At 40.7% G+C, this 225543-nt stretch carries 262 protein-coding genes, 18 tRNA genes, 1 other RNA gene and 1 pseudogene (1 of these 282 cut by a window edge); 117 read left to right on the top strand and 165 right to left on the bottom strand.

The window, feature by feature from the left end:
* Positions 1–152 precede the first annotated feature (152 nt).
* Both GWK48_RS06055 and GWK48_RS06050 read left to right on the top strand, forming a co-directional pair.
* On the top strand, positions 153–1685 hold the full coding sequence (locus tag GWK48_RS06055; RefSeq protein WP_174630548.1) for an acetyl-CoA carboxylase biotin carboxylase subunit: 1533 nt from the start codon (positions 153–155) through the stop codon (positions 1683–1685).
* Complete coding sequence (locus GWK48_RS06050; protein WP_174630546.1) at positions 1682–2185, top strand: biotin/lipoyl-containing protein; 504 nt, start codon at positions 1682–1684, stop codon at positions 2183–2185. The genes GWK48_RS06055 and GWK48_RS06050 overlap by 4 nt, the downstream gene beginning before the upstream one ends.
* 29 nt (positions 2186–2214) lie before the next feature.
* On the opposite strand, the gene GWK48_RS06045 is transcribed toward GWK48_RS06050, so the two are convergent.
* A complete protein-coding gene (locus tag GWK48_RS06045) occupies positions 2215–3198 on the bottom strand; it encodes an MBL fold metallo-hydrolase (RefSeq protein ID WP_174630545.1) in 984 nt (327 codons plus the stop codon).
* Positions 3199–3221: 23 nt separating this feature from the next.
* On the bottom strand, positions 3222–5018 hold the full coding sequence (locus GWK48_RS06040; protein WP_174630543.1) for an ATP-dependent DNA ligase: 1797 nt from the start codon (positions 5016–5018) through the stop codon (positions 3222–3224).
* Between the two features lie 314 nt (positions 5019–5332).
* Here GWK48_RS06040 and dcd point away from each other — a divergent pair, with 314 nt between their 5' ends.
* Positions 5333–5863 (top strand): dCTP deaminase, encoded by a 531-nt coding sequence (dcd, locus tag GWK48_RS06035; RefSeq protein WP_174630541.1) that lies wholly within the window; start codon positions 5333–5335, stop codon positions 5861–5863.
* Here the strand turns inward: dcd and GWK48_RS06030 are convergent.
* From GWK48_RS06030 to GWK48_RS06010, 5 genes are all read right to left on the bottom strand, one after another.
* On the bottom strand, positions 5835–6512 hold the full coding sequence (locus GWK48_RS06030; RefSeq protein WP_174630539.1) for a hypothetical protein: 678 nt from the start codon (positions 6510–6512) through the stop codon (positions 5835–5837). The genes dcd and GWK48_RS06030 overlap by 29 nt on opposite strands.
* Positions 6513–6566: 54 nt before the next feature.
* Entirely contained in the window at positions 6567–7259 is a 693-nt protein-coding gene (gene pdo / locus GWK48_RS06025; protein ID WP_174632588.1) for a protein disulfide oxidoreductase, read from the bottom strand.
* 110 nt (positions 7260–7369) lie between these two features.
* Positions 7370–8038 (bottom strand): TIGR00296 family protein, encoded by a 669-nt coding sequence (locus GWK48_RS06020; protein ID WP_174630537.1) that lies wholly within the window; start codon positions 8036–8038, stop codon positions 7370–7372.
* Positions 7974–8474: a Mut7-C RNAse domain-containing protein gene (locus GWK48_RS06015; protein ID WP_174630535.1), complete on the bottom strand. Its 501-nt coding sequence runs from the start codon at positions 8472–8474 to the stop codon at positions 7974–7976. The genes GWK48_RS06020 and GWK48_RS06015 overlap by 65 nt, the downstream gene beginning before the upstream one ends.
* 11 nt (positions 8475–8485) lie before the next feature.
* Positions 8486–8728, bottom strand: a complete 243-nt coding sequence (locus GWK48_RS06010; RefSeq protein WP_174630533.1) for a hypothetical protein — start codon at positions 8726–8728, stop codon at positions 8486–8488.
* A gap of 18 nt (positions 8729–8746) precedes the next feature.
* On the opposite strand from GWK48_RS06010, the gene GWK48_RS06005 reads away from it, so the two are divergent.
* The 3 genes from GWK48_RS06005 (at position 8747) to GWK48_RS05995 (ending at position 13444) form a co-directional block, all read left to right on the top strand.
* Positions 8747–10552 (top strand): Rqc2 family fibronectin-binding protein, encoded by a 1806-nt coding sequence (locus tag GWK48_RS06005; protein WP_246263928.1) that lies wholly within the window; start codon positions 8747–8749, stop codon positions 10550–10552.
* A 211-nt stretch (positions 10553–10763) separates the two neighbouring features.
* Positions 10764–11621: an RIO1 family regulatory kinase/ATPase domain-containing protein gene (locus GWK48_RS06000; RefSeq protein WP_174630531.1), complete on the top strand. Its 858-nt coding sequence runs from the start codon at positions 10764–10766 to the stop codon at positions 11619–11621.
* Entirely contained in the window at positions 11618–13444 is a 1827-nt protein-coding gene (locus GWK48_RS05995) for a DUF460 domain-containing protein (protein WP_174630529.1), read from the top strand. Before GWK48_RS06000 ends, GWK48_RS05995 begins: the two co-directional genes overlap by 4 nt.
* Here GWK48_RS05995 and GWK48_RS05990 read toward each other — a convergent pair.
* The gene (locus tag GWK48_RS05990; protein WP_174630527.1) at positions 13436–14653 is read right to left on the bottom strand and encodes a methionine adenosyltransferase; all 1218 of its coding nucleotides are present in this window, start codon (positions 14651–14653) and stop codon (positions 13436–13438) included. The genes GWK48_RS05995 and GWK48_RS05990 overlap by 9 nt on opposite strands.
* 33 nt (positions 14654–14686) lie before the next feature.
* Positions 14687–14950: a U6 snRNA-associated Sm-like protein LSm6 gene (locus tag GWK48_RS05985; protein WP_174630525.1), complete on the bottom strand. Its 264-nt coding sequence runs from the start codon at positions 14948–14950 to the stop codon at positions 14687–14689.
* Positions 14951–15058: 108 nt separating this feature from the next.
* Here GWK48_RS05985 and GWK48_RS05980 point away from each other — a divergent pair, with 108 nt between their 5' ends.
* Complete coding sequence (locus GWK48_RS05980) at positions 15059–15364, top strand: ArsR/SmtB family transcription factor (protein ID WP_174630524.1); 306 nt, start codon at positions 15059–15061, stop codon at positions 15362–15364.
* Here GWK48_RS05980 and pyrG read toward each other — a convergent pair.
* Positions 15326–16927 (bottom strand): CTP synthase, encoded by a 1602-nt coding sequence (pyrG, locus tag GWK48_RS05975; RefSeq protein ID WP_174630522.1) that lies wholly within the window; start codon positions 16925–16927, stop codon positions 15326–15328. The genes GWK48_RS05980 and pyrG overlap by 39 nt on opposite strands.
* 369 nt (positions 16928–17296) lie before the next feature.
* Between pyrG and GWK48_RS05970 the strand changes: the two genes are divergently transcribed.
* Together GWK48_RS05970 and GWK48_RS05965 are read left to right on the top strand one after the other, a co-directional pair.
* Positions 17297–17977 (top strand): orotidine 5'-phosphate decarboxylase / HUMPS family protein, encoded by a 681-nt coding sequence (locus tag GWK48_RS05970; protein WP_174630520.1) that lies wholly within the window; start codon positions 17297–17299, stop codon positions 17975–17977.
* Between the two features lie 4 nt (positions 17978–17981).
* Positions 17982–18464, top strand: a complete 483-nt coding sequence (locus GWK48_RS05965; RefSeq protein WP_174630518.1) for a hypothetical protein — start codon at positions 17982–17984, stop codon at positions 18462–18464.
* A gap of 47 nt (positions 18465–18511) precedes the next feature.
* Here GWK48_RS05965 and GWK48_RS05960 read toward each other — a convergent pair whose 3' ends face one another.
* The 19 genes from GWK48_RS05960 to GWK48_RS05870 form a co-directional block, all read right to left on the bottom strand.
* Positions 18512–18931: a DUF2153 domain-containing protein gene (locus GWK48_RS05960; protein WP_174630516.1), complete on the bottom strand. Its 420-nt coding sequence runs from the start codon at positions 18929–18931 to the stop codon at positions 18512–18514.
* Between the two features lie 72 nt (positions 18932–19003).
* Complete coding sequence (locus GWK48_RS05955; protein ID WP_174630514.1) at positions 19004–19390, bottom strand: Trm112 family protein; 387 nt, start codon at positions 19388–19390, stop codon at positions 19004–19006.
* Positions 19391–20752, bottom strand: a complete 1362-nt coding sequence (gene glmM / locus GWK48_RS05950) for a phosphoglucosamine mutase (RefSeq protein WP_174630512.1) — start codon at positions 20750–20752, stop codon at positions 19391–19393. It lies immediately after the preceding gene.
* Positions 20753–20872: 120 nt separating this feature from the next.
* On the bottom strand, positions 20873–21976 hold the full coding sequence (locus tag GWK48_RS05945; RefSeq protein ID WP_174630509.1) for an NAD(P)/FAD-dependent oxidoreductase: 1104 nt from the start codon (positions 21974–21976) through the stop codon (positions 20873–20875).
* A gap of 8 nt (positions 21977–21984) precedes the next feature.
* A complete protein-coding gene (locus tag GWK48_RS05940; RefSeq protein WP_174630506.1) occupies positions 21985–22122 on the bottom strand; it encodes a hypothetical protein in 138 nt (45 codons plus the stop codon).
* 179 nt (positions 22123–22301) lie between these two features.
* Positions 22302–23690 (bottom strand): bacterioferritin-associated ferredoxin, encoded by a 1389-nt coding sequence (locus tag GWK48_RS05935; protein ID WP_174630504.1) that lies wholly within the window; start codon positions 23688–23690, stop codon positions 22302–22304.
* Complete coding sequence (locus GWK48_RS05930; protein ID WP_174630501.1) at positions 23662–25275, bottom strand: alkaline phosphatase family protein; 1614 nt, start codon at positions 25273–25275, stop codon at positions 23662–23664. The genes GWK48_RS05935 and GWK48_RS05930 overlap by 29 nt, the downstream gene beginning before the upstream one ends.
* Positions 25276–25539: a hypothetical protein gene (locus GWK48_RS05925; RefSeq protein WP_174630486.1), complete on the bottom strand. Its 264-nt coding sequence runs from the start codon at positions 25537–25539 to the stop codon at positions 25276–25278.
* Between the two features lie 2 nt (positions 25540–25541).
* Complete coding sequence (locus GWK48_RS05920) at positions 25542–26207, bottom strand: uroporphyrinogen-III synthase (RefSeq protein WP_174630484.1); 666 nt, start codon at positions 26205–26207, stop codon at positions 25542–25544.
* The gene (gene hemC / locus GWK48_RS05915; protein ID WP_174630481.1) at positions 26182–27069 is read right to left on the bottom strand and encodes a hydroxymethylbilane synthase; all 888 of its coding nucleotides are present in this window, start codon (positions 27067–27069) and stop codon (positions 26182–26184) included. The genes GWK48_RS05920 and hemC overlap by 26 nt, the downstream gene beginning before the upstream one ends.
* Positions 27066–28343, bottom strand: coding sequence for a glutamate-1-semialdehyde 2,1-aminomutase (gene hemL, locus GWK48_RS05910; protein WP_174630479.1), 1278 nt, complete (start codon positions 28341–28343; stop codon positions 27066–27068). Before hemL ends, hemC begins: the two co-directional genes overlap by 4 nt.
* A complete protein-coding gene (gene hemB, locus GWK48_RS05905) occupies positions 28316–29326 on the bottom strand; it encodes a porphobilinogen synthase (protein ID WP_174630476.1) in 1011 nt (336 codons plus the stop codon). Before hemB ends, hemL begins: the two co-directional genes overlap by 28 nt.
* Positions 29256–30509: a glutamyl-tRNA reductase gene (locus GWK48_RS05900; protein ID WP_174630474.1), complete on the bottom strand. Its 1254-nt coding sequence runs from the start codon at positions 30507–30509 to the stop codon at positions 29256–29258. Before GWK48_RS05900 ends, hemB begins: the two co-directional genes overlap by 71 nt.
* Positions 30493–31155, bottom strand: a complete 663-nt coding sequence (locus tag GWK48_RS05895) for a precorrin-2 dehydrogenase/sirohydrochlorin ferrochelatase family protein (protein WP_174630471.1) — start codon at positions 31153–31155, stop codon at positions 30493–30495. The genes GWK48_RS05900 and GWK48_RS05895 overlap by 17 nt, the downstream gene beginning before the upstream one ends.
* A gap of 136 nt (positions 31156–31291) precedes the next feature.
* On the bottom strand, positions 31292–32344 hold the full coding sequence (gene fen / locus GWK48_RS05890; protein ID WP_174632584.1) for a flap endonuclease-1: 1053 nt from the start codon (positions 32342–32344) through the stop codon (positions 31292–31294).
* Positions 32341–32571 (bottom strand): hypothetical protein, encoded by a 231-nt coding sequence (locus GWK48_RS05885; protein WP_174630470.1) that lies wholly within the window; start codon positions 32569–32571, stop codon positions 32341–32343. The genes fen and GWK48_RS05885 overlap by 4 nt, the downstream gene beginning before the upstream one ends.
* Before the next feature lie 332 nt (positions 32572–32903).
* Positions 32904–35210 carry a CDC48 family AAA ATPase gene (locus GWK48_RS05880; RefSeq protein WP_174630467.1) on the bottom strand — a complete coding sequence of 769 codons (2307 nt, stop codon included), beginning with the start codon at positions 35208–35210 and terminating at the stop codon, positions 32904–32906.
* 57 nt (positions 35211–35267) lie between these two features.
* The gene (locus tag GWK48_RS05875; protein ID WP_174630464.1) at positions 35268–35543 is read right to left on the bottom strand and encodes an elongation factor 1-beta; all 276 of its coding nucleotides are present in this window, start codon (positions 35541–35543) and stop codon (positions 35268–35270) included.
* A gap of 10 nt (positions 35544–35553) precedes the next feature.
* Positions 35554–35751, bottom strand: coding sequence for a zinc finger domain-containing protein (locus GWK48_RS05870; protein WP_174630461.1), 198 nt, complete (start codon positions 35749–35751; stop codon positions 35554–35556).
* Positions 35752–36183: 432 nt separating this feature from the next.
* Between GWK48_RS05870 and GWK48_RS05865 the strand changes: the two genes are divergently transcribed.
* On the top strand, positions 36184–37104 hold the full coding sequence (locus GWK48_RS05865; RefSeq protein ID WP_174630459.1) for an NAD-dependent epimerase/dehydratase family protein: 921 nt from the start codon (positions 36184–36186) through the stop codon (positions 37102–37104).
* A gap of 250 nt (positions 37105–37354) precedes the next feature.
* Here GWK48_RS05865 and GWK48_RS05860 read toward each other — a convergent pair.
* From GWK48_RS05860 to coaBC, 15 genes are all read right to left on the bottom strand, one after another.
* Positions 37355–37444: transfer RNA gene (locus tag GWK48_RS05860), tRNA-Lys, on the bottom strand.
* 203 nt (positions 37445–37647) lie between these two features.
* The gene (locus GWK48_RS05855) at positions 37648–38364 is read right to left on the bottom strand and encodes a class II glutamine amidotransferase (RefSeq protein ID WP_174630456.1); all 717 of its coding nucleotides are present in this window, start codon (positions 38362–38364) and stop codon (positions 37648–37650) included.
* Complete coding sequence (locus tag GWK48_RS05850; RefSeq protein ID WP_174630453.1) at positions 38357–39043, bottom strand: MBL fold metallo-hydrolase; 687 nt, start codon at positions 39041–39043, stop codon at positions 38357–38359. Before GWK48_RS05850 ends, GWK48_RS05855 begins: the two co-directional genes overlap by 8 nt.
* A 54-nt stretch (positions 39044–39097) precedes the next feature.
* Positions 39098–39964, bottom strand: coding sequence for a ribokinase (locus GWK48_RS05845; protein ID WP_174630451.1), 867 nt, complete (start codon positions 39962–39964; stop codon positions 39098–39100).
* Positions 39961–41172, bottom strand: coding sequence for a bifunctional hydroxymethylpyrimidine kinase/phosphomethylpyrimidine kinase (gene thiD, locus GWK48_RS05840; RefSeq protein ID WP_174632582.1), 1212 nt, complete (start codon positions 41170–41172; stop codon positions 39961–39963). The genes GWK48_RS05845 and thiD overlap by 4 nt, the downstream gene beginning before the upstream one ends.
* Before the next feature lie 24 nt (positions 41173–41196).
* A complete protein-coding gene (locus tag GWK48_RS05835; RefSeq protein WP_174630448.1) occupies positions 41197–42396 on the bottom strand; it encodes a glycosyltransferase family 2 protein in 1200 nt (399 codons plus the stop codon).
* 285 nt (positions 42397–42681) lie between these two features.
* Positions 42682–42927, bottom strand: coding sequence for a hypothetical protein (locus GWK48_RS05830; protein WP_174630440.1), 246 nt, complete (start codon positions 42925–42927; stop codon positions 42682–42684).
* A 142-nt stretch (positions 42928–43069) separates the two neighbouring features.
* Positions 43070–43396 carry a 4Fe-4S dicluster domain-containing protein gene (locus tag GWK48_RS05825; protein ID WP_174630438.1) on the bottom strand — a complete coding sequence of 109 codons (327 nt, stop codon included), beginning with the start codon at positions 43394–43396 and terminating at the stop codon, positions 43070–43072.
* A gap of 215 nt (positions 43397–43611) precedes the next feature.
* Entirely contained in the window at positions 43612–44223 is a 612-nt protein-coding gene (locus tag GWK48_RS05820; RefSeq protein ID WP_174630437.1) for a trimeric intracellular cation channel family protein, read from the bottom strand.
* A gap of 132 nt (positions 44224–44355) precedes the next feature.
* Complete coding sequence (locus GWK48_RS05815) at positions 44356–45471, bottom strand: ATP-binding cassette domain-containing protein (protein WP_174630436.1); 1116 nt, start codon at positions 45469–45471, stop codon at positions 44356–44358.
* Positions 45432–46019 carry a hypothetical protein gene (locus GWK48_RS05810; RefSeq protein WP_174630433.1) on the bottom strand — a complete coding sequence of 196 codons (588 nt, stop codon included), beginning with the start codon at positions 46017–46019 and terminating at the stop codon, positions 45432–45434. The genes GWK48_RS05815 and GWK48_RS05810 overlap by 40 nt, the downstream gene beginning before the upstream one ends.
* The gene (locus tag GWK48_RS05805) at positions 46016–46543 is read right to left on the bottom strand and encodes a hypothetical protein (protein ID WP_174630431.1); all 528 of its coding nucleotides are present in this window, start codon (positions 46541–46543) and stop codon (positions 46016–46018) included. The genes GWK48_RS05810 and GWK48_RS05805 overlap by 4 nt, the downstream gene beginning before the upstream one ends.
* A gap of 70 nt (positions 46544–46613) precedes the next feature.
* Positions 46614–46690, bottom strand: a tRNA-Lys gene (locus GWK48_RS05800).
* Between the two features lie 303 nt (positions 46691–46993).
* A tRNA-His gene (locus GWK48_RS05795) sits at positions 46994–47068 on the bottom strand.
* Positions 47069–47083: 15 nt separating this feature from the next.
* Positions 47084–48313: a bifunctional phosphopantothenoylcysteine decarboxylase/phosphopantothenate--cysteine ligase CoaBC gene (gene coaBC, locus GWK48_RS05790; protein ID WP_174630430.1), complete on the bottom strand. Its 1230-nt coding sequence runs from the start codon at positions 48311–48313 to the stop codon at positions 47084–47086.
* 49 nt (positions 48314–48362) lie between these two features.
* Here coaBC and rimI point away from each other — a divergent pair, with 49 nt between their 5' ends.
* On the top strand, positions 48363–48866 hold the full coding sequence (gene rimI / locus GWK48_RS05785; RefSeq protein ID WP_174630428.1) for a ribosomal protein S18-alanine N-acetyltransferase: 504 nt from the start codon (positions 48363–48365) through the stop codon (positions 48864–48866).
* Positions 48867–49227: 361 nt separating this feature from the next.
* Here rimI and GWK48_RS05780 read toward each other — a convergent pair whose 3' ends face one another.
* From GWK48_RS05780 to GWK48_RS05610, 34 genes are all read right to left on the bottom strand, one after another.
* On the bottom strand, positions 49228–49635 hold the full coding sequence (locus tag GWK48_RS05780) for an archease (protein WP_174630426.1): 408 nt from the start codon (positions 49633–49635) through the stop codon (positions 49228–49230).
* A gap of 274 nt (positions 49636–49909) precedes the next feature.
* On the bottom strand, positions 49910–50686 hold the full coding sequence (gene cedA / locus GWK48_RS05775) for a DNA import protein CedA (RefSeq protein WP_174630424.1): 777 nt from the start codon (positions 50684–50686) through the stop codon (positions 49910–49912).
* Positions 50687–50694: 8 nt separating this feature from the next.
* On the bottom strand, positions 50695–50931 hold the full coding sequence (gene cedA1, locus GWK48_RS05770) for a DNA import protein CedA1 (protein WP_174632581.1): 237 nt from the start codon (positions 50929–50931) through the stop codon (positions 50695–50697).
* A gap of 19 nt (positions 50932–50950) precedes the next feature.
* Positions 50951–51493 (bottom strand): (d)CMP kinase, encoded by a 543-nt coding sequence (gene cmk, locus GWK48_RS05765; protein ID WP_174630422.1) that lies wholly within the window; start codon positions 51491–51493, stop codon positions 50951–50953.
* Positions 51494–51745: 252 nt separating this feature from the next.
* Entirely contained in the window at positions 51746–52057 is a 312-nt protein-coding gene (locus tag GWK48_RS05755) for a hypothetical protein (protein WP_246263926.1), read from the bottom strand.
* A 138-nt stretch (positions 52058–52195) separates the two neighbouring features.
* The gene (locus GWK48_RS05750; protein WP_174630416.1) at positions 52196–52777 is read right to left on the bottom strand and encodes an adenylate kinase; all 582 of its coding nucleotides are present in this window, start codon (positions 52775–52777) and stop codon (positions 52196–52198) included.
* A gap of 2 nt (positions 52778–52779) precedes the next feature.
* Entirely contained in the window at positions 52780–54171 is a 1392-nt protein-coding gene (secY, locus tag GWK48_RS05745) for a preprotein translocase subunit SecY (protein ID WP_174630414.1), read from the bottom strand.
* A 16-nt stretch (positions 54172–54187) separates the two neighbouring features.
* Positions 54188–54622, bottom strand: a complete 435-nt coding sequence (locus GWK48_RS05740; protein WP_174630412.1) for an uL15 family ribosomal protein — start codon at positions 54620–54622, stop codon at positions 54188–54190.
* Positions 54623–55084: a 50S ribosomal protein L30 gene (locus GWK48_RS05735; RefSeq protein ID WP_174630410.1), complete on the bottom strand. Its 462-nt coding sequence runs from the start codon at positions 55082–55084 to the stop codon at positions 54623–54625.
* An 11-nt stretch (positions 55085–55095) separates the two neighbouring features.
* Positions 55096–55740 carry a 30S ribosomal protein S5 gene (locus GWK48_RS05730; RefSeq protein ID WP_174630408.1) on the bottom strand — a complete coding sequence of 215 codons (645 nt, stop codon included), beginning with the start codon at positions 55738–55740 and terminating at the stop codon, positions 55096–55098.
* Positions 55740–56327, bottom strand: a complete 588-nt coding sequence (locus GWK48_RS05725) for a 50S ribosomal protein L18 (RefSeq protein ID WP_174630406.1) — start codon at positions 56325–56327, stop codon at positions 55740–55742. Before GWK48_RS05725 ends, GWK48_RS05730 begins: the two co-directional genes overlap by 1 nt.
* Positions 56328–56333: 6 nt before the next feature.
* Positions 56334–56789, bottom strand: a complete 456-nt coding sequence (locus GWK48_RS05720; protein WP_174630404.1) for a 50S ribosomal protein L19e — start codon at positions 56787–56789, stop codon at positions 56334–56336.
* A 2-nt stretch (positions 56790–56791) separates the two neighbouring features.
* Complete coding sequence (locus GWK48_RS05715; RefSeq protein ID WP_174630403.1) at positions 56792–57196, bottom strand: 50S ribosomal protein L32e; 405 nt, start codon at positions 57194–57196, stop codon at positions 56792–56794.
* On the bottom strand, positions 57193–57738 hold the full coding sequence (locus tag GWK48_RS05710; protein ID WP_174630401.1) for a 50S ribosomal protein L6: 546 nt from the start codon (positions 57736–57738) through the stop codon (positions 57193–57195). The genes GWK48_RS05715 and GWK48_RS05710 overlap by 4 nt, the downstream gene beginning before the upstream one ends.
* 10 nt (positions 57739–57748) lie before the next feature.
* The gene (locus tag GWK48_RS05705; RefSeq protein WP_174630399.1) at positions 57749–58150 is read right to left on the bottom strand and encodes a 30S ribosomal protein S8; all 402 of its coding nucleotides are present in this window, start codon (positions 58148–58150) and stop codon (positions 57749–57751) included.
* Positions 58151–58156: 6 nt separating this feature from the next.
* Positions 58157–58321: a 30S ribosomal protein S14 gene (locus GWK48_RS05700; RefSeq protein ID WP_174630397.1), complete on the bottom strand. Its 165-nt coding sequence runs from the start codon at positions 58319–58321 to the stop codon at positions 58157–58159.
* An 11-nt stretch (positions 58322–58332) separates the two neighbouring features.
* On the bottom strand, positions 58333–58863 hold the full coding sequence (locus GWK48_RS05695) for a 50S ribosomal protein L5 (RefSeq protein ID WP_174630395.1): 531 nt from the start codon (positions 58861–58863) through the stop codon (positions 58333–58335).
* Position 58864: 1 nt separating this feature from the next.
* Positions 58865–59590, bottom strand: coding sequence for a 30S ribosomal protein S4e (locus GWK48_RS05690; RefSeq protein WP_174630394.1), 726 nt, complete (start codon positions 59588–59590; stop codon positions 58865–58867).
* Positions 59590–59943, bottom strand: a complete 354-nt coding sequence (gene rplX / locus GWK48_RS05685; protein WP_174630392.1) for a 50S ribosomal protein L24 — start codon at positions 59941–59943, stop codon at positions 59590–59592. The genes GWK48_RS05690 and rplX overlap by 1 nt, the downstream gene beginning before the upstream one ends.
* 11 nt (positions 59944–59954) lie before the next feature.
* Positions 59955–60371 carry a 50S ribosomal protein L14 gene (locus tag GWK48_RS05680; RefSeq protein ID WP_174630390.1) on the bottom strand — a complete coding sequence of 139 codons (417 nt, stop codon included), beginning with the start codon at positions 60369–60371 and terminating at the stop codon, positions 59955–59957.
* Between the two features lie 7 nt (positions 60372–60378).
* Positions 60379–60714: a 30S ribosomal protein S17 gene (locus GWK48_RS05675; RefSeq protein ID WP_174630388.1), complete on the bottom strand. Its 336-nt coding sequence runs from the start codon at positions 60712–60714 to the stop codon at positions 60379–60381.
* A gap of 4 nt (positions 60715–60718) precedes the next feature.
* Complete coding sequence (locus GWK48_RS05670; RefSeq protein WP_174630386.1) at positions 60719–60973, bottom strand: ribonuclease P protein subunit; 255 nt, start codon at positions 60971–60973, stop codon at positions 60719–60721.
* On the bottom strand, positions 60970–61182 hold the full coding sequence (rpmC, locus tag GWK48_RS05665; RefSeq protein WP_246263925.1) for a 50S ribosomal protein L29: 213 nt from the start codon (positions 61180–61182) through the stop codon (positions 60970–60972). The genes GWK48_RS05670 and rpmC overlap by 4 nt, the downstream gene beginning before the upstream one ends.
* Positions 61166–61861: a 30S ribosomal protein S3 gene (locus tag GWK48_RS05660; protein ID WP_174630383.1), complete on the bottom strand. Its 696-nt coding sequence runs from the start codon at positions 61859–61861 to the stop codon at positions 61166–61168. The genes rpmC and GWK48_RS05660 overlap by 17 nt, the downstream gene beginning before the upstream one ends.
* A 3-nt stretch (positions 61862–61864) precedes the next feature.
* Entirely contained in the window at positions 61865–62335 is a 471-nt protein-coding gene (locus tag GWK48_RS05655) for a 50S ribosomal protein L22 (protein ID WP_174630381.1), read from the bottom strand.
* A gap of 5 nt (positions 62336–62340) precedes the next feature.
* Positions 62341–62763 carry a 30S ribosomal protein S19 gene (locus GWK48_RS05650; protein ID WP_174630379.1) on the bottom strand — a complete coding sequence of 141 codons (423 nt, stop codon included), beginning with the start codon at positions 62761–62763 and terminating at the stop codon, positions 62341–62343.
* 32 nt (positions 62764–62795) lie between these two features.
* A complete protein-coding gene (locus GWK48_RS05645; protein ID WP_174630377.1) occupies positions 62796–63512 on the bottom strand; it encodes a 50S ribosomal protein L2 in 717 nt (238 codons plus the stop codon).
* Between the two features lie 15 nt (positions 63513–63527).
* Complete coding sequence (locus GWK48_RS05640) at positions 63528–63773, bottom strand: 50S ribosomal protein L23 (protein ID WP_174630375.1); 246 nt, start codon at positions 63771–63773, stop codon at positions 63528–63530.
* Positions 63770–64564 carry a 50S ribosomal protein L4 gene (gene rpl4p, locus GWK48_RS05635; RefSeq protein ID WP_174630373.1) on the bottom strand — a complete coding sequence of 265 codons (795 nt, stop codon included), beginning with the start codon at positions 64562–64564 and terminating at the stop codon, positions 63770–63772. The genes GWK48_RS05640 and rpl4p overlap by 4 nt, the downstream gene beginning before the upstream one ends.
* A 4-nt stretch (positions 64565–64568) precedes the next feature.
* Positions 64569–65597 carry a 50S ribosomal protein L3 gene (locus GWK48_RS05630; protein WP_174630371.1) on the bottom strand — a complete coding sequence of 343 codons (1029 nt, stop codon included), beginning with the start codon at positions 65595–65597 and terminating at the stop codon, positions 64569–64571.
* A 162-nt stretch (positions 65598–65759) separates the two neighbouring features.
* Positions 65760–66407 (bottom strand): RNA methyltransferase, encoded by a 648-nt coding sequence (locus GWK48_RS05625; protein ID WP_246263924.1) that lies wholly within the window; start codon positions 66405–66407, stop codon positions 65760–65762.
* A 93-nt stretch (positions 66408–66500) separates the two neighbouring features.
* Positions 66501–69638, bottom strand: a complete 3138-nt coding sequence (gene ileS, locus GWK48_RS05620) for an isoleucine--tRNA ligase (RefSeq protein WP_174632579.1) — start codon at positions 69636–69638, stop codon at positions 66501–66503.
* Between the two features lie 59 nt (positions 69639–69697).
* Entirely contained in the window at positions 69698–70711 is a 1014-nt protein-coding gene (locus GWK48_RS05615) for an isocitrate/isopropylmalate family dehydrogenase (RefSeq protein ID WP_174630367.1), read from the bottom strand.
* Positions 70712–70724: 13 nt separating this feature from the next.
* Positions 70725–71312 carry a DUF447 domain-containing protein gene (locus GWK48_RS05610; protein WP_174630365.1) on the bottom strand — a complete coding sequence of 196 codons (588 nt, stop codon included), beginning with the start codon at positions 71310–71312 and terminating at the stop codon, positions 70725–70727.
* A 28-nt stretch (positions 71313–71340) separates the two neighbouring features.
* Between GWK48_RS05610 and GWK48_RS05605 the strand changes: the two genes are divergently transcribed.
* A complete protein-coding gene (locus GWK48_RS05605; RefSeq protein WP_174630363.1) occupies positions 71341–72675 on the top strand; it encodes a hypothetical protein in 1335 nt (444 codons plus the stop codon).
* Here GWK48_RS05605 and GWK48_RS05600 read toward each other — a convergent pair.
* The 15 genes from GWK48_RS05600 to GWK48_RS05530 form a co-directional block, all read right to left on the bottom strand.
* On the bottom strand, positions 72658–73383 hold the full coding sequence (locus GWK48_RS05600) for an HAD family hydrolase (RefSeq protein WP_174630361.1): 726 nt from the start codon (positions 73381–73383) through the stop codon (positions 72658–72660). The two genes, GWK48_RS05605 and GWK48_RS05600, sit on opposite strands and share 18 nt — an antisense overlap.
* A 6-nt stretch (positions 73384–73389) precedes the next feature.
* Positions 73390–75600, bottom strand: a complete 2211-nt coding sequence (locus tag GWK48_RS05595; protein WP_174630359.1) for an elongation factor EF-2 — start codon at positions 75598–75600, stop codon at positions 73390–73392.
* 311 nt (positions 75601–75911) lie between these two features.
* Complete coding sequence (gene xpf / locus GWK48_RS05590; protein WP_174630358.1) at positions 75912–76613, bottom strand: 3'-flap repair endonuclease Xpf; 702 nt, start codon at positions 76611–76613, stop codon at positions 75912–75914.
* Positions 76614–76638: 25 nt separating this feature from the next.
* A complete protein-coding gene (locus GWK48_RS05585; protein ID WP_174630356.1) occupies positions 76639–77025 on the bottom strand; it encodes a prefoldin subunit beta in 387 nt (128 codons plus the stop codon).
* A 216-nt stretch (positions 77026–77241) separates the two neighbouring features.
* Entirely contained in the window at positions 77242–77643 is a 402-nt protein-coding gene (locus tag GWK48_RS05580) for a hypothetical protein (RefSeq protein WP_217451761.1), read from the bottom strand.
* Positions 77644–77725: 82 nt separating this feature from the next.
* Positions 77726–77944 (bottom strand): 50S ribosomal protein L37ae, encoded by a 219-nt coding sequence (locus GWK48_RS05575; RefSeq protein ID WP_174630352.1) that lies wholly within the window; start codon positions 77942–77944, stop codon positions 77726–77728.
* Complete coding sequence (rrp42, locus tag GWK48_RS05570) at positions 77944–78786, bottom strand: exosome complex protein Rrp42 (RefSeq protein WP_174630350.1); 843 nt, start codon at positions 78784–78786, stop codon at positions 77944–77946. The genes GWK48_RS05575 and rrp42 overlap by 1 nt, the downstream gene beginning before the upstream one ends.
* Positions 78787–79524, bottom strand: coding sequence for an exosome complex exonuclease Rrp41 (rrp41, locus tag GWK48_RS05565; RefSeq protein WP_174630348.1), 738 nt, complete (start codon positions 79522–79524; stop codon positions 78787–78789).
* Positions 79502–80233, bottom strand: a complete 732-nt coding sequence (rrp4, locus tag GWK48_RS05560) for an exosome complex RNA-binding protein Rrp4 (protein ID WP_174630346.1) — start codon at positions 80231–80233, stop codon at positions 79502–79504. The genes rrp41 and rrp4 overlap by 23 nt, the downstream gene beginning before the upstream one ends.
* Before the next feature lies 1 nt (position 80234).
* On the bottom strand, positions 80235–80933 hold the full coding sequence (locus tag GWK48_RS05555; protein WP_174630344.1) for a ribosome assembly factor SBDS: 699 nt from the start codon (positions 80931–80933) through the stop codon (positions 80235–80237).
* 14 nt (positions 80934–80947) lie between these two features.
* The gene (gene psmA, locus GWK48_RS05550) at positions 80948–81670 is read right to left on the bottom strand and encodes an archaeal proteasome endopeptidase complex subunit alpha (RefSeq protein WP_174630342.1); all 723 of its coding nucleotides are present in this window, start codon (positions 81668–81670) and stop codon (positions 80948–80950) included.
* A 97-nt stretch (positions 81671–81767) separates the two neighbouring features.
* Positions 81768–82208 (bottom strand): Rpp14/Pop5 family protein, encoded by a 441-nt coding sequence (locus GWK48_RS05545; RefSeq protein ID WP_174630341.1) that lies wholly within the window; start codon positions 82206–82208, stop codon positions 81768–81770.
* A complete protein-coding gene (locus tag GWK48_RS05540; protein WP_174630339.1) occupies positions 82189–82752 on the bottom strand; it encodes a hypothetical protein in 564 nt (187 codons plus the stop codon). The genes GWK48_RS05545 and GWK48_RS05540 overlap by 20 nt, the downstream gene beginning before the upstream one ends.
* Positions 82727–83167 carry an RNA-binding domain-containing protein gene (locus GWK48_RS05535; protein ID WP_174630337.1) on the bottom strand — a complete coding sequence of 147 codons (441 nt, stop codon included), beginning with the start codon at positions 83165–83167 and terminating at the stop codon, positions 82727–82729. Before GWK48_RS05535 ends, GWK48_RS05540 begins: the two co-directional genes overlap by 26 nt.
* Positions 83168–83170: 3 nt before the next feature.
* Positions 83171–83818, bottom strand: coding sequence for a 50S ribosomal protein L15e (locus GWK48_RS05530; protein ID WP_174630335.1), 648 nt, complete (start codon positions 83816–83818; stop codon positions 83171–83173).
* Positions 83819–83890: 72 nt separating this feature from the next.
* Between GWK48_RS05530 and GWK48_RS05525 the strand changes: the two genes are divergently transcribed.
* The gene (locus GWK48_RS05525) at positions 83891–85093 is read left to right on the top strand and encodes a redox-regulated ATPase YchF (protein WP_174632577.1); all 1203 of its coding nucleotides are present in this window, start codon (positions 83891–83893) and stop codon (positions 85091–85093) included.
* Here GWK48_RS05525 and spn read toward each other — a convergent pair.
* Genes spn through GWK48_RS05485 form a run of 8 tightly spaced genes read right to left on the bottom strand, consistent with a single transcriptional unit; the run spans position 85079 to position 90198 of the window.
* Entirely contained in the window at positions 85079–86302 is a 1224-nt protein-coding gene (spn, locus tag GWK48_RS05520; protein WP_174630333.1) for a bifunctional sugar-1-phosphate nucleotidylyltransferase/acetyltransferase, read from the bottom strand. The two genes, GWK48_RS05525 and spn, sit on opposite strands and share 15 nt — an antisense overlap.
* The gene (locus GWK48_RS05515; RefSeq protein ID WP_174630331.1) at positions 86274–86924 is read right to left on the bottom strand and encodes a 30S ribosomal protein S3ae; all 651 of its coding nucleotides are present in this window, start codon (positions 86922–86924) and stop codon (positions 86274–86276) included. Before GWK48_RS05515 ends, spn begins: the two co-directional genes overlap by 29 nt.
* Positions 86925–86957: 33 nt before the next feature.
* Complete coding sequence (gene trmJ / locus GWK48_RS05510) at positions 86958–87662, bottom strand: tRNA (cytidine-2'-O-)-methyltransferase TrmJ (protein ID WP_174630329.1); 705 nt, start codon at positions 87660–87662, stop codon at positions 86958–86960.
* On the bottom strand, positions 87634–88236 hold the full coding sequence (locus tag GWK48_RS05505; RefSeq protein WP_174630327.1) for a HemK2/MTQ2 family protein methyltransferase: 603 nt from the start codon (positions 88234–88236) through the stop codon (positions 87634–87636). Before GWK48_RS05505 ends, trmJ begins: the two co-directional genes overlap by 29 nt.
* Positions 88188–88841, bottom strand: a complete 654-nt coding sequence (locus GWK48_RS05500) for a 16S ribosomal RNA methyltransferase A (protein ID WP_174630325.1) — start codon at positions 88839–88841, stop codon at positions 88188–88190. The genes GWK48_RS05505 and GWK48_RS05500 overlap by 49 nt, the downstream gene beginning before the upstream one ends.
* Positions 88838–89506 (bottom strand): DUF655 domain-containing protein, encoded by a 669-nt coding sequence (locus GWK48_RS05495; RefSeq protein WP_174630323.1) that lies wholly within the window; start codon positions 89504–89506, stop codon positions 88838–88840. Before GWK48_RS05495 ends, GWK48_RS05500 begins: the two co-directional genes overlap by 4 nt.
* A gap of 43 nt (positions 89507–89549) precedes the next feature.
* The gene (locus tag GWK48_RS05490; protein WP_174630322.1) at positions 89550–89888 is read right to left on the bottom strand and encodes an RNA polymerase Rpb4 family protein; all 339 of its coding nucleotides are present in this window, start codon (positions 89886–89888) and stop codon (positions 89550–89552) included.
* Between the two features lie 10 nt (positions 89889–89898).
* Positions 89899–90198, bottom strand: coding sequence for a 50S ribosomal protein L21e (locus tag GWK48_RS05485; RefSeq protein WP_174630320.1), 300 nt, complete (start codon positions 90196–90198; stop codon positions 89899–89901).
* 84 nt (positions 90199–90282) lie between these two features.
* Here GWK48_RS05485 and GWK48_RS05480 point away from each other — a divergent pair.
* Both GWK48_RS05480 and GWK48_RS11460 read left to right on the top strand, forming a co-directional pair.
* Positions 90283–90382: transfer RNA gene (locus GWK48_RS05480), tRNA-Leu, on the top strand.
* 39 nt (positions 90383–90421) lie between these two features.
* On the top strand, positions 90422–90766 hold the full coding sequence (locus GWK48_RS11460; RefSeq protein ID WP_246263923.1) for a transposase: 345 nt from the start codon (positions 90422–90424) through the stop codon (positions 90764–90766).
* Positions 90767–91712: 946 nt separating this feature from the next.
* Here GWK48_RS11460 and GWK48_RS05470 read toward each other — a convergent pair.
* Positions 91713–91801: transfer RNA gene (locus tag GWK48_RS05470), tRNA-Tyr, on the bottom strand.
* 247 nt (positions 91802–92048) lie between these two features.
* Between GWK48_RS05470 and GWK48_RS05465 the strand changes: the two genes are divergently transcribed.
* From GWK48_RS05465 to GWK48_RS05440, 6 genes are all read left to right on the top strand, one after another.
* A complete protein-coding gene (locus GWK48_RS05465; RefSeq protein ID WP_174630318.1) occupies positions 92049–92276 on the top strand; it encodes an LSm family protein in 228 nt (75 codons plus the stop codon).
* Positions 92277–92286: 10 nt separating this feature from the next.
* Complete coding sequence (locus tag GWK48_RS05460; RefSeq protein WP_174630316.1) at positions 92287–92472, top strand: 50S ribosomal protein L37e; 186 nt, start codon at positions 92287–92289, stop codon at positions 92470–92472.
* Entirely contained in the window at positions 92472–93383 is a 912-nt protein-coding gene (gene speE / locus GWK48_RS05455) for a polyamine aminopropyltransferase (RefSeq protein ID WP_174630314.1), read from the top strand. The genes GWK48_RS05460 and speE overlap by 1 nt, the downstream gene beginning before the upstream one ends.
* Positions 93384–93413: 30 nt before the next feature.
* A tRNA-Ser gene (locus tag GWK48_RS05450) sits at positions 93414–93523 on the top strand.
* Between the two features lie 63 nt (positions 93524–93586).
* A tRNA-Leu gene (locus tag GWK48_RS05445) sits at positions 93587–93685 on the top strand.
* 213 nt (positions 93686–93898) lie between these two features.
* Positions 93899–94597: an FKBP-type peptidyl-prolyl cis-trans isomerase gene (locus tag GWK48_RS05440; RefSeq protein ID WP_174630312.1), complete on the top strand. Its 699-nt coding sequence runs from the start codon at positions 93899–93901 to the stop codon at positions 94595–94597.
* Here GWK48_RS05440 and GWK48_RS05435 read toward each other — a convergent pair.
* Positions 94587–95642, bottom strand: a complete 1056-nt coding sequence (locus GWK48_RS05435; protein WP_174630310.1) for an NAD(P)-dependent glycerol-1-phosphate dehydrogenase — start codon at positions 95640–95642, stop codon at positions 94587–94589. The genes GWK48_RS05440 and GWK48_RS05435 overlap by 11 nt on opposite strands.
* A gap of 73 nt (positions 95643–95715) precedes the next feature.
* Here GWK48_RS05435 and GWK48_RS05430 point away from each other — a divergent pair, with 73 nt between their 5' ends.
* Together GWK48_RS05430 and GWK48_RS05425 are read left to right on the top strand one after the other, a co-directional pair.
* Positions 95716–97638 (top strand): beta-CASP ribonuclease aCPSF1, encoded by a 1923-nt coding sequence (locus tag GWK48_RS05430; RefSeq protein ID WP_174630309.1) that lies wholly within the window; start codon positions 95716–95718, stop codon positions 97636–97638.
* A 387-nt stretch (positions 97639–98025) separates the two neighbouring features.
* Positions 98026–98100 (top strand) — tRNA-Val (locus tag GWK48_RS05425).
* Positions 98101–98227: 127 nt separating this feature from the next.
* On the opposite strand, the gene ahcY is transcribed toward GWK48_RS05425, so the two are convergent.
* Both ahcY and GWK48_RS05415 read right to left on the bottom strand, forming a co-directional pair.
* Entirely contained in the window at positions 98228–99478 is a 1251-nt protein-coding gene (gene ahcY, locus GWK48_RS05420) for an adenosylhomocysteinase (RefSeq protein WP_174630307.1), read from the bottom strand.
* 123 nt (positions 99479–99601) lie between these two features.
* Positions 99602–100981 carry an RNA-guided endonuclease InsQ/TnpB family protein gene (locus GWK48_RS05415; RefSeq protein ID WP_174630305.1) on the bottom strand — a complete coding sequence of 460 codons (1380 nt, stop codon included), beginning with the start codon at positions 100979–100981 and terminating at the stop codon, positions 99602–99604.
* Between the two features lie 218 nt (positions 100982–101199).
* Between GWK48_RS05415 and GWK48_RS05410 the strand changes: the two genes are divergently transcribed.
* The 8 genes from GWK48_RS05410 to cedD all read left to right on the top strand — a co-directional run bounded on the left by GWK48_RS05410 (position 101200) and on the right by cedD (position 107296).
* Positions 101200–101273 (top strand) — tRNA-Ile (locus GWK48_RS05410).
* A 98-nt stretch (positions 101274–101371) separates the two neighbouring features.
* A complete protein-coding gene (locus GWK48_RS05405) occupies positions 101372–101569 on the top strand; it encodes a hypothetical protein (protein WP_174628447.1) in 198 nt (65 codons plus the stop codon).
* Positions 101570–101614: 45 nt separating this feature from the next.
* The gene (locus tag GWK48_RS05400) at positions 101615–103417 is read left to right on the top strand and encodes a ribosome biogenesis/translation initiation ATPase RLI (RefSeq protein WP_174630303.1); all 1803 of its coding nucleotides are present in this window, start codon (positions 101615–101617) and stop codon (positions 103415–103417) included.
* A gap of 228 nt (positions 103418–103645) precedes the next feature.
* The gene (gene fbp / locus GWK48_RS05395; protein ID WP_174630302.1) at positions 103646–104797 is read left to right on the top strand and encodes a fructose-1,6-bisphosphate aldolase/phosphatase; all 1152 of its coding nucleotides are present in this window, start codon (positions 103646–103648) and stop codon (positions 104795–104797) included.
* Positions 104798–104838: 41 nt separating this feature from the next.
* Positions 104839–105069, top strand: a complete 231-nt coding sequence (locus GWK48_RS05390; RefSeq protein WP_174630300.1) for a 30S ribosomal protein S17e — start codon at positions 104839–104841, stop codon at positions 105067–105069.
* A 1-nt stretch (position 105070) separates the two neighbouring features.
* A complete protein-coding gene (urm1, locus tag GWK48_RS05385; RefSeq protein WP_174630298.1) occupies positions 105071–105322 on the top strand; it encodes a Urm1-like protein in 252 nt (83 codons plus the stop codon).
* 8 nt (positions 105323–105330) lie between these two features.
* Positions 105331–105687: a hypothetical protein gene (locus tag GWK48_RS05380; RefSeq protein WP_217451760.1), complete on the top strand. Its 357-nt coding sequence runs from the start codon at positions 105331–105333 to the stop codon at positions 105685–105687.
* Positions 105688–105718: 31 nt separating this feature from the next.
* Complete coding sequence (gene cedD / locus GWK48_RS05375) at positions 105719–107296, top strand: DNA-translocating ATPase CedD (protein WP_174630295.1); 1578 nt, start codon at positions 105719–105721, stop codon at positions 107294–107296.
* A gap of 5 nt (positions 107297–107301) precedes the next feature.
* Here the strand turns inward: cedD and thsB are convergent, their stop codons facing one another.
* Positions 107302–108966 (bottom strand): thermosome subunit beta, encoded by a 1665-nt coding sequence (gene thsB, locus GWK48_RS05370; protein ID WP_174630293.1) that lies wholly within the window; start codon positions 108964–108966, stop codon positions 107302–107304.
* A 98-nt stretch (positions 108967–109064) separates the two neighbouring features.
* A complete protein-coding gene (locus GWK48_RS05365) occupies positions 109065–109646 on the bottom strand; it encodes a TFIIB-type zinc ribbon-containing protein (RefSeq protein WP_174630291.1) in 582 nt (193 codons plus the stop codon).
* 104 nt (positions 109647–109750) lie between these two features.
* Between GWK48_RS05365 and GWK48_RS05360 the strand changes: the two genes are divergently transcribed.
* The 3 genes from GWK48_RS05360 (at position 109751) to psmB (ending at position 112127) form a co-directional block, all read left to right on the top strand.
* Positions 109751–110128, top strand: a complete 378-nt coding sequence (locus tag GWK48_RS05360) for a ribonuclease BN (protein ID WP_246263922.1) — start codon at positions 109751–109753, stop codon at positions 110126–110128.
* A gap of 8 nt (positions 110129–110136) precedes the next feature.
* Positions 110137–111417 (top strand): histidine--tRNA ligase, encoded by a 1281-nt coding sequence (gene hisS, locus GWK48_RS05355; protein ID WP_174630289.1) that lies wholly within the window; start codon positions 110137–110139, stop codon positions 111415–111417.
* Positions 111418–111536: 119 nt separating this feature from the next.
* Entirely contained in the window at positions 111537–112127 is a 591-nt protein-coding gene (gene psmB, locus GWK48_RS05350; protein ID WP_174630288.1) for an archaeal proteasome endopeptidase complex subunit beta, read from the top strand.
* Between the two features lie 162 nt (positions 112128–112289).
* On the opposite strand, the gene GWK48_RS05345 is transcribed toward psmB, so the two are convergent.
* Complete coding sequence (locus GWK48_RS05345) at positions 112290–112694, bottom strand: DNA-directed RNA polymerase subunit G (protein WP_174630286.1); 405 nt, start codon at positions 112692–112694, stop codon at positions 112290–112292.
* Positions 112695–112750: 56 nt separating this feature from the next.
* On the opposite strand from GWK48_RS05345, the gene GWK48_RS05340 reads away from it, so the two are divergent.
* Together GWK48_RS05340 and tgtA are read left to right on the top strand one after the other, a co-directional pair.
* Positions 112751–113191 (top strand): Lsm family RNA-binding protein, encoded by a 441-nt coding sequence (locus GWK48_RS05340; protein ID WP_174630284.1) that lies wholly within the window; start codon positions 112751–112753, stop codon positions 113189–113191.
* Positions 113191–114690: a tRNA guanosine(15) transglycosylase TgtA gene (tgtA, locus tag GWK48_RS05335; RefSeq protein WP_174632573.1), complete on the top strand. Its 1500-nt coding sequence runs from the start codon at positions 113191–113193 to the stop codon at positions 114688–114690. Before GWK48_RS05340 ends, tgtA begins: the two co-directional genes overlap by 1 nt.
* Here the strand turns inward: tgtA and GWK48_RS05330 are convergent.
* Genes GWK48_RS05330 through GWK48_RS05320 form a run of 3 tightly spaced genes read right to left on the bottom strand, consistent with a single transcriptional unit; the run spans position 114655 to position 117052 of the window.
* Entirely contained in the window at positions 114655–115380 is a 726-nt protein-coding gene (locus tag GWK48_RS05330) for a proteasome assembly chaperone family protein (protein ID WP_174630282.1), read from the bottom strand. The genes tgtA and GWK48_RS05330 overlap by 36 nt on opposite strands.
* Positions 115362–115880, bottom strand: a complete 519-nt coding sequence (locus tag GWK48_RS05325; protein WP_174630280.1) for a PUA domain-containing protein — start codon at positions 115878–115880, stop codon at positions 115362–115364. The genes GWK48_RS05330 and GWK48_RS05325 overlap by 19 nt, the downstream gene beginning before the upstream one ends.
* The gene (locus GWK48_RS05320) at positions 115877–117052 is read right to left on the bottom strand and encodes a proteasome-activating nucleotidase (protein WP_174630278.1); all 1176 of its coding nucleotides are present in this window, start codon (positions 117050–117052) and stop codon (positions 115877–115879) included. Before GWK48_RS05320 ends, GWK48_RS05325 begins: the two co-directional genes overlap by 4 nt.
* Positions 117053–117113: 61 nt before the next feature.
* Between GWK48_RS05320 and GWK48_RS05315 the strand changes: the two genes are divergently transcribed.
* The 7 genes from GWK48_RS05315 to GWK48_RS05285 all read left to right on the top strand — a co-directional run bounded on the left by GWK48_RS05315 (position 117114) and on the right by GWK48_RS05285 (position 121490).
* A complete protein-coding gene (locus GWK48_RS05315; protein WP_174630276.1) occupies positions 117114–117614 on the top strand; it encodes a multiprotein bridging factor aMBF1 in 501 nt (166 codons plus the stop codon).
* 20 nt (positions 117615–117634) lie between these two features.
* Entirely contained in the window at positions 117635–118666 is a 1032-nt protein-coding gene (gene hflX, locus GWK48_RS05310; protein ID WP_174632572.1) for a GTPase HflX, read from the top strand.
* On the top strand, positions 118663–119199 hold the full coding sequence (locus GWK48_RS05305) for a tRNA methyltransferase (RefSeq protein WP_174630274.1): 537 nt from the start codon (positions 118663–118665) through the stop codon (positions 119197–119199). Before hflX ends, GWK48_RS05305 begins: the two co-directional genes overlap by 4 nt.
* Before the next feature lie 16 nt (positions 119200–119215).
* A complete protein-coding gene (locus tag GWK48_RS05300; RefSeq protein ID WP_174632570.1) occupies positions 119216–119731 on the top strand; it encodes a transcription factor in 516 nt (171 codons plus the stop codon).
* Complete coding sequence (locus tag GWK48_RS05295; RefSeq protein ID WP_174630273.1) at positions 119709–120674, top strand: DNA cytosine methyltransferase; 966 nt, start codon at positions 119709–119711, stop codon at positions 120672–120674. Before GWK48_RS05300 ends, GWK48_RS05295 begins: the two co-directional genes overlap by 23 nt.
* The gene (locus GWK48_RS05290; RefSeq protein WP_246263934.1) at positions 120658–121089 is read left to right on the top strand and encodes a RecB-family nuclease; all 432 of its coding nucleotides are present in this window, start codon (positions 120658–120660) and stop codon (positions 121087–121089) included. The genes GWK48_RS05295 and GWK48_RS05290 overlap by 17 nt, the downstream gene beginning before the upstream one ends.
* A gap of 326 nt (positions 121090–121415) precedes the next feature.
* Positions 121416–121490: transfer RNA gene (locus GWK48_RS05285), tRNA-Val, on the top strand.
* Between the two features lie 218 nt (positions 121491–121708).
* Here the strand turns inward: GWK48_RS05285 and GWK48_RS05280 are convergent.
* Positions 121709–121783, bottom strand: a tRNA-Arg gene (locus tag GWK48_RS05280).
* A gap of 53 nt (positions 121784–121836) precedes the next feature.
* On the opposite strand from GWK48_RS05280, the gene rpiA reads away from it, so the two are divergent.
* From rpiA to rnpB, 8 genes are all read left to right on the top strand, one after another.
* Complete coding sequence (gene rpiA / locus GWK48_RS05275; protein WP_174630269.1) at positions 121837–122535, top strand: ribose 5-phosphate isomerase A; 699 nt, start codon at positions 121837–121839, stop codon at positions 122533–122535.
* Positions 122525–122848: a metal-binding protein gene (locus tag GWK48_RS05270; protein WP_246263921.1), complete on the top strand. Its 324-nt coding sequence runs from the start codon at positions 122525–122527 to the stop codon at positions 122846–122848. Before rpiA ends, GWK48_RS05270 begins: the two co-directional genes overlap by 11 nt.
* Complete coding sequence (locus GWK48_RS05265; protein WP_174628445.1) at positions 122841–123014, top strand: hypothetical protein; 174 nt, start codon at positions 122841–122843, stop codon at positions 123012–123014. The genes GWK48_RS05270 and GWK48_RS05265 overlap by 8 nt, the downstream gene beginning before the upstream one ends.
* Positions 123004–123339: a transcription elongation factor gene (locus tag GWK48_RS05260; RefSeq protein ID WP_174630267.1), complete on the top strand. Its 336-nt coding sequence runs from the start codon at positions 123004–123006 to the stop codon at positions 123337–123339. The genes GWK48_RS05265 and GWK48_RS05260 overlap by 11 nt, the downstream gene beginning before the upstream one ends.
* On the top strand, positions 123293–124048 hold the full coding sequence (locus GWK48_RS05255) for a phosphoglycerol geranylgeranyltransferase (protein WP_174632566.1): 756 nt from the start codon (positions 123293–123295) through the stop codon (positions 124046–124048). The genes GWK48_RS05260 and GWK48_RS05255 overlap by 47 nt, the downstream gene beginning before the upstream one ends.
* Positions 124049–124222 (top strand): preprotein translocase subunit Sec61beta, encoded by a 174-nt coding sequence (locus GWK48_RS05250; protein ID WP_174630265.1) that lies wholly within the window; start codon positions 124049–124051, stop codon positions 124220–124222.
* A 40-nt stretch (positions 124223–124262) separates the two neighbouring features.
* Entirely contained in the window at positions 124263–124787 is a 525-nt protein-coding gene (locus GWK48_RS05245) for a CBS domain-containing protein (protein WP_174630263.1), read from the top strand.
* A 2-nt stretch (positions 124788–124789) separates the two neighbouring features.
* Positions 124790–125092, top strand: an RNA gene (gene rnpB / locus GWK48_RS05240) — RNase P RNA component.
* A gap of 4 nt (positions 125093–125096) precedes the next feature.
* Here the strand turns inward: rnpB and GWK48_RS05235 are convergent.
* Positions 125097–125585: pseudogene (locus GWK48_RS05235) on the bottom strand (DUF367 family protein); the annotation flags it as partial.
* Positions 125586–125640: 55 nt separating this feature from the next.
* Here GWK48_RS05235 and GWK48_RS05230 point away from each other — a divergent pair.
* Both GWK48_RS05230 and GWK48_RS05225 read left to right on the top strand, forming a co-directional pair.
* Entirely contained in the window at positions 125641–125889 is a 249-nt protein-coding gene (locus GWK48_RS05230) for an Lrp/AsnC family transcriptional regulator (RefSeq protein ID WP_174632564.1), read from the top strand.
* A gap of 11 nt (positions 125890–125900) precedes the next feature.
* Positions 125901–127133 (top strand): tRNA(Ile)(2)-agmatinylcytidine synthase, encoded by a 1233-nt coding sequence (locus tag GWK48_RS05225; protein ID WP_174630254.1) that lies wholly within the window; start codon positions 125901–125903, stop codon positions 127131–127133.
* A 265-nt stretch (positions 127134–127398) separates the two neighbouring features.
* On the opposite strand, the gene GWK48_RS05220 is transcribed toward GWK48_RS05225, so the two are convergent.
* Positions 127399–127472 (bottom strand) — tRNA-Ala (locus GWK48_RS05220).
* Between the two features lie 305 nt (positions 127473–127777).
* On the opposite strand from GWK48_RS05220, the gene GWK48_RS05215 reads away from it, so the two are divergent.
* Both GWK48_RS05215 and GWK48_RS05210 read left to right on the top strand, forming a co-directional pair.
* Positions 127778–128968: a Cdc6/Cdc18 family protein gene (locus GWK48_RS05215; RefSeq protein ID WP_174630252.1), complete on the top strand. Its 1191-nt coding sequence runs from the start codon at positions 127778–127780 to the stop codon at positions 128966–128968.
* Positions 128937–129464 carry an endonuclease dU gene (locus GWK48_RS05210; protein ID WP_246263920.1) on the top strand — a complete coding sequence of 176 codons (528 nt, stop codon included), beginning with the start codon at positions 128937–128939 and terminating at the stop codon, positions 129462–129464. The genes GWK48_RS05215 and GWK48_RS05210 overlap by 32 nt, the downstream gene beginning before the upstream one ends.
* On the opposite strand, the gene GWK48_RS05205 is transcribed toward GWK48_RS05210, so the two are convergent.
* The 4 genes from GWK48_RS05205 to cyaB are packed head-to-tail and all read right to left on the bottom strand — an operon-like array spanning position 129443 to position 132181.
* Positions 129443–130363: an acyl-CoA thioesterase gene (locus GWK48_RS05205; protein ID WP_174630250.1), complete on the bottom strand. Its 921-nt coding sequence runs from the start codon at positions 130361–130363 to the stop codon at positions 129443–129445. The two genes, GWK48_RS05210 and GWK48_RS05205, sit on opposite strands and share 22 nt — an antisense overlap.
* A gap of 5 nt (positions 130364–130368) precedes the next feature.
* Positions 130369–130890, bottom strand: coding sequence for a nicotinamide-nucleotide adenylyltransferase (locus tag GWK48_RS05200; protein WP_174632560.1), 522 nt, complete (start codon positions 130888–130890; stop codon positions 130369–130371).
* Positions 130845–131597, bottom strand: a complete 753-nt coding sequence (locus tag GWK48_RS05195; protein WP_246263933.1) for an SAM hydrolase/SAM-dependent halogenase family protein — start codon at positions 131595–131597, stop codon at positions 130845–130847. Before GWK48_RS05195 ends, GWK48_RS05200 begins: the two co-directional genes overlap by 46 nt.
* Positions 131598–131647: 50 nt before the next feature.
* Positions 131648–132181, bottom strand: a complete 534-nt coding sequence (gene cyaB / locus GWK48_RS05190) for a class IV adenylate cyclase (RefSeq protein ID WP_174630246.1) — start codon at positions 132179–132181, stop codon at positions 131648–131650.
* Between cyaB and GWK48_RS05185 the strand changes: the two genes are divergently transcribed.
* The 8 genes from GWK48_RS05185 to GWK48_RS05155 all read left to right on the top strand — a co-directional run bounded on the left by GWK48_RS05185 (position 132182) and on the right by GWK48_RS05155 (position 138623).
* Positions 132182–133195: an RsmB/NOP family class I SAM-dependent RNA methyltransferase gene (locus tag GWK48_RS05185; protein WP_174630245.1), complete on the top strand. Its 1014-nt coding sequence runs from the start codon at positions 132182–132184 to the stop codon at positions 133193–133195.
* Positions 133174–133683 (top strand): hypothetical protein, encoded by a 510-nt coding sequence (locus GWK48_RS05180; protein ID WP_174630243.1) that lies wholly within the window; start codon positions 133174–133176, stop codon positions 133681–133683. The genes GWK48_RS05185 and GWK48_RS05180 overlap by 22 nt, the downstream gene beginning before the upstream one ends.
* A 65-nt stretch (positions 133684–133748) precedes the next feature.
* Positions 133749–134723, top strand: a complete 975-nt coding sequence (gene radA / locus GWK48_RS05175) for a DNA repair and recombination protein RadA (protein WP_174630242.1) — start codon at positions 133749–133751, stop codon at positions 134721–134723.
* A gap of 40 nt (positions 134724–134763) precedes the next feature.
* Positions 134764–135273, top strand: coding sequence for an HIT family protein (locus GWK48_RS05170; protein ID WP_174632558.1), 510 nt, complete (start codon positions 134764–134766; stop codon positions 135271–135273).
* A 26-nt stretch (positions 135274–135299) separates the two neighbouring features.
* Positions 135300–136511 (top strand): threonine ammonia-lyase, encoded by a 1212-nt coding sequence (gene ilvA, locus GWK48_RS05165; protein ID WP_174630240.1) that lies wholly within the window; start codon positions 135300–135302, stop codon positions 136509–136511.
* 240 nt (positions 136512–136751) lie between these two features.
* Positions 136752–137036 carry a transposase gene (locus tag GWK48_RS11455; RefSeq protein ID WP_343044007.1) on the top strand — a complete coding sequence of 95 codons (285 nt, stop codon included), beginning with the start codon at positions 136752–136754 and terminating at the stop codon, positions 137034–137036.
* Positions 137037–137141: 105 nt separating this feature from the next.
* Positions 137142–137504 carry a transposase gene (locus GWK48_RS11450; protein ID WP_246263918.1) on the top strand — a complete coding sequence of 121 codons (363 nt, stop codon included), beginning with the start codon at positions 137142–137144 and terminating at the stop codon, positions 137502–137504.
* A 153-nt stretch (positions 137505–137657) separates the two neighbouring features.
* On the top strand, positions 137658–138623 hold the full coding sequence (locus GWK48_RS05155; protein WP_174630238.1) for an Lrp/AsnC family transcriptional regulator: 966 nt from the start codon (positions 137658–137660) through the stop codon (positions 138621–138623).
* A gap of 144 nt (positions 138624–138767) precedes the next feature.
* Here GWK48_RS05155 and GWK48_RS05150 read toward each other — a convergent pair whose 3' ends face one another.
* The 5 genes from GWK48_RS05150 to GWK48_RS05130 all read right to left on the bottom strand — a co-directional run bounded on the left by GWK48_RS05150 (position 138768) and on the right by GWK48_RS05130 (position 144658).
* Positions 138768–139586: a prephenate dehydratase gene (locus GWK48_RS05150; protein WP_174630236.1), complete on the bottom strand. Its 819-nt coding sequence runs from the start codon at positions 139584–139586 to the stop codon at positions 138768–138770.
* 476 nt (positions 139587–140062) lie between these two features.
* Positions 140063–141466, bottom strand: coding sequence for an NAD(P)/FAD-dependent oxidoreductase (locus GWK48_RS05145; RefSeq protein ID WP_174630235.1), 1404 nt, complete (start codon positions 141464–141466; stop codon positions 140063–140065).
* A gap of 1 nt (position 141467) precedes the next feature.
* Entirely contained in the window at positions 141468–142481 is a 1014-nt protein-coding gene (locus tag GWK48_RS05140) for an adenylosuccinate synthetase (protein WP_174630234.1), read from the bottom strand.
* Between the two features lie 135 nt (positions 142482–142616).
* Positions 142617–143660: a formate--phosphoribosylaminoimidazolecarboxamide ligase family protein gene (locus tag GWK48_RS05135; RefSeq protein WP_425487488.1), complete on the bottom strand. Its 1044-nt coding sequence runs from the start codon at positions 143658–143660 to the stop codon at positions 142617–142619.
* On the bottom strand, positions 143660–144658 hold the full coding sequence (locus GWK48_RS05130) for a formate--phosphoribosylaminoimidazolecarboxamide ligase (protein ID WP_174632554.1): 999 nt from the start codon (positions 144656–144658) through the stop codon (positions 143660–143662). Before GWK48_RS05130 ends, GWK48_RS05135 begins: the two co-directional genes overlap by 1 nt.
* Before the next feature lie 63 nt (positions 144659–144721).
* Here GWK48_RS05130 and purB point away from each other — a divergent pair, with 63 nt between their 5' ends.
* The 4 genes from purB (at position 144722) to tes (ending at position 149127) form a co-directional block, all read left to right on the top strand.
* A complete protein-coding gene (gene purB, locus GWK48_RS05125; protein ID WP_174630232.1) occupies positions 144722–146074 on the top strand; it encodes an adenylosuccinate lyase in 1353 nt (450 codons plus the stop codon).
* A 198-nt stretch (positions 146075–146272) separates the two neighbouring features.
* Positions 146273–146357: transfer RNA gene (locus GWK48_RS05120), tRNA-Thr, on the top strand.
* A gap of 19 nt (positions 146358–146376) precedes the next feature.
* The gene (locus tag GWK48_RS05115) at positions 146377–147315 is read left to right on the top strand and encodes a thiamine-phosphate kinase (protein WP_174630230.1); all 939 of its coding nucleotides are present in this window, start codon (positions 146377–146379) and stop codon (positions 147313–147315) included.
* Positions 147316–147381: 66 nt separating this feature from the next.
* The gene (tes, locus tag GWK48_RS05110; RefSeq protein WP_174630228.1) at positions 147382–149127 is read left to right on the top strand and encodes a tetraether lipid synthase Tes; all 1746 of its coding nucleotides are present in this window, start codon (positions 147382–147384) and stop codon (positions 149125–149127) included.
* Positions 149128–149131: 4 nt separating this feature from the next.
* Here tes and GWK48_RS05105 read toward each other — a convergent pair whose 3' ends face one another.
* The 7 genes from GWK48_RS05105 to GWK48_RS05075 form a co-directional block, all read right to left on the bottom strand.
* Positions 149132–149761 carry a 2,5-diamino-6-(ribosylamino)-4(3H)-pyrimidinone 5'-phosphate reductase gene (locus GWK48_RS05105; protein ID WP_174630226.1) on the bottom strand — a complete coding sequence of 210 codons (630 nt, stop codon included), beginning with the start codon at positions 149759–149761 and terminating at the stop codon, positions 149132–149134.
* Between the two features lie 156 nt (positions 149762–149917).
* Positions 149918–150451, bottom strand: coding sequence for an MBL fold metallo-hydrolase (locus GWK48_RS05100; protein ID WP_246263932.1), 534 nt, complete (start codon positions 150449–150451; stop codon positions 149918–149920).
* 2 nt (positions 150452–150453) lie between these two features.
* Positions 150454–151161: a phosphoribosyltransferase family protein gene (locus GWK48_RS05095; protein WP_174630222.1), complete on the bottom strand. Its 708-nt coding sequence runs from the start codon at positions 151159–151161 to the stop codon at positions 150454–150456.
* A 77-nt stretch (positions 151162–151238) separates the two neighbouring features.
* Positions 151239–152678, bottom strand: coding sequence for an Asp-tRNA(Asn)/Glu-tRNA(Gln) amidotransferase subunit GatB (gene gatB / locus GWK48_RS05090; RefSeq protein ID WP_174630220.1), 1440 nt, complete (start codon positions 152676–152678; stop codon positions 151239–151241).
* A gap of 6 nt (positions 152679–152684) precedes the next feature.
* Positions 152685–153086, bottom strand: coding sequence for a cytidine deaminase (gene cdd, locus GWK48_RS05085; RefSeq protein WP_174630219.1), 402 nt, complete (start codon positions 153084–153086; stop codon positions 152685–152687).
* Complete coding sequence (gene upp, locus GWK48_RS05080) at positions 153061–153720, bottom strand: uracil phosphoribosyltransferase (RefSeq protein WP_174630217.1); 660 nt, start codon at positions 153718–153720, stop codon at positions 153061–153063. The genes cdd and upp overlap by 26 nt, the downstream gene beginning before the upstream one ends.
* Before the next feature lie 4 nt (positions 153721–153724).
* Positions 153725–153964 carry a 30S ribosomal protein S28e gene (locus GWK48_RS05075; RefSeq protein WP_174630215.1) on the bottom strand — a complete coding sequence of 80 codons (240 nt, stop codon included), beginning with the start codon at positions 153962–153964 and terminating at the stop codon, positions 153725–153727.
* Between the two features lie 76 nt (positions 153965–154040).
* Between GWK48_RS05075 and GWK48_RS05070 the strand changes: the two genes are divergently transcribed.
* A complete protein-coding gene (locus tag GWK48_RS05070; RefSeq protein WP_174630214.1) occupies positions 154041–154226 on the top strand; it encodes a 50S ribosomal protein L24e in 186 nt (61 codons plus the stop codon).
* 1 nt (position 154227) lies between these two features.
* Positions 154228–154650, top strand: coding sequence for a nucleoside-diphosphate kinase (gene ndk / locus GWK48_RS05065; RefSeq protein ID WP_174630212.1), 423 nt, complete (start codon positions 154228–154230; stop codon positions 154648–154650).
* Here ndk and infB read toward each other — a convergent pair.
* Positions 154640–156433 (bottom strand): translation initiation factor IF-2, encoded by a 1794-nt coding sequence (infB, locus tag GWK48_RS05060; protein ID WP_174630211.1) that lies wholly within the window; start codon positions 156431–156433, stop codon positions 154640–154642. The two genes, ndk and infB, sit on opposite strands and share 11 nt — an antisense overlap.
* Before the next feature lie 80 nt (positions 156434–156513).
* Here infB and GWK48_RS05055 point away from each other — a divergent pair, with 80 nt between their 5' ends.
* Genes GWK48_RS05055 through GWK48_RS05020 form a run of 8 tightly spaced genes read left to right on the top strand, consistent with a single transcriptional unit; the run spans position 156514 to position 166629 of the window.
* Positions 156514–157797: an NAD(P)-dependent malic enzyme gene (locus GWK48_RS05055; RefSeq protein WP_174630209.1), complete on the top strand. Its 1284-nt coding sequence runs from the start codon at positions 156514–156516 to the stop codon at positions 157795–157797.
* 57 nt (positions 157798–157854) lie between these two features.
* Positions 157855–158106 (top strand): DNA-directed RNA polymerase subunit H, encoded by a 252-nt coding sequence (locus tag GWK48_RS05050; RefSeq protein ID WP_174630207.1) that lies wholly within the window; start codon positions 157855–157857, stop codon positions 158104–158106.
* A 2-nt stretch (positions 158107–158108) separates the two neighbouring features.
* Complete coding sequence (locus GWK48_RS05045; RefSeq protein WP_174632552.1) at positions 158109–161483, top strand: DNA-directed RNA polymerase subunit B; 3375 nt, start codon at positions 158109–158111, stop codon at positions 161481–161483.
* The gene (gene rpoA1, locus GWK48_RS05040; protein ID WP_174630205.1) at positions 161476–164136 is read left to right on the top strand and encodes a DNA-directed RNA polymerase subunit A'; all 2661 of its coding nucleotides are present in this window, start codon (positions 161476–161478) and stop codon (positions 164134–164136) included. The genes GWK48_RS05045 and rpoA1 overlap by 8 nt, the downstream gene beginning before the upstream one ends.
* Before the next feature lie 4 nt (positions 164137–164140).
* Positions 164141–165412, top strand: coding sequence for a DNA-directed RNA polymerase subunit A'' (gene rpoA2, locus GWK48_RS05035; protein WP_174630204.1), 1272 nt, complete (start codon positions 164141–164143; stop codon positions 165410–165412).
* Positions 165413–165418: 6 nt separating this feature from the next.
* Entirely contained in the window at positions 165419–165730 is a 312-nt protein-coding gene (locus GWK48_RS05030) for a 50S ribosomal protein L30e (RefSeq protein ID WP_174630202.1), read from the top strand.
* A 15-nt stretch (positions 165731–165745) separates the two neighbouring features.
* Positions 165746–166177, top strand: a complete 432-nt coding sequence (locus GWK48_RS05025; RefSeq protein ID WP_174630200.1) for a NusA-like transcription termination signal-binding factor — start codon at positions 165746–165748, stop codon at positions 166175–166177.
* 11 nt (positions 166178–166188) lie between these two features.
* Positions 166189–166629 (top strand): 30S ribosomal protein S12, encoded by a 441-nt coding sequence (locus tag GWK48_RS05020; RefSeq protein WP_174630198.1) that lies wholly within the window; start codon positions 166189–166191, stop codon positions 166627–166629.
* A gap of 7 nt (positions 166630–166636) precedes the next feature.
* Here the strand turns inward: GWK48_RS05020 and GWK48_RS05015 are convergent, their stop codons facing one another.
* The gene (locus tag GWK48_RS05015; protein WP_174630196.1) at positions 166637–167077 is read right to left on the bottom strand and encodes a bifunctional nuclease family protein; all 441 of its coding nucleotides are present in this window, start codon (positions 167075–167077) and stop codon (positions 166637–166639) included.
* Between the two features lie 87 nt (positions 167078–167164).
* Here GWK48_RS05015 and GWK48_RS05010 point away from each other — a divergent pair, with 87 nt between their 5' ends.
* The 5 genes from GWK48_RS05010 (at position 167165) to GWK48_RS04990 (ending at position 170921) form a co-directional block, all read left to right on the top strand.
* Complete coding sequence (locus GWK48_RS05010) at positions 167165–167749, top strand: 30S ribosomal protein S7 (RefSeq protein WP_174630194.1); 585 nt, start codon at positions 167165–167167, stop codon at positions 167747–167749.
* A gap of 54 nt (positions 167750–167803) precedes the next feature.
* Positions 167804–169111 (top strand): translation elongation factor EF-1 subunit alpha, encoded by a 1308-nt coding sequence (gene tuf, locus GWK48_RS05005; protein WP_174630192.1) that lies wholly within the window; start codon positions 167804–167806, stop codon positions 169109–169111.
* An 18-nt stretch (positions 169112–169129) separates the two neighbouring features.
* Complete coding sequence (gene rpsJ, locus GWK48_RS05000) at positions 169130–169438, top strand: 30S ribosomal protein S10 (RefSeq protein WP_174630190.1); 309 nt, start codon at positions 169130–169132, stop codon at positions 169436–169438.
* A gap of 26 nt (positions 169439–169464) precedes the next feature.
* Positions 169465–169562 (top strand) — tRNA-Ser (locus tag GWK48_RS04995).
* A gap of 39 nt (positions 169563–169601) precedes the next feature.
* Entirely contained in the window at positions 169602–170921 is a 1320-nt protein-coding gene (locus GWK48_RS04990) for a cobyrinic acid a,c-diamide synthase CobB (protein ID WP_174630189.1), read from the top strand.
* Here GWK48_RS04990 and GWK48_RS04985 read toward each other — a convergent pair.
* Positions 170898–171650, bottom strand: a complete 753-nt coding sequence (locus tag GWK48_RS04985; RefSeq protein WP_174630187.1) for a DUF2208 domain-containing protein — start codon at positions 171648–171650, stop codon at positions 170898–170900. The two genes, GWK48_RS04990 and GWK48_RS04985, sit on opposite strands and share 24 nt — an antisense overlap.
* A gap of 564 nt (positions 171651–172214) precedes the next feature.
* On the opposite strand from GWK48_RS04985, the gene GWK48_RS04980 reads away from it, so the two are divergent.
* The 5 genes from GWK48_RS04980 to GWK48_RS04960 are packed head-to-tail and all read left to right on the top strand — an operon-like array spanning position 172215 to position 175566.
* Positions 172215–172877 (top strand): 3,4-dihydroxy-2-butanone-4-phosphate synthase, encoded by a 663-nt coding sequence (locus GWK48_RS04980; protein WP_425487487.1) that lies wholly within the window; start codon positions 172215–172217, stop codon positions 172875–172877.
* A complete protein-coding gene (ribC, locus tag GWK48_RS04975) occupies positions 172877–173344 on the top strand; it encodes a riboflavin synthase (protein WP_174630185.1) in 468 nt (155 codons plus the stop codon). The genes GWK48_RS04980 and ribC overlap by 1 nt, the downstream gene beginning before the upstream one ends.
* Entirely contained in the window at positions 173325–173783 is a 459-nt protein-coding gene (gene ribH / locus GWK48_RS04970) for a 6,7-dimethyl-8-ribityllumazine synthase (RefSeq protein WP_174630183.1), read from the top strand. The genes ribC and ribH overlap by 20 nt, the downstream gene beginning before the upstream one ends.
* 2 nt (positions 173784–173785) lie before the next feature.
* Entirely contained in the window at positions 173786–174481 is a 696-nt protein-coding gene (locus GWK48_RS04965) for a GTP cyclohydrolase IIa (RefSeq protein WP_246263931.1), read from the top strand.
* Positions 174460–175566 (top strand): amidohydrolase family protein, encoded by a 1107-nt coding sequence (locus GWK48_RS04960; RefSeq protein ID WP_174630180.1) that lies wholly within the window; start codon positions 174460–174462, stop codon positions 175564–175566. Before GWK48_RS04965 ends, GWK48_RS04960 begins: the two co-directional genes overlap by 22 nt.
* Here GWK48_RS04960 and GWK48_RS04955 read toward each other — a convergent pair.
* The 3 genes from GWK48_RS04955 to GWK48_RS11445 are packed head-to-tail and all read right to left on the bottom strand — an operon-like array spanning position 175532 to position 177665.
* Positions 175532–176275 carry a beta clamp domain-containing protein gene (locus GWK48_RS04955; RefSeq protein ID WP_174630171.1) on the bottom strand — a complete coding sequence of 248 codons (744 nt, stop codon included), beginning with the start codon at positions 176273–176275 and terminating at the stop codon, positions 175532–175534. The genes GWK48_RS04960 and GWK48_RS04955 overlap by 35 nt on opposite strands.
* Positions 176268–176594, bottom strand: a complete 327-nt coding sequence (locus GWK48_RS04950; RefSeq protein WP_174630169.1) for an RNA polymerase subunit Rpo13 — start codon at positions 176592–176594, stop codon at positions 176268–176270. The genes GWK48_RS04955 and GWK48_RS04950 overlap by 8 nt, the downstream gene beginning before the upstream one ends.
* Positions 176595–176606: 12 nt before the next feature.
* Complete coding sequence (locus tag GWK48_RS11445; protein ID WP_246263917.1) at positions 176607–177665, bottom strand: ATP-binding protein; 1059 nt, start codon at positions 177663–177665, stop codon at positions 176607–176609.
* A gap of 97 nt (positions 177666–177762) precedes the next feature.
* On the opposite strand from GWK48_RS11445, the gene GWK48_RS11440 reads away from it, so the two are divergent.
* The 12 genes from GWK48_RS11440 to GWK48_RS04890 all read left to right on the top strand — a co-directional run bounded on the left by GWK48_RS11440 (position 177763) and on the right by GWK48_RS04890 (position 186970).
* Positions 177763–177987, top strand: a complete 225-nt coding sequence (locus GWK48_RS11440; RefSeq protein ID WP_246263916.1) for a hypothetical protein — start codon at positions 177763–177765, stop codon at positions 177985–177987.
* A gap of 308 nt (positions 177988–178295) precedes the next feature.
* Entirely contained in the window at positions 178296–181019 is a 2724-nt protein-coding gene (locus tag GWK48_RS04940) for a DEAD/DEAH box helicase (RefSeq protein ID WP_174630165.1), read from the top strand.
* Between the two features lie 41 nt (positions 181020–181060).
* Positions 181061–181351, top strand: coding sequence for a 50S ribosomal protein L14e (locus tag GWK48_RS04935; protein ID WP_174630163.1), 291 nt, complete (start codon positions 181061–181063; stop codon positions 181349–181351).
* Complete coding sequence (locus tag GWK48_RS04930; RefSeq protein ID WP_174630162.1) at positions 181352–181729, top strand: tRNA pseudouridine synthase A; 378 nt, start codon at positions 181352–181354, stop codon at positions 181727–181729. It abuts the gene before it with no gap.
* Positions 181671–182372 (top strand): RNA-guided pseudouridylation complex pseudouridine synthase subunit Cbf5, encoded by a 702-nt coding sequence (locus GWK48_RS04925; RefSeq protein ID WP_246263915.1) that lies wholly within the window; start codon positions 181671–181673, stop codon positions 182370–182372. Before GWK48_RS04930 ends, GWK48_RS04925 begins: the two co-directional genes overlap by 59 nt.
* Positions 182360–182920 carry a class I SAM-dependent methyltransferase gene (locus tag GWK48_RS04920; RefSeq protein ID WP_174630158.1) on the top strand — a complete coding sequence of 187 codons (561 nt, stop codon included), beginning with the start codon at positions 182360–182362 and terminating at the stop codon, positions 182918–182920. Before GWK48_RS04925 ends, GWK48_RS04920 begins: the two co-directional genes overlap by 13 nt.
* A gap of 24 nt (positions 182921–182944) precedes the next feature.
* Positions 182945–183041, top strand: a tRNA-Ser gene (locus GWK48_RS04915).
* A 203-nt stretch (positions 183042–183244) separates the two neighbouring features.
* Positions 183245–183319: transfer RNA gene (locus GWK48_RS04910), tRNA-Asp, on the top strand.
* A 478-nt stretch (positions 183320–183797) separates the two neighbouring features.
* Positions 183798–184535 (top strand): proliferating cell nuclear antigen (pcna), encoded by a 738-nt coding sequence (gene pcn / locus GWK48_RS04905; protein ID WP_174630156.1) that lies wholly within the window; start codon positions 183798–183800, stop codon positions 184533–184535.
* On the top strand, positions 184532–185500 hold the full coding sequence (locus GWK48_RS04900) for a uroporphyrinogen decarboxylase/cobalamine-independent methonine synthase family protein (RefSeq protein WP_174630154.1): 969 nt from the start codon (positions 184532–184534) through the stop codon (positions 185498–185500). The genes pcn and GWK48_RS04900 overlap by 4 nt, the downstream gene beginning before the upstream one ends.
* Complete coding sequence (locus tag GWK48_RS04895) at positions 185497–186492, top strand: methionine synthase (protein ID WP_174630152.1); 996 nt, start codon at positions 185497–185499, stop codon at positions 186490–186492. Before GWK48_RS04900 ends, GWK48_RS04895 begins: the two co-directional genes overlap by 4 nt.
* Positions 186493–186511: 19 nt before the next feature.
* On the top strand, positions 186512–186970 hold the full coding sequence (locus tag GWK48_RS04890; protein WP_174630150.1) for a 30S ribosomal protein S15: 459 nt from the start codon (positions 186512–186514) through the stop codon (positions 186968–186970).
* Positions 186971–187061: 91 nt separating this feature from the next.
* On the opposite strand, the gene rnhA is transcribed toward GWK48_RS04890, so the two are convergent.
* Both rnhA and GWK48_RS04880 read right to left on the bottom strand, forming a co-directional pair.
* Entirely contained in the window at positions 187062–187517 is a 456-nt protein-coding gene (gene rnhA, locus GWK48_RS04885) for a ribonuclease HI (protein ID WP_174630148.1), read from the bottom strand.
* Entirely contained in the window at positions 187495–187887 is a 393-nt protein-coding gene (locus tag GWK48_RS04880; RefSeq protein WP_174630146.1) for a CbiX/SirB N-terminal domain-containing protein, read from the bottom strand. Before GWK48_RS04880 ends, rnhA begins: the two co-directional genes overlap by 23 nt.
* Before the next feature lie 66 nt (positions 187888–187953).
* On the opposite strand from GWK48_RS04880, the gene GWK48_RS04875 reads away from it, so the two are divergent.
* The 6 genes from GWK48_RS04875 to GWK48_RS04850 all read left to right on the top strand — a co-directional run bounded on the left by GWK48_RS04875 (position 187954) and on the right by GWK48_RS04850 (position 191716).
* A complete protein-coding gene (locus tag GWK48_RS04875; protein ID WP_174632549.1) occupies positions 187954–188592 on the top strand; it encodes a S6e family ribosomal protein in 639 nt (212 codons plus the stop codon).
* A gap of 4 nt (positions 188593–188596) precedes the next feature.
* Complete coding sequence (locus GWK48_RS04870; RefSeq protein ID WP_174630144.1) at positions 188597–189844, top strand: translation initiation factor IF-2 subunit gamma; 1248 nt, start codon at positions 188597–188599, stop codon at positions 189842–189844.
* Positions 189808–190239, top strand: a complete 432-nt coding sequence (locus GWK48_RS04865) for a type II toxin-antitoxin system VapC family toxin (protein ID WP_174630142.1) — start codon at positions 189808–189810, stop codon at positions 190237–190239. The genes GWK48_RS04870 and GWK48_RS04865 overlap by 37 nt, the downstream gene beginning before the upstream one ends.
* Before the next feature lie 250 nt (positions 190240–190489).
* Positions 190490–191020, top strand: coding sequence for a DNA-directed RNA polymerase (locus GWK48_RS04860; protein ID WP_174630132.1), 531 nt, complete (start codon positions 190490–190492; stop codon positions 191018–191020).
* A gap of 4 nt (positions 191021–191024) precedes the next feature.
* Positions 191025–191222, top strand: coding sequence for a transcription elongation factor subunit Spt4 (gene spt4 / locus GWK48_RS04855; RefSeq protein ID WP_174630130.1), 198 nt, complete (start codon positions 191025–191027; stop codon positions 191220–191222).
* Positions 191195–191716, top strand: coding sequence for a GTP-dependent dephospho-CoA kinase family protein (locus tag GWK48_RS04850; protein WP_174630128.1), 522 nt, complete (start codon positions 191195–191197; stop codon positions 191714–191716). Before spt4 ends, GWK48_RS04850 begins: the two co-directional genes overlap by 28 nt.
* 51 nt (positions 191717–191767) lie before the next feature.
* On the opposite strand, the gene GWK48_RS04845 is transcribed toward GWK48_RS04850, so the two are convergent.
* Together GWK48_RS04845 and GWK48_RS04840 are read right to left on the bottom strand one after the other, a co-directional pair.
* Entirely contained in the window at positions 191768–193012 is a 1245-nt protein-coding gene (locus GWK48_RS04845) for a 2,3-bisphosphoglycerate-independent phosphoglycerate mutase (RefSeq protein ID WP_174630126.1), read from the bottom strand.
* 6 nt (positions 193013–193018) lie between these two features.
* Positions 193019–195277: a CDC48 family AAA ATPase gene (locus GWK48_RS04840; RefSeq protein WP_174630124.1), complete on the bottom strand. Its 2259-nt coding sequence runs from the start codon at positions 195275–195277 to the stop codon at positions 193019–193021.
* 52 nt (positions 195278–195329) lie between these two features.
* Here GWK48_RS04840 and rgy point away from each other — a divergent pair, with 52 nt between their 5' ends.
* Together rgy and GWK48_RS04830 are read left to right on the top strand one after the other, a co-directional pair.
* A complete protein-coding gene (gene rgy / locus GWK48_RS04835) occupies positions 195330–198992 on the top strand; it encodes a reverse gyrase (RefSeq protein ID WP_174630122.1) in 3663 nt (1220 codons plus the stop codon).
* Positions 198993–198999: 7 nt separating this feature from the next.
* Positions 199000–199863 carry a carbon-nitrogen hydrolase family protein gene (locus tag GWK48_RS04830; RefSeq protein ID WP_174630120.1) on the top strand — a complete coding sequence of 288 codons (864 nt, stop codon included), beginning with the start codon at positions 199000–199002 and terminating at the stop codon, positions 199861–199863.
* On the opposite strand, the gene GWK48_RS04825 is transcribed toward GWK48_RS04830, so the two are convergent.
* Positions 199860–200186 (bottom strand): 30S ribosomal protein S25e, encoded by a 327-nt coding sequence (locus tag GWK48_RS04825; RefSeq protein ID WP_174632547.1) that lies wholly within the window; start codon positions 200184–200186, stop codon positions 199860–199862. The genes GWK48_RS04830 and GWK48_RS04825 overlap by 4 nt on opposite strands.
* Positions 200187–200234: 48 nt before the next feature.
* On the opposite strand from GWK48_RS04825, the gene GWK48_RS04820 reads away from it, so the two are divergent.
* The 5 genes from GWK48_RS04820 to GWK48_RS04800 all read left to right on the top strand — a co-directional run bounded on the left by GWK48_RS04820 (position 200235) and on the right by GWK48_RS04800 (position 203343).
* Entirely contained in the window at positions 200235–200978 is a 744-nt protein-coding gene (locus GWK48_RS04820) for a TrmB family transcriptional regulator (RefSeq protein WP_174630118.1), read from the top strand.
* 37 nt (positions 200979–201015) lie between these two features.
* Positions 201016–201165, top strand: a complete 150-nt coding sequence (locus tag GWK48_RS04815) for a ribbon-helix-helix domain-containing protein (RefSeq protein ID WP_054836081.1) — start codon at positions 201016–201018, stop codon at positions 201163–201165.
* Between the two features lie 85 nt (positions 201166–201250).
* Positions 201251–202033: a tRNA (adenine-N1)-methyltransferase gene (locus tag GWK48_RS04810; RefSeq protein ID WP_174630116.1), complete on the top strand. Its 783-nt coding sequence runs from the start codon at positions 201251–201253 to the stop codon at positions 202031–202033.
* Positions 202034–202042: 9 nt separating this feature from the next.
* Complete coding sequence (locus tag GWK48_RS04805) at positions 202043–202375, top strand: hypothetical protein (protein WP_174630114.1); 333 nt, start codon at positions 202043–202045, stop codon at positions 202373–202375.
* Entirely contained in the window at positions 202372–203343 is a 972-nt protein-coding gene (locus GWK48_RS04800; protein ID WP_174630112.1) for a V0D/AC39 family V-type ATPase subunit, read from the top strand. Before GWK48_RS04805 ends, GWK48_RS04800 begins: the two co-directional genes overlap by 4 nt.
* Here the strand turns inward: GWK48_RS04800 and ubp are convergent.
* Complete coding sequence (gene ubp, locus GWK48_RS04795) at positions 203311–203652, bottom strand: UBP family nucleoid-associated protein (RefSeq protein ID WP_174630110.1); 342 nt, start codon at positions 203650–203652, stop codon at positions 203311–203313. The genes GWK48_RS04800 and ubp overlap by 33 nt on opposite strands.
* Positions 203653–203710: 58 nt before the next feature.
* On the opposite strand from ubp, the gene GWK48_RS04790 reads away from it, so the two are divergent.
* Entirely contained in the window at positions 203711–204679 is a 969-nt protein-coding gene (locus GWK48_RS04790; RefSeq protein WP_174630108.1) for an aldo/keto reductase, read from the top strand.
* Here GWK48_RS04790 and GWK48_RS04785 read toward each other — a convergent pair.
* The 6 genes from GWK48_RS04785 to GWK48_RS04760 form a co-directional block, all read right to left on the bottom strand.
* Positions 204670–205236: an XTP/dITP diphosphatase gene (locus GWK48_RS04785; RefSeq protein WP_174630106.1), complete on the bottom strand. Its 567-nt coding sequence runs from the start codon at positions 205234–205236 to the stop codon at positions 204670–204672. The genes GWK48_RS04790 and GWK48_RS04785 overlap by 10 nt on opposite strands.
* A complete protein-coding gene (locus GWK48_RS04780) occupies positions 205208–205879 on the bottom strand; it encodes a Kae1-associated kinase Bud32 (protein WP_174630104.1) in 672 nt (223 codons plus the stop codon). Before GWK48_RS04780 ends, GWK48_RS04785 begins: the two co-directional genes overlap by 29 nt.
* Positions 205840–206835: a KEOPS complex N(6)-L-threonylcarbamoyladenine synthase Kae1 gene (kae1, locus tag GWK48_RS04775; protein WP_174630103.1), complete on the bottom strand. Its 996-nt coding sequence runs from the start codon at positions 206833–206835 to the stop codon at positions 205840–205842. Before kae1 ends, GWK48_RS04780 begins: the two co-directional genes overlap by 40 nt.
* The gene (locus tag GWK48_RS04770; protein WP_174630101.1) at positions 206832–207020 is read right to left on the bottom strand and encodes a 30S ribosomal protein S27ae; all 189 of its coding nucleotides are present in this window, start codon (positions 207018–207020) and stop codon (positions 206832–206834) included. The genes kae1 and GWK48_RS04770 overlap by 4 nt, the downstream gene beginning before the upstream one ends.
* Complete coding sequence (locus GWK48_RS04765) at positions 207013–207357, bottom strand: 30S ribosomal protein S24e (protein WP_174630099.1); 345 nt, start codon at positions 207355–207357, stop codon at positions 207013–207015. Before GWK48_RS04765 ends, GWK48_RS04770 begins: the two co-directional genes overlap by 8 nt.
* Before the next feature lie 118 nt (positions 207358–207475).
* Positions 207476–208267 (bottom strand): sulfide-dependent adenosine diphosphate thiazole synthase, encoded by a 792-nt coding sequence (locus GWK48_RS04760; RefSeq protein WP_174630097.1) that lies wholly within the window; start codon positions 208265–208267, stop codon positions 207476–207478.
* Between the two features lie 229 nt (positions 208268–208496).
* On the opposite strand from GWK48_RS04760, the gene GWK48_RS04755 reads away from it, so the two are divergent.
* Positions 208497–209105 (top strand): UbiX family flavin prenyltransferase, encoded by a 609-nt coding sequence (locus tag GWK48_RS04755; protein ID WP_174630096.1) that lies wholly within the window; start codon positions 208497–208499, stop codon positions 209103–209105.
* Here GWK48_RS04755 and GWK48_RS04750 read toward each other — a convergent pair.
* From GWK48_RS04750 to glyS, 6 genes are read right to left on the bottom strand one after another with little or no spacing between them, the layout of a single operon-like run.
* Positions 209098–209508: a hypothetical protein gene (locus GWK48_RS04750; protein WP_174630094.1), complete on the bottom strand. Its 411-nt coding sequence runs from the start codon at positions 209506–209508 to the stop codon at positions 209098–209100. The two genes, GWK48_RS04755 and GWK48_RS04750, sit on opposite strands and share 8 nt — an antisense overlap.
* Before the next feature lie 39 nt (positions 209509–209547).
* Complete coding sequence (gene endA, locus GWK48_RS04745) at positions 209548–210096, bottom strand: tRNA-intron lyase (RefSeq protein WP_174630092.1); 549 nt, start codon at positions 210094–210096, stop codon at positions 209548–209550.
* Entirely contained in the window at positions 210096–210731 is a 636-nt protein-coding gene (locus GWK48_RS04740) for a DUF47 family protein (RefSeq protein WP_174630090.1), read from the bottom strand. The genes endA and GWK48_RS04740 overlap by 1 nt, the downstream gene beginning before the upstream one ends.
* 23 nt (positions 210732–210754) lie before the next feature.
* A complete protein-coding gene (locus GWK48_RS04735) occupies positions 210755–211156 on the bottom strand; it encodes a hypothetical protein (protein ID WP_174630088.1) in 402 nt (133 codons plus the stop codon).
* The gene (locus GWK48_RS04730; RefSeq protein WP_174630087.1) at positions 211156–211503 is read right to left on the bottom strand and encodes a hypothetical protein; all 348 of its coding nucleotides are present in this window, start codon (positions 211501–211503) and stop codon (positions 211156–211158) included. Before GWK48_RS04730 ends, GWK48_RS04735 begins: the two co-directional genes overlap by 1 nt.
* Positions 211500–213212 carry a glycine--tRNA ligase gene (gene glyS / locus GWK48_RS04725; protein WP_174630085.1) on the bottom strand — a complete coding sequence of 571 codons (1713 nt, stop codon included), beginning with the start codon at positions 213210–213212 and terminating at the stop codon, positions 211500–211502. The genes GWK48_RS04730 and glyS overlap by 4 nt, the downstream gene beginning before the upstream one ends.
* 54 nt (positions 213213–213266) lie before the next feature.
* On the opposite strand from glyS, the gene speB reads away from it, so the two are divergent.
* Entirely contained in the window at positions 213267–214148 is an 882-nt protein-coding gene (gene speB / locus GWK48_RS04720) for an agmatinase (RefSeq protein WP_174630083.1), read from the top strand.
* On the opposite strand, the gene GWK48_RS04715 is transcribed toward speB, so the two are convergent.
* A complete protein-coding gene (locus tag GWK48_RS04715; protein ID WP_174630081.1) occupies positions 214135–214284 on the bottom strand; it encodes a DNA-directed RNA polymerase subunit P in 150 nt (49 codons plus the stop codon). The two genes, speB and GWK48_RS04715, sit on opposite strands and share 14 nt — an antisense overlap.
* A 260-nt stretch (positions 214285–214544) precedes the next feature.
* On the opposite strand from GWK48_RS04715, the gene yciH reads away from it, so the two are divergent.
* Complete coding sequence (yciH, locus tag GWK48_RS04710; protein WP_174630079.1) at positions 214545–214844, top strand: translation initiation factor; 300 nt, start codon at positions 214545–214547, stop codon at positions 214842–214844.
* 48 nt (positions 214845–214892) lie between these two features.
* On the opposite strand, the gene GWK48_RS04705 is transcribed toward yciH, so the two are convergent.
* From GWK48_RS04705 to GWK48_RS04695, 3 genes are all read right to left on the bottom strand, one after another.
* Positions 214893–215810, bottom strand: a complete 918-nt coding sequence (locus GWK48_RS04705; RefSeq protein WP_174630077.1) for a transcription initiation factor IIB — start codon at positions 215808–215810, stop codon at positions 214893–214895.
* Between the two features lie 326 nt (positions 215811–216136).
* A tRNA-Gln gene (locus GWK48_RS04700) sits at positions 216137–216209 on the bottom strand.
* 70 nt (positions 216210–216279) lie between these two features.
* The gene (locus tag GWK48_RS04695; RefSeq protein ID WP_174630075.1) at positions 216280–216540 is read right to left on the bottom strand and encodes a TIGR00304 family membrane protein; all 261 of its coding nucleotides are present in this window, start codon (positions 216538–216540) and stop codon (positions 216280–216282) included.
* A gap of 42 nt (positions 216541–216582) precedes the next feature.
* Between GWK48_RS04695 and GWK48_RS04690 the strand changes: the two genes are divergently transcribed.
* Positions 216583–217485 carry a translation elongation factor gene (locus GWK48_RS04690; RefSeq protein ID WP_174630074.1) on the top strand — a complete coding sequence of 301 codons (903 nt, stop codon included), beginning with the start codon at positions 216583–216585 and terminating at the stop codon, positions 217483–217485.
* Positions 217486–217497: 12 nt separating this feature from the next.
* On the opposite strand, the gene GWK48_RS04685 is transcribed toward GWK48_RS04690, so the two are convergent.
* The 7 genes from GWK48_RS04685 to GWK48_RS11435 form a co-directional block, all read right to left on the bottom strand.
* Complete coding sequence (locus tag GWK48_RS04685) at positions 217498–218754, bottom strand: ABC transporter ATP-binding protein (RefSeq protein ID WP_174630072.1); 1257 nt, start codon at positions 218752–218754, stop codon at positions 217498–217500.
* On the bottom strand, positions 218738–220111 hold the full coding sequence (locus tag GWK48_RS04680) for an ABC transporter ATP-binding protein (RefSeq protein ID WP_174630070.1): 1374 nt from the start codon (positions 220109–220111) through the stop codon (positions 218738–218740). Before GWK48_RS04680 ends, GWK48_RS04685 begins: the two co-directional genes overlap by 17 nt.
* A gap of 1 nt (position 220112) precedes the next feature.
* Positions 220113–221015, bottom strand: a complete 903-nt coding sequence (locus tag GWK48_RS04675; protein ID WP_174630068.1) for an ABC transporter permease — start codon at positions 221013–221015, stop codon at positions 220113–220115.
* Between the two features lie 9 nt (positions 221016–221024).
* Positions 221025–222080: an ABC transporter permease gene (locus GWK48_RS04670; protein WP_174630067.1), complete on the bottom strand. Its 1056-nt coding sequence runs from the start codon at positions 222078–222080 to the stop codon at positions 221025–221027.
* A gap of 41 nt (positions 222081–222121) precedes the next feature.
* The gene (locus tag GWK48_RS04665; RefSeq protein ID WP_246263930.1) at positions 222122–224752 is read right to left on the bottom strand and encodes an ABC transporter substrate-binding protein; all 2631 of its coding nucleotides are present in this window, start codon (positions 224750–224752) and stop codon (positions 222122–222124) included.
* A gap of 347 nt (positions 224753–225099) precedes the next feature.
* Positions 225100–225191, bottom strand: a tRNA-Glu gene (locus GWK48_RS04660).
* Between the two features lie 282 nt (positions 225192–225473).
* A protein-coding gene (locus tag GWK48_RS11435; protein WP_246263913.1) for a zinc ribbon domain-containing protein crosses the window boundary here: on the bottom strand, positions 225474–225543 show its 3' portion. The gene runs 377 nt beyond the window's last position; the window shows 70 of its 447 coding nt (coding positions 378–447); its start codon lies off the right edge, out of view; its stop codon occupies positions 225474–225476.

The following is a 225543-nucleotide window of genomic DNA, read 5'->3' as shown; positions in this document are numbered from 1 at the left end:
GGCATATCTTATCTTAACTCAGTTTTAGTAAACAATCATATTATTGGTGGTAAAGAGGCGACAAACCTTAATAAATATTTCTTTAAACGTATATGTATAATTCCAAAAGTAAAAGTTTTTTAAACTCTTGAAACTACATTCTTTGATTCAAAATGCCACCTTTCGGAAAGGTATTGGTAGCGAACAGGGGCGAGATAGCGGTAAGGGTTATGAAAGCAATAAAGGAAATGGGAATGAAAGCTGTAGCTGTTTACTCTGAGGCTGACAAGTATGCAGTTCACGTAAAGTATGCAGATGAAGCTTACTATATCGGTCCCTCTCCTGCCCTAGAAAGTTACTTAAACATACCCCATATAATAGACGCAGCTGAGAAGGCTCACGTTGATGCCGTACATCCAGGATATGGCTTTCTGTCTGAGAACGCTGATTTCGTCGAAGCCGTGGAGAAGGCCGGAATGACTTACATTGGTCCTTCAGCTGAAGTGATGAGGAAAATAAAGGATAAGCTAGACGGTAAAAGGATAGCGCAACTCTCTGGAGTTCCCATAGCCCCAGGATCAGATGGACCTGTTGGATCCATAGATGAGGCTCTAAAGATAGCTGATAGAATAGGGTATCCCATTATGGTGAAGGCTGCTAGTGGGGGAGGTGGAGTGGGCATCACAAAGGTTGACTCCCCTGATCAGCTTATGGACGTCTGGGAGAGGAACAAGAGATTGGCAACTCAGGCATTCGGTAGATCAGATTTATACATAGAGAAGGCTGCAGTAAACCCTAGACATATAGAGTTTCAGCTTATTGGTGATAAATACGGAAGCTATGTAGTAGCGTGGGAAAGGGAGTGTACAATTCAGAGAAGGAACCAAAAACTCATCGAGGAAGCGCCGTCACCCGCTATTACCATGGAAGAAAGATCTAGAATGTTTGAACCAATAATGAAGTTCGGACAACTTATCAACTACTTTACACTGGGTACTTTTGAAACTGTATTCTCGGATTTGACAAGGGAGTTCTACTTCCTTGAATTGAATAAGAGACTTCAAGTTGAGCACCCAGTAACAGAGCTAATTTTCAGGGTCGATTTGGTGAAGTTGCAGATAAGACTAGCTGCAGGAGAACATTTACCGTTTACTCAAGAGGAGCTCAATAAGAGAGCGAGAGGGGCTGCTATAGAATTTAGAATAAATTCTGAAGACCCAGTGAACGACTTTAGTGGGAGCTCTGGTTACATCACTTACTACAAGGAGCCTTCCGGTCCAGGCGTAAGAGTGGACAGCGGAGTGTCAACTGGAAGCTGGGTACCCCCGTTTTACGATTCGCTTATATCCAAGCTTATTGTATACGGGGAGAACAGATCCTACGCTGTTGATACAGCAATAAGGGCTCTGAATGACTATATGATAGGAGGCGTGAAGACCACTATACCCTTATACAAGCTCATTATGAGGGATCCTGACTTCCAAGAGGGTAAGTTTAGCACTGCCTACATTTCGCAAAAAATGGACAGTATGGTGCAAAAGATGAAGTATGCCGACGAGATGCTGGCTTCAATAGCGGTAGTTCTGCAGAGTAGGGGGCTCCTGAGGAAGAAATCTGAACCAGTAAAGGGGCAAACCCGATCGGGTTCCAGCTGGAAGAGTTACGGTTTGAGTATGCAGAGCACTCCTAGGGTGATGTGGGGATGAAACTTTATAGGGTCCATTCGGAAACCGGAGACGTATTCGTAGTTGCTCAGGATCAGAAGAATAATAAGGACCTCCTAAAAACTGAAAGTAGCAGTTTCGAAATAGAGTACGTAGGGCAGGGAAGAAGAGAGGGAGAGATAATATTAAGGGTAAATGGGGAGGAGAAACACGTTTTCATAGAAAATGGTTGGATCGTTCTAGACAATCAGGCATTATTCAGGGCTGAAAGGGTCACAGAGCTTCCAACGCAGGAGGGACAGTCTCTTGAAGAGATGATAAAAGGCAAGGAGGGAGAAGTTATATCGCCTTTACAAGGGAGAATAGTTCAAATAAGGGTAAAGGAGGGTGACGCTGTAAACAAGGGACAGCCATTACTATCTGTTGAGGCAATGAAATCTGAAACTGTAATATCAGCCCCAGTAAGTGGGTTAGTTCAGAAGATACTGGTAAAGCCAGGACAGGGAGTGAAGAAGGGAGATATACTGATAGTTATAAAGTAATTTTACCATTAAGGTTACATTTCAAGACTCTAAAACGGTAGACTGAAAGCCTTCTTTTTTAGAACGCTACTTACGTATTTTGCAAGCTCCCTTGAATAGCCGCCTCTCCCCCCGTCTGTTATTATTACCTTAGCCTTTGAGTTATCAATGTAGTATACCAAATCATCAAAGTCCGCGTGGTCGCTAAAGGATACGGAAAAGGAGCTCTTATCTATCCTCTTCACAGCTAAATTGAATTCCCAGCCGCTGAGTAGGAAGTTTGCAAATTTATTGTCCCTGCTTTTAAAATTATTGAAGTGCTTGAACTCTACATACCAGCCATCTTTCATTATTCCTTCTTCCATAGCTTTAGGGAGAGCGTAAAAGTCGCTTATATTAACACCATGTTTTACAGCAATTTCAGTAATCCTATGAATCTTCTCGTCAACTACAAATGGGGCAATCACTCCCATCTCCCTCAGAACCTTCATAGCCTCCTGGATTTTTCCGTGATACCCATACATCCTTACTGGTCCTCTGGATAAAGCGTCATTAACATAATCAGCTAACAGTTGGTTCACTTCCCGCTTAAACTCCCTTCTGAACTCCGGTTTTCCGTAAGTGGATTCAATTATTAATACATCTGGATTAAGAATGGGGGTTCCTTCCCCAGGGTTCTTAAAGTCCCCTGTGTAGGCAACTGTTTCCTCTTCTCCCTCTACCTCTACCTGGGCTGAGCCAAAAACGTGATCGGAACGGTGCAGAGTAAGTTTTTCACTATCAATATCTGTTGTCATTCCATAAGTTAATGGGATCCTCTTATTCTCAGGTACGTTATACCCCAATGCCTCTAGAACTTCCAAGGTGGGAAGTGTCGAGATTATACCCATACATTCCTTGATACTGCTTTTGAGCTGCCCAATGTGATCAGCGTGAAAATGAGTCACAATCCTGAAGTTTCTCTTCCAATGGCCATCTACCGTGAAGTTCCTACCTATTAATACGGCTCCATTGTCATCAATACGAACTTCCATTGGTTGTCAACTGGATGTTATGGTTAGATATTTTCATCTATAGACTTTTCCTCAACTTTCTTAAGCTGCTTTGAGTACATCTCCTGGATCTCTAAGTTAGTTGTTGCATCGTCAGGACTTTTATCGTCTCTCCAACGCAAAAACCTGGGAAATCTAATAGATAGACCACCCCTATCATTCTTACAACAAGTGTGGAGGGGGGATATGGTAATCTCAGCTCCTATTATTTCAGCCACTAAGGAAGGAGTTATCCACACGTCTGGCACCATTTGTGATACAACCCTGGGATGTTTATCGGCTCTCTTGAGACTCTCCAATTTCGTCTGCATGTCCTCTAACTCTTGGTCGCTAAAGCCAGACGCGACCTTACAGACAGTTTCAAAGACGTCCTTTTCTGGGTTGTAAGCAGCCATGAGTAAGGAGCTATACTTTCCTCCCCTCTTCCCTTTACCGTAGAATGCACCAACTACCACTAGATCAACCGTGTCTGCCATCTCGCTTTGATAGTCTCTCTTTAGCTTTATCCATAGCCAGCCCCTTGATCCAGCCTGATAAACGGACTCCTCAGATATGGATTTCACCATCACCCCCTCCGAACCGTCTGAGATAGCTTGATAGAAATAGTTCATTAGATCTGTGACATTATCGACAATAATATGGGACGCAATGTGAACCTTATCGTTAGTCTCCAAAATCTCCTCAAGTGCCCTTCTTCTATTCAAAATAGGCTCGTTAGTGAAGTCCTTTCCATCGAGATACATTAGATCAAAGAGAAACAAATTCACTGGGTATTCCTTAATAGCCTCATGAATTTCGTTCTTTCTACGTCTGTGCATTAACTCTTGAAAAGGCCTCATTTCTCCGCTTTCAGGGTCTATCGGAACTATTTCCCCCTCAATAATAAGATCCTTGCTTTTGACGTAGTCCTTCACATAGGCTACCACATCTAGATACTGCGCCGTTATGTTTTCCATCCTCCTAGAGAATATCTTTATATCATCTCCGCTCCTGTGAATTTGAGCTCTCTCCCCATCATACTTGTAATCAACCAGGGCTTTACCTTTCACCTTATCCATGATTTCCTTTGGGTCTGCTAACCTCTCTGCTAACATTGGCCTTATTGGAATCCCTGGGATTGGGGTTATGTTCTTTAACTTCTCAATTCCGTCGTTAGCGATAACCCTGGCTATATTCCCAAGGTCAGCTCTCAGGTTATAGGCTCTCTCTACAATAGGCCTATAGTCGGCAGACCCTCCAAAGGTAATGGCTAAGGCGTCAAGAACAGTAGCGTCCCCGATTCCAAGCCTTAACCTTCCCTCGACAAACCTGACCAAATACTTGGCCTCTAAGGGAGAGGCTTTCTTGAGGAGACCAACAAAGATCCTTATTTTAATGTCTCTGCTTCCCCCTCCCATACTCGTAGCTATCTTAGCTAGATCGTCATAAACCTCCTTTACCTCCAGCTCGTTGGTTTTCTCTGGGGCTTTGATGAAGGATAAAATATTCACCTCGTTATGCTTGGTCTTTAAGGAAAGGGCTACCTCACCTAGATCACCTATTGATTTATAGGTTCTCTCGACCTCATCTTCCTTTATACCAGTTGCCATGGCTATCGCTTTTATCAAGTATTTTTCGCCCATTCCTATCTCTGGAAGGCCAGTGAAGTCGGGCCATAGCCTTCCCTGAATTAGATATACAACCTTGTCAAGGAGATCCCTGTCAGTTTTAGAAAAGAGTTCAGATAGAAGTGACGTCAATTGGATTCTGGAGGTTATTTTCTCTAGCTTATCAAAGTACTCAGCTATAAGCTTAAACTTCATATATTACTAATTTTAAAATCAGGTTAAATAGGGTAGATGATGAGCAAAATGCTCAGATGGGTGAAGTTTCAGAGTTACACTGATTAGGTTAACCTATGTATAACCTGAGGAAAACAAGGTTAAAGGATTCCGGATCTCCTTAAAACCTCATGGACAAGTTAGAGTTTAGCAGGTCTTCAGCAGGTGTTTACTAAGGTCTAATTACTTGTGCCCTAAGATAGAACTTAAAACCTCACGTGAACGATTCAAAAAACTCCATTCCGTAACATGGATTATGCTAACTTAAAAACTGAAGGAGAACAAATATTTTCTAGATGATTTTAGGAGATAGAGATCTTAGATATTACTTAGAGAAAGGCTGGATCTCTATAGAACCTTTTGTGGAAGAAAGCGTCAGAGAGAACGGTATAGATATGAGGATAGGAGGCGAGATAGCTCGATTTAAGTCAAATGAGATTCCATACGAGGAAGGTATGGATTTATCAGAATATTTCCAAGTAGAACATGGAGATTCCTTCATCATTTATCCAAATGAGCACGTTCTGCTCGTTACTGAGGAGTACATTAAACTCCCTCAAGACGTTATGGCTTTCGTTAACATAAGATCTAGTTTTGCTAGACTAGGTCTGTTAGCTCCCCCGACCATAGTCGATGCAGGATTTGAAGGCCAGCTCACTATAGAGGTTATGGGTTCAGGGTTCCCCATTAAGGTTAAGAAGGGCACTAGATTTCTTCATCTAATTTTCGCTAAGACTTTAACACCAGTAGAAAAACCCTACAAGGGAAAATATCAGGGACAAAGAGGTGTAACTTTAGCTAAATTTTTGACGAAGCATTGGACGTGAGTTTCCATGACTTACTCTGATTATCAAAGTATATACTACCTGCTTTCCTAAGCTTCTGAAAGAGCTCGTGCTCTTCAGCTGATAATCGTTGTTGAACTTCGGTTTCATCGGAAGTGTCAATTTTGCTTAACTTGTTTACAAAACTATCATAAAACTTAGGATCGACTGCTATCCTTTCTTCTGGAGTGTATAGGACTTTTGCTCCATTCCTCTCCAGCTTCTCAAAGAAGGAGTCCGGATCCCTTATACTTCTTAGTTTTCTCTCATACATCACCTTTTGCTCCCTTAGGTAATCCATAACGCTCTTCTTCTGCTCTTGCTGAATAGGCCTTTTTTCTTCCCTGAACTCTCTTCTCGACTCTTGAACCTGTGTTCTTTGTTTGCTTTCAGTTAATTCAGACTCGATTATATCTACCTTTTCTGCGAGCTCGCCTAGTTTTTTCTTAAGATTGAGGAGTTCGACCGTTATTGGGTTAAGCGCATCCTCTACACTAGTTGTGGAAGAACCTCGCTCCTTAGTGGGTATTGCGGAGGAGCCAAAGAGCTTGAACTTTATATAATCAGTGATAAGAACAAACCCCTCACTTCTAGCTTCCTCCTCAAGTTTTCTAAGCTCATCGTCAGTCAGTCTTATGATAACATTTCTCATTTAAGAAATAAGTCCTTAAGCGTTACATAAAAATCTAATTGTAAATAAAGTGCTTTAACTTTGCTTCTCTAGCAAAGTACTAATGAAGTTCTCTTCTTGAGGAACTCCTATGAACTCTACCGATTCGTTAACTGCTACTGTAGGGACTGACATAACCTGGTATTTCTCGGCTATGTCTGGGTTCTCGTATGACTCTACCACATCGGATAGTACGTTGCACTTCTCAGCTTTGCATGCCTCAAATGCGACCATATGAGCTAGAAGAGCTGCGTAAGGGCAGTAAGGGCACGAAGGTGTGACCATTACTTCAACCTTGACCTGACCATTAAGTTTCTCCCTTATAGTGCTCACTGTCTCGGGGCTTAGACCACTTTCGTTTTGAGATAGTCTAACAATTGTTTCCACAAGTGCTCTAATTTCCTCACCTAGAGGTGCACCGCTCCACCTTATTTTCCCGTTTAAGAAGGCAACTGTGGGGACTCTTTTAACATCGAACTTTTCAAACATCTCCTTATCTTTCGTTAAGTCAAACAGCTTAATTTTTAACAGATAGTCTCCATCCCTCCCTTTTGGGGACGCTTGCCTTACGAAGTCCATGAACTTTATTGTGACGTTGCAATATTGACAACTGGTGTTAGAGGAATCCACAAAAACATATCCCTCTACTGGTTCCTTCATATCTTTTAGGGCATCAACCAGAGCATTTTTTACGTCCTCTGTGAATAACTCAGCATATTCTTCCTCCATTTTTATCACTCTTTATACCTCAGATTCGGGGAAATAAAAGTTTATTATAAGCTTTAGAAATTGAGTGGCATTACGAAAGAATAAATTTAATTTCGCAAGTAAAGTCCTTCTCAGATTGATGCCTCCTCCTCGGCCCTGCATTTCACATCTGCAGGTTGCATCATCACAACCTCTCCTCCAGGCCTGGTTTCCCTGAAGATGACACCTTGAAACTTCTTCACCTTTACTGATGGGTCTAGCCAACAATCGGGCATCAAACCAGCCTTCAGGCAGGTCTCAGCCAGGAAGGTTTCTGAGTCCCAACAATATTCCTTTGGAACTTGCGGTAAAAGAAGGCCAGAGTGAGTAATGCCCTTTTCCACAATAAGGCCATCTTTTCCGACCTCTATGGAACTTGGAAGGAGTTTCCTATCCTGCGTCTCAACTACTTCTGGTTTGGTTAGAACAGTGACTTCTACCACTATGCCATCAATTTCGTCTTTCCTCAAGGGAGGGAAGCGTGGATCCGAAAAAGCCGCAGCAGTGGCTGCTCTCGCCACCACGTCTCTTATAGGTGCTACTGCCTCAACGTACCCTATACATCCCCTAAGTTCATATCTATTACCTAGGTAAGTCTCGAGGGTTACAAACGCCATTCCGTATTTCTGTAAAACCTCTTCATTTGAATTTACATTATCTTCAACATTAATTTTTAATTTTCTTTTTATGGCTCCTTTAGCTATCATTACCAGTTTTTCTCCCACTTGTAGGTTTAGATCCTCCAGCTTCAGCAGTTCCATAAGAATCTTTTAGAGCTTGAGCCTTAATAAGAATCTCAGTAATTGTCTCCCAATGCTTTCCTTTCCAATATTCTTTTCTACATTTAGTACATATCCAAAGATTCTTATCCTTCTTTTCCAAGATCCCATTACAGGAAGTACAACGAGACGCCTCTGGATTGACATCAAGGAATATCTTATACTTTCTTGAGAGATCGGCCAATATTTTCTCGATTTCTTCGTTAGGTATTACGAAAAAACAGTCTACGTCATTTTTCCTAGCTCTAACGCAAAGTCCTCTGTCCCTAGTTATGAGAATCCTCCTCTCGTCTTTCGCTTTTTTTAGAATTTTCCAATCTTCAGCGTCTCTATAATAGAGTGTATCATAGCCTAAGATTCTCAACCACCTAGCTAGCTTACCGAGCATTGCATCAACGATGAACTTCTGAGTAGCCATTGCGTCATAAACTAAAGGTTGTATGTAACAATCAGTATTAAAAACCATGCCACAACAAGAGTTATAATTCCCTTGGTAAGTACGGTTCTAGTTTTATTTCCTCTGAAGAATAGAAATCCTATAGCCAAGGATATTAGATAAGCTGAAACTACCACGAGAACTGATACGTAAAATGTTGGAACTTGGCTTGACAATACTCCAGCTATTCCACCCAGAACCCCTCGAATAATCAGTAATTTATCTTCGCTGTCCACAATGCTTTCTAGGTACTCATGTCTATAAAGTTGACAAAGAAAGAGTCAATGAGCTACGTTGATCTTTTAGCATGGCTTGTAGAAAGTAGATCGAAGCTTGAGGGATGCAGAGTTGACAATATTTTCTCCACAGATAGGGAAAATACCTATCTCCTGGTGATCCACTGTCCTAGTGGGGACCATAGTCTGGTAATAGAGCCTTCCAAGAGAGTTCACTTTACCAACTTTGTAAGAAATAAAGGCCTTTCTAACAAGGCTAGGATGTTGAGGGAACTGATTCGGGGCAGCGTAATAAGGAGAGTGGATGTGATAGAGAACGAAAGGATCCTTAAAATGGAACTGTCTAACAATACAATAATTTACATTGAATTACTTCCAAAAGGTATTTTAGTCATTACTGACATGGATAACAAAATAAAGTTTGTGACCGAGCATAAGGAATTTAGAGATAGGGTAATGAAACCCGGTGAAATGTACGTTCTTCCACCCAAGCAAGAAGGTTTACCGAGAGAAGAAATTGAAAAGTTGATAAAAAAAGGGGCTATTGCAAGAATATTAGGAGTACCACAAGAGATAATCTCTGCCTTATCCTTGAACGTAACCTCATTGGAAGACTTAGAGAGGGCCAAATTTGAGGTCGCAAAAGTTTTAGAAGACATTAGAGAAGGGAAAATCACTCCGTGCATTGATCTAGAGAAAACCGTCTTGCCCATAGAGTTTCCAGGTTGTACGAAGAAGGAGAGTTTCAATGAAGCCTTGGACGAGTACTTTACCAATAAGGAAAGGAACGAGATTACTGAGGATAAGAACGAGGGCGAAATTAAAAAGCTGGAATCTACAATTTCTAACCTCAACCAAACGATTAAAGAGCTGAGAGACAACGCTGAACAGTTCCGTAACTATGGGAGACTCCTAATGGAGAACTTCTCTCAAATAGAAGCTGAAATAAAATACAAAGGTTCAAATGAGGTTCAAATTGGGAACTACAAGATTCAGGTAAATCCCAAGTTATCTGTGACAAAGAATGCCGCAATTTACTTTGATAAGGCGAAGGAACTAGAGGCTAAAGCTAGGAAGGCTGAGGAAACGATTCAGCAATTGACTAAGAAAAAAGCGGAACTTGAGGCCATGGTCAATGAGAGTAAAGAGGGGAAGATAATCTCCCTGAGGAAAAAGGAATGGTATGAGAAATACCATTGGAGTATTACAACCAATGGGTTTCTTGTAATAGCAGGAAGGGACGTGGATCAGAACGAAAGTTTAGTCAGAAAACTACTGGAACCTGATGACATATTTTTGCACGCAGACATACAAGGAGCTCCAGCTACTATTATAAAGAATCCTAAAGACATACAAGAAATTGACATAATAGATGCTGCCATCATTGCCGCTAGTTATTCAAAGGCCTGGAAATTAGGGCTAGCGAGCGTCGATGTCTTTTGGGTTTACGGAAATCAAGTCTCCAAGTCGCCTCCAGCAGGAGAGTATTTACCCAAAGGTTCGTTTATGATATATGGCAAAAAGAATTATTTGAAAAATGTGAAATTAGAGCTAGCTATTGGGATTAATGAGCAGGGAGGTCTGCGCCTGGAGGCCGGCTCTATAAACGTCATTTCTAGGAGATGTAAGGCTTACGTGACCATCACTCCTGGGGAAAATGACCAGCAGAAGCTTGCAGAAAGAATATTAAAGATTCTTTCAAGGCAAACTGGTCTAGAAGGTATCAAGGTGTTCCAAGAAGATTTAGTTCGTTTGATTCCAGGAAAGTCCCGTATAGCTTCCAGTAGCGACAAGCTAAAAGATAATCTTTCCGACCAAACATGAGAATAGCTGTATTGTCTAGTTCATGACTTCTGTTATATTTCGTATTTTTCGGATTTTCAATGTAGCCTAGATCCAATAATGTTAAAATTTAATTTCAAATATAAAAGGAGGTTTTGAAGAAAGTTCTATTGTTCTAGAAGTGATCGTGTTGAAAGGTTTAGGTTCAAGAAAACAAAAATAGGCCGATTGAGTAGAAGTAATATAATTAATCATGAATTCTCTTACTCTTGCAGAGAGAGTAGCCGTAACGGACAAGTTAGATTACCTAATATTGAAGTTTTTAATACAGAAAAGGGAAAAATATCAGGTCATACCCAAAAGCATCATAAAGAATAGTCTCAATCTAACTGAAAACGAGTACGCAGTTAGCTCCCTAAGACTACTGAAAACAGGGGCGGTCACTAAGACACGTATTAGGGGGGAGGAGGCACTCTCTATCACTTTTACGGGTCTGGACATAGTAGCTACTAAATCCCTCTATACTAAAAAAATACTAAACAGGTTAGGTATTGTTATTGGAGAAGGGAAGGAAAGTAAGGTTCACTTTGGGTACAGCTTTAGCGACGACACTGTAGCAGTGAAGTATCACAGGATAGGGAGGAGAACTTACAAACGGAAAATCGATGAGTTTTATAATGGAAACTGGATTTCAATGACTTTAGAAAACGCAAAAAGGGAATACGAAAATTTGGAATGCGTAAAGAGAAATATGGGCAACGTTCCGTCTCCTCTAGGCTTCTCGGTCAATGCTGTAGTAATGGAATACTTTGAGGGCATACCTCTTTATAGGACGGAAGTTCAGGATCCTGAGAACGTACTAGATAAAATATTGGCTACTTTACGCATATCACAGGTTTACTGCGATGGCCTCACACACGGAGATCTCAGTCCTTACAACGTTCTCGTAGATGAATCACAGAACGTAATGATTATTGATTGGCCTCAAGCAACAAGAGATAATGAAGCTTTGGAGGCCGATGTGGAGAACATTTTATCTTATTTTGATAGAAAATATTCCATATCCAGAGATTTCGAGGAGGTAATAGACTACGTAAAGGGGAAAACATGAAAGTAATGGGAATAGACATAGAAAAGGGGTCTCCAAATTCTAACGAGCAGCCAAAATACTCCATAGTTATCATGGATGAAACAGGGAACATAATACTGAAGGCAGAGGAAGTAAGTAGAAGTAGAATAGTTAGGTTGGCCTGGGAATATGAGGTCTCGGCCATAGGGACGGATAATGTCTACGAACTGGGAAGTACCGATAAGGAGATTATATCACTTCTAAGCCTGTTACCCGAGAACGTTGAGGTTATCCAAGTAAACGTGAAGAACGGGGCGTTCATGGATCTTAAGGAAGTTGCAAAGGAATACGGTATAGATGTCCAAGGAAAGCCTACATCGTCCAGAACCGCATATATTGTTGCCAGTCTAGTCCTTAAAGGAGCAGGTACTAAAATTAAGTTTGTTGAGAATAGAACTAAGATTATCATTTCCAAGGGTCGAAGATCAGGACCTGGAGGTATGAGCTCCAACAGATATAAGAGGCATCTAAGGGGATTAGTTCTCAGGGTATTTAAGAGAGTTAAAGAGGAGCTAGATAGGCATAACTTTGACTATGATGTTGTGGTAAGAAGAACCAAAGCAGGCCTAGAGAGTGCCATGTTTATTGTATATGCGCCTAGAGAAAGTTTGTACGGTATAGTCAGAAAGATGAGCGGCCATGATGTAAACCTTGAAATACGCCCTATATATAGAGACAGGATTGAATTTATAGACAGTAAGAAAGCGTCGCAAAGACCCATCATAGTCGGATTGGATCCTGGACTGGAATTTGGTATATCCGTTCTCGATATGTATGGCAATCCTCTGCTCTTGAGTACTAAAAGAGGAATAGATAGAGAATCTCTAATCGAGCTTATCCTTGAGATTGGATCCCCAGTAATCATTGCGACGGACGTAAACCCAGTTCCCGATACAGTAAGGAAGTTAGGGGCTATTCTTAGATCAAGGATACACGTACCAGAGAAGTCTCTGTCTGTAGAGGAGAAACAGACCATCTTGGAAGATATCTCTAAAAAGTACGGAATGCATATCAGCGACCCTCACGTCAGAGACTCACTGGCTGCAGCAGTCATGGCGTTTAGAGACGTAGAAAGGAAACTACGTCATGCGGAAGGTCTAATAAACAGGTTCGGTATCGACATGGACAAGAATAATGTCTTCAGGTGTATAATTGACGATAATACTATCGCAGAGTGTATAGAAAAGGAAATAGACAAGAAGATAACTGAATCGAAAAAGCCAGAGATCTCAGTTCAAGACCTAAAGGAGACAAACCAGAACATTCAGGATAGCAATAAGCTGAACGAAGAGATCATGTTTCTTAAACACGAACTTCTAAAGATGAGAAGAATTTTGTCGAAGGTATTAGGAGAGAAGTATGAGCTAGAGAGGAAAATTGAGGAGATTAAGCTTTTCTACAGGAAGGAGACTGAAAGGGATAGAAGAGTAGAGGAATTAAAGAACATTATAGACCAGAAGAATAAGGAGATAAGTAGATTAAGGGAGATCCTTAGTAATTACGATAAAAGGGCCTCCTCATTAGAAAAAGTCATTGAGGCATTAATCTCGGGGAAAGTGATAACTGTGAGGGGTAGTTTTAAGGGAATGGAAGTTAGAGACGGAAAATTGTACTACGGTGAGTGGGCCATTAACAATCAGCTAGCCCTGTATATAAGTAACGAAATAGCCGTAGTGGACGAGAGTTTAATAAAGGATTTACAGTTACTAAGAAAGGAATTGGAAATAAGTAAGAAAGTTGACGAGAGTTCTCTCAAGAAGCTCATAGATGAATATAGATCTTCTAGGACGCGTAGTTTAAAATAACATCACTTTTCCTTCTAATATCAGATGGGTTATCTTATCAAACGAGTCCAGATATTCGTCTACTATACCAGATATCTCGCCTCTAGTGTCAGACGTAATTGATCCAGAGTGAGTTGCGACTTCAACGTTAACTATTAGGGGATCGTTTATAGGTCTTCCTATTTGGCCAAGGACCTCAATTTGGACATTCCTCACGTCCTTAACCTGATCTGCGGCTTTCTTCGCAATAAGGTTAGCAACAACGTTATACAGTTTACCTACGTGGTTAACAGGATTCTTACCTGCAGTGGCTTCCAGCGACATTGGCCTCATGGGAGTAATTAACCCTATACCCCTGTTCCCTCTCCCTGTCATACCATCATCACCGTGTTCAGCTGAAGTCCCGGTAACGGTCAAGTACAGAATCCCTTGATCTTCCCTATCTCCCGTGTTGACATTGACTTTAACGTTTAGATCAGGAGCAACCTTTGAGGCTAGACTCAGGACTTTCTCCTTCACCTGTTCCTTAACGGAAATGTAATGATTCTTGTCCTCTATTAGTGGACTTATGGCAGCCATAGCTATGGTCAAGGTTACATCTTTACCCTTCCTTAGTCCCATAACCTTTACGTCTTCCCCAACCTCAGGAAGCTCTACTTTCATCTGTTTTGAGTTAAGCATCCTTTCAGTTTGATAAACTAGCTCCTCAAGTTTAGAATAGGGTGCAAAGCCTACGCCGAAGCTTGTATCATTGGACAAAGGAGTGGACTTCTTTCCTTTATCGAAAATCCCCACAAGATCAGCAGATCCCTTGCCTATTTTATAGTCAACGATGACGTGCTTCTCGGCGTCCAAATATCTGAAGTTCTCTTTTATCCAATTCTTTACGCTCTCAACAATAATGGTACCCACAGGTATATTATCTGTCCCTTCTGATGTCCTGACTTCTGTAGTAGCTCTCCCAGCGACAACTATGTAAATTGGGTGTATCACGTCACCGCCCTTGAATCTTGGAGAAGCCTGCCCACCAACAAGGAGGGTTTTATCTAAGTTGTGATGAAGGATAGTCCCATATGTCTTGAGATAGTATAGTGAAAGTCTTCTGCTAGCCTCCTCAGAAGCTGAATCGGCCATATAGTCAGGATGTCCAGTACCCTTTCTCTCAGCCAACTCAACTGGTAAGGAATCTGGTTCCAAAGTCCTAAAGGATTCTATATTGATGTTTTTCATGTCTCCCTCAACTTCTTTGCTAATTTTAAAAAATTACTTCTCCGAGTTCAATACGTTCTCGTAGTCTATACTGACGAATAGTACGTTACTACCCCTAATTAGAACTCTTCCATACTTGGCGATGGGATCTGCTGTTCCCTCCCTAAGTTCCGTACAGTCTCTAAGTACAAGGTTCATTGTCCCGTCAGATTGCTCCATCTTGCCAATGTATTCTGACCCATCCTTTAATTTGACTAGAACTATCTTGTTCGTAGCCATTCTTAGACTTTTCAAAGGATTTTCTACTTTCGCTTGCAAGATTAAACCTCCTCCTTAACACTTGATGCTTTCAGATATAAAAGAATGTTGAAACGTTGAAACAGAGAGGCTAAACGTTTAATTTGGATTTCCATGCAAGTGTTGTTTATGGATCTGATAGTCTCTGATGTTGAGGACATTATTAAAATTTCAGAGGCATTATCTTCGATGACAAGGGTGAATATACTAAAATTGATTGCAAACGAAGAAAAAAGTATAACTGAATTGAGCGAGGAACTACATATGACTAAAGGAAATGTAAGTTCTCAAGTAGCCTTACTCGTGAGCTCTGGGCTTGTAGAGGTTAGATACACTGAAGGTAATAAGGGGCTAAAAAAATTAATAAGATCGAAATATTCAAAAATAGTAATATCTCTACTTTCCGATGATAGCCTTCAGGAACCCGGTAAATAGTGGTGCAGGTCTGAGAGGCCTACTTTTGAACTCAGGATGTGCCTGGGTAGCAACGAAAAATCTATGGTCTTTCAATTCTATCATCTCTACAAGGCCGTTATCGCTCACTCCAGAAACAATTAATCCGTGCGCCTGTAGGGAGTCAACGTAGCTAGGATTAACCTCATACCTGTGCCTATGTCTTTCATATATCACATCTTCACCGTAGAGACTGTAGACCAACGTGTCCTTCATAAGATGAATTCTCTGACTACCGAGTCTCATAGTACCTCCGAATTGAGTTACTTTCTTTTGCTCATCCAAAAGGGAGACTACTGGGAATGAGGTGCTTGGATCCACTTCAGTAGTATTAGCACCTGACAAGCCTAGCACGTTCCTAGCAAATTCTACCACAGCAAGTTGAAGACCGAAGCATATACCGAGGAAGGGAACGTTATTAGTCCTAGCGTAATGGATCGCCCTTATTTTACCTTCAGCTCCCCTCGATCCAAATCCTGGCAGTACGATAATCCCCTCGGCCTGTTCTAGAACCTTTCCAGCATCACTATCCTTCTCCAGGTCAGTGGATTCAACCCACAATAGCTCAGGGACTATGCCAAGTTGCGAGGAAGCGTGATAAATAGCCTCCTTGATGCTCAAGTAGCTATCCTTAAGCTTTGTATACTTACCAATTAAGGCAATTTTTACCCTTTTCCCTTCCTTATTTTTCACTGAATTTACGAACTTTGACCACTCCTCGAAAGAGGCTTGGTTCCTCTGATTCAAATTAAGCTTATAAATAATCTTATTTCCCAAACCCTGCTTCTCTAGTATCAAGGGGACCTCATATGGGGTCTGCACATCATAACTCGAGAATATATACTCCGGTCTAACGTTAGTGAAGAGAGCAATCTTTCTTCTAGTTTCATCGTCGAGTTCAACTATTGACCTTGCTATAATTATATCAGGCTGAATTCCTATCCTCCTGAGTTCTTGAACGCTATGCTGTAAGGGTTTAGTTTTCAGCTCACCCGTAACTGAAAGGTATTCCACCAGCGCAACATGAACGAAAATTACGTTGTGCTCTTCCTCATCAAGTCTTAACTCTCTCATTGCCTCTAGGAACGGTAAGCCTTCTATATCTCCAACTGTCCCTCCAATTTCACTTATTACAATATCACTTTTTTCTATTTCGCCAACCTTAGTGACCATCTTTTTTATTTCCTCAGTAACGTGAGGGATGATCTGAACAGTTTGCCCCATGTACTTTCCTTCTCTTTCCTTCCTAATGACCTCAAAGTACACCTTGCCTGCAGTTATATTGTTATGCTTACTTGTGTTTATATCAAGGAACCTCTCGTAATGTCCTAGGTCTAGATCAGTTTCAGCCCCGTCTTCCGTAACAAATACTTCCCCGTGCATGTACGGGTTCATTGTGCCCGCGTCAACGTTAAGATAAGGGTCTATTTTGATTATGCTTACCCTGAAACCCCTTTCCTTAAGAAGGAGACCAATAGAAGCTGAGACTGTCCCCTTGCCTACACTAGAAAGCACGCCACCTGTTACCACTATATATTTTGTCACTTTAAGTAATCACAGTAATCAGGTTTCAGCAACTTAGAATAAAAAATCAATGTAGCTTTCCGAGAGTAACACTCCATAGACTTTTTATAATAGGGCTTTCTGATAATTAAGGTCAGATTCTAACTATATTCCCTCATACTAATAATCTGATCATCAGAGATTTTTAATGTATAATTATTACTACAAAATAGTTTTCTAACCAATCTTTCTACTCTAGAAAGGCCAGGCTTCCAGTTAAATTCTACGCGATAGAGAGGTGGCAATTTTACCACATCAAAGTTATGAGCTTTGATTATCCATGTAGTGGATACCTCAGCTCCACCTATGAAAGTCAGTTTAATTATTGCCAAAAACTGAATGAGAGTTAAGATGAGAGAAGACTTACTAAACAAGCTGAGAGAGAAACATCTTCAAATAGCGCTAGATTTCATTGACCTAGATATAGCGTATGAGATAGCACGACAGACAAGAGACTTAAACAACGTTATAATTGAGGCAGGAACTCCTCTAGTTAAGTCTCAAGGAATAGCTGGTCTGCTGAAATTGAGGGAGACCAGTAAAATTCTCCTTGCAGACACCAAAACTGCTGACGCTGGAGATGTAGAGGTTGAAATAGCGTGGAGAGGTAAGGCAGACATTATGACAGTTTTAGGAATAATGGATGACTCTACTATAGAGAGCGCAGTTAGAAGAGCTAGGGAGTTGAAGCTTATAGTTCAGGCAGATCTCATAGGGGTTAAGGATACAGTTGATAGAGCAAAGGAGCTATTTAGACTAGGTGTGGATATAGTAGGTTTCCATGTAGGTCTAGATGTACAGAAGAAACGTAATATAACAGTAGCTTCTCTTAAGGAAGAAATAGCAGAAGTAGGCAAAAGTGGATTGGTGTCGGTAGCTGGTGGTCTAACACCGAATAGTATTGCTGAGCTATCGGATCTGCCGATCTCAATCTATGTAGTTGGAGGAGCTATAACAAGAAGTCAGTCTCCCAGAAAGGTGACAGAAGAAATAGTTAATATCTTATCGAACACTACTATACCAAGACGGTGATTAAATGTCGCAACCCACTCAAGGCGGACAGCCCGGAAAATCCAAAGAATTGAAGACAGCCTCCAAGCAAGTGATTTCCCCCAGTATTTTAAAGGAAGATAAAAGAAAATTGCAACTATTATATATTATAAAGACATTGGAAGGAGTTTCTGAGAAGGGTCTCATAACGCTTCTTTATGAAGGCTCGCAAAAGGGCTTGAACATGGGCCATCAGTTTAACACACTGGGGAATAACCTTTTCAGTCCCACTGTAAAGGAAGACGTAACATCTCTCCTTTACTTAGGATACATTGAGTCTGATCCCCAAACGAAGAAACTGAAACTTACCAACGATGGAGAAGAGGCCTTTCAGTCAAACAAGCAACTCTTAGAGGAGAACTTCATCAATACTGCAAACGCAGTTATAGGGGAGCTAAAGTCAAAGATAGTTTCGATAGATCAGGAGTACAACCTCAAGCTTAGATCGGGCGGACGAAGAAGAAGATAAAAACTTTATTTAAAGATTTAGAATCTATTTTAACTAAAAACTTTTATTCACATAGTAGTGAAAGTTCCTCTCCTGGTCTGAGTTGGCTGATCTTCGACTGGAGGTTTGCTCCATATTAGGGGATCAAGCTTTCCTTCTTTCCCGAGTTTTGTTATCAACTCCTTAGCTTGGCTAGTATGTCTCACATCAAGTTCCAGCAACTGTTCTAGTAAGGACCAACTAGTCCTCTTAACGTCCTCCAGCATCTCTCTTGGCATATGTTTAATTATCATTGGATCCTGAAGCCACTGATCGAACGCCTTCAAGGTTCTCATCATATGCTGGAACGCTACCCTAGATGCCAGTATAAGGTCTAATCGGTCCTGCTCTACACTTTCCTCCCTTTTCTCCATGTCCTTTATTGTCGATAAGAGGTTCTTTTGCATCTTTATCCACTCGTCTAGATTACCAATGAATGAGCTTTCCATTTAGTTACACCATTGTAAAATTGGGTTTGGCCATTAATAAGCTCATTTTAATCTAGTCCATAGCTTACAATTTTATCCCTTGATGTTGTAGGGTAGACCTTCATTGAGAACTTTCTCAGGTATTTTCATTTTATATTTTTCTAGGAACTTAAGATCATCGTCTCTCTTTCTTAGTTTATCTGGCAACATCCTGGGAATTTCATCTATTATAGGGTACCATCTTCCACATGCAGGGCATAGGAGGATCCCTTCTACAACCTCTTTCTTTATACACTCTTGACACGGTGGGTTCTCCAACTTCTTCACTTCCATGTTCCTGTAGCTACAGTAAATTTCACAAAGAGGAATTTGCTCTTTGACCTCTCTCTTTGGATACTCTTTCTCTTGAAAAACTATCAACTCCAGGTGAAAGTGCTTGCATATAGGACAAGCTAAAATGTCCATAAGTCTGTATTTCATTTAAATTTCACCTACTATCTGTTTAAGTTGATTTGCCAACCTTTCTGCAACTTCGGGTTCCTTAGCCTCTACCATAATTCGTATTATAGGTTCTGTACCACTCTTCCTTACAAGTGCCCAAAAATCTTTTCCTATTACTTTGACCCCATCTATCTTCACTATTTGGTTTCCACTCCCGATTTCCCTCTCCACCTTTTCATAAACGTTATTTATATCCATGTTAGGCTTAAGTCCAACCTTGGTCTTAACAAGATGGTACTTAGGTAACCTGTTGAAAAGTTCCGCAGAACTAGAGTTTTCCAACGCCATCATCTCTAGCATTAAGGCAAAACTCATGGCACCGTCCCTCACGTATTGGTGAAGTGGGAATATGAAACCACCGTTCTCCTCAAATCCCGCTATACCTTTCTCTTGATACAGCCTTCTCGCGATGTCCACACTACCCACTTTAGTCCAGATAACTTCGATACCGTAGTTCGACAGGAACTCTTGAACCAAGGACGAGCTTGAGACTGCTGTATATATCCTTTTTGGAAAATCTTCCTTCTTGGAAGACCAGAGACTTAGGAGTGTCCCACTCCTATCCCCCCATTGCACCCTTCCCATGGAATCAATGAATATAGCCCTATCTGCATCTCCATCATGAGCCACGGATAGATCTGCCTTTATTGACCTTGCAACTTCAGCAGTTTCGCTTAACGATTCGATTGTGGGTTCAGGATTCCTCGCAGAGAAGGTAGGATCTAGGTTTGCGTTGAAAGTGAACACCTTACATCCTAGTTCCCTAGCAACTATAGGAGTTGATATTGAGCCCACACTGTTGGCACCGTCTATCAGAACCTTGAAGTTTTTCCTCCTGATTTTCTCTACGTCAACGTGAGAAATTATCCCTGATACATATGTGTCGATAACTCTATCCTCCTTCTTGACATCAAAGGTTAACCTATGCCACGGGACTGTATTGAACTTATTCTCGAAATAAATGCTTTCTATAACGTCCTCCTTATCTCTCGATATCTCTATACCGTCTTTAGCCAAGACCTTTATACCGTTATGTTCCCTAGGATTATGACTCGCTGTAATTATGACCCCTCCATCATATCCTAAGGTCTTAACTGAGTATTGGAGGGCAGGGGTCGGGGCAAAACCTCCCTCATATACCTTAACCCCAGTCGATATTAACCCGCTCTCAACAGCTCTCATAATCATATCTCCACCAGATCTGGCGTCCCTTCCAATCAGCAAGGTACTGTTTTCTCCAAAGAACGTCCCTATAGCCTTCCCTAACCTCTGAGCTAATTCTATGGTTAGTTCCTGGTTTACTATACCTCTAACTCCGTCTGTACCGAAAAGCTTGCCCATGTTTAGTTATTAGGATTCTGTAATATAAAAGTCTCAAAAATTACCATAAAGGATCATATACGATTAGAGTCATAATCCGCTGAATGGTGTAACAACGTTAAATTACATAAAACGTGAAGTTTAAATTACCATCCTTTCATCCACTAGTTTGTTTCTCTCAAATCTATCAGGATTGAAAACGTCTAAGAACTTATTTTTGTAGCCATCGGCAATCAGATCAGCCATAATCTTTCCAGAGAAAGGAGCGAACATCATTCCATGTCCACTATACCCTGCATCGATGTAAAGACCTTCCGGCCACATCTGGGAGTAACCCATAATGTGGGAATGGTCAGGTGTCATTTCGTAGTAGCCGCTCCAACCCCTCAATATTCTTATGCCTTCTGCACCCTTGACTAACTTCCTTAGTTCCTTTAGGAAGATAAGAGTCCTCTCCAACGATACATCAAAGTTTGTAAACATTCTAGGGCTGGAATCTTCAATCCCACCAATAATTTCTCCCTTCAACGTGTGGGAAAAGTATATCTGGTCTGAAATGACGAGTGGTTTAACTCTAAATTTTAGATCTTCTGTAATAAATATTTCTTTCTTTTCAGGCTCTATCGGTACTTTAAACCCATTTTTTCCCAGAAAGTCCCCTGCCCATGCTCCTAGGGTGACCACCACTTGATCCGCCGGAAACGTTACCTCATTTACTCTTACTCCGACCACTTTTCCTCCCGATGTTAATATTTCTCTAGCCTCTCCATTAATTATTTTTACTTTCTCTTTAATTTCTTCATAAAGTCCAAACGTCAGATAGTCGTGATGAAAGGACCCGTCTTGGGGAGCTAGGTAACATTGATCTTGGCTTTTGAGATAGTCCATCTCAGAACAATCCAAGAATTTCCCGCCAACTCCAAACGATTCCCATAGCGTGTCCATCCTCCTTATGAAGTTAAACGTCTCGTCGTTTTTCAATATCCAAAGATATCCAGTTCTGTAACATACCGGATTAAGGGGTAGTTTCTTGCATAGCTCCAGGAGATAAGGTATAGCATGTTTAGCAAAATCTACATTTTCCTTGGAGTGAAAGTGATATCTATATCTGCCCGCATTTCTTCCGCTAGAACCATAATTTATTCTCTTCATCTCAATAATCGATATATCCTTCACTCCCTTCTTCGCAAGGTGATAAGCGACACTAACCCCATGACCTCCTCCTCCAAGGATGGCTATTCTCATGAGGCAGATCACCTACTTTCTATGTCACAAGTCAATGACGCATTTCCTACTCTCTGCTCTGGAAGGCTTGGAACTAGACGTCCCACTCCCCATTTAAACACAAACACTGAATCTCCTGCAGTATTAACTTTTATCACAAAGGTCATAATTCACAAGAAGTTTTTAAGAATAAAAGATCATGTACGATCTCTTATACTGTTTTTATGTTTCACTACGAGTTAATTCATAACTTAATCCACGATAACTAAACCATTTTTCTAACATCGACTTGATGGAAAGTCCAAATTATTCCTAGATATGGCTAAGCAAGTATAGGGTCTAGGTATTATAAAGGTAGCAGGGGTGATCTAAACGTTATCAGTTTTTCGCTATTCAAAATGCTCCCCACAACGTATGTGCAGACCTTACCTTGACACTCGCCAAGTCCAATCCCTGCCACTCTCTTAACCATCTCTACATCTTTATACCCCATACTCTGAGACATCAAAACATCTTTCCATAGAACGTCCTCACAAAAACAGGCGTACCCAGCATTGGAATAAAGATATGGACTACTTATAGCCACAAAGTCCCTTGTATAAAAGTTACGAAGTGGGGTATCCTTTATCTTAGCGTTAATTTCCGAAGAGGCATCAGGGTTGAAAGGAGTCTCCCCACTTAGAAAAGATAATTCCTCGTCCCATATCCCCCTCGCACCACCAACTACAAAATGACCGCAACTCCTCATATAACCATCCATCTCATGATCAGGGAGATATACTCCAAGGTTAGGATAGTACTTATAGCCGCATTCTGAGTTTGCTATGCTTTCTAACCTTGGTTGCTTCACTGGTGCGAAGACCACGGCGTCAACAATTGTGCTTCCCTTATCCCATAACACTTCCAACTTTTTACCGGTTCTCCTTACCTTTATATGCTCCACCTCCTCTATCTCGATTCCAGTACTCTCTGCTCTCTCAACGAAAGACCTAGAAAACAGTTTGGTACTCTTTGGCGTTAGTACCTTTGACTTTGCTACCAATCCTGTTTTAATTGCGTCATCAGTAGAGCCTAATACGATTACCTTTTCATATGATGATTTTCTCTTTAGGTAAAGCCTCCTAGATATAACATTGGGATAATCATTTCCTTCAAAAATTGGTGGAAGGTACCTAGCCCCTACGGCAAAAATTAGTTTCTTAGGGGTAACCAGTATCAACTTATTCGAGTGCCTAATTAGGTAACCCTCATTGAATTTCCCTAGGAAATCGCCAACAAGAATCCTTTCATTATTGGACTTTATAATGTCCTTTAATTTTTCTAGGATAGGAGAACCAAGATTCAGGGGGTCATCAAAAAAATCGGTATAGACACTATTAGTTATCATGAAACCATTTTTCGTATTATCTAGGGACACTAGACCCGCTATTCCAGACCCTACAATTAAAGAATCCACTTGTATTTTCTCTACAGAATACTCCTCGTTATTACTATAGCTGCCAGGTACGTTTAGTCTCCTAGCTACGATTTCGAGGATTTTAGGGAATCTTCTTATTATTTTCAATGTATGTAAATTCATGTTGCTAAAGTAAGGGAAAACGTTCCTGCCAATAGTCTCAATAGGCGCACAGTTCTCCAAACGACCCTGAGAAGTCACAACTTCAGTGTACGGAAGACCTTTCTCACAGTCAAAGGGAGCTCTTACTCTAAGATGTCTTTTGCTCCTGACTTCCATTTCTTAACGCCTCAACTAGAACTCTACCCTCGGTTTTAGAATTTTGAATACCCATAATTTTTAATATGGTCGGTGCAACATCAACTATCTTTGCTTTGATCTTTTTCCCCTTCGCGATTTCATTCCCACTCGCTATTATTATCCCGTACAAGTCTTCCTTTCTGTAATAACCATGATCTCCTGTGGTAGTAACGTAGGGTTTTACGCTTTCTATTTCGTTATCATGTTCCGTATTACTACTCAGTGAAAAAAAGTCTCTGGTACTAAGCTCAATGTCTCCTTGACGATCGACTGCTGGTGAGTCCCTCATATAAATTCCGGTGAAAATTGTCTCTCCACTTTCATCCTTAACCTCCTCAAGATTTTTTACTATATACCTAACCAGCCTCTGATATTCCTTTGAATTAACAACACCTGCCTCTTCCCTTTCCCTTAGATTCACCCTTATGATTCCTCCACCACCATAAAACGCCTTAGTCTTTCCCCAATTGATTTTCCCATTTTCAATTTTTAATACATTCAACCTCTCAAGTATTTTATTAATATATACTCTCTTCTTTATTTTTGTTATACCATGGTCTGAACACACAAATATATTGTCCGCCAAACTCCTATGCAACATAACGAATCTGTCAGCGATCTTGTACCCGTTGAAAATGCTTTCGAAGGCCCTACCATCATCTATACCGTAAAGGAGATGCTGAAGATTGTCCACTATGGGTAGATATGTAATTCCAAAGTCCCATTCCTCCAGTTTTAGAACGTAAAGTGAGTACTCTACAAAGAAATTAAACGCGAGATCCACAGTTTTAAGGTACTCCTCGAACGAGATTAGACCCTTGTTCAGAGCTCTATAGTCTCCATCTAGAATCATACCCACCTTTTTAACGACGTTTTCCCAGACTTTAGAGACCAGTTCTCTTCTGTTTCCCCACTTATAATTGAGAAAGGCCGGCTGAGTAACATAAACTCCTTCTTCCTTGTTGTGAAGAAACACGGTACCTAGTAGTTCCTCTTCTCCACATTTTCCTTTTATTTCCAGAGGGCCTATCCAATCCTGACCTTTCAACTCTATTTCCTTTCCCTCGATTGTAACTATATGCCCTCCATCAGTCTTCTTTACGACCCAATTTCCTCCCAAAACCTCATTTTCCCCTGGCTTTAATACAAAGCTCTCAGAACATTTCTTCACCTTGGCCTTATACGGATCGAACAGAACTACGTTATCTAGTTCCCATCTATCTGGTAAAGCTTGAGGAGCTGAAGTGACAACTACTTTAAACCCTTTCTTACCTAGAACGGACCATATGGGATCTACTAAGAGAGAGTTACTGGAGAACGCAGAGAGGCTGGACTGGATCTTTCTCCCTTTTATAAAGATTCTAGGTGCTACCACCCCATGAGTTTTCGGATTGAAACCGGTAAATAGAGAAGCTAGAGCTACTGGAGTTATAGATGGATACGAACTTTCTAACGATCCATAGACCCCTTCTTCTTCCATCTCTTGAAAGGTAGGTAAGTTATACCTGAACCTCTCCATCAAGTGGAAAGAAAGACCGTCGATCACGATCAACAAAATTTTCAATTAATCACCTTTTCCATGAACCTTTTTCTCCAGTTCGTCCTTTACCTTATTTGGGACTATCATGTTTACGTGCTCCCTCTTTATATTTCCCTTATGATCAAAACTTACGGCAAATTCGTATATTCCTTTACTATTTTTAAATTGACCAAAAACATCATATCTATCCTTAAAATTTTGCGTGAATTTGATATCTAAAGTCTCCTCAATTATAGTAGGATCTATTTTCTTCAACACCTTAACCAAGAGATCCCTTAGGTCCTCCACCTTTATTCACCTCCTTTCAATTCTTGTATAAGATTTAAAGTTCCTTCAATGGTGGATACTGGACTTTCAATGAATCTCAAGTCCGGTCTGATAAGCTTCAGTGAGGCAGATGTCATTGGCCCTATGGTAATTACTTTATGACAATCCTTTATGAATTTAGCTACGGTAGTGGCTATCAACGAGCTCGTAAGAACTACAATATCCACTGAGCAGTCCTCAAGCAGATCCTTCGCATACTCCATGTTTTCATGATTTTCTGTCAAGTCGTAGTCATATATCTCAGTATAACTTATAGAGGACAGTATATGTTTCATTTCTTGGGATGCCCTTAAGCTTCTTACGGAAGTCAGAGACCTAACTTTACTTTGTAGAATCAATGTGGCCAGATCTCTTGAAGTGTAACGCTCTGGCACTTCGGAGGATATGCCTATCCTCTCTAATTCCTTGGCGGTAGAAGGACCGATTGAGAATATCCTCTTAAACTTAAGGATTCCTATGTCCTTGAAGCATCTAACTGCATTAACGCTGGTGAACGCTATCCCCTCTCCCTTTAGGAGAGAACTATCGTAGGGGATACATGTCACATTAAACAGGGGGACATTAATTATTTCGATCCCTTTTAACGAGGGCTCCTCAGATCCTTCAGGTCTTAAGTACAATACCCTCATTTTTCATGCCCCTTAGCAAGCTCTCCCCTAATTTCCTTCCAGCCTCCTTTGGGTCATCTGAGGTAGAAATATCTACTGTGACTTTTCTAATACCATTACTGTAGCTGGCTATACCCTCAAGCTTGTTATCAATCTTACGAAATAGAACCCCCAACGGAGTGTGACATCCTCCTCCTATCAGTGAGACAGTTATCCTCTCTGCTATCGCCTCGGCCATAGTATCCTCGTGATTTAGACCTTTTAACGCCTCCTTTACGTTGGTGTTTTTCGACGAGGAAACTACTGCAATAATTCCTTGGTTAGGTTCTGGGGTGAAGTCCCTAACGTTAAGGGGATACCTTTCAATATTTATACCAAGCCTTCTCAACCCAGCCTCTGCAAGAATTAGTCCGGTATACGTACCTTCAAGGTATTTCTTTAGTCTAGTATCTACGTTTCCCCGAATATCACTCACGACCACGTCAGGTCTAATAGCCTTCAGGAAATACGCTCTTCTCACACTGCTAGTCCCTATCTTCGAACCTGACGGTAGATCCATGAGATCCGTATTGGCTATCAACACGTCTATAGGTTCCTCCCTCTTTGGCGTAGCTATGATTTCTAGACCAGCGGGTAATTCAGATGAGAGATCTTTCATACTGTGCACTGCTATATCCGCTTTCCCTTGCAGAATGGCTTCGTTAACCTCCTTCTCGAATACACCTTTTCCAATTTCAGTTAAAGGTCTATTATTAAATAGATCAGCTTTAGTTTTTATTTCAAGAAATTCAGTCTCATATCCGTTCTCTGAAAGGAAGTTCTCAACAACTTTGACCTGTTCTAAACTTAATCTGCTTCCCCTGGCTGCTATTCTTATTTTCAATGCACTTCCCCTAATACCCTTCTAAAGGCCTCTATAGTTCGATTTATAACATCATCATCGTGGGCTATTGAGGTAAAAAGCGCCTCGAATTGGCTGGGAGGTACGAAAACTCCTTCACGAAGAAGGGCTTCGTGAACTTTGACGTAAACCTCCCTTAAGGATTTCCTGGCGTCACCCGCATTTTCTACCTTTTTAACTCCCAGGAAAAACTGAAAGAAATTAAACACTCTGTTGACAACGTGCTCAATCTTAATTAAAGAGTCTATTTCCTCAGCCAAGATCTTCGCGGCTTTTTCCGATATCCTGTACGCATTACCTTTCTCTAGTTCCTCTATGGTAGCTAACCCTGCAATCATTGAGACTGGATTTGCGTTAAACGTTCCGGCGTTAAACACTTTCCCTGACGGAGTGAGATAACTAATTACATCTCTTGAACCGCAAATAGCCCCAATGGGAAAACCGCCACCGATAATTTTGCCTAATGTTGTTATATCAGGCTTAACACCAAAGTAGGACTGAGCCCCTCCTAGGCCTAACCTGAATCCAGTAATTACTTCGTCAAATATGAGTAAAGAATTAAACTCTCTTGTAAGGGACCTAAGATCTTTCAGGAAATTAGAGTTTGGAGGGATCACGCCCATGTTCCCCATAACTGGTTCAACAATAACCCCAGCTACATCCTCCTTCCTTATTGTCCTTTCCACACATGATATATCGTTGTAGGGACAGACGATTACAGTAGATGCCACTTCTTCTGGAATTCCCAAGGAAAATGGTACCCCAAACTCTGACGCTGCACTACCGGCATCCATCAGAACGTAATCGTGAGCTCCGTGATAGTTCCCGTCAAATTTGATTATTTTCTTTCTGCCTGTAAAACCACGACTAAGTCTTATTGCTGTCATGGTGGCTTCTGTTCCGCTGTTTACAAACCTCACCATCTCGGCTGAAGGGACATGTTTAGTTATTTTCTCAGCTAATTTGATCTCAGCAACGCTCGGGGTTCCGTAAAGCCATCCCTTCTCCAGTTGATTTTTAACCGCGTTCAAAACTTTAGGATGGGAATGCCCTAAAATCAGCGGACCGTAGCCCAATACGTAATCTATCAACTGTTTTGAGTCCTCGGTCTCTATATAGGCTCCTTTTGCCCTTCTGGTATAGAATGGATAAGGCTTTACTGCTGCTCTTACTGGACTGTTTACCCCACCTGCAAATAGATTTTTGGCCTCATTCCACAACTCGTAACTCAAAATGGAACACCTTCGGAGATCCATTCGGCTATTTTTGGAGCGTAATAAGTTAAAATCATGTTTGCTCCTGCTCTCCTGATAGAGAATGTTATCTCGAGCACGGTTCTCCTTTCATCCAGCCATCCGCTTTGTACCGCAGCCTTTATCATGGAGTACTCCCCGCTAACGTGATAAGCGGCTAAAGGATACTGGGGAAAATTCTGTTTGACGAGTCTTATTACATCCAGGTATGTATGAGCAGGTTTAACCATAAGTATGTCTGCACCTTCCTCAACGTCTAGTGAGACTTCCTTCAATGCTTCGAAAGAGTTCCTAGGATCCATTTGATAACTTCTTCTATCTCCGAAGGCTGGAGCAGAGTTAGCGGCTTCTCTGAAGGGTGAGTAAAACACAGATGCATACTTCACACTATAGGACATGATTAGAGTGTCCGAATACCCGTTCTTATCTAGCTCCTCCCTTATGGCACCTACAACTCCATCCATCATGCTAGAAGGAGCGATCACATCTGCTCCTGCCTCTGCCTGAGATAACGCTATCTTAGCGTGAACCTTTAAACTCTCATCGTTATCTATGTAGTATTTATCTCCCCTATAGTTAACTATACCACAATGTCCGTGGGAGGTATACTCATCGGTACACTCGTCGGCAATTAGAAGAATCTTCTCCCCAAAAGTATCCCTTAGGAGACGGAGGGCTTTCTGAATTACTCCGTCCTTACTAAATGCAGAGGTTGCGAAATTGTCCTTAAAGGCAGGTATTCCGAATAATATAACACTTCTAATTCCTTTCTCATAATTTTCCTCAATAAATTTTACAAGTAAATCGTTTACCGGATATCTTAAAATCTCTGGCATGGAAGGTATTTTCTCGGGTGTGGTTATGTTTTCCTTCACAAAAACGGGTAAGATGAGATTGTTAGGAGTAAGATCGGTTTCAGCTGTCGTGTCCCTTATATTCTTGTTCAGTCTTAATCTCCTTGGTCTTACTCTGGGATATCCCTTCATGAGTGAATAATGAAGTGACCAAGTTAATGTAGTTTATCTCGCCTCTCTCTGTGGCCCTCTTTAGGTTTTCAAATAGTGGCGAGAAGGTCTTCTTGTTCATAGATCTAGACATGGCATCTAAAATCTCCCTAGTTTTACTATCTCCTCCCAACATTTTAACTGCTCTCTCCACCTCTTCTCTCCTTATTTCTTCAATTTTATTCATGAATTCAGCTACAAATTCATCATATATTAAATTAAGACAGTCCTTCTCGAAGTCCTTTATACCTTCCTTGATTATTTCCTTTGCCTTTTGGATTTCCCTTTGACGCTCCTCAAGTCTTGCCTTGGAGAGCACCTCCAAGTCCTTGAGAGTGTAGACGTTAGCTCCCTCAAATACTGGTGGCGACCCTAGATCGACTATAACTGAATTGGATATATTTTTAATCTTCTCCGGATAAAATATAGCTGAAAATATTACATCATAGTTATGCAATCTATTAAAATCCAAAGGGAAATAGCTGAAACCATATTTAACGGCTAAGTCTCTTCCTCTCTCAAACGTCCTGTTGAAAATAGTGACATTTCTAGCACCTTCATTGTGAAGTATCAAAGCGAGTTTACTTGCAATCTCTCCAGCACCGACTATGGCAATTTTTCTACTTGAAAGATCCTTAACTATCGTTTTCGTAAACTCCACTGCAAGGGAGTGGACGCCCACCTTTCCCTTAGAAATAGAGGTCTCAAGTCTTACCCTTCTGCCAACTTTAAGAGCTCTTTCCATTAGGGCTCTCATGTGCTTTGACCCTATTCCTAACCTAATAGAATCCTTCAAAGAGTTCTTTATCTGACTTAGGATTTCATATTCCCCCACAGATAACGAATCAATTCCAGATGCCACTTCAAAAAGGTGTTTTATTGCGTCCTCTCCTACTAGGGTAATAGCGTCTGAGGAAATTTCCTTGCCGTGTACCTGATTTAGATAGCGAAGAATCTCTTGTGAACTGGCGCTATTTTTCGAAAACAAGTAAATTTCTATTCTATTACAAGTCTGCAATAATGCCATCTCTCCACGATAATACTTAGCTAGTTCCTTAACTTCTTCCCAACCTAAATAATGAGAGGCCAGCTTCTCGGTACCTATCGTTTTATAGGTGTAAACGATTGCAGAATAAGAGTTAATTAAACTACGAGCTAGACTCATTAATTATCTCCTCCGCTCTCTTCATTGCGCTATTGACATTTCCATCATTCACATACGTTTCAAACTGTTTATCTACGAATATTTTTTGATATAACACGTACCTTAATGAAGGATCGTTCACTTTTGCCTTAAGGAGATTTTTCACTTCACCCATTACCTTCACCTCAAACAATATCTTTGGGTCTCTGTTGATCAACTCCAAGACTCTGTCTAGGATAACCTTCGACATTATACTTGACTTACCCAAGGTAGTTACGGCGATACCTAGGTCTTCGCTTTCATAAAAGATTGGTACAATAAAGGAGGACTGGGAAGGATTTGTAGGGTTATTGCACAATTTCCTGAGTTGCTTCGCTCTCTCGCATAGTCTAGAGTTAACCTCCCTGTTATTGGTCGCTGTCACTATTATGTCAAATTTTGAAATAAATTCATCATTTAGACTATTTGCTTCCCCTTTTATCTTCTCTATATCCTCCTTCATCATGAGCTCGTCCGTAAACTCCAACGAAATGACCGTAACTTGAGAGTTAAATTCCCTGAATTTCAAAGCCCTCTTACTGCCCACTTTCCCTCCTCCTACAACTAGAACTTTCATTTCAGATATGTCAACAAAAATCGGAAAATAACGGTTGGAGGTAAGCGTCACACAGAAGTCTTTACTCTATAGATTTTAAATGTTCATTACTATTGGTTTATAACAGATTATTATTTTCCGTTTAACCTCGAAAGTACCTACTAGTATTAAATCTTGTGATGTATGGAGAACCTCCATTGAAGAACTTCTAAAACCACTGATCCAAACCAGTCTGTCTTCCAATCCCCTTAAGCTCTTTGATGGCTTTCTCCAATCTGTTGAGAGTGTTTTTCACCCTTTCTTCGTTAAAATCAAACTCTTTCACTAACATCCCTATCACCTTTTCTGCATCAGGACTTCCAAGCTCTAGGCTGGAGGAAGGGGACGATACTTGTGGTTTTAAAAATAGATCCCTTATTTTTTTATAGTCGAAATATATTTGCGAGGGATCCAAGTCCTTTTTGTTGATATTTTCGATACTCTTGTAGGTTTTTATTAGCTTGTAAGCGGTTTTTGGACCTATACCCTTAATGCCTTCAGGGTTATAATCCGTTCCTATGAGTATAGCTACATCAATAAGTTCCTCCCTTGTAATTCCTAGTTTTTTAAACAGGGTATCAGCCTCTATAACTTCAGGCTTTATCTCCACGTAAATGTCCTTGTTAGGTAGTTTCCTTTTACCGGTAATGGTTAAGTTACGAATTAATCTTGTAGCTCCAAAGAGGATAGAGTCGTAATCTTGACTAGCAGCTGCAAAGGTGTAACCACTGTAGTTTAAATATGCTGCCTCTGCCTCTCCTTCTGATGGTGCCTGAACTGTAGGAACTCCCATCAACTCTAGAAGCTCTTTACTTTGATGCGCCATTTCCCCAGTTAGCCTTGACGACATTTGAGAGTATTTTCTCATCTCTTCAATTCTTCCAATTTGTTTAGCTTTTTCTAACTTCTTTTCAGCTTCTTCCTTAAATCTCCTCCTCTTCTCTAGTTCCTCCGCCTTCATTTCGGGAGGTTTTCCATCAAAAACATATACTGGAATGACCCCTTCTTCTATAAGATTAACCGTCCTATAGAAAATTCCATTGAGATGACTAGTTACTTTACCTTCTCTGTTCATGAGTGGGGTACCATCTGGCTGTCTTATGGCAGCGAGGAACTGATAAATAGCGTTATAAGCATCAATACTTACCTTCTTTCCTTTAATTTCCGCAAAATTGAGCTCTCTTTTTACGTCTAGTACTAGGTCTGTTAGATCTACCCCTATTCCTTTTCACCTATGTATGTAATCATTCGTGTGTTTTCCCTTATTAATGATACGCTAATTATCCCTCTAATCTCCAGGGACATTAGGGCCTTTAGAAAATCACTATACGAAACCTCATAGTTCACGCTCTTCTTCACTTCCTTATAAAGATCCTCGTCTTTTATAGTTCCGTTAGTTTTCCTAAGCTTCTCCAAAACAACGTAAATTAACGGAGTGTCTCTCCACATGAGCCTCACCTAATCACTCTTATTTCTTGAGGACGAATCCAGTCATAATACTTGGGGATGTAAGGTAGTCGGCTCCGCTTTTTGCTCTCCCTAATAGTTTGTGAAAGCATTGAGCCAATACCGCCTGCGATCGATTTAAGTGAAATCCATGGGTGTAACTTCCTGTTTAGGCTAACACTAAGGATAGCGCATCGATCTCGAATCCGAAATTCCACCAATCCCTCATTAACGATAGAGAAAAGTTTCAATTCGACTACCTCAACAGTAAATGTTTACCAATTTAAAAATGTTGATTTCGGGAGAGGACGCCAAAAAGGAAGTTTAAAATTGGCCTAAGTAAACGTGCTGGGCTTAGCTGTCTGCCTAGGTAGCTGCTGTCTTGCCTTCTCTATCCAGGTCTGATAGAATTGTGTCATCTCTTGGGTTAACGATGGTTTAACTTTCTTTAATGCTTCATCGAAGTGTTTATTCTCCACTCTAATTGAAGCCCCTTTCATACAATCTCTCATTTTCGCATCCCTGCAGTCCTTATCGTTTGGTGCGCACTGGCTGCTCACCTTGTTCACGCAGTCTCTCATCCCTTCTCTTATTGCTCTCATGGCAGCCTCTCTAACCAAGGCTGCTAGGTCTGCCCCAGTATAACCCTCAGTCCGCTCAGCTAACTCTTCGAGGTTAACCTCATCAGACAATGCAACCTTCTTCGTATGAACCTTCAAGATATCATATCTTGCGTTTTTATCAGGTGGTGGGACGTACATTAGCTTCTCGAATCTACCTGGCCTCAATAACGCAGGATCTAAAATATCGGGTCTGTTAGTGGCAGCTACTATCACAACGTTATCTAGGTTTTCTATCCCATCCATTTCTGCCAAAAGCTGATTCACTAGCCTCTCCGTAACTCCGGAATCCGACGATATCCCTCTCATGGGAGCTATGGCGTCAATTTCGTCAAAGAAAATAACAGATGGAGCATACATTCTCGCTTTTCTGAATATCTCCCTTATCGCTCTTTCGCTCTCTCCTACCCATTTGGATAGTACTTCCGGTCCTCTTACAGCAATGAAGTTGGCCCCGCTCTCTGTAGCTACTGCCTTAGCTAACATTGTTTTACCAGTACCTGGAGGACCGAAAAGTAAGATCCCCTTAGGTGGTTCTACTCCTGCAGTTTCGTAATAGTCTGGGAATTTTAGAGGATACTCTGCTACCTCCCTCAGCTCCTCCTTGATGTCAAGTAAGCCTCCTATATCATCCCACTTTACCTCAGGCACCTCAATGTATATCTCCCTCATCCCGCTTGGTACAATTTCCTTGAAGGCGTTCATGAAGTCCTCCATCTTAACCTCCATCTTCTCTAAAATTTCTGGTGGGATCTTATCTTGACTCACATCTATCATTGGTAAATACCTCCTCAGGGCGTTCATTGCAGCCTCCCTTACTAGGGCTGAAAGGTCTGCTCCAGTATAACCGTGACTTATATCCGATAACTTCTCTAACTCGACATCCTTAGCTAGTGGCATATTTCTTGTATGGATTTGTAATATTTCTAGCCTGCCTTGCTTGTCAGGAAGCGGTATCTCTATTTCCCTGTCAAACCTCCCAGGCCTTCTCAGGGCCGGGTCTACAGCGTTAGGTCTATTGGTAGCTGCTATGACGATGACGTTTCCCCTACTCTCTAACCCATCCATTAATGTGAGAAGCTGGGCTACTACTCTCCTTTCAACTTCCCCTATGACCTCATCCCTTTTGGGAGCTATGGCATCAACTTCGTCGATGAAGATTATTGCAGGGGCGTGTTTCTTAGCATCCTCAAATATTTCCCTAAGTCTCTGTTCGCTCTCTCCGTAAAACTTGCTCATAATTTCAGGTCCGTTAATTGAGGTGAAATATGACTCGGTTTCATTGGCTACAGCCTTAGCCAGAAGGGTTTTCCCTACACCTGGAGGTCCATAGAGCATTATTCCTTTAGGAGGCTCTATCCCCAACCTTTTGAACAGCTCCGGATGTCTCAGCGGAAGTTCCACGAGCTCTCTGATCTTCTGAATTACGTTCTTCATTCCTCCTATGTCCTCATATGTGACTCTTGGATATCTGGTCTGCTCGATTGGCTTATCGGATATAGAGATACTAGTTTCATCAACTACCATGACAATGGACGCAGGTCTGACCTGAATTACAGTAAATGGAATTGCCTGTCCCAACACTGGAATGAGGACAGTATCCCCTTCAACCAAAGGGAACTCCTTTAATTTCTTCTTTACGTAAGCTACGAATCCTGGATCAACAGTTATAGAGAAATTCGAAGGAGCCAACTTTATTGAGGCAGCCTGCTTGACTGACGCTTTTCTAACAACAACCTTATCCCCAATGGATACACCAGCGTTTTTTCTCGTTATTCCATCCATTCTTATTATGTCCCTCTCTCCGGTTGCATCATCAGGAGAAAGTGGCCAGGCTATGGCTGCAGTCTTCCTAGTTCCCTCTATTTCCACTACGTCTCCTGGGCTCACATCAATTTGGGCTAGCATTTCTACGTCTATTCTGACCTTTCCCCTCCCGACGTCTTTCTGCCTCGCTTCCATCACCTTCAGCGTTAACTCACGCCTTGGTGGCCTTTGTTCTGAACTAGAACCAGCACTCAATCTTATCCAAGTACTTATATGTCAATCAGGATAAAAGAGATTAACTTATACTTTCATTTAAAACCCGAGCCTTGTTATACCCACTACCTCTGCGTGACTAACTCCCTCTATCCCGGAGGCAAGCTCCTCTAAAGTATCTGTCCCACCTTCAGTCCTCTCAGGCATGGAGATGTATACTATTAAAGCCTTTAGACCAAAGGCAATAGGTTCGGTCTCCTTCCTTACCAATTTGTACCCTTGAGGTAGTTTTGAAGTTAGTTCATTGGCCACTTTTTCCAAGTCGGTTTCGTCTCCCTCAGGAAACACTTTTAAAACTACCATTACATCAGCCACACTTAACACCTCATGGTCCGCTGAAGCCACAGTTGGGACATGTATAAGGAACTCCCTGAAGTCTACAATAAACGTCTCTGTTTATCGTTATCTCCCCACAGTTTGGGCAGTTGAAAATAGCCCCCTTCTCCTTAGGGTGAAGGATTTTTCCACAGCTAGAACATACTGGTGGTTCAACTTCTTCCTTAAGACTCAGCCTGAATGTCATAATTTTTCCTCTTTATTACCAACAAAGAGGAGTCTATTAAATCTAATACTTCTTATTGTTCGTGGGTTCATTTGTCCAGTTTATTTCAACGCTTTCAGGTCTCTAACGCATACCGAAATGAAGTTAACCTTACCCTTTTGGGAAGAAGATAAAATTTTCATATAATATATAATTTAAATTTAACTAGGTTTATAAAAGTACCCGAAATAAAAGTTTAAGTGAAGAACATGAGCGAGTTAACACAGTTAAGGATAGGGACCATTACAAACCAAGTCCCAATCCCTAGGCTTTAAGATAAAACCTAACTAAAAGAAGAGGTTTGGGGGCTTCATAGGATTATTAGCGCCATTTTTCATAGTTAATGAAGACATACTACAACTTCCCTAAAGTCTTCCCATAAAGTTAAAGCGGAAACTTGCACTTTGTGAGTCAATGTCACAAGTAGTTACAGGAGGAGCTGGTTACATAGGTGGGCACCTAGTCGACAAATTACTAGATCTAGGAAAGGAGGTCATATCCATAGACGACCTGTCCTTTGGAAACTATATCAATCCTAAGTCTAGGTTTTTCCGTACCGATTTAAGAGTTACCTTCCCCAAGGTAGAGGAGTGTGACACAGTTTTTCATTTAGCTGCGAACCCTGACGTGAGAACGTCCATGGAAAATATTGAGGATCACTTTGAACGGGACGTCAAGGTCAGCCTCAACGCTTTGGAAATGGCGAGAGTCTCAGATTGTAAATTTTTCATTTTCTTTTCTTCTTCTACCGTCTACGGTGAGGCACCTGTCCCTACTTCAGAAGACGTCGAGACCAGACCGATTTCCAATTACGGTCTATTTAAACTTATGGGAGAACAGATGGTAAAGTTCTATTCTGATAATTACGGTTTGAAAGCGGTATCTCTTAGGTTAGCGAATATTACAGGGGGTCGAGTATCTCACGGTGTGGTAATAGATTTTATTAAAAAGCTCCTGAGAAACCCAAACGAATTGGAAATTTTAGGAAATGGAAAGCAAAGGAAGAGCTACCTATACGTGGAAGATTTAATTGACGCGATTCTCTTACTACAAAATAAGTCTATAGACAAATACAACTTTTATAATGTGGGGAATGAGGACTGGATAACTGTAGAGGAGATCGCGCAGATAGTGGAAGATAAAATGAATCTAAGACCGGTTCATAGGTATCTAGACTCTGGAGATGGTAGGGGTTGGAAAGGGGATGTAAGATTTATGCTGCTGGATATTTCGAAAATAAAGGCGTTGGGTTGGAAACCCAAGTTGTCGTCAAAGGAAGTTGTACTAAGAGCTACAGAGGACGCATTAAGGTTGTTAAATTATGCTAAGAGTTAAATTAATAGGAACCTTAATGTTTGTAATCTCTATTTTAATTATTGTAATCTCATTTGATGCACTGTTTTTTAATTATAAAGTACCTTACCTTAACCTTAGGATTCCATCGCTGATTTTACATATTATTAACTTCCTTGTTATCTTAATAGTATTCGGTTACATTGCATATACAGGAATAGTGATGGCAACCTATTCTGAAAAGAGGTAGTAAAGAGAGTTCTCCATGGCCATAAATCTGAATAATTGTATGTGGCGGGCTCGCCGGGATTCGGACCCGGGACCTACGGGTGCCTCTCCGTGGTTAAGAGCCCGTCGCTCTACCTGGCTAAGCTACGAGCCCATGGTAAAGCTAATTATCTGTAAAAGAGATGTTGATATTTAAAGTCATCTTAGCAATATGCCTTCTTTCATCCCTATGAAAGCTGTAGGTTTAAGGCTTCCACCTAGTTAGAAGATTTTGAGCCTTATAACTTAAGTATTCGATGGATATAATTAATTCCAGTAACTGTAACGGCTCTAAATTTCTCCTAGGCAGAGACAAACTTAAGTTGCAGTCAATTCCTCTATCTTATCGTACTTCATTTCATGTCCAATACTTCCTAGATAATAATTAACAGTAGAGGAGAACGCATAAGACTTGTGCCTATACATTTTGTAGTAATCCTCTTTCTCTCTAATATTACTTTTATTATAATAATAATATACAAATAACCTAGGACCCTCCGCTTCATTGAAAACTAGAAGTGCAGAATTGAGACTTGAGCTGTAGTCCTTTATTTTTATCATGGTTTCGTTAAGGGAGTCAATGACGCCTTTTCCAGACTCCACCCCCTCAACTATTGTCTTAAGTATCATGAAACTGTCGGTATAGGGCAGGTTTGGATTTGAGAATTCTCTTCTGGATACTGAGCCGTTGTGAGCGTAAAAAAGATCATTAGGTCCAGCTCTAATGTGATATGGATGGGAGTGCGATACTCCAGACAGGAATTTCTTAGAGGCCTTTCTCACATGGATAATTCCTGTTAATTTTTCTCCCCTGATAGAATACAGCATGGCTACGTTATCGTCCTGAAAGATAGGTTTTGAGGAGTTGTAAAAAATTCTATTCCATCCGTTATTATATGCGTAGATAACGAATCCCCACCCGTCGTCGTGATGCCCGGAGCTAGAGTAAATATCCTTCCAAGCGCTCTTAATCATTGCATTAATAATTTCAGGTTTTATAGCCCCACTTTCCGAGAAAGCTACAAACCTACACATCTATGCTCATTCCATCTCTAGCAATTATAGCTTTATCTCCAACAAGGTTTTGGACTCCTTTTTCTATTTGTGATGGAATATGGGTAAGCACAGGTTTTTCAACGTATCTCAATGCTTCTTTAATGGAAGTGTGACCCCACGCCTTGCAATCATCTAGACAGCTAGCCTCATGAATCACCAAGTCTGCTCTGGGTATTTCATTGAGGATAGGCTCGCAAGGCTCTGCAGTATCCCCGGTGTAAATAACACTTTTGCGTCCGTCGGTAACTACGTAAGAGACTGCAGGGATTTTATGACAAGCCTCTATCGAGTAAATTTCGAGATCTTCTATGGTAGCGTTAGGGAACCTGCTTTCATGCACAATAGCATCAATATCATTACTGTTCTTAACAGCTTCTAGGATTCTGCCGAATTCTTTTAACGTAAAAACTCTAAGGGGTGAGATGTTATCGATTTTCCTTCTAACCAAATGGTCGAAGATTCCAGAAAAGTGATCTATGTGCAGGTGGGTGACGAATACGGCGTCTGGTATTACGCCCAGATCCTCTAGTCTCATATGTATTCCGGAACCAAAGTCAAGCACTACTTTAGCACCCTTACTTTCAATCAAGATACCAGATTTAAACCTAGCTGACCCTTTGGTACTCCCAGAACCTGTACCGAGAAAGGTTACCTTCATTTAAAATTCCTCTCCTCAACATCCTCTAGGTCACAAAGTCCAGGACAAGTCTCCTTACTTTTCCTGGAGGAGTTCCTTGACCTCTTCCCACTTTGGTCCAAGTGCCCCATACGATGTTACAGATATTGAAGCTATTATGTTTGCGTTCTCCGCTGCTTGCTCCAGGTCGTACCCCCTCTCAAGGAACAGGGCTAGGGCGGCGTTAAAGACGTCCCCTGCTCCAGTTGTATCCACTGCCCTCACCTTAATTGTAGGTATTCTAACTGACTTATGCTTAGTAAATATCACCGAACCGTTCTCTCCCAATGTGACCACTATAGCCTTTTTGACCCTCTTCAGGAGTACTTCAGCGCCATAAAGCATATCGTCAGAGTTACTTATTTCTTTGAATTCTATCTCATTAGGAGTAAGAATATCTACATTTTCCAAAATGTCCAAAGATCGCAATTCAGCGGGGGCCGGATTCAGTATCCTCAAGCCATTAAACTCCTTCAAGGCGAACCTGACTACCTCCTCCCTTATTTCCAGTTGAGTTAGCAACACGTCCCCCCTTAAGCATTGGTACAGATCCTCTGCAACAAGCTCGTAGTTGGCTCCCCTATCCACTATTATCATTGTCTCACCCTGACCGTTAAGTAATATATACGCCGACCCGGTTTGGGCTTCCTTTACCTTTACGCATGAGGTATCCACTTTTTCCTGCTGAAGAAATTTTAACGCAATGGTTCCCCTTTCATCATTACCAACTGCAGCAACCAGAGATACGTTGGCTCCCAAGCGAGCTGCTGAAACTGCCTGATTGGACCCCTTTCCCCCATGACTAATGAGTTTTCCTTGAACGAAAACCGTTTCCCCAGGGACAGGAAAACGCTCTAACTTCAAGATCGTATCTGTATTATAGCTACCTACTACAGTAATCATGATAGAACATCTCCTATCTTTTCCTCAAGTTCGTTCAAGGTATCAGCTACCAGAACTGCTACACCGTCTACGAGAATTACGTCACCATAGATTCCACTTTCTGATATTTTTAATTTTTTCTTCTCTAATACTTTTAATAACTCATCTCCTATAGAAATCGATATACCTATCTTCTTGTTTGCTAGTTTCAGTGCTTTGAAAATTGTATTTGTATACCAATTCACTACAATTGGCCCATCAACCTTAATCCATTCTATGTATTTTATGATTCCTCCAGCTAACGTAGCATAATCACCGTATTCGGTGAGATAGCCTACGTTGATCTTATCATCGTTAGATAGGATTTTTTTAATTTTATCTTTATTCTTTTCAATATACTCGACTAATTTTTCCAAAGATTCTCTAGCCTGATTTATTTCTATTACTCGTTCTACTGGAGCAAAAGGATCTACTGGTCCAGAGCCTCCCCCCAAAGAAAGGGAATATTTGATAGACTCAGTCACGAATGACTTAGCTTTAGTAATTGCGTCTTTTACGTTGTGCCCCATACTTAAGTAACCAGTTATGGCGGCCGAAAAGACATCTCCGCTACCATGCAAATTATTAGTGTTAATTCCCTCCCCAGAGAGCTCAAGTTCGTCACCGTTAATTATGGCAAAATCATGCCCATTAAGAAACTTTCCTCCCTTCACTACAACATTTATTCCCAAGTTCTTGTAGATGTGATGAGCGACTTTCCTAAGATCTTCAGTTGTTCTAATGGTGAATCCCGTAAGCCTCTCTGCTTCAAACTTGTTTGGAGTAATAAGTATGGACTTCTTAATTAATCTGCTCAAATTTCTGACAGTATCTTCAGAAATTAAAGGATAACCGCTTTTTGATATCATAACTGGATCTAGTACCAAATCCAATTTGTATTGAGAGATCTTCCTTTCCACGCAATCCACAACCTTGGTGGAGGACAGCATCCCCGTCTTTCCGTATTTTACAGGAAAATCTTCCATTATGAGGTCAAACTGCGATTCTATCATATCAGGAGGCATTTCCAAGATCTTTCCGACTCTTTTCGTATTTTGAGAAGTTATTCCTGTAATTACTGAAACTCCGAATACTCCCAGTGAAGTGAATGTCTTAAGGTCAGCCTGAACTCCGGCACCCCCTCCAGAGTCGCTTCCAGCAATAGTAAGCGCGACTGGTCTGACTCTCATTTTCAACAAGCATTTAGTAATAGATTAAGATAAATCTACGTTTTGGGAATTGCCTATGTGAAGCTTGCCAGACCTTTCAGTTTTATACCATGTACGAGGGGCTCCCGCAAGCTCTAAAACTATTGAAGCGAGATGTAAGGCAACCGTGAAATTCAAGTATATAGCTGAGAGGAAAATGTAAGCGGTTTCTATCATATGTTTTCTAGATATGATCAAAATCAAGAAGAAAGAAAGCGAAGAAGCGATAGAAATAAACGTAATGAGGAATAGATTGGGCTCGGAAGAATAGATGAACACAAGAGAGTAGTTAGCCAAGCTTAGTACCATAAATATCGGTGTCCCGACCAACATCACCGCATCTATCAACTTCCAACTGAATCTTATACTGGATAATTTTAGGCTTACTTCAAAATTTCCTCTGTACCATCTTAGCCTTTGTTTTATTAGACTAGAAAATGTAGTTGGTACTTCTCTCCACGCTATTACATAAGGAGAATAAGATATGCGATAATTCATACTTGTTAACCTCAAACTCAGGTCAATGTCCTCGGTAAGTACATTTTCATTCCATCCTCCTACCTTCTCTAGGAGGTCTTTTCGAACAAAGCTACAAGTTCCTTCCAGAGGAACGAAAAGTCCCAACCTAGCTCTCCCAGTAATAGTATATTCACTAAAGAGTTCCTCAAGAGAGGCTAGGCGTGCTACTATGCTCTCCCTAACATTAATGGGAATAAGTCTACCCTGAACTCCACCTAACTCTGGTTCAGAGATAAACTTTTGCGAAACGTATGACAGAATGTCCAGCCTGGGGACAGTATCCGCATCGAATACTCCCACTATTTCGCCCTTTGACATTTTAAGACCGTAGTTTAGGGCCCTACTTTTCCCGTTTATAGTTGGTGAGGCGTCAAGGTGAATACACCTTATGAGACTGTACATTTCTGCATACCTGTTGCAAACTCCCAAGGTATTGTCAGTAGATCCGTCTTCAATAACTATTATTTCATACTTCGATCTATCATACTCCTGATTCACTAGTCTTTCCAGAAGTCTTCCCAATACTTTCTCCTCGTTTTTTGAGGGAACCAGTAAGGAAAACGACGGTCCTGAAGCTGCCTTTCCTACCGTGGTATTCCACGTTAATCCCACAATGGCGAATATGGAATTGTAGATACTCCAGACAGAAACTACGATGCTGAGTCCAATGAGAATATTGTCAAACATTGATGTACTTTCTTGCTTCAACAATCTTTATATGTTTTCATAAACCGCCATGATTTAAATCTTGTTAATTTAAGTAAAAAATTATAATATGATCTCTTCGATAGGGAAAGTAAGCTTTAAGCTGTTTCTGACTACTATTTACGCTTAAGGACTCTGGCTCTAGACTCAGTTCATTTAAATATTATAAAAATCGTAGAATATTTTTAATATACTCTCGCATTAAAGGAGAAGGATATGATCAGGCTCAAAACATAAAATGTCTAACTACAGACAAAATAAAGAATATTAAAATCTTAGGGATCTTAACTCATCTACTAGATTTCTGAAGTCTTGTGTGGTTATAGCAATATCCACTTTTGCTCTTCTGATTCCATAATTACTTCGGCTTTCCATCACCTTACCTACTCCATATATCGCAAGTCCTGTTACCGTTGTTAAATGGAATGGGTCATCTAAACCAAACAAAACGAACTTGCCTATGCCCTGAAGTAGCCTCCCACGCGGCTCATAGTCTCCAAGAAGTTCCCTCATAGAATACATCTTATCTAAATAGCTTAAAAGTGAAATGCGATAACACTTCTGTATATACACATGGAAAACTAAAGAGGAAATACCTCATAGAAACTGTCTTCAAGATATTTCAACAGCTGTAGAAAACACTAATTAAAAATTGTTATGGTGGTTTGACGTCTATTGCAGCAACTGGGCAAACGTTGACGCATGCCATACAGAATATACACGCCTGCTCGTTTACCGGGTCTGCCTTCTTCTCGCTGGCAGGATGACCTGGCGTGTCATACCATTGGAACACGTTAACCGGGCATGCATTTATACAAGAGCCGTCTGCTATACATAAGTCGAAGTCGACGCCCACTATCGTTCCGTGAATTCCCAATGCCTTTTCCTTTGGAACAGGCGGTGGATCAGCAGGGGCGTAAATCTTATGCCCTGCATGATCTCCCTCTGTGGGTCTTGACCTGAAGTTCGGATCTATCCCCATGTTTATCCTTGTTAGTAAGGTTTGAAACCATAAAATAATTTGACCCCGAACATCTTCGGGATACTTTTACCGATCTAAGGGAACTATATCGAATAAGGTTTTTGTAGATTGTAAATCATAATTAGAGAAATAGCTAATTTTTGATAAGAAATTGAAAGGATAGCATGAAGAAGTTGAGGTTATTACTAATGACTTTCATAACGCGTGTCTTTTAGTTAATGTCTATATCCTACCTTTGGTAACTCCCATTTTTTAAACAGAGCTATTAGCCTGAGAGTTGTGACTAAAATGAACACTGATAAAGTGGAAGGACCTATACCCAATAAGGAAACCAACGGAGGAAAAATTAAACCGCCAATTATGGTAGGTGTTGCGTAAAAGTCTCTTCTTAATACTATTGGTATTTCGTTGGAAAGAAGGTCTCTAACAGCTCCTCCTCCAACTGCAGTTATGGAAGCTACTAGCGCTACTCCTACTATGTTCAATCTGTGATCTAATCCTATCTCAGCTCCTGTTGCAGTAAAAGTCCCGAGCCCAATTGCGTCTGCGATCAACAGAGCGTTATTGAAATTTCTAATATAACTATAAAAAACGATCGTTATTGCTGAGCCTAGAAGAGCGAATATGGGGTAATATACATTGCTAATATTTGTTGGTGGGTAAACTCCCAGGAGAACGTCTCTCATTATACCACCTGCGAGAGCAGTAGAAAACCCTAGGACGAAGACCCCGAGCAAATCTAGCTTCTTCTCAAAGGCCTTAAGAGATCCAGATATGGAGAAGGCCATTATTCCCAAGAAATTGAAAACCGTTAGCAAGTTTAGCATGGCTTTTCCAAAAGTTTTATCGCAATCAAGAAAAAAGTCTTCATTAGATCTTGCTTCTTCTGGGTATAAATTTGCAGGGCGAGCTTGAAGTTTATTTTATATTAAATTTCTTTAGTTTGTAAGGAATAAAAATCACCCCAATCTAATCTTGGTATCACATAAGTTTACGATATCCTCATCGTGAGTAGCAATAATAACGCCCCTTCCCTCCTCTTTCAGTAATTTTAACATTTTTCTAAATGCAATTAAACCGTCTCCATCCATGGCTACGGTAGGTTCGTCTAAACCAATAACCTTGGATCCTGAGGCGTAGGCTGCCGCGATTAAGGTTCTCATTTTCTGACCAGTACTTAGGACAAATGGACTCTTGTCCCTTATATCCCATAAACCGAATAGACGAAGGGCCTCAGTGTTACCCACTTCTTTCTCGACACTTTCCTGAAAGAACTGAAGATCTGGGTTTTGAAAAACTGAGTAAATCTTTTTAGAGAGCTTCTTAAGGAGCGTAGTTTTCCCTGAACCGTTTGGACCTAATAGGCAAACAATTTCACTCTCCCTAACCTCTATTCTCAAATCCTTGTAATCAAAATCCAATATCTTCTCTCCCAGTAAGCCATTATCTACATTGTCAAGGGTAAACCCCCTAAGACCATTCTTCCTCAAGAACTCCTCGTCCTTTAACTTTTCTTTTTCGATCTCTCTCATACCAGTTTCTTTTAAGAGATAGACTCTGTCTACTAACCCCGAAATCTCCCTCGTTCTGTGCTCAGCTATTAAACTGCCCTTGGGTAAGATTTCTAAGACAAGTTTAGATCCGTTCCTATCTAAGTTGGAAAGAGGTTCATCTAATAGGACGTATTTTGGCTGGGAGGAAAGTATGGATGAGATAACAAACCTCTTCTTATAACCGTCTGACAAGGTAAAGAAGTTCTGGAATAGAAAATCACCCATTAAGATCCTTGCCAACTCGAAGTTCACTTGATGGTAAAGGGAAATAATCCTAAGTTCGTCGTTTAATGTCTCAGCCAATATCTGAGAACTGGGATCTTGAAATACTGCCGAGAGTTCGTCATAACGTCTCTCATTACAGAAGTCCTTCCCATCTACGTTAATTTCGTTTTTCATCTCGCATAATATTGAATTTATAAGGGTAGTCTTTCCGGACCCATTTTTACCAACTATGGCGACAATCTCTTCCTTCTCTAGTTCTAATTTACCGGGAATGTATGGATGAGAAATGGTAAGCAAATCAGAACAACTCCTAAAATTATTGGAAGCATATCTCCTTTACCTGGACTTAACTCAAAATTACGATTAAAATTACCGTATAGCTTTACAACATATGCCTTGTAGAGATTTTCTGCTACCCTTACCATTTCAACTAGTATCGGTCTTGAGAGCTCTTCCAAGTTGAATCTTCTCCTTCTTGAATTCCTGTAAAAGAAAACATCTCTCGCTACGTTATAGAAGAAAGGAATATAGCTTAGGGTGACTACAATTGGAACTCCCCTTTCACCAGTTATACTCAGGACCGATACCTTATCAATATACTCAGATAGAGCTAAGAAGAGATCGATGTAGACGAAAGCCCTCATAACGTAAGTGTAAATCCCTAGATGGCTTAGAAAATATAGAGAGACAAAGGACACTGCTAAGGCTATTAGCTCAACGATTACGATTAATTTTCTCTTTACTAAGAGGATAAGGAGAGTTAAAAGCGACCAAAGTGGGAACACTAGAGTAGATATCACCACAGCCACTGCAAAAAAAAGAGCATAAATTGCTTTCCATTTCACTTAGCTACACCCGACTTTAGAAGGAAGTTACCTAGCTTGTTTGATATGATCCCCATTACTGCACTCTCCCCAAAATAAATTATACTAAATATCAAAGTCAAAAGGGCAATGTCGTTTATCTTTGCCGGTACCCCCAGAAACATAAAACCGAAAAGAACGCTCAAGACTCCTGCTAATCCCCCAGCTAGGGTAGTGTTTATTAAAACTGCCCTAAATCCCCTATATCCTACTATTCTGGATACTAGTTCCACTACAACTCCAGTGACGAGGAAAGTCGCCGCGAGGAAAAAGAGTCCAAATAAACCGTAAAGGATGGAGCTTATCACTCCCACCAAAATTGGTCCGTTCTTCCTATTCATTATTTGTATACCTATAGAAATAATTATTAGGGGAATAGTGAGAGTTAGAACAGGATCTAGAAACACACTAAGAGCGTAGAGTGAAAGAGAGAGGCTCATTACTGCAGCTACTCCAAACGAGGCAACAGAAAAGATAGAAGCGTAAATTAGTAGTTTAGTGTCCATAATAAAAATTAGGAGATGGCTCGTATAAGTTTGATTAGAACCATATAGGCATAATTTAAGAAATTTCTTGTGGCGGGCCCGCCGGGATTCGGACCCGGGACCTACGGGTTAAAAGCCCGCCGCTCTTCCTAGCTGAGCTACGGGCCCATAACCAGTCATTACAACGGTGAGAGAGTTATTAATTTTTTCCTTTCTCAATTTAAACGTAAGGACTTTAAACGCCTAGGCATTTCAACTTGTGTCAAAAGCTGGAAATGACCAGGTTTAATACGCAATGCCCATTTTCTGCCTGTGATCGCGGATTATGGTCTTTCTCTCGGCAGAAAGAAATGCGTTTATAATCAAGTGTAATAAACTGTGATGTCAAGAAAATCACCTTGACCTTAATCAACATTCTGAATAATTATACTAAATTAGAAAATAAAAGTGATGCGGAATATATTCCAACAGGGCTCAGGCCGGGATTTGAACCCGGGACCACTGGGTCCACAGCCCAGCGCTCTAACCGAGCTGAGCTACCTGAGCCACAACTTAGTAATCCTATAACAAGTTTCTACTTTTAAGCTCTTCCTTAACTGTATCCAGGAGTATTCGCGCGACAATGTTCTTCGAGCTCTTTTCGATCTTCTTGACGTAGTCACTACCGATTAGGAAAACTTCATTATATTCCGAGGAGAAGCCTATATCTTTTCTACCCACATTGTTAGCGACTATCAAATCAAAACCATGCCTCTCTTTCTTAGCTTTAGCCCTCTCTATTAATTCCTCATCATTCTCAACTGTTTCTGCAGAGAAGCCTACAATAAAGGCCTTTCCTCTTATAGACGAGGATATTTTTGGGGTTTTCTCCAATTCGACCTTAGGAACTTCGGTGTGACTATCTATTTTCTTATCCTTCTTTTGTTTAAATCTATAATCTGCAGGTGCTGCTGCCAACACGACTACTTTATATCCTTTTTCTACGAGCTCAGAAACTGAGCTTTTCATCTCCTCAGTGCTCTCTACTTGCACGCTCTTCCTTACGAAACTTTTCACTTTCGTGTTAAGGACTCCATGAACTAAATACACGTCAGCCCCCCTAAATTGAGCTTCGTTGGCAATCGCAACGCCCATAGTACCACTGCTGGGATTACTGATAAACCTTACTGGATCCATGTACTCCCGCGTAGGACCCGCAGTCACTACCATCTTCACTCCTTTAAGATCGTCTCCTCTTAGGAGTTGGGCTGTAAAATATGAGGCTATAAGATCTACGTCTGGATAATGAGCTAGGTCTCCGACGACTTCCGGCTCCACAATCTTAATAGACATACTTTCGAGTCTAAGCTTTGCATCCCTCACTGGAGGAGATATGTACATGGGAAGGTGCATTGCCGGGACCAATACTAGTGGTTTATTTAAACCCATAAAATTAAGCGCGGTAGCTACTAAACTTATATCTGCAATACCTTGAGCCAGTTTTACAATTATGTTAGCAGTGGCAGGAGCTATAAGCATCCCATCGTTATCTTCAGCTAACGTTACGTGTTCCAATTTTCCGGTTAGTTCAACAGTTACCTCTTCTCCTGTCGCCCATTGGAACATGTCTGGAGATATTAGTTTTGAAGCCATCTGGCTCATCATAACTTTAACTGTGGCACCTCTTCTCATGAGCGTCCTGGCCAAATCTATTGACTTATATAAGGAAACGCTTCCCGTTATTCCCAACAAAATTGATTTTCCGCTAAGTTCGTCACTGTAAGAACCTATGATTTTCTTGGAAGGATGCATTATATATCTTCACGCATCTATTTATTCCTCAATAATAAACCATTATAACATGGTAGAGTCCATAGAGGAAAAGAGAGAGTTTATTATCAGGAACGTTAGATCTGATGACATAGATGCTATAATAAAGGTAAACAGATTTACCTTACCGGAGAACTATCCGTATTACTTCTTTGTGGAGCACGTCAGGGATTGGGGAGAAGCCTTCTTTGTTGCAGTTGTTGATGGAGAAGTAGTGGGTTACATAATGCCTAGGATAGAGACTGGTTTCAGCAATCTCAGAAATTTTATTCCTCTAGTAAGAAAAGGGCATGTAGTCTCGATAGCAGTTCTAGAACAATACAGGAGGAGAGGCATAGGAAGACAACTGCTTACATCATCTATGCAAAAAATGAGGGAAGCTTATGGAGCTGAGGAGGTGTACCTAGAAGTAAGAGTAAGTAATGTACCTGCCATATCACTTTATGAGAAGCTTGGTTATAAAAAGGTCAGACTACTTAAGCACTATTATGCCGACGGCGAGGATGCATATCTAATGGCTGCACCTTTACAGTAAAATCTATATTATTCAGATATTAATGTGATGATCTTTTTAAAAACTAGTTCCCCACGTGAAGGTTTTCTTTTGTAAGTTTGTCTTTAAGTTATACCTAGATATTATATAAATATAGACTAGCTAAAACTTCTTTTCAAAGTTGGGGAGAGTCTTGCCCTTTAGGGTGAGGAAGTCAGATGAGGCTAAAACAAATATAATGGAGTTTTCCTATATTTGAGTATTAGAACTAGAGTACTTGAGATGAGAAGAGGGTCGCATGATAGATGATTAGCGCTGGAAAATCTGATATGATTCAAGGTTGCTAATAACTAAATTAAATGTTGATTATTTCTTAGATATTATATAATATACAACAAAATTGTTAGATATCTACGACGAAAGTGATTTCTACCTCACTGTTTTCTTTGATAGACATTTCGTGATAAGTCATGGCCTTTACAACCGTTCTCCTCTCGTGCCTACTTTCATCAAACTTCTCGCCGTAAACCTTTGCAGTTAGGTGAAGCCCGTTAATTTTTACTTTGAACTGATTGAAGATCAATAGCTCAGTGTCGTAGTAGACAATTAGCGACTCTATCCACCTATACAAGAGATTCTCGAGATCGTAGCCGTCAACCTCAATACTAATCTCTCTTTTGGGTTCTATCTTACTGGTATCGGTCATTATTTCGAATACCGCCAAAGCAGCGTTTTCAAACGCCTCTTCTAGTGTTCTTCCGAAAGCTCTGACCCCGATATCTGCCGTGTGATCAAAGAACTCGAACTTCATGGTAATCTTTTATTCCTGAGAACACTTTAACGTTTTAGATTAAGATGGGAGGCAGACAGAGAACTACCATATTCATGAACAAAGAAGTAAAAAAAGAGAAAAAACAACAGCCTACTCAATCTTCTTCGAAATAGCGTATATAGCTATGTAGATTACTACTGCTAACATGAGTGATATAAGGCTTAAAGGTATATTTTTTGTTTCAATATATGTGACTATCGAAGAATATATTAAAAGAGCAGAAACTAATATTCTTGATTTCATAATATATACCTCATAAGAAATCAACAGGTATAGGTAACCTGGAATAAGATCCGGATATTGCCGAGCCTAAACCTAGAGTTATTGACGTCAGGATTCCTATATAAGCCAACGGCATCAATACCGTACCTTCTATGTAGGCCGGAATAACTATCGTTGCAAGTCCCGATATAGAGTTAAGCTCAGATTGAGAAAAACCCTGTTGCAATATATTTACGCCGAAACTAGAAAGGAAATTAGGGAGAAGGGGTAAACCTAAGTAAAATACAATCCCAAAGGCTATCATGGAACCTCCAATAGACCTACCGATCCTAAAAGGGAGTGACATAAGGAGAATCCCTAGAGATATAATTAGTCCGGAATAATTCAATATTAATTGGGAAATCACTATTATGGTTCCAGTAACACTCATAAACCCTGATATCATAGACAACAGTAGCCCAATTGTAGCTAGAAATGGATTAAACCCAGAGTAAGGTGCAGATATTGCCACAGAGTAAATTGTTTTTATTGTAGTGTACACTTCAAGTTCCCCAAGGAGAAGCTGATAGATCCAATTCATATAGTAGGCCCAATTTACTCCTAGCATGTTTCCTAAATTTTCCATTAGAGTGAGGAATGACTCATAAAGGTTCACCAAAATAGACGCATATATTCCATCCACTATCATCCTTGGTCCCCATCTCTTTAAGCCATACACCGGTAGAGGCAAAGCCATTATTAGAGCTCCTATAAAATACGTTAAGGAAGACAGATCTTGGGAAATAGCTAAGATTTCGAATGCGTTCATAATATCACCTAGAATTGACCTGCTATGTAAGAGACTAGAGCAAATACAGTAGTACCTAAAGCCAACCAAAAGGCAGCCATAATTGCGTCCTCAATGAAGTCCTGGCCGGTTCGCTTTATCTTAAAGATGGGAATAGGGGAACCTCTTAGAGCCCAACCCACAGCCCAGGCTAATATGAACACGCTCCACGCTATTTCAGTTACTTGAGTAGTAATCTGTTGCACAAAAGATTCTATGCCAGTCATCATCTATAGTGCGCATATTTTACTTCCACGGGGTAGACTGAATGTAAGAGTCTAGAAACTGTGCAATTGTTTTTAGAACGTTATCTGGAGATAACTTAGAGGTATTAATAACTAAATCATAAAGTGAGGTGTCTTGTATATCTATTCCGTAATATTTCCAAAACCTAAAATAGTGACTTTGCTCCCTGCTTAAGATTGAAAGAAGAGCTTGCTCATAGGTAATATTGTCTCTTGAAGCTATTCTCCTAGCCCTCTCCTCCAAGGGAGCCCAGAGGTATATACTTAGCGTCGATTCCCCAGCCAGAATCCACCCAGCGATATGAGACTCGATAACCACATTGGATTTCCTAGCTTCCATCAAGATTTCTCTATCTACCATTCTATCTATGTCGAAGTCACGTTCTGCTTGTTTATTTAATGATAGTAGATCTATACCCAAGCTTTGAGCCTTATTTCTGAAAATCTGACCGCCTGATAGAAATTTAAATCCATACTTTGAAGAGAGGGATTTCGCTATTGTTGTCTTACCGCTTCCAGAAGGACCGCTCACAACAAGAATCATGAAATTCCTCTCAGCGAGACCTTAATGTACTTACTTAAACATCGATGACAAAGATATCCACCAAACATCCTATTCTCCGATCTGAGGTTACCCCTCAGTAACTTTTTACAGGACGCACAAGTCTTGGAGTTTCTCCTCCTACTCTTTAGCAATGTTTTACTTTTTCCTGAAGGAGTTCTTCTAGAAATTTTTCTTAAAGAACTAGTCCTTTGAAAGGGTCTCATCTAGCATCCCCTATCTGAGTTATGGAGCTTAGTTTATATTTGCTTTGGGTCTTCTAAGCGAGAGTGGTGTAAACAGAAGAAAAGATAAAATATAGATCAAAATAGGACCCTCAACTACCTCGAATCTACCCGATACTCCTACTGTTAAAACAGGGATTGCGAAGGGGAGGAACACCTGGAAACTCATCGGAAAGACCAGAAACATGCCCACAATATAAAGCGCTAGCAGCAAAATAGACTGCATCATTGAATAAAAATAAATTACATTATTATATTTCTTTATATCTTTAGAGATTTTTCTGTAAACCCTTTCCCTTCTTTTAGAGGCAACCTTGTTCATTCTATTTTGTAAGCTGTCTAACTTCCCAATGTATTCGAATAGTCTCCTAGAAATTAAAAATCTATAAAATACATATATAATTAGATTGATCCCAAGAGATAAAAAGAGAATTAAAAAGATTTGATATGACATATTACATCAAAGAGAAGATATTATCTGATTAGCAGCAACTGCTGGATCGCCTTCCACATTTTTCACTACTTTTACGGATGCTCCAACTAACACAGCTGAAGCCATAGCTGAGAAGCGAGCAAAGTCCATAGTTTCCTTTATTACAGAAGGATCCGAGTAGTCTGTTCTGGATCTGGTCTTATCATTAGATTGTCTCTTCAATATTTGCTCCGGTTCACTCTCTATAAGAAATATAACCTGAGGCTGTAAGATCTCTATTATGTGCTTAGGTAAACCTGGTAAATAACCACCAGGTGTTCTGACTACCGCATGCGTGTCCAAAAATGACAGTCCGTCACCTAATGAAGACGCATCCCTAAAAATGTTCCTTGCGGCTTCAAGTTGTAGTTCTCTTTGCAAATTCAATGGTAATTTTCGTATCTCATCCCTATTATTAACATACTTCAGCTCTATTGCTGTCTTCAGCATATAGTCGCCGTAATTCATTATGATAAATTTTGCATTATTTTTTGTCAATATCTCCTTTATGGTATTTAACACAGTTGTTTTTCCTACTCCTGGGATTCCGGTTACGATCCCCAGCTTCAAACTTATTCACCTATCAGTCTCTTTAATAGAGGATACATCTCTATAGATCTTTCGTATGCCAAAAGGCTATAGTACTGCATGGCAATTGATACAGCTAAGAGTATACCTACGCCAGTTCCATACACCCCCAACAACGTAGCTCCAACCGCTATAACGCTGACAATCAGAGAACTGAAAAATGCCAGAGGATATATATACTTTGCCAACACTGCCTCAATCATTTTTGGACTATTTCTCATTCCAGGTATCTCTATTCCAGCGTCTACTAGATTTTGAGCTTGAGTGGCTGGATCCAAACCTGAAACTTCTACCCAGACTATTCCAAATAATATCCCTAACACAATGAAAACAGCGGAATATATGATCGCACCAATAGGATCTTCAACTACCGCATATACGCTGTGAGGTATTGTAGTGTTGGGAGGTGGGAAAATAAACGCAGACTGAATAGCGTTAAGGAAACTGCTTGCAGAGGATGAAATATAAGATGTCAATGATGAAAATAACTCTATATCTGCACCTAAGACGCTCACAAAGATTACTGGGATGCTGCTAACATAAAGGAAGTTAAGTGGTATAGTTCTCCTTATCCCCCTGAGCTTTTGTGAGGTGATTGGAATCTGAACATTTATGGATGTGAGATATATTATTAGGAAAATGAGAGAAATGGTGGTGATTAGACCGACTAAATCAGGTTGAAATGGTTTTGTTGTGTTCACTATTAAAGATAACAAGTCCCCATGATCTACAATTGTAGTTACTAGGGATGGGAAAAACCCAACAGGCAAATTCTGAGACTGGACGTTTACTATACCAAACATATACCAGAATATGATCTTCATCGTCCCAGCTAGGATGAATAGACTAACTCCAGAGCCCAGCCCCCATCCCTTCTGTATTAGCTCATCTAATAAAAGGATGAAATAAGTAGCGATGATTAGCTGGCCTGCTACAATCAAAGGTATGTTGAAATTTGTCAGCCCCGAAGATCTGCTAAGTGCGAATCCGAATAGAAATGATTCTATTAGAATGAAAATAAATGCAAGACCCTTTTGGGCCTCTGTAAACTTCGCCTTGTCGTCTTCATTATTTAGATTTAAGTTCAACAATTTAGAGCCTACTAAAATCTGCATTATTAGACCCGCTGTAATTATAGGACCTATACCAAGTTGGGCAAGAGTTCCAGCAGTGGACGCAAATATAACTTGTTCCAAAAGAAAATTACTTAATGAGGTGCTTTGAATTCCGTATAAAGGTACTGAAGACATAAGAAGGTAAACTACAACCCCAACAATTGACCACAATAATTTCTGATTTAGATTAGGCTTTTGTTCTGGTTTCTTTACAGCTGGTAATATCTGCCCTAACTTAGATAGGACGTCCGTAAATGACATAAACTTATCAAAACAGTTAGCTTGGACTGGTTAAAATAACTTGTCCACCGGCGTTTTCCACTTTTTCCCTTACTTTCTTAGTAACTTTTTTCACCTTTATAATCAGTGGAGTCGATACAGTTCCTCCCCCAAGTAGTTTCTCATAACCAGCCTTATCAAGATCGATCTCTAGTTTACCATCTGTCTTAGAAACGGGTAGTTTTCCTGATTCTACTAGTTCCATAAGCCTCCTTATTGTAATCGCTTTGACTCTCACAGAAGTGGGATTTACAAACCCATGCTTACCATACCAATCCTTACCGTACTTTACAACCCAAGACCATTTTTCTTTGTGCATACCTATATGTCTTCCTCCTTCTGCTCCCCTATCTCTATGTTGACCCTTTGTACCCCAGCCCATAGTCCTATGTCCTCTCATCTTCCTTGTCTTCTTAGACCTACGTACTACCATTTACACCATCCTCCTGACCAACTCATTTATAGCCTCTCCTCTATAGCCCAATTCTCCTCCGGATCCTAAAAACGCATTGATTTTCCCTTTAAAGCCCTTCCGAGGTGGATGGAGCCTTATTGGTAGCTTTAAAACATCTATATCTGACAACTTAATTTTTCCCTCAACCATGTTTTTAGTAAACTCTTCTAATGATATGTTGAGAGATTCCCTTAGAATTTTTTCATCTAATTTTCCCCTATATGTTTCCATCCTATACAGTAGGGCCTTTGCACCGTCCATATTAAGCTCTCCCCATGTGACGTATGATTGTACTTTTCGAAGAGACCCAATAATGCTCTCGTCCTTAGGAAAAACTATGGCGTTATATTGATTCTCAAGCCTTAACATTTTCAGGACTTCCTGAATGTTCCAGGGTGCAGACGCGCTCCCTCTAATCCTTATTACCAAAAGTGACGACATTTTAATCACCTTCACTTCCTTCTTGCCCAATCTATTGGGGTAATGAATTTATATGAGTTGTAGAGAGCTTTATACCCAGCCATAATGAAGTTATCAGTAGTCCTGGTTTCTCCTCTAGTGAATGACCATACGTCCTTTATTCCTGCATAAGTAAGTAATGTCTTTAATACTCCACCAGCTACTAGTCCGGTCCCCTTTGGAGCAGGTCTTAAAACAACCTCAGAGCTACCAGCTTTCCCTGAAACCAGGAATGGAAGGCTATGGGACTCGCCGCAAGTGCATTCCCAACTCCCGCATCCCCTTCTTACTGGTATCACATGCATCTTTGCATCTCTTATAGCCTTCTGTATAGCTACCCTTAATTGCTTTGACTTGCCTACACCAATACTCACATAACCATCGTAATTCCCCATGATAACTAAAACTTTATATCTAGATAGTTCACCCGCATCAGTCTGCTTTTGCACCATTCCTATGTCTAATACTTCATATTTCATGTTCGGCAACAACGCATCTATAATTTCTGGTTCCGCGATGTTCAGGTTTCTTGCATAAAGTTCTACTATTGAAGTAATCTTGCCCTCCTTTACAAGCTGGCCTACCTTTGTTCTAGGTTTCCACTCTTCTACATTAGATATGGGAACTTCCTCTGCCATCATTTCTCACCTGATTTTATTGCGTTAAGAACTTCCTTAAAATGTGAAGGAATGTCCTTGGGATCCAATCCGTTAGCAAGGTATCTAGAGAAGACTCTCTTATACTTCTCAGGGTCTTCTGCTTCAAGTCGCTTTGCGTACTCAGCAATATGAACCCCTTCTATCCTGTCCTTAATAACGCCAACGTCTCCCATAGGGATCTTTACGCCAGCATCTATAGCTCCCTTCAACGCATAAAATATCCTCGCCCCCTTAGTAGGTGTATATAGTCCTATATCAGCACTGGACTCCTTTATCCCAGACTTCGAGGCCCTCAGACCTGCAAGTAGACCGGTTAGATAACATGCTGCAGAATTATTTTCATCTCCCTTCCATCCAAACTTCCTTAGTTCTCTCGAGTGAGCTACTGCTACTGTTACGTCTCCCTTAGGGTCAAATTTTACGAATTGGACTATGACATACTTATTCGTTAACCTCACTACAACTCTCGTGGCCCTATTTATGACATAAGTATACCTTCTGTAGTAGTTTGTTTTGCCTTCCCTTCTCCTTCTGAACTTGACCTTATAACTTGGACCATTTCCCATGCTATCTCACTCCTTTAACTTTCCCATCTGCATCAGCGCAGACTTAACATCGCCCAAATTCTTAAAAGTTCCTCCTTTGGCCTTCACATACATTTCCCTATACGTTGAACTATCAATGACCTTATTATCCCTAAGCCACTGAAGGTATCTCCTTATCTTCCTTATCCTATTCATCCATTCATCTTTTCTATCTATCCTTGCTCCTTTCCTTCCGTTCTTACTCCCCATTCGCCTACCTTCACCCTTCCTTTTTCTATTTCTCCTTCTGACCTTTACCCTACCTCTACTGTTGCCTTTCTTTGAGAGGATTACGATTTTTCCTTCCTTGATTCTCTTCTTTATATCCTCCCTTGTCAACGATTCTGCAACTTCTTCAATATACTCTACAGGTATTCTTACCCTAGATAACCCAGCACCCTTTATATCTGCAGCTAATCTTTTTTGTAACTGAAGATCCGCCATAATTACTCACCGCATACCCTTAGTCCCATCTCTTTTGCCTTTTTAATAATTTCTAGCCTCTTCTTAAGCCCTAGAGAGCTCGACAATCTGACTATTACATCAGCCTTTTGATTTAACGAATCTAAATCCTTTTCACTTTTTATGAGAACCTCCCTTAACCCTGAGGGGTGAAGATACCTGATTGACTTGGGTTTCCTGAATCCTACACCTGCTGGCTTGGGAAACCCTTTGACCCTCAGCCTCGTCTTATTGTCTTGACCCCTTGTCCTTCTCCATCTCTCCTGCCTCTCTAATCTGTAGTATTTATCCCAATCATATCTTAGAAAATCAGGTATTTTACTCTTATACTTTAGTTTAAGCTTATATACAGCTCTTCTTCTTATAACATCCGACTTTATCTCGTTCATTCAATCACCTCTTTTTTGTAAATATAAATTCCATCTGAAAATATTCTCCTGTCAAAACCCCTTATTTTGGAAGCTAGCTCTATGTTGGATGCAGTTTGGGCAACTTTTTCTAAATCTAGCCCCTCTACGACTATATCCTCTCCCTTAAGACTCACCTTAACTCCAGGCATTATTTTAGCTACTCTAACGTTTTTCTCTCCAATTAAATTGGTTATTTGAACCTGATCACCACTTATTTTTACAGATATTGGAAAATGCGTGAATATTATCTTTAAATAATATCTATATCCCCCTTGGACTCCAGTAAACATGTTTTTGATATGCCTCATAATGCTGTAAAAAGTAGCCTTTTCTCTTCTACCTAAAAAGGATGCCTCTAGGACTATCTTGTTGCCCTTTAAGTAGATATTAATGAACTTAGCAAACGAGAAATCCCTGACTAGCTCTCCTTTTTTACCTTTTACCTTGACTGTCTTCCCATCTATACTGACAGTAATACCCTGGGGGATCTCGATTTCATCCATTAAAGAGACAGCTTGCATTCTCATTCACCTAATACACATAACCTAATATTACTCCACCCAGCCTCTGTCTTGCGGCTTCCTTATGGCTCATTACACCTTTGGACGTAGATACTATGATGATCCCTATTTCCTTGGATGGTAGGTATCTCCTAACGTTATCTGGTAAGCTAATCATTTCCCTGTAGGTCAAGGAGATCCTAGGTGTTATGGCACCGCATTTGTTTATTCTACCTAACAGCTGCACGACGATTTTACCCCATCTTCCATCATCTATAAATTCGAACTCTCCTACGTAACCTTCTTTTTGCATAGTCCTCAAAACATTAATAATTAATTTCGATGAGGGCATTATAATAGCCTGTTTATTTCTTCTAGTTTCATTATTATACAACGTGCTTAAAGCATTAGATAATGTATTTATGACTGTCATCACCTTTCACCTCAATCTCTTAAATCCTAACGGGTACCCTACTTCCCTAAAACACTGCCTGCATAAGTATATTCCGTATTTCTGAATCACCGAATCAGTACTGCCACATCTCCTGCAGTACTGAACCCCCTTTCCATGTTTCCTCTCAGCCGGTGGTTTATATTTCCCCACTTATTCTCACCTCAAACAATAACCACTCCAAATTTATCCGCGAGGAACTTAGCCGATTCCTCTTTTCTGACCCTCGCAGAATCAGGTATACGTGACTTCTTTCTTTTCCTTTTCGATATTCTGAATCCAGGTCTTTCAAAGGTAATGGCTACATCGAGCCCAAATATACCCACTTCAGGGTCATATCTAGTGCCGGGTATTATCACATGTTCCGCGATACCAAAACTTACATTTCCGTGTCTGTCAAAACTGGAAGATTTTATCTTATAATTTACGGCAGCTAATACTTTCTTAAGAAAGTCCTCAGCTTTTTGTCCCCTCAGTGTCACCATAACCCCTATCGGGGCACCCTTTCTCACATCAAACTCCTTTATTGATTTCTTTGCCTTAGTATATACTGGCTTTGCATTAGTGAGCTCTTCCAGTAACTGAAAAGCCTTCTGTAACCTCTCGCCTGATTCGCCGAGACCTATATTTACTGTAACTTTAGCTATCTTAATCTGACGCATTGGATTGTTTTTTTGAAGCGTTTGCTCACTCATTTTACTCCACCTTAATTTCAGGTTTCTCTTGACCTATAACCATTAGATTTTCAAGGTTAGTCTCGTATTCAGATCCGTCAGCACTTTTAATTATAACTATCGAGTATCTTCGGGTTTTGTAGGAAGCTGATTGAAGCTTCTTTAGTTGGCCTATTATTCCAGCGTTCTTTCCACCTATAGCCATCACATAGGATTCTTCCTTGATGGGGAAAGTTCCCAAGATTTCCTGTTTAGGTATAGATAACTTTAACGTGGTTAAAGTAGGAATCTTAATCAGATCAGAGGAGCTATCGGAAAGCAAGATGTTCCTTCCATCCTCAAGGTTGAGCTGAAATCTTCCATTCTTGGTAAGGGTTTTGTTCATAAGCCTTACTAATTTAAAGCCACTTTCGTCCTCACTTATCTTAATGGGCTTAAGTAACCTCGCTTTATCTGGGATTACTCTGAAGTAAAGATTAGCCTTCGGTATGCTTATAACGTCCATCAGACCCACCGGAAACTTATAATCTCTCCTTATTCTCCCATCCACCAGTACAGATCCGTCCGAAATGATCTTCTTCGACTCTTTGAGGGTAGATGCTACTCTCAAGTAATCTCTCAAGAGAAGTCCTAAAGGAATTGACCTTGATATCGGATGAGGACCTGGTGACGCTCTTACTGTCCACTTATAGTCCTTCTTACTGGCCTTCAAGAACCAAGGTGCTTCTAGTCTTGTAATGTGGACCATTACTTCTTACCTCCTTCCTGTTGACCTTTAGTGCTTTGGGAAACCCTATTTATTACTTCCTTGCGCTTAGGATCGTCGAGAGTTAATTTAGTTATAACTACCTTAGAGGCATGAATCTTGATATATACCGGAGTACCGTCAGCCTTCTTTCTAGTAAGTCCCTCAATTGATATTCTCCCAGTCTCTGGAAAAACCTGAGTAACCTTTCCCTCAAATCCGTAATTATCACCTCTCATAACCCTCACAGTGTCATCCGTTCTTATCTGAACCCTCTTTCTTCCATACTCTTTTACTAGCTCTTCTGAAAGTTTAGCGGTCAAAGTTTTCTTCTTCAATTGTAAAGTATTTACCATTTCACTCAACCTCAAATTATAAAGGTAGCCAAGCTAGCTACCTTTGGCCATCTTTCAGCGGCTTCTCTTGCGACAGGCCCCCTAATCTCAGTACCTTTGGCTGTACCGTCGGGATTTACAATCACTACAGCGTTATCCTCAAAGGAGATCCAATTCCCATCAGGTCTCCTGAAAGGCATCCTCTGCCTTATAACAACTGCCTTAAACTTCTGCTTTCTTACCTCTGGAGTGCCCTTTCTTACGGATACCATTACCAAATCCCCTACGTTGGCATAAGGAACCCTTCTAAGAGCTCCTCTATATCCAAAGACATTTATAATAACTGCCTCTTTGCCCCCACTATTGTCTGATACCACAACATTCGTGTAGTTTTGAACAGCCGGGGTAAGACCCTTTCTCGATCCTAACATCTGCATTTTTTCGGGCATCTAGCATTCACCTCTTACCTAACACCACAAAAGATACTGATTTCGATATGGGTTTAGTTTCACCAATTAGAACCCTATCTCCTTCCTTAATGTCTAAACATGGAGGCACATGGGCATGTATTCTGCTAGACCTTCTTTCGTACCTTTTATACTTATGATCGTAGAATAAATAAGTTCTCTCGACAACTCCCATCTTATTAGCCCTATTTTTAACTAGGGTACCCTCTATGAGGATACCTCTCACTCTTAAACTCCCATGGTAAGGGCAATCCATATCATCGCACTCCTTAGAGGGAGGCGTAATCCCTGGAATGCCCACACTTTTCGGTTTTATTTGAGACATGAGATCATTTCACCCTTTTTACCGGCTTACCCACTAAGGCTTCGCCTAATATAGTAAATCGGTCTCTTTTAAAAGCTAACTCATAAATGCCAGATGCCTTATACACAATTATTTTTTTGGCTCCAGTGTCAAGGATAAAGGTTTTCTCGCCCTCGAATATAACCTTACCCTTTTTTCCAATAAGAGAAGAATCGGAATGGAAAAGAATTTTTATTTCAGAATTAATTATATCTAGTTTAGAAAATCCTATCTTCCTCATGTTGATTGTCTTTTAGATCTTTTTCTTTCTCCCATAATGGTTAAAATCTTAGCTACCTCTTTTCTTTTGTTTCTGATCAAAGATGTATTCTTTAGGGTACCCATCCTAGCCTCAGCCCTATTCTTAATTAGATCTGCCTCTAACTCCTCTAATCTCTTTTTTAATTCTTCATCAGATTTATTTCTGAGTTCCTTACTCAGCTTGCTCACTGCTCTCCTCCCCCTGTGATGGTCTCTGCTCTTCATCTATTATTCTCACGTTAGTTACCCTAACTTCTCCTCCCGAGGATTCAGTACCCTCCTTTAATGAGATCTTATCGATACTCCTTATGGGTTTAGTAATAACAACTTCTACACCATATATTCCCATTTTTAAGGTAGCTATCGCAATTGCCCTATCTACCATCACATCCAAATTATTACCCGTCTTGTAGACGATTCCTTCCTTTAACTTCTCGAATTTTGCTCTCTCTGACGTAATTTTACCGCTTACAATAACCTCAGCACCTATTGCACCTGCATTCATTATTTTCCTTATTGTGATAAACGCAGCCCTTCTGAAATGATAACCCCTTTCTAGAGTTACAGCGAGCCTGAAAGCCATAACCCTGGCGTTCAATTCAGGTTTCTCAGGAGGAGCTACAGTTATCTGAGGGTTCTCCAGATTGAAATACTTCTCCAGTATTTGAGCTAATCTCTTTATAGTTCTTCCATCCTTGCCTATTATTATTGCAGGTCTTCCCGCATATATTGTAACCCTCGTACCCATCGGCGTTTTGCTTATTTCAGTACCAGCATACTCAGCATTATAGTACTCTTTGGCTAGGAATTCGTCCACCATTACTCTCGTCATTGACTTCTGGAGAAAATACTTCTTTACATCAACCATGACTCACACCTCACCAACGATTACCTCTATATGGGAGGTCCTGTTGTATTTCTTAGTGGCCCTCCCAAAGGCCCTAGGTAAATACCTCTTTATTATAATTCCTTTATGGGAAGCAATATGAATTACCTTAAGCTTATCCTCGTCCAGACCTTTGCCCTGAGCGTTAGCCCGAGCGTTTTCCAAGGCCCTTAGCACGTACTTAATGGCCTTGATTGGATATCTACCACTTTTTACATTCCACTTTTTGGATATATTGGATTTATGGGAAGCCCCATGATTATATCTCCAATAAGGCATTGCTTCCTTTTTGTCTAGAACTCTTTGAAGAAATTCCTTAGCCTCGTTAACATTCATTCCCCTAATTGACCTTGAAACGTTATAAAGATCCTTAATAGATACTGGAGCGTTCCTTACAACAGCCTTTCCAATTCTGCTTTCATCAAGCCCTACATCCGGATATGTCCAAGATCCCATGAATATCACCCTTTCATTGCCATAAACAAGCTAGATCTCGTAGCCTTAAGTCCTGGCTCTCCATGTTCAACCTTTTGCAAGGTAATAGAGAACTCCCCGAGGTAATGTCCGATCATCTCAGGAACTACCTGGAACTCCACGAATTGTTTACCGTTGTAAACTGCGAATTTCAGACCTATCATTTCTGGCAGAATTACTAGACTTCTCACATGAGTCTTGATGGGTTTATCCACCTTGTTCTCTCTTCTTAATTTTCTGATCTTCTCAATCAAAGACCTCTCAGAGGGAGTGAAACCTCGCTTCAAGGACCTCCTCTGCCTTGATGGAAGTAGCTTTACAAACTCATCCATGGGCATCGTCAATAACTCATCAAGACCTTTACCCCTGTACTTAAACTTTTTCCACTCTGCAGGTATTTCTTGAGACATCTACCAATCAATCCCCTTTACATTATTTAAATTCACTTCCTATCCTTCCTCCCAGTTCTACGGGCCGCAATATGCCCAACCTTTCTCCCTGGAGGAGCATTTCTGGAAACTGTACTTGATCTGCTAACGCTTTGATGTAGACCTCCACCATGCGGATGGGATACAACGTTCATGGCAACTCCTCTTACGTGTGGCCACTTCTTAGCCTTCACCTTATACTTCCAGTAATTGTTACCGGCCTTAAGTAGAGGCTTTTCCAAGACCCCACCACCAGCAACCACTCCCACTGTTACTAAAGCGTCCTCATCCACTCCCTTAATCTTCCCCGAAGGAAGTCTAATTAACACTTTACCCTCACTTTTTCCTATAACGATTGCATATGATCCAGCAGATCTAGCATATCTCCCTCCATCTCCCCTATGAAGCTCTATGTTGCAAACATTTGCCCCTTCTGGTAATTCCTTGGCTGGAAGGATATTACCCATTGCTGGAGACGCACCTTCACCTATTTCCACTTTCTGACCAGTAACTAAACCTTGGACAGCAGAAATATAGAAACTTTCCCCAGTATCCATTTTTATCTTAGCAACAGGTTCTAACATCCCTGGATTATGTAAAATATCAACTACCTTTCCAATATGATGACCCTTAACCCTAGGATACCTTACTTCCCCAACTCTTAACCAACCTGGGTTCCTAAAATTCTTGTTTCCTCTTCCAGCTCTTTGTTGAAGTAACTTCTTTCCCATTTATATCACCTTAAATCATAATATACCAATCTTCTGCGCCACCTCGGATGCCTTAAACTCAGACGTCAACTTCACGTAAGCCTTTTTTTCTCCTTTTGATGTAATCAATGTATTAACCTTTTCGACCTTTACTCCAAAGGATTTTTCTACATCTCTTTTGATTGTGGTCTTGTTATCGTCAATATCCACTACTAGAACAAGCGTATTATTAGATTCTAATAGCTTTACAGTCTTTTCTGTCGATATAACTTCCCTTATCATTTTGGCGACATCCCTCCAAATCTATTTTCCAGCTCCTTAATGGACGACTCGGTATATATTACTAATCTGCCTGGATGACCGCCTGGTGCTAAATGTATAATACTTAACTCTTTTGCTGAAATTACATCGACCCCAGGTAAATTGGATGCTGCCTTGACAACGGGAAGCTTGGAATCATGAACTACTAGCAATGGTCCCCTAGTTCTCTTATATCTTCTACCTCTCATTTTTCCTTTACCCGCTCTGACTCTCTTATTTTTGGCTCTCTTGAGCTCTTCGCTTAGCCCAATCTTAGTCAATACATCTTCTAGATCTGATGATTTCGATATATTTCCGAGATCATCTGTAACAATCAGAGGTAGATCTAATTTCACTTTATGCCCTCTAGAAATAACAAATCTTGGTATAGTGGTGGAAGCTAAACCGCTTAATATGGCAAGCCTTTTTTCTTTTTCGTTGATTTCCTCTACTATTCTTTCTCTAGTCGAAGGGGGGAAAGCAAGCCTACCCCCAACCGTGTTGGGTGCTAAGGCTCCCTCTCCCGCACCCCTTATACGAGGTACCCTTGCCAAACCTAAGTTTATCCCGAAGCTCTTAGCTGTAGTTCTTTTGCCTGCAGCTGGATCTCGTCCCTTGGGTTGAAGACCCTTTGTAAAAGAGGAGTGGAAAGCTCTCCTGATAAGGTCTTTCCTAACTGGAAAGCTGAAAAACTTAGGTAAAGAAATCTCCTTTACTTTATTACCTGAGAGGTCAATTACCTGAGCCTTCTTTTCAACTAATTGGAAGAACACATTCTCACCCCTGCTTACTGTTTAAATCCACGTATGTAATTTTAGGAACTGCCAATTGTGTTGAATATGGCCTTATTGGATACCTTAGGAATAGTGGCCTCTTAATGCTCCCAATGGTTGATCCCTCAATCAAAACGTAGGTGTTCTTAACCAATCCGTACCTGACAAACCCTCCCTTTGGATTGACCTGTTGAATATCGTTGGAAATTTTTAGGATTCTCTTGTTATATTCGGTTCTTCTGTGATATCCCATTTGACCTGGTTGCGGAACGTAGCTTGGAGTTCCCAAAGATGGTCCCTTTGTCCCTACTTTTCTACTTCCCTTTCTATGTTTGTGCCACCTTGGAAGCTCCTGAACACCGTACCTTTTTATTACTCCTTGAAATCCATGCCCTTTAGTAACTCCAATAATATCTATTAGTTGTCCTTCCTTAAAGACATCGGTAATATTGATTTCCTTACCTAGCATTTTAATACCATACTCCACTTGACTCTTTACATCCGAACCGCCAATTTGGATTTCGACAATATCTGGAGTCTTCTTCCCTAAAGAGGGTATTAAAAAGGGTTTAGTCGAGACTAGTAATCTCAACGAAAAGATTTTATCAATTTTTGATTGAATATTATCAGCGGATTTCTTTATTTTTTCAGAATCAAGTTTTAGCGATTTAATCCTCCGCTGTACATATTTTTTTGTATTTTCGTCTAATTCTCCCCAAACTTCTCCTAAAACTGCTGGTTCCCCCATGGGATTAAACCCATAAGCTCTGAGTGCCAACACGGTTAACGGAGGAGTTTCCAAAACAACAGTCGGAACATAAATCTCCTTCCCAAACATAGATGAGGACCTATCCTCATCTATCATGAAAACATGCGTCATTCCCACCTTATAACCAACGAAACCCAATAACGTAGGATTTGATAGGTTTAAGGTAGGATAAGATCTAGGAGATGGTAACAGTTCCTCAGATCTCTTCCTTGGTCTTAAACCTGCCGAGCCTCGTCTAGGCGAAGATAGCTTCCTATGTCCCATCCTATTCCCCTTTTTCTATCACACACTAAGCAGACGGGTAATAAATCTAATGTCTTTGAATTCGCTGGAATCAAGTTACTTTCCATGCTTATGTCCAGAAGTTCGAGTAAGATACATATTTGCTATATCTTTAATAATATTAACAAATAAATTATCTAGAACCTATGATAATAAAATGTTCAAAATACTTAAACCGGCCATTAATGCTTCTTTAGATCTTACATCTGTTGCGCCCTGCTTGGGCAAAAAGTTAAATGAAGGAATTCCTGAGAACTTCCTCAATATCCCACCTTCTGGCGGTCCAACAAGAACCGTGATTCCAGTCCTGTAATACATTTCCCGTAGTAGTTTAGCCTTGTCCTGTGGATCGTAACCGGATCTGCTTGCCAAAATTAGATTATCCATTTGCTCAATTCTTTTACTATTAACGATTTCGAGTTGCGGCCCTTCATAAAAAATAGAAACATAATCGACAAATTCCGGCTTCTTCGAGTCTATTATCATAATGAAACTTGTATTTGGGCTATATGCCTCTATTCCTCGTATCCCAGTTTCATGATTTTCCGTAACCCTAATCTCGCCCTCCACTAGCCCATTGGACACTGCGTGGTAAGGAATATTGATGGGTTGAGTTAGACCTACCTTCTTTAGATCCTCATCAATAGGGATTAATTTCTTTAAATAAGGAGGTTTCAGTGTATATTTCAATAATTTAGAGAATAAAACAGTTATATGTTCTAATCCACGATCTTTGACAAGATATATTTTTGTGACTCTAGTTATGGAAAAAAATCTAATGAGGTCTGACATTTCCCTTGTGAGTAACGATAAATTACTATAAATACTAAACATTTGAGGGTAAATAACGACGTTAAGTTCATGTGACCTAGGGAAAGGATACATTTAAACTTCCTTCTTTATTCCTATTGTGTATTCTTCTCCCTCTATATCCCAACTATTTACCAGATCTCCACCTACTTTTCCAACTTCCACAGATTTGGCTCTGGTTTCCGACATCAAGTAGGTTCTGTATTTGTTTAGAACTTCCAGTTTGTCATCTGGTCCTTTGATGAACACAGTAACATAATCTGTGACGTTTAGATTAGCCATCTTTCTCATGTACTGAATCCTTCTTACAATGTCCCTGATTAGTCCTTCCTCTTCCTCCTGCTCTCCAATCTCCCTCGGAATGAGAATCATCCCGTCCGCAAAGGATGAGGATGAATAGTTTGATTTAACCTCTTCCCTTACTTTGATGTGTTCCCTAGTGAGAATTACTTCTGTTCCTTCAATCATTGCCTTATGTTGACCCTCTTTTAATATATCCTTAGCGATATTTTGTTTTTCACTCTCCACATATTTAATAACTTTAGGAGACAACTTTTTGAATTCCTTTCCAATCGCTCCCTTATCAGGCTCTACTATGAGTTCACTGAATTTATCTAGCATCGAAATGTCGTATAATTCTACCCTTTTTACATTTAGTAATGTCTTCAGCAATTCTATAGCTGGCTTTATTTTATCGACATACTCTGCCTTAGAGAACAGAATATAGGCGACCGAAATAGGCCATCTAAGCTTTATGTTGGCTTTAGCCCTAGCGTTCAAACTAGCCTCGGATATATTTTTGGCGATTTCAACAATCGATTCTATCTCTTTACTTATTAGCTCCTTTTTAGGTTCCTGTAAAATTTCCATTGAGACTGAGGGTTTCTTATCTGTTACAAACTTTTGATATACTTTCTCCGCAAAGAAGGGTATAACTGAAGACGAAATAATCAACCAGTCCTTAAGAACGTTATAAAGTATAGTATAAAGCGATAACTTATCTTTAGTAATTCCTTCATCCCAAGCTCTTTTTCTAGCTAACCTGAGATAGAATCTGCTGACATCCTCTACTAAAAATGTGAATAATTCGTTAGCCAAATCGTGCACTTTATAATCTCTCATAGCCTCATAAATTCTCCTTTGCATACTGTAAAACCTTGAAAGTAACCACTTATCCTCAATCCTAGCGTGTTGAAGGGCTTCGTCTAAGCTCATTTGGATCGGATCAAAGTTATCTAAATTCATGTACATTGAAGCGAATAGAAAGACATTCCAAGCTATCTGAAGGTCCCTAAGATTTAGTTCTAGATTTTTCCATGAAAATTTCGCATCTTCCCAAGTCGTATTCCTAAGTAACGTTAACCTTAATACGTCCCTTCCAAACTTGCTTATGACTGCAGAAGGTTCAACGTAATTTCCTAAACTCTTATGCATTTCTCTTCCCTGTTCATCCAGCATGAAGCCATGAACCAAAACAGACTCATATGGGGCTCTATCAATCAGAATAACTCCTGTCCTCAATAGACTAAAGAACCAACCTCTCAATTGATCATGACCTTCTAATACCAAATCAACTGGGCCCAACTCGTCCCATTTTGTTTTCCAATCTCTTCCAAGACTGGCAAAGAAAGCTACGCCACTGTCGAACCACACATCAGCAACGTCAGGTACACGTTTAGCATATTTGCCGCATTCTTTACATCTCACCACCACATTATCGATCCAAGGCTTGTGTAAATCCTCTGGTACTTGATTTACGGCCATTTCTTTTAGCTCCTCAACATTACCCACTACATTTAGGTGACCTTCCTCACATACCCAGATCGGAAGAGGATTTCCCCAGAATCTTTGCCTACTTATTACCCAATCCCTTAACTCAAGGGTCATATTTTCGATTCTCGTTTTGCCCCACGACGGTATCCAGTTAACTCTCTCTATTTCCTTTATCAGATCGCTTTTCAGTTGAGTTACTTTAATAAACCATTGATTGATAGCCCTCAATATCAGGGGCGACTTACACCTCCAACATACAGGATATCTATGGACAATCTTCCCAGAACTTAGCAGAGCGTTTTTTTGTCTAAGATCGTCTATAATGATCTGGGAAGCATCCCTAACGTTCAGACCTTTGTATTTACCTGCTTCCTCTATAAATTGACCTCGATCATCCACCAACATAACTACTGGCATTCCGTTTTGCTTCCCCTTCTCGAAATCAACATCACCGTGACCTGGGGCTGAATGAACTAGTCCAGTTCCTTCCTCTAAAGTTACATCTGCTCCACCATCTACAACTACGTGATATTTACCAATATTTCTCTGTGCACTAACCAAATCTTCTAAAGGATGTTCGTACTCTAGACCTAAAATTTCCTTGCCCTTAAACGTTCTAAGTATTTTGTATTTAGCTATACCAGATTCCTTCATTACAGTTTCTATTCTTTTAGACGCTATAATGTATACCTCTCCATTGGCCTCTACTTCAGCATATTCAGCGTTTCCGTTAATCATTGTGAAAACGTTTGATGGTAGGGTCCAAGGGGTAGTGGTCCATATTACGAGATACTTATTTTGACTTCCCCTTACCTTGAATTTCACGTAAATAGATGGATCCTCTATGTCCCTATACTCGGATACTTCATAATCAGAAAGCGTAGTTTCGCATCGAGGACACCAATGTAAAACCTGCACGTCCTTCTTAAGCATTCCCCTCTCGTGAGCTCTCTTTATAACCGCCCAGGAGTTGCTTATGAAAATAGGATCTAAAGTTAGATAGGGGTTCTCCCAGTCCATAAAAACTCCAACATTTTTAAAATTCTCAGTTAAGGAACGCAAATTATTCAAAGCAAAATTTTTGCACATGTTCACGAAGCTCTCAACGCCTACTTTCTCTAAGATCTCCCCTTTTCTGGAAACATTGAGCTGTCTCTCCACAGCCACTTCTATGGGTAGTCCATGGGTATCGTAACCTGGCTGATCGTTTACACGATACCCTTGCAACCTCCTAAACCTGAGGATGGAGTCCTTTATGACCTTATTCCAGACTGTTCCTATGTGAGGAACTGGGGCTGAAGGATAGGGTGGACCGTCTATAAATAGAAACTTCCTATTTAATTTTGAATTATACTCTTTTAATTTTTTATATATTTGATTTTCCTCCCAGTAGGCCAATATCTCTTCTTCAAATTTCCTCGGTTCAAACTTGGACTCCAATGGTTTAATGCTATGCGACCCTGACACGAGTGGGTATGTGTCCCGAGAATTTAAAAATACTACGTTATCTTAGAGTAAATAGCGTCTATCATATCGGTTAGCTTGGAATTTCCGCCGACATCAACGGTCAACTTTTTCCCTTCTTTGTAAACTTCGTTTATCGATTTATTTAGTGATTCTGCAGCATTAAGATATTTAAGATCCTTCGATATTTCATGCATCCTCTCTAACATCATTGCGACAGACAGCAGAAAAGCCGTGGGATTTACTATCCCCTTGCCTGCTATATCGAAAGCTGCACCATGAACTGGTTCAAATAAAGACTTAGTATCTCCTATGTTTGATGAAGGGGCTAGTCCTAAACTACCTGCTATCTGCGAGGCTTCATCGCTCAGAATGTCACCATAGACATTCGTTGTCACTATTACATCGAACATGTTTGGATTCCTTACTAGATTAGCCGCAGCGGCATCAACATACATCTCGTTATATTCTACCTTGTCCTTTAAGATGGATCTGCATGCCCTAGCGAATAAACCATCAGTAATGCGCATCACGTTAGCCTTATGTACTACTGTTACTTTTCTTCTCCTTCTTAACGCATAGTATAAAGCAACGTTAGCTATTCTAGAAGAGGCTTTGCTTGTTATCACCTTTAATCCTATCGCGACCCCATCAGCAATTTCATGCTCCATCCCCTTGTATAAGTCTTCTGTATTTTCCCTAACTATTAACACGTCCACATCTCCAAATCTATTGGGAACATTAGGAAGGGATTTAGCGGGTCTTATATTGGCGTACATATCATACATCTGCCTAAGCCTCACCACGACGTCCATTGCTGACTCCCCAACAGGGCCTTTGAGGATCATATCGGAGGATTCGATAACCTTAAGCGCAGGCTTGGGAAGAGCTTCACCATATCTCGAGAGAGCTGAATCCCCGGCCTCGATCTCAATAAACTCTACATCCAATCTATACATTTCAACTAGCTTGGATAGTATTTTTTTAGACTCGAAATATATCTCTGGTCCTACACCGTCTCCTGGAATTACGGCTACCTTGAAAACCATAGTGGAGCCTTATCTAGTCTAGCTTATAACCTTTTAACTCCAACTGACGCACTATTTCATCAAGGTACTGAGAAAGGGACGGATATGTCTTCCTTATTACATCTATCTCATAATTAATGATATACAGTAATCTAGACCTCTCATTCCCCGAGACTATGTCAAGTCTTGTCGTATGAACTAACATGTCTATAAAAAGTCCAGTACCTCTAGATATAGGGGATCGATCGCATGGCCCACTATCCTCTAGGAAGCGAACCCTAAACTCATAAGGATCTCCTAAGGAAACCAATTCACATCTAGCAATAATTGTACAATATATTTTTTCCGAACTGATAATTATTGGGAGACCGTAAAATAATTTATCTTGGTGCAGGAGTCCTCGTAGCCCTAAATAGAAAAGCTCAGGCCTATCCGTGATCATAATGGAACAGTAGGGGTACTGAAGAAGATTTTCAAGAGAAATCGAACCTCTGTACACCTTAAACTTAAACTCGTCCATGTATCTGAGACCTAATGGGGATATATTTGGAGATTTTCCTGAGGTCCCTACTAGAACCTCATATATCCCCGTAGCAGGAAATACTTTCTTAAATCCTTCCATTGGTCTAACATCCAATTAAGTGGAATATATGCAATACCACATGCTAGCTGGAAGTCCCTATGAGAGAAGATTTATAGATGAGCTTAAGGGACAGGTGGAAGACTCATCAGATGAGGTAAGAACTTATAAGACTGAAGTGTTATATTGGGAGTCCAAGTACCTTGAAGTAATTATTAATGGAGAGAAAATAACGTCTAGTGCAATGCCTTATTCAAAGAGCTTAGTTTTTAAGGGAAATTTAACCGTTGACCCATTAGGCTGTAGCCATAACGAGATTCTTTTATCTGTTAGAACCTCTTTAGCAGATATTTATTACGATATTATTGTTGCTAGAGAGAAAGGATGTCAAGGTGTAGTACTGAAAAATTTTAACCAAAACTTAGTCTCCGTCTCCCCTCCTTATCTTCAAAAGGGCCCCACTGAACCTCCGTTGCCCTTGATCGTCTTAGGGAACGGAAACGTTAAACATGGAGATAGAATAGAAATTTATCTTGACTCTGATGTAAAGATCTCTGAAGCGTTTTCCATCCATGCCATAAAGAACGGCAAAAGAAGAGTGTGTCTAGTCACTAATCACGATACGTGGATTAGTAGAGATAACTTAAGGAGATACACATCGCACCTTTTCAAAAATCTGTCGAGGGATCCAGAAGTCCAATGGGAATATCTATCAATGTCTGGAATTGAAACAGGTAGACCAGGATTTTCCTCACTGTATTGGAACTCTACAGTAGAGAAACTAATCCAAACCAAGAATTTTGATATTGACCTTGCCATAGAAATTAGAGGAGGTGAATGGGGTATAGAAATAGGGCCGGGATTAAGATCGAACCTGGGAAAAAGGGTGCCCGTCGAACCCTTATCGATCTCATATGAATTGGTCAGGGCAGGTATTCCTTCCATAATATATCATGTAAACTTTACTGAACCGAGTTCCTCAGATAATAAAGAAGCGATAACTAAAGAGACAAGAACTTTGGAAACTATTTCAAAGCTAAATTTCAATTTTTCTAATAAATCTATTTTAGAAGATTTCGTAGACGATATTAAATTATTGCCACCCGAGATACGCTCGTTTCTAGTGAATTTTAATGATAGAAAGTTAATCCAATCCAAGATAATTCTAAGCTTCTTGGGTAGGTATTGGGGATTACCTGGGAATATTAAATATGGAATTTTTCACTTGCTTTTAGCCAATAAAATATCTAGAAAATTCAAAATAACTTTCGCTGAGGACTATCCTGCCCTGTCAGTTAGGTATGAAAGTACGGAATTCCATAGACTTTTCAGATCTGAACTGGAAAAAACTCTTACAAAAACGTATTTAGATAGAATGTATAACGTCCTACAAGAATTCCTCTAACTCCTTCAGAGTTCTGATAACAAAGTCAGCGTACAGCTCAGGGTACTTCACCGATGATTTTCTATCTAGTAAAATAGACTTTAGCCCAGCCCTTTTGGCTGCAAGGCAGTCCTTCACCGGATCGTCTCCTACCATAACACATGTCTCTTTATTTGCCCCAACTCCTTCGCAAGCCACTATAAAGGGTTGTAGGCTAGGTTTAGGCTTAATATTATTTTCTCCACCTATTATGATTATATCGAATTTACCTATATATGGGAACCTTGAAATTCTAGACCTCTTATCCCCCCCTTCTCCATCACTATTTGTTATTAGACCTAATTTGTAGCCCTTTCCCTTCAAGTAATCTATAATATCAAGCGCATCGTCGTAAGGATAAGCCTCTCCTGCTACAGACCAGTACATGTTAGTCCACTCATATAGTTGTTCCTTCTCAGTGATTTCCAACCCGATTTGCTTAAGTGTCTCTGACCACCAAACGTTCCTGTCGTATACCCCTTCAGAATCTAACTTTTCAGCAATAAAGATGAGCTTTTCCTTTAAGTAATCTGGAGAAACGGATGTTGAGCCATTTTCTCGAATAAAATTAAAAATGTCTGACGAGACCTGTTCTAATGCTTTCCTTGATTTTTCTTGAAAATTTACTAGAGTATTATCATAATCGAAAAAAACTGCTTTAGTACCCGCGAATAAATTAAAATCCTCCATTTCATTTCACGACAAGAAGTCCTCAACCTTTGGTAATTCCTTGGGTAACCCCTTTCTTTCTCTTATCTTTAGGATTACATCAGTTAGGATGCTATCTGGAACAGGAGCCCACTTACTGAACTCTGTACCCCAGAATGCTCTGCCTCCAGTGGAACCTCTGAGGTCGCTGGCTAGCTCATAGGATTCTGATACAGGTATCTCGGCTAGCACTCTAGCGACGCTGCCTGACTGAGTCATATTTAGAATCTTACCCCTCTTTCGGCTTAGAACCGCTGTGACGTTACCCACAAACTCCATTGGCACTCTTATATCCAATTTTTGCAAAGGTTCCAAAAGCGTTGGCCTTGCCATTAGTAGTGATGCGAAAATGGCATTCCTAACCGCTGGATATATCTGTGCAGGACCTCTATGAGCTGGATCTTCATGAATTACTGCATCGTGAAGAACCACTTTCACCCCTCTTATTGGTTCGTGGGCCAAGGGACCTTCTCTCATGGCCAACCTGTAACCTTGAAGCATAGTATCAATGATCTCTCTCAGATGCTGAACACCGCTGGTCATATCCACTAGAACGTTAACGTTTTCATCAATCGCAATAATCTTCTTAGCTTCATCGTAATCCCACTCGGCCTGATCCCTTAATATTTTGGCCATCTCCTTGGAGTCCATATCCTCCTTTATAGTCCCATTAGAGATCAGTTCTACTGTTTTCTCGTTCAATGGTTCCACGCTAATGTAAAACTTGTTATGTTTGTTAGGAGACTTCCCTTCGAATACTTCGCTCTTATTTCTAATACTTTCCCTATAGACTACAATAGGTGGAGTAGTTACAACATCCACTCCGTAATTGTCCTTTAATAACTGAAGCGAAACTTCAACATGCAGAAAGCCCATACCTGAGAGTAGATATTCTCCAGTTTCTTCGTTTATTTTCACCACAAGGTTTGGATCCTCTATGCTTAGCTTTCTAAGGGCATCAATCATTTTGGTCAAATCCTTAGGATTCTTAGGCTCTACCGCTATGGTTACGACTGGCTCGGAGACGTAATGCAATTTCTCAAAGCTTCCCTGTAGATCCTTAAACCTCATGTCTATAAGCGTTTCACCAGATCTCGCCCTTTCAAGACCTAGAACTGCTGCTATGTTGCCTGCAGGTATCTCGTCCGCCAGTTCCCTGAATTGTCCCATGTAAATACTGACCTGTAGTACTTTTTGTGGAGCTTTTGCGTTTACCAACCATACCTCTGAACCTGGTCTTATGGTTCCAGAAAACACTCTACCAGTTGCTACCAACCCTGCGTGTGGATCTACCTTCATATCAGTTATCATCATGACTACTGGCCCATTGGGGTCAGCATTTAACATGGCTTTTGCGAGCTCGTTATCTAGGTCTCCTTTCCATATTTTGGGTATTCTATACTTTTGGGCATCAACTGGATTAGGAACAAATTTGATTACTGCATCCAATAGAGCTTCATTAATAGGAACTTGGGAGGCCAACTCGTTGATTTTAGTCTTATCTGTAGTGGAGTAAGCATCTATTACATGCTTCATGTTAATTCCCTTTTTCTGGGCCATGGGTATGCTAAATCCCCACCTATCTTTAGCCGAACCGAACACCACGTTTCCTAGGGTAGGATTTATGGACCACTTTTCCTTTAATTCTGGCTCCGCATAAATATTTATTAAATTATTAACTTCTTTGATAATATCCATTAATTTTTGCATCATCTCTTGAGGTCCAAGCTTCAGCTCTTTTACTAACCTGTCCACCTTATTGACGAACAAAATCGGCCTTACTCTCTCCTCTAGACTCTGCCTAAGAACTGTTTCTGTTTGAGTCATTACTCCTTCTACTGAGTCTACAACTACTATTGAACCGTCCAATACTCTTAAACTTCTAGTTACCCTACCGCTAAAGTCTACGTGACCGGGGGTATCAATCAAGTTTATTACGTAACCTTTACCTTCCACTTCGTGATATAGGCTTACGTTTGCTGCCTTTACAGTTATACCACGCTGCTGCTCTACAGAAAGATAGTCCAACGCTAGAGCTTCTCCAGCAACTTTAGGTGAAATTATACCAGATGCGGCAAGCAATTGATCACTGGTTGTTGTTTTACCGTGATCCACATGGGCTATAATACCAATGTTTCTTACTCTAGTTCTATCCTTCATTAAGCTTAGAACTTGTTCCGATGTTTTGTACTTGGGCAAACTGTATCACCTAGTATCGTAAACATGTAGTACTTTATTTAGAAGTATTAAAGTGTGATCATGAATTGTAGACAAAATTAGAACTTTAAACAAGTATAGAAGCCACGAAAGGTATTTCTTAAAAACCCTCATCAACCTGTTTTACATTAGAATATAAATAGTTCTATTATAACAAATTCAACAAGCTAATGGGGCTAAATTATTAATTTGCTGTGTGGCCTAGACATCACTAATAATGTGTTAAACATTTAGAAAAATTATCCTTCAATCTTCATTCATTTTCGTTTACCTGATCCAAAACTTAAGGTACCTTACGTCTTATCATTATCTATGAACTCAGAGAGAGAAGATATCTTATTGGATTGACGAGTGGAGTAGGGAGTATTGAATATCTTATAGATAAGTTCAGCCGTTTTCCTGCTTCCTATGGCTTTCTCGATATCGGCTACTGAGGAGTTACAAAGGTCTTTTATGGTATTGAACTCCGTCAATAATTTCACTGCGGTTTTACCGCCTACCCTTGGCAAAGACTCTACCACATAAAGCTGAATTTGGTCAATAGTCTCAAATTTCGGTTTATCGTGGAGAACAATGGGACCCTTATTGTTCGTCCCGTTTTGATATCTTTTAATAATGGAAAGAATTACGTCTGCGCTGTCCTTCTTGTTGGCAGAGTAAATAATCTTGGCGTCATAATCTATTGCTGCCGATACTAAAGCTGAATTAAGGATTTTCCATTTCTCCGTAACTGATCTTACCGCTTCTAAGCTTCCTTCAATTAGAAGGAATGTATTAAGATAGGTAGTTTTCAGTCTTGCTAGCTGATCAAAGAATCGCTTGTCAAAAATCGAACTCAATAAGTCAAAAACGTTCTTTCGTTCTATCACAACGTCCTGAGCTATTACGTAATCCCCTACAGATAATTGCTGGAAAAAAACCGTTACTCCATTTTCCCTAAGTAAATCAGGAATGCCTGACTGAGCTTCCCTTGTGTCAACATAAATTCTCAACACAGCTATGTAGTACGCAAGAAAAACTTTAAGCCTTTGGAGGCGCAGATCCCGGAGTTCCCTGCGGATAGTACTTCTGGACTAGCTCGTTGACTTTCTTCTGAAGATCCTCGAATTGCTTTCTAAGAAGACCCTCCTGTTTTTGATATGTCCTGCTCTTGAGCTCAAGTAGTTCTTTTCTTTCGTTCAACTCATTTTGAACATTGCTTATATTCTGTTTTACTAATAAATTTCCTACTATCTTGTAGATCGGTGAGTCTTGGGGAATACTTGCTAACTCCTTTAAAACTTCGTTGACTTCCCTTAGCTCGCTCTCGATTACGCTTTTCTCATAGGTGAGCCTCTCTAATTGACTTTGAAGTTGTTGCAACTTCAACAACTGAGTTTGTAAATCAGGTGGGATTCTTTCTGCCATCACGTTCTACCTCTTTTAGAGTGCTTAACACACTGTAAATCCAGAATATATAAGAGTTCATTATTGCCCTACATCGTGAAATCGTTTCGCATGTAAAAGATGTACCATCATCTTCGATGTTTACATATTTCTTGTCCATATCTTCAATCAACAACGAACTTGATAGAAGACTCTTTGTCTCTTTATCCATATCTTGGAAAGTAATTTTTATTTTTATCATGACTCTAAACCTAACATCAGTAATTCGTCTCCTTTTTTATTTTTGAACTTAATTTCGCAAAAGCTTGTTTCAGAAACTTCAGCAAAGGTATCGCATATGTTTTTATGCCTCGCTCCTGCGTCAACTAGAAACGAATTGACTTGATAGCATCTAGCTGTACTACTCTCAATACAGAGTCTCCTCCTTGTAACTCCATAATAGGGTACTTTATAATCGCTCATTAATCTCATGGCCTTGATACTAAAGCTATACATCCTCTGGTTGGAGGGTATACCGTATACGTCTATGACCGCAGGGTTACCTTTTCTTACACTAACTAAGATTAGTAGCCTTGCCCCAATCGATTGGGCAATGGAAAAAATTTCAACTATACTCCTCCTCCCTCTATTGACCTTCAAGGAGTTAGGGAGAACGTATTCCAAATAGTTAAGTAAACTTCTTGTCCTCGATGAGGGATCCCTAGAGCTTGTTATTAAAGTTTCAACTCGGCGTATATGCCGAGCCGGCCCATTTACTACCACACTTATTGCAACTCCAAACCCCAGAAGCTATTCTGTAGACTTTTCCACTGGTTTTACAAATGGGACAAACGTGATCCGAATATCGTTTTTCCATTATTTCGTTCCATCTTTTTCTAAGGGACGATCCATACCTAGGACCAAACCTGCCTGCAACACCCACAACTTTCTTACGAGCCATCAGCTTTCACCACCTTTAATGCCTAACTGGTTTTTAAGCTCTTCTAATAATTTCTGACTTCCCACCGAAGCCATGCTTTCAGCTATTTCGATCTCTTGTTTACTAAAACTTCCCTCTCCTGATTTCTGAATTCCTACTATGTGACCGCTAGGAATATATGAAAATGAAATTTTTGCATCCATAATTCCCTCTTCCTCAAGATCTGGATCCAAAACTAGAAACTTCCCTATTTTGGCCAAAGTAGAAGTAGCTACTGGATATCTTATTGGAAATGGACTTACTTTTTCCTCTTTTATTATGTTTATGGTACCGTTATCGTTGACAACCTTTGGCAATTTAGTATCATATAATGCGGCCACAGCAGCTAATGTACAAGCGTCTAGCACGTTGCCCCCATAATCGAGCACGGATATGTCAACCCATACTGTCCAAACCTTCTTCCCTGGGTCTATAACAAGTGAAGTCAAATCTATGGCCTTTGAATCCCTCAGGCTTCTGTCTACAACTCTGGACAACTCTATTGCGTTTTCATCTGGAGGACCAGGTTCAAACGTTTCGTAAGCTAAGGGTAATAACTCGGCATTAACTACAAGATTTCCTTGATTTGGAGTATCCGGATAAGGTTCATCCTCCGCTATTTTAACCCCAGCTAGGACAGTAGTATCGCCCAGTTTTACCAAGGCAGAACCATCGGCTTTTTTTGCGTAATTAAGAGTGATTGAAATTTGCCTGTAATCATTAAATTTTCTACCATCTGATCTAATTCCTCTCTCAAGGAGAGTTATTATGCTCTCCTTCTTAATCAAAGGTACAACGTTTTCCTTAATAGGTGTCATAGACATTTACGTTCCCTCTTCGTGAATTTCTGAAAACTTGTTCTTCAGGACTTCTTTTTCCATACTATATATAGTTTCTATTCCTTTATAGGCTAGATCAAGAGCTTTTTTAAATTCGTCCTGCGTCATGTGTCCATTGAGCTGAATAAGACTAATTTGCCCAAGAGACGGCATCATTGCTACGGGCATGTCAGCTTCCCCCCACATGTCTTCCGGTTCATTTAGATCTAGAACGATGACTCCGTCCGCCTTCCCTACTGCTACAGCAGCTATAACGTCTCTAACAGGTATCCCTGCGTCTACCACAGCAAGGGAAGCAGCCATTAATGACGCCAGTCTCGTCCCTGCATCTGCCTGAATAACTTCCATAAATATATCAATAGAGGATCTTGGAAACTGTTCCACCAAAATTGACGATTCTAGGGCCTCTCTTATTACCTTTGAAAGCTCTATCTCTCTTCTACTTGGAGCTGGACTTTTCCTCTCATCTGTTGAGAAAGGAGTCATGTGATATCTAACCCTTAATGTAGCTCTGTTGGGAAGTGCTAAATGCCTTGGATGCATTTCCCTAGGGCCGTATACAGCCGCCATTATCTTAGTATTTCCAACTTCTACCAAAGATGAACCGTCAGCGTTCTTTAGGACTCCAATCTCTAGTTTCATCGGCCTTAATTCGTCTGGTTTTCTACCATCCAGCCTTCTTCCATCATCTAAGATTAATTTAGGCTTCTGAACTTGTAACACTCTTATCACCTAATGATTCTTTTATCAGTTTTTTAATTCTATCAGTTAGTCCTTTAGTATGGGACTCTTTTTCTATCGTCCTAATGGCTATAAGAAGTACCTCCTCCTTCTCCTTTGAAGGACAGTTAGCCCAAACCCTTCCATTTTGTCCAACCAAAACATCACAGCCGGTCTCAGTTGTTAGCGTCTCCAGCATACTTTTACCCTTCCCAATTACCCTTGGAACCTTTACAGGTAGTATATCCACTACTGTTCCTGAGGTAACTCTACCTAGTCCCTTTCCCTTAACAGATATCTGCGGATCAGACGTCCTATCAAAACTGTCTACCTTGGCTATCACGTAGTCGCCTATATCAATATATCTTCTTAAATCCTCTCCGACGTTTGCTGGTCTTCCCAGGAGAGACGACGCTGGAAGATAAGCTGAATACGGTGCCTTGATGTCAGTTCGCCATCCATATAACTCTATATCCTCAACTAAGGCAATTACCGTGTCTCCTATCCGTGGATAGTAGTATGAACCTTCTAGAGGTATTACTTCAAAGAACGAATCCTTAACGTCTAAGATCCCTATTACAGATGCATAATATTTGTTATCTTGTTTTATAATGTAAGGAGACCAAGGAATCTGGAAAGATCCCTCTGCTATTAGATCTCCTGGAACTACTACTGTCTTATCCTGAAGATATATCTTGGTGTTTCCCGACATTTCACTTCACTTGAAGTACTCTTACCTCTACTTCCCCCTTAGTTATAGAATTTAACTTATCAATAATATCTTGTTGAGCACCAGCAGGTATCTCAATTTCAGCTAATAAACTTCCGTCAGACAACCAATTGGATCTCTTTACACTCCCTAAAGAAGAGAGGCTCTGTTTAACTTTTCCGGCGTATTTCTGGGACACCTTAATTTCCAGTAACGCTCTTGCTATCTTAATGGGTATTATCTTTGCCAATTCATGTATTATCTGTTGTGCCTGCGCTTCAGCGTCTTTATTGATATCAATTTGAACTTTAGCCTGTTCCATAGCCATCTCAAGCCTAGTTGGCGGTATAGGAAGATTTGTCTTGGGATCTATCGCATTCCTGTGTATGAAATCAATTATTTGCTTCCTCTTACTCTCCATGATCTCCTTTCTTTGTTCCGCTGTAATTGGGATCTCGCCCTTTATAATTATCTCCCTGCAAATTGTTTCAAAATCAGTAGTCCCAAAAACCTTTTTGAGAGATGAGGGGGAGGCTTTTAGTCCCTTTTTTACGTCCTTATATATAGTGTCAGAAACTACAGCATCGGATAAGGATACGTTTTTCCCCTCTCTTATGAGGGAAGCCTCTTTAGGTTTAGCTAAAATTTCAAATCTTTCTCCATGGCTCTCATACTTTATTACTACGTAATCCTTTGGCCCCATATATTTTGATCACCTTATATCTTTTGGAGATACGCCGTCCTCTCCTCAACACTCATCTTCCTGAAGATACCATCCTTGGTGGCAAATCCTATCTCCACGTTACCTGGCCCTATTTTCTCTCCTGGTTTCAATGTAGCCTTCAAAGCATTTAAGGCTAAAACGATAGTGTCTTCTGTGCTTAAATCCTCCCTATAGTTTTTCTCGAGGAAGTCAGTTGCGTTATAACCTCCTTGACCTATAGCAACAGCTTGGTAAGGCATGAATTGACCGCTTGGCTCAGTCATGAAAAGTTTAGTCGTGCCCCTATCTACTCCCCCAATAATGAGGGCAACACCGAAAGGTCTAACTCCTCCATGTTGAGTGTACATCTGTTTCACATCGGATATCAGCTTGGTTAGATAGTCAATGCTAATCGGTTCGTCATAAACGAGTCTGTGTTGCAAAGAAGAGTTCCTGGCATAATCTATTAAAATCCTTCCGTCCGAAGCCAATCCAGCAAAACTACATCCTACGTGGTCATCTAATAGGAAGACCTTTTCTATGCTATCGACATCCAGTAGCTGAGAGGCTTTTTTCTTCTCTCCCAAAATAACAACTGCGTTCCTTGTTCTAACTCCCAAAGTGGTCCATCCCTTCTTTACTGCCTCAAAGGCATAGTCCACCTGGTAGAGTGAACCGTCTGGAGAAAAGATTGTTATAGCCCTATCGTATCCCATTGCGGCTGGTCCAAATGCCATATTTCATCAATTTATACGACGCCTAGAGGCTAATAAAAGTGTCATAATTTATCAGATCGTCGCAGGGAACATCACCTAGCAGTCTGGGACGGCATCATCATCTAGATTCTATGAGGCTTCTTGCCTTTTTTAAACTTCCGGTTGTTTTAAAAGGTACCAAGATAACCTCCTCATTTCCAATTGTCTTGATGAGAGGCAAAGAAGCGATAACTACCTTATATCCCAATGTGTTAGTCGAGATTATGCCACTTAAGGAAGACTCGTTGTAAGCTATAATACGAGGATTCGAAATTTCTAGCCAGATCTTACCAAGTAACTCCTTAACAGCATTCCTCACCGCGAATTCAATTTGTGAAGGGTCTATACTCTTTGATGAAGTCAATATCCTGAATACTACATATCTTTTTTTATTTTTTCGAATCTTTTTTTCTTTATACGATATTATGGGAATTCTAGAATTTCTAGTTCTATAAAAAATTATAACAGAAAGTAAAGTTAACCATACTAGAAATCCTAGATCAATATACATTTGTTCCATTGATGAACAGCTCCGATGGATATGTGAATAACCATGACGCTACGTAACTAGGTGATGCACCGTGAAGTATCAGATAATTAAAGACACTGAGGGGCGACCATATGTCGGAGACTTTTTCTACACATATTGAAAAAATAGTCCTCGCTCCTCTATACCCCCACTCTATAGCCCTTCTTATAACCTCCGATGATGAACTATTTAGTATAATCTCTAAATATTTCTTATTCGATATCGATAAATTTAATAAATTCTTCTTAACTAACTTGTAATTAGAATTGTCAACCGAAATTCCGTTCACCCTGGGATCGTTTAGAGCCTTTATTATGGCAGATCTACTTGAAGGTTTAACGAAGTAAATTGTATTGGAATTTTTTGAAAAATACCGATTAAATTCCCTCTCATGAAGAAATGTCTTTCTCATCCTTACATCATTTAAAGTAATATCCTTCACTTTCACTTTGGATTCCAAAAGGTACGCATTATAGCCAAGCGAGTCTAGGACGCCTTTAATGTCAATGTTAAACAGACATGTTTCCACTAGCAAGTTGTTTCAGAACCTCCATAAATTCCTTTATATTGTCCTTGAGACTTAGAACTATTTTTATGACATCCTCTCCGTCCTTAAGTAGGACCTTCCTTTGAGAGATTAGAGCCTGCTTATCTACCCTAATGTAAATCCTATTCCCCTGGCTCCTGCTAGTAATCGTAGAGAGAAGGTAAACTATGTCCGCAGTATCTAGCTTAGACAAAAGATACGAAGTAGCGTCTGTAGCTCTTTTACCCTCTAGGTCGGCTTTCAGGGTAATGATTGGATCACCGTAATGACCTTCCACTTTTATCCTTAGAATTTCATTGTCCTGGATCACGTTATTAAAAAGAAGTAATAGAGCATCTCGTACCCTAGCCTCATCCTCAGTCGAATAGCAAAAAACTGAGGCTGAAATCTTGTTTATTCTCATGATTTACTTTCCTGGAACTCTATCATAATTGGCTAGCCTATAATACCTAGAAGCTTCATGTCTTTTCTTTTGTTCCCTCTCCTTCAACTTTTTAACTATCTTCTGGTGCGGAGTACCCTTCAGACCTCTGGATCTGAGAAGACCCCTGCTTCTTCTTCCAGATGAAGTCAACCCTCTAAATACCCTTCCATTGTTAGCGGGATTTCTGACCCATTTTAATGTGGGATCAGAGGCTATAACTGGATGGTTGGGATCTACGAGTATTATCTCATAATATTTATATAAACCATCTTCTGCGACATAATAACTCCCCAACACCTCCAAATTAGGATACTTTTTGGCTGCCTTCTCCTCTGCTATAAATTGCAGACTTTTGGCTGGAGAGAAACCGTAAACTCCCATTCTTTTTGGTCTCCTTCCACTATTCGGTCTCTGCTTTTCCATACCTCCTTTCTCGACCTTTACTCTAACCACGACTATTCCTTGCTTAGCCTTGTATCCCAGAGACCTCGCCCTATCAATTCTAGTAGGTTTATCAATTCTTGTAACCGTGTTCTGGCTCCTCCAAAGTACTAACCTCTTCTTCATCACATTATTCCAGCCATCGCTAGACCACGTTTTCGACATAAATGAGTAAGCCGAAGCTACCATAATCTTTCTCCTATAGTGGTAATCATCATCTACTTAAAAACTGAACGGTACCTAATTATGTCTAGAAACACCATGATAACAGTTGGATTAATAGGGAAAACTAACGTTGGAAAGAGCACGTTCTTCGCCTCTGCAACCATGTTAGACGTCGAAATAGCTAACAGACCTTTTGTTACCATTGAGCCCAACGTTGGTATCGCTTATGCTAAGAAAAAATGTGTCCATACTGAACTGAAGGTAGTCTGCAACCCAAAGAACTCTATTTGCGTAGAAGACTACAGATTCATTCCAATCAAGCTAGTGGACGTTGCTGGGTTGATACCGGGCGCCCACGAGGGAAGAGGACTTGGGAACAAGTTCCTCGACGACTTACGGAAGGCCGATGTATTAATACATGTAATAGACGCAAGCGGTTCCACAAACGAAGAAGGTGTTGCTATACAACCAGGTTCGAGGGATCCTGAAGCTGATATTGAATTTGTTACCAAAGAAATAGATGAATGGTTCTTTTCGATATTAAAGAAAGACTGGGAAAAGTTTGCTAGAACAACTGATCTCAGCGGTAAGGATATTATAGAATCACTCTTAACTAAAGTCTCTGGTCTCTCCGTAAACAGAAAACATCTCATTAAAGCTCTCAAGGCAAGTGGTTTAGAGAACGTCAAGCTTCTTCAATGGGGAGAAGAAGGACTAAGAAAGTTTAGCTCAAAATTAAGGGAAGTCTCTAAGCCAATAATAATAGCGGCAAACAAGGCTGATGTTACAATAGCAAGGGAGAACATAAAGAGACTTCAGAGCAAATACCCCTTTGTAGTTCCAGTAAGCGCAGAATCTGAGCTAGCCCTTAGGAAGGCTGCCAAGGCTGGCATAATAAAGTACATCCCAGGAGATGGAAACTTCAAACTAACGGGTAACTTGGATGAGAGGAAAGCCAAGGCACTCGAATATATCAAGACTAATGTTCTTGAAATATACGGAAATACCGGAGTTCAGCAAGCAATAAATGAGGCAGTTTTCGGTGCTTTAAATTTGATTTCGGTTTATCCTGTCGAGGACGAAAAGAAATTCACAAATAAAGACGGAGACGTATTACCAGATGTCCTATTGTTGGAAATGGGCTCAACAGCTAAAGATTTAGCATATAGCATTCATACCGATCTCGGCAAAGGGTTTCTGTACGCTGTGGACGCAAGAAGGAAAACCAGATTGGGCGAGGATTACGTTCTTCAAGACGGAGACGTAATCAAGATAGTATCTTCTCTAGCTAGAGCGTAACCCTTTGAAAAATTCAGCCTTATCGACATCTCTATCCACAACAGATCCTGGATAAATTTTAGCGTATGCTCCTATTTTTATTCCTGGAAGAATCGACACATTAATCCCGGTTCTAACGTGAGCTCCAACTATAGTTCCAAATTTCTTCCGGCCTGAGCTCTCCTTTCTTCCCTTAATGTTAACATATATCTCCTTCTCGTCAAACCTCAGGTTAGCTACTAAAGTTCCTGCCCCGAAATTAACATCTTCTCCTATTACGCTGTCACCTACGTAACTTAAATGTGGTATCTTCGTATCTTCCATGATGACTGATTCTTTTACCTCGACAGATGTTCCTATCTTAACGTTACTAGCCATTACTGTAAAAGGTCTTATATAGGAGTTGGGACCAATTGTGCTGCCCCGTCCTACATACACTGGACCCTCTATTCGAGTCCCAGAGAGTACTTTGGCTCCTTCATCTATAATTACGTTTCCATAGATCTTAACGTTATCCTCAACCTCCCCTTTCAAAGAAGTCTCATGCCGTTCAAGTTCATGCTTATTTATGTCTAGTATATCCCAGGGTCTACCCACATCTTTCCAATAACCGTCGTATTTTACAATCTTTACCTTAGACGTTAAAGCTAACCTAGTTACAGCATCAGTTAACTCGTATTCTCCACGTGGAGATTTTTCTAGTTTATCGATGAAACTAAATATGTCGGAGGTTAACTTATATACTCCACCATTGACGATATTTGATGGCGGATTTGGGCTCTTCTCCACGATTTCAATCAAGTTGCCTTCGCTATCCATCTTCAGAGACCCATATTCAGAAGGATTCTGCACGCGGACCCCGAGAATCGCATTACCATCAGTTTCGAATATTCTTCTTATCCCCATCTCTTCGAGATAAACATCACCGTAAACAACGACTACTTCATCGTCAATTGATTGGAGAGACGACAGTGCTCCTCCAGTACCTCTTTTTTCACCTTGCTCAACTAATTTTATATTATGGAGCCTGGAGAAGTAGGCATCATACTCATTTGGTCTGTCCTTTGGGACTACAATGAAAAAATCCGATTTTGGATCAGCCTTACGTATAATTTGGATAGTTCTTTCAACTAAAGTTGATCCTAGAACTGGAACAAACGGCTTTGGCCTAGTGTGGGTTATAGGTTCTAGTCTTTCTCCTTTACCCGCTGCTAGGATTACTACTTTCAACTACCTGCTGAACCTCCTTAACAGAGGGGACTGCAATCACTTTCGATTTTTCTATCTCCGCTTTCCTAAGTGGAGCTATCTTCTTACTCTCATTAAAGATATTATTAGCCAGGTTTCCGAATATCATATCTTGAACAAATTCATCGAAAGTCTTGCTTTCCGCTGACTTTCTAACAATATCCTCCATGATTCTCCTTATGGCAGTAGTCTGCTCTCTGTGAATCCTGTAAGCGGTGAGGGACAAAGCCTTGACCCTAAGTACATATCCGTCCTTAGTGGTAACATCCACTACTTTGTTTATCTTCGAGCTTTTCCTTCTCACCAGTGATCTAACATAATCCCTTGAAAGCTCATGCCCTGCAAAGTCTGTAAATAATTTATCGTTCTCATTTCTGGATATTTTGAAGTAAAGATGAACGTAAACAGTGCTCAGGTCTCCTGTAAGGTCGTATAATGTGACTTCTACTTTCCTTCCGATAGCTTGAGAACTATCAAAGGCTGGTGTAGACCCTAAAGATATCTCACCAAAAACTTTCGGAGAGTAAATGGGGAACCATTTCTTCATCTTCCATTTATCTTTTAGAGCACCACTGCCACCTTTAGCACTGGATCTAGCTGACATTGATGAAACATCTACTGTAAAAGGTATAAAAACTCATTCATTGCTATGTATTATTTTCATGTAGGTCTTTCTGAGGAATCTCACTATAGCTCTACCTTCTTCTTCGTCCTTTAATCCTCTAATAATGGATCTTTTTAAGGCTAAGTACATGTCTCCGTCACTGTCTGACTTTCTCACTAAGTCGTGAAGAGCGAGAAGGTACTTATCTATCAGTTTTAGAGTATCTGATGAAATTGCGCCATGATAAATCCCGGAATTTTCCTTGCTAGTTAACCTGGATCTCCATATTTCATATAGGATAATTCCTACAGCATGGGATAAATTAAGTACTGGATAGTCTGGATTCCCAGGAATGTGAACAAGAAGATCTGTCATAAAGATTTCTTCTCTCGTTAAACCTACACTTTCTCTCCCAAATATCAACCCTATTTTGTTTTTATCTAAATAATTTATCATTTCCCAAGGAGAAATGGACTTCCGTAACATGTCGCCTTTTGAATCTGCTATGCTCGACGTTGATATTTTAAGATCCAAATCGTAAATGGCGTCCGTAAACTTATCAACAACCTTAGAGTTAAGTAAAATACTTGAACCCTTAGCGGAAAATTCTACTGCTTTCTTTAAATCACACTTAGGATTCACTATATATAGTTCGTCTACTCCAAAATTTTTACATAATCTTGCTATAAATCCCACATTATACTCTCCTTCAGGCTCCACAAGGACAACCCTCAACAACTACCTCCACCGCCTTTAACACTTCGAAACCCTTTACAATCTCTTTTCTTTTAACTAATTTTAGACTCTTACTCTCCAACAGTTTATTGAGTTTTTCCTCATCAGTGAAACTGGAGTAAACGAAATAACCCCGCTTTGCCTTAAAATCATTCAATATCTTCTCAAGAGCCTTTAACCCTCCTTCTCCACCAGACCAACTGAATCCTATCCATTCCTTTGTTTCTTGAACAGGTAGGTATGGAGGGTTGAAAACTATAGCATCAAAAACAATACCATCCCTTACGCAGGATAGCCCATCACAGTTAATTACATCAATATCGACATCGTTGATTTTAGCTGAACATAAGGTCTCTTCACTAGCAAACGGATTTATATCAATCGCCAGGACTCTAATATCTCGTTTAGACAAAACTAAGCTCAAGATTCCTGTCCCTGATCCCACATCCACTACTTTTTCCTTCTCTGTCAGGTCTAAAATGGAAGCTAGGAGTTCGGAATCCTCTGCGGGCTCGTATACATTCTCGTTTAAGCATAGTTTAAACCCAAGGAATTCAATAATTCTTCTATCTCCCATGGCTTATACTCTCTTACCTTTTTGGAATTGGATGAATTTAAGCCACAAAGTCTCGATACGTTTCTGAGCGACTTATTTCTATAGAAGGAGATACACTTAATTATGCTATTTATTTCTGGAATAAATTTCCTTTTTCTTTCAAAAATTACTAAAGATGAAAAAACTTTAGGTTCTGGTCTAAACGCAGACGGTGGTATTGAATATACTTTCATTATGTTAAAGTAAAAATTAATTAGAAATGAAATATATGTAGGGTATTCTAAAACCTTCTTAACGAAGTCCTCTTGCAATATGAGAGTGAGCCTAATAATATCACTAAATTGAGTGATTTGGTCAAAAAATTCGTATGTTATCGAATACGGCAAAGATGAAACGATCTGTCCCCTATTAACAGGGAGGAATCTAGCATCGGCATGAACTGGATTGTACTCCTTTAGGAGATAAAGGAGATCCTGGTCAATCTCTATGCATATGTCCGGATTCACGTATGCTGACAAATATCCTTTTCCACATCCTATCTCTATTAAAGGTCTTAATTTCGATATATAATTTTTTATATCAGAAAGAATTAATCTATTAATCAAAAAATTTTGTGAAAGCCTCATTTCTCCTTAACTTTATCGAGGTAGCCTATATAAATATGCTCCTGTTTCTGTTTGGAATCCTGGGTCTGTTCTTGCATCCTCTGTTTACTCTCCTGAGTCTTCTGTTCCGTTTCGGTAGGATATACAAACAAGTAGTACTTGTCCTCTCGCTTCATCTCGGTCAAAATACGTTTAATTATAATTTCTTTAACATCTTTAATTCCTACTCTGTTCTGGATATCTTGATAGGTCATAAAAGGGGACTCCCTTCTCTGCTCCAGTATAACTCTTAAGGTCTTTTTTCCTATATCTGGCAGAAGCTCTAAGGTGTGTAACTTTAGTGTGAGAGGTTCAGCCTTATTGAAGAAAGCTACGAATTCCTTTTCCTTCTCCTCCACTATCTTTGCAATAACTCTATTCAAAGTGTCTTTTGCTACAGAGGTAAGATCATCGTACTCTATTAACACGTCCACCTTGATTCGAGGAGGATCCTTATCCCTATCTATCTTCTCCTCTATTTGAAAGGGTTCTCTCAGGGGAATGGCCTCCATGAGTATAAAGAAGTCCTGCCCGACCACTTGAACTAAGGGCTTGTTCTTATGCCATTGATGTTTATCTACCGGATTGCCGTTTCTAAGGTAGTCCAAAACGTAAACAAACCTCTCTCTTGGCCCTTTCTTACTCATACTGCCACAATCTATGGTTATGTAGATAAAATATTAAAGACAATCAGTTGTTCTTATAGCTTTTTATCAGATTCAAAATTTTTTCTATATTCTCTTGAGATAACGTTCTACCCTCCATAACAAGTATTGCCCTAAGCTCATCCGCATTTTCGGGGCATAAACTGCTTATCATAGCCCTTACCTCTTTTTTTTGGACGAATTGAGAGAGGTCTTCCATCAACTTCCTAGCATTCTCTGGAGTGCACTTCTCTAGCGCATTGAGGTACTCAAAGGTCTTCTGTAACAATGAGGAGGAAGATACTCCTTGTATAAAACTCTGCAAAATTTCCTTAGCGACTGAATACGGAATATCGTTCTCCTCTATTATGTGAAAAGAAGACATAAAAATCACATCACGACTTAGTAACACGTAAATGTTCCGGTCTCACTATAATTGTTTTCTCCTTTTTTCCCAATTTAATTTTAATTTCGTATGACTTTCCTCTTTTATTTAAGACAGTTCCAATTCTTCCCTGATATCTCCTATGTGGCATCCCATTATGAATTGATGGATTAATATCAACTATTACTGCCTGCCCTTGAGATAGATCCACCATTAATTTCCCTAGAGATGGGACACCTCCACGTTCTCTAGGGGACTTCTTAAGGAGTTTCCTGCTTCTAGTCCTGTTGCCTCTAGAATGCTTTACCATTATAAACCCGGCAAGAGTAAGGTAATAGAACTAAATAAGTTTTCGGATAAATCTTTAAGGGAGAGTAAGATAGAGTATGCTAGTGCGGGGGTGCCCGAGCATGGTCAAAGGGGGCGGACTTAAGATCGCTAAATGGGAGATCCGCTGGAGTAGTCCTGCGCGGGTTCAAATCCCGCCCCCCGCACCTTAATTTGGTGATAGGAATAGGATCGAGATACCGTTTGTGGGGAGGTTAAGGTGGTCTGCACAAGGTAGGCTAGAGGTACATATTGACGACAAGTCCTACGCACATATACCGGTTGACGTAGGTAGGGTTACAACAAAGAAGACTGGTAAGCCAATGAAGGAGTCACTCATAGTTCACGTTGAGAGGGATAAGATACAGAAAGCCTTGTCTAAAGGTAATAAGGTAGCTTCAATAGACTTAGGCATTAACATGTTAGCAACTGTTACCGTAGACGATGGTACTGTTCTGTTCTACCGTGGTTCTACAGTAAAGGAGCACTACTTCTTTTTCACTACTTCTTTTTCAGAAGAAGGTCGCAGGACTAGACAAACTAGAGGCTGAGGCAGAGAAAATTCACGAGACTGGAGCTAGGGAAGAAGTGCTAAGAGAAAGGGAGAGACTTTCTAAGAGACTGTACAGTAGACTTCTTCATTACTATAGGACTTTAGCCTCTCACCTCATAAGACGTTATGGCAGTTAGGAGTCTCAACAGTCTACCTTGGTTACCCTTACTCCATCTCTCAGGACAAGGGTAATAAGTTCACTTCAAACATCTGGTCTTATCCTAAGTTAATTGAGGCAATCGTGTATAAGCTCCACAACCACGGTATAAAGGCGTCCCTAGTCGTCGAGTACAACACTTCGCGTCTCTGTTCACTTCACGAAGTTTCAGATGAGAGGAAGCCTAGGGGAGTAGTTAACTATCCTACGCCATAAGCTCCACAGTGACGTTAACGGTGCTCTCAACATAATGAAATTAGGGATAAAGAGAGTTGTAGACAAGGTGAAAAGACCTGTCTCCTTCCTCCTCTCTTCAAACGGAGTAACTCCCGTGAAGGGAGTAACGCCTTAGACCTCAGTGATACCCTCCTTCAGGGCGGGGAGGAGGTCAGTTTCTTAACAGAAGTCTCTTAACGCGATCTTCGACACTAAATCGATACTAGTTCAATCAGAGTCCCCACTGGTCAAGATTAGGGATGTCTTTTTCCCTCAATTCCTCCAAGACTTGAAAACCCCTCGCATAACGTTTGACCGTAGAAGAAAGATGAGATCTCACAGATAAGCATAACTCCTGTTTCTCCCATCTTTCCGATATTGAACTTGACCTATATTAGTTAGAGGCCTAAGAACCTCTACCTTGCATAAAAGTAACAATTCTTTTGGTACTTTGCAACTACTTCTTCTGAGATTAACACGCTCGGCAGCCTTAAAACTTATTATCAATACTTACTTTAATTGGAAAGCTATCAAACCGTAGATACATATGTGGAAAATGATCTTTCAAGAGTCCCACCGCGGGGACTTGAACCCCGGACCACCCGGTAACTGCCCCTTATCTACAGCCGGGCGCTCTAAACCGGGCTGAGCTACGGTGGGACAAGTTAGAATTCCATTGTGACCATAAAAGTTTTCCGCTGTTGTATTTAGTTTCATTTTCAAAGGGAAAAGGCTACACCAGCTTTCAAAATACAGGATAAATTGAAATGAGCAAAGCCAGATGTACCTTCTCGAGAGTAACAGAGAACCTAAACAGGACAAAAATCAACAACAGCTCTTATGCTGGCAATGATCCACTCAATTTATAAACAGGATAAAGACCATCTCTTATAAGGGGTCATAGTTAATGGCTGAAACTGCACATAAGCTACTAGCTGAGTCGGTTGGTAGCTTAGTCTTAGTAAAGTTAAAGGGGAACAAGGAAGTAAGAGGGATGCTAAAAAGTTATGATCAACATATGAATTTGGTTCTCTCTGATTCCGAGGAAATCCAGAGCGATGGTGGTGGCAAAAAGATGGGAACGATCGTCATCAGAGGAGATAATGTAATTCTTATCTCCCCTATTCAACAGTAGGTGGGTTTAGATGAAAGGAACACCGTCTTTTGGAAAAATGAATAAAGCGCCTAGCCATATTAGATGCAGGAGATGCGGAAGGAATTCATACAATCCCACTAAACACAAATGTGCTGCATGCGGTTTTGGGAAATCCAAGCGAATTAGCAGATACAGCTGGAAAACTAAAAAGGTGAACGGGGTAAGGTTAAAGTAATGGACTACGGTTGGAGTTGGCATATAGAGTGGCAGTCGTCATTTGAATTTCATGCACATCACATAGATCAAGTTATTGAGGATCGGGTCACTAAGTATCAAAGAGTAATGGTAGCTAATTTAACCAGGTTTGGTAAATCCCTTATAATTGATGGTAAGGTACAGTCTACAGTCTCTGACGAGTTCATATACCATGAATCACTGGTTCATCCTTTGTTGCTCTCGGTGAAAAATCCCTCCGAAGTTTTAATTCTAGGTGGAGGCGAGGGAGCTACCCTAAGGGAAGTATTAAAACATAAAAGCGTAAAAAAGGTCGTAATGGTCGACATAGATCAGGCTGTTGTAGATTTTGCCAAGAAATATCTTACGGAATGGCATCAGGGAGCTTTCGATGACATTAGATCCAAGATAGTGATCGGTGACGCTCTTGACTATGTAGATAATAGCCGCGAGAGTTTCGACGGTATAATCCTTGATCTAACTGACCCAATTAAGGGTAACTCGTCTTACAAACTCTATACTAGAGAATTTTACAAGAGGATAAGCAATATAGTCAAAGATGATGGCGGAGTTGTTACGCAGGCAACTTCCCCTTCATTCAGTGTTGAAACATTTTCTGCAATATATAATACAATGAAGACAGTATTCAGAAACGTAGCGGTAGCTATCACATACGTACCTTCTTTCGATGGTCTATGGGGATTCGTTTATGCTAGCAATCACACAACTCCTAACACTCTATCTTCAGATGCTGTAAACGAACTTTTGAAAACCAGGATTGATGGAAGACTGAGATTTTATGACGGTGAGACGCACTCGATGCTATTCAATATTCCGAAACATATCAGAGAAAGAATACTCAGTGAAACAAGGATCTCCACAGAAGCCAATCCAGTCACAGTTCCTGCTTGATTTTTTAACTCTACTTTTCCTTAGTTATATGCCGGGGTGCCCGAGTGGACTAAGGGGGTAGGCTCGAGACCTTTTCCAGCAAGCAAGCGTGCGACCTACTGTCTCTCCGAGACGCGCGGGTTCAAATCCCGCCCCCGGCGATATTTCTAGGGTTCTGCAACACGCATGATTTTTTAAATAGAAACAAGCTTATGATCTAATGTGCGGGGGTGCCCGAGCATGGTCAAAGGGGGTAGGCTCAGGACCCTTGGTGAGACCCCTACTGGAGTAGTCCTGCGCGGGTTCAAATCCCGCCCCCCGCACTGTCTTCTCTTAGGAAATAGTGACTAACTCTATATCTCCATAAACATGATTGATCATTTGTCAAATTATTTCTTAAGAATATATAGCGAGTCTAGAGCCTCTGTTCTTATTATTCGTTTTCAATATTAACCGACCGGAAGGTTATGTACAAAGCGTTTTATCAATTCCATGAGTAATTTTAAATCTTCTAGCTAGTAACTGCTTTGGTTATTATGTTCAAGGACAAGGATTTCCTACTAGTTGATTATGTAGGGAAAATTAAGAACACAGAAAGGGTTATAGACACTACCATTGAGGAGGAAGCTAAGAAGGCTGATATTCATAGTGAAGACAAGAAATACGGGCCTCAATTGGTCATCCTAGGAGAGCATAGGTTAATCAAGGGACTCGAAGACGCGCTCTATAACATGAATGTGGATGAGGAAAAAGAAATAGAGATTTCACCTGAAAATGCTTACGGAAAAAGAGATCCGTCCAAGGTGAAAGTAGTCTCTTTGGGAGAGCTGAGGAAGCAGGGTATGACCCCTTATCCAGGTATGCCTGTCAGATTTTCCGATGGGAACTTTGGAATCGTAAAAAGCGTGAGCGGTGGCAGGGTGTATATAGACTTAAATCATCCATTGGCTGGGGAAACCTTGGTTTACAAAGTCAAGGTGGTAAAACACATAACGGAGACAAATGAAAAGATTCAAGCTCTCATAGATAGGTGGTTCCCCACCTCAGATAAGCCGGGTTTCGAACTACTCAACGACAGTAAGGTTCTGAAGGTTCGTGTACCAGACAAAATATTCCTTCTGGAAGACCTACAGACAAGGAAACTTTTACTTGCTAGGGAAGTCATAAATTACGTGCTAGAGGACTTCCAAGTCATATATGAGGAAACGTACACCAAACAGCTCCTCACTCGATAACGCCAGTATCCCGCGCTATTTTTTCTGCCGATCCCCAAGTTAGACCTCTATCTCCTAGGATGGTATATCTTTCCGGCCTAATGGTGTGGGCAATAGTCAGCGCCTTAATTATTATATCATTGGGGATCCCTAGTTGTCTTGCAGTAGTTGGTGCGCCCACTTTATTTAGGGCGTTACGTATCTCTTTCCAATTAATTCCGTGTACATAGGCCATTAGTATCGTTCCTATCCCAACTAGTTCGCCGTGCATGGCTGCGTTAGGCTGCAGTAAATCTACGGCATGAGCGAACAGATGCTCCGAACCACTAGCTGGCCTAGTACTACCAGCCATACCCATTGCAACGCCACTGCTGATTAAGGCTTCTGTGAGTAACCTGACACTATACTTCAAGTCCCTATGTATAATTTTAGCACATGCTAATGCATGCTTTGCTGAAAGAAGGGCTAGCGAAGCAGTATAGTCACCGTAATACTCTCCCGTGAGTTTAGATGCGAGCTTCCAATCTCTAATAGCCACTAATTTTCCTATCGTATCACCTATGCCAGCGTTTATGAGCCTTCTTGGAGCTGAACTCAACACGAGTATATCTGCTATAATTGCGTAGGGAGTCTTTGCTTTAACCGAAACAGGTTTTCCTAAACCCTTTATGGATGCGAACGGAGAGGTTATTCCATCATGAGATGGGGCAGTTGGAATACTTATGAAATTAATATTTAGCCTATACGCAACGTACTTTGCTACATCAATTGTTTTGCCTCCGCCTATCCCAAGAATAAATTTTGGATTGACCCTCTTGGCTATTTCCTCTGTTCTATTAACTTCCTCAATGGATGAATTGTTTACTTCTACCATTTCAACTTTCCCTAACCATGTTATTTTATTCAAAATCTCTCCTAGTACCAATTTCCGTACAGTCGGTCCTATAATTACTAAAATAGGATCTACCACATTTAGTTGATATAAATAGTCTCCGAGCTTCGAGAGTATACCGTTGCCAACGTATACCTTCTTCGGCAGGTCTATTACATGCTCTTGTAACTCCATATAATGAAAGAAGATTTAAATATAATAAAGGATTACCTATTGTTGTTGTATTTCTTGGTTTTTGGTGAGACGAGTGTCCAATTTTAGACTAGGTATAATATCATCAATATACAACGGAATACCTAAAGAGGCCGGAATAACTAGGATAGAATTTGAAGGGCCAGAGATAGCCGTATATGTAAAAAACCCTTCGGTTATGAACGATAAAATGGATATAGTAAAGAAAATAGTGAAAGAAATAAAAAAGAGGATTGTAATCAAGGCCGACAGCAGCGTGAGAAAGGATGAAAAGGAAACCATCGAGATAATAAAAAGCTCCGTTCCTCCAGAGGCTCAAGTAACAGACATTAAGTTTGATGATGAGTTGGGAGAAGTTCTAATAAAGGCTAAGAAACCCGGTCTTGTTATTGGAAAAAGAGGGCTAATCCAGCAAAAAATTTTCATGGAAACTTACTGGAGACCTGTAATTATACGGGAACCTCCAATAAAATCTAGAACAGTTGAAGGAGTACTCACTCATATTTACAACGAAACTGAGTATAGGTCGAAGATCCTGAAAACCTTCGGAGAGAGAATCCATAGAGAGCTTTTATTTAAAGATAGGTATGTTAGAATTACAGCTTTAGGCGCGTTTCAGGAAGTAGGAAGATCTGCCGTACTAGTAGAAACTCCAGAAAGTAGGATACTCATGGACGTGGGGGTAAATCCAAGCGTGAATTTCGGAGAAAGGATGTTTCCTAAGCTGGATATAGACCAACTTAGACTTGAGGATGTAGACGCTGTGGTATTAACGCATGCCCATTTGGATCACAGCGGAATGATTCCGTTCCTTTTCAAGTATGGATATGAAGGACCAGTTTACACCACACAACCTACAAGAGATATAATGGCTTTAATGCAATTGGACTTATTGGATGTTGCTGAGAAAGAGGGAAGACCCTTACCCTATTCTGCGAAAGAGGTGAGAAAGGAACTTCTTCATACCATTACTCTTGACTATGAGGAGGTGACAGATATTGCTCCTGACATTAGGTTAACTTTCTACAACGCTGGCCATATCATAGGTTCTGCAATGGCTCATCTACATATAGGAGAAGGTGTTCACAACCTAGTTTATACCGGCGATTTCAAGTACGCCAGGACTAGATTGCTGGACAGAGCTGTGTCTGAGTTCCCTAGAGTTGACACTTTGATCATGGAAACTACATATGGAGCCCAAGTTCAAACAAATAGGGAGCAGTCTGAAAGCGATTTGGTGGATGTAATAAATAAGACAGTAAGGAACGGAGGTAAGGTGCTAATACCAGTACTAGCTGTTGGCAGGGGACAAGAAATAATGCTGGTGATAAATGACGCAATGAAAAGGAAACTAATACCTGAGGTTCCAGTTTACGTTACTGGACTGTTCGATGAGGTCACCGCAATTCATACCGCGTATCCTGAATGGTTAGGAAAGGAAGTAAGGGATTCCATCCTATTTAGAGATGAAAATCCGTTTACCTCTGAATTCTTTAAGAGGATAGAAGGGTACAGGGATGATATAGCGGAAAGCGGTGAGCCTTCAGTGATTCTAGCTACCTCTGGAATGCTTAATGGAGGGCCTGCCGTTGAGTTCTTTAAACAGCTAGCTCCAGATAGCAAAAATAGCATTATCTTTGTGAGTTACCAAGCAGAAGGAACCTTGGGCCGAAAGGTAAGGGACGGAGCTAGAGAAATTCAAATAATAGGGAGAGATGGGAGGATTGACAATATCAAAGTAAACATGGAAGTTAAAGCTATTGATGGCTTTTCTGGGCATTCGGATCAGAGACAATTGTTAAAGTTCTTGGAGGATATAGCGCCCAAACCGAAGAACATTCTTCTGAACCACGGAGAGCCCACAGCTATCAGAGAGTTCAAGAAGAGGATCAGTTTCAATAGAGAGAAAGAAAGACTAGGCTTAAGGACATCTTCAATCTATGACCCAGGTATTCTTGACAGTATAAGGATAGTTTAAACGGGACTCTGAGCATAATAAAAGAATTTTACTCCTTACCTACACAAGGCTTGAGTTTCATCGGATCTCATAATGGGATCTCATAATGTTTGATATCAACCCTCAGCCCTTTGGCTTCACGGGGGTCAAGCGGGGAACTCGCTCTCATCCCTCCGCCCCAAGGGGTAACCCCGACCCACCTAGATGGTGGGGGAACGCGCATCTTCGACTTTTCGCATCTCTTGCCGACCTGTCGGGATACAGGCCCACATCTAGGGCAAGACCCCTTGTGGTATATAAAGTCCTCAACAATCCAGATTATATAAACATGATGGTCTCACGGAAACTGTTGACTACGGCTTGCAAACCTCAATTTTTTAAGTTAGGTATGACATGATACTGACTTGGGGGCCCGTCGTCTAGCCTGGTTAGGATGCCGCTCTGACACAGCGGAGGTCCTGGGTTCAAATCCCAGCGGGCCCATCTTTTAGCGTCTCCCACTATGCTAGAATAAATAGCATAGCTAAATGAATTATAATTTTATCCTATTTGGTGTAGAAAAGTTCGGAGAAGAAAATATACAATATAAATCAATTACTTTTAAATCACATTAAGTTCCGTACTTCCACTGCTTGCTGTATTCTACTTGCTCTTTTGTTAACTCCTCTATTTTAATACCCATTGCCTCAAGCTTCAGTCTAGCTACCCTCTCATCGATTTCTGTTGGGACATCATAGACTTTCGGTTCAAGAGTTCCTTTTTTCTTTACTATATAAAGAACAGATAATGCCTGATTGGAAAAGCTGAGATCCATCACTTCGCTAGGATGCCCCTCTCCAGCTGCTAGGTTGACTAATCTTCCATCTGCAAGTAGATATATTCTCCTCCCATCTGATAAGACATGTTCCTCTGTGAAAGGCCTTATAGTCCTCCTCCTTGTTGCTATTGATCTTAGCCCTTCTACATCAATTTCAACGTTAAAGTGACCAGCGTTTGCTAAAATGGCTCCGTCCTTCATTTCCATTATATGATCCTTTGAAATTGCCCTTATGTTTCCTGTAGCTGTTATAAATAGGTCGCCAATCTTTGCCGCTTCCCTCATTGACATAACTTCAAATCCTTCCATTATTGCCTCTAGAGCTCTTAGAGGACTTGCCTCAACGACAATGACTCTTCCGCCGAGGCCCCTAAGACGCGAAGCTATCCCCCTGCCTACCCAACCATACCCAACTACCACACAAGTTTTACCGGCTATCAGTATATTTGTAGCTCTTAGTACGCCGTCGATAGCGCTTTGTCCTGTTCCAAATCTATTATCAAAAAGGTATTTTGTAAAGGCATTGTTTACTGCTATTACTGGATATTTTAGAACCTTTTCCTGCTCCATAGCCTTTAGTCTTATAACACCTGTAGTGGTTTCCTCTGTTCCTCCAGCCATGTTCTGGAAGAGCTCGTTTTGATGTATGTAAGCGTGGAGATCGCCTCCATCATCCATTACTACCTCTGGCTTGAATTCCATCAATTTTTTAATATTCTCATAATAGTCCTCCTCCGTTTCTCCCTTCCAGGCAAACACGTTGATCCCATAATACTTTACTAGGGCAGCTGCAACATCGTCCTGGGTAGACAAAGGATTACTTGCAGCTAGAGCTACCTTAGCCCCTGCGAGTTTCAAAGTTTTCGCCAAAACTCCAGTCTCCTTGGTGATATGCAATACCGCAGCAATTGATACTCCTGATAGAGGTTTATTCTTTTCAATCTCCCTTTGGATTGACATCAGGGCTGGCATATGCATCTCAGCCCATTCCAGCTGAGCATGCCCAGCTTCAGCTAATGAAATATCCTTGATTTTATACTGCATGAATCTGAACGAAAGTAACAAGTATAAATATATATCATATTATGATCCTTACATGGTTCCCTGGCCTATTGAGTAGATCCTTTAATATCAACATTTAAATGAACTACTGACCTCCTCCCCGCCCTAAAGGGCGAGGGTTCCACCGAGGTCTGAGGTGTTACTCCCCTTTACGGGAGTTACTCCGTTTGAAGAGACGAGGAAAGAGAGAGGCTTTTTCAATACGTTAACAGTCCTCTTTATCCCTAACTTCATTATGTTTAGAGCACCGTTGATGTCGCTGTGCAGTCTGTGCCCTAAAGGACAACTGACGACTCCCCTAGGCTTCCTCTCAACTACAACACCGTGGAGAGCACAGAGACGTGAAGTGTTATACTCAACTGTTAAGTATGCCTTTATACCATACTCGTGGAGCTTGTCCGTGATTGCCTCAACCAGTTTGCGGTAAGACCAGATGTTTGAAGTGAACTTATTCCCCTTGTCCTGAGAGATGGAGTAAGGATAACCAAGGTAGACAGTTGAGACTCCTAACTGCCATAACGTCTTAGATAGGTGGGAGGACAAAGCCCTGTAGTGGTGGAGGAGCCTGCGGTATAGTCTCTTAAATAGTCGTTCCCTTTCACTTAACACTTCCTCCCTAGCTTCTGTTTCTTGGACTTTCTCAGCCTCAGCCTTCAACTTATCTAGTTCCGCGACCTTCTTCTGGAAATAGAAGTAGTCAGCCTTCACGGTAGAGCCACGGTAAAAGAGGACAGTACCGTCGTCTACGGTGACTGTCGCTAACATGTTTATGCCGAGGTCAATTGAGGCTACTTTCTCGCCTTTAGGTGTTTTCACCTGTACCCTGTCCCTCTCACCGTGTACGATGAGGGACTCCTTCATTGGTCTTTTGCTCTTCTTCGTCGTGACCCTACCCACGTCAACAGGGATGTGGGCGTAGAACTTGTCCCCGTCTATGTGTACCTCTAGTCTACCTTGTGTACCAAACCACCTTAGCCTACCAGCAAACGGTATTTCCATCTTCCAGTCCTTGAGGATGAGTACACGTCTCTCTTCGTCGACCTCATAGCGGTCTTGCCTAACAACTAGGATTAACTTCCTCTTCTCATTCTCTTTCCAGTAACCTGGTGGTGATACATGTTTAGTGAAGGGTGGTAGGCTATCTTTATTCTTCAACAACGAGAAGAAAGATGACCAAGCCTCGTTGTCCTTCTGTAGTACAGCTTGCGCGTTAGCAGATCCTAGGATCCTCTTGTACTTCTCGTAGTACTTGTCCCAAGTGCCCTTGAAGTCTACTCTCTTGTCCTTGAAGAACTGTTGCCTCCTCTCATAGTTTACCTCGTTGTACAGCCTCGCTGAAGCATCTGCTAACCTCCTTATTTTCTTCTGTTGTGCCCCACTTGGAAATAGCCTAACGACGGTTGTCCTGACATTCCCCTCTGGCATTGCCGGAGAGATCGGCTCCCGCTCCTCATGGTATTGGAGTTGACCAGAAGGGAGTGTCATGAAGAAGAGTGTGCGCTAAAGCTTAAAAAACATTCACCCCGCCCTGAAGGGCGAGGTTTTCTTTTCCTTTTATAACTACGTTTCAATGGATTACTAAGATTTGGTCTAGTTACACTATTTAACGGAATAATGCGTTTATATTTACTCAAGACATCCAGGTAAGACGTAAGCCTTAAAAACAGGGATTAAGTATGTACAAAAGATTATGAAAGTTGAGTGGGCCCGTAGCTCAGCTAGGTAGAGCGCGCGGCTCATAACCGCGTGGTCGAGGGTTCAAATCCCTCCGGGCCCATGAACGAGTTTTTCCCTATGAGACTATCTAATTAAAAATTATCAATATAACTTCATTCAGCCTAACAGTTTTCTACGCAAGATACTATACATTTCCCAATGATCGACTACAATCTAGAATACTTTTGTCGGATCATGGTTTTGATACTTGACGAAAATTATAAGTACTATTCAATTAAGGAAAGATTGGTGCTTGCGTTGATGGAAGAAGATTGGGAAGACATAGAGGAAGAAGATTGGGAAGACATAGAGGAAGAAGATTGGGAAGAGGATTGGGAAGAAGAAGACGAATGGTAAATTAAGGAAGAAGGAAATTTTTTATTTATAAGAGGGGTGTCTTTATTGAGAGTAGCAGTAATCAACTACGAATCTTGTAAACCCGACAAATGTTCTCTGGAATGCGTAAGATTTTGTCCAATAAACAGATCAGGCAGCAAGGCCATAGAAATAGTCCAAGAAAATAAAGGCAAACCCGTAGTTTATGAGGAGACGTGCATTGGGTGCAACATTTGCGTTAAGAAGTGCCCATTCGAGGCCATATCCATAGTCAACGTTCCCGATAATTTCAGTAAAGAGGTAGTACATAGATATGGAACTAACGGCTTTGAATTGTTTGGTTTACCTATTTTGAAGAGTGGATATATTATCGGCCTTCTTGGAAAGAACGGAGCTGGGAAAACAACTGTTCTTAGAATATTTAGCGGGGAGATAATTCCAAATTTTGGAATCTTAGACTCTCAACCTTCAATAGATTTCGTACTTAAACAGCTAAAGGGAAAGGAACTCTATTCATATTTTTATAACTTATATAACAAAAAAATCAAAGTCGTACATAAAATACAATACATAGAATACACATCCAGGTTACTTAAAGGAGAAGTGGGGGAGCTGCTAAAGAAAGTAGATGAGAGAAACAAACTAGATGAGATAAAAGAGCTGCTTTACATGGAAAAAATTTGGAACAAGGATGTTAGAGTGCTTAGCGGTGGGGAGCTTCAGAAAACCCTCGTAGCTGCTGCACTTGCAAGGGAAGCCGACGTTTATGCTATAGATGAACCTTCATCATACTTGGATATCAGGGAAAGACTAAACATGGCTAAAGCCATAAGAGAGCTAACTAAGAATAAGTATGCCATAGTTGTTGATCATGACCTTATTGTTTTAGATTATGTGGCAGACTTTATCTCTATATTATATGGAGAAAGCGCTGTTTATGGAAAGGTGTCAAAGACCTACTCCGCCAGAGTAGGAATCAATAACTTTTTAAATGGATATTTGCCTGCAGAGAATATGAGAATAAATGATACAAAAATAGAATTCTTTCTTAAAGAGGTTACTGATATAGATTTTAATAAAAATGTACAAGATAAAATAAAGTGGAATGAAATTAGAAAAAGCCTAGATGGGTTCGATTTAGAAGTCGAAGGAGGATCTGCCAGAGAAGGGGAGGTGATTGGCATAGTCGGACCCAACGGCATAGGTAAAACTACGTTCATCAGAATACTTGCAGGTGATATTCAGCCCGATTTCGGCGAAGTACAACCTCAGGGACTTGCACTTTCCTATAAACCACAAAGGATCGTTCCAGATTATGACGGAAGCGTTAGAGAGTATTTAGATTCTGTTAGCAAGGATACCCTTTCCTCTTCCTCTTGGTTCTATACTGAAGTTACAAGAAGATTAAATCTTCACAAATTATTAGACTCTCACGTTAAAAATCTAAGCGGAGGAGAACTTCAGAAGCTTCTAGTCGCAGGAGCTCTAGCTAGGGAAGCGCAGATATATTTACTAGATGAGCCTTCATCATACTTGGACGTGGGAGAGAGGTACATCGTCGCCAAAGCAATAAAAAGAATTACAAGGGAAAGGAAAAGCGTTACATTTGTAGTGGATCATGATCTGGCTATTCATGATTATATAGCCGATAGGATAATTGTGTTTTCAGGAAATCCAGGGCAGTCCGGTCATGCGTCGGTCCCATTATCAGTTAGCAAGGGAATGAATAAGTTCTTGAGGGAGGTTGGATTAACCTTTCGTAGAGACTCAGAAACCGGCAGACCAAGAGCCAATAAGGTGGGAAGTTACCTGGATAGACTTCAAAGAGAGAAGAACGAGTTCTATTCGATGGAGACCATCACAGAATGATATTTCTTATGCTAAATTTTTTGAGAACATTAGATGTACTAAGACATGGTAAACAAGAACAATACGCTCTCTATTCCACGCTTCAAATTTACGCCGCAGCGCCAAGGTTATTTCGGGAATCGAGCTTATCCTTTAAAAACTACTATACTTTAAAAAGAAAACTGAAAACTATTCCAATCCCGTTTTCTACAACAAGATTTTTAATACCATATAAAGAAATGTCGTAACATGAGAACTACCGTTAGCGTAATAAAGGCTGATATAGGTAGTTTAGCTGGTCACCATGTAGTTCACCCAGATACCATGGCAGCAGCAAATAGGGTTCTAGCTGAGGCCAAGAGACAAGGAATAATCCTAGATTATTATATTACCAACGTTGGGGACGACCTCGAACTCATAATGAGCCACACCAGAGGAGAGCTCGACTCCAAGGTTCATGAAGTAGCTTGGGATTCCTTCAAGGAGGCAACAAAGGTATCCAAGGAATTAGGGCTATATGCAGCGGGCCAAGACCTCCTTTCGGACACCTTTTCAGGAAATCTGAAAGGAATGGGCCCTGGAATGGCCGAACTGGACATAGAAGAAAGACCTTCTGAGCCAATAGCCATCTTCATGGCAGACAAGACCGAACCAGGAGCGTTCAACTACCCCCTGTACAAGATGTTTGCTGATCCGTTTAACACCGCAGGTCTAGTTATTGACCCAACGATGAATGAGGGATTCAAATTTGAGGTCTTGGATGTTTATGAGGGGCAAAGTGTGGTTTTGAATTCTCCTGAGGAGATATACTATTTATTAGGACTAATAGGTACCCCTGCTAGATATGTCGTTAGAAGAGTGTATAGAAAAGCGGACAATATGATTGGTTCTGTCACGTCTATTGAAAGATTAAACCTTATTGCAGGTAAATACGTTGGAAAAGATGACCCTGTATTAATAGTCAGACTACAACACGGTTTTCCTGCTCTTGGAGAGGCATTAGAGGCTTTTTCATTTCCCTATCTCGTTCCAGGATGGATGAGAGGGAGTCATTATGGTCCCTTAATGCCTGTATCTCAAAGAGATGCCAAAGCCACACGATTTGATGGACCGCCTAGGTTAATAGGATTAGGATTTAACGTTAAAAATGGTAGACTCACTGGACCCTCTGATCTATTTGATGACCCAGCCTTTGATGAAACTAGGAGAACAGCTACAATAATTACTGATTATATGAGGAGACATGGACCTTTCATGCCACATAGACTAGAACCCACAGAAATGGAGTATACTACATTACCTACCATAATCGAGAAACTGAAGGATAGGTTTAAGAAAGAAGAGAGTGTTGCTAAAGCAAAGCCTAGTATATACTCTTCCAAGGATCAAGGGATGGACTAAATTTTAATTTCTTTCCTCACTTAAGAGGAGATGGTGATGTAATGGGAAATATCTACACGAGGGACATCAAAAGGATCGGACAAGAAATATTCGAGAAATACAAGGATCAGGTCTCAACTGACTATGGAAAAAATAAAGAGCTCGTGAAACAGGTAGTTGACGTTTATTCTAAGAAAGTCAGGAACAGAATAGCTGGCTATATTACAAGAAGAGCCAAACAGACTCAAAGAGCTTCTACTCCGCAGGAAGACCAAGAGCAGTTAGAGGAGTGAGATGACAAAGATAATCCTAAAGGGGCCTCTATCAAATATTTTCGGAAGAGAGGAACTCCAAGTCCCTTCCGGGTCATTAATAGATGTACTTAGGTTCATCGATAAAACAGGTGTTCTCTTAAAGGGTAACAGGATCAGATCCGGCTTCATGGTATTAGTAAACGGAAAGGATATTAGATTATTGAAGTCGTATGACCTTAACTTAGGCAGTGATGATTTGATTGAAATCATCCCAATTAACCACGGCGGATAGGTATGAGAGTGATTAAAGCTTCACATATCGGAAGTAAGTCTGAGCTGATATACTATGACGGGAATTGCGTAAGTCAAGCTTTGATTAATTTGCCACCCGAGTCTGTAATAAGACAAGCATGCTACATATTTTTCCAAAATTTCCAGAAAAGGAGGATTAAAAACCCTACACTATACTTCCTTTCTCTTCTAAATTCAACAAATCAGATAAAAAAAGCAATGGAAAATTCAATTCCAGATGGATACACCGGGGAATTTTATATCATACAATGTTGCAAGGATGAAGATATTAGTGATGTCATTAGTATAGAAACTTATGAGGAGAGGCTAGCGTTATCTAAAAACTCTATATTTTCAATAGAGTGAGAGGTTCACTTTATGAAATCTAACCATATCCATGAATTCCCGTTTACCACCTTTAATCCTCATATCTGTAGGAGTCGCTCTACTATTATTTCAGATATATCATCTCCCGTTAGTCCTATTAGTACTCCCAATACTGTTAAGTATAGTTGCTGTATTATCGCAATACTTTCTCGGACGGAACAATATCATTTCAGATACAGTTAATAAACATCAGATCTTTGAAATTAAATCCAACAATAGAACATTCACGGGGGCCGTTCTAAAAATAAGCGGAAGAATTGAAGTAGACAAAAATAATGTGGGATTTCAAAAAGAATTAGAGAATCTGATGGAAACCATTGGCAGGCGTGACGTAGGTTTTGAATATTATGTAATTACTAACCTTTCTAAGAAAAAGGCCTCCTCTGCCCTCGTGATAATTAAAGAATGTTCTTCTTGTGAGGATGATATCTTGAATGAAGTTAGAGATCTGCAGGACATTAGCAAGGCTGTATCTCCTCACTTACACCTGGAAATTTCTCCAACATCTGAGAAATCAATACCCGTACCAACTTCTTGGGGGAACTTAGGTTATGCGAAAGTTTACCATAAGATAATAGACTCCCCGACTAACCTATCATTAAGCAACGATTATGATATTGAGCTAGGTGAAATGAAAACAGACCTAACATATGTAAAAACAGGAATAAAACTCGCCGATCTTACAAGACATATTGGGATCTTTGGTAGCACAGGGAGTGGGAAATCCACCACGGCATCTATTCTAATTAAAAGGTTATACGAAAGAGGTTACAAGAGCATAGTTCTGGACTGGCACGGAGAATATATTGATAAACTAAAATTTCTAAATATTAGAAATCAGGACAATATCTTTAAGATAAACCCCTTAAGGCTAGGAAATATAGAAGATATAGTCGAAATATTAGGTGACGTGCTTAACCTGACCGACCCCCAAAAATTCCTACTATATACAGTTTTGATACGAATAAGGAAAGTTGGTAAATTTGATCTTAAAACGTTAATACGAATCCTGCGAAGTGTAGATGAAACATCAAATTGGATGAGGGAGGTCAAGTATGGACTACTGAGAAAGATCTATCTTCTATTTGTAGGCGATGCTAAAAAAATATTTGATAATCAAATTGAAAAAATGGATCCAAATGAGCTCCTAAATTCGGTTATAGATTTAAGTTTTATTTCTAACTTGAGATTAAGAAGAATTTACAGTATGTTTATCATTAAAATAATTTCAGATTACTATATAAGAAATAAACCTAGTCAGAACGCTCTCTTAGTCATAGAGGAAGCCCACAATTACTTTCATAAAGATAATGAATTTCTAGAAAAACTCATAACGGAAGTTAGAAAATTTGGCTTAGGTTTGTGCATAATTTCACAATCGCCTTCCTCAATTACTCCAGAAGTTCTTAAAAATACAAATACTAAAATTATTCATAGCATAAAATCTGACTTTGATAAGAAAATACTTGCGGAGTCTCTTTCATTAGACCTTTCGCTTTACAATGCAATGGACAAATTAGAGATAGGAGAAGCCATAATATCTGCGCCTAATATAAAAATACCTGTAATAATAAAAATAAAAATGTAAAAATTTTAATCCTCTTCGGAAGGCTTATTTTCGGGTTTTGACTCTTTGGATCCGGCTCCTCCGGACTTCTTCCCTGCAGCTACCAGATCATCTATTCTGAGGATCAATGTGGTAGCTTCGGTAGCTGCTTTGATGGCATTCATCTTGACTAGAGCCGGTTCGATTATCCCCTTATTCCAGTTGTCTGCTGGTTGTCCAGAGTTCAAGTCAACTCCGTACCACTTGTTGGCCTCATTCTCATGTAAAGATCTTAGCTTCATCAACTGGTCTATTGGGTCAAATCCTGCGTTCTCTACTAGTATCATAACAAGACTCTCCAAGGCATTGGCATAGGCTTCTATGGCTAACTGCTCCTTGCCTCCTACTTGAGGAGCTCTCTTCCTTAGTCTCTTAGCAATTTCTATCTCTACTGCGCCGCCTCCTGCAACGGCCCTACCGTCTTTTATTACATCTGCGACAGTACCTAAAGCATCTCTTAGAGCTCTTTCCGTCTCATCTACTACTCTCTCAAGGCCACCTCTTATAAGTATGCTAATCGCTTTTGGATTCTTAGCTCCTTCAACAAATACCATTTTGTCCTCTCCTATCTTCCTTTCCTCTACAAGAGCTGCATGACCTAGATCTTGTTCTGAAATCTCTTCTATGTTAGAGACAACTCTGCCACCAGTGGCTCTTGCCAACTTCTCTAGATCACTCTTCTTTGCCCTCCTCACAGCTAATATACCCTTCTTTGCTAAATAGGATTGAGCTACCTCGTCTATCCCTTTCTGACAAATAATAACGTTTGCTCCAGTTCTAGCAATTAGATCCACTTTCTCTTTTATTATGTTCTCTTCTTCTTGTAAGAATTTCTCCATCTGAGTGGGGTCATTTATTCTTATTTCAGCGTCTAGCTCAGGCTTTTCAACCTCTAACGGAGCGTCTATCAAAGCTATCTTGGCATTTTCAACTCTCTTAGGCATCCCAGGGTGTACTACCTCTTTATCCACTATTATACCATAAACCAATGTAGTGTCGTTTATACTTCCACCTGCCTTCTTTACAACCTGTACATTGTCTAAGTCTACATACCACTTGTTCCCTCTAAGTTCTGCTACTTGAGAGACAGCTTTCACAACCACGTCAGCAAGATATTCCCTCGACCCAGCTACTGCCTTACTGCTTAGAGAAGTTATTGCGACTTTTCTCAATAAGTCCACATCATTTATCGTTACCTGTTGGGCAATTTCTTGGATGGTTTGAATAGCGGTTTCCTCAGCCTTCTTATACCCACTAATAATGATAGTTGGGTGAACTTCTTTGTATAGAAGGTCCTCGGCCTTTCTAACTAACTCGCCTGAAAGAATGACTGCGGTTTTTGTCCCATCTGCAGTCTCTTCATCTTGACCCTTAGCAATCTGCACTAGCAGTTTCGCAGCGGGGTGCTGTAAATCCATCTTGTCTAGTAGAGTAGCACCGTCGTTAGTAATAGTAATGTCTCCTAGACTGTCAACTAACATTTTATCCATCCCTCTAGGCCCATAGGTTGTCCTTAACGCTTCCTCAACGGCCTTCACAGCCGCTATATTTGCCCTAAGAGCTTCCTTTCCAAAGGCTCTACTTGAACCTTCTTTTAAAATTATTACGGGGATACCTTCTGGGGTTGTAGCTACTGTAGCTTGTGATGCCATAACGATCACCTTTCAGCATCTCTTAGAAAGAGGTTATATAAAAACTTTTCTATCCTCATTCTCCATAGTATTTGGGTCGTATTTCGATCATTCTCTAGTCAAGTATTGTCCATAACTAGTTCATTGATCCTTATTCTCATGTCGTAGGAAACTCTTTTTGACACCTTTTTGAGATTAGATAGATCTACATGTAAGTCTTTAATAATATCTTTTATTTTATTTAAATCCCCATTATTCAATAAATAGAAAGCTAGTATCACCCTATTTTTAAACTTCATTCCGCTGAATACTCCGTTGTCACTAAGATACTTATATATCGCCAAAGCGTTAGGGTTCTTTTTTAACATATCCATTGCTATCAAGCTATCCTCTGTATATAGCTTGAAATGAGCTAGTTTTCCAAATACATTATGATTTAAATCTATCTTTATTTTTCTTACTTTTCTAACTTTCTTTGTAGATTTAAAGATATATTCGAATTCCTTAATCAGTCTTGTATTCTGTTTATTCTCATTTATATCAACTGGGCTCTTAAGGGTTAAAATATCTGGATCGACGGGAGGAAATTGATATGAGTAAATCCGATCCAAAACTGTCCCACAACTCGAGCAAATGACCTCCCCTCTCTTTTCATCGTGGATTATATTATCTGATCCGCAAATCTCACACTTCTGTTGCATATGAAATCTTTTGAGATCGATATTATTAGCATGTATTTTCAAAGGTTAAAGTTGGGGGATTTGAGCGAAAGTAATTTAGTACCTAAGCTGAATTGAGCAATCAAATGGAAAGTAGCCAGTTAGGCAACATAGCGGAAAGAATATTCGAAGGCGACACTGATACTGTTCTTGATAGCATAAGGCAAATGCTTAATTTTGACAATATGATATGGAACAAATTAGTTGTATATTTGGATTTAAGAATGAAGGGCAAGAAGGTATCTTTTCTTAACCTTGGATCAAGCCTAGGAATTAGCGATAAGTCAAACAAGCTTAATGCCATTGTTTTCACTATATCAGAAAATGAAAACATCGATTTAAATAAAGTAATAGAGGTGCTTAGCTTTGCTAAGACAATGAGAATTGAGGCATTGATGGCAATTGTGGATAAGTATGGAGATATAACATATTATAACCTTGAAGAGATCAGCTTACACAAGTGAATGGACAAATGATTGATTATGAACCTGTCAGAGGAATGGAGGACTATTTTGATGAAAAGGCAGATATCATAAGATATGTAGAAAAAGTATTTAGAGAAACTGTAGAAAAATCCGGCTACAGCGAAGCCATTACGCCCATTGTTGAGGATTTTGAATTATTTTCGATAAAGGGTGGGGAAGAGCTTAGAAAGACAATGTACGTATTTAAAGACAAGGCAAATAGGGAATTAGCTCTCAGACCTGAAATAACACCGAGTATCGTGAGACTATATTTAAAATCCTTACAGCATTTCCCTAAACCTGTTAGACTCTTTTATATAGGCAGAGTTTACAGATATGATGAACCACAACTGGGAAGATATAGGGAATTTAGGCAAGCAGGTGTGGAACTCCTTGGATCAGACTCAATTTTAGCTGATATAGAAATTATTCATATCCTAGAAAATTTTTACAATAATCTCGGATTAAAAGATAAAATTTCTATTAAACTCAATAATATTGGGGTTTATAGACATATATTTAATGTAATCTCTCTCAACGAAAATGATCAGGAACACGTACTTCATTTAATGGATAAGGGTAATCTAGATGAGGCCGAGGCCATTCTTAGACCTAGATTGGAGGGTCAGCCTAAGCTCAAAGAATTGTTTTTCTTACTGACAAACAGAAGTTCTCCACCAAAACTAGAAGAGCTAATAGAATTTACAGATAAAAATAATATAGCACAAATAAAGGATGAGTTCTTAAAGTTACAGCTCTTAACGCAAGTGATAAACTCACTTAATATTAGATACGAACTTAATTTTTCATTTGTAAGAGGATTGGCGTATTATACTGGTCCTATTTTTGAGGTAATCAAGAGCGATTTACCTTTTAGTATCGCGGGTGGAGGTAGGTATGATACACTAATTGAGATTTATGGAGGGCAAAGAACTCCTGCTGTTGGATTTGCGATAGGAATAGAACGAACTATACACGCCTTGTCTAAAGATTATCATTTACCTAAGCCAAACGTTAAGGTAGTGGTGGTTATGCTAGATAACTCTGTGGTAGATTTCGGAATTAAGGTCTCTTCCTTATTAAGACAGGAGGGTTTGGTTTCAGTTCTTGGCGTAAAAGATCTCTCCCTCTCAAAGTTAGTTCCGTACTATGCTGAACAAGGCTTTACCCACATGGTAATTATAGGCAAAAGGGAAAAGGAAGAGGGAAAAGTCACCATAAGAAATCTTTCCACTAGAGATCAAAAAAGTCTAAAGATAGACGAATTAACAAAAAATATTATAATATAATGAAATGGGACTGGACGCAACACGTGGGCCCAAAACCACCTAAAACCAATCTGCGTCTGGTCGGTTAAGACAAATATTATAACCCTGACTCGATGTAGATTGGATAGGGGAATATATTCATGGAAGAGTTACCTTCTACCGCAGTAGGTCTAAAGGTTCAGGACGGTATAGTTTTAGGTGCAGTGAGAAGGCTAAGCTACGGAGGATATGTGCTAAGTAAATCTGCAAAGAAAGTTTTTCCTATCAGTAGATTCGGTATTGGTGGAGCAGGTCTTTTTGGGGATCTACAGGCCTTAACTAGAATAATGAATGCTAACATTAAATATTATGAATTATACAATAATAGACCAATTACAACAAAGGCTGCTGCAAAACTCCTTTCCATATTACTCTACCAATACAAGTACATGCCATTTATCTCAGAGGTTCTATTTGGTGGAGTAGATGAGGGTAAACCAAACCTATTTGTGCTAGATCCTCTTGGTTCTCTACTTGATGACTTATATGCAGCTGTTGGCTCTGGAGCTAGAGTGGCTATAGGAGTTTTAGAAGCTGAGTACAAGGAATCAATGAATTTGGCTCAGGGAAGGGAGTTGGCTATTAAATCACTAAGGGCCTCTGCCGAAAGGGATGTGACTTCAGGAGATGGTATTGATATTTTATCAATCTCGCTAGACCAGAAAATACATACTGAGTTTATCTCATCTTAAACTTATTTAACTCTCCAGCATCATATATTTTTATATAAAATAGTTATTAATTGATATACTCTTCAAAATATTCTTTATACCAATAAATCGACTTTCGAAAGGCTCCGTCAAGTCTGTGGTGAAGTACCTAGAAACTATATTTTTATATCTGTATTAGAAAATTCATTTTGAAAGAACTACTACTGACTGTTTCTTTATACAGAAGTAAATGTGATCCATGATATTTAGTTTATACCGTTCCAGAAAACTAGTTTTAGATGAAATTCGTAATAAAGGGCCGAAGAAAGAAATTATTGTCACAAAATTTTCCTCATTCTCTATTTTTTTCCTTTTTTCAGTTACCACGTAACCATGGGCGCAGAAATCATCGACCCCGAATTCTGGTTTACTAGCAGAAAAGATCACATTAACTTTCTCATTGACGTTCAGAGTATTAATGGACGATATCATATCTAAATTCATTGATAGGTTGTTGCAGTCTAGGTTAACTATAAGTAAATCTCTTAGTTGGCCCTTTTCTATAGACCTTACAACGCATTCTTCTGAATATATGAACGTATCTGGCAAGGAAATCACTTGACTATTTAAATTCCCCTATTTTAACTTTATGTGGGTTAAACCTTATGAGCAGTACAAAAAGGATCATGGGTGACATGAATACCTTGCTGGACAAGACCGTGATAGTAAAACTTAGCAATGGCCGGAGTTACTCAGGTCTCCTCTCCTCATACGAGCTGAACCCTTTTATAATCGGTTTAGCTAACGCAAAAGACAACGAAAATAATGTCTACTATAAGGTTTTTATAAACGGTCTTATGATATCTGAAGTTATCGTAAAATCTCCACCTTTGTTTGACGTTAGGGAATTTGCTGAGATGTTACAAAAGACTTTAGGATTAAGACAGGGTGACGTGAAATTATATGAGGAAGCCGGAGTCATAACTGTAATGGAGAAAATAAAGGTATCAGAGAGTGGAGTCGAAGGAAGCGGACCAATGGCCCAAAGAATTTATGATCTCTATAATGATTATATCGCAAAGAAGAAAAAAGGAGACGTTAAATGATTGGAGATTTTGAAACAAAGGATGAGGATCTAGCTGGCAGGATTGGATTGTTAGAGACCAAGACCGGTAAACTCGAAACCCCCGCATTTTTCCCAGTTATTAATCCCTCAAGAAACGACATCACTGTTGAGGAAATTAAAAATTTAGGATTTAAAAATTTTATCACTAATGCATTCATTTTAAAAAAGAATAATTTGATTCCTGATAAGATTCACCAGATATATGGAAAGGATTCAATAATTATGCTTGATTCTGGTGCATATCAGATTCTGGAGTACGGAGAAATAGAAATTTCGAACAGAGAAATTGTTACATATGAAGCCAGTATAGAGCCTGACATAGGGGTCTTTCTTGACGTTCCGACAGGTGATATTGATGATTGGGATGAAGCCAAAAGAACTGTGGACTTAACAATAGCTAGAGGCAAAGAAGTCTTGGACATCGTAAAGGAAAATCAGAATGTAATTTGGGTACATCCAATTCAAGGAGGTTCATTTCTAGATCTTGTTGAACATTCTGCAAGACAGGCCGATGCTAATTCTGAGTTTTCTATGCTAGCCCTAGGAAGTCCTACAGTTTTAATGGAGAGATATAAATACGCAACCTTAACGAAAGCCATCTACGCTGCCAAAAGAAATGTGAGTAGAGGGAAGGTATTCCATCTCTTTGGAGGAGGCGTTCCGCACTTGATTCCCTTTGCAGTAGCGTTGGGCGTAGACAGCTTCGATTCAGCATCATATGCTATTTTCGCTCGAGATGGAAGATACCTCACAAGGGAGAGGACATATAGGTTGGATGATTTGGATTACTTCCCCTGTAGCTGTCCCGTATGTTCTAGATATGACCCCAAAGAGCTAATGGAGATGGAGGATAAACAGAGAACTAAGCTTCTTGCTCTACATAACCTTTGGAAAATAAAGGAAGAAATCAATTACGTAAAGCAAGCTATAAAGGAAGGAAGATTATTTGAATACATACAACAAAAAGCTTACTCTCATCCTGCACTATACTCAGCTTTCAGGGAAATAATAAAGATGTCGGAGTACTTAGAAAAATACGATCCAAGGGTTAAGGGGGAAATAAAGGGAATAATGTTATTTGATCATAATTCAGCCGCAAGACCTGAGTTGCTAAGGCATTCAAATTATATTTCAAAATTGCGCACAAAAAAACAAAAAGCTCTAGTGATCTGTGCAGATAAATTAAGTAGTCCATTTATCTCCGATCCAAAGGTTAAATCAATACGGGCTAAAAACGAAAAGGACTATGACATTTATGTAGCGTTGCCTTTCTATGGAATAGTTCCTGTGATGCCATCAGAGAGCTTTCCAATGGCTCAATTCGAAATGCCGGAAAGTATAGACGAGGAGACCATAAATAATACAATTGCGTTCATAAAGAAGTTCATTGAAACTAAAAATTACAAGGAGGTAAAGTTCCAGGAGTGTGAGAAATCTATTTTATCACATGTAATGTCTATCTACTCCGGATTTGGATAACTCTTTCTGTATCATCTCCAGTTGTCTCTGAAGCTCTTGCTCTATTTTTTTGGCGTCTTCATAAAGTTCTTTTGTATCTACCTTAAATCCTACAATATGATTCAACGTTTCCACAGCTATCGCTGCGGCTGCAGGATCCAATCTTTCCCTGTCAGCATAAGGGAGAAGGACGGTAGCTGGAATATCCTCAATTTCTGCATATACTGTGAAGAGCGCTAGAGGACCTACTACTATAAGCTGCTTATTAAGCAATGGATAGTTCAATTCTATATTACTTTTACTAGTTTTCATCCATTTTATGGGTTGGTTGATATCTTTATACCTCTTATCAAGACCCCCTACAAGTACTGCGTCTTTGACCCTTATTTTCTTCAACCACTTAACTATCCCATGACTGAACTCGCTCCACTCCCTCTGGAATGGAAGTAAATGGTTTAGAAGCGCAACTGTATGAAACTCTTCATCATAGAATAACTCAAATGGAGTCGCTATACCATAATCGTCCAAGAACGTTACATCGCGCAAATACTTAGTTATCACGAATCCTATTCTCTTCATTTTCCTGCTTAGAATTAGATGCCTTATTGAAAGATAACCCACCTCTCCTAAAGTCCTAAAGCCAGAAATGAACATGGCATCCTTTAGCTTCTCCTCTGTTATCTCTTTAAGGACTATTTTCGTTTCTTCCACCTCTCCCTAACTGATACTGCAACCCCCCTTTTATATTCCATTACCTCCGATCCGGACAACCTCATCTTTCCAACACCTATTAACTCGTCATCTTCACTAACTATAATAGCTTCGTCCCCACTACGGAGTGACCTATCGACCTCTACCACATGCTTTGCGAAAACGTTGCCAGTTTCATTCTGTATAACGTCTTTAACCTCTCTTTTTACCGCGACCCTATAGTCAGGAAATGGGGCACACTGCTTTATAAGAGAGGCGGATTTTAAGGTTAAGGAAAATAATCCATCCTGCGGTCGAAGAACTAGAAAAAGTTCACCGTCATAAAGCACATTTCTAATTCTCCACGTGTTTACAGATCTTTGAATCTTGAAAAATTGGTTATCCCTAAATACACAGTCTGAAACCTCTTCCCCGAATTGATATCCGAAAATGCTTTTCAGATATTCAAAGTGAGAACCTACGTCTTCTGGGTCTGTCACAAATTGCTTTAGTCTATTCATACATACTTCTCTCCTCTATCGATAACATCCTTACTTATTTTTTTAGATCTGAGCCTATCTATTGACGCTTTAAAGTGGGTCATGTTTATGAAGTGACTTCCTTCCCTTATGGCAATATATCCCGCTTCAGTACATAGGTTCTTTAAGTCAGCTCCACTGAAACCTTCCGTAATTCTTGCCAGCTCATCCACGTCAACAGAACCATCAATTTTCATATTTCGTAGGTATATTCTTAGGATTTGCTTTCTTCCTTGTATGTTTGGTAATGGTATCTCTATGAGCCTATCGAACCTACCTGGTCTGAGCAGGGCAGGATCCAATATGTCTATCCTGTTTGTGGCACCTATGATCTTTATATTATCAAGTGGTTGAAAACCATCTATCTCCGCTAGCAACTGCATCAAGGTTCTTTGGACTTCCCTCTCACCACTTGTTCCTAAGTCAACCCTTTTTGCCCCTATTGCATCAATTTCATCTATGAATATAATTGAAGGAGCTTTCTTTCTAGCCAATTCGAACACGTCCCTGACAACTCTAGCACCCTCGCCAACGAACTTTTGTGCGAACTCCGATGCCACAACATGAATGAAGGTGGCTTCGCTCTCTGCAGCCACAGCCTTAGCCAACATAGTCTTACCGGTCCCAGGGGGTCCGTAAAGTAGTATGCCCTTAGGTGGGGTTATTCCCAATTCCTTGAATAAAGATGGTTTTTTGAGAGGCAGTTCAACGACTTCCCTAACTTCTAGGATCTGCTGATCTAAGCCCCCTATATCGTTGTACTTCACGTTAGGTTTTTCTATTATTTCCATTGACTTTATCAAAGGATCTTCTCTATCCCTTAATACTTCCACAATGGCAGAGCCTCTCTGATTGAGCGCAACATATTTGCCTGTCCTTATTGACTTAAAATCCACGGTATCTGATACATTCACAACGAGATTTGGGCCAGAAGTACTTTTCACTATAACCCTACCGTCTTCCAGAACGTCTAAAACTATAGCTTCAATTAAAGGTGGGCTGAGTAATTTTTCCATTTCAGATTTATAATAATTTAATTCCTTCCTAAGACTCTCCGTCTCAATCTGCATCGCCCTTATCTTCTCTTCTAAAATCCTGATGGTGTGCTCATCGTTCACAGAAGTATCTCTTGGTATATCCAACTCATCAGACAAACTAGATCGATTACTATCTTAGTGAAGTTAGACTAAAAATGTTTATCACTATCTATTATATATGAGTCCAGTGAAGAAGGACGTAGAGAATTATTGTGAGATGTGTGGTGCTAGGATAAACGGATCGTCCTATTCCGTAAAATTTGAGGGTAGTACCATTACTGTATGCAGAAATTGTTACGAAAAAATAAGGAAACATGCTACCCTGGTTCCCAATCAAGCTAAGCAATCTCCCCATAGAACTAAAACCGTAAAACCTCGTATCGAAGAAGTAGAACTGGATGTAGACCCCAGTTATCCCAACATAATACGAGAGGCAAGGGAAAGATTAAAGCTAACCACCAAGGGACTCGCAGAAAGGATGAAAGTTCAGGAGAATGTTATTAAAAGAATAGAACAGGGTAAACTTAAACCAACCGTAGAGGAGGCGAGGCAACTGGAAAAAATTCTAGGAATCAAGTTGATAGTAACAGTAACCTCAGGAAAAGGATCAACCCCAACAAACGAGGATCAGTCACTCACGCTCGGAGACATCATAAAAATCAGGGAGGGGAAGAAGTGAAAGCAGTGCTCTTTTCCTCTATGGAATTCATAGATGAAGCTAAATCTCTAGCCGAAACCGCAGGATACTCTGTAGAAACCATCCTCCCTTTACCCAATAGACCTAATAGACTATCTTATATCTCACAGGATAAAATTCAATTAATAAAAAATAATAATGCTGATACTATTATAATATTCGATCTTCTAGCCCCTAGGCACTTCATTAACCTTAACAAATACCTAGAGGAAAAGAAAGTTGTGGATAAGCTTTTCCTACTTCTAGAAATATTTGCGTTACATGCAGGATCTAAGGAAGCCAAGTTACAGATAGAACTAGCTAGATTGAAATATGAATTACCGATAATAAGAGATATTTATAGTAATGCAAAGAAATCCGAACAACAGGGACCTTTAGGGGCTGGAACTTATGGTGTTGAATCTACCTTAAAACTTTACACGAGGAAAATATCTAGAATTACTAGAGAACTGGAACACCTTAGAAAAGTAAGGGAGTCACAGCTGGTCAGAACCAGGGAGAATCAGATTCCTTACATCGCAATCACTGGTTATACCAACGCTGGAAAGACCTCGATATTTAATGCCCTTACTGGGTTAAATCAGGCAACAGACCAATCAATGTTCACCACAACGACCCCGAAAAGATATTCTATAAAAAATAATGCACAGAAGGTAATGTTGGTGGACACTGTAGGTTTCATTCGAGGAATACCTCCTCAAATTATTGAGGCCTTCTTCGTCACTTTATCCGAGATAAAGTACGCCAACGCTTTACTCCTTGTCATGGATATATCTTTGGATACCACTATGCTCATCGATACCGCGAGATCTTCCTTTGAAATACTGAGAGAGCTTGGGGTTACGGGAAAACCTATTATAGTAGTGGGGAACAAGGCTGATCTGGTCAGGGAGAACGGTAAAGAAAAGCTGCAAATTGTTTTGGAAATCAGTAGGCAATATTACTCGCCCATTGAAGATGGTATCTTAGTATCAGCTAAAAAGGGGCTCAACATAGAGTCACTGAGGGAGAAAATATTCGCCCTATCGGATTGAAGAATATTTACGTCCTGAGATTAGGACATAGGCCTGAAAGAGATAAAAGAGTTACAACCCATGTAGCGTTAGTTGCTAGAGCCTTTGGAGCCAGAGGAGTATTCATAGAAGGGGAAGATAACAGGCTAACCGAAAACATAAAGAAAGTGCTTGAGGAGTGGGGTGGTGGTAGTTACTTTAAAGTAGAAATGATAAGTGATCCTAAAAAAATTGTTAATTTATGGAAGAGAAAGGGTGGAAAGGTCGTTCACCTGACAATGTATGGGGTAAACTTACCGGACATGATAGATAGGATTGAACATGAAGATAACTTGTTAATAATAGTTGGAGCACAAAAGGTAGAGGGATGGTACTATCACCACGCAGATTATAACATTGCCGTATCTAATCAACCACATTCGGAGATCGCATCTCTTGCAATAATTCTAGATAGAATATATAAGGGCGAAGAACTAAATATAATGTTTGAAGACAACAAAATATCTGTTATACCAATGGAGAGAGGTAAGAAGGTGATTAGACGTGACGGTTGATAAGGCCACCGAGCTGATGAAAAGTATAGCAAAAGATCTTCTAGGAGACGACGTGCTAGATGTGTTCTCATTTCTTTTAGACAACAGATCAGAACTTACGGATGAGGATATGGCTAACAAACTTAACATTAAAGTTAACGAGGTCAGGAAAAAATTATACTTACTAGCTGAGCATGGACTTGTAAGCTACAGGAGAACTAGAGACAAAGAAACCGGCTGGTATGTCTACTACTGGAAAGCCAATGTGGATCAGATAAACGAGTTACTTCTCTCTAGAAAGAGAGAGATCTTAAACAAGCTTAGGGCCAGGCTAGAATACGAAAGCACGAATGAGTTCTATATTTGCCCTGAGGATAAGAGCAAATACACGTTTGAGGAGGCGTTCGAGAATGAGTTCAAGTGTCCTAAATGCGGAGTTCAGTTGACGTATTATGACTCTGCTAAAATGAAGGAATTCCTAGAATCCAAAATAAGAGAGATAGAAGAGGAAATCGAAAGGGAGACTAAGATTGGGAACCCCGAAAGTAGTTGACCTATTTTCTGGAGCAGGAGGGTTTGGAAGAGGATTTAGAGACGCTGGGTTTCAAGTAAGTTTATCTGTGGAGATTAATCATGCTGCAGCTAGGACATACTCAGCAAATTTTCCTGATTCTACTGTATTGGAGGAGGACGTTAGGGATATCACGGGTAGGGATCTAGTTAGAGAGTTGGGGAGAGAGCCAGACGTCCTCATTGGTAGCCCACCGTGCGAACCCTTTACCGGAGCCAATCCGCTTAGATTGGACAACCCGTTAGATAGGTTGTACCTGGATGAAAGGGGATCGCTGACTCTCGAATTCATTAGATTGGTAGGAGAGCTTAGACCTAAGGTCTTCGTTATGGAAAACGTACCCTCTATCGTAGAAACTAAAGAGTTGAGAGAAGCCCTTGTTCATGAATTTAGGAAAGTAGGGTATGAGCCATTTTTTAATTTTATGAGGGCAGAGGATTACGGTAACCCTTCCAAGAGGGCTAGAATCTTTATTTCGAATGTTAAAATCGAGATCCCCTTTAGGCAAAGGAAGAGTGTATGGGACGCTATAGGAGACCTAGAGTCAAGACACGACGTTCCAAATCACGAAATAACGGAGGTAAATGAAAGAAAAATCAAGGAAATGGCAAATCTTTCTTACGGGGATTACATGACAATGTTCAGAGGGCATAAAAAAGACATACCGCTTCACATTAGGTTAGACCCATTCGATATTTCGCCCACTGTATTGGGCAATTCTAGGTTTGTACATCCCTTCCATTCCAGATATCTTACGGTAAGGGAACAAGCTAGGCTTATGTCTTACCCGGACGATCATATATTTTATGGAAGCAAGGAAGAGCAGTACAATCAAGTGGGCGAGGCTGTACCAGTAGTCTTATCAAGAGGAATAGCCTCAACTATAATGGTGCAGGTATTTGGGATTAATGGTAGCAATACATAATGTAACCAGTGCTCAGAGATTAGTGGATTTCGCAAAATTGACTTTTGGGTTTAACATAGATAGGCTAGTAATAACCAAAATAGGAGGGACAGCTGCGCAGGCAGGAATACCTGATGTAGGAAGAATTGCTGTGAAATTAGGTAAGTCAATCATGGTTTTACCAGACCTAAAGGACGCAATAGAACTACTTAGTCCAAGGAAAGTTTATCTGATGTCTCCCTTAGCCGAAAGAGAGATCGATTATGTAGATTACAAGGATAATTCCTTGATAGTATTCTCTGGAATTGAGAATGGGTTTACGAAGATAGAACAGTCTTTAGGAGAGTACGTAAATATAAAAGGTATGAAAGGTGATCCAGGTCCCATAGCTTATGCGGGGGCTGTACTTTACTGCACTTTAGCTCTGCAAAAATAATCTTAACTGTATCTATGTTATAAATTTAACAATAGATATTAATTTTAATTAATAAAACTGTTTAGAATTTAAATGGTATCGATCTCATATCTTCTGATTGAGGAATTTATTGGGGAACCACTCACACTAAATTTTTCCATCATAGAATAAAGAGGCGTGACTAAGCTGACGTAGAACACTTAGTTTTATCTCTTTTCTCCTAACAAGACGTTACCCAGTTAGGATCTGTAGAAGTATGTCAGAAACTTATTAATACTATTATCTAACAATTCACATAGCTTAGCCTCTTACAGCACATATCTGCCCAGAGTGCTGTAAGATGGAATGGGCCCGTCGTCTAGCCTGGTTAGGACGCTGGCCTTACAAGCCAGAGGTCTTGGGTTCAAATCCCAACGGGCCCACCTCGTTTAGTTAAATTCCAAAGTGTTGCTAATGAGTTAGACTTGTTAGAGGCGTTTTACGGCATGAATCTCATATCATTGGCGAAGTTTTAGCGAACTTTTAAAGCGGTAAATTAGGGCATCGGAAGACCGGAATATTAATGGCTTCATCCATACCTTAACTCTTGTGTTTAGATCTTTCCAAATCTGAAAGAATTAATATGAACCTGATCAAGATGCGGACCCGGGGGGATTCGGACCCCCGACCTAGGGCTCCGAAGGCCCTCGCTCTATCCTGGCTGAGCTACGGGTCCGCGGGTTGTTGTCGTAATTTATTTTTTAAGACTATTTAACCTAAACAGTCAAGATGTATGATCCCAAGGAGGTTGTAGCTAAATACGCCCTATCCTTAATTGAAGATAGGAAAGTAATAGGTTTGGGAACCGGTAAGACTGTTCGTAAATTAATAGAGCTCTTAGCTAAGGAGGGATATTTAGAACACAGATCTTTCATAACAAGTTCGGTCGATACTGATCTCCAAGTCTCTAAAATATCCCCTACGTCGGTTATTTCACCCTTCTCCGGAGTAATTCCAGAAATATACATTGATAGTTTTGATTTTTTAATTGAGGGAGAAAAGGGTAAGATCCTTATAAAGGGTGGTGGCGGTGCCCTATTAAGAGAAAAGGTTCTATCATTTTTTTCTAAATATAGAGTATTTATAGGAGAAACTAGTAAAATGTTTTCAGGAATCGCTGTTAACGTCCCTGTGGAGATAGTACCTGCGGCTTTCTCGCTAGTTAGAGATAGGCTCTCCTTCTTAGGTTTTAGACCAACTCCCAGAGAGTCAAATGGAAAGATCGGACCCTTAGTTACAGACAACGGAAATGTGATAATCGATATCTATCTGCCCACAGATGATTTGTGCGATAAGGAGAAAGAATTGAGAGGTATACCGGGCATTGTAGAAACAGGTATATTCTGTGAAAATTTATATGATACGATAGTTGTTGGTGACGAAGAGGGAAGAATCCAGGTATTCCAAAGAGGCAGAGATGGCAGTTAAGGAGGGTAGGATAGTCCACCTGAGAAATACAGATAATGGTTCTTCAGTTTTCATTTTTTTATCTAAAGAATCAGGTTTCCATAAGGACCACATCGTCGGGGAGAGAAGTTGCGATTGCGAGTATTTCCTATTCTCTACCATATACAAAGAAAAGGACGTCTGCGTACACATTAAAACCTTCATTATTGCCTCTAGACGAGAGGATTTTGTGAAGCTCTATGTTAGCGACCTGGACTTTAAGGAGATATTGACCGAGATATTTGCATACGGGAAATCCTTAAAACTAAGAAAACTACTCTCTCTTCGTGAGTGACTTGGCACTAGACTTGGCACTTATTCAGATAACGCTCATAGGGGCAGTAGTGGTAGTCCTTGGAAGTGTCACCTACATAGTGTTTGAAGATATACTTATTGGGATTCCTAAGAAACAAGAGGTTAAAGTGAAAAAAGGAAGAAAAGGTGGCTCAAGTGGGAGGTAAAAGAAAAAAGAGAACTAAAATAGTAAGAGCGAAACCTAAGCTTCCCAAGACCTTTGAATGTCCTAGGTGTGGTAAGATATCGATTACAGTGGAGTTCGAGGATAAGGACTCCAGGTCTAAAATGGCTGAGATAAGATGCGGTTCTTGTGGTCTGAAAACCGAATTAGAAATACCTTCTATTTATGACGAAGCCAACGCTTATGGTAGATTCATTGACCTCTATCTAGAGGGAAAGTTGGAAATAAAAGAGGATGGAGAGCATATAGTGAATGAAGGCAATGAAGACGAAGGGAAAGGTAGCGAACTATCTTCAGAAACTAATTGAGGATGGTCATCCAATTCATTTTTCTTTAATTGACCCTGAGAAAGTCACAGACATAGATCTACTGGATAGGGTAACTTCTAGACTGTATAAAGCAGGAACTTCAGCTTTTCTCATAGGAGGAACGCTAGGTGTCTCTAAGGAGAAAATGGACGCAACCTTAACCGTTCTTAGAAACTACGATATACCGAAGATAATTTTCCCAAGTAACATTAACCTAATAACTGAGAAAGCTGATGCCCTACTCTTCATGTCACTCCTCAATTCAGATGATTTATATTACGTAATAGGCGCTCAAGTTTCTGCATCCTTAATAGTCAAACTAGCCAAATTGGAGGCCATTCCAACAGGTTACCTGATTGTTGGGCACGGTGGAACTGCTGCCCATATAGGAAGAGCCAGAGTAATACCATATGACAATCCGGAGTTGGCCCTAGCCTACGCCTTAGCAGCAGAGTACATGGGAATGGAGTATCTATACCTAGAGGCAGGTTCTGGAGCTCCGGAGACAGTTAGGCCAGACATGATTAGGATTGTATCGAGCTCTTCTGGGATAAATCTAATAGTTGGAGGAGGAATAAGATCCCCTGAAAGGGCTACTGAACTAGTCAAAGCTGGTGCTAAGGCCATAGTAACTGGAAATATAATTGAAAGCGATAGCGAAAGAGCAATAAAAATAATAGAGTCGATACAGAAAGTTAATGTGAGTTAGATGCCCTCCAGTAAGAAGAAGAAAGAAAACGTGCCTATGATGTCAATGGCCGGTTTAATAAGGTACTATGAAGAGGAACACGAGAAGTACAAAGTTGACCCTATCTATGTAATAATAGGTAGCGTGATCCTGGTAGCAGTGATCGTGGCTGTAACTAAAATAATTCCACCTTAGGTCACCTAAATTGTTTCCTAATTTTTCTGATATCAGAAAAATGAGGGAGATGGCTGGTCTAACTCAGTACGAGTTAGCTAGGAGAGTAGGAGTGTCTCAGTCGCTTATTGCAAAAATAGAGTCAGGAAAGATAGACCCAAAGCTATCCATTATAAAGAAGATTTTAGATGAACTTGTTCCGTTAGTAGAAGTTAACGACTCGGCTGTGAATATTATGCATAGACCAGTGATTTGCGTAAAGACCAGCGAAACTATAAGAAACATAGTAACCATGATGGAAGAGCATAACATATCTCAAATACCTGTAGTGAACTCCCATGACAAACTAGTGGGGATGATTTACGATTTCATACTCATGAGAAAACTAGCCCTTCCTTCGTCCAAGGGATTTAGGGCATCAGACGTTATGGCCCCACTCCCTCCACTTGTCAGTCCTTCAACACCCATAAGTCAGATAATGAAGCTCCTCACTAAACATTCAGTAACCTTGGTGGTTGAGGGAGATTTAATTCCGGTAGGAATCATAACCAGAAGCGATTTAATAGGGTACTTATCAAGAAAGTAGTTGGGAGCCCAGCAGGGGGTTACGGGAAACTGAGGAAACTCCAGCCTCTAGCCTAGGGGGAGTCCCATGAGGGACGTGGGTAGCCCCTACGACAACCGCACAGAAACGATACCCTCCACTGGCGAAATGAAGATGAACACTGGTCTCAATCTCGGTGACGAGATGGGACGTGGGAGACGTCATTGGAGGGTTGAAACGGCGGATCTCCCCTTGAGCAAGTCGAGGAGGAGATAGGTCAAGGTGACTCCTCAAATACGCAAAGCCAAATCCCCCAATACAGAAGCTGGGTTATTGCTGTGGCTCCCCCTTTACCTTCTCCAAAAATTCCCTCTCAACCTCGGCTATGTCTGACTCCTTTTTCCCTCTGTAAGCCTCCAATAGTTCCTTATTTATCTCAAGAAAGGTCCTGCCCCACTTCATAACTGAGGCTAGCCTTAGAGAAAAATTCACCTCGTCAATGATATAAAATGATGCTATGGAGGCCTCCAAGGACGAGAGCCTATAGGGTTTGAAGTAGTTAACAGGGTTTCCAGCAAAAAGGATTGGAAGCCTTCTCCCGTTCCTAAGAAATTTCTGGAAGAACGATCCCTCAGATCTGTTCCATGAAGAATCTAAGATGGACAGTCCCTTGGTTAACACTATCTCCTTGTCTTCCATAGATAAGATCTTGTCGGAAACTGGATTTAGGACGATCCCTCTAGGCCTATCAACCTTCTTCGCAAGACCTAGTCTTACCATTTTCCTACCAGTACATTTAGAAGGATCGTCCTCCCCAAATTCTAAAACGAAGATAGACAATAAGTATCGTAAAGTTCTTATAACTTTATATTTATTAAAACTTGTGGGAAAGAACTTGGTAACCGCGATCGTACTCATAAATACAGATCCTGGAGGAGAGGAAGAGGTGTATAATAAGTTGAAAAGTATGAACGAGATATCAGAGACGTACATAGTATACGGAGTTTATGATATTGTAGCTAAGCTAGATTCACCAGACATGGATAGTTTGAGGAACTTTATTAGTAATAATATCAGAAAGTTGCCTAAGGTTAGATCAACCCTTACTATGATTATTATGGAAGGCAAGGTTCAAAAGAAATAGATTGAACTAAGATGAGCAGGTATTACATAGGTATTGACGACCACGACTCCCCAGAAAGAGGCTGTACAACACATTTTTCATTTATTCTTATCAAAAAGCTTGAGAAATTGAACGTGAAGTTGGTTGGGTATCCCAACCTGGTCAGGCTAAACCCAAATATACCTTGGAAAACCAGAGGGAACGCTGCGGTCTCCTTAACCATAGAGACCGATAGGGATCAAAAGGAACTTCTCGATATAATCTGGAACGAATCACTTAGCTACGTTCATGAGATATCTAAGGGACCGCTCTATAAGAGGTCTCCTGGAGTCGCCGTAGTAAGGGGAAATAGGGAATCCCTGAATTCTTTTTACTGGAAAGCCGTTTCAGACGTGGTTACTCCTGAGTATCTTAAGATAGTTTTGAACAAATTCCAAATCTCTTGGATTGGAGGAAGAGGAGTTATAGGATCCCTCGCAGCAATTGGATTTCAAGGTACAGAAGGGACATTTGAGCTACTGACTTACAGGAAAGAGACCAACTGGGAGAGGAGGCGGGACTTGGATCTAAACTCCCTCGTAGAGTACGACGAAAGGTTTTTCCCTAAGGTCTACGCCAACGTTGACTATGTGGAGAAATCACCTATGATTCTATCCCACGGTAAAGACCCGGTCTTTTTCGGACTAAGAGGAACTGAACCGGACATACTGCTAAAGGGAGTCCAAATGTTACGGTTTAATGAGGAAATCGAAGGATATCTAATTTTCAGGACAAATCAGGGATCCGATGACCATCTCAAGATCCTAGGCTCCCATCCCTATCAAAGTGGAGGAGAAGAGTTGGTTGTAAAGTCTACGAGAGTGTTGGAGGGCGGAGACAGTGAAATTATTACAGATAAAGTTCCAGTTATTGTTTACAAAGAAACCGGGGAGTTAAATGCCGCATCAAGACTGCTTAAGACCGGAGACGTAATCAGGGTCTATGGTGCATTAAAGCCCTCGAGAAAATTCGGGTTAATTTTGGAGGCTGAGAGGATGGAAGTCATCGATCTGAAGAGGGACCTAGTATATCTAAACCCTAAATGTCCCACCTGCAACGGTTCCTCTGAATCTTTGGGGAGAGGGAAGGGTTTTCGATGCAGGCGCTGTGGTTTCAGATTTCATGGTGAGAAGCAAGTTAGAGAGGTCGACAGGAAACTTTCATTGGGACTTTATCAGACTAGGAAGTACAGGCACCTAACTAGGCCTATCTTTTGGATACAATGAGGTGGACATTACTTCAGAAGAACTATAGTTCCATTTTACCTCCTTAACTCTTATTGTGGGATCCAAGATCAAGTTGAGAAAGAAGAGGAACAATGTGAGTATACTTTCCAATCTCCACCTTAACGAGGTTGACTACGTTATATATCAATTCTCCTTCTGTAGCCACATAATTTCGATATATAAATATCGTCAAGTCTAGCCTAGGCTTTAGGTTAAGTATTAACTAGTTTTTACCCAAAATTAATTGTGAAATAAACATCTTTAGTGGACCGGCCGGGATTTGAACCCGGGACCTCGCGGATGCCAACCGCGCACTCTTCCAGGCTGAGCTACCGGCCCATTAATACATCAACCTCTTCAATTTATAAATTTACGCATGGTCACACAGTAGGGCAGATCTACCCCTCAGTTTCCAGTGGAAACTCCTATGTCTGGCCTAGACTCTGTCTAAGTTCCGCTTTATACAAACCGATAAACTCTCCCTTACTAACCAAACCTTGACAGATTATGCTCTCCAGTGGAAATAGAGGGGTCCATGAGAATTCTTTAGGTTCTCCAGTGGAAATAGAGGGGTGTTTTACTCCCCGGTTATAATTAAACAGGCACTAACGTTTATAGTGTCTCTAGTTGAAGCAACCTAGTGTATGAGTGATATAATAGACGAAGTGCTGTCTTCGGTAAGGGAATCCTTCATATTCAAAAATCGAGAGTACCTTCTTCCTGATTACGTCCCTGAGGAACTCCCGCATAGGGAAAATGAGATTAAGAAGCTCGCTAGTATTTTAGTTCAGTTATACAGAGGGGAAAGACCGAGTAATACGTTTATTTATGGGTTGACCGGGACAGGAAAGACGGCTGTAGCTAAATATGTTTTGGCAAATCTTCAGAAGAAAATTAAAAATTTTGATTACATATATGTCAATTCTAGGCAGAGTGATACACCGTATAGGATTTTGGCAGATATCATTGAGATATTGGGGAACAAGGTCCCATTTACAGGGCTCTCAACAGCTGAGCTTTATAGGAGAATAGTGAAATTATTAGAAAGGACTGATAAAAACATAATTATAGTTTTGGATGAAATAGACGCACTGGTTAAAAAACATGGGGACGACATCTTGTACAAATTAACTAGGGTCAACTATGACATACATAAAAGCAAGGTGTCCATTGTAGGTATAACTAATGACGTGAAATTTATTGATGGATTGGATCCTAGAGTAAGGAGTAGCCTTGGTGAGGAAGAGTTGGTCTTCCCTCCTTATAATGCTGACCAGCTGGAAGAGATACTTAAGAAGAGAGCTAACATGGCCTTCAGAGAGGGGGTGATTTCAGATTCCATAGTAAGGCTTTGCGCAGCCCTTGCAGCCAGAGACCACGGAGACGCCAGAAGGGCCTTAGATCTACTTCGAGTTTCTGGAGAGATTGCGGAGAGGGAGAAAAAAAGGGAGGTTTCTCATGAGGAAGTTGAGAAGGCCAGAATAGAAATTGAGAGGGATAGGGTATACGAGGTCATAGCAACTCTCCCATTTCACTCTAAGTTAGTCCTCCTCTCTATTCTAAAGGGGTTATCTAAACATGACAGTCTGACTACTGGAGAGATCTACGAGATCTATAAGGGCCAGGCCCTCTTTACAGGATCTGAATTCGTCACTCAAAGGAGGGCTAGTGATATTATTAATGAGTTGGATATGCTGGGAATAATTTCAGCCAAGGTAGTTAATAGGGGTAGGTATGGAAAAACTAAGGAAGTTACGTTAGCTGTAGACAGTAACATAGTTCTTAAGGCTTTGTTGGAGAGCGATGAGAGATTTGTTGATATCTGGCGTAGATGACGGTTTCTTCCCCCTTTCCTATAAGGGAAGGAGAGGAAAGGCTCCCCTTATTGTAACCCTCTATGAAGACCTGTACTTTAAGGACGTGAAGATAGACTTCATTACAGTTGACGGGGATGACGGCACTGAAGTGTTTGAGAGGATTAGCTGGGGGGTTACAACAATATTTGACGGAATTACTTACGCCGGTTTCAATTATATTGTACCTAGGAGGAACTACATTCTATTTTATGGAGGGAAGCCTAATCTACAAAAGGTAGAGCTAGCCCTGGAAAAACATTTCCATGATAGAAGGAAGGAGATTATACTAAACTTCATAAAGAACTTAGTAAGAATTGAAACAAGGAACGGACCGGTGTATATAGAGTCCGACCTAGAACTTAGGTACGCCAAGGGAATAATAGAGAGGTATCAATTAGTCTCTAAGTATCCAGAACCAATCAGGTTGGCCCACGTTATAGGTAGGACTGTGGGTCACTGGCACTCCCGCTGCTGAAGTGTCTTCCCTATCTTTATTCTTTCCTCCCTTTCCTTCAATCTCATTTCCATGATTCTCCTTTCGTATTCCGATGCTGGTTCAAGCTTATTAATTGGTCTGGGCTTTCCTTGGTCATCTATGGCAACGAATGAGAAAACAGTTCTTCCCACTAAAGTCTTAGTGCCTCTGAAGTGATTTATAGCGAATATCTTAGCCCCTACATCAAGAGATGTATTTCCAGTATACTCTATGGCCCCCTGGATTTCCAAGATATCTCCTATCCTCACAGGGTTGAGAAAGTCCACAGCTCCTGCACTAGCGGTGAAGGTGTTTCCCTTGGAATAGAGTTTTGCTACGATGGCCAACGCTTCGTCAAGCATGGTATACATCTTTCCAGCGTAAAGTATCCCATTAGTAAACCCATGTTCAGGGTAAATTGTCCTAATGTAACTCCTTCCAAAGGTCATGCCGGGGAGAAGTTCCGATGTATCCTCTGCGGTTAATTTTTTCCTCTCCAACCTCCTTGCTCTCCTGAGCTCAGCATCGGGATTGGACGGTATCTCAGCCTTTATGGGTCTAGGTCTGCCGTTTTCATCCACTGCCACGTAACTCATAAGACCGATGGCACCAAGCTCTTCCTTTCCGTTTCTCTTTATGCATCCCCTAACCTCGATTTCGACCGAGCTCCTCCAGGAGGCCTTGGCTTCGGCTATTACTCTGACTACATCATCAATTCTAGCGGGCTTAACCAAGTAAAGGTAATCCACAGAGGCCAAAAGATAATTCCCCTGGCTAACACTGGACATTAATATCCCAGCGGAGTCGATTAGCCAACTCATGTATATTCCTCCATGGAGAGAGCCAAAGTGGTTTGTATGCCAAGGAAAAACGTTATAGAACGTCTCAGTCCTATACAAACATTTCACCTCTTATCAGTACCTGTTATTTCCCTTAATCTTTCGTCACCTTTTATACTTTTTATGAAAGTATAGACTTCGTTGGGGACAAGGTCGCTCCATTCCTCTCCGGTTATGATGTACTTTCTTATTAAAGTTGAATTATATTTCTCCCGTTGGAAGGAGGGTGGAACTAAAATATCGTTTCCAGCCTCCCTAAAAAGCCTCAGAACCAATGGGTTTCTGGCCACAACGGTTTGGAAACTGGGAACGTACATCCTTACGTGATAAGCCCAAACATTATTCATGAGAATGTCGGGGATGGGGATAAGGTAATATCTATCTCCAGGAATTCCCTCATTATTCATTGCTTTCCTAATCATTTCTACTCTCTCGCCAGCGGTAAAGGGGTTGGACAGAGTGTGACTCTCTTGAGCACTCCCTATCAAGATGATAAGTTCATCTACTCTCTCCAAACTCCACTTGACTACACTTAGGTGCCCTAAATGAAAGGGCTGAAATCTTCCAGGATAGATTGCTCTACGCAGATCTCATCACCTTCTTTCACATTAAGGACTACTGAGGCATCTGCCTTATTTAATCCTAGTTCAAGAAAACCGTAACCATTTCTGTATAGAAGGAGGTCTTTTTCGCTGTCCTGAAAGGTCTTAGCAGTTAACACAACGAAGCGTTTTCCTCCAGTCTCAATCTCTGCCATTTGACCTTGCTTGACCTTTACGTTTTTGATCCCAAGGCTTACGTTCCCAAAATGGTCAACGTAAAGCACTTTGGTGCAGATCTTCTCGTTGTTTCTATATGACCCTAAATCTAATTTTTGGATTTGCTCTTTTTTAAGCTGGTTTCCGAACGTGTCCAACGGGACCTTCAAGGAAATCAAAGCTGCTGTGATGGAAAAGATGTCCCTTCCGTGGAAGGTGTTTGATATCTCTTTGGCGAGATAAATTTTCCTATTACTTATTTCTACTGCACTTATAATTCCATCCTCGATCGAGGCGGGGTAAAGGACTCCATTGTCAGGTCCAACGAAGTGATAGTTGTTAGTTCTGATTATGATCGCCTTCCTACTGGTTCCAACTCCAGGATCTATAACAGTAAGAAAGATCGTATTCTTTCTGAAGTATCTGTAGGATGTATATAGCAAATATGAGCCAGCAATTACGTTAAAATTCTTAGCATTGGGAGAAATATATGTTATATCTACATGTCTATTAAACTTCTTAATTACAGCCTCCATAACTCCATTGTAATTGTCTGAGGCACCAAAGTCAGTTAATATTGCTACTGTCAACTTTTTCCTACCCTCATTTCAAGATATGATTTATATATTATATCTCCTTTTATTTTAAATTTTTCTCTAAAGTTGTTAAAGAAGTTCATCAACTCATCCTCCGATACATTGATCCCTTCAATCTCAAGGAAGTCTCCAAGATCCTCTACAGAATCTATACAAACCGTAAATCCGTTCTTTTTCAGGAGTTTCCTTCTCTTCTTTATGGTGAAGACTGCTCTATACCCCAATTTCTCAAGTATTTTAAGCATCCCGTTCTTATCGTCCAGGGTAACTGTGACCTCCTCCCTAGACTTGCTTTTGGTTCCTAGTCTAGGTCCCTTATATGTGAGTTCAGCTCGACCGTTCACTAACCTAAGTCTAAGTGCTTCATCAGTTTTCCTGAAATCTTTGTTCTCGCCATTCAAGTATATGTCCTCATGAATTTCCTCTCCTTCATAAGTGTAGCCTTCCTTTAGAAGGGTATTAAGGAACGCTTCAGGATCTATTGTTAGTTTTACTTTTATCTCCCTTTCTACAACATCGGTCATATGGTGAATGGGATTGAGTACTATCTAAAAAAGAATGAGGAAAAGCTGTTTTCCTATAAAATCGGAGAAGAAGAGGAAAAACTAGCTGAGAAGTACGGTGTACTAAGTTACATGGTAGATAGGTACCTAAACTTTCTGGGAAGTAAAACAGAGGACTTCCTTTCGTCCTGCTCGGTACCGCTGAAACAAGTGGTGAGGTGCAACACCTTGAAAACCGACTGTGACAAACTAGTCGATTTATTAAGCGAAAGAAAATTTTCGCTCTCAAAAATTGGTTGGAGTAAATTTGGCTATGAGGTAAAGAAATCCCCTGAGAGACCCTCTTTAGGAGCTACCTTGGAATACATGAAGGGGTTCTATTATATTCAAGGAAAAGCCTCTTTGATACCACCCGAGGTTCTATCTCCCAGCGAAGAGGATATAGTTCTAGATATGGCGTCCTCACCAGGGGGCAAAACAACCCATATGGCCCAGTTGATGAAAAATAGGGGTCTGATAATAGGACTTGAAAAAAACCAGAGAAGGATACAAAAAATAAAATCTAACTTGTCCAGGTTAGGTGTAGCTAACACTATTCTGTTTCAGATGAATGGTGAAGATGTACTTAGGTTAGGATTATCCTTTGACAAGATTTTGCTGGATGCTCCATGCTCAGGAGAAGGTTTAATGCCACTTGATCCTCTTAGAAAGACGAGGACCCAACCAGAAGATTTAAAGAAATTTCTAAAGACTCAATTAGAGCTTCTGGTCTCAGCGTACAAAGCGCTAAAGAGAGGTGGAAGACTAGTATATTCTACATGCAGTGTAGCCCCTGAAGAAGACGAATTTGTTGTAAATTTTGTTGTAAAATATATGAATGCAAAAATAGAGAGGATAAGCGGTTTTCCTGCAGAGAGGGGCCTAACGGTGTACAAGGGAATAGAGTTTGAGCGTGAGATAGAGGACTGCATTAGAACATATCCTCACTCCAACGGGATGGAGGGATTCTTTGTATGTTCCATAAGAAAGGAATAGATTTTGAGGAAGTTGACTTAGGAGCCATTAAATCAATACTACACACCATAGGTTTAATCTATGGTTGTAAAGAAATAACAGAATTATACTCATTTAACTTTTATAAACTTAACGGAATTATATACGGGTTCAACGGAAAAGTTCCTGATATCATCAAGCAGAAGGTCGGGTTATCGGAAATCCCAAAACCGAGCCAGTTGGGAATACCTTTGCTAATGGTAACTGAACGAAAAGTTGTTCCCATGTTGCCTTTAGGTCAATACATGGTGAAGGCATGTCACAACGTGATACATCTTCCTGAAGCTTTAGCGAGCAAGGTGCTATATGGTAAAACTGTAATTATCAAAGATAGCTACTCTTTCTGGCGGGGCCTACTTCGGGACAAGAGAGGGGACTTCTTAGCTTTCTTGAAGCTAAGGAAGTTAGGAAATGAAACGGAGATAATACCAGAATTAGATATAGGATGGTATTTAAGGGAGGGAGGATAGTATAGGATAAGTATTTATTGTTATGGTTTAATGAGTATGAATTAGAAGATTGAGTGTGATAAGAAATGGCAGACCAGGTAGAGGAGAAGAAAAAGATCAAGACCATTAAAGATCTTTCTGGAGTTGGACAAGCGTTATTGGGAAAACTTACGGAGGCAGGTTATTCAACATTGGAGTCAATCGCTGTCGCCTCGCCGCAGGATCTAAGCACAGCTGCTGGAATACCGTTAACAACAGCACAGAGAATAATTAAGGAGGCTAGAGATGCGCTAGATATAAGGTTCAAAACGGCCCTAGAAATAGAACAAGAGAGAGCCAACGTAAAGAAGATAACCACAGGGAGCCAGGCTTTGGATGGCTTGCTAGGGGGTGGAATAGAGACCAGGACCATGACCGAGCTATTCGGGGAGTTCGGTTCAGGGAAAACTCAGATCTGTCATCAAGTCTCCGTTAACGTCCAGCTTCCCCCCGAGAAGGGAGGATTGTCTGGAAAAGCGTTATATATAGACACTGAAGGTACCTTCAGGACAGAAAGGATAAAGGCCATGGCATCAGCTATAGGCTTGGATCCAAAAGAAGTACTCCAGAACATCATGAGCATCAGAGCCATTAATACTGACCATCAGATTGCCATAGTTGAGGAACTACAAGATATCATAGCGAGGGACGAGAGTATCAAGCTGATCGTAGTGGATTCAGTTACCTCTCACTTCAGGGCTGAGTATTCAGGGAGAGAAAACCTCGCAGTTAGACAGCAAAAATTAAACAGGCACCTTCATCAACTTGTTAGGCTTGCGGAAATATATGACCTAGCAGTAATAGTTACTAACCAAGTTATGGCTAGACCTGACATGTTTTATGGCGATCCCACAGTAGCAGTAGGTGGGCACACGTTATACCACGTGCCGGGAATAAGAGTTCAAATAAAGAAAAGTAGAGGAAATAGAAGGATAGCCAGGATGGTTGACGCACCTCATCTCCCAGAAGGAGAGGTGGTTTTCAGCATAACTAATACAGGCATAAGGGACGCCGAAGAGTAAAAACAGCTTTATAGTCCTTCACTTCAGATTAATGAGGAACATGGATCATTTATGGGCTCCTTGGAGGTCTAAGTACATCGCCGATGCATCCAAGGGTAAACAGGAAGGTTGTTTATTCTGTAGGGTAACTCAAGAGACAATGGATAAGGAAAACTTGTTAGTTTGTAGGGGGAGGAAGTCGTTTATAATTCTCAATAAATATCCATACAATCCAGGCCATTTGATGGTAGTGCCTTATAGGCACTTACCTTCGCTCGAATTGTTAGAGAAGGATGAAGCAATGGAGATATTCGCCTTTACTTCTAGGGCATTAAAAGTCCTAAGGGAGATATACTCTCCCGATGGATTCAATGTTGGAATAAACATAGGAAGAATCGCAGGTGCAGGTATAGATCAACACGTTCACGTTCACGTGGTTCCTAGGTGGAGCGGTGATGCTAATTTCATGCCTGTTATAGGGGACACCAAAGTTCTTCCTGAGACATTAGATGAAACATATAAGAAATTGAGAACCTCATCTATATGTGGTGAAGAGGTCTTCGATCGCTGATAAATGATGAAGGCAGGGTTTTCCTGATGGAAATAAAACAAATTCAGCAAAATATTCGCAAAACTAGAGAGCTAATAAGCCCTTACATTCACGAAACGCCAGTGGATCACTCAACCACTTTTTCGAGGATGACTGGATCTCAAGTTTTCTTGAAACTGGAGAACCTTCAAAAGACAGGCTCTTTCAAGGTTAGGGGAGCGTTTAGCAAGATCTTGAACATGAAGCAAGAGGAAAGAGAGAAAGGGGTCATTGCAGTTTCAGCTGGGAATCATGCCCAGGGAGTTGCTTACGCTTCTATGTCACTTAATATCAGGTCAGTTATAGTGATGCCCGAGACAGCACCTGTGTCAAAGTACAGGGCGACGAAGGGATATGGAGCCGAGGTCATTCTGTACGGTAGGTATATCCACGAAAGCATGAAAAAGGCTGAGGAATTAATAAGAGAGAGAAATCTAACATTGGTTCACCCTTACGATGATCCATACGTTATTGCAGGTCAGGGGACGCTTGGATTAGAAATAGCCAAAGAGAAACCAGATGTAGTGGTGGTTCCCATAGGGGGTGGAGGACTAATATCTGGAATATCGCTAGCGTTGAAGGAAGTTAGTAATAATATCAAGGTAATAGGAGTACAGTCTTATGCCTCTCCGTCCTTGAAGATCTCCAAAGATCTAGGAAGGCTAACTGAAATAGAACCGTCATACTCCATTGCAGACGGAATTTTAGTCAAATCTCCCTCTAATTTAACCTTTGATATTATTTCAAATTATGTAGATGATATAGTTCTTGTGGACGATGATGAAATTGCTTCAGCCCTGGTATTATTGATGGAAAGAAATAAGGCGGTAGTGGAACCTGCAGGCGCCTCCTCTCTGGCAGCTTTGTTAAGCGGAAAAGTGAATATAAGGGACAAGAAAGTGATGGTCGTCTTAAGTGGAGGAAACATTGATATGTCGTTGCTAGCTAGAATTATAGACAAAACACTTTATAAAAGTAAAAGAATTGTAAAAGCTAGAGTTATTGTCCCAGACAAACCTGGCTATCTCAATAGAGTTCTAAGCCATATTGCGCAGATAAGAGGTAACATAATAGACGTTATCCATGATAGGGTAAGTAGCGATGTTCTGCCAGGATACACGAAGATATACGTTATGTTCGAGGTTGCTGAGCAAGAAGTCTTAGGGAAGTTTATTGTAGATCTTCAAAACGAAAATATTGAAGTCAAATTAGTGGAGTGAGTTTCATAAACTGACAAAGTGATAACTTTACTGGATCAAAACTTATGTAAAAATTGTTTCAGTTGACTTAATATTAAGTTATATATTCTCTATAAAATTTTAATAAACTATATAATCAGCTCGTCACTGATAATAGAAAGACAAACCTTGGCTTTAAAGGTGGGGTTAAAGTTTTTAAACAATTTTCCATATACTCCTAGGCTAGAGATACATATTGAAGGGAACAAGTTCTAGGCTTGCATCCATGTAGACGTTGGGAGGGTCACTGCTAAGAAGAGTAATAAGCCAATTAAGGGCTCCCTCATCGTCCACGGTGAAAGGGACAAGGTTCAGGTCGAGACACCTAAAGGTGATAAGGTAGTGTCCATAGACCTTGGTGTAAACATGTTAGCAACAGTTGTAGTCAACGATGGAACTGTCCTATTTTACCGTGGTTCTACTGTAAAGCCAGACTACTTCTACTTCCAGAAAAAGACGGCTGAACTAGACAAGCTAAAGAGAAGCAGAAAAGATCCAGGGACTTAACGCTAGAGATGAAGTGCTAAAGGAAAGGGAAAGAGTATTTATGGAGCTCTACCGTAGACTCCTTCACTACTACAGGACTTTAGCTTCAGACCCAGCTAAGATGTTATGGCGACTAGGCGTTTCAACAGTCTACGTAGGCACCCTTACTCCATCTCCCAGGACAAGGGCACCAGGTTCACCGTGAACATCTGGTCTTACCGTAAACTTGTCCATGCTATAATGTACAAGCTCCACCGGTATGGTATAGAGACATCCTTGGTGGTTGAGTATAACACCTCAAGGGTGGTTGAGTATAACACCTCAAGATCCTGTGCTTTCCACGGCATTAAGACCGAGAGGAAGCCTAGGGGGATGGCCACTTGTCCTTTAAGTCACAGACTAGACAGCGACGTCAACGGTCCTCTGAACATAATAAATTCGGGAATAAAGAAAATACTAGACAAGCTGAAAAAGCCCTCTCCTTCTTAGTCTCATCCAACGGAGTAAATCCCGTAAAGGAGAGTAATGCTTTAGACCGTGGCAGAACCCTCGGCCTTTAAGGCAAGGAGGAGGTCAAATTTAAGAACCCTATTTATTTGCAACTAGGTCAGGTTTTTAACTTCCACCCGTAGAATATATTTTATGAATATCGATAACAACCAGGCAAACCTTTTGATGGAACTTCAGTATAATTTTCCGTTAACTACGAACCCATTTCAAGTAATAGCTGATAAACTGAAAATGTCTCAAGATTATGTAATAAGCCAGACTACGGCACTTATTGACGCTGAAGTGATCAAGAGAGTAGGAATGTATGTAAATTTTAGGTCTAAGGGGATGGAAGGCGCATTAATTGCAGCCTCCATTCCTCTAGAAAACTTAGAGAAATTTAGGAGGGAAGCCCTTCATATCAGGGAACTTACACATAACTTCGTAAGGAATCATCCTAGATATAATGTATGGTATGTCCTTAAAGCAGATTCTAAAGAATCTCTAGAACGTAGGGTTAGAGACTTAATGGAAGATGTTAGGGCTGAGGATTATGTTATTCTTTTCTCTAAAAAGAACTTAAAGTTAGCTGTAAAGTATGATATTATTAGGGGGATATCATGGAGCAAGAGTGAGAGAACCCCTGATAAGATTCCTACTGCCGAGGAATTGGGCTTAAACATGGAATTTTTGAAAGCCTTATCGCTTCCTTTGCCAATCACAGAGAGACCATTCAAACATCTAGCTGAAAAGTTTGCATACACTGAGGAGGAACTAGTGGATTTACTTCAGGAGTTGAGAAAGAAGCATGTAATAAAGGATTACGGCGCAACATTGAACGGTGACAAGGTAGGAATAAACGAGAACGCCATGCTATTAATAAATACGGAGAATATTGAGGACTCTTGTACAAGGATTGCTGACAACCTCCACGAGGCAACCCATGTTGTGCTAAGGGAAAGCAACAAACGTTGGGACTACCTTTGCTACTGTATGTTACATGGAAGGGATAAGCAGGTTATTAGGGAGGCATCGCTCAATGCTATACGGATAACCGGAGCAAGGAGTTATATGCTACTTTACAGTCTTGAAAACCTAAAGCCAGGGATAGTCATGTAAACTCCTTCCTAGTATTATACTGACTTCCTCTACGTCCTATAGGCCGTGGTTTTTCGTCAATTGTAAGGTTAGAGAGACGCTGAATTGGTATAGAGTAATGATTATATTTATAAGTCGCACCGTTCTTAAAAAGAAAAGAATTTACTAATCGTGTTTTACACTGTTAAGCATTTTGTAACTACCTCTTATCTTGAGCTCATTTGTAACTTCCTTTAGCTCTCTAACTAAACCCAGCTTTTCCGCGGTGTCCACATCCCCCTCAAACTCTAGGTAAAAGTAATAGTTCCACGGAACTATTTTAGTAGGTCTAGAATAAATCATGGACAAATTAATATTATATATATAAAATTTTTCTAAAACCTTGTATAGGGCGCCTGGAACGTCAGGAATTGTGAATAGGACGATTGTTCGATCCCCAATAGACGTGTAGTTTTTTGATATTACAAGAAACCTTGTTATATTAACTCCGTCCTCTATTCCGCTCAATACTGACTTCAGTCCATATATATTTGCAGCAAATTCTGAGCAAATAGCTGCAGAGTCTCGTTCCTCCGAAGCTAATTGAGCAGCTTTTGATGTACTTTCCACTGGTATGAAATTGGTCAGACCCATTTTGCTCAGGGTATTCCTTGCCTCGTGGATCGCATGACTGTGAGAATATATTTTCTTTACATCACTTAGCCTAGTTCCATTTCTAACAGCCAATACCAGCTTTATTCTCATATCGATTCTATAATTTACAAATACTCCATTCCATTTATACAAGTTATCCAGGGTCTCATTGACTGGGCCTTCCAACGTATTTTCTACTGGTACTACCCCAATCGAGCCTTCATTGGCAACCTTCTCAAATATTTCAGATATAGACTTTGCTTCCACATGCAAACCGGACATGTTTAATGACGCTTCATGGGAAAAACTACCCTTAGGTCCTAAGAAGTAAATTCCATTTGGATCAACCAATAGCGTAGAAGATTTAATAATATATAAGAATTTTGTGTCTCAAGACAGGCTAAGCAATATACAGAAAGGTGTATCACAACGGAAATTTCATGCCAATTTCTTTAAAGTCATGATATCTCTTCTGTATTGCCTAACAGTATCCATTATTTTCGGATTATTTTATCAAGTTTAGGGATTACTATCAGATATTTTCAATTAAGACAGTGGATGTTATGCGAAATTTTTCCAAATAATGTAGAACACTGAAAAGTATAAAGAAAGATTATGGGTTAGACTATTCAGTTCCTCATGTAGATTCGGTCATCCGAAAATGTCTTCAATTTAATTTGATTTAATGCCTACAATTAATATTTTTAAAATAATAAAATATTTAATATCAGTAAACATTTTAGATCAAAAAGATCTTAGTTTCAGGACACATTGGCCGAAACTTAATAGGAACACTTTATCATTACATATTCCTGTGACTCAATTGGCTAACTTATCCCTAATTTGCTAATTATTCCCCTAGCAGCAAGTATTCCAGTAGCAGCGGCAATATTTATTCCCCTAGATAGACCTGCACCATCTCCTGCCACGTACAAATTGTCTACCACAGTTTCCATATTGCTATCTACGACAGCCTTCATACTGTAATATTTTATTTCTGGTGCGTAAAGTAAAGTGTTAGAAGAATATATCCCAGATGCCATGTTGTCCAATCTTTCAAGACCTTCTATTAGGTCAGCCACAACTCTGTAAGGCATGCCCATGCTTATATCTCCTGGAGTTACGTCTTTTAACGTAGGCTTCACTGTAGAACGGCTTATCCTATCCCAAGTACTTCTTCTTCCCTTTTCGAAATCTATTAGTCTTTGAAGGATAGGTTTCTCCCCACCTAATCTAGTCATAAGTCGCGCTACACTCTTACCATATTCTATGGTGTCCTCCAGTGGATCCGAGAGTTTAACCGTAGCTAGGAATGCAAAATTGGTGTTTCTACTCTTCTTATCTACGTAAGTCTCGCCGTTAACCCCTATAGTACCATCATCATAAACTTCTTTCATAATATATCCTCCGGGATTGACGCAAAACGTTCTAACCTTGTCGTCATATTTCCTGGTGTACATGATAACTTTTGGATCCCATACTGCACTGGTAAGGTCTTCCATGATGAACGATTCTACCTCAACCCTCACTCCAATATCCAAAGGACCTGAAACCATATCAACCCCAAGTCTCTTAGCCTGATCGTAAAACCACTTAGCTCCAGATCTACCGGGCGCTGCCAGAACTGTCCTAGCTTCTATTTCTCCCTTATTAGTCTTGAGGTTAAACATGTTTCCCTTTTTCTCGATCTGGTAAACCTCAGTAAGCTCAGAAATTTTCACTCCGTTTCTTTCAACATAATTTGTAATTTCCTCAATAACCATAGGACTTTTATCCGTGCCTATATGCCTCTGTAATATAGGAACGAATTCAGCTCCAGCTTTTGCTGCTTTTCTCTGAACTTCCTTTACCTTCTCCTCATTAGGTCTGAATAATCTGTCTCGAGGTGCTCCAAATTTTACGAAGATATCATCAACGTAATTTATCATGTTTTGGGCTTTCTCCCAACTTCTCATTAATTCGTGGAGCTCTCCTCCTATATCTGGTCTCAAGTTGATTATTCCGCTACTAAACGTTCCTGCTCCGCCAAGGCCGTAGTTTATATGACATGGAGTGCAGAAGGTGCATTTCTCCTTTGGCGATAGAAGAGGGCAACTTCTCTTGGAAGCCTTCACCCCTTTATCCACAAGAAGTATTTTATAGTCTCCATTTTTCGGAATAGCGTTAGCCATCTCATACGCAGCGAAAAGACCTGCTGGACCACCACCTACAATTACCACGTCGTACTCCATTTCAATCACCTATTTTCTCGCTTCTAAGATCAATGGTCTCGATTGCATCCTCCCCTGTACCGATTAGGGTTATGGGAACCTTTAGTTCACTTTCAAGCTCTTCTATCCATAGCCGTGCGTCTCTCGGAAGTTTAGAATAGTCTTTAATCCCCTTAGCGTCCTTAAATATAGCGTCTAGTTTCGTTATGGCAACCTGAGTAGCTGAATTCAATCTTATTGCCTTCTTTGCCAAAGGTGTATTGAAAGGAGATACTCTTCTGACCCTACCAGTAACCGTTCCTCTTTCAAGCAATCCAAGATGTTCAGCCTGCTCTGGCGTGAGTTCATTTTCTAGATAGCCTTCGCCTACCCTAGTGACAAACGATTTAAAAACAACTATAATTTGACCAACGTACTTTGGTCCCACTCCTACCTCGCTCAGCACACCACTGGCCGTTGTGTTCCTGCTAGTTACGTATGGATATTCACCATGATATAAGCTAAGATAGGTCCCCTGAGTACCCTCAACCATAATTCTTTCTCCAGCGTCTAATCTTTCTAAGAGCATTTGAGGTACATCAGTAATGTATTTTTCTAATTCCTCAAAATCTTTTGCCAATTTTAATTTCCTTAGGATTCTCTTTGCTTCAGCCATTCCCACTCCCTGTCCAGTGCTTCCAATGGTTTTCATTAAATGTTCGTCTTTCCTCTCTTCCTGGATTTCTTCTTCTGTAATAATACCTACATGTTTATCTATTACTATTCTTTCACTGGAGCCAGTTTCAATCATTTCCTTTCTCAGCTGTTCCACACTTGTAAGAGCTCCAGGTCCAATTGCCAGGGTTACTTTAGGATTAATGAAGGCGGACGGGATTATTCTAATTTTCCAAGTAGAACTGTTATATTTCACTGTGTGACCAGCATTAATGGAACCAGTTCTAACTGAAACTGTGTATCCTCCCATGAGACCAAGGTAAGAGGCTATTTTTCCTTTGCCTTCATCTCCGTAAAAACCTCCAACGAGTATATCGAGCATTAAACACCGTTTTGATTAGTGATACTTCATGGTATAAAAATGTCTCGAGTCAATACTCTATAATTATAATTCTTAACATTGGTATAGAACTGAAAGAGATTGTTACTAGAATTACTAAAATTTTATAATTATAAATCAGCTTACTATAACGTCCAGCTCTCTCTTGATTATGGCCTCCTTAATCTCAATTGCTATCCTTCTACCCAAGCTGATAGGTTTCCCAAAGTAAAGTTTGGAGTACTGACTGCCTATCCCCATGTACGCATTGGTTCCTCCTCCAATTCGAGGCGCTACATCAAAGACAACTATGTCTAGATCTGGGGTAACTGCCAATTGTAAGGTGAAAGGTCCTATTATACCAGGTTTTTCAAGTTTCTTCGTAGCTTCGACAAACGAGTATCCTGCGTCAAATAGCTTTTCCAGTAAACTCTCGCGAATAGTAGCAGGTTCATGACCAACTTCGATAAGCCTTGGATACTTTTTGAGTTTGATTTGTATTTCTGCGGGTAATCTGTAAAAGGAGTCCCAATCACTCTGAATTCTTCTATCCACACTAATTATCTCCACTCTATCAAATATGGGTGAGTAGAAATAGTTTACATTAAAGTACGCTCCGAATATGAATTGCTCTATTACCATTTTAGTTACGCTTTCCTCATCTATTACACCGTCCTTGGTTAGTTTTTGGAGCTTTTGCTTGAAATCTTCAGAGTCAGATGCAAAAAAGAATCCCCTCTCGACTCTACGCCTAGCCTCAGGTAACTTTACAATAACAGGGTCCTCAATTTCCTCCGGTTTTATTATTTTTGGATATTTTATTCCAGCTTCTTTAAGAATTTTGTAATAATTCTTATCTCCACTTCTCTCTTCCCATCTAAGCATCATTCTGTTCCCGAAGAATTTGACTCTCATTGATTCTATTGCGTCGTAACCGAGGTAAACTGCCATACTTCTATTAGGGACAATCAGAGTGTCTTGCTGTAGTAGTCTGCTTTGAACCTTGTCCGTGATAATTTCTTTAAAATCATCGAGTATAATACATTCATCCACTACCCTTTTAAATTCAATATAAGGTCTTTCTCTACCTTTCTTACAAAGTGCTACTGTATAAAATCCCTCATCCTTTGCACCGTCAAAAACGTCTAGGGCCGAGTGGCTGGCTACGGAAGCGATCCTCACTATGTGGTCACCTCACTGGTTCTATTGTTTTCCTTTGCAAGTTTTATTTCTCTAGATATCCTTCTCCCAACGCTCATGGGTTCATCCCAATAGAGCCAGCTGTAGGGGCTTCCATCTATGTATAAGTTCGTCCCCGCTACGATTCTACCTGAGAACTCAAACACTATCACGTCCAGGTTTTCAGTAACAATTGACTCTAAGCAGAAAGGTCCTATAATCCCTGGGGGTACAACTTCCCTGGTCGTTGCTACGAAGCTTTCGGCGTAGTCGAACACTGCAGGTAGAAGACTTTCTCTAGCTACAGCCGGGATATTACCTGCTACCACGAAAGAGGGTTCCTGAGAGATCCATGAGGGAAGCCTTTTCAGACCATCTATGTTAGTTTCGTACCTTATATCTATTCCAGTTAATTCCACCCTACGAAAGATCGGACTATAGAAAAACTGGAAGTACATAGGAATTCCGATCACATATTCCTGGATTATTATTTCCCTTTGGTCATTTACCATTCCTTTGTCCAATAACCTCCTTATTCCATCCTTCACCTCCCCCTTGCTCCTAGCTACGAAATACCCCTTCCCACCCTTAGCTCCAGGAAGTTTCACTATCACTGTTCTATCAACTTCTTCCGGGTCACTGAACCTGGTGGGGGTTTTGATTTTGCTCAATTCTAACAATTTCATTTTCTTCTCTTGATTAGACTCCCAAGGAAAGAGAGATCTGTTCCCGAAAATGGGGATCCTTATTTTAGAGACTCTCTCCATCCCTATATACTCTATAAGACTACCGTGCGGTATAAAAATAGAGTCTTGTATATTATTGATAAGTGAGACGGCTTCATCCTCGTTGGAGTAGACATGAAATTTATCAATAAAGGGAAATCTTTTGTAGAAGCTTTGTCTTTTTTTATCCACTACTATTTCGGTCTGGAATCCCTCCTTCTTTGCTCCGTGAAGTATTTGAAGAGAGGAGTGGCTAGCTAGGGTAATAATAGACATTTTGAGCAACAAGTGTTTTTGAGAAGAGGTATTATTTTAAGCTTCTCTGAGCTCTCAAAGAATATGGATATTGTATGTCCAATAGATTGGAGATATGGAAGCGGAGAGATGAAGAGGATATTTACGAGAGAGTCGTCACTCCAGTACAGAATAAGAGTAGAGTTAGCAATTTTGAACGCATTGAGTGACCTAGGATATGTATCAAAGGAAGATGTTCAGAAAGTCAAGGAAGCTTCGAAGAGTCTTCGAATAGAAGAAATAGATGAGCTAGAGAGCAAGTTAGGACACGATGTTATGGCAATGGTAGTAGCTCTAGCAGAGAAATCAGGGGACTCTGGCAGGTTCATTCACTTTGGGGCCACTAGTTACGATATTGTGGATACGGCCAACGCTCTTATCGTCAAGGACGCGTTGAGCGTAATAAAGAAAAAGATCAGAAGAATATTAGAAAAATTAAAGGAGTATAGTATTACATATGAAGACGAAGTGATGGTAGGGAGAACTCACGGGCAGCACGCTGTACCTATAACTTTGGGTTTCAAAATGGCTAATTATTTGTATGAGATGTCAAGAGCACTGGAGAGACTTTTGGAGACAGAGAAAAGAGTAGTTTTAGGCAAGATGAGCGGAGCTGTGGGTACTATGGCTGCGTGGGGAAGTAACGGAATTGAAGTAGAGAAACGAGTTATGGAAGAGTTGGGTTTGGAACCCCATGCCATATCAACGCAGATAGCGCCCAGAGATGGTTTTGCAGAGTTGATTAGTAACATGACGATAGCGGCTTCAGTAATGGATAGGTTTGCCATAGAGGTGCGCGAACTCATGAGGCCAGAGATCGGGGAGCTTGCAGAGGGTGTAGGTAACAGGGTAGGAAGCAGTACAATGCCTCATAAGGAGAATCCAGTAACGGCGGAGAAAGTAAGCGGATTAGCTAAGCTAATGAGGGGTATGGTGATACCGGCGCTTGAGAATATTCCATTGTGGCATGAGAGGGATCTGACCAACAGTTCCAGTGAGAGATTTATCATTCCTCATGTCTTTCTGATAATGGATGAGATGTTAGATAGTTTTTATGATTTACTAACTAACCTGAGAGTTTATCCAGGATCATTAAAAAGAAATCTCCAACTGACAAAAGGTCTAAATATGGCCGAAAGCCTTATGATCAACTTGACCCTAAAGGGTATGTCTAGGCATAAAGCGCATGAAATTGTAAGTCGTCTGTCTAGGGAAGCTAAAACGGAAAATAAAACGTTGTATGAGGTCGCTAAGGATAACGATACCATAAAGAACTTATTTAACGATGATGAACTAAAAGAGGTTCTTAACCCCCAAAAATACTTAGGCGAATACAAGGAATTAATAAGGAGGGCTATCGCCTATTACGAGACCGTAGTTAAGGAAGTGGAGAGGTAAGTAATTTGTTTTAAGCATTGCTATGAAATTTTCTTACCGATCCTCTAGGCGTTATGGGAAATTTGAAATCATAAGTTATATGGAAAAATAGCTTTGTGAAGAGTACGTGAAAATTAAATTCCCAAAAAACCGTTGGCAGTTTTACCAAGTGGAAAGGACAGTAACGCATTAATATCATTTGTTAACATCATTGATTATGCCGCTGTAGCTCAGCTGGTAGAGCGCCGGCCTCGTAGGCTTCCGTGGGAGCCGGTGGTCGCGGGTTCAAATCCCGCCGGCGGCTTTTATCGTTAGGTGATATAATGAAATTAAAGGAGATTGGAGAACATGGCTTCATCAAGGATGTGATCTCAAGATATGTCTCAACTGATGTAAATCTCGATGTCTATGTTCATGACGGTATTGTACTCAAAGTAGATGGGTTTCCTATAAGTAACACTCTTCCATTCATGGATCTTTACGATATAGGCTGGAAGGCTGTAGTGGCAACTTTTAGCGACCTAATCTCCTCAGGATCGGTTCCTAAATTTATTCTTTCCTCTGTCGGTTTGAATCCTGAACTGGAAGTTGATGAAGCACAAATGTTAATGAAAGGGATTAAAGATGCAGCGGACTACTATGAATCTTCCTATGTTGGTGGGGATACAAACTCCACCAATGGAAGTGGTTGGATAGATATTGTTGGATGCGGGGAACTCATATGCCATGACAGACCTAAGCCAGAGCCCGGTGACATAATTTTTATCACAGGAAAGTTAGGCTACACCACTAACGCATTTTTATGGTATACCTCTAAAGGTAAAGTCCCTCTCCTTAATGAAGCTAAACAGAAATTGATGCACCCTATTGTTAACAGGACATTAATAAAATTACATAAAAAGGCCTGTGGGGTTGTCGCATTCTCAACGGACATCAGTGACGGATTATTGGTTACTTTGAAGAAAATGATTAATTACTTAGGAAACGGCGTGAATTTACACCAAATACCTTTAATTGACTTTACTCAAGAGTTGGTTGATAATGGGACCTATGGAATCGAGGATATACTCAAGTTCAGCGGAGAAGAGTATGAGACAATTTTTGTAGTAAAGAAACCGAATTCAAAAATGTTTGAGGAAATTGCAAAATCCGACGGGTTGAATGTCATTAGAATAGGTGAGGTCATCGAATCCAAATCAATAACTCTTAACTCCAAAATGTTAGAAATTCATGGCTGGGACAATTTTAAAGGTTGGTTTTAACCAAATAACCCGTTTATTGGGTGAATAGACTTATATATAGTGCTAACAATTGATCACTAGATCTGCATGGCTCAAGTGGAGGAAAAGAGTAATGGCTTTAGATTATTACCAGCGCCTTCTAAGTTTGAAGACGGAGTAGTAAAGTTTGGGGATAGGGATATTAAAATAGGCGGACCCTTACCTAAGCTTTCAGAAGATGAGAAGCTAATTAGAGTTACCCACTCCCTTTGTCCGGCATGTTACAGACTGCTTCCTGCTACAATTTTTGAGAAAAATGAAAAAATGTATATTAGGAAAATATGCCCTGATCATGGAGAGTTTGAAGACCTTTATTACGGAGACGTAGGGATGTATTACAAGTTCGACTATTGGGAGTATGAAGGTAAGGGGCCGAAGGTACCTTACGTGGATTTGAAATCGCCATGTCCCTACAATTGTGGGCTATGCCCAATGCATCATCAGCATTCAGCCTTGGTTAACCTTGTAATAACCAATAGATGCGATTTGTCTTGTTGGTATTGCTTCTTCTACGCAGAGAAAGCTGGATATGTCTTCGAGCCGACCCTAGAGCAAATAAAGTTCATGGTGGATCAGCTTAAGAGGCAAGATACAACTTTGGTTATCCAAGTGACTGGAGGAGAGCCTACTCTTAGAGAAGACATCATCGAGGTAATTAAGCTATTGAGGGAATCTGGAGTAAAACACGTCCAACTCAATAGTTGGGGTGGTACATTTGCCAAGATGTATATGAGCGATCCAGACAAGGCCGTAAGATACGCTGTGGCTTTACGTGAAGCCGGAGTAAACACTGTCTACATGAGTTTCGACGGAACTACTAGAAAGACTAACCCTAAAAACCATTGGGAGGTTCCATATACTTTAGAAGTATTCAGAAGGGCAGGAATGACCAGCGTTGTTCTAGTTCCTACAGTTATTAAGACAGTAAATGATCATGATCTAGGAAATATTGTAAAGTTTGCTGCCAGAAATATGGACGTCGTAAGAGCTATCAATTTCCAGCCTGTGAGTTTAACGGGAATGATGAAGAGAAACATGAGAGCTAAGTTCAGGATAACAATTCCAGAGGTTCTGAAGAACGTTGAGGATCAAACGGATGGAGAAATAACCAGAGATAGTTGGTATCCCATAGGAACTTCTGTTGTGTTCTCCAGGCTCGTGGAGGCCTTAACAGGAAAGGAGCAGTTTGAGATGGCCAATCACCCAAGTTGCGGTGCAGGTACTTATGTGTACGTGGAATGGAAGGACAACGAACCTCACTTCATACCTATATCCAAGTTTATCGATTTAGAGGGATTACTAGAATACTTCAAGGAGAAGTCTGAGGAACTGAGAGAAGGGACCAGCAAGTATTGGGTCGGGTTGAAGCTTCTTTATAACATCAGGAAGTTCATCGATAAGGAGAAGGGACCTAAGGACTTCGACGTTTACAAGATGCTCTATAATGTGGTGGTTAGTCATAATTACGAGGCACTTGGAGAGTGGCACTATAGGACATTGTTCTTAGGAACTATGCACTTTATGGATCTCTATAACTATGATATCAATAGGGTAATGAGATGCGACATACATTATGTAGTTCCAGATGGTAGAGTTATCCCCTTCTGCACGTACAATGTACTTAACGACCTTTACAGGGATAAAGTATTACGAGAATATCAGATACCTCTAGATGATTGGATAAAGAAGTATGGTGAGAATAGCCTAGGCGATGCCATGAAGTACAGAAGAGTAGCAAGTGCTCTTGAAAAGGGAGAAATATACAAGCAGACCTATAAATACTTCCAGGAGTAAAATATTATTTTTTATTAATTTTTTTATACGTAATAACTATTTCTTCTCTACATTGGCAAAGATATGCAGAAAACAGTTTGAATGTAGGGGATAACGCTCCAGGAAATCCCTCTCCATCGAAAACTGATACTCCAGCCCCAAATATTTTAGGGGATATAGTCAGCCTTATCTCGTCTATGCAATTCTCCTTTAGGAGGGACCAATTGAGTTTTCCTCCACCCTCAACCATAACCTTCTTAACCTGAAAGAATGAATATAGATCCTCCAGAATTTCACATGTCTTAGAGAAAATTCTTATCTTAACCCCTTTCTCTACAAGATGATCTAATTCCTTTGGATTTTTTGTGTACACGACAGTTGGTGGTGGAACCTCAAATACCCTTAAATTCTCATCTAGCTTACCAGAAGCTGTTACTATTACTCTTAGAGGATTTTGGCCCATAGAATATTTAATCGTCAATTTAGGATTATCTATCCTTGCTGTATTTGCCCCAACCATAACGGCATCAACTTCGCTCCTTAAAATGTGTTGTCTTTCCTTGTCATACCGGCAACTTAGTTCACTATATGAATCTCTAGACGCTAACCTTCCGTCTATTGTCATTGTGCTAGATAGGATAACATAAGGTCTCATGGTTTAGGAATTGGCGGTCTCAAGGTATAAAACCATACTCTTAAGTCGCACTTATCCCTAAGTCTGCAAGTAGTGCAACAATCCGGGCACACGTTGATTTCTCTAATTTCGCAGAACTTCACTAACTTAAGCCTAAAACACGAGCCACATAGTTCTTCAAAAACCATGTTTGTTAGACCTCGAGTATTCATAAAGCCCGAAAACATACTTAATTCTTTTTGTGTCTAGAATCGAAATCCTAGATGAGCCTGAGAAAAGATAATCTCCTTTGATCGTCATTATGGAGCCTTTGGTTGGAGTTCCAGTTCGTAGAATTAATAGATCCCCTATTTTTTCTATATTTCCTCTCAAAACCATAAAGGGGGAGACAGGAGGATATTCTATTCCCATGCAGTTCCCTTTCCTTACCCAGCTGGCGTCTAATTCATGTATCAATAACTTAACTCCCAAAGTCTCCGCTAGGAATTTTGCACCTGCAGCGGCATCAGGGATGCAACTGGTTAAAATCAGATATTTCAAGTCTTTCCTTGAAACTACCTCAAGTACATTTCTGGCCACGTTTAATGGGTCACTTATCCCCCCAGAGTCTATTATTACGAAACCTTCATTGAAGCCCACAAGATATGAATTCCCGTTATTTCCTTGCTCTCTACTACCCACTAAATAAACGTTGGTTCCTAACCTTGCCACGGTCAAAGTCTAAATACCGCCTCTACTTCAACATCTTCTAAACTTACAGGAGCTTTACCTACTGTTACCATCACGAAAGCTCCTTTTACTAATCCGTTTCCTTTCCTAATTAGCTTAGTTGTAGAAATGATGGTCTTTCCGGTCTTCATAACGTCATCGACAATTAGAATCTTATCGCTTTTAGAAATAAAGGATTTCCTAACATATAGATTCGATACTATGCTATCTGACTCTCTGAGGCTCTCCTCCAAGTATTCAAGATAGACCGAGTCTCGATGTTTCTTTACTACTATCAGCGGTCTATTCAAGGTAACGGAAACTAATGTAGCGAATGGGATACCATTGTTTGCTATTCCTACTACCTTGTTCACTTCGCTGTATTTTGATAAGTAGTCTTCTAAAAGTAGTCTTAACATGTTGGGGTAATGAAGAAGTTCTGAGGTATCTATGAACGAATCTGGAAAAGTCTTAATTTTGTTCAAAAAGAACTTGGTAATAAAGTTCTTTTGTTTTATTTTTTCAATGAGATCTCGAGCTTGTTGCTCGCTGGGAACAGTTGTCCCATTAACATATCTGCAAAGGAGACTCTCCTGTAAGCCTAATATTTTTGACAGTTCCTTGTAAGTGTAACTTGCCTTTAATTCTCTAAGTAAGTCGGTCGCGAGTAATCTGTCCCTTAAATCCCTATCCTTGCTCACACCCCTATTCAATTAATAAGCCACCTTCCACTTGAATTATACGGATGATTGGGATCTTAAGTGCTGAAAATTTAGTGATGAAATTCAATCTACTGACCTAATAGGTTAAGTTTCTTTCTGATTAATTCATTTACTATCTTAGGATCAGCCCTCTTGTTGGTGTTTTTCATGACTACGCCTACTAGGTAATTGATAACCTTTGGATCTCTCTTGGCTTTCTCATAGACATCAGGTTCCTTAGCCAAGGTTTGATCTATAATATCCTCTATTAACTTCTCATCGGATATTGTAGTAAGATCCATTGATTCGACGATCTCTTTTGGCATTTTACCCTCTAACACAATTCTAGGAAGTATTTCCTTCACGATTTTAATCGTTATAGTTCCCATGTCCATCATCTCCATGAGCTGGCTTAAGTGAGCTGGAGTTGCTTTAGACTCAGTTATTTTCATATTTCTATCGTTAATCCATCTCAAATAATCGTTTATTATAAGATTAGATAATTTTTCATAATTTTTATATTTTTTACCTGTTTCTTCAAAGAGGTCAGCAAGAGCTTTATCCATAACTAGAACAGTAGCATTGTACCTACTTATTCCGTACTGTTTGATCATTCTCTCCACTCTAGCGTCTGGTAGTTCGGGGAGAGTTTTCCTTATTTCTTCAACGTAACTTGGTTTAATTTCATATGGGGGCAAATCAGGATCTGGAAAATATCTATAATCTTCATCGGTTTCTTTAGCTCTTGAAGAAACAGTAATCCTTCTCGCTGAATCCCAATGCCTAGTCTCTCTGGTAACTTTTTGGCCTTGGAGTATAGCCGCTCTTTGCCGAGCTACTTCATACTCTATAACGTCCTTTACGTCCTTAGGGGAACCAACGTTTTTTACTTCGACTCTCTCCCCACCTTCCACAGATATATTTACGTCAGCTCTCATTGAGCCTTCAACGTCACAATCGCATATTTCTAGATGCTCCAGAATCGACTTTAGCTTGTCTAGAAAGAGCTTTGCTTCTCTAGACGTTTCAATATCAGGCTCAGTTACTATCTCTAACATTCCCATTCCAGACCTGTTATAATCTAATAACGTATAAGTACTCGTAAGCATGGAGCCAGTTGGATAAATGGTCTTAGCTGGATCCTCTTCTATGTTAATTCGTCTTATTCTAATGATTTTGTTATCTATGATGACGTAACCGTTCTTGGCTATAGCCATACTACCTGGCCCATCGTATTGAGATATTTGATAATTTTTAGCCATATCTGGATAAAAGTAATGTTTCCGTGTGAATATGAGATAACTTGGATACTCGCAATTAAGAGCTAATGTAGCCATCAATGCTTTTCTTAGAGCTTCTTCATTTAGGACCGGTATTGCCCCTGGGAGCCCTAAACATACAGGACAGAGGTCCGTGTTAGGCTCGAGGTCTGTATAGGTGGATGAACAGGAACAAAATAGCTTGGTTTTAAGAGTAGTCATATGCACATGGACTTCAAGCCCAATTTTCGCTCTTGGTTCTGTGTTCATCCATGGTCACCTCTTAAATGAAAATGATTCAGGTAAGAGTTCATTCAGCTTATATTCGATAATATCCCCATTATTATTCCTTGTTACTACTATCACATCTTTCGAAAATTCTGCCAAGACCTGTCTACACGCTCCACAAGGCATTATTCCTTTACCATTTTCTAATGAAATTGCAATTTTCTTGAATTTATTTAGACCTCTAGTTACAGCGTTAAACACAGCAACCCTTTCCGCACATATCGATAGACCGTATGATGAATTTTCGATGTTAGTCCCTACAATTACCTCTCCGTTCTCCGTTAAGATAGCTGCACCTACCTTGAGCCCTGAAAATGGAGAATATGAGTTTTTGGCTATACGTTTTGCATGATTTAAAAGTTCCTCATCCGAAGGATCTATCACCGGCATCACCTAAACCAGGGACAATGTATCCGCTTAGGTTAATCTCCGGATCTATGGAGACAGTGAAGATATCTACGTCAGGGTAATGGTTCTGAATTCTACGTATTCCGTAACTCGATGATATTACAGAAGCTATAATAATACGCCTTGGATTGGCGTAAGATACCCTACGCAAAGCGCTCAACATGGTACTTGCTGTGGCTATCATAGGATCTGCAATAATGGCTATATCTTTACTTGAAATTTTAGGCATCTTTTCATATGAAATCTTAACATCCATTTCTGTTGGAGGACTGGAACTGGTCTGTGATTCGCCAATCTCCATTCTAGATGCTGCAATAACGCCTTGCTTAGCTGCAGGGAATGCCTTGAGTAGTCCCTCTACCAGAGGCGTCGCTGCCCTCAGAATATTCACTATTAAAATGTTATCTATATCCCTAATAACAAGTCCCTTAGTGCTAACCCCAATAGGAGTTTTAACTTCAACTATTTCAAAGTCCAACCTGTTAGCTATTTCGTATCCTATGAGTCTACCTAATCTTACCATTCCTTTCCTGAAAGCTACTTGATCGGTTCTTTCATCCCTTAGTTGCGTGAGAATATGTAAAAACAAAGGCTTATCTAATAAAAATATAGCCATATAGTTACCTCTTAGTTGTGAGCTTTCTTGCCTCCCTTTCAGTTTCTCTAAGGATAACTATGTCACCAAGTCTTACAGGTCCCTTTATGTTTCTTGTTAGTATTCTGCCTTTATCTCTTCCCTCCAATACCCTCACTCTTACTTGAGTGACCTCTCCCGTCACTCCGGTTCTATCTAAGATTTGGATTACTTCTGCAGGAAACCCGAATTCCTCTATAATGGAGGACTGTTGCTTTTCACTCATCTTTCATTACCTTATATAGTGGTCACAGCAATTCACTTAAATACTTCACTCATATTGAGAATTAGGTTAGATCAATATGGTTACCTCCCACAAATGTAGTTTCTGTGGTGGCGAAATACCGCCGGCTACCGGTATAATGTATGTGAAAAATGACGGAAGTATTCTTTGGTTCTGTTCAAGTAAATGTAGGAAGTATATGCTAAAATATCATAAAGACCCAAAGAGGCTGAAGTGGACGGAATCATATTCGAGGGTAAGGTAAATTGGTCCTCCAAAGAACATTTGTAATGATAAAACCCGATGGGGTCAGGAGAGGATTAATTGGAGAGATAATTGGAAGGTTGGAAAGAAAGGGACTCAAAATAGTCGCTATGAAGATGACAAGGATTGATAAACAGATAGCGCATAAACTTTATGAGGAGCATGTTGGGAAGCCCTTCTTCAACGACTTAGTTGAGTATATTGGTTCAGGACCGGTTGTATGTATGGTAATAGAAGGTGATGAAGTAGTAAAGGTTATGAGAACAATGATAGGCGCAACGGATCCTAAGGAGGCCTTACCTGGAACAGTAAGGGGAGATCTAGCCATGAGTAAGGGTGAGAATGTAATTCATGCTTCCGATGCCGAAGAAAAAGCTAAGAAGGAGATGTCTCTATTCTTCTCTCCAAGCGAGATTATTGGATAGTGATACCGTAGAGTGGATCTTCTGATCTCTTTATTCTTATTATTTCTTTGACCACTTCCATCATATCTTCGGTAATGGAGTCTTTATAGTTTTTAAATAGAATTTCTAGATCTTCCTTAGGTACGTCTGAGTAAAGGACATCGCCCTCCTGAACATGTCTTCCCACCATTATATTTCCCTTTATGGACATTGATACTTCCATACCCTTGGTTGCCCTTTCCACGTTTTTCTTGTTGTCCTGAATTCCCAGAACTTCTCCAACCCTTTTACCATCCTCTTTAATTAAGGGATATTTCGGTTTAATTACGCCTCCTAAAATCTCAACTCCAACTATAACCGGATCGCTTCTTCTAAACACATATCCAGGCAAGATCTTCAACTTCCCTGGAAGGATGAGTGAGTCCAATGTCCTTCTCTTCCTTCTTTCCCTAAGATCTTCAATGTATTTTTGTGTTTCATCTATCAATTGATAAATTATATCATTATAAATAATTTTGACTTTTGATGTGTCAAGGCCAGGCAACGGCTTTACTCTAAACGCAGCTATTATTCCGAATTCCTCATTCTCCTTAGCTGATAGTTCTGCCTCTATTAGGTCTCTTTTAGATATAGGCCCTATGTCAGCCATTCTTACAGGGATTCCTATTTTTTCAAAGCCCATTATTAGCGACTCCAGGGAACCTAAACTATCGGCTTTAACTACTATTCCTGAGTCGTTTTTAGAAAATCTTACCTTAGAAAGCTCATCCAAGATAGTTTTGGTGACATCTGATAGTCTATCCTCTGTATCAACGCTATAGAGCGGGGATCCTGCCAGAGCTTCCTCTAAACCAGGCGCGGAAATTTTGACTCCCGCTGCAGCAACTATCTCATCAATAGCTCTATATCCTGATTTTGTAACTCTCATATCTTGTAGAGGTGCAGGTAATAGTATGTTTCTTATCTTGGTAACAATGACTCCGTTCAGACCACCCAGTACTATAGTGTCGTTTTTCCTTAGTATTCCATCATATATTATGACGTCTATAGTATGACCTAAGCCCTGCTCTTCCTTTACTTCAAGCACTACACCTTTGGCTGGCCCTTCTGCAATTTTTAATCTTGTCTTAAGGTAATGCTGAGTTAAGCCAGCAAGTAAAGCTAGAAGCTCTGGTAATCCCTCCCCAGTCTTTCCTGAAACTGGGACTATAGTGATATATTTCGTAAAATCCTTTACTCTATCGAATCTCTCTGCGTTAAAGCCTAGCTCAGCTAATTGCATCACAAGCTTGTAAATATAGTTATCTAAAGATTTCTGAACGTTTTGAGACTGAGACTTTAGGGAAATGGTGAAAGGTTGGTTTTCTAATGGTCTCCACCCAGGAATTCTATCAATTTTATTAGCAGCGACCAGGAAAGGGACCTTCCTTTCTTTCAATATGTTAATAGACTCTGTGGTCTGTCTTTGAAATCCTTCAGTTATGTCCACGACTAGAATGGCGATGTCGGCAACGCTCCCTCCTCTTTTCCTAAGGTTGGAGAAGAGCTCATGCCCAGGAGTATCTATAAAGAGAAGTCCTGGAATCTCGAGTTTTATTGGTATAATGTTTCTAAGTGGCTCAGCGACCTTTTCTATGACGCTGCTCGGAACAAAACTAGCGCCTACCTCTTGCGTCATTTCCCCTGGTTCTTTCTTTACCACTGCGGTCCCTCTTATCTTGTCCAAAAGAGTAGTCTTGCCATGGTCAACATGACCCAATACTACTACTATAGGCTGTCTTAACTTAACAGTTGACTGAGACAATTAGAATCACCACACTAAGTTACTACATGAAATAATGTCTATTATTTTTAAGCAAGTTTAGTCTGAGATGAATGGGAAGTATGGTAGCTAATTTCGAAGATAGAGCCTTGGACATCGCGAAGAAATATAAAGGAAAGATACAGATGATGCCGAAAGTTCCTGTTAATTCTTTGGAAGATTTTTCGGCTTTATATACTCCAGGCGTGGCCGCTGTTTCTCAAGCAATAAGGAAAAACCCTGAGCTTTCATTTCATTATACATATAGATGGAATGCCATAGCAGTGATTACAGACGGCTCAAGGGTTCTTGGTCTGGGGGATATAGGTCCTGAAGCAGCGATGCCTGTGATGGAAGGCAAAGCTCTCATTTTCAAGTTTTTAGGGGGAGTGGATGCAGTTCCATTGCCTGTGGGTACTAAGGATGTGGACAAGATAGTAGAGACTGTGAAGATATTAGAGCCCTCTTTCGGAGGAGTGAATCTAGAGGACATAGAATCCCCCAAGTGTTTTTACGTCCTAGAGAAACTCAAGGCAATAATGGATATACCAGTCTGGCATGATGATCAACAAGGTACTGCTGGTGCGACGTTAGCCGGTTTGATAACCGCGCTCGAACTGGCAGGAAAGAAGATAGATAACGTGAAGGTTGTCCTTTTTGGAACCGGGGCCGCAAATATAGCCACTGCCAGACTTCTTAACAAGTATGGTATACCGTACAAGAATATGGTACTAATCGATTCTATAGGAGTCCTTCATAAAAGTAGAAATGACTACGAAAAAATGAAGACCGAAAATCCCTGGAAATATGAGCTGATGAAGGAAACTAATGGTGACAATAACATTTCTATAGATGACGCGTTTAAAGGGGCCGATGTTCTCATAGCTGCCTCGAAGCCAGGTCCGAACGTCATAAAGAAAGAGTGGATAAGACTAATGAACGATAACGCAGTTATATTCGCCCTAGCAAACCCGGTTCCAGAAATATGGCCGGAGGATGCAAAGGAGGCGGGCGCCAAGATAATTGCTACTGGAAGAAGCGATTTTCCGAATCAAGTAAACAATTCCCTAATATTTCCAGGGGTTTTTAGGGGAGCTTTAGACGTGAGGGCCAGAGCAATTACAGATGAGATGGTCATTGACGCAGCGAGAGAACTAGCCAGTCACGTCAGAGAGAAAGGTATTTCAGCAGACTATATCATTCCTAAGATGACAGAGTGGGAAATCTATCCGAGAGTAGCGTCAGCGGTGGGAATGAGGGCTATTCAACAGGGAGTTGCTAGAGTTACAAAAACTTATGAGGAGCTGTTTGAGAACGCTAAAGCTCTAATTGAAAGAACTAGAAGGCAGATGTCTAGCATAGCTTAAATTTTTATAAGCATACTCCATATGGTGGTTTGCCTAGTATACTAGGGTGTAATGGTTATGCGTTCAACTTCTAAAAAGATAGATCCTAGGGTGCACGCTCTCGTTCCTAAGCATGAAGTTCTCTCGATTCAAGAGGCATATGAGCTTCTAAAGAAGCTCGGGATTGGGCCAGAGCAGTTGCCTTGGATTAAGGCCTCCGATCCTATGGCGAGATCCATAAATGCTAGGCCTGGTGATATAGTAAAAATTACTAGGAAAGGTCACACGATAGAGGAGTCTGTAGTTTACAGATACGTGGTGAGTGGTTGAAAATGCTATCCATTGATGATAGATGGGTTATAGTAGAGGCTTACTTTAAGTCCAGAGGTCTGGTCAGGCAACACCTGGACTCCTTCAACGACTTCATTAAGAATAAACTTCAAGAGATAATAGATGAGCAGGGTGAAATTGCCACTGAGATACCTGGCCTAAAGATTAAGTTAGGTAAAATAAGGGTTGGAAAACCCAGGGTTAGGGAGGCAGATAAAGGAGATAAGGAGATAACTCCCATGGAAGCCAGGTTGAGGAATCTGACCTATTCAGCACCTGTTTACCTCACCATGATACCCGTTGAAAACAACATCGAGGGAGATCCAGTTGAAGTTCATATCGGAGACATACCTATAATGCTAAAGTCGACTGCAGATCCCACATCCGATTACAGCCAAGAGAAACTGGTGGAAATAGGGGAGGATCCAAAGGATCCCGGGGGTTACTTTATCATTAATGGAAGTGAAAGAGTTATTGTAACTCAGGAGGACTTGGCAACAAACAGAGTGTTAACTGATGTGGGGAAAGCGGGGTCAAACATAACTCACACCGCAAAAATAATATCTAGTACATCAGGTTACAGAGTTCCTATAACTATTGAAAGACTCAAGGATTCCACAATTCACGTTTCTTTCCCATCCGTACCAGGAAGGATTCCCTTTCCAATAATAATGAGGGCTTTGGGATTAGAAACCGATCAGGACATTACCTTGGCTGTTTCCTTGGACGTTGATATCCAAAATGAGCTTCTTCCCTCATTAGAGCAGGCAGGCTCAATTTACACCAAGGAGGACGCTTTGGACTTCATCGGAAATAGGGTAGCTATAGGTCAAAAGAAGGAAATGAGGATTCAGAAAGCAGAGCAGGTCTTAGATAAGTATTTCTTACCACATATAGGTACAAATCCTTCAGACAGGATAGCCAAAGCGTACTATTTAGCCTTTGCTATCTCTAAACTAATTGAACTTCATCTTGGCAGGAGATCGCCTGATGATAAAGATCACTACGCAAATAAAAGGCTCAAACTCGCAGGGGACCTCTTCGCAAGTCTCTTTAGGGTAGCGTTTAAGGCCTTTGTGAAAGACTTGGTATTTCAATTGGAAAAATCTAAAATAAGAGGCAGAAGGCTGGCCATTAACGCTTTAGTTAGACCTGATATAATTTCTGAGAGAGTTAGGCATGCGTTGGCTACAGGAAATTGGGTTGGCGGTAGAACAGGGGTAAGCCAACTCTTAGACAGAACAAACTGGCTATCTATGTTAAGCCATCTAAGGAGAGTCGTTTCTTCATTGGCTAGAGGGCAACCTAACTTTGAAGCTAGAGACCTTCACGGAACTCAATGGGGTAGGATGTGTCCATTTGAGACGCCAGAGGGTCCAAATAGCGGACTAGTAAAAAACCTCTCATTATTGGCCCAAATATCTGTAGGGGTGAATGAGAAAAATGTCGAGAAGGTTCTCTATAATCTAGGAGTCATACCAATAGAAGAAGTAATAAAGAAAGTCAAAAATAGCGAGGAGAATGTAGAGGACTACGAATCGTGGGCTAAGGTTATACTTAACGGTAGACTTGTTGGTTATTACCCAGATGGAAAAGAATTAGCTGAAAAGATCAGGGAGAAGAGAAGGGAGGGAGAGATAAGCGACGAGATTAACGTGAGCCATTTAGTCACAGATACATTCAATGAAGTTTACATTAATTCAGATAGCGGAAGGGTAAGGAGGCCCCTAATCGTCGTTAAAAACGGGAAACCTTTGGCTACCAAAGAAGATATAGAAAATCTTAAGAAAGGAAAAATAACGTTTGACACTTTAATCAAGGAGGGGAAAATAGAGTTTCTTGATGCAGAGGAAGAGGAAAATGCCTATGTAGCCCTAGAACCTAAGGACGTCACAAAGGACCACACGCATTTGGAGATATGGACTCCTGCCATACTTGGGATTACAGCTTCCATTATACCCTATCCTGAACACAACCAATCGCCCAGGAATACGTATCAATCAGCTATGGCTAAACAAGCTCTAGGTCTCTACGCTGCAAACTATCAAATTAGAACAGATACTAGGGCTCATCTTCTTCATTATCCGCAGAGGCCAATAGTACAAACTAGAGCTTTAGAAGCCATAGGATACACTGAAAGGCCTGCTGGAAATAATGCAATTTTTGCTTTGATGTCATATACTGGATATAATATGGAAGACGCAGTTATAATGAACAAATCATCAGTTGAACGTGGTATGTTTAGGTCAACGTTCTTTAGATTGTATTCGGCAGAAGAAATTAAATATCCTGGAGGGCAAGAAGATCAAATTCTCCTTCCTGAGGCTGGAGTAAGGGGATATAAGGGTAAGGACTATTACAGACTTCTTGAAACAAACGGGATAGTTCCACCAGAGGTTGACGTTAAAGGTGGAGATGTACTTATTGGGAAGGTCAGCCCGCCAAGGTTTTTACAGGAGTTCAAGGAACTATCTCCTGATCAGGCCAAAAGGGATACATCCATAATAACACGTCATGGAGAAAGAGGCACCGTAGACTTAGTTTTGGTCACTGAAACTTCAGAGGGAAATAAGTTAGTAAAAGTGAGAGTTAGAGACTTAAGGATACCAGAAATTGGCGATAAGTTTGCAACAAGGCACGGACAAAAGGGAGTAGTGGGAATGCTAATACCACAGGTGGACATGCCTTACACAACGAAAGGCCTGGTGCCTGATATAATTCTAAATCCCCACGCCCTTCCGTCAAGGATGACCGTAGGTCAAATTATGGAAGCTTTAGCAGGGAAATACGTTGCTGCCTCTGGTAAGCCTATAGATGCAACGCCATTCTATAATATTCCTATAGAAGAGATTCAAAGGAAGTTGTTGGATCATAACTATTTAACTGATGGATCCGAGGTCGTCTACGATGGAAGAACAGGAGAGAAATTAAAGGGTAGGATACTTTTCGGGATAGTATATTATCAGAAGCTACATCATATGGTGGCTGACAAGATGCATGGACGTGGTAGAGGTCCTGTCCAAATACTAACGAGGCAGCCTACTGAGGGTAGAGCACGAGAGGGTGGACTAAGGTTTGGGGAGATGGAAAGGGATTGTTTAATTGGATATGGGGCCGCAATGCTGATTAAGGACAGACTATTGGATAATTCCGATAGGGCTACAGTTTACGTATGTGAACAATGTGGATATGTGGGCTGGTATGACAGAAGTAAGAACAAGTATGTCTGCCCGATACATGGGGATAAAACTACCCTATATCCTGTTGTAATTTCATATGCATTTAAGTTACTACTTCAAGAGCTAATGAGTATGGTAATTGCACCCAGGCTCGTTCTAGGCGATAAAGTACCTGTAAATGGTGATTCCAATGAGTGAAAGATATAGACTTGACGAAAAAATCATAAAAGGTATTCGATTTGGGATATTATCCCCGGATGAAATAAGAAAAATGTCGGTAACCGCAATAATAACTGCCGACGTTTATGATGAAGATGGTACTCCAATTGAAGGAAGTGTAATGGACTTTAGGTTAGGAATAATTGAGCCAGGGCAAAAATGTCCTGTATGCGGAAACGTGTTGGGTAGTTGCCCCGGTCATTTCGGTCATATCGAGCTAGTAAGACCTGTAATACATGTAGGCTTTGTAAAACATGTTTATGATCTCCTGAGGGCTTCATGCAGAAGATGCGGAAGAGTAAAGATAAATGAACAGGAAATACAAAAATACAGGAAGATTTATAACGCAATAAAAAGGAGATGGCCTTCAGCAGCCAAGAGATTAATCGATCACGTTAAGAAGACATCAATGAAGGCAACCAAGTGTCCCCATTGCTCTGAAACTCAACTTAAGATAAAGCTTGAGAAGCCCTATAATTTCTATGAAGAGAGAAAAGAAGGAATAATTAGGTTGATGCCTTCAGACATTAGAGAAAGACTTGAAAAAATACCAGATCAGGACATAGAGCTTCTAGGTTACGATCCTAAGAACAGCAGACCTGAATGGATTGTGTTAACAGTATTACCAGTTCCACCCATTACCATCAGACCTTCCATAATGATCGAGAGCGGAATAAGGGCTGAAGACGATTTGACCCATAAACTTGTGGATATTGTCAGGATAAACGAGAGGTTAAAGGAGAGTATAGATGCAGGAGCGCCTCAGCTCATTGTTGAGGATTTATGGGATTTACTACAGTATCATGTAGCTACCTATTTCGATAACGAAATACCTGGCTTGCCTACATCGAAACATAGATCAGGGAGACCTCTGAGGACTCTGGCCCAAAGGCTTAAGGGGAAAGAGGGCAGATTCAGGGGTAATCTTTCAGGAAAGAGGGTAGATTTCTCGGCCAGAACTGTTATTTCGCCGGATCCTAACATCAGTATAGATGAGGTAGGGGTTCCCTACGACGTAGCCCAAATATTAACCGTACCAGAGAGAGTTACGAAGTGGAACATAGAAAGAATGAGACAGTACGTTATTAATGGACCGGAGAAGTGGCCAGGAGCTAACTATATAGTGAGAGACGATGGTAGGAGAATTGATCTTAGGTACGTGAAGGATAGAAAGGAGTTAGCTGCTGCCCTTACTCCAAATTACGTGGTAGAAAGACATCTTGTAGATGGAGACATAGTAATCTTTAACAGACAGCCTTCACTTCACAGGATATCCATGATGGGGCACAAGGTGAAAGTTCTTCCAGGGAGAACCTTTAGACTTAACCTTCTAGTGTGCCCGCCCTATAACGCAGACTTTGACGGTGACGAAATGAATCTCCACGTACCCCAGTCTGAGGAAGCCATAGCAGAGACCAAAGAGCTCATGATAGTCCACAGAAATATCCTTACTCCTAGATATGGTGGTCCCATTATAGGTTCAGCGCAAGATTACATTAGTGGAGCTTATCTGTTGACAGTGAAAACTACCCTACTTACCGAAAACGAGGTTCAAACGATACTAGGGGTAGCGGATATAACCAAGAAATTAGGGGAGCCCGCAATACTCTCTCCCAAGAGGTTGTACACAGGCAAACAGATAGTAAGTTACTTCTTGCCCGAGACCTTTAATTTCCATGGCCCTGCCAATATCTCCAGCAGTGCCAGATCGTGCAAGGATGAGGATTGCCCTCACGATTCTTACGTCGTTATAAAGAAAGGTAAATTGCTTGAGGGCGTATTTGATAAGAAGGCTCTAGGTAATCAACAGGCAGAAAGCATACTTCACTGGCTGGTTAGGGAGAACCATGAGGACTATGTCCTTTGGTTAATGGATAATCTCTTCAAGGTATTCTTAAGATATATTGAACTTCACGGACTGACAATGACCTTAAGCGACGTCACAATTCCTCCTGAGGCATCCACCAAGATCTCTGAGAGGGCAAGTGAGGCTAGAAAGAAAGTTTTAGAGCTAATTGAACAGTATAAACAACGCAAACTGGAGCCGGTTCCCGGGAGGACTCTAGAGGAGACCCTAGAAAGTCACATCCTTGACGCATTGGACAAATTGAGGAATGAGGCTGGAGAAATCGCGACTACCTATCTAGACCCCTTTAATAACGTGTATATCATGGCTAGAACAGGAGCTAGGGGAAGTCCTCTTAACATTACCCAAATGGCCGCTATGTTGGGCCAACAGTCGGTAAGGGGAGAAAGAATAAAACGCGGATATTCAACAAGGACCCTATCTCACTTCAAGCCTGGCGACATATCGCCAGAGGCTAGAGGGTTCGTCTACTCCTCTTTCAGGAGCGGTCTTACTCCTGTCGAGACCTTCTTCCATGCAGCTGGTGGAAGGGAGGGATTAGTGGATACCGCAGTAAGAACGTCCCAGAGTGGTTACATGCAAAGAAGGCTAATAAACGCTTTATCGGATTTGAGGATAGAATATGACGGCACAGTTAGGACTTTATACGGTGAAGTAATTCAGACCCTTTATGGGGGAGACGGTGTTCATCCAATGTATAGTGCACATGGCAAGACTATAGATGTGGATAGAATATTAGAAAGAGTTGTGGGTTGGAAGAGGTGAGAACATGATAAGAGAAGAGGACAAAGAGTATCTGGCACAAAAGATTTCCCAACTTAAGGGGTTGATGCCAGATGCTGTGATCACCAAGTTGGAGAGCTCAATTCAAGGTATGCAAGTCGAGATTACTAGAGATGAAATAGATGAGATACTGAATTTGGCCGTATCTGACTATTTATCTTCTCTAGGACACCCTGGAGAGGCGATAGGAGTAGTCGCTGCACAGTCCATCGGTGAGCCTGGAACGCAAATGACGTTAAGGACTTTTCACTTCGCTGGTGTAAGGGAACTTAACGTTACGTTGGGGTTGCCTAGATTAATAGAGATCGTGGATGCTAGAAAGGTTCCCTCTACACCTATGATGACAATCTATTTGACAGAGGAGTACTCCAAGAATAAGTGTAAGGCTCTTAAGGTTGCAAGAGAGTTGGAGTACACTAGAGTAGAAAACGTAGTCAGCGGGGTAAATCTAGACGTTGCTAGTATGAGCATTATCATCCACTTAGATCCTGACTTAGTAAGTGATAAGCTGGGTAGGGTAAGGGATCAGAAATTGGCAAATAAAGATAACGAATGTGCAGAAGATAAAGAGAGTGAGGAAGATCCTATAGATAGAATAGTAAAGGCTATAAAGAAACTAAAACTAGGCAAGTACAAGTTGGAAACAAGCGATGACACCATAGAAATTACGTTTGAAGACGTGGACAGCATTACGGGTTTGTTTAAGTTGAGAGAAAAGATTCTTTCGGCTAAGATTAAGGGAATAAAGGGAATCAAGAGGGCCATAGTTAGAAAGAGGGATGAACAGAAAAAGGAAAATCAGACTGAGGAAGAGTATATAATAATCACTGATGGATCTAACCTGGAAGGCGTTTTAGGGGTTAAGGGTGTCGATATTTCAAAGGTAGAGACAAATAACCTCCATGAAGTGGAGAGCGTTCTAGGAGTCGAGGCAGCTAGAGAACTTATCACAAAGGAAATAAAGAGAGTTCTAGACGAGCAGGGTCTAGACGTTGACATTAGGCATATAGAGCTAGTCTCTGACATTATGACAAGAACAGGTGAAGTTCGTCAAATAGGTAGGCATGGAGTTACCGGAGAAAAGACTAGCGTCCTAGCTAGAGCAGCCTTTGAGGTTACCGTGAAACATCTTCTTGATGCTGCGGCAAGAGGTGACATGGAAGACTTTAAAGGTGTAGTAGAAAACATTATTATTGGCCAACCGATTAAGCTTGGTACTGGAATGGTTGAACTTTTAATGAGGCCTGGAAATAGGTGAAAAGAAATGTCACAATCAGTAACGTTCGAATCGGAAATTAAAGTTCTTCTCAAGACAGGGAAAGTGGTACTTGGAAGCGACAAGTCAATCAAATTGCTTAAGATGGGAAAGTTGAAAGGAGTAGTAGTAGCTTCTACTCTAAGGAGCGATATAAAGGAGGATATCATGCGCTATGCATCATTAAGCGGAGTTCCGGTAGTTGAATACAAGGGTAGTGGATGGGAACTGGGTACTCTGGTAGGTAAGCCTTTCCTCATTTCTACGATAGGAATAGAAGATACTGGCGATTCCCGGATACTGGAGTTAGGAAATAAGTAAATTGGTGGTAAAATTTTGCCTGAGATAAAGTTAACACCAGAAGAAATGCGTTACATGTCTCTTTTTCAAGATGTCACAAGAGTTACAGTAAAGGACTGTGTAATTGACGAGGAGAGCAACAGAATAATATTTCTAGTCGATCCAGAGAATATGGGAATGGCCATTGGTAAAGGCGGAATTAATATAAAGAAACTCAGAAAAATTATAGGAAAAGAGATTGAAGTTGTAGCATACAGTGATAATCTTGAGGATCTCATAAAGAATCTAATGTCTCCAGCTAGAGTTAGGAGCGTAAAGACTATTGATAGCAATTCAAGGAAGATAGTTTATATCACGGTTGATCCTCAGGACAAGGCTTTAGCTATTGGTAAAGCGGGTAGGAATGCCAATAGGGCCAAAATAATTTTAAAAAGATACATGGATATAGACTCGGTGATCATTAGCTAAGAGGTGTCCGTTTGGCAGGTAAGTCTCCTAAAGGAATTTTCGCTGCGAGAAAGCTGAAACTTAGAAGGTTGAAGTTTAGGTGGAGCCAAAGAAGGTTCAAAACCAGAGTTTTACAATTGAAGAAGAGATTTGATCCTCTTCAAGGAGCCCCAATGGCTAGGGGAGTTGTTCTAGAGAAAGTAGGGATAGAGTCAAGGCAGCCCAATTCCGCAGTGAGAAAGTGTGTAAGGGTTCAGTTAGTAAAAAATGGCAGGGTAGTAACGGCTTTCGTGCCCGGTGATGGAGGCGTAAACTTTATTGATGAACACGACGAAGTTATAATTGCAGGTATAGGAGGTACTTTAGGTAGATCTATGGGCGACTTGCCGGGCGTAAGGTTTAAGGTAATAATGGTAAATGGGGTATCCTTAGACTCATTATATAAGGGAAAGAAGCAGAAACCAGTGAGATAATCTAATCTCAGTCGGAAGATTTCTCTACAAGCTCTCTTTTTACCTTTATAGGTTTGTTAGTGAGAAGGGCTAAATATATGGCGTGGCTTGGAATCATCCTCTTCTGAATGACTAGCCCGCCGAAGTTCAACTCAACAGTAGCGATGTAAATGTCATCTAGTATCCCGTCTATAACTACCTTAGTGATCCTCTTCTCCAAGTATTCTGCAATCTCGGGTATGAATGATATTATGTCGTAAACAGTCTCTCGTCTCGCTTTTTCAGATAGATTAAAATCTGTTGATTCATTCTTCATTAGTTTATTAATTGCATTAACTATATCTGGAGGAACATAGAATAAATTGAATTCCCTCCCATCCTCTAGATAACACACAATGACAGGAACTCCACTGGTAGGAGATATGAAAGCGTCTACCTTGCTTACATTGATGAAATCTTGATCGATCATTATATACTAAATTATTTCATCAAGGCTATTAAACCCTTCATGAATAGATATTTAATCCGTTAAATCCTAATAGCGGTGAGTGTGGATATGGATAGTTACGAATTATCGAACCTGGACCTAAAGATATTTGGTAAGTGGGATACTAAAGTGGAAATCAGGGATCCAAGTCTGAAAAAGTACATATCTCTGGTTCCAGTCTATCTACCTCACTCAGGTGGTAGGCATGAACACAGAAGGTTCGGAAAGGCTAGAGTGTCCGTTGTGGAACGTCTAATCAATGAGTTGATGAGACCAGGAAAGAATAAGGGGAAAAAGATACTTGCTTATAACATAGTAAAGGCAACCTTTGAGCTAGTCCAAGCTAGGACAGGGCAAAATCCCTTGCAAATTCTAGTCAGGGCTATAGAGAACTCTGCGCCTAGAGAAGAGGTGACTAGAATTATGTATGGTGGTATAGTATACTATGTAGCTGTGGACGTCTCTCCTCAAAGAAGAGTCGATATAGTCCTTAGAAACCTAGTTGATGGTGCTAGGGCCTCGTCCTTTAATAATCCTAAGCCCATTGAGGAAGCTCTAGCTGACGAGTTAATAGCAGCCGCAAGCGGTGACTCTAGAAGTTTCGCCATAAGGAAGAAAGAGGAGACAGAAAGAATAGCCTTGAGCTCTAGATAAATAGCTAAACTTTTATTAACTGAGTGTCTTTAAAGTCGGTAGGAGTTGAGCTAGATGTCTCAAAAGCCACATTTGAATTTGATAGTAATAGGTCACGTAGATCACGGAAAAAGTACGCTCGTGGGAAGGCTGTTGATGGATAGAGGTTTCCTAGATGAAAAAACAATAAAGGAAGCTGAGGAAGCCGCGAAGAAGCTTGGTAAGGAATCAGAGAAATACGCTTTCCTTCTAGACAGGTTAAAGGAAGAGAGAGAAAGAGGTGTAACAATAAATCTTACTTTTATGAAATTTGAGACTAAGAAGTACTTCTTTACTATAATAGACGCTCCCGGTCACAGAGACTTCGTAAAGAACATGATAACTGGTGCAAGCCAGGCTGATGCGGCTATACTTGCAGTATCAGCTAGGAAAGGTGAATTCGAGTCTGGTATGAGTCTCGAGGGACAGACAAGGGAACACATTATACTTGCGAAAACCATGGGCCTTAACCAAGTTATCGTAGCCATAACTAAGATGGATGCGACTGATCCTGCGTACGACCAGAAGAGGTACAACGAAATAAAGGAAACAGTAGAGAAGTTCATGAAATCCTTTGGATTCGATATGAGTAAAGTGAAGTTTATACCTATAGTATCTATAACTGGTGAAAATGTCACCAAAAGATCGGAAAACATGAAGTGGTACAACGGCCCTACCTTAGAGGAGGCTCTGGACATGCTTGAGATCCCTCCAAAGCCAGTGGACAAACCTTTAAGACTACCAATTCAGGAAGTTTACTCCATATCTGGTGTCGGTACAGTACCAGTAGGTAGAGTAGAAAGCGGAGTAATGAAAGTTGGGGATAAGATAGTGTTTATGCCTGCAGGAAAATCCGCGGAGGTCAGATCCATAGAGACTCATCACACTAAGCTAGAGAAGGCGGAACCTGGAGACAATATCGGATTTAACGTGAGGGGTATTGACAAGAAGGATGTCAAGAGGGGAGATGTTGTAGGACATGCTACTAACCCACCCACTGTTGCCGACGAATTTACGGCGAGGGTTATAGTTGTATGGCATCCCACTGCATTGGCAGTTGGGTATACTCCAGTCGTTCACATCCACACTGCAAGTATTGCTTGTAGAGTTTCAGAAATAGTATCTAGGTTAGATCCAAAGACAGGAAAAGAGGCCGAGAAGAACCCACAGTTTATCAAACAGGGCGAGTCAGCTATAGTTAAGTTTAAACCCATAAAGCCGCTGTGCGCGGAGAAGTTTAGCGAATTCCCGGCATTAGGAAGATTTGCAATGCGAGATATGGGTAAAACCGTGGGTGTAGGAGTAATAAACGACGTGAAGCCCTCCAAGATTGAGATCAAGTGATAAGCGCGGTGCAGCTTAATGCCAAATAAAGCTAGAATTCGGCTGTGGAGTACCGACGTCAAGAATCTGAACTACGTCGTTAATCAAATAAAGGCTATAGTGGACAAGACTGGAGTGAATATGAGAGGACCCATACCCCTACCCACCAGGAGAATGGAAGTCCCTGTGATGAGGTTGCCACATGGTGAGGGAAGAAAGAAATGGGAGAAGTGGGAAATGTCTATCCATAAGAGGATAATAGACATATCAGCCGACGAGAGAGTAATGCGCCAATTAATGAGAGTAAAGGTTCCGGAAGACGTATATATCGAAATACAACTGATCTAATTTTTTAGATTTTTCTTTTGAACTGTGCCGGGGTGCCCGAGCGGACCAAGGGGCTGGCCTGGAGTGATCTCCTGGTTAGCCAGTGGGGGTCAACCCTGCGCGGGTTCAAATCCCGCCCCCGGCGCGTTTAAGTTTTATACTCTTGTTTTATGACTAATTTTGTATGATTCAACCTAGGGTAATCATTTCTTCTGATCGAAGTAATTCGGGAAAGACCTTAATCTCCTCTGGTATAATGATGGCTCTATCGAAGCGATTTAAGGTTAGGGGTTTTAAGGTAGGTCCAGATTACATAGATGGCGGATATCATAAGATAGCCACAGGTCAACCTTCCATAAATTTAGATCTATTCATGATGGGTGAGGATGGAGTTAGGGAGTCTTTAGCTCGATATTCTAGAGGCTACGATATTTCCGTTATAGAAGGAGTAATGGGGCTGTATGACGGCCACGGCATCGAATATAGCACTTACGAAGTGGCGAGAGTTACTGGAACGCCGATAGTCTTAGTCATCGATTGTTCAGCCATGGGCTCCACAGCGGCGGCGGTAATTTATGGGCTTAAGCAATTTGGAAACGCTGATGTGAAGGGCGTAATCTTTAACAAAATAGGTTCAGAGAAGCATTATTTGTACTGTAAGGACAAACTCCGTGATGTGAAAGCTCTAGGTTACATCCCTAAGTTAAGTCAGGAGATCCCATCAAGACATTTAGGGCTTTTCACAGTGGAAACGTATGACAAGGCTAAAGAAGCTATAAATCTCGTATCCAAATATGTAGAGACTAACATTGACATGGATTTACTAATGGAAATAGCTTCCCAAGCATCACCGATCAAAACCGATTTCCAACATGCAGAGCCCACCAATCCTATCGGAAGGGGAGGAAGCAGAAGGATAGCAGCTGTGGCCTATGATTCAGCATTCTCGTTCTACTATCAGGAGAATCTAGATATATTAGGGGAGAAATTCGAGTTAAAATTTTTCAGCCCCATTCTTAACGAGAAGGTTGAGAACGCAGATCTTATCTATCTGGGCGGGGGTTATCCTGAGCTATACGCCGAGGAGTTATCAAAGTCCTTCTCGACAGCAAAATGGATAAAACAAGCTGCAAATGATGGGAAAAAGGTTCTCGCAGAATGTGGGGGCCTAATGTACCTTTCTAGATATCTAGAATATAACGGCAGAAAATATCAATTAGCTAACCTACTGGATGTTGGAATAACTTTTCAAGGCAGACTCACTTTAGGTTATAGAATAGCTGATACCATAGAAGACTCATTCATATCCCGTAGAGGGGACACTATTAATGGCCATGAGTTTCATGTGTCACTTCCAGAATATGTGAACGAAAAAAGATTCGTTTTCAAGTATAGGAACGGAAACGGTATAGAGAACGGATATGATGGTATAAAAGTAAATGATACCTTGGCTTCTTATCTTCACCTTCACTTTTCCAGATTAAGAAGAAGATTGTCTTTTTAATTCAAGCCTCTTAACTCTCTCTAGCATATCTAAGAGTTTATCTAAGTCCTTAGCGTACAACCTTATCTTGTATGGATATTTAGCTTCTACTGAGTCTATCTCAACATATCTCTTTTCCTTATTTACTATTAAGTTAGAGTTAAGCAGATGTTTAGCATGAAGGAATACCGACATACCACCAGACCCAATGATCCCTTTCTCAGTTACCTTGTAACTCAAGGGCGCCATAGTTGACATCATACTGGGTTTAAATAGCCTTCTATAGACAAAAAATCCGAAAAGATATATTATCTCAAAGTATACCAGATACACACCTAGTCTGTAGTAAGGATCTGTCTGGGCGGAAGCAAACTTTGAGATGTAGCCGTAAACGAAGAAGAGCACCACTATGTATATTAGATATGAGAAAAGCATAGTCATGTTTTTCTTAGCAAATTGCATGTACTCTCTCTGATAATCTTCGTCCTTTGTAATTAGATCATTTGCATTCTTTTCTTCATAAAGTGTGTTAGAGTTAGCAACCTCGACCATTAATTTCCTGTCCCTTAACATGGGATTTGACTTATAAGTCATCGAAAACGTAATTCCCATCATTACAATAAAGTAAGTTATGAATGCAATTAAGAAGTATTTTGGATAGAATCCCAAAACAATCGATATTACTACAAGATATGTTTGACTAATCAGTGCAAATTTCCAGTTATAAGGATTAGGAGTCGCTGACGACATGCTATAGTGTATATAACGGTGTAACTTAAATACTTATATAACAATGCATCTATCAACCTTATTCTTAACTCTAATGCTCCTCTTTGCGTCAACGTCTCAAGTTTACACTTACCACTTCAATTCTCTAAACCAGGTTGTTGAGGTGAACCTCATAGTGACCCCCAAAGCTCAGGTTAAGGCTCTAAACCTTTCAGATGGAGTATTGCTGGTAACATCAACGAACATAATTAACGTTAGTGGGAACGTTAGTTATGAGAGACTTAATTCTACCAGTGTTCTTGTGCCAATATTTGACTTTAGTTCTAATTCTACATATTTAATTAAAATCATAATGAATTCTTCAAATATAACTGTTAATATCGTCTCAACCATATATTTTGATAGTACCAGTTATTCCAATCTTTCCTTTCATCAAAGAACTCCAGGTGCTAATGGAAGCGATTTATATAATTATTTATATTATATTATTTATATAATTATTAGTATTACAATATCCTTTGTGATATCTCTTATTAAAAGACATTAGTATATACGCTTTTATACCATAGTGAACTCTTAGACATGATGTTGAATCGATCAGTTTTAAAGAAGGAGTTGGAATCCGGTCTTCCCATTCTAGTGTACGACTTTGATGGTAGGGAAGAGGAGGTAGATATGGTCTTTTACGGTGGAGCTGTGAGCTGGAAGAGTATAAGAACCCTCAGGTCAGTTGCAGGTGGTCTAATTTGCTATGCTACAGGCATGAAAGAAGCAGAGAGCCTAGGTCTGCCGTTTCAGGTCGAAATTTTAAGATCAATAAAAGGACTGGATAGACTAGTAAAAAAACCTGTATACAACGACGAACCTGCATTTTCCCTTTGGATTAATCACGTAAAAACTACTACTGGAATTTCGGACAGAGACAGGGCACTAACAGTCCAGTCCTTACATGAGATAATAACAGGCCTTAATGAAAAAGGGAGCGATTTCAGGGAGAGATTCTATCAGGAGTTCTATTCGCCAGGACACGTTCCTCTCCTGATTTCTAGAGGGATAGGAAGAAGGAAAGGACACACTGAGTTAACAGTAGAATTGATGAATCTACTTGGGCTAGAGAGGAGTGTCGTATTTGCAGAGATGTTAGATGAGGGAATAAGTATGAAGAAGGATAAAGTCATGGACTTTGCGAAGTACAGAGGGTTCATTTTTATTGAGGGAAAGGAGATTCTGAAGGAGGTGAGTTCCTGATGGAAAGGGTATACGGAGTGGTTGACACTACTTTTTCGAGGATCAATATGGGTGAGATAGCCGTAAGAACAATTCGAGCTGAAGACCGGGACGCTAAGATAATGAGGTATACCGTACCAGGAATTAAGGATTTGCCTGTGGCAGCCAAGAGGCTTATAGAAGCTGGTTGCAACGGCGTGATTACGTTAGGATGGGTGGGGAAGTCACAGTTGGATAAATATAGCTATTTGGCAACAAGTATAGGTTTGATCACCGTTCAGATACTAACGTCTAAGCATGTAATTGACGTCACAGTTCATGAAGATGAAGCGGAGGATGAGGAGAGTTTAGTCAAGATTGCAGAGGATAGGGCAAGGAAACATTCACTAAACCTCGTCAAGTTAGTAAGGGATGGGCCAAATTCTCTTACCGCACAAGCTGGAAAAGGCCTTAGGCAGGGGTATGAAAATGCAGGACCAATTGGTTAGAATAGGTATAGTTGTTGCCGAATTTAACTACGATATAACTCATTTAATGCTCAACAGGGCGACAGCCCACGCCAAGTTCCTCGGAGCCGAGGTAAAGGCGGTTTTCAAGGTGCCAGGAACCTTTGAAATACCTCTAGCAGTTAAGGAATTACTTTCAAGAAACGATATAGACTGCGTCATCACCCTTGGGGCCATAATTAAGGGGGAGACAAAGCATGATGAAGTGATAGGAAATCAGGTTGCTAGACTGGTCTCGGATCTGTCCCTGGAGTATTCTAAACCGGTTTCCCTAGGGATAATAGGTCCTGGTGCAACCCACGAGCAGGCAGTAGAGAGGATCGAGGAGTATTCGACTAGGGCGGTTGAGTCTGCAGTAAAGATGGTGAGGAGGATAAGGGTGAACAGGGAAAAGGGAGAGTCGCAGGTGACTATCGAGTGAAGATGTTGGTGTTGGAGCTATACAACTATAGAGAATGGACAGAGATTCTTGGAAATGATAGGGAATGGAAGATCCAACTAAGCCAACACTCGTTAGTGTCTAAACTTCTTGAGAGAAGTTCGCAAATAGGAGGAATACTCCTTCCCATGCGATATGATCTTTTGCTAATACCTTCTGATGGACTGAGGAAGTCGAGCCTCATGAACCTTTTGAGGTACAGCTCCAGACTTTCTCCTGTGGCTGTTAGGGCTTGTTTAGGGTATGGTAAGAACCCTCAAAAGGCACAAGAAGAGGGCTATAAATGCGTTAAAAATCTGGATCCTGGGCAGTTCAGACTAGATTCATATCCTGACTCAAATGTAGTCGTAGCTCACTTCGACCTTAACGGTTTCACAGATCTAACATTTAGAACCAATGTATACGATTCTTTTGTCGAGGCGCAAAAGTTCTACATGGATATTCTCTCCACTACATATCATCTAGGAGGAGTAGCTCAATATATGGGCGGAGACAATATTGTGGCTTTTCTTAGCGAGGAGGAGATAGATCAAGTAGCTTCTATCGTAGAGAACAATCCAAGGATTAAGGTCGGGATTGGAGTTGGAGTCAATGCTAGGGACGCCCTAAGGAAAGCCACTAAGGCTCTGACTGAGATAAGGAAGGAAAGGCGAGGAGTTTGGAAGATACTACAAGAGTGATAAATGTAGAATACGCCTTACTAGGTCAAGAGCTCGAACTTGCCAACAGGGTTCATCTGGAAATAAAAAATGATAAAATAGAACATATCGGGAAAGGATGGGTAAGTAAAGGGGAAATTTACCCCAATTCGATTCTCATCCCAGGTTTCGTAAACGCTCACGTTCACACTTTTGACGGACTAATTCCAGAGTTTGGGACTAACTTAAGCCTCAAAGAGGCAGTAGGCGATCCAAATAGTAAGAAGTACGAGTTGCTGATCAATAAATCAATAGATGAACTGAAAAGAGCGACCAGAGACTTCCTCAAGAAATCCCTAGAAGTTGGCGTTATGATTGTTCTAGATTTCAAGGAATTGGATTTAGTTGGCGCTTTGGCAGCCAAAGGGATATTTACTGAATATCCAAATAATTACATCCCTTTGGGTAGGTTAGATGAGGAAGTAACAGAAGAACGACTAATTAAGTTACGAGAGCTAGTACCAGGCTATGGCTTAAGTAGCGTTTCCTCCGCCAGCCCAGAAGAATTGCAATTAATATCCAAGGTCTTTAATGATCGGATAAGGGCAGTTCATATCTCAGAGAACCTTAGGCAAAATCTATATAACGACCTAAAACTAGCGTTATCTTTATTCAGAGCCAATATACTAGTTCATGGGACGAACTTAAGTAACGATGAAATCAGGACAATAGCCGATCTAGGGATCCCATTGGTGGTATGTCCCAGGAGTAATCTTTGGTTTTCTTCAGGAGTACCTAACATCCCTGAGATGGTGAAGAGCCATGTGAACCTTCTTATCGGGACTGATAATGCGAGCTGGATCGATCATAACCTCTGGAAAGAGTTAGAGGTTGCTCTCCTGATTTCAAGATGGTTATCTCCAGGTATCGATGTGGCTAGAGACCTTCTTAAGGCTTCAACAATTAATTTCAAAGGGATACATCCAATAGAAGAGGGAAGGTATATCACTGCAGGTATTTTTAACGTAAGTTCAAGATTCGAGTCGGCTGTAAACAAGTACTCAGCTCTGATTAAAGAACAGGGAAGTCTGATCAAAGTCTTGGGGCAACCCAGAACCTTAGTGTAGCCCCTTTTTCTAAGACCGCTGATACCTTGAGCGGAATTCCTGATCCGAACGCAACCTCAAGTTCCTTAGAGAAAGATAAGGACGAGGTAATTTTTTCCAGAACAGGTAAGCTGTACCTGGAATCAGTATCCCTAATTATCTCTAGCCTCGATAGTGGCTTTTCTGGCCTCAGTAAGGCTACATATTTTTTACCAGCATCCTCAACGTTGAACTCCACTGCCTGATCCTTGGTCCTAATCTCTGCTTCCTCTCCGATCTGCATTCCCTCATCTATAAGGGTTCTTAGAACTTCACCGTCTATACTAAGGTTTACATTATGTGAAACCCCTGGTTCCTTCATGTTTTGGACTTCTCCCTTATCAGCTTTCAAGTTTAAACTACTTCTAGTTCCACTCCTTTCATCTCTAACAATTATTCTTATACCGCCCTCAGTCTCTAAAATTTCTATACTAGATCTTCCTTTCATCTTCGAAAGTATCTTTTTTAGATCTCCTAGTTCTAGTTGCACCGAAATTGGTTTCTCTATGGAGTATTCGTCGAGTGCCTCTCGTGTGATATCCACAACCCCCATCATAACTTTATCTTCAGTAAGGTATTTACTATTAATTCCGCTATCAGTAAAATTTAATATCATTTTATCAGTGAGTCTGGAAATTGCAGAGACTATATAGTAAAAATCCTTTGAGCTACTATAAATCGCTCTAAACATTACTATCCTCTTCTTCCTTTTTCTTCTTCATCTTTTTAGCTTTCTTTTGGGTCTTAGACTTTGTAGATCTAGACTTTCTCCGTTCGGGCTTAGTCTGGTAAGATGAGAAGTTGCTATTAAACTCCTTCTCTGCTTCTTCTAAACTTATCTTACCTGAAATAAGCTTATACCACACCTCTGTATTTTTAGTGAGGAGTTCTATATCTTGTAAAGATAAGGCTGGAATCCCGTCTTCTTCATCCTCAGTTTCGATTTTCTCGTCCTCTGATCCTGCGCTTTGAATCTCATTTTCTTCTTCATAATCATCAGATGAAGACATCAACAATCACCTCTAATTTAGACGAAACACTATTACATCGCTGGTTGTTAAATCTCTTGTTGCAATTAAACCTCTTTCAAGCCTCATAATCATCTCGTACACGGTCCTTTGCGCTTCGCCGTGCTCTCCACCAATTACCTTAGACATATACTCCAATTCGCTAGGTTCTCTCATACCTAGAGATAATACAATTGCCGAGTTATTTATAACCTTATCTAATTCCTTGGAGTACTGAGAAATAATCATGGTTCCATAACCAAACTTTCTCCCTTCAGCAAATATTCTATCCACCAACATTCTACCGCTCTCTCTGGATAATATGAACGGTGCTTCGTCTATTACTATAAGGTTTCGTAATTTATCAGATTTTTCCTCATTAAATCTACTAAAAATTAAATTAAGAATAGACTCTATTAAAATATATTTTATGTATGATACAGAGATATTTGAAAAATCTAGTATAATTTTATTATTGAAAATTTTATTGAAATTATAATCACTATTAAAGATATTTGAGTCAAGGAATCTAATATATGACTCCAATCCCTCAAGTCTGTTAATCATTTGGGAATTATTATACAAACTCTTCTTTTTCTCGATAAGAATTATTAGGTCCCTGAAGTTTGGCGTTCGTAACAACCAGCTGTCTGGATCCTCCTCATAAATTCCCTTTTCCTCGTATGCCTCCAGTAGCAGGTTTGAGATCTCCATGGTCTGCAAACTGCCGAGATTAAAAATTGATTTGAGCATTGTAGCTACCTCTAACGATCGCTGCTTTGGGGATTTCCCAAAAAGTGAGAGAGGGTTTATACTTGTCTTTGAAACATCTATTCTCTCTCCAGGAATATCGGAATACTCCCCATGGATATCAAATATTATATAATTCGCATTAAGTTTCGAAACAATTTTCTTAGCTACAGTGGACTTACCATATCCACTAGAACCCACTATAGTCGAGTTGTAATTTTTGAGCTTCGAGTAGTCTACGCAATACTCCCCTTCTGAGGGGATCCATTTATACCTGTAATTTCCTTGGAATATTCCAGGCACTAGATTCCTCAATAGTTTCATTTTTATTTCACCTATACATAGTCCCTTACTACTCGGCTGGGGCTCCTGTAATAAGAGGTATGGTGTAGCTAACCAAGATAGTGCCGAGAGGGGGATCATGGATACGTTTCTTAAAAACGAAATAAGCACCAAATCCACTATTGATCCTATGAGGAGAAAGGGAGATTTGGAGAGAAGGAAAGTGCCCACAACAAATATGGTTGACAGTAAGAGACTTCTAATGTCGACCTTTAATCCTCTTCTACTCCAGGACCTAGACGTTATTTCCCATAGGGATCTGAGCAATACTAGGAAACTTATGGCTACTGCTAGGCCAGTATAATATAGAAGTATATATTCAGGGCTTAGATCCCTTTGGAGTAGAATTAGAATAGTAACAATTGTCAGTGGAAATGCTATACTGGCTATTACTGAGTCCAACAGAAGAGGGGCTAAAACGCCGTCCATGAAGAGAAATAACGAAAATAAGAGGAGCTCTGTTAGCGTTCCAAATAAAGGGATTGGAACTATGTCTCGAAGAAATATAGCTGATATGGATTGAGTTATTATGACAAGGACCAGTATTAAATATCTCTTGGTGTAGCGCATGCGCTTAATAGAGCACTTATTAATAAGATATAATATTTCTTAATGTCATCAGTGTCCCAGGAATTCGTATCTAAATTAAGGTCGCTGGGCTATAATGATCTAACTTCTATCCAAAAATTGGCTATACCGAGCATCATAAAGGGATTCCACACTTTAGTTATAGCTCCAACAGGATACGGAAAGACGGAAGCTGCAATCATTCCAATCTTTTATTCCATGTTCATGAAAAGACCAAAGAAGATATCTGCTCTATACGTAACGCCCTTGAGGGCATTAAATAGGGATCTGGAGCTTAGGCTAAAAAGACTTGCTGAGGCCTTTGAGATCAAAGTGGGAACTAGACACGGCGATAACTCCAGAAAAGAGCGAAAAGACGTCGTTTTAAATCCGCCCGACCTTCTCCTTACGACGCCTGAGACGCTGTTATATCTGATCGTAGACCGTAGAATGAAACAGTTATTTAGGAACATAAGATGGGTAGTCATAGACGAACTCCAGGAGATGCTGGATGAAAAGAGAGGTTATGAGCTATCTGTGGTCCTTCAACGTCTAAAAAGACTCTCCAACGACAGAATTCAGTTTATAGGCCTGTCAGCTACAATAAGCGATGTCGATATTGCAAAGGCTTACCTAAGCCTGAACGAGGATGTTGAAGTTGTCAAGGTTGACGGAAGGAAGGATACTGAAATATCCATAGAAATACCAGAACCTAGTCAAGACGATGTTGAAAGATCTATAAGATCCAAAATAGATCCAACACTTCTAGCCAGGCTTAGAAGGCTTAAGGAGATAATAGAAAATAATAAGCCAGTATTAATTTTTACTAACACGAGAGAAACAGCGGAATATCTCTCTAATCAACTTCAGACCGTTTATGGCTTGAAGGTGTTCACGCATCACGGATCTCTCTCAAAGGAGGTGAGGATAGAAATCGAGAGGAAATTTAAGGAGTCGGAGGTCGATGCGATAGTAGCCACATCTAGTCTCGAGCTCGGAATCGATATTGGAAGTGTATCGCTAGTTGTTCAATATATGTCCCCTAGACAGGCTACCCGACTTCTCCAGAGAGTTGGAAGAAGTGGCCACTCAATGAATAAGGTATCGAAGGGGATTGTGATACCCGGAAACTACCTGTACGACGTTCTAGAGTGCAAGGCTATAACGGAGCTGAGCAGAGAAGGGTATCTGGAGCCTCTTCAAGTCGAGAAAAATCCTCTAGACGTTTTAGCCCACCAGCTGGCAGGAATGGTAATTGAAGGTCCAGTAAAGATAGGTGATGCCTTAGAGGTGTTTCGTCAGTCTCCATACTTCAGAACATTATCTGAGGAGGAAATAAATGAGGTAATTTCTCAGTTGGAGGCTGAGAGGATCGTGAGGAAATCTGGAGACTACGTAAAGGCATCTAGGAGGACGTGGAAGTATTATTATTCAGTAAACATGATACCAGATTCCAACTTAACTTATTCCGTAATAGAGGTCGATGGCAATAGGAAGGTAGGAAACTTAGATTTTGACTTCGTCTTGATTCTAGATCAAGATAGCGTGTTTATTCTTGCTGGAAGGCTATGGAAGGTAATATCAATAGAGGAGGGTAAGGTATTTGTCTCCTCCACCGAGCTCAAGAAGGGAGACCTACCAAGTTGGTTTGGGGAAGCCATAGCAGTTGAAAAGGAGGTATCCATGAGGGTTTATGAGTATCTGTCCGAAATGTTTTCTTCTACACTCAATGCTACTGATGAAATAAGGAAAAAGGTTGAGGAATATAAGAGGAGAGGCTATCCAATTCCTACCAAGAACGAGATCATTGTTGAGTTGGTCAACTCTGACTTAATAATTATTCATACTCCATTCGGGACAAAGGGAAATAACACCTTGGGCTCTCTAATTTCTGCGATGCTGGCAGAGAGGGGAATTAGGTCATCGTATAGGTCAGACTCTTATCACGTTGTGATAACCACCATATCCCCTTTAAACAAGGGAGAGGTAACTGATATTCTAAATAGATTAATACAACTAAACGAAGAAATCGCAATAAGATTGATAGAATCAAATATTGTTAATTCTCCACAATTCAAGTGGGCCCTCCTAATAGAAGCTCAGCGTTTCGGTGCGATAGATAAGGGCGTCGAGATGAGGCTAGGACAATTACAACTCAAGGCGTACTCAGAGACAGTTATAGGAAAGGAAGCAATTAAGGAGTCCCTGCTTAAACTTCACGATTTGTCAATAATTGAACTTCTGAATGGCGTGTCCTGGAAGGTTATTGAAGTACCGTCTCCTTCTCCGTTAGCTCAGGAATTCCTAGAGAGGCTCATGGCTTATACGCGCTCAGATGAGGGCCCCATTATGACGGAGGTGTTTAAGAGGAGACTTTTAACTAAAGAAATACGGGTGATATGTCTACTTTGTGCATGGAATTCCAATATGAAGGTTCAGGACGTACCAGAGAGGTGTCCAAAATGCGGATCAATTTTCATAACTTCAACTTATACTGACGATGAGGAGGCCGTTCAACTGATAAGGAAAAATATCAAAGGAGAAAAGTTAACGTGGAAGGAGAGGAGGAAGTTAGATGACCTAAACCTGATCTCTTCACTATTTTCCAATTACGGTAAAATAGCTTTCGTTGCCCTGGCAGTTAGGGGTGTAGGCCCTTCGAATTTAGGAAGGATTATGAGAACTCTTTCGCAAGGAGAAGCCACTTTTTATCAAACCCTAATGGAAGAGGAGAGAAAGTTTATCCGGTACAGGAAATACTGGCAGTAAGTTTTTAATATACATTAGGAACTTTTCTCAGGTGTTTCTGTATGGCAGTCATAGAAGTAGGCAGGGTCTGCGTAAAATTAACAGGAAGAGAAGCTGGAAGTAAGTGTGTGGTAGTAGACATAGTTGACAGCAACTTTGTCTTGATAACAGGTCCAAAGAACTTAACTGGAGTGAAGAGAAGAAGGGTCAACATCATGCACATAGAGCCCACCGATAAAACCATAGAGATTGAAAAGGGAGCTTCAGACGAAAAGGTCGAAGCTAAGATAAAAGAGCAAAACCTGACTGATTTCATGAAAGAGAAGGTGAAGGTAAATATTTCAGTGATATGAATGAGTTTTTCACCTTTTATTTACAAGATAGATGAATTTTGTGGTCATAATAAAAGGTGGATCGTCTTCAGGGAATACGAACCCACGGCTGAGTACGGTACATCACCAGATAAGAGAGACATAAGGTCGCTCATAAACACTTCCATAGTGAACGTTGATAAACCTCCGGGTCCCACTAGCCACGAAGTGGCTTTTTGGGTAAAAACCATGTTTAACCTCAACAGGGTGGGACACGGTGGGACCCTAGAGCCTGAATTGGCGGGGCAATCCCAAGGTTACCGGGGTTCTACCCATTGGGTTGGGGAAAGCCACAAGGGTAATGAATCTAGTCACAAGATCTTTGAAGGAGTATATGTGTCTGATGGAGGTGCATTGTGAATTCAGAGAACAAGACGTTTTGAAAATCGCCAGCGAGTTTGTGGGGACAATATATCAGAAACCTCCTGTAAGGTCCTCTGTTAAGAGGAGGGTTAGGAAAAGAACAGTGTACTCGCTGGACATTCTGGAAGTTAGCGGAAGAGAGGTTTTGATGAAGATTACATCTGAGCCAGGGACTTACATGAGGAAGATATGTCATGATATGGGAACCTTACTGGGCTGCGGCGCACATATGAGAGAGTTGAGGAGGACTAGGTCTGGTATATTCGGAGAGGATAAGCTGGTCACATTGCAGGAGATTTCGGAAGCACTATATTTATACAATAAATGCAAAGAGGAGGAAGAACTGAGGAAGATATTAATCCCTATGGAGATGGCCTTCTGCGGGTTATCTAAGGTCATAGTTGACGATGAGGCGGTCAACTCCATAACCTACGGCTCTTCTCTAATGGCACCCGGTATCGTCTCTTATCAGGAGTTCAAGAAAGGAGATACTATAGGTCTGATAACGCGTAAAGGTGAAGCTATAGCTATCGGGAAGGCATTGGTTGACTCAGAGGGTATGGGGAAAAAAGGCGAGGTCGTTAAAACGGAAAGGGTACTTATGGATAAGGACGTTTACCCAAGGGCATGGAAAAAATGATGTTTGTAATAACCGATGTTGTTAATGGCGTACCGCTTAGTTTAGTTAGCTTTCCCGGGTTATTTTCCAAGAAGAGGCTGGACACTGGAACACGAGTTCTTCTTGAAAACCTAATTTTGCCAGATTCAGGAACAATTGCAGACGTTGGTTGCGGTTACGGTCCTATAGGGATTTACATTGCTTTGTCCAATCCCAAGCTCAAGGTATTCATGTTAGATGTGAATCCCCTGGCAGTTAAGGCTACAACTCTTAATGTCGAAAGGTACAGCCTAATGGATCGGGTCAGGGTCGTCAAGAGCAACCTACTTTCAGAATTAAACGAAAAGGTTGTAGCCATATACTCCAATCCACCTCTTTCCAAGGGATTGGACACGCTTACTGCATTGGCGGAACAGAGCGTTGAGAAATTGGAGAGGAAAGGCTTCGTTCAAATGGTATTATATAAGGGAGAGAATAACGCAATAAAGACTTTCAAGAACTATTTCCCAACAGTTGATATCATAAAAAACACAAAGGGATATTCGATCGTCTTAGCCGTAAATGATTAAAGTAGGCAAATGAATTATAATCGTGCCGGGGTGCCCGAGCGGACCAAGGGGCTGGCCTTGAGAGCCTCCTAGTTAGCCAGTAGGGCTTCACCCTGCGCGGGTTCAAATCCCGCCCCCGGCGTTTATTTACCGTTAGGGCTTCAAAGCTGATACTTAGTGCACTGATATACTATTCGATTATTATAACCCTTTGAAATACGATGGCCTACCTGCGACTTGTATAATAACATTAAATGCATTGAAAGAGTTACAGAAAAATTTAATAGATGCAAGAACAAACGAAGTTGAGTAAACTTTAAATAGTCATTGAAATAATATTAATATGCCGCAGTAGTCTAGCCCGGTCTAGGATGGGGGCCTGTCGAGCCCCTGACCCGGGTTCAAATCCCGGCTGCGGCGCTATTCATTACTTTGTGATTGGGGTGTATAAAACCAAAATCTAAGCATATTTCATTTCTTAGTAGATTATACATCTTTCCAATTCTTTGTCCAAGAGGCAAAACGCCTTTCTCATACCTCTCAGTTATGCTGAGGAGAGGTGGGGGATCTCATTAACTGTAGCTCTGACGTCCCCTCTTTCTAACCACCATAGCAGAGGGATAGAGAATGGCGTTTAAATACTTTCTATCTATAGCCTAAAGGATCGAGGCTTTTCCTCAAAGTTGTATCACTTTAGACTCAGTTGAATCCTCGCTTTTTAGGGCAGGGAGAATGTTAGAAGGCTTGAGTTTAACTTTCCCATAGCTACAAGCTACGTAAGAATGGTATGGTTTTTATCTTAATTGTTAACTAAAATACTAACTAGATAAAGTGAAGAGAATGATAGCTTAATAGTACAATCCTTATAATATTCAACTCGATATGGGAGGCTGGTATAATGAGAGTGACCTATGTTAACGCTATGGATTTTAAGGTTGTGATTGACGCTATATCAAAACTCATAGACGAAGTTACTTTTAATTTCTCAACTGATGGATTAAGCCTAGTAGCTGTGGATAGAGCTCATATATCTCTAATCAAGTTACACTTTCCAAAGGAAGCCTTTGAAGAGTACGATGTACCAGAGGAGTATAAGTTCGGCTTCAACACGCAGTACATGACAAAAGTGATGGGAAGCGCTAAGAGGAAAGAAAAGCTGGAACTCGAGTCTTCAGATATGTCTGAGATTACCATAAGAATGCTTGGAGAGCCTCGCAGAGAGTTTGTTATCCGAAACATTGAAGTTCCTTTGCAGGAGATCCCTCAACTATCTTTGAATTTTGACGTCAAGGCAAAGGTTGTTTCTAATGGGTTTAAAAAGGCAATCTCCGAAATATCATCAGTTAGTGACTCCGTTGAAATGGAAGGTTCGGACGAAGGTCTCAAGTTGAGATCCAAGGGAAATGTTGATTTAGAGGTGGAATTCTCAAAAGAAATGGGGGGTCTTCAGGAGATTGAAGTGAAAAAGCCCTCAACCTCCAGTTACTCTGCGGAGTATCTTAATGACGTTTTAATCCTGACCAGGCTGTCTGGATTTATTGATGTGCTCTACTCTGAGCAGAAACCTCTACAGTTAGAATTTAATATGGAAAGCGGTGGTAGTGTAATGTATCTCTTAGCTCCTCAAATGGGGTGATCAAGTTTAAGATAAGCATTGTAGGTAGCTATCCACGTTCCATATCTCTAGGGAAGGTTTTTTCTAGATATAGAAGTGGGAAAATAGATAAGACCACTCTAGATTCGGAAATATCAAAAAGGACAATTAGCTTTCTGAATCTCGCTAAGGATATTGGAGCCCATTATACAACAGACGGTCTTCTAAGATGGGATGACATTATGGACATTACCTTTTCCTACATTAAAGGTCCTAGTAAAGGCGAATTAATGAGATTCTTTGACAATAATTTTTACTATAGGAAACCTGTAATAAAAGAGGAAATTAAGGGTTCTTCAGAAGAATTTAAGAAAATTGTAGAAAACGATTTGGAATTAGTTAAAAAGTCTGGTTATGAGGGGGTTCTAAAAATACCCATAGTAGGTCCTCTGACTTATGCCAGACTTTCAGATAATAGGTACTATAAGACGGAGGAAGACCTTATCTTTGCCTATTCAAAGGAGACCAACTCAGTTCTCAGATCGTTAGGAGACTTAGTGAAAGCTGTGGAAATACACGAACCGTCCTTTTTCGAGAAAGGGATTAAGGGAGCTATCCTATCTAGGCTCACAGATGCTTATGCTGAGATGTTAGCTGGGGTCAATATGGAGAGACACCTAATCTCGTACTTTAACATAATCAGCTCTAGATTGAATCTTTTCCTGGGGCTGCCTGTTGACATTTACGGGTTTGATGTAATAGAAAACCTTGGTAGTATTGCGCAAGTTTACAGAAGAATAGAAGGCAAAAATGTTTTCTTTGGAGTATTAAACACAAGGAACACTAAATTGGAAAAAGTAAGTACGATAAGACGAATTGTAGGAAAAGGATACCAGAAAGGAGCCAAAGAAGTATATATAGGAAATGCTGCACCAATGGACTTTATACCTGAGATTATAGCTGTAAGGAAGCTGAAACTATTAAAGAAGGTAGGTGAAAATAAATGAATTTACCCGCTCTTCCAACCACTGTAATAGGAAGCTATCCAAGACCAAAGTGGCTCAGGGAGGCAATCTCACTACATAAAAATGGAAGAATTGCGAAAGATGAGCTTCAGGAAGCCTTTAATGACGCTGCAGTAGCAGTCATGAGAGATCATCAGATAGCAGGTATAGACGTTCCTACAGACGGGGAAGTTAGAAGGGACGAGATGGTTGAGTTCTTTGCAGAGAGGATGAAGGGTTTCAAGTTTTATGGGCCTGTAAGGGTTTGGGGAACTGCTTACTACAGGAAACCGTCTATTGTGTCTAAGGTGGAATATGGGCAACCTATGCTTGTCGATGAGGTCCAGTTCACAAAGAACATATCTTACACTCCATACTTTAAGGTGACCATTACGGGACCTTATACCATGGCCTATTGGTCGTATAACGAATACTATAGGGACAGAAAGGAAATGGTTTTTGATTTGGCCAAGGCCATAAATTCTGAGATAAGAAATTTGGTAAGTGCTGGGGCGCAAATAATACAAGTGGACGAACCCGCAATTCACTCTACGCCAGAGGAAGTGGAGTGGGCTGTTGAGGCAGTAAACGAGTCAGTAAAGGGAATAAACGCCAAGCTTATGATACACATATGCTATGGAGATTACAAAATTATAGCACCATATCTGAATGAGTTCAAGGTTGACCAAATAAATTTTGCATTGAAAATTTATAATTATAAACCCTTAAAACTCTTTAAAGAGATTGGCTATGAAAAAGAGATTGGAGCAGGCGTTATAGACGTTCACAATAGAAACGTTGAGACGGAAGAAGAGGTTTACAAGGACATTAAGAGACTAATGGAATACTTCCCAATGGAGAAGATATGGATAAACCCAGATTGTGGTTTGAAGCTATTGCCAAGGAGCATAGCGTTTTCTAAGATGGTTTCAATGGTCAAGGGCGTAGAGATGGTAAGGGAAGAACTTAAAAAGACAGGAGCACTATCTAAATGAGGAAGTTTAGGGTGATACTTTGAATAAAAGACGAGCCAACGGCGCTTCTCATTCCACTAGACCTGCGAGGGCAGGGTCACCGAAGTGGGTTAGATTCTCTAGAGAAGAGGTTGAAATGCTAATAATGGAATTAGCTAAGAAGGGTTACACCCCATCTATGATTGGTATTGTGTTAAGGGACCAATACGGAGTTCCGTTAGCCAAGCAGATAGTAGGGAAGAAGGTGAACCAGTATCTAAGGGAAAAGGGATTGACGCCAGAAATTCCTGAAGATCTGTTTAATCTAATTAGAAGAGCTGTTAACGTAAGGAGGCACTTAAATGAATATCCCGCTGACAAAACTGCAAAGAAGGGGTTAGAGGAGATAGAATCGAAGATAAGAAGGTTAGCATACTATTATAAGAAAGCCAATATATTGCCCGAAAACTGGGCGTATGATCCAGCAAAGGCGGAACTTTTAGTAAGCGCTAGTACCTAGCCGATTAAAATATTTTTAGTATCTTATTATAAAAATAGTTCTTATTTTATTTTGTAAATTATTTCGTAAATTGTTTATTTTTGTGTGTTTGTTACAGAGTGTCACGACATCCGACTTTCTTGATTTCCCCCTTTTTTACCATCTCATATGCTATCCTGGAGAGCCTATCAGCGTCCTTGTTTTTATCCCGAGGAATCCAGCGTAGTTCTATCTTTTTGAATTTCTTTATCAAGCTAAGAGCAATACTATATAAAGGTTTAACTCTCTCCGATTTTACACTATACTCTCCTGTCAACTGTTTAATAACCAGTTGACTGTCCCCTTCTACTATAACTTCATCAACTCCAATGGATAGTAATTTTCGTAGGAGACAAATTATTGCGACATATTCGGCAACATTATTCGTGGAGTTCTCACTCCAAGGTTCTTCAGCAAGCCCAAAACCTTCAATGACCTCATTGTCCAGGTAAATTACGAATCCGTAAGTTGCTATCCCACCTGGATTTTTAGGTTCGCATAAACCGTCAAATCTGCCTAGGGCCTTCAATTATTTGTTCTACCCTCTCCTTTAGTATCTCTGCAACCCTTTTATCTACACCTATGGGCCTAGCAATCGAGATGCTAACTTTTTTCTCATTTATTACAACCTCTCCATTTTCATTTACCCCTATTAGTCTAGGAATGTCCCTGTAAAAGTGAGCTCCAGCTGCGAAGAGAAGAGGAACTGCTACTATATGCGAGGCCCCTGCTGATACTAGATTTTCTGTCGCTTCTCTTAACGTCGGCTGATTGAATTCTATGAAACCATATTCTACCAATTCGAAATATGAGTTAAGTAGCTCTTTATACTTTACAGCTACCTCTTTCCACTCATTTACCCTGCTCCCATGTAGGACAAGTAGTATTCCAACTTTCATATTAATGGTATTAACCCTGAGTTTATATACTAGTGTCAGTATAGCATTGTGAAAAGGGGAAGAGGATTGGCTGACTTCAAAATCGTTGTATCGGATCCTGCAACGAAGACGACAAATGTAGTCAAGGTGAAGGTCAAATTAGTAGAAACAGTCCAGCAAGAGGAAGGAGAGAAGGAAGGTAAAGCGTTACCCATTTGTTTAGTCAACCCAAAGACTAAAGAGAGCCTTGGGGCTGGGGAGTTCATTACTGTAGAAAAGGAGAAACAGGAGGGCGATAAGAAGATAAAATTGAAAGTTCATTTTGTTGCGAAGGAATCTGCAGATGTGCCTTTGGGTGAAATCCACGCTAGCAAGGGCTTAGCGGAGAAGTTCGGGGCCGAAGAGTTCGAGGCGTCTGCATATAGGACGAAATCTTTTCAGCTAAACGTAGATCAGAGCAAGCTCAGTGCTGTTGGGCTTAAAATAGGAGATAACATCACATTGTCGTTCTCTAATATTACGTTAAAACTTCTAATTAGGGGCGGTTCTGACAATACTGGTTTTCCCATGAGGCCTGACGTTCAGGGTGCAGCTAAGAAAAGATTGCTTTTGGTCGGACCCCCGGGTTATGTTCCAGAAGAGAAAGGCGAAAGGGCCAGGAAGGTCGTGAGGGGTAACATCGTTAGTCCAGAGATTATCCAGATCAACTGCGTGATTGTAAGGTGATTTTTTGCCCTGGCCAACCGTACAGCCTGAGGTTAACATTGGAGTAGTTGGGCATGTAGATCACGGGAAAACTACCCTAGTTCAAGCTCTAACAGGAGTATGGACGTCGAAACATTCAGAAGAACTAAAAAGGGGTATGACAATTAGGCTTGGGTATGCAGAAGCTAGTTTCGGTCTTTGCAAATCCTGCAGAAAACCAGAGGGTTACGTGAACGAACCCTCGTGTAATACATGCGGTAGTGATGAGGAACCTGAGTTTCTAAGGAGGATATCATTCGTCGATGCTCCAGGGCATGAAGTGTTAATGGCGACCATGTTGTCAGGAACAGCAATACTGGATGGAGCTATTTTAGTAGTAGCAGCTAACGAGCCATTTCCACAACCTCAGACAAGGGAACATTTCGTCGCTCTAGGAATTTCCGGTATTGACAAGTTGGTTATCGTTCAGAATAAGGTGGATGTAGTGGATAGAAGCGTAGCTTTAGCTCAGTATAGAAGCATAAAGGAATTTCTCAAAGATACATGGGCTAAGGACGCCGAGATTATTCCAGTCAGCGCTCTTCATAAGGTGAATATTGACGCGCTTATAGATGCAATAGAAAGAGAAATACCGACTCCAAAGAGGGATCCAACTCTAGATCCTTACATGTTGGTCATTAGAAGCTTTGATGTGAATAGGCCTGGTACCCCATATAACGAGCTAAAGGGAGGAGTGGTGGGAGGCAGTATAGTCCAAGGCGAGTTTAAGATAGGGCAAGAGATAAAGATAGTCCCCGGAATAAGGATGGAAGAGAAAGGTAAAGTTTCCTACAAACCTCTATTTACGAGGATATCTTCTCTAAGATTTGGAGACAATGAGTTTAATGAGGCCAGGCCCGGAGGTCTCGTGGCTATGGGTACGTACTTAGACCCATCAATCACTAAGGCAGACAGCCTCATAGGAAGTGTAGTTACTGCAGCCAACGTTGACGTACCAGTACTCTGGAAGATAACCACAACCTATAACTTGCTGGAAAGGGTAGTCGGTAGTAAGGAGATGACGAAAGTGGATCCCATAAAACCTAAGGAAACTCTTTTGATAACCATGGGCTCCGCGACTAGTCTTGGTGTTGTAACAAGGGCTAAATCGGACGAGATAGAGATGGAACTTAAGAGACCATTAGCAATATGGGATAAGAAAGCTAGATTAGTTATAAGCAGACAGGTCGGCGGGAGATGGAGATTAGTAGGATGGGGTCAGGTGGTACTTTAGGCGTTCTTGTGGATACTAACGTATTAATCTACGTGTATGATAAGGCTGATCCCTTCAACAATGTGATTGATTTTTTTGACTATAAGCCCAATTTTTACATTCATAGACTTGTGCTACAAGAACTAGAGATCTTAGAAAATAAATATAAGAATTCTACTAAAATGCAATCTAGAATATCCTTAGCAAGAAAGTATTTAGATACATATAAAGCCTGGTGGATTGTCATTGATTCCTTCTCAGAGCTACCTACTGACGATGCTCTATTAAAGACTGCAAAGGAGTACAACCTCTTTCTGTTCACGAACGATGAATTGTTGAGGCAGAGGGCAACAAAAAGTCATGTAAGAGTTATTTTTCTAGGCAAGCATGGAAAGTTACATATCACACGTGAATGAGTTACGTTATCCTAAGCCGCAAAGGAAAGAAATCCTGAATGTCGAATTTCAACAGCTGAGGGCTCAAAATCTGCAAATTCTGTGAACTTCAACCTGATTACGAAACGAAGTTTTTATACCAGATTCCTTAAATAGACTAGGTCAATCTATATGCCTCAGTGCTAGGCATTGAAGAGATAAAGCAGTTTGGGCTTTGGAGGAAATCGGTAAAATTATAAAATCTTTTTACACAATAGAGCCACGATTCTTTATGTTCAAGCTCATAAAGGCTAGAGGGATTGTTAGGGTACCACCAGAATTCTTCGGGGAGCCTCTAGATAAGATTGCTATTGAAATACTTAACAATGAATACAAGGAGAGGCTATTTAAGGATTTAGGCCTTGTTCTTGGTGTTATAAACGCAAAGGTGAGCGAGGAGGGCATGATTGTATTTGGAGACGGGGCAACTTATCATGAAGTGGAGTTCGACCTAATCACTTTCTCCCCCATAATTCAAGAAGTTATAGAAGGGGATATAACTCAAGTGGACAACTATGGAATCTATGTCAATATGGGCCCTATGGATGGGCTGGTCCACATATCTCAAATAGGTGATGATAATTATAAATATGATTCAGTAAGGGGTATTCTAGTCGGGGAGAAGTCAAAGAAATCATTTCAAAAGGGCGATATTGTCAGAGCTAGAATAATGACCATTTCTTATGCCACAGGAGGAAGACTTCCTAGGATCGGCTTAACCATGAGACAACCTGGCTTAGGCAAGATAGAAAGGAGAGGGTGACAAGATGTCCTCTAGAACTCTTAAGGCATGTAGAGCTTGTAAGGCGCTAGTTACAAAGGAAATTACTAGGTGCCCAGTTTGCGGGGGAAATCTGTTCAGTGATGAATGGGAGGGGATGATAATACTATTAAGTGATAAATCCGAACTTGTTGAAGCTTTGGGTGCTTCAAAGCCTTGGAGATACGCGATAAATATAAAGTAGATCTCTGTCTCAAGCCGTCCCCTCAAGTAAGAAAAGAGTTGTCCAGACCCTATGGGATACTGTTCCAAAACGATAACAAATTAGCTTCTTACGTTAAATCATTCAATAGAATTATATCCGTGGGGGATGTAGTTACATCTCGTCTTCTAGATTTAGGCATAGTTCCTTTCTTGGCTATCATTGACGGTAAAACGAGAAGAACAGTTAACATGGGGACAAATAAGACAGAACTGGTGATAAATAATGAACCAGGAGTTCTCAGGTATAGTGTTATGTCTAAGGTTAAAGAGATTCTGGAAGGAGAAAAATCGATCTCAGTTTTTGTAAATGGAGAAGAAGACATGCTAGTAATTCCAGTTATCCTCTTCGGAAAGGACGGGGACGTTATTGTGTACGGCCAGCCAAATGCGGGAGCAGTGTGCCTCGAGAACTGGGAAGGGTCTAGGTGGAGAGTATTGGACATCTTGTCTAAGTTTATTGTCGAAACATGTTAATCAGACCTGCGCGAGTTCTTCATCAGTCCGACCTTTCGAGCCTCATCAAACTTAAGCTCCGTATTTTGATGCTCTGTTTGAGTAGTTGAGCAAGAGGTTTATTATATTTAATCCGATGATTTTTAGACTTCCATGTCTGGCTTGTCTCTCATCGAAACCACCGAGTTCATCTGGTATAATGTTGACTGGAGCGTAGAGAAGGATTGGAACTGGATCCCCAGAATGTTCTTTTAATTCTACAGGAGTTGCATGATCCCCAGTAAACAGCAGGACTAGATCAGTACCGTAGATATCAAAGATCTTTCCAATAACCCTATCTATCATTTCTATCGCCCTGACCTTCTCGCTAACTAGACCATCATGCGAAGCTGCATCTGTAGCCTTAACGTGAAGGAACACTAAGTCATAGTCCGATTCTAGGAGCTTAATAGCTGCATCCGCCTTTGCCATGTAATCTGTATCAATGCCTCCTGTGGCACCTGGGGGAGTTATTACTTCCATGCCCAACGATTTAGATACTCCCTTTATTAGGGCCGTAGCCGACACTGCAGCTCCCTTTAGTCCGGTATAATCTTTCAATTTGGGTAACTCGGAATGGATCGATGCCCCTCTTAAGAGAATTATATTAGCAGGGGGTAAACCTTCTGCCTTTCGCTTATTATTAATTGGAGACTCAGACAAAACCTGGTATATTCTCTGTGTAAGAGCGTTGACTATCTTCGCGGTCTTCTCTGAACCTGGAGATGAATCAATGGGTCTACTCTGTAAGACTCTTGACCCCACTTCATGTGGGTCAGTATCTGAAACTTTATCGCTCATGGCATCGCCTGAAAGAACTACAGATACTCTATGTTCGGTTCCTTTGTAAAATCTCACCTTCACTCCTTCTATCTCATTTATTTTATCGTTAAGCTCACGTACTAGATCTGCTGCTTCATCTATCTTCCTTCCAGCTCTTCTGTCTATAATCCTCATTTCAGAGTCAACTGTTGCAAAGTTTCCTCTAAACGCTACGTCTCCCTCGTTGAGGGTTGCACCAGCACCGAGTGCCTCAAAGCTCCCTCTTCCCTTATAGTATTTATATGGATCTAGTCCGAAAATAGCCAGGTGAGAGGTATCGCTGCCAGGTACAATACCGGGACCTATAGGATCCATTAACCCCATGATTGATGAATTGAGTATCGATTTTATGTTAGGCTTGTCGGCGGCCTCCAGGGGAGTTTTTCCTTTTAGTTGGGTAACTTGCCTATCCCCTAATCCATCCCCAACAATTAGCAATATCTTGAAACGTTTCATTTAAGCTCAGCCCAAGGCGCTTCTTTTAAGTTCCTTTGCCATCCTTTCGTATCTATCAATAGTTGCTTTGGTAAGGCTCGGAGTCACTACTTTCATAGCGTCTTCGAAATGTTTAGATGTAACCTTAGGTGGCTCTGATTCTATACAAGATTTAACTGCTCTGTTATAGCACTCAGTAAACCCATCCTTATTTTCCTTACAGTTCTGCTTAGCTAGGCTATCGCACTTGGAATATATCTCCCTAAGAGATATCATTGTGGCTTCCCTCACTAGGGCCTCCAGGTCAGCACCAGTGTACCCTTCAGTTTTCTCCGCTAAAGACTCCAGATTAACGTCGGATCCTAAAGGTACGGTCTTGACGTGTACCTTTAAGATGTCCAATCTAGCCTGTTTATCGGGAGGAGGAACATATATGAGCCTGTCGAATCTCCCAGGCCTCAATAGTGCAGGGTCCAAGATATCGGGTCTATTGGTAGCTGCAATGACTACAACCTTACTTAGAGGTACTATACCATCCATCTCTGATAGAAGCTGATTTACCATCCTTTCTGTGACTCCGCTATCTGTGGTCACTCCTCTCATTGGGGCAATTGAGTCGATCTCATCGAAGAACACTACAGTTGGGGCAGTCTGCCTAGCCCTCTTGAATATTTCTCTTATGGCTTTCTCGCTTTCTCCAACCCACTTGGATAGGACTTCTGGTCCTCTCACGGCAATGAAGTTAGCACCGCTTTCTGTAGCTACAGCCTTAGCTAGCATTGTCTTGCCTGTCCCAGGGGGGCCGAACAGGAGTACTCCCTTTGGCGGTCTGATACCCGATTTCGAGAAAACATCTGGAAATCTCATTGGCCACTCTACAGCCTCCCTAAGTTGTTGCTTTACTCCTTCTAACCCTCCTATTTCGCTCCACCTTACCCTAGGAACTTCCACATATACTTCTCTAAGCAGTGTAGGTTGCACGAATTTCATTGCATTCATAAAGTCGTCCATAGTAACCTTCAATTCCTTTAAAACCTCTGGAGAGAGCCTCTCTTGTTCCAAAAGCTTCTTCCTCTCTCCTGTATTTATAAATCTACGAAGCGCATGCATAGCCGCCTCTTTAGCTAAAGCGGCTATGTCTGCACCTGTATATCCATTTGTCATCTCGGCTATTAGGTCTAGGTTAACGTCTTCTGCTATGGGCATGTTTCTGGTATGGACCTGTAGAATCTCCTTTCTTGCCTTAGTGTCTGGCGGTCTAATTTCAATTTCCCTATCAAATCTACCCGGTCTTCTTAGTGCCTGATCAACTGCGTCAGGTCTGTTTGTAGCACCAATAACTACAATTCTTCCTCTTCCTTTGATACCATCCATTAGGGTGAGAAGCTGAGAGACTACTCTTTTCTCAACTTCACCCGTAACCTCCTCTCTCTTAGGGGCAATGGCGTCTATCTCATCTATGAAAACTATCGATGGTGCGTTCTTATCGGCATCATCAAATATTTCCCTTAGTCTTTGTTCACTTTCTCCATAGAATTTGCTCATTATTTCAGGTCCATTTATACTAACAAAATACGCTCCAATTTCATTTGCTAGTGCTCTGGCCAGCAAGGTTTTACCAACACCTGGTGGTCCGTAGAGTAGCACTCCCTTTGGTGGCTCAATTCCTAAGTGCTGGAATAGCTCCGGATGTTTCATAGGAAGCTCAATCATTTCCCTTAGCTTCTCCTTGACCTCCTCCAAATCGCCAATATCTTCCCAGGTTACTCTAGGGTAAACCTGCGCTTCTCTAACCGGTTCCTCCTTGATATTAATTTCAGTGTTTGATGTAACGAACACGTAATTTGCGGGTTGAGTATTAGAGACTACAAGGTCTATGGTTCCAGTATATATGGGGATGGAGATGGTTTCTCCCTTTATCAGAGGTTTGTACATTAAGTAATCCTTAACATAATCTACAAAACTTTGGTCAAACCGAATAGGTTGTGTCGGGGCTAAAGTTATCTTCGTTCCAGGGTCCACCTTGGCTCTCTTTACGCTCACTTCATCCCCTATGGAGACGCCAATGGTTTTCCTTACGTAACCGTCGACTCTGATCTCGCCATCACTTAGGTCGTACGCAGGCATTGCCTGAAGAAGTGCTGTACCGTTTGGACCGGTAAGCTCGATATAATCTCCGGTTTCAATTCCTATTTTTCTCATAGTGTTTTCTGTCATCCTAGCAATTTTTCTACCAACGTCCTTCTGTCTAGCTTCCAATACTCTAAGTCTTAGCGTAGAAGACATATGTCTACTACTATAAAACATTAAAATAAGTCTTTTTGAGATGGGTAAGATAATGGATATTTACGATTCTATCCCGGACTTAGTGTACATGCATTCATGTCCTAACTGTAGCTCTGATATTTCCTCGTCTAGATTAGCAAAGGGTTTGGTATGCGACAAATGTGTTAAAGAGGAAATTGAGCCAAGGAATTTGGTAGATCTTCTGAAATTTCTGGAGAGTTCAGGCTCTTTGAAATTATTGGAAAAAGAGAACTCAATCCTAAAGGAGCAGTCTAGGGTTTTCGACTTTTTCAGAAGAGGAGTGGGCTCTGAACCCATGGGACCTCAAAGATCTTGGATCTTGAGAGCTTTGAGAGGAGAGAGTTTCGCCATAGTGGCTCCACCGGGTCTAGGGAAAACTACCTTTGGGATACTAATGTCACTCTATTACTCTACTAACAACGAGAAGTCCCTAATGATATTTCCTACCAAGACCCTTGTGAATCAAGTAGTCGGGAAAATTCAAGAAATAAGCAAAAAAATAGAGTTAGCTCCTAAGCTCCTATACTACACAAGTGGAATCTCGTCGTCGAAAAAGGACGAGTTAAACAAGTCCATGTCCGATGGTGACTTTGATATTTTTGTTTCCACTTCTAGATATGTTATTACTCATTTAAACGAAATAAATAAAATAAATTACAGATACATTTTTGTAGATGACGTAGACGCAGTTTTGAAATCGAGTAGAAGCTCGTTAACTATTCTGAAATTAATGGGCTTCACAGATGATAATGTGATGAAGGTAAGGGAACTGCTCAAGACTGCTAGGGAAGACGGTAGGTCATTTGATGAGATACGCAAAATTAGAGAGAGGTTTGTCCTCAATAGGGTAGCAGTGTTCTCATCAGCTACGGTGACTAGAAGTAATCCTGTATTCTCCATGCTTATGGGCTTTAAGCCAGGCGGGGCTAATATCTACCTACGAAACGTAGTCGATACGTTTCTGGAGAGCCAAGACATAGTAGGCGATACGGTAAACGTTATAAGGAAATTGGGACCGGGTGGATTAGTTTTTGTACCAATTGACAAAGGTCTCAAATTTGCCCGAGAAATTGCAGATAAGTTGGATTGGTTAAGGAGCGAGGTAATAGCCTCAAACACATCTAAAAAGGTGCAAGAGTTTGAAAATGGTTCCATTGATGTTCTAGTGGGTGTAGCCACCCATTACGGTCTCTTGGTTAGGGGATTGGATATACCATGGAGAGTTAGATACGCTATCTTCGCTGGGATTCCAAGGTTTAGGTTCAAACTGGGAGAGGCTATGCACCCTCTGGCAATGCTGAAGATCCTTACCCTATTGTCTCTGTCTCTCAACGATCCGGAGATTAACAGAACCTTGAGAGTAGTTCGTCATAGGTTAAGGAGAATTTCTCCTGCAGCCCTAGTAATGTTGGCCAAATCTGTTAAGGAGGGGTCTATAGAAGATCAAGCTATAATCAAGGCATATCAGATAGTAAATTCTTACCTGAACGATAGGAAAATAATGGAAAGTCTGTCCAAGTTTGGAGACGTTTCTGTTTCTGACGGGTATATCTCAATTCCTGATTACTTAACTTACATTCAAGCTAGTGGGAGGACATCAAGGCTTTACGGTGGCCGTCTCACCACTGGTCTTTCCGTACTTTTAGTAGATGACAGTATACTTTTCAATCTACTCAAAAAGAAGCTCTCCTTCATTCTGGAGGACATGAATTGGAGTCGATTAGACATATCCACAGGTAAGGTAGGGGATACCGATCTGCAGGATATTATTAAGGTGATAGATTCTGAGAGAATGGAGATAATCAAAAGGAAAAGTTTAGGATCCATATCGATGCCTCTTCAAAGGATCAAGACGGTGCTTCTTGTAGTGGAGTCACCTAACAAGGCTAAGACTATTTCCAACTTCTTCTCCCGCCCAAGCATTAGGGAAATAGGAGATGTAAGGGTGTATGAAACTGTAATAGGAGATAGAATATTGATGATTACAGCTAGCGGAGGTCACGTGTATGATCTTACTACTAAGGATGTGGGAGTATATGGTGTAAAGGTAGTAACTAATGGAGATATTAAAACTGTACCACTTTATAATACAATTAAACGATGTGAGAACGGTCATCAGTTCACCGACTACGAGAACGGAAAGAGCTGCCCAATATGTTCCTCACAGCAGGTCAGGGATAAAAGGTCAGTTATGGAGGCTCTTAGGAAGTTAGTGTTAGAAGCAGACGAGGTCCTCATCGGTACGGATCCGGATGTTGAGGGGGAGAAGATAGCGTGGGATCTCTATCTTAACCTTAGACCATATAATCCCAATATCTTTAGGGCAGAGTTCCATGAGGTCACAAGGAGAGCCATAACTGAAGCGTTGAACAACCCAAGGAGGCTTTCTGTAAGTATGCTAAGTTCTCAGTTAGTCAGGAGAATTGAGGACAGGTGGATAGGATTTAAGTTATCTAGCAAGCTCAAGGAAGAGTTTTGGGCAGAGTACTGTATGAATATATTGAAAAATGACTCCTGTAGGGAGGGGAATAGAAATTTAAGTGCAGGGAGAGTTCAAACTCCTGTACTAGGTTGGGTAATAGATCGATACAAAAATTATATGTCCACAAAAAGAAAAGTTTATATTGCTAGAATAGGAAATATGTCGATACTGATTCCTAAACAGAAAGGTATCAGGAAAAATTCGTTTCTAGATATAATTATAGAAAAAATAGACAAGAAAACTGAAACAGTAGGACCATTCCCGGCCTACACAACAGATACCTACCTGGCTGACGCATCCGCATTTTTCTCAATATCCGCTCCTGAGGCGATGAGAATAGCGCAAGAGTTGTTCGAAAATGGTTTAATAACGTATCATAGAACAGATAGTATTAGAATCTCCAACACTGGGATCAGTATAGCTGAAACTTTTCTTAAGGATCTTTTGGGAGACAGATATAAGGAAGTCTTCGTTCCTAGAAGTTGGGGGGAGGGAGGAGCCCATGAGGCCATAAGGCCTACAAGACCCATTAATGTGGAGCAGTTAAGAGCTCTTATTGAGCAGGGAGAGTTAGAACCAGCCAAACAATTAACCTTCAATCATTATAGGCTTTACGATATGATATTCAGAAGATTCTTGTCCAGCCAACTGGTTCCGTTAACAGTAGAAAAGGAAGTTGTAAAACTGAGTGCTAAGAAGGGAAATGAAGAACTGGAGGTGGAAGATAATCCCATAGAGTACGTAATCAAGGTTTCATTACCTTTAGGAATTGCTTTGTCAGTTGAAAATCTTTACATACCCTTCAGAAATATGAGCGATTCCGTAACCAAGCTTATTAAAGGCGAACTACCTGCTAAAATTGAAGTACAATTGACTCGTTCTTTTCAGAAAAGCGACTACTCTTTATACACCGAAGGTGAACTAGTCTCAGAGATGAAAAAAAGGAAAATCGGTCGTCCTAGCACATATGCGTTCATTATCTCGACACTATTGAGGAGAGGATACGTCTTTGAGACAATGAAGGCGAAGAAATTGTTGCCATCCAAATTGGGTCAGTACGTGTATGACTTCTTAGAAACTAAGTACTCTAATTTCGTTTCCGAAGAGAGGACAAGATCACTTTTGGAAAGGATGGACTTGATAGAGGAAGGAAAGGAGGATTATAGGCAAGTATTAAAGCAATTATATACCGAGATACAAGACATAAGGTGAAATAATAATGTTGATTTCGCTTACCTACCTGAAGCTCAAGGAGATGGCTAAAAAGCATAACATAGAAAAGGCGAAGAAGTTGATCAAAACCGCCAAGGAAAGAGGAGCCAAGTTAGTAGTTTTGCCGTCTCTGTTTCCTGTGGGTAATGGTTTTGAGATATATGATAACGAGAAAAAAATCAAAAGCATGGTTAAGAACCTAGCGGAGAAAATCCCTGGAAACACTTCAGAAATTGTAATAAAGTTGGCTATAGAGGGGCAGATTCATGTTATAGCTGGTCCTTTACTTGAGCAGGCCGGTCCAAAGGTATTTCTAACCACGTTGGTTATATCACCAGACGGTGAAATCATAGGGAAATACAGGAAAGTGGCGTCGTCAGAGAAAGACATAAGATTGGGCATTTCCAACGGAAAGGAACCCATGCATGTGGTTTTGGATAAGAAATACGGCTTAATTGCAGAGGACGATCTCATGTCACCCGAAATTAACAGGCTTCTCTATTTTGCCGGTTCTCAAGCCGTTATTGGAACTATGAAGGCTTACAACAAGAGACAAGACTCAATAAAACATCTGGCCATAGCAAGGACTGTGGAAAACAACATGTCCTACCTGGTAAACGGGGAAATTATAGAGAGCGAGGAAGGGGACATAGTGGGTTACTCTCCTACCTTTATAACTACTCCAGATTCGCTGATATACAAGGAAGCAAATGACGAAGATAGCATTGTCCTAGTAGAGAGTTCTATGATAACGACGCAGCATGAAAATTTAATGTCAAAAGCCGGAGATCTGGAATCAATAATTTTCGGTCTCTGCAAAAGTGTAAAAAGAATAAAAACGGTAAATAATTCCCACATTCAAGAGGATTAAGAGGCAATGTAAACTGCTGTCCTTCTATTTCTGAAAGCTTCTTTGATAACTCCTTGTTCATTGAGGTCCTTTAAGATTCTCTTTGCTACGCTTATGGTTATGTTTGCCTTCGTTGCGAGGTTATACGGCGTTATTATTTTCTCCTTCTTTATCTCGTCCTGGATCCTCTTGACCATTTCGTCGCTTATGGTTATATTTTTAGAGATTACTTCATTCCCTGTTTTAGATACCTTTTTCTTCTCTTTCTTCTGTTGCGAAGCTTCAGCTTCCTTTTTCATCCTTTTCTCGACGTTACTAATAGGTTTCTTTGAGGCTCCTCCCAACAGTATCACCTTCTATTCATTTATAGATGTGGGAGGTAATAATGTTTAATGGAGCAGGACTTCATCGACGATATCTTAGCTAAGGTGAGTAGATTTGCCTCCATATTGGGGATTTCCAAAACTGAGTTAAAGATATACTCAACCCTTTTAATAGAAGGTCAAAGTAACGCAAGGGAATTATCTAGCAAGCTCAACATATCGTACACAAAGATTTACACTATTTTAAACAGGCTTGAGGAGAGGGGATGGATTAGGAAAATTGGAAAACGACCAGCGACTTATGAGGCAGTCTCCCTTAGGGATCTGTGGTCTAATATTAAAAAATTATTAGAGATAAGAGTTACACAGTTCGAGAAAGAGTTCATTGAACCTCTTTCATCAATGATAGACTCCACATCTGCGTATACGGTCATGGTGGTTCCGCCCAATAACTTAAGGAGAACATTGGTAGAGGTCTTGAATGAACCAAGTAAGAAGTATCTTTTAGCCATAACAATTCCTGAACTTTTAGACGAGGAAATCTATCAGTTGGTGAACTCTAAGGCATATAATTCAGAGGTGAAGGTCATAGTGCAAAGAGGGATTAAAGTACCCGATAAGGTATCCTTCGAGCTGAGGGTCTTAGATAGTATGTTTGGCAGTGGAGTAGTAACCTCCTCATCCGTTATGCTAATAATTAGATCCGCACAATCTGTATCAAGCATTATTTCAAATCATAGGTATCTTGTAGATATAGCCCAAGTTTATTTCAACTATCTTTGGGAACAGGCATCTAGAAGCACAAATCCTTAAAAGATAAGGCGAGGTTATGAGACATATTGAGGGTAAAATGAAAATAATAACTGTAAAGTTACCTGAGCAATTTCTAGAAGCGATGGACGAACTAGTTAATACAGGGAGATATGAAACTAGAAGCGAAGTCATAAGAGCTGCAATAGGAGACTTTATTAGAAAGGAGCTTTGGATTAAGGATCAGTGATGAAGGCTGGTATTAATGAATAGATGAATAGAGACACCAATTCTGAGAAGAGAAGATTTTTTATGGAATACCCATCTAGGGAACCGTGGCTTTAAGGGAAGGAGATCTGGTCGTAATTTGGATTGATCCTAGAAGAGTGTATTTAGCTAGGGTAGAGGGCGGAAAGAAACTAGAGACAGATAAAGGCTTCATTAATTTGGGGGACCTTATTGGAAAGGAGTACGGAGATGTCGTAAAAATTAGCAAGGGACTGGCTTTCGTAATGAGACCTAGTTTAGACTACATATATGCTGGTCTTCATAGACCCTCTCAAGTTCTTTATCCCAAGGATATTGGGTATATGATATTTAAGTCGGGGATCTCGCCAGGCGATATAGTGGTAGAAGCTGGAACAGGGTCCGGCTTTTTGACAATATCCTTAGCCCATTTTTTGGGTGACAGGGGTAGGGTAATCACATACGATGTGAGAGAAGATATGCAGGAAAAAGCCAGGAAGAACGTTAATTTCCTTGGATATTCGGATAGGGTCGAGTTCAAGATCGGCGATGTAAGGGAAAAAATAGAGGAAAGAGATGTTAACGCTGTTTTCTTGGATATGCCAGACCCTTGGCTGGCTGTAAATAACGCGTATAAGGCTCTGAAACCGTCTGGAGTATTGGTAGTCTTTGTTCCAACCACTAATCAGATAGAGAAGACATACTTCTCAATGAAAGAGATTGGATACGCTAACGTGGAGGTTGTAGAGCTCATATTGAGGGAGTATCAGGTTAAGGAGAATGCTACCAGGCCTAGAAGTATAGGTGTGGCACATACGGGGTACATAATTACGGGTAGAAAATCAATAAAAGGGAGTTCTGAAATAACATAAGCGATTAAAATGAGCGAGACGAAACTGAGCGTGCTGACGAGAGCGATAGTAGAGTTTGAGGAGAATGTGAAGAGGATTAAGCACGATACCTCAGATAACGCAAAATATCTAATTAATAGGGCTGAGGCTCTCTCAGGTCAATTTGACCAAGTAGCTAGGGCTATGCTTGAAGAAGTGGAGAAGTCCATTGAAAGCGAGAAGGCTAATACCATAAATGAGATGCGGAAGAAGTTTAACGAGGAGAGGGAGTCTCTTCTCAAACAGCTCAGACAGAGAGCTGAGAAGAATGTGGATAACGCTGTGGAGGAAGTTCTTAAGGTCTTGGAAGGTGCATATAAGTGAGCTCTACAGCAGCCTACATCTCTTCAGTATCTAGATATTTCAAATCATTTACACTGACTAAAGGTTTTTTCAATGAATTACTTTCCTCAAAGGACTGGAAAGAGGTTTTGGATATCCTAAAGGAGAAAGGCGTTATTGACGAGGCTCCTAATTCCTTAGACAAGGCCGAAACACTCATAAAGACAAGAGCCATAAGACAATTACAAGAACTTTATGGTCTAAGTAATTCACTAAAGCTGGCCAGGGATATCGTTGCAGGTTATATCTACAGGGTAACGCTTGATGAGTTTACATATTTAACATCTTGCATATGGAACAAAGTCAGTATTAACCTTAATAGGTTAATCTACCTTAAAAACAAGGTAGACCAAACTCCAGCTTCTCTTGAGGAACTGGCCTCTATCTTGCAGGGGACCATACACGGGAATGCCATTTCCTTTGCGCTCTCAAAAAGTCCTAAGGATCTCTCTCAACTAAACTCACTGTTGGAATACTTCTTCATTCATTACATTTCGACAATAGTTGAGGGACTCAAGGGCGATTGGAAAGTCTCTGCCAACAACATAATGTGTACCTATAAGGACTACTATAGTGCCAGTTTAGCGGTGAGACAAAAAATAGTGGAGGGTGTTAGGTGCCGCTTGGCAGACGACGATATCAGAGATTTAGCGACTTCTAAAACACCATCGGAGGCCTTAAACGTAATGAGGAGGCTATACTACGCTAAGAGCTTAGATTTAGCGGACATGTATACTGCTTTGACTTCATTCTATAACTTGGCAAGGAAAAGCGCTAGATCAGGCGCACTGGGCGTATTTATGGGATCCCCATTCAACCCAATCGTAGCTATGGGAGCATCTGAGCTGATCAAGCTAGACACGGAAGACGTTGTTACTGTGCTAAACGGAATAAAACTTAAAGTCCCTCCAGAGTCCCTAAAACCCTCTATATCTATCCAACTGGTTTAGAAGAGAATCATCGAAAGTGTAGCTAGTTTCGTCTTTCACTATCGTGATCTCGGGTAATTGTGGAGGATCGGGAAGTTGCTCCATAGGTTTAGTCTTACCCAGATAGATCCACTTCAGTTTTCCATTAAATTTCTCTAATTTATACCAATATTTCCCAATATATATGTATTTTTTCCCATTCTTATAAACCACATGAAATGGTTTCAAATACACATTATACTGTTTTATTTTCGAGTTGTACTCATAAACCAGGGATTTAAGAGAGGATAGAATACCATCAAACTCTTTTTCCAACATCCTCACTTGCATGATTTCAGTGAAGGTCTTTAAATATAAAAAATCCTAAATATGTAGAAGATGGTATGACATGATACAGAGGAATTTCGGTGATACTAAAATAGCTGTCTCAGCTTTAGGTGTAGGAATGTGGAGTCTAGTTACTGACTGGTGGGGGGAACCGGATAAAGCTCAAGAAATTATAAAGAAGTCAATGGAAATTGGTGTAAACTTCTTTGATACGGCGGACATGTATGGAAACGGAAAGGCTGAGGAAATACTTGGGAAGTCCTTGGGCTCCAACAGGGACAAGGTTGTCATTCTGACTAAGATAGGATATGACTTCTATACAAATAAATTCAAGCCAAAGCAAAGATATGACCTAGAATACCTAAGATTTGCAGTTAACGAATCCCTGAAGAGACTGTCAACAGACTACGTTGACGTGTTAATGCTGCATAACCCAAAACTCAAGGATATTTCCAACAAGGAGCTGTTGGATTTTATGAGGTCGCTGAAATCAGACGGATTAGCCAGGTCTGTAGGAGTTGCATTAGGCCCTACTCTGGGATGGGAGGAGGAAGGCCTGAAAGCCATTGAAATGGGTTACGAGGGTCTAGAGCATATATTCAATTTAATTGAGCAGTACCCAGCTAGGAAGTTTCTTCAATTTAACGTAGGTCACGTAGTTAGAGTACCGCACGCGTCAGACGTTTTAAATGACTTGAAGTGGCCCTTAAAGGAAGACCCGAAGCTTCACAGACACTTTAAGAGCATGGACTGGATTTCAAGAGCAGTTGAAAGAAGTATAGAGCTGAAAAAATACGCTGAGAAAAGAGGAATGAAACTCAGAGATCTGGCAATAGCCTTCATCCTTTCACACAGAACCGTATCCTCAGTCATACCAAACATCACTAACCTTAAGGAGCTAGAAGAGTTCTCGAAAGCCTCAGATTTAACTTTAGATGAGAGTGATTTAGAGTTCTTAGAAAATTATTATAACACTAATTATAAGGATCTCAATGAGGAAAGCATAAGGGAGACATTAATTTATAAATAATTATTGATCTCTTCATAGTATTTCAAGAATTTCCTAAAAGCCTGGCCCCTATGTGAAATAAGATTCTTCTCATGTAAAACCATTTCGGAGAATGTTTCATTTCTCCCCTTAGGAATAAATATCGGATCGAAACCGAACCCCTCCTGCCCACTCATCTTCAATGCGATAGTCCCCTCCGTTTCTCCCTCAAATAAGGCTAATCTATCGTGATCTACGTAAGCTATCACAGATTTGAAGGTCGCATTCCTGTTCTCAACATTTTCCATTAGTTTCAATATCCCCATACAATCTAAAGTTCTCTTAACGTAGTTAGTATAAGGCCCAGGAAACCCCCTTAACTCTTCTATAAATAGACCACTGTCCTCAACTATTAACGGGGACCTAAACAACGAGTAGAATGTTACTGCTGAATATCGTACTATCTCCTCAATACTATCTGCCTGGATCTCTAACTTTGGAGCATCTACACGGCTTAACTTAATTCTATTGTTGGCTAAGTCCAAAAATTCTTGATACTTATAATTATTACTAGTTACGATTTTTATTTCTTCTTTCATCAACGTACCTACCTCTCATTCTTATTTCATTTACCTTTTCCTCTATCTCTTCACCCAGGCCAGTTATATTATGGTAACCTTCCATAAAATACGAGAAAATCTTATCTCTTAGTTCGGGATGGATGCTTTCTATGGATCTTAAAAAAACATGAACGTCAGTTCCTAGATCTTCAATTTCTGTCGACCTTTTAGCTAGCCCGAAGTCGATTAAGAACACTTGATTATTGTGAAGTATCATGTTATTTGTGGTTAAGTCGCCGTGAACAATTCCATGATTATGCATCGTCCCTACCATAGAGCCCACGTTTCTAAATATAGTCAGGTCTTCGTACTGCCTTAGTACCTCCTTCATAGTAGGGCCTCTCAAGAACTCCATTATGATTTCGAAGTTGTCCGGATCCACATAAAGAATAGCCGGAGTGTTCACGCCCACGCTGAGAGCTGAGTACATAAGTTTAGCTTCGTTAATAGTCCTTTCAGAGTTAATTTTTTTATCAAGTTCTACATTTCTATATTTTTTATTTACTCTGATCTTAAAAATAGATTCTATCCCCAAGAACATTCCACGGTAAATCAGTGACTCGGAGCCCCTTTTCAGCAAAGTCAATTTCTCCAAGGTATTTCTACCTCGTCCACCCTCCATCTTGGTCTTATTTTCGACTCGCTTACTTCTATACTTACCCCATGTTTGACACCAAGCATGCCTGCGTACGCTATCATTGCACCGTTATCTCCAGCTAGGGATGGAGGGACTATCTTTAGCTCGATATTCCAGTCCTTAGTTAATTCTTCCAACTTGGCTCTCAAACTACCACTAGCTGCTACTCCACCAACTATCATGATCTCTTTCTTTTCGGTCAAAGCCAACGCCCTCTCTGAAGCCTCAAGTAGCATATCAAAGGCTATCTCTCGGAGACTGTAGCAGAGATCCTCCAACCTATATTTCCCCGCCAGTCTCAATGCTGCTGTGAGTAGACCAGAGTAGGACATATCTTCCCCTTTTACTATGTAGGGTAAATTAATTATTTTGGAGCCGCTCTCCGCACAGATATCAATTTTATGTTTTCCATTTTCTATATAAGGCGGGGCTAATCCCATCTCTCTTACGAAGGTATCCATCATGTTACCTAGTGCAATGTCTAAGGTTTCTCCGAAAACCCTGAACTTTCCCTTGTAAAAGGTCGTAATTATAGTATTCCCTCCAGATAGATATAGAATAAGTGGATCCTTGGAACCCGTAGTGAGATACCCTATTTCAATATGGGCAATTCCATGATTCACTGGTACTAGGGTTTTCTTAAACTTGAGGGTCAAAGCTCTCGCAATTACTGCCCCTACTCTAAGAGTAGGTCCCATTCCGGGACCTAGGGCTACAGCAATTGCATCAATGTCCTCTATGGATAGATTTGCCTTATTTAAGGCCCTCGTTAGAACTTCATGAGCCAGTACTGCGTGATGTCTAGCAGCATCACTGGGTTTCATTCCTCCTGTTTCTGGAACAAAGGTGTCCCTTTCATTGGATAAAATAAACGGTGGTTTATCTTCTACAATTCCTACTCCAAAGGTATGTGCAGTGGACTCTATTCCAAGGACTTTCATGACTTCGCTTTACCCACGACAAATTCTGTGTAACCGCATTTGCCACAAGCCCATCTTTCCTTAGGCTTCATATGATGGGCCATTACACTGCCACATCTTGGACATTTTTTATTCTTGAGTTTGATCTTCTCTCCGCTAGTGTCGTAATACAATCTCGCGGAAGCTTTCTCTTCTCCTTTAGCCATTCTTAGCTTCACCTGCTCCCTCAGCTTTAGTGCCCCTCTTAATTAAATGAATTGGTTCAAATCTCTCCATCGTCTCTTTATCGCTGTAAACGTGTAAAACGGCCTCACTAATTCCTGCCCCGTAACTTGTGAAAATTTTCCTTACAACTACCAGATCTTCCTTAGATCCAAGAAAATTAGAGATCGCCTTCTTTACGTCTACTCTGGATGGAGTTCCACTCCCGATATGATATATCTTAATTTTTACCTCTTTCCTCCCAATAACTTTATTCTCAGCTACGTTGTCTAGTAAAGCTTCAGCCTTCTCTGAGACCTTAATCTGTTGAGCTTGAGACATCTCTTCTCAATCAAAATTTGCAGATTTAAGTGTTGTGGCTTTCTTAATGAGATCAGCTTTTGGTTATTGGGATAACTTTGTGATATCAAAAATACTCGTGTTATGTCAAATTAGATTCCTATTTTGTAGCCAAGCTTATTTTTTCTATGATGTCATCGGCAACCTTTTTTCCTGAAAGTAGCATGGCACCAAATATCGGGCCCATTCTTGGCAGAGCTTTAACCTCTGTTACAGCCATTCCGGCTGCGAATAGTCCAGGTGCGACCTCGCCTGACTGTTCTACAGTCAGCTGTTCAGCAACCTCACTATAGGCAGACTTCTCGCCCGGTATAACTATCCCTAGCTCGGGTATTTTCCTAGAAGCTACGGAGATTACCTCAGCGTCGTGTCCAGTAGCGTCTATTACTGCCTTTGCCGAGATAAACAAAGGATCTACGTGAAGTCCTGCCATCTGGGTAGCTGTCCACTCCACCGCAACTCCGGTGACTCTAAGAGGGTTTTCTCTGAAAATGACATCGTCAACTGTTACACCGTGAACTATCTTTGCACCTGCGTCTATAGCAGCTGCAGCCAACTTAGCCATAAACTCAGCACTATCAACAATATACACCCCATCCTCATAACTCTCTAATTTTACTCCAATTTCCCTTAGTATTTCATCAGCAGGCGATTCTATTACTATTTTATGGAATAACATTGCTCCACCTCCAATCCCACCACCAAAGCTCAGCCTTCTTTCAAAAACTGTAGTTTTCAGCTTGGCCTTTGCAAGGTAATAAGCTGCTGCAAGACCTGAAGGTCCCGCTCCTACTATTACTACATCATTTTCGGAGAAATTCATCCAGTCTTGAAAAGTAGCCTTAAGAATATACTTTGTTATCTTTACTTCATCTACCTGTTTAACTTTCATATTATCTTTTCCTCATAACTAACTTATAAGCTAGATTATATATATTAAAGGGTAGAAACTATTAATTACGATGAAGTAGAAAGAGATGCATGCCGTTAGAGTTAAACGATACCACCAGAGCACTAAGATGTGACGTATGCGGAGGGATAATAAGAGCGAAGCCAATTGTGATTAAAACATGTTGTAATAATAGACCATGGACATTTTGTAGTAACAGGTGCTATTCCATATGGATGAAGGACTGGCTAAGGAAGCAAGAGCAAACCAAGGTAAAGGGAAAATCATTATAGGCATTACCGGTGCTAGCGGTACCATATACGGTTTGTACTCGGTTCAGATTTTGCGATCACTCGGCTATACTCCGATTGTCATAATAAGTAAAGGAGCAGAGAGGGTAGCTAGGGCCGAACAAGGGCTTGATCTTTTCGAAGAGTTAAGGAAGTTATCCTCTGAGGTTTATTTAGAGAACGAGATAGATGCTCCACCTTCTAGTTCAAGTTCTATAACTAAAACAGCAGGCATGGCTATAATTCCCTGCAGTATCAAGACCTTAGCCCAAATAGCTCACGGGATCTCGTCCAATTTGATCTCTAGAACTGCAATAAATATGCTACGGGTCAGAAAAAGGTTAGTATTGGTGATAAGAGAGACCCCTTTGGGCACCATAGAACTCAAAAACGCCTTGGAAGTGTCGAAAGCTGGAGGAATAATCCTTCCAGCATCTCCAGGCTTTTACATAAAGCCGAGAAGCATAGAGGACGTAGTTAAATTTGTAGTTGGGAAAACTCTCGATGTCTTGGAAATAGAGCACGATATCTATAAAAGATGGACTAGATAAGATCCAAGTCCCTTTTGCCGAACTTCTTTGAGATAATCTCCTTTATCTTATCATCTTCGTAGAGCTCGTCCTGCTTGAGATCCTTCTCTAGATCCTCTCCTCCATTTGATCTACTCAGGGAAAACGCACACTTGTTTCCAGGCAATAGGGCACGTTTTTCACAGTAAGCGTACTGGCACTCCCCAGTTATACATGTGTCCCCTACCCATCTACAGAACCCGATCTTCTGAGGGTTTCCCTTGACATATTTTGTCTGTATCATCAGTGCCCTCTTATTGCACCTGAAGTAGGGACAAAGGTAATTACACTTATCCCCGAGGGGAAGAGGTTTGGGCTCTCCGTCATTTAATCTGTTTTTTTGGTCCCGTGGTGGATTATTTCTTTGGGCGAAATTATCTCTCAAAGTTATTGGACCCCCAATTAAACCTTTACATGTTTAATTTCATATCTTCACCCATTTAAACATTATGTACTTGATTTCCCTCATTCTGAGGTTTACAACTGCAAGAACTAATCTTTTTCTAGTGCTATGTGACACTCTTCCGTAACTCATTAATTCATTCACTGATATTTTTTCCGTGGCGTCTATAACGGAAATTACAAAAGGTGCATGTTCTACTCCAGGGCCTAACGTATATATTGCATAATCAGCGCCATACTTAACTCCAGATCTCACTACAAACTCTCTCTTCTTTAGGTCTTCGTACACAAAGTAGAGTGGTTTAAATCTAGGTATAAGGTTTACCGCGTAGGACTCTAGCTTAGCCCTGTCCACAACTCCATCACGATTCCTGACCTCCAATACCCCTGTATTTACCAGGTACAGTCCTTCCAGTAGTGATAGTTCCAGAGGTCTATTGGCATCTTCAACAGACTTAGGTTTAGATATTCCCAGAGGTTTTCCATAAAACCCCATTTTGTATATGGCCTTAGCCTCTTCTTTGTTAAAAACTACTATTCTATCCCCTAGGAGTTCCCCTGTATAAGTCATTAGATCCTCCCAAACGCAATGTAAGTTATTGACGTTGCCGAATCTCGAACCATATCTTCGCTGTCCTCCAGACGGTCGGCTATATCCTTCATTAGCATCACGTATATTAGGTCATCGTAATTTTTCTCAAAGAGTTTAAGTTCTAAACTCCTGTAAAGGTCGTCCACCTCTTCCTCCAGTTTCATGATGTTTCTGGCTATTTCCACAGACTTTTGGGCATTAACAGAGAGTAACCTTAGAGATTCAACTAGATGGGTCAGCGATGCTAGCAGCTTCTCCGCAATTATTATTATTAGTTTGTATAACAGTTCTTCAATTTGCCTCCCTCTGGAAACTAGCACACTTAACCTATAAGATGCCGCGTCTAAATTTTGAGATATCTTTTCCAAGTCATTGAGAATATCAATATATAGATCCTTATCTTGAATACCTTCTCTTATTCTAATAATGTATTCCCCCAGCATGAACTTGTCCGCTTCAACGCTGTTCTTAAGGCCGTTTATTTTAGAGTACACTTGCATGGGGGTCACGTTGTCGCTAGCCTTCATCATCTCATATAAAGTCCTAACCTGATCGATTACTTTAAGGGATATTTGCTGCAGTCTTTCCTCGAGGGCCATGTGAGCTATACTCATTGTTTTGTTAATGTAATAATGGTTTAAAAACTAAGCTTGGAAGTCAATTCCATTAACACGTTTAACTGTTGGATGTCATCCCCTATATCGATCTGAGCTCCAGCGTTCTTCATCTGCTTTTCGAGGGCCTTAAGCAGTTCCATCTCGTCTGAGAATCCAATTAGGTTAAGGTAGCTCACAATGCCCAAAGTTTCCTCCCTTATGGTCTTATCTGAGATGGAGTCAAAGTGCTCTATAATTATCTTTAGTCCATCTGAAAGTTCCTTTCTTGTTCTTCTGACTCTCTTAACTATCCTGTTGCATCTATCCACATCAAGCTGGTTTATTGCCAACATATTTTCTAGCTGGGAGAGATTATTAGAGTGATTCTCGATGATCTCCTCAAATTTAGTTAAAACTTCTCTTACTCTCCGTTCATGATCCATCATAAAGACCTCAGGCTCACAGTACTATTATCCTCGATTCCTAGTTTCAGCATGTCCTCAGGGCTCGCCCATACCTCTATCTCTGGAAGACTATCTTGCATAATCGCCTTGAGCCTTAACCTTTTACCTTTCACGGAGAGCTCGACATCGCCTTTCACGTTCATTGTTTCTCTTAACTTAGATGATATCAACAAAGTACCGCTCTTTACCTCAGGCCTTTTTCTGACCTTAACTCTCTTCTCCCTTAGCACTGTCTTCTCTCTACCCTTCAAGGCAGAGGCTGGAGGAATAATATTAACCAAGGATTTTATGTCGGTCTTTTTCTCCTCCTCTTTTTCAGGGCTCATTTTTTCGCCTCTCCTGATATCATAGTAAAATCTTGTCCACTAAATAACTTGTTCATCATTACCATAAGATCATCTATTTTAACCCTGACTTGGTTCCACGTGTCCCTATCCCTTACCGTTACGGTTCCGTCATCAAATGTCTGAGGATCCACAGTTATTGCATAGGGGACGCCTATTTCATCTACCCTGGCGTATCTCTTCCCTATACTTCCGCTATCATCGAAAAGAACTTCAAAACTTCCTTTTAACAAATTGTAAATTTCCAACGCCTTATTTCTCATCTCTTCCTTATCTAGCAGTGGAAAAACTGCTACCTGATAGGGAGCAAGCTCCTTCGGTAAGGCTAGTACTACCCTATCTTTCTTCTCCCTATAAGCGCTCAATAAGCTTAAGTACAGACACCTCTCCACTCCGAAAGACGGCTCTACAACGTGCGGATAGATTTTGATACCGTGTTCCTTTTCTTCTCTCTCCATGACTTCAATGTACTCGGAAAGTTTCTTCCCTCCTATCTCAGTGGTTCCCAGCATTTTTTCGATTGCTTCAGGGGATTTGTTGGCTATTATCGACATCACCTCCTTCTGAACATCTGGGTTATCCTTGAATCTATCCCGTTTTATTACAATTGTTTTCCTCTTTATGGTTCTAGGTTTATCGTATTTTTTAAAGACAGTGAGGTCCTCATTACTATATCTCGAATGCCTACTTAGATCGTAGTCACCTCTGTAGGCGTGACCAGAGATCTCCACCTTTTCCCCCATTACTTGGACTATTTGATCGAAGGTTTGGGAGGAGTAATGAGCGCGCTCATGGGGTAACTTCTCTTCAAAATAGAAGTTATCTCGGTTTATCCCAATGGATTGAACAAACCTGGACGCGCTAGCCATCCAAAAAGCCATCCATGGGTTCACTACAAGCCTCTCTTCCACCATCTCCTTCACTTTCACTACACTAGGGTTTTCTCCCCTTTCCTTAGCTTCCTTGAAAAGGACTGGAAAGCTGTCCTCTAGGTATCTCGTCAACCAGGGTACCTCCTTGTCCTCAGGATCTATGAAGAACTCGACTTCCATAATGGTGAACTCCCTCATCCTCACCAGACCTTGTCTCGGGGAGATCTCATTTCTTCCTACTCGCCCAACTTGTGCTATTCCTAGAGGGAGCTTCTGCCTAGAGGTTTCGTAAACCCTCTTAAACGCTGTAAACATTCCCTGAGCCGTCTCCGGTCTAAGATACCCTGTGCTTCCGGTATAAGGTCCTATATTAGTCGCGAACAGAAGATTGAAGCTCCTCACTTCTCCAAAATCTCCTCCGCACGCTGGGCATTTCAGACCTTTCTCAGATATTAATGCGGTTAGCTCCGAAGGCCTTAACCCCTCAACGTTTACCTTTAGCATGTCCTCTACTAGATGGTCTGCCCTGTATATCTTGTGACACTTCGTGCATTCGACTATTGGGTCAGTGAAGTTCTCCACATGTCCGCTTGCCTCAAGAACCTTTGAAGGAGTTATTAAAGGGGTTTCAATTTCAACGACAAATTCACTATTTTGTTCCACGAAGATTTTCCTCCATAGGGCAACAATTTTGTTCTTTATTTTGGTGCCCACTGGCCCTACGTCATAAAGTCCAGCGACCCCTCCGTATATTTCATAGGATGGCCAAAAGATACCTCTCCTTTTAGCAAGCTCAATTACTTTATCAGACTCTGGCATATGGCTCATTTCATAAAGCCGAGCTTATAAACTTCCTCAAGCTTATGCTTAGATATGGCAGACGTTAGACTACTATATTTGAACGAAAGTGTTCAAAAATTTGGAATAGAGAGAAAAACCTCTAGATTTGGAGTTCTAGGAGTACCTATGGACATAACCAGCAGTTTCAGGCCAGGCAGCAGGTTCGCCCCTCACAAGGTTAGGCAAGTATCTCAATTCATTGAGTTTCTTTCCCTGAGAACTGGGGTAGATATGTCTGAGGTGGGGTTCGCAGATTTCGGTGATGTCATACTGCATCCGTCTGACGTTGCTGAGAATGTTGAGAGGATATCCCAAGTCGCAAGTTACATCTCTGACCAAGGCAAGGTGCTAATCTCAATTGGAGGAGAACATACGATCACTGTAGGGACCGTCCTTGGGGTTAAGGCTGACTGCGTATTAAGTTTTGATGCCCATCTAGACCTAAGGGATGAATATATGGGCTATAAATACGATCACGCATGCGTCCAGAGGAGGTTAAGCGAAAGAGGGGTGAGGATAATGGAAATAGGTAATAGGGGGATAGGTAGAGACGAAATAGAGTATGCCAAATCGATGTCCATACCATTCATAACTTCCCATGAAGTTAGGGTTCTAGGTCCTAAGGAAGTTGCAAGGCGGACCATTAATTTCCTGGAAACTTGCAACAGAATTTACATTACCTATGACATGGACGCCATCGATCCAGCGTACGCTCCTGGGGTGGCAACTCCAGAACCTGAGGGGCTAGACCCATCAACAGTCCTGGACATAATGAACCTTGTGATAGATAAAAGAGTGGTAGGCTTCGACGTCGTAGAAATAACGCCATCCTATGATCCTACTGAAATTACCTCGGTGCTGGGAGCAAAAATAATACTAGAGACCGCAGCGGCTTTAAAGTCTAAATCGCCTTAACTGCTTTGATCGTGGGTTTTCTTATCATGTAAAGTATGTTGTAACCACAGTAAGGACATCTTACTCCTGGCAAGACCTTAAGCTTATCGCTATCAAACGTTTTCCAACATTTTCCGCATCTGAAAAGTTCTCCCATACCTCAAGCTAGCAGTCTCTACAATTTTAAATCTTATCTTGGATCCCTTGGGAAGATTTGATAATGAATCTACGACAGAATCAACTTTCAATATCGTAACAGGTTTAGTCAATATGTGGTTCCATAAGTGAAATCAGATTTGATATTATGGACTTGATCGGAAGTATCGTTGCTAGAGTTTACCAATTTTTTGATGATACGGCACTATGAAGCTTGATCGAAAAGCCTAAAAAGGACACTACAGAATATTATGTTACAAAATGGCAGACAATTTGTGTGGAGGACTTCCGCCAGAAGTATGCGAAGAGTTGAATAAAGAGGAGCAGTTCATAAAAATTAAACTAGAAAAGAGAAGATACGGGAAAGAGGTCACTATTATAGAAGGTCTTGGCGATGACGCAGATCTGAAAAAGATTGCGTCTGAGCTTAAGTCTAAACTTGCAGCTGGCGGTACAGTGAAAAATGGAAAAATTGAGATTCAAGGGGATCACAGAGAGAGGGCAAGAGATCTATTAGTGAAGTTGGGGTTTCCTGAATCTAACATCATGGTTATAGAATAGGTAGGAAAAGGAAAAAAGAAATTAATGTAAAAATTTCATAAGTTAAAGTTACTGGTTTTGTATCTCTATTTTTAACTCCTGTATAAGTTCCTTATACCTATTTCTTACTGTCACTTCAGTAACTCCTGCGACTTGAGCTATCTCCTTCTGAGTTCTCCTTTCATCATTAAGTAATGCGGCAATGTATATGGCAGCTGCTGCCAAGCCGGCAGGATCCTTGCCTGCTGTCAATCCTATATTTTTGGCCTTCTCTAGAATTTCAGCAGCTAACTTCATGGAGGCTCCGCTCAACCCAAGCAGTGACCCCATTCTAGTCACGTAATCTTTGGGATCGCTAACTGGTACATCTACATTGAGCTCCCTCAATAGCAGCCTGTAGCACCTAGCTACTTCTTTCCTGTTTGCCTTGGTGTATTGTGCTATCTCGTCCAAAGTCCTGGCTATCTTCATTCTCCTACATGAAGCGTAAATAGCTGCAGCCACGACGCTCTCAATAGATCTCCCCCTAACTAACCCTTTCTCAACAGCTTTCCTATAGATTAAAGCTCCCTCGTCCTTCACCGACTTTGGTAATCCCAACAGGTTGCCGATCCTCTCCAACTCATTCATTGCCTGGGCCAGGTTCCTGTCTATCGAACTTTGGATTCTGGCCCTTATCTGCCATTTTCTCCACCTTAAAACCTCCAGTCTCCTCTTAGGATCCAGATTTCTGCCTATGGCGTCCTTGTCCTTCCAGTCAATTAGGGTTGAGAGACCTCTATCGTGTATAGTTTGGTTGAGTGGACCGCCGACTCTACTTCTCTTTTCCTTCTCTTCAGGCGTGAAAGCTCTCCACTCTGGACCTTGATCTACGATTCTCTCTTCTATAACTTCTCCCGTCTCGGTGCATATATATTCCCCCCTATCAGCATCGAAAATTATTTTATCAGGGGGGCATCTAGTATCTTGAGAATTTTCTTTCTCCATAATACACCACAACCCAGAACCTCGCGGATTATAGAAACATTTAAAAGTCTTGCTATGACCCCTTATAAATCTTTCTATCATGAATCACTTGGGAAATATGGTAGTATACATGGTTCAAACGTATTTTAAATCTGTTTCGAAAGTATTACTAACTGTTGTTATACAATCACTCAATTAAGCCTTTAGAATTTATCTTTGGATAATAAAGGTATTTCAGTAAAGTTATCAAGGCAATATAGGATGTTTAGAAATCATCATTGAAACTTATGTAAAATTGAAATGTAGTTAAGGGAGAATTAAAAGACTACTCTATGATACCACAAAGATAGCCGGGCAGGGATTCGAACCCTGGTCCCAGGGGCCAAAGCCCTGGATCCTTGGCCGCTAGACTACCCGGCTAATGATAAGATTATATTGTCTCATTTTATAAAACTTCTGAGCAATCTCCGCGTGATAGCGTGAATTGTTACTATTCTTTTCCCGCTTTTCTGATAAACCATATGGAGCTCAGAAAGAAGATAACGGAGATTACGGTGAATATCAAACCTATTATTATGAGTGGGATCACCTCACCTGAATATCCCTTTCCGAAAATTATGGGAAACGGTCCAATGAGGACTACTCCTCCTACTGCAGGTGATGTGGAAAATGACGTGGAGGTAAAAGCTCCGATGAAGGTTAGAATGAAACCCAAGAAGATTAATGCGATTCCGACCAACGTTAACCTCATAATATTAAAATCTATGTTGGGCTTAATAATGGTGTCTTATAAATGTATCAAGGGAACATCATTTCTGTTCTAACCAAGGATAAGGACAAGTCTAGGAATCTTGCTGAAAAACTAGGGAAACTTCACGAGGATGGGAAAGTAAGGATATTTTACAGAAGGAATGGGGACTATATCCGTTCCGTACTCACACCGTCCGAGTATCCTGAGAAAATACTAGAGGCTGCCGAGGCTGCCTCTCTCTCATCCAAGGTATTCGTCCATGTAGGAGACGAGTTGAGTTGGGTAGATGGTGAGATAGCTCTTCTAGCTACCGCTTTAGGGAAACAGGTCTTTCTGGTTACAGAGCTAGATGAAGGTAAGGTTAGGAAGGTATTCAAGGGTACAGCTCTAGAAACTGCAGAAATAGTACGAGAGCCCATGGACGATGAAGCCAAGATGAAGGATAAGGGATTGGTTTACGTGGATCGTGTCTTTGTAGTTAAGGGGGTCGGAGTTGTCCTAACAGGATTCGCTTTAACGGATCTGAAAGTTCATGACAAGTTGATTTCCCTCCCATCTGGAAAGGAGGTGGAAATAAAGAGTATCCAAGTCCTTGACGAGGATCAGGAGGCAGTCGGGGCAGGTGTTAGAGTAGGCTTAGCTCTACGTAACGTGAGAGAAGATGAGCTAAAGGACTCTTATCTACTGATAAAAACGACGGTAAAAACTTTCAAGGAATTTTCTGCAAAGGGGGTGATATTCCCCTGGAGTCAGGTAAGCGAGGGACAGTTCCATTTAGTTTCTAATGGGAGTTCTATAATTGGAAATATTAGGACAGACGGTGAGATATTTAGAGTCACCTTAAATCAACCCATTCCATTACTAGATAGGCTAGTGTTACTGAACGTTAATACCAAACCAGGAAAGCCCAGAGTAGTGGGGTATCTTGAAACTAAAATAGGCTAAATTTTCTGAACTTCAGTTCTTATATAGAAGACAGAACACTTCTCTTCCTTTACCTTCAGTGTAGCCCATGGGCTCTTCATATTCCGAGAGTTTAATTTCCCCAGACTCGGTGATCTCTTGGACTGAGGTTAGAGACCTTATTTTATCCTTCTCTGCCTCGATGATTTTTTTCAATGTATCGACCTTTTCTTTGTCCCCTACTACTTTCACTTGATCGTCACTCATCTCTATCCTGAAGTTCTCCCCAAACTTATCGTAGTACTTTCCCTGGATGAGGTAGTTTAGATCTTCATAGACTTCGTCTGGAGTCCAACCGCACTTGCCAAACGCCAATGGGCATCTAGGGTGAAATGTGCACCCTCTTGGTGGGTTAATTAGGTTGGGCGGATCTCCCTTCAGGATGATCCTGTTCCTATTCCCTCCAATTCTTGGGACCGAAGAAATAAGGGCTACTGTATAGGGATGTTTTGGGTTATTTAACACGCTCTCTTTATCCCCAATCTCCATTAACTTACCTGAGTACATTACAGCTACCCTGTTAGCCATGTAGCTCACTACGGCTATATTGTGGGTAATTAGGATCATTGTAATCCCCTTCCTCCTTTTCAGTTCGTTCAGGAGATTCAGTATCTGAGCCTGCACTGAAACGTCCAGAGCACTTGTGGGTTCGTCCAAGACAAGTAAATCTGGATCCGTAGCTAAGGCTCTAGCAATAGCTACCCTTTGTCTTTGCCCTCCAGATAGTTCGTGGGGATACCTCATCGCGAAGTTCCTTGGCAGACCCACTTCCTCCAGGAGGTCATAGACCTTCTTCCTTGCCTCATCTCCCTTAAGATACCCTGTGGATATCATCGGCTCCATTATTACGTCCATTATCCTGAATCTTGGGTCTATGGAGGAGTATGGATCTTGAAACACCATGTTCATTCTCGTTCTGAGTTTCCTCATTTCAGAAGGGGACTTGGACAGTATTGAGTACTCCCTCTTCATCTTCTCAACTTTTTCCGTATCTTTGGATAGTATAGCTTGTCTAAACTCGTTTAGTTCGTCTAGCGACGCGTCGAAAAGAACCTCCCCTGAAGTTGGCTCTATGAGTCTCAGGAGGAGCCTTCCTAAGGTAGATTTACCCGAACCGCTCTCTCCAACTATACCTAACGTTTCTCCCTTATCAACTATTAGGCTCACGTCGTCAACTGCCTTTACGTGTACGTTCCTTAATGCCGACCCCCTTACGGGGAAATATTTCTTTAGGTTAAACGCTCCCAGCATGTCTGCCACCTCCTTTCACTAACCAGCATGCTACTTGGTGATCCTTAGAAACTTCCACCATCCTAGGGTCCTCAGTCCTGCACCTATCTATGGCAAAGGGACACCTGGTTGAGAAAGCGCATCCTGTTGGAGGATTTCTCATGTCAGGTACCGATCCCGGTATAGTCTTCAAAACGGATTTGTCCATGCCTGGTATAGCTTCCATCAGCATCCTGGTGTAGGGATGAAGCGGTTCTTGAAATATCTCACTGACAGGACCAATCTCTACTAACTTTCCAGCATACATTATCCCTATCCTGTCCGAAACCTCAGCCAGCACAGATAGGTCGTGGGAGATAAAGATGAAAGATATGTCTGAGTTTCCCTTCAAGTCCTTCACCAAGTCCAGAATTTGAGCTTGGATGGTTACATCTAGTGCACTGGTGGGCTCATCCATGATGACAATCTTAGGATTATTGGCCAACGCTATGGAAATCACAACCCTCTGTCTCATTCCACCCGAAAGTTCGTGAGGGTATAACTTTACAACCTTCTCAGGGTGGGGTATTCCCAGGAACGTAAGTATCTCGACGGCAAGCCTATACCCCTCATTAATGAGGGAGTTTTTAGCAAACCTCGACAAGATAGGAAATCTGTGAAGGCCGTGCATATAGATGGTCAAACCCAGCTTGTCTATACTCTTGAGCTTAACGTTAGCTAGGCTTAGAACGATTTTTTCCTTCCTTGCCTCATGTATGTCCTTTCTCCTCCATACCGACAGTATCTGCTCGTCCAAACCTTCAAGCCCTCTGCTCTTCAGTTCCTGGATCAATTTTTCCTCGCCATCAGTCTTCAATATGTTTAGAAATTCCCTCATATCTTCCTGGGTGACCTTATCCCTACTCAGTGCCCTCCTGAGCAACCTATCAGGATCGTGGAAGTAAACAGCTTCAGCTATTTGATAGCCCACTGGTAGTACGGGGTTCAAGGCAGTTAGTGGCTCTTGAAAAACCATGGAAATCTTATTACCTCGAACTTGCTGGAGCTGTTTATTTAGCTTCTTAATTATTTTTTCGTTCTTCTTAACACTAAATTTGGAGGTGTTTTTGCCATAATCTCTTAAGGGTTGTACAACATCAATACCGTCCAGTTTTACACTCCCATCCTCTAGCCTGGCGTTCCTAGGTATCAATCCCATAATTGTTAGCCCCAGGGTTGACTTCCCTGATCCACTCTCTCCTGCCAGTCCCAAGACTTCTCCAGGATATAGGTTCAGATCAACGCCCCTGAGAGCGTGGTACACACCTCTCCTGGTGTAGAAGCTCAGTTTCAGGTCCTGGACTTCCAAGACCTTCTCCTTTGTTTGAACTTTAGACATTCTAACTTCTCCTCCTAGGGTCTATCACGTCCCTGAGACCATCCCCCATCAGGTTAACAGAAAGGGCGAAAAGAGTTATCGCCGCACCCGGAAATATGACAGTCCAAGGGGCTGACTGTATGTAGTTTAGCCCCAGGCTTGTGAGGTAGCCTAGCTCTGGTATATTGGCATTGGGAATAAATCCAATAAATGCTAGGGTAGCGAATATGCCCACCACTGATCCTAGATCTAGAGATATCTGAACTAATATTGGAGGTAGTGTATTGGGTAATATATGCTTGAACATTATCCTAAGGTTGTTTGCACCAGAGGCCTTTGCAGCCTCTATGAACGTGCTCTCCTTAAGGCTTAACGTTAGGCTTCTGGAGTACCTTGCGTATATTGGCCACCATACTATAATAAGGGCAATAACCATGCTGGATAAGCTCCTTCCCAGGACGAATCCAGCAGCCAACGCTAGCACGAGATATGGAATACTGAAAAATATGTCGGTCACTCTCATTAGAATTTCGTCGAAATAACCCCCTACGTATGCTGCCAGAATCCCTATCACTGCTCCTATTACTGCGCCACTTATGACGATGATGAGGGAGAAACCTAGATCTACTCTAATGGCTTCCAAAATGGCCTGAAGGAGGTTCACCCCTGGGTATGTAGTGCCGAGAGGATATTGTGGAGATGGAGGTTGAGGGACTGGATTAACGAAGTTATATGTCAACACGTTTGGATTCCGTATTCCTAGAGCCTCCGGGTAAAACTGCATTAACAGGGCATCTGCGACATACATGAGGAATATCACTAACCCTGCTACTGCAGTCTTGTTGGAAAAGAATACCTTCAAAGACAACTTCAGGTTGTAGAATCTCTTTTCCTCTTCCTCTTCCATTTTCTCATAGCTTTGCATCTTCTCACCTCAATACCTTATTCTCGGATCCAACAAGGCGTAAATTATGTCGAGAACTAACGTGGTTACAACCAAGATAATTCCGAATATCAAAGTTGACGCCATAACACCACCTACGTCATTGTTGAGGAGGGCTTGTGTGGTCCAGTATCCTATTCCAGGAAAGTCGAATACTGTCTCTACAACCACCACTCCACCTAGGAGTCCGGCGACAGTGTAACCGAAGGAAGTCACTACAGGCAACATAGCGCTTTTCCGCGCGTGTAGGTTATTTACAATTCTCTCAGGCACACCCTTAGCTCTAGCCAGTTTGATATAATCCTGCTCCAAAGTCTCCAACATGCTTGCCCTCAGTATTCTAATTATTCCAGCCATCACTGCAAGGGCCAAAGTGAAAGCCGGCATAATTAGGTGAAGGAATGCGTTCCAAGCAACTTGGAAATCGCCATGGATGATTGCGTCTATCAAAAGCACGTGGGTGGGATATGAAATCCCGTTTGAATACCACGAGAGTCCCGAAACTAGCTGGGGGTTAACTTCCCCACTAAAGGGTAAGACCCCAGCGTATACGCCTAGTAACAGAATAAGGGCTATTGCAATTAAGTAAATGGGCATGGAATACAGGGTGAAGGAGAACACCCTTATGCCTTGATCTGCAGGAGAGTCCCTATTCACAGCTGAGAACACACCAAGCGGTATCCCAATCAACCATATTAGTAGGGCGGCGAACAGGGACAGGACTACCGTATTAGGTAGGAATAGCTCTATTGCTGTGGATACGGGACCGCTAAATATGGGGGTGTTGGTGTAACCGAAATTTCCGGTCAGGACTTGCCCCAGCCAATAAAAGTACTGAATGTAAACGGGTTGGTTGAGATGGAACTCTTGCGTTAACCTTTGTATTTCAAGTTCCCTCGCCTGACCGGTCAAACGAGGATTTAAATATTCAGATAAAATTAGATTATTTCCCTGTAAATGAATAAGAATGAATACCAGAAGAGTCAAACCAATCAGTGTGGGAATGAGTATTGCAAGCCTCCTTACAATATACACCCACAGTTTCATACTTTAACACCACAAAATATTTAATTAAAAAATAGAAAAACTTATCCCTTTACCCACCAGTAGTAAAGGCTATCTCCTGCTCCTCCTATCATTGGGTTCTCTTCGTACGAGATGTGTCCTTGGTACCCGGTCATGTAAGGCTTAATTACCCAGAAATAGTTGGGCTGTTGAGTGTATACGTACATGTAAAGGTTAATGGCTATTTGTTCAGCCTGCTTGTAGTCCATAGCAGCTAGCGTGGAGTTGGTCGTAGTATCTGCCACCTGTATATAGTTGTTGAGTTCCTGGTAGAGGTGGGCCTGGTTTACGTGACCTAGTGACTGGAGATATTGTACAGACCACCCGTCTGGCGCAGGATAAGTTCCTCCTTGCTCATACATGGCATTGACGAAATCTGATGGATACGGATAGTCGGCGATCCATCCTAGATAGTAAATGGGCATGGGGTTCTGTCCAGGTACCTCAAGCCCGATTATTGTGGAGAATGGAAGGTAAAGAGGCTGAGCTTGAATGTTAGGGTCAATCTGGCTTAGAGCTTGAGCCCACATCTGGGCCGCAGCGTAGTCAACTGTGTCTCCGGAGGAGACAATTATTGGGATGTTGATAGAGACGTTATACATACCAGACTTTATGAGGAGCTGTTTGGCGTAGGAGAGGTTGAAGGTTGGTACGTTCTGGAATTCACTGGGAGGAACGTAATATGGAAGGCCTGGGATAATAACTCCAGCGTAAGGAGACGCGAAATCGAAGCCGTACTTCTCATTACCCACTATGTTGGCAATGTAGTTGGAGTAATTGAATGCGTAAGTGAACGCTTCTCTGACGTAAAGGTTAGCGAAGTAGTTGGAGGGGATGTGATATTGAGTCCCTAGGGTCTTCAGAGAGGAATTGCTTACGTTTATGTTGAAAACGAAGAAGAATTCTGACAGTGTGGGGAACTGGTAAATACTGGCCTGATTTTGAGCCTCCAGCTGTTTTAGAGATGGGAAGTAGTTTGTCGGAAGATTTGTGACTATATCAGCTTTTCCGGAAGCGAAAAGTTCATAGGCAGTTTGAGGATCCTTCACCCAGTTGATGATCACAGTGTCGTTGGGTGCTGGAATCCCTGGGACTCCGTGGAAGTATGGATTTGGAACTAACACCACGTATTGGCCAGGAACGTAGGTCTTAATCATGTAAGGTCCGGATGTTACCGGATTATTCTGCACCTGTGTGTTATAATCTCCCTCATTTCCGTATTGTTCATATTGTAAGAATCCTTGAGGTGTGAATGTAATCCCAGCTCCGACTTGCTCAAGCCACTTAGCGTCAATTATTCCAGATCCAAGGGGATCTGCAACGGCAGTGAAGAATAGCTGAGGTGGAGTTGACTTGACCAGATGGAAGGTGACCGTGTTCGTTTGGTTGTTGTAAGTTACGGCATTCATTATCTCTTGGAATGTTTGGTTCATGTTAGTTGAGTTAACGATAGGTACACCTATCGTTGCACCAGGAATTAAGTACTGGGCTAGTATCCAATCTGGGGTTCCAGGCGCTCCTCCAACAAATAGGAGAGCCCTTATCACAGAGTACCATACGTCATAAGCCGTAAGGTTGTCCCCATTGGAGAAATGAAGGCCACTTCTTATGTGGAAAGTGTAGACTGTGTAATTGTCTTGTATACCCCCATTTTGCACAGTAGGTATTTCAGTTGCAGCAAAAGGTATGAAGGAGGTCGTACTGGAACCGTTATATATAATAAGGGTGGCAAATATGTTTGAAATTACTTCGAACCCTACGCTCTCGTAATCTATTTGAGGATCGAAGGAATATGGTCCTCCAGGCACGTTCTCTGCTACGGTTATTACGCCAGGGTTAGGAACCGTCCCATTAAATAGTTTTAGAGCGAAGGGAGATATTGAACTCTCAACTGCCACTGTTTGTGCTGTTGAGTACTGGTAAGTTGCACCAGAGGAGACGTTTTGGGTTACTATGGTTAGGGTCACGGTGTAAATCCCTGGTGTTGAAAATGTTGTATTGACTGGGTTAATGCTGGGGCCAAGAGTTGAAGAGTTAGCCTGTACAGTGAACGTATTCCCATTGCCGAAATTCCACACATATTTCTCTATGGTCATGTTTTGACCCGAAGGTGGTTGTAAGTATCCTCCGTAGAAGTACACAGGGACGTTTGCTTGTACCACGGGGGCAGTTGGGTTCTTTGCTGTGTCGAAGGAGATGACAGGGATTGAAAGAAGCTGAGCTTGAGTGGAGTTTAAGTTACCAGTTACCTGGATCTCTAGGAGGGAAGTACTTGTGTTCTGAACAGGTTTCCCGTTTATATATTCTACAGCGTAGACCAGGAAGGTACCAGGTAAGTTGTAGCTGTAACTGAACTCTACAGCGCTTGAAGTTGCGGTCTGATTGAGAGTTTGTCCGTTTCCAAGATACAGAACAACTTGGGAATTGGGGGTAACACCATATACAGTAAAAGTTACAGGACTTCCCTGCTCAGTAGCGAAGGATGTTGGTGCAACGGAAATCGCTTGGGCAGTTATTGCCTTATGCTGAGATGATGTAATGAAGTATATTCCAGCTATGGCTGCTATGATGATTATTACAGCAATTACAATTGCAGCTGTTTTTGAAAGAGCTCTTACTAGCTTATTCTTTTTCCTTATATACATATCAATCACTTTCAAGAAGTTTTAAACCTTTTTAAGGTTTACTTGCTTCGTATGTTTATACTTTCAAAGAAAATCCTTTGTATACTTATCAAATAAATAATAAAGAATTTTTCATATCAAGCAATAAAAAAAGAAACATAGTAGAGCCAGGGGAAATTTTGGCTAAATATCTCATCTATGATGCTAGGGGCTCGAGGTTACTATCCTAAAGGGCAAGATTTGTCGCTTTTTTGTGATAACAGGAGCTTCTTGATGCTGGGTAATTCACTGAGCGTCATAAGGTCGATAAAGAAATACAAGATTCTATAATATACTTGTGTAAGATAATAGAATTCTAGGCTAGTATGAAGGGAATATGGTGCCGCAGCCGGGATTTGAACCCGGGTCACGGGCTCGAAAGGCCCGCATACTGTCGGCGCAGAGCATGACCGGGCTATACTACTGCGGCACTGAAAATAATACTACATTTGTATATAAAACTTATCTACAGAAGAGTAGGTCGTAAACATTTAAAGTTACCCCGTAACAGCCTCGGATATCTAAAAATTAATAGCTAAAGGGTTTAAAGGTAAAACCGATATTGTTTCATGTTCTTTTTTCCTAAAATTTTGCTACGCATATTTCGTTCATTATCTTCTATTAAGCTCAGCTACGGAACTGACCCCTCCCACCCCTAAAGTGCGAGGGTTCTACTAAGGTCTTGAGCGTTACTCCCCTTTACGGGAGTTACTCAGTTAGAAGAGACGAGAAAGGAAAGAGGTCTTTTTAATACGTTAACGACTTCCTTTACCCCCAGTTTC

It is taken from the genome of Metallosphaera tengchongensis, from assembly GCF_013343295.1.
In the GTDB taxonomy this organism is placed as follows: domain Archaea; phylum Thermoproteota; class Thermoprotei_A; order Sulfolobales; family Sulfolobaceae; genus Metallosphaera; species Metallosphaera tengchongensis.
This window is presented reverse-complemented; position numbering and strand designations above follow the sequence as displayed.

Bases quoted from the DNA above. Each gene is read 5' to 3' on its own strand.
- GWK48_RS06055 (WP_174630548.1), top strand. From the start codon at position 153: ATGCCACCTTTCGGAAAGGTATTGGTAGCGAACAGGGGCGAGATAGCG.
- GWK48_RS06050 (WP_174630546.1), top strand. From the start codon at position 1,682: ATGAAACTTTATAGGGTCCATTCGGAAACCGGAGACGTATTCGTAGTT.
- GWK48_RS06045 (WP_174630545.1), bottom strand. From the start codon at position 3,198: ATGGAAGTTCGTATTGATGACAATGGAGCCGTATTAATAGGTAGGAAC.
- GWK48_RS06040 (WP_174630543.1), bottom strand. From the start codon at position 5,018: ATGAAGTTTAAGCTTATAGCTGAGTACTTTGATAAGCTAGAGAAAATA.
- dcd (WP_174630541.1), top strand. From the start codon at position 5,333: ATGATTTTAGGAGATAGAGATCTTAGATATTACTTAGAGAAAGGCTGG.
- GWK48_RS06030 (WP_174630539.1), bottom strand. From the start codon at position 6,512: ATGAGAAATGTTATCATAAGACTGACTGACGATGAGCTTAGAAAACTT.
- pdo (WP_174632588.1), bottom strand. From the start codon at position 7,259: ATGGAGGAAGAATATGCTGAGTTATTCACAGAGGACGTAAAAAATGCT.
- GWK48_RS06020 (WP_174630537.1), bottom strand. From the start codon at position 8,038: ATGGAACTGCTGAAGCTGGAGGATCTAAACCTACAAGTGGGAGAAAAA.
- GWK48_RS06015 (WP_174630535.1), bottom strand. From the start codon at position 8,474: ATGGCTACTCAGAAGTTCATCGTTGATGCAATGCTCGGTAAGCTAGCT.
- GWK48_RS06005 (WP_246263928.1), top strand. From the start codon at position 8,747: ATGTCTATAAAGTTGACAAAGAAAGAGTCAATGAGCTACGTTGATCTT.
- GWK48_RS06000 (WP_174630531.1), top strand. From the start codon at position 10,764: ATGAATTCTCTTACTCTTGCAGAGAGAGTAGCCGTAACGGACAAGTTA.
- GWK48_RS05995 (WP_174630529.1), top strand. From the start codon at position 11,618: ATGAAAGTAATGGGAATAGACATAGAAAAGGGGTCTCCAAATTCTAAC.
- GWK48_RS05990 (WP_174630527.1), bottom strand. From the start codon at position 14,653: ATGAAAAACATCAATATAGAATCCTTTAGGACTTTGGAACCAGATTCC.
- GWK48_RS05980 (WP_174630524.1), top strand. From the start codon at position 15,059: ATGGATCTGATAGTCTCTGATGTTGAGGACATTATTAAAATTTCAGAG.
- GWK48_RS05970 (WP_174630520.1), top strand. From the start codon at position 17,297: ATGAGAGAAGACTTACTAAACAAGCTGAGAGAGAAACATCTTCAAATA.
- GWK48_RS05965 (WP_174630518.1), top strand. From the start codon at position 17,982: ATGTCGCAACCCACTCAAGGCGGACAGCCCGGAAAATCCAAAGAATTG.
- GWK48_RS05960 (WP_174630516.1), bottom strand. From the start codon at position 18,931: ATGGAAAGCTCATTCATTGGTAATCTAGACGAGTGGATAAAGATGCAA.
- GWK48_RS05955 (WP_174630514.1), bottom strand. From the start codon at position 19,390: ATGAAATACAGACTTATGGACATTTTAGCTTGTCCTATATGCAAGCAC.
- glmM (WP_174630512.1), bottom strand. From the start codon at position 20,752: ATGGGCAAGCTTTTCGGTACAGACGGAGTTAGAGGTATAGTAAACCAG.
- GWK48_RS05945 (WP_174630509.1), bottom strand. From the start codon at position 21,976: ATGAGAATAGCCATCCTTGGAGGAGGAGGTCATGGGGTTAGTGTCGCT.
- GWK48_RS05940 (WP_174630506.1), bottom strand. From the start codon at position 22,122: ATGACCTTTGTGATAAAAGTTAATACTGCAGGAGATTCAGTGTTTGTG.
- GWK48_RS05935 (WP_174630504.1), bottom strand. From the start codon at position 23,690: ATGGAAGTCAGGAGCAAAAGACATCTTAGAGTAAGAGCTCCCTTTGAC.
- GWK48_RS05920 (WP_174630484.1), bottom strand. From the start codon at position 26,207: ATGAGGGTATTGTACTTAAGACCTGAAGGATCTGAGGAGCCCTCGTTA.
- hemL (WP_174630479.1), bottom strand. From the start codon at position 28,343: ATGGATCTCCGAAGGTGTTCCATTTTGAGTTACGAGTTGTGGAATGAG.
- hemB (WP_174630476.1), bottom strand. From the start codon at position 29,326: ATGAAGGGATATCCCAGAGTAAGACCAAGGAGATTAAGACTGAACAAG.
- GWK48_RS05900 (WP_174630474.1), bottom strand. From the start codon at position 30,509: ATGAGTCTAGCTCGTAGTTTAATTAACTCTTATTCTGCAATCGTTTAC.
- GWK48_RS05885 (WP_174630470.1), bottom strand. From the start codon at position 32,571: ATGTGGAGAGACACTCCGTTAATTTACGTTGTTTTGGAGAAGCTTAGG.
- GWK48_RS05870 (WP_174630461.1), bottom strand. From the start codon at position 35,751: ATGACATTCAGGCTGAGTCTTAAGGAAGAAGTTGAACCACCAGTATGT.
- GWK48_RS05865 (WP_174630459.1), top strand. From the start codon at position 36,184: ATGTCACAAGTAGTTACAGGAGGAGCTGGTTACATAGGTGGGCACCTA.
- GWK48_RS05855 (WP_174630456.1), bottom strand. From the start codon at position 38,364: ATGTGTAGGTTTGTAGCTTTCTCGGAAAGTGGGGCTATAAAACCTGAA.
- GWK48_RS05850 (WP_174630453.1), bottom strand. From the start codon at position 39,043: ATGAAGGTAACCTTTCTCGGTACAGGTTCTGGGAGTACCAAAGGGTCA.
- GWK48_RS05845 (WP_174630451.1), bottom strand. From the start codon at position 39,964: ATGATTACTGTAGTAGGTAGCTATAATACAGATACGATCTTGAAGTTA.
- thiD (WP_174632582.1), bottom strand. From the start codon at position 41,172: ATGAGAGTCAGACCAGTCGCGCTTACTATTGCTGGAAGCGACTCTGGA.
- GWK48_RS05835 (WP_174630448.1), bottom strand. From the start codon at position 42,396: ATGTTTGACAATATTCTCATTGGACTCAGCATCGTAGTTTCTGTCTGG.
- GWK48_RS05830 (WP_174630440.1), bottom strand. From the start codon at position 42,927: ATGAGGGAACTTCTTGGAGACTATGAGCCGCGTGGGAGGCTACTTCAG.
- GWK48_RS05825 (WP_174630438.1), bottom strand. From the start codon at position 43,396: ATGGGGATAGATCCGAACTTCAGGTCAAGACCCACAGAGGGAGATCAT.
- GWK48_RS05820 (WP_174630437.1), bottom strand. From the start codon at position 44,223: ATGCTAAACTTGCTAACGGTTTTCAATTTCTTGGGAATAATGGCCTTC.
- GWK48_RS05805 (WP_174630431.1), bottom strand. From the start codon at position 46,543: ATGGACACTAAACTACTAATTTACGCTTCTATCTTTTCTGTTGCCTCG.
- coaBC (WP_174630430.1), bottom strand. From the start codon at position 48,313: ATGCATCCTTCCAAGAAAATCATAGGTTCTTACAGTGACGAACTTAGC.
- rimI (WP_174630428.1), top strand. From the start codon at position 48,363: ATGGTAGAGTCCATAGAGGAAAAGAGAGAGTTTATTATCAGGAACGTT.
- GWK48_RS05780 (WP_174630426.1), bottom strand. From the start codon at position 49,635: ATGAAGTTCGAGTTCTTTGATCACACGGCAGATATCGGGGTCAGAGCT.
- cedA (WP_174630424.1), bottom strand. From the start codon at position 50,686: ATGAACGCATTCGAAATCTTAGCTATTTCCCAAGATCTGTCTTCCTTA.
- cedA1 (WP_174632581.1), bottom strand. From the start codon at position 50,931: ATGACTGGCATAGAATCTTTTGTGCAACAGATTACTACTCAAGTAACT.
- cmk (WP_174630422.1), bottom strand. From the start codon at position 51,493: ATGATTCTTGTTGTGAGCGGTCCTTCTGGAAGCGGTAAGACAACAATA.
- GWK48_RS05755 (WP_246263926.1), bottom strand. From the start codon at position 52,057: ATGAACAAGGTTGCCTCTAAAAGAAGGGAAAGGGTTTACAGAAAAATC.
- secY (WP_174630414.1), bottom strand. From the start codon at position 54,171: ATGTCATTTACGGACGTCCTATCTAAGTTAGGGCAGATATTACCAGCT.
- GWK48_RS05740 (WP_174630412.1), bottom strand. From the start codon at position 54,622: ATGGTAGTACGTAGGTCTAAGAAGACAAGGAAGATGAGAGGACATAGG.
- GWK48_RS05735 (WP_174630410.1), bottom strand. From the start codon at position 55,084: ATGTCGTCACTTTTGGTAATAAGGATTAGAGGGAGCGCGTCTGCACCC.
- GWK48_RS05730 (WP_174630408.1), bottom strand. From the start codon at position 55,740: ATGGCAGAGGAAGTTCCCATATCTAATGTAGAAGAGTGGAAACCTAGA.
- GWK48_RS05725 (WP_174630406.1), bottom strand. From the start codon at position 56,327: ATGGGAAATGGTCCAAGTTATAAGGTCAAGTTCAGAAGGAGAAGGGAA.
- GWK48_RS05720 (WP_174630404.1), bottom strand. From the start codon at position 56,789: ATGGCGGATCTTCAGTTACAAAAAAGATTAGCTGCAGATATAAAGGGT.
- GWK48_RS05715 (WP_174630403.1), bottom strand. From the start codon at position 57,196: ATGAACGAGATAAAGTCGGATGTTATAAGAAGAAGAGCTGTATATAAG.
- GWK48_RS05710 (WP_174630401.1), bottom strand. From the start codon at position 57,738: ATGCAAGCTGTCTCTTTAATGGATGAAATCGAGATCCCCCAGGGTATT.
- GWK48_RS05705 (WP_174630399.1), bottom strand. From the start codon at position 58,150: ATGACAGTCATAAATACATTATCTAATGCTTTAAGCACGTTGTATAAT.
- GWK48_RS05695 (WP_174630395.1), bottom strand. From the start codon at position 58,863: ATGAGTGAGCAAACGCTTCAAAAAAACAATCCAATGCGTCAGATTAAG.
- GWK48_RS05690 (WP_174630394.1), bottom strand. From the start codon at position 59,590: ATGGTCCACATTACAAGACTAGAAGCACCTTGGTTCTTGAAGGCCAGT.
- rplX (WP_174630392.1), bottom strand. From the start codon at position 59,943: ATGGTAAATACTTTACAATTGAAGAAGAAAACTTTGACCGCTAAACTT.
- GWK48_RS05680 (WP_174630390.1), bottom strand. From the start codon at position 60,371: ATGCCCGAAAAAATGCAGATGTTAGGATCGAGAAAGGGTCTTACCCCG.
- GWK48_RS05675 (WP_174630388.1), bottom strand. From the start codon at position 60,714: ATGTCTCAAATAAAACCGAAAAGTGTGGGCATTCCAGGGATTACGCCT.
- GWK48_RS05670 (WP_174630386.1), bottom strand. From the start codon at position 60,973: ATGAGGAAGATAGGATTTTCTAAACTAGATATAATTAATTCTGAAATA.
- GWK48_RS05660 (WP_174630383.1), bottom strand. From the start codon at position 61,861: ATGGTTGATGTAAAGAAGTATTTTCTCCAGAAGTCAATGACGAGAGTA.
- GWK48_RS05655 (WP_174630381.1), bottom strand. From the start codon at position 62,335: ATGGGATCTTGGACATATCCGGATGTAGGGCTTGATGAAAGCAGAATT.
- GWK48_RS05650 (WP_174630379.1), bottom strand. From the start codon at position 62,763: ATGTCTCAAGAAATACCTGCAGAGTGGAAAAAGTTTAAGTACAGGGGT.
- GWK48_RS05645 (WP_174630377.1), bottom strand. From the start codon at position 63,512: ATGGGAAAGAAGTTACTTCAACAAAGAGCTGGAAGAGGAAACAAGAAT.
- GWK48_RS05640 (WP_174630375.1), bottom strand. From the start codon at position 63,773: ATGATAAGGGAAGTTATATCGACAGAAAAGACTGTAAAGCTATTAGAA.
- GWK48_RS05630 (WP_174630371.1), bottom strand. From the start codon at position 65,597: ATGGGACATAGGAAGCTATCTTCGCCTAGACGAGGCTCGGCAGGTTTA.
- GWK48_RS05625 (WP_246263924.1), bottom strand. From the start codon at position 66,407: ATGTCAGACCTCATTAGATTTTTTTCCATAACTAGAGTCACAAAAATA.
- GWK48_RS05615 (WP_174630367.1), bottom strand. From the start codon at position 70,711: ATGGTTTTCAAGGTAGCCGTAATTCCAGGAGACGGTGTAGGACCAGAG.
- GWK48_RS05610 (WP_174630365.1), bottom strand. From the start codon at position 71,312: ATGGAAGGATTTAAGAAAGTATTTCCTGCTACGGGGATATATGAGGTT.
- GWK48_RS05605 (WP_174630363.1), top strand. From the start codon at position 71,341: ATGCAATACCACATGCTAGCTGGAAGTCCCTATGAGAGAAGATTTATA.
- GWK48_RS05600 (WP_174630361.1), bottom strand. From the start codon at position 73,383: ATGGAGGATTTTAATTTATTCGCGGGTACTAAAGCAGTTTTTTTCGAT.
- GWK48_RS05585 (WP_174630356.1), bottom strand. From the start codon at position 77,025: ATGGCAGAAAGAATCCCACCTGATTTACAAACTCAGTTGTTGAAGTTG.
- GWK48_RS05575 (WP_174630352.1), bottom strand. From the start codon at position 77,944: ATGGCTCGTAAGAAAGTTGTGGGTGTTGCAGGCAGGTTTGGTCCTAGG.
- rrp42 (WP_174630350.1), bottom strand. From the start codon at position 78,786: ATGTCTATGACACCTATTAAGGAAAACGTTGTACCTTTGATTAAGAAG.
- rrp4 (WP_174630346.1), bottom strand. From the start codon at position 80,233: ATGTCGGGAAACACCAAGATATATCTTCAGGATAAGACAGTAGTAGTT.
- GWK48_RS05555 (WP_174630344.1), bottom strand. From the start codon at position 80,933: ATGGGGCCAAAGGATTACGTAGTAATAAAGTATGAGAGCCATGGAGAA.
- psmA (WP_174630342.1), bottom strand. From the start codon at position 81,670: ATGGCATTTGGACCAGCCGCAATGGGATACGATAGGGCTATAACAATC.
- GWK48_RS05545 (WP_174630341.1), bottom strand. From the start codon at position 82,208: ATGGAACAAATGTATATTGATCTAGGATTTCTAGTATGGTTAACTTTA.
- GWK48_RS05535 (WP_174630337.1), bottom strand. From the start codon at position 83,167: ATGAGAATAAACAAGATTTCAGCCTCAGTTTTTTGCTATTCGACTGAG.
- GWK48_RS05530 (WP_174630335.1), bottom strand. From the start codon at position 83,818: ATGGTAGCTTCGGCTTACTCATTTATGTCGAAAACGTGGTCTAGCGAT.
- GWK48_RS05525 (WP_174632577.1), top strand. From the start codon at position 83,891: ATGATAACAGTTGGATTAATAGGGAAAACTAACGTTGGAAAGAGCACG.
- GWK48_RS05515 (WP_174630331.1), bottom strand. From the start codon at position 86,924: ATGTCAGCTAGATCCAGTGCTAAAGGTGGCAGTGGTGCTCTAAAAGAT.
- GWK48_RS05505 (WP_174630327.1), bottom strand. From the start codon at position 88,236: ATGGGAGATAGAAGAATTATTGAATTCCTTGGGTTTAAACTATGCTTA.
- GWK48_RS05500 (WP_174630325.1), bottom strand. From the start codon at position 88,841: ATGAGGCTTTCACAAAATTTTTTGATTAATAGATTAATTCTTTCTGAT.
- GWK48_RS05495 (WP_174630323.1), bottom strand. From the start codon at position 89,506: ATGAGTAAGAAAGGGCCAAGAGAGAGGTTTGTTTACGTTTTGGACTAC.
- GWK48_RS05490 (WP_174630322.1), bottom strand. From the start codon at position 89,888: ATGTCTTCTTTTCACATAATAGAGGAGAACGATATTCCGTATTCAGTC.
- GWK48_RS05485 (WP_174630320.1), bottom strand. From the start codon at position 90,198: ATGGTAAAGCATTCTAGAGGCAACAGGACTAGAAGCAGGAAACTCCTT.
- GWK48_RS05465 (WP_174630318.1), top strand. From the start codon at position 92,049: ATGGCTGAAACTGCACATAAGCTACTAGCTGAGTCGGTTGGTAGCTTA.
- GWK48_RS05460 (WP_174630316.1), top strand. From the start codon at position 92,287: ATGAAAGGAACACCGTCTTTTGGAAAAATGAATAAAGCGCCTAGCCAT.
- speE (WP_174630314.1), top strand. From the start codon at position 92,472: ATGGACTACGGTTGGAGTTGGCATATAGAGTGGCAGTCGTCATTTGAA.
- GWK48_RS05440 (WP_174630312.1), top strand. From the start codon at position 93,899: ATGTTCAAGGACAAGGATTTCCTACTAGTTGATTATGTAGGGAAAATT.
- GWK48_RS05435 (WP_174630310.1), bottom strand. From the start codon at position 95,642: ATGGAGTTACAAGAGCATGTAATAGACCTGCCGAAGAAGGTATACGTT.
- ahcY (WP_174630307.1), bottom strand. From the start codon at position 99,478: ATGCAGTATAAAATCAAGGATATTTCATTAGCTGAAGCTGGGCATGCT.
- GWK48_RS05415 (WP_174630305.1), bottom strand. From the start codon at position 100,981: ATGACACTCCCTTCTGGTCAACTCCAATACCATGAGGAGCGGGAGCCG.
- GWK48_RS05405 (WP_174628447.1), top strand. From the start codon at position 101,372: ATGATCGACTACAATCTAGAATACTTTTGTCGGATCATGGTTTTGATA.
- fbp (WP_174630302.1), top strand. From the start codon at position 103,646: ATGAGAACTACCGTTAGCGTAATAAAGGCTGATATAGGTAGTTTAGCT.
- GWK48_RS05390 (WP_174630300.1), top strand. From the start codon at position 104,839: ATGGGAAATATCTACACGAGGGACATCAAAAGGATCGGACAAGAAATA.
- urm1 (WP_174630298.1), top strand. From the start codon at position 105,071: ATGACAAAGATAATCCTAAAGGGGCCTCTATCAAATATTTTCGGAAGA.
- cedD (WP_174630295.1), top strand. From the start codon at position 105,719: ATGAATTCCCGTTTACCACCTTTAATCCTCATATCTGTAGGAGTCGCT.
- thsB (WP_174630293.1), bottom strand. From the start codon at position 108,966: ATGGCATCACAAGCTACAGTAGCTACAACCCCAGAAGGTATCCCCGTA.
- GWK48_RS05365 (WP_174630291.1), bottom strand. From the start codon at position 109,646: ATGCAACAGAAGTGTGAGATTTGCGGATCAGATAATATAATCCACGAT.
- GWK48_RS05360 (WP_246263922.1), top strand. From the start codon at position 109,751: ATGGAAAGTAGCCAGTTAGGCAACATAGCGGAAAGAATATTCGAAGGC.
- hisS (WP_174630289.1), top strand. From the start codon at position 110,137: ATGATTGATTATGAACCTGTCAGAGGAATGGAGGACTATTTTGATGAA.
- psmB (WP_174630288.1), top strand. From the start codon at position 111,537: ATGGAAGAGTTACCTTCTACCGCAGTAGGTCTAAAGGTTCAGGACGGT.
- GWK48_RS05340 (WP_174630284.1), top strand. From the start codon at position 112,751: ATGAGCAGTACAAAAAGGATCATGGGTGACATGAATACCTTGCTGGAC.
- GWK48_RS05325 (WP_174630280.1), bottom strand. From the start codon at position 115,880: ATGAATAGACTAAAGCAATTTGTGACAGACCCAGAAGACGTAGGTTCT.
- GWK48_RS05315 (WP_174630276.1), top strand. From the start codon at position 117,114: ATGAGTCCAGTGAAGAAGGACGTAGAGAATTATTGTGAGATGTGTGGT.
- hflX (WP_174632572.1), top strand. From the start codon at position 117,635: ATGGAATTCATAGATGAAGCTAAATCTCTAGCCGAAACCGCAGGATAC.
- GWK48_RS05300 (WP_174632570.1), top strand. From the start codon at position 119,216: ATGAAAAGTATAGCAAAAGATCTTCTAGGAGACGACGTGCTAGATGTG.
- GWK48_RS05290 (WP_246263934.1), top strand. From the start codon at position 120,658: ATGGTAGCAATACATAATGTAACCAGTGCTCAGAGATTAGTGGATTTC.
- rpiA (WP_174630269.1), top strand. From the start codon at position 121,837: ATGTATGATCCCAAGGAGGTTGTAGCTAAATACGCCCTATCCTTAATT.
- GWK48_RS05270 (WP_246263921.1), top strand. From the start codon at position 122,525: ATGGCAGTTAAGGAGGGTAGGATAGTCCACCTGAGAAATACAGATAAT.
- GWK48_RS05255 (WP_174632566.1), top strand. From the start codon at position 123,293: ATGAAGACGAAGGGAAAGGTAGCGAACTATCTTCAGAAACTAATTGAG.
- GWK48_RS05250 (WP_174630265.1), top strand. From the start codon at position 124,049: ATGCCCTCCAGTAAGAAGAAGAAAGAAAACGTGCCTATGATGTCAATG.
- GWK48_RS05245 (WP_174630263.1), top strand. From the start codon at position 124,263: ATGAGGGAGATGGCTGGTCTAACTCAGTACGAGTTAGCTAGGAGAGTA.
- GWK48_RS05225 (WP_174630254.1), top strand. From the start codon at position 125,901: ATGAGCAGGTATTACATAGGTATTGACGACCACGACTCCCCAGAAAGA.
- GWK48_RS05215 (WP_174630252.1), top strand. From the start codon at position 127,778: ATGAGTGATATAATAGACGAAGTGCTGTCTTCGGTAAGGGAATCCTTC.
- GWK48_RS05210 (WP_246263920.1), top strand. From the start codon at position 128,937: ATGAGAGATTTGTTGATATCTGGCGTAGATGACGGTTTCTTCCCCCTT.
- GWK48_RS05195 (WP_246263933.1), bottom strand. From the start codon at position 131,597: ATGGAGGCTGTAATTAAGAAGTTTAATAGACATGTAGATATAACATAT.
- cyaB (WP_174630246.1), bottom strand. From the start codon at position 132,181: ATGACCGATGTTGTAGAAAGGGAGATAAAAGTAAAACTAACAATAGAT.
- GWK48_RS05185 (WP_174630245.1), top strand. From the start codon at position 132,182: ATGGTGAATGGGATTGAGTACTATCTAAAAAAGAATGAGGAAAAGCTG.
- GWK48_RS05180 (WP_174630243.1), top strand. From the start codon at position 133,174: ATGTTCCATAAGAAAGGAATAGATTTTGAGGAAGTTGACTTAGGAGCC.
- radA (WP_174630242.1), top strand. From the start codon at position 133,749: ATGGCAGACCAGGTAGAGGAGAAGAAAAAGATCAAGACCATTAAAGAT.
- GWK48_RS05170 (WP_174632558.1), top strand. From the start codon at position 134,764: ATGGATCATTTATGGGCTCCTTGGAGGTCTAAGTACATCGCCGATGCA.
- ilvA (WP_174630240.1), top strand. From the start codon at position 135,300: ATGGAAATAAAACAAATTCAGCAAAATATTCGCAAAACTAGAGAGCTA.
- GWK48_RS11450 (WP_246263918.1), top strand. From the start codon at position 137,142: ATGGCGACTAGGCGTTTCAACAGTCTACGTAGGCACCCTTACTCCATC.
- GWK48_RS05155 (WP_174630238.1), top strand. From the start codon at position 137,658: ATGAATATCGATAACAACCAGGCAAACCTTTTGATGGAACTTCAGTAT.
- GWK48_RS05145 (WP_174630235.1), bottom strand. From the start codon at position 141,466: ATGGAGTACGACGTGGTAATTGTAGGTGGTGGTCCAGCAGGTCTTTTC.
- GWK48_RS05140 (WP_174630234.1), bottom strand. From the start codon at position 142,481: ATGCTCGATATACTCGTTGGAGGTTTTTACGGAGATGAAGGCAAAGGA.
- GWK48_RS05130 (WP_174632554.1), bottom strand. From the start codon at position 144,658: ATGTCTATTATTACCCTAGCTAGCCACTCCTCTCTTCAAATACTTCAC.
- purB (WP_174630232.1), top strand. From the start codon at position 144,722: ATGGATATTGTATGTCCAATAGATTGGAGATATGGAAGCGGAGAGATG.
- GWK48_RS05115 (WP_174630230.1), top strand. From the start codon at position 146,377: ATGAAATTAAAGGAGATTGGAGAACATGGCTTCATCAAGGATGTGATC.
- tes (WP_174630228.1), top strand. From the start codon at position 147,382: ATGGCTCAAGTGGAGGAAAAGAGTAATGGCTTTAGATTATTACCAGCG.
- GWK48_RS05105 (WP_174630226.1), bottom strand. From the start codon at position 149,761: ATGAGACCTTATGTTATCCTATCTAGCACAATGACAATAGACGGAAGG.
- gatB (WP_174630220.1), bottom strand. From the start codon at position 152,678: ATGAACACAGAACCAAGAGCGAAAATTGGGCTTGAAGTCCATGTGCAT.
- cdd (WP_174630219.1), bottom strand. From the start codon at position 153,086: ATGCCGGTGATAGATCCTTCGGATGAGGAACTTTTAAATCATGCAAAA.
- upp (WP_174630217.1), bottom strand. From the start codon at position 153,720: ATGGCTATATTTTTATTAGATAAGCCTTTGTTTTTACATATTCTCACG.
- GWK48_RS05075 (WP_174630215.1), bottom strand. From the start codon at position 153,964: ATGAGTGAAAAGCAACAGTCCTCCATTATAGAGGAATTCGGGTTTCCT.
- GWK48_RS05070 (WP_174630214.1), top strand. From the start codon at position 154,041: ATGGTTACCTCCCACAAATGTAGTTTCTGTGGTGGCGAAATACCGCCG.
- GWK48_RS05055 (WP_174630209.1), top strand. From the start codon at position 156,514: ATGGTAGCTAATTTCGAAGATAGAGCCTTGGACATCGCGAAGAAATAT.
- GWK48_RS05050 (WP_174630207.1), top strand. From the start codon at position 157,855: ATGCGTTCAACTTCTAAAAAGATAGATCCTAGGGTGCACGCTCTCGTT.
- GWK48_RS05045 (WP_174632552.1), top strand. From the start codon at position 158,109: ATGCTATCCATTGATGATAGATGGGTTATAGTAGAGGCTTACTTTAAG.
- rpoA1 (WP_174630205.1), top strand. From the start codon at position 161,476: ATGAGTGAAAGATATAGACTTGACGAAAAAATCATAAAAGGTATTCGA.
- rpoA2 (WP_174630204.1), top strand. From the start codon at position 164,141: ATGATAAGAGAAGAGGACAAAGAGTATCTGGCACAAAAGATTTCCCAA.
- GWK48_RS05030 (WP_174630202.1), top strand. From the start codon at position 165,419: ATGTCACAATCAGTAACGTTCGAATCGGAAATTAAAGTTCTTCTCAAG.
- GWK48_RS05015 (WP_174630196.1), bottom strand. From the start codon at position 167,077: ATGATCGATCAAGATTTCATCAATGTAAGCAAGGTAGACGCTTTCATA.
- GWK48_RS05010 (WP_174630194.1), top strand. From the start codon at position 167,165: ATGGATAGTTACGAATTATCGAACCTGGACCTAAAGATATTTGGTAAG.
- tuf (WP_174630192.1), top strand. From the start codon at position 167,804: ATGTCTCAAAAGCCACATTTGAATTTGATAGTAATAGGTCACGTAGAT.
- rpsJ (WP_174630190.1), top strand. From the start codon at position 169,130: ATGCCAAATAAAGCTAGAATTCGGCTGTGGAGTACCGACGTCAAGAAT.
- GWK48_RS04990 (WP_174630189.1), top strand. From the start codon at position 169,602: ATGATTCAACCTAGGGTAATCATTTCTTCTGATCGAAGTAATTCGGGA.
- GWK48_RS04985 (WP_174630187.1), bottom strand. From the start codon at position 171,650: ATGTCGTCAGCGACTCCTAATCCTTATAACTGGAAATTTGCACTGATT.
- GWK48_RS04980 (WP_425487487.1), top strand. From the start codon at position 172,215: ATGTTGAATCGATCAGTTTTAAAGAAGGAGTTGGAATCCGGTCTTCCC.
- ribC (WP_174630185.1), top strand. From the start codon at position 172,877: ATGGAAAGGGTATACGGAGTGGTTGACACTACTTTTTCGAGGATCAAT.
- ribH (WP_174630183.1), top strand. From the start codon at position 173,325: ATGCAGGACCAATTGGTTAGAATAGGTATAGTTGTTGCCGAATTTAAC.
- GWK48_RS04965 (WP_246263931.1), top strand. From the start codon at position 173,786: ATGTTGGTGTTGGAGCTATACAACTATAGAGAATGGACAGAGATTCTT.
- GWK48_RS04955 (WP_174630171.1), bottom strand. From the start codon at position 176,275: ATGTTTAGAGCGATTTATAGTAGCTCAAAGGATTTTTACTATATAGTC.
- GWK48_RS04950 (WP_174630169.1), bottom strand. From the start codon at position 176,594: ATGTCTTCATCTGATGATTATGAAGAAGAAAATGAGATTCAAAGCGCA.
- GWK48_RS11445 (WP_246263917.1), bottom strand. From the start codon at position 177,665: ATGAAACTATTGAGGAATCTAGTGCCTGGAATATTCCAAGGAAATTAC.
- GWK48_RS11440 (WP_246263916.1), top strand. From the start codon at position 177,763: ATGGATACGTTTCTTAAAAACGAAATAAGCACCAAATCCACTATTGAT.
- GWK48_RS04940 (WP_174630165.1), top strand. From the start codon at position 178,296: ATGTCATCAGTGTCCCAGGAATTCGTATCTAAATTAAGGTCGCTGGGC.
- GWK48_RS04935 (WP_174630163.1), top strand. From the start codon at position 181,061: ATGGCAGTCATAGAAGTAGGCAGGGTCTGCGTAAAATTAACAGGAAGA.
- GWK48_RS04930 (WP_174630162.1), top strand. From the start codon at position 181,352: ATGAGTTTTTCACCTTTTATTTACAAGATAGATGAATTTTGTGGTCAT.
- GWK48_RS04925 (WP_246263915.1), top strand. From the start codon at position 181,671: ATGAATCTAGTCACAAGATCTTTGAAGGAGTATATGTGTCTGATGGAG.
- GWK48_RS04920 (WP_174630158.1), top strand. From the start codon at position 182,360: ATGGAAAAAATGATGTTTGTAATAACCGATGTTGTTAATGGCGTACCG.
- pcn (WP_174630156.1), top strand. From the start codon at position 183,798: ATGAGAGTGACCTATGTTAACGCTATGGATTTTAAGGTTGTGATTGAC.
- GWK48_RS04895 (WP_174630152.1), top strand. From the start codon at position 185,497: ATGAATTTACCCGCTCTTCCAACCACTGTAATAGGAAGCTATCCAAGA.
- GWK48_RS04880 (WP_174630146.1), bottom strand. From the start codon at position 187,887: ATGAAAGTTGGAATACTACTTGTCCTACATGGGAGCAGGGTAAATGAG.
- GWK48_RS04865 (WP_174630142.1), top strand. From the start codon at position 189,808: ATGGAGATTAGTAGGATGGGGTCAGGTGGTACTTTAGGCGTTCTTGTG.
- GWK48_RS04860 (WP_174630132.1), top strand. From the start codon at position 190,490: ATGTTCAAGCTCATAAAGGCTAGAGGGATTGTTAGGGTACCACCAGAA.
- spt4 (WP_174630130.1), top strand. From the start codon at position 191,025: ATGTCCTCTAGAACTCTTAAGGCATGTAGAGCTTGTAAGGCGCTAGTT.
- GWK48_RS04845 (WP_174630126.1), bottom strand. From the start codon at position 193,012: ATGAAACGTTTCAAGATATTGCTAATTGTTGGGGATGGATTAGGGGAT.
- GWK48_RS04840 (WP_174630124.1), bottom strand. From the start codon at position 195,277: ATGTCTTCTACGCTAAGACTTAGAGTATTGGAAGCTAGACAGAAGGAC.
- rgy (WP_174630122.1), top strand. From the start codon at position 195,330: ATGGATATTTACGATTCTATCCCGGACTTAGTGTACATGCATTCATGT.
- GWK48_RS04830 (WP_174630120.1), top strand. From the start codon at position 199,000: ATGTTGATTTCGCTTACCTACCTGAAGCTCAAGGAGATGGCTAAAAAG.
- GWK48_RS04820 (WP_174630118.1), top strand. From the start codon at position 200,235: ATGGAGCAGGACTTCATCGACGATATCTTAGCTAAGGTGAGTAGATTT.
- GWK48_RS04815 (WP_054836081.1), top strand. From the start codon at position 201,016: ATGAAAATAATAACTGTAAAGTTACCTGAGCAATTTCTAGAAGCGATG.
- GWK48_RS04805 (WP_174630114.1), top strand. From the start codon at position 202,043: ATGAGCGAGACGAAACTGAGCGTGCTGACGAGAGCGATAGTAGAGTTT.
- ubp (WP_174630110.1), bottom strand. From the start codon at position 203,652: ATGCAAGTGAGGATGTTGGAAAAAGAGTTTGATGGTATTCTATCCTCT.
- GWK48_RS04790 (WP_174630108.1), top strand. From the start codon at position 203,711: ATGATACAGAGGAATTTCGGTGATACTAAAATAGCTGTCTCAGCTTTA.
- GWK48_RS04785 (WP_174630106.1), bottom strand. From the start codon at position 205,236: ATGAAAGAAGAAATAAAAATCGTAACTAGTAATAATTATAAGTATCAA.
- GWK48_RS04780 (WP_174630104.1), bottom strand. From the start codon at position 205,879: ATGGAGGGTGGACGAGGTAGAAATACCTTGGAGAAATTGACTTTGCTG.
- kae1 (WP_174630103.1), bottom strand. From the start codon at position 206,835: ATGAAAGTCCTTGGAATAGAGTCCACTGCACATACCTTTGGAGTAGGA.
- GWK48_RS04770 (WP_174630101.1), bottom strand. From the start codon at position 207,020: ATGGCTAAAGGAGAAGAGAAAGCTTCCGCGAGATTGTATTACGACACT.
- GWK48_RS04765 (WP_174630099.1), bottom strand. From the start codon at position 207,357: ATGTCTCAAGCTCAACAGATTAAGGTCTCAGAGAAGGCTGAAGCTTTA.
- GWK48_RS04760 (WP_174630097.1), bottom strand. From the start codon at position 208,267: ATGAAAGTTAAACAGGTAGATGAAGTAAAGATAACAAAGTATATTCTT.
- GWK48_RS04755 (WP_174630096.1), top strand. From the start codon at position 208,497: ATGGATGAAGGACTGGCTAAGGAAGCAAGAGCAAACCAAGGTAAAGGG.
- endA (WP_174630092.1), bottom strand. From the start codon at position 210,096: ATGACTTATACAGGGGAACTCCTAGGGGATAGAATAGTAGTTTTTAAC.
- GWK48_RS04740 (WP_174630090.1), bottom strand. From the start codon at position 210,731: ATGAGTATAGCTCACATGGCCCTCGAGGAAAGACTGCAGCAAATATCC.
- GWK48_RS04735 (WP_174630088.1), bottom strand. From the start codon at position 211,156: ATGGATCATGAACGGAGAGTAAGAGAAGTTTTAACTAAATTTGAGGAG.
- GWK48_RS04730 (WP_174630087.1), bottom strand. From the start codon at position 211,503: ATGAGCCCTGAAAAAGAGGAGGAGAAAAAGACCGACATAAAATCCTTG.
- glyS (WP_174630085.1), bottom strand. From the start codon at position 213,212: ATGCCAGAGTCTGATAAAGTAATTGAGCTTGCTAAAAGGAGAGGTATC.
- speB (WP_174630083.1), top strand. From the start codon at position 213,267: ATGGCAGACGTTAGACTACTATATTTGAACGAAAGTGTTCAAAAATTT.
- GWK48_RS04715 (WP_174630081.1), bottom strand. From the start codon at position 214,284: ATGGGAGAACTTTTCAGATGCGGAAAATGTTGGAAAACGTTTGATAGC.
- yciH (WP_174630079.1), top strand. From the start codon at position 214,545: ATGGCAGACAATTTGTGTGGAGGACTTCCGCCAGAAGTATGCGAAGAG.
- GWK48_RS04705 (WP_174630077.1), bottom strand. From the start codon at position 215,810: ATGGAGAAAGAAAATTCTCAAGATACTAGATGCCCCCCTGATAAAATA.
- GWK48_RS04695 (WP_174630075.1), bottom strand. From the start codon at position 216,540: ATGAGGTTAACGTTGGTCGGAATCGCATTAATCTTCTTGGGTTTCATT.
- GWK48_RS04690 (WP_174630074.1), top strand. From the start codon at position 216,583: ATGTATCAAGGGAACATCATTTCTGTTCTAACCAAGGATAAGGACAAG.
- GWK48_RS04685 (WP_174630072.1), bottom strand. From the start codon at position 218,754: ATGCTGGGAGCGTTTAACCTAAAGAAATATTTCCCCGTAAGGGGGTCG.
- GWK48_RS04680 (WP_174630070.1), bottom strand. From the start codon at position 220,111: ATGTCTAAAGTTCAAACAAAGGAGAAGGTCTTGGAAGTCCAGGACCTG.
- GWK48_RS04675 (WP_174630068.1), bottom strand. From the start codon at position 221,015: ATGCAAAGCTATGAGAAAATGGAAGAGGAAGAGGAAAAGAGATTCTAC.
- GWK48_RS04670 (WP_174630067.1), bottom strand. From the start codon at position 222,080: ATGAAACTGTGGGTGTATATTGTAAGGAGGCTTGCAATACTCATTCCC.